The 173,587-nt window shown below is 53.4% G+C and carries 129 protein-coding genes and 1 tRNA gene (1 of these 130 running past the window's edge); 56 read left to right on the plus strand and 74 right to left on the minus strand.

Features of this window, described 5'->3' with window-relative positions; all coding sequences use genetic code 11:
- From JJD41_RS13335 to JJD41_RS13385, 11 genes are all read right to left on the minus strand, one after another.
- Positions 1-194 carry the beginning of a glycosyltransferase family 2 protein gene (locus JJD41_RS13335; protein WP_200666638.1) on the minus strand. 766 nt of this gene lie to the left of the window's left edge, so only the first 194 of its 960 coding nucleotides appear in the window; it begins with the start codon at positions 192-194; its stop codon lies beyond the left edge, outside the window.
- 42 nt (positions 195-236) lie between these two features.
- Positions 237-1,280 (minus strand): glycosyltransferase, encoded by a 1,044-nt coding sequence (locus JJD41_RS13340; protein ID WP_200666640.1) that lies wholly within the window; start codon positions 1,278-1,280, stop codon positions 237-239.
- A 193-nt stretch (positions 1,281-1,473) separates the two neighbouring features.
- Positions 1,474-2,700 (minus strand): class I SAM-dependent methyltransferase, encoded by a 1,227-nt coding sequence (locus JJD41_RS13345; protein WP_200666642.1) that lies wholly within the window; start codon positions 2,698-2,700, stop codon positions 1,474-1,476.
- 160 nt (positions 2,701-2,860) lie between these two features.
- Positions 2,861-7,510, minus strand: a complete 4,650-nt coding sequence (locus JJD41_RS13350) for a malectin domain-containing carbohydrate-binding protein (RefSeq protein WP_200666644.1) — start codon at positions 7,508-7,510, stop codon at positions 2,861-2,863.
- 397 nt (positions 7,511-7,907) lie between these two features.
- Positions 7,908-10,178 (minus strand): FG-GAP repeat domain-containing protein, encoded by a 2,271-nt coding sequence (locus tag JJD41_RS13355; protein ID WP_200666646.1) that lies wholly within the window; start codon positions 10,176-10,178, stop codon positions 7,908-7,910.
- A gap of 27 nt (positions 10,179-10,205) precedes the next feature.
- On the minus strand, positions 10,206-11,435 hold the full coding sequence (locus JJD41_RS13360) for a class I SAM-dependent methyltransferase (protein ID WP_200666648.1): 1,230 nt from the start codon (positions 11,433-11,435) through the stop codon (positions 10,206-10,208).
- A gap of 84 nt (positions 11,436-11,519) precedes the next feature.
- Positions 11,520-12,569, minus strand: coding sequence for an NAD-dependent epimerase/dehydratase family protein (locus JJD41_RS13365; protein WP_168567899.1), 1,050 nt, complete (start codon positions 12,567-12,569; stop codon positions 11,520-11,522).
- Complete coding sequence (rfbF, locus tag JJD41_RS13370; protein ID WP_200666650.1) at positions 12,493-13,344, minus strand: glucose-1-phosphate cytidylyltransferase; 852 nt, start codon at positions 13,342-13,344, stop codon at positions 12,493-12,495. The genes JJD41_RS13365 and rfbF overlap by 77 nt, the downstream gene beginning before the upstream one ends.
- A 957-nt stretch (positions 13,345-14,301) precedes the next feature.
- A complete protein-coding gene (locus JJD41_RS13375; RefSeq protein WP_168567897.1) occupies positions 14,302-14,925 on the minus strand; it encodes a cytochrome c oxidase subunit 3 in 624 nt (207 codons plus the stop codon).
- Positions 14,926-15,026: 101 nt separating this feature from the next.
- On the minus strand, positions 15,027-16,718 hold the full coding sequence (gene ctaD, locus JJD41_RS13380; RefSeq protein WP_200666652.1) for a cytochrome c oxidase subunit I: 1,692 nt from the start codon (positions 16,716-16,718) through the stop codon (positions 15,027-15,029).
- Between the two features lie 125 nt (positions 16,719-16,843).
- Positions 16,844-17,872, minus strand: coding sequence for a cytochrome c oxidase subunit II (locus tag JJD41_RS13385; RefSeq protein WP_370583810.1), 1,029 nt, complete (start codon positions 17,870-17,872; stop codon positions 16,844-16,846).
- A 495-nt stretch (positions 17,873-18,367) separates the two neighbouring features.
- On the opposite strand from JJD41_RS13385, the gene JJD41_RS13390 reads away from it, so the two are divergent.
- Both JJD41_RS13390 and JJD41_RS13395 read left to right on the plus strand, forming a co-directional pair.
- Positions 18,368-19,294 (plus strand): COX15/CtaA family protein, encoded by a 927-nt coding sequence (locus JJD41_RS13390; RefSeq protein WP_200666654.1) that lies wholly within the window; start codon positions 18,368-18,370, stop codon positions 19,292-19,294.
- 82 nt (positions 19,295-19,376) lie between these two features.
- On the plus strand, positions 19,377-20,357 hold the full coding sequence (locus tag JJD41_RS13395) for a heme o synthase (RefSeq protein WP_200666656.1): 981 nt from the start codon (positions 19,377-19,379) through the stop codon (positions 20,355-20,357).
- 9 nt (positions 20,358-20,366) lie between these two features.
- Here JJD41_RS13395 and JJD41_RS13400 read toward each other — a convergent pair whose 3' ends face one another.
- On the minus strand, positions 20,367-21,536 hold the full coding sequence (locus JJD41_RS13400; protein ID WP_200667335.1) for a cysteine desulfurase family protein: 1,170 nt from the start codon (positions 21,534-21,536) through the stop codon (positions 20,367-20,369).
- 161 nt (positions 21,537-21,697) lie between these two features.
- Entirely contained in the window at positions 21,698-22,099 is a 402-nt protein-coding gene (locus JJD41_RS13405; RefSeq protein WP_200666658.1) for a DUF7682 family zinc-binding protein, read from the minus strand.
- Between the two features lie 504 nt (positions 22,100-22,603).
- Here JJD41_RS13405 and JJD41_RS13410 point away from each other — a divergent pair.
- Positions 22,604-23,875, plus strand: a complete 1,272-nt coding sequence (locus JJD41_RS13410; RefSeq protein ID WP_200666660.1) for an RNA-guided endonuclease InsQ/TnpB family protein — start codon at positions 22,604-22,606, stop codon at positions 23,873-23,875.
- Between the two features lie 328 nt (positions 23,876-24,203).
- Entirely contained in the window at positions 24,204-25,850 is a 1,647-nt protein-coding gene (locus tag JJD41_RS13415) for a phospholipase D-like domain-containing protein (RefSeq protein WP_200666662.1), read from the plus strand.
- Positions 25,851-25,930: 80 nt separating this feature from the next.
- Here JJD41_RS13415 and JJD41_RS13420 read toward each other — a convergent pair whose 3' ends face one another.
- Positions 25,931-26,935 carry an RNA polymerase sigma factor, RpoD/SigA family gene (locus JJD41_RS13420; RefSeq protein WP_200666664.1) on the minus strand — a complete coding sequence of 335 codons (1,005 nt, stop codon included), beginning with the start codon at positions 26,933-26,935 and terminating at the stop codon, positions 25,931-25,933.
- 1,187 nt (positions 26,936-28,122) lie between these two features.
- Complete coding sequence (locus JJD41_RS13425) at positions 28,123-29,904, minus strand: helicase HerA domain-containing protein (protein WP_200666666.1); 1,782 nt, start codon at positions 29,902-29,904, stop codon at positions 28,123-28,125.
- 136 nt (positions 29,905-30,040) lie between these two features.
- Here JJD41_RS13425 and JJD41_RS13430 point away from each other — a divergent pair, with 136 nt between their 5' ends.
- Entirely contained in the window at positions 30,041-30,196 is a 156-nt protein-coding gene (locus JJD41_RS13430; protein ID WP_200666668.1) for a hypothetical protein, read from the plus strand.
- Positions 30,197-30,733: 537 nt separating this feature from the next.
- Positions 30,734-31,120: an AbrB family transcriptional regulator gene (locus tag JJD41_RS13435; protein ID WP_200666670.1), complete on the plus strand. Its 387-nt coding sequence runs from the start codon at positions 30,734-30,736 to the stop codon at positions 31,118-31,120.
- Between the two features lie 402 nt (positions 31,121-31,522).
- Here JJD41_RS13435 and JJD41_RS13440 read toward each other — a convergent pair whose 3' ends face one another.
- Entirely contained in the window at positions 31,523-32,461 is a 939-nt protein-coding gene (locus JJD41_RS13440; RefSeq protein WP_200666672.1) for a ParA family protein, read from the minus strand.
- 862 nt (positions 32,462-33,323) lie between these two features.
- Between JJD41_RS13440 and JJD41_RS13445 the strand changes: the two genes are divergently transcribed.
- The gene (locus JJD41_RS13445; protein WP_200666674.1) at positions 33,324-34,595 is read left to right on the plus strand and encodes an RNA-guided endonuclease InsQ/TnpB family protein; all 1,272 of its coding nucleotides are present in this window, start codon (positions 33,324-33,326) and stop codon (positions 34,593-34,595) included.
- 25 nt (positions 34,596-34,620) lie between these two features.
- Here the strand turns inward: JJD41_RS13445 and JJD41_RS13450 are convergent, their stop codons facing one another.
- Entirely contained in the window at positions 34,621-34,845 is a 225-nt protein-coding gene (locus JJD41_RS13450; RefSeq protein ID WP_200666676.1) for a hypothetical protein, read from the minus strand.
- Positions 34,846-35,286: 441 nt separating this feature from the next.
- Here JJD41_RS13450 and JJD41_RS13455 point away from each other — a divergent pair, with 441 nt between their 5' ends.
- From JJD41_RS13455 to JJD41_RS13465, 3 genes are all read left to right on the plus strand, one after another.
- A complete protein-coding gene (locus tag JJD41_RS13455; protein WP_200666678.1) occupies positions 35,287-35,898 on the plus strand; it encodes a DNA endonuclease in 612 nt (203 codons plus the stop codon).
- 313 nt (positions 35,899-36,211) lie between these two features.
- A complete protein-coding gene (locus JJD41_RS13460; protein ID WP_200666680.1) occupies positions 36,212-36,853 on the plus strand; it encodes a YdcF family protein in 642 nt (213 codons plus the stop codon).
- 237 nt (positions 36,854-37,090) lie between these two features.
- Positions 37,091-37,684 carry a hypothetical protein gene (locus JJD41_RS13465; RefSeq protein ID WP_370583811.1) on the plus strand — a complete coding sequence of 198 codons (594 nt, stop codon included), beginning with the start codon at positions 37,091-37,093 and terminating at the stop codon, positions 37,682-37,684.
- Positions 37,685-37,738: 54 nt separating this feature from the next.
- Here JJD41_RS13465 and JJD41_RS13470 read toward each other — a convergent pair whose 3' ends face one another.
- The 5 genes from JJD41_RS13470 to JJD41_RS13490 all read right to left on the minus strand — a co-directional run bounded on the left by JJD41_RS13470 (position 37,739) and on the right by JJD41_RS13490 (position 41,677).
- Positions 37,739-38,377, minus strand: a complete 639-nt coding sequence (locus JJD41_RS13470) for a lysophospholipid acyltransferase family protein (protein ID WP_200666684.1) — start codon at positions 38,375-38,377, stop codon at positions 37,739-37,741.
- A 13-nt stretch (positions 38,378-38,390) separates the two neighbouring features.
- Positions 38,391-39,272 carry an ACP S-malonyltransferase gene (fabD, locus tag JJD41_RS13475; protein ID WP_200666686.1) on the minus strand — a complete coding sequence of 294 codons (882 nt, stop codon included), beginning with the start codon at positions 39,270-39,272 and terminating at the stop codon, positions 38,391-38,393.
- A gap of 69 nt (positions 39,273-39,341) precedes the next feature.
- Positions 39,342-40,340 (minus strand): beta-ketoacyl-ACP synthase III, encoded by a 999-nt coding sequence (locus JJD41_RS13480; protein ID WP_200666688.1) that lies wholly within the window; start codon positions 40,338-40,340, stop codon positions 39,342-39,344.
- A gap of 81 nt (positions 40,341-40,421) precedes the next feature.
- Positions 40,422-41,489: a phosphate acyltransferase PlsX gene (plsX, locus tag JJD41_RS13485; RefSeq protein ID WP_200666690.1), complete on the minus strand. Its 1,068-nt coding sequence runs from the start codon at positions 41,487-41,489 to the stop codon at positions 40,422-40,424.
- Between the two features lie 29 nt (positions 41,490-41,518).
- Positions 41,519-41,677: a hypothetical protein gene (locus tag JJD41_RS13490; RefSeq protein WP_200666692.1), complete on the minus strand. Its 159-nt coding sequence runs from the start codon at positions 41,675-41,677 to the stop codon at positions 41,519-41,521.
- An 83-nt stretch (positions 41,678-41,760) separates the two neighbouring features.
- Here JJD41_RS13490 and JJD41_RS13495 point away from each other — a divergent pair, with 83 nt between their 5' ends.
- The 5 genes from JJD41_RS13495 (at position 41,761) to atpC (ending at position 48,588) form a co-directional block, all read left to right on the plus strand.
- A complete protein-coding gene (locus JJD41_RS13495; protein ID WP_200666694.1) occupies positions 41,761-43,074 on the plus strand; it encodes a D-alanyl-D-alanine carboxypeptidase in 1,314 nt (437 codons plus the stop codon).
- Positions 43,075-43,178: 104 nt separating this feature from the next.
- Complete coding sequence (locus JJD41_RS13500; RefSeq protein ID WP_200666696.1) at positions 43,179-44,180, plus strand: zinc-dependent alcohol dehydrogenase family protein; 1,002 nt, start codon at positions 43,179-43,181, stop codon at positions 44,178-44,180.
- Positions 44,181-46,409 carry a pentapeptide repeat-containing protein gene (locus tag JJD41_RS13505; protein ID WP_234488623.1) on the plus strand — a complete coding sequence of 743 codons (2,229 nt, stop codon included), beginning with the start codon at positions 44,181-44,183 and terminating at the stop codon, positions 46,407-46,409.
- A gap of 183 nt (positions 46,410-46,592) precedes the next feature.
- On the plus strand, positions 46,593-48,047 hold the full coding sequence (gene atpD / locus JJD41_RS13510) for a F0F1 ATP synthase subunit beta (RefSeq protein ID WP_168567875.1): 1,455 nt from the start codon (positions 46,593-46,595) through the stop codon (positions 48,045-48,047).
- Positions 48,048-48,180: 133 nt separating this feature from the next.
- Complete coding sequence (atpC, locus tag JJD41_RS13515) at positions 48,181-48,588, plus strand: ATP synthase F1 subunit epsilon (protein WP_200666698.1); 408 nt, start codon at positions 48,181-48,183, stop codon at positions 48,586-48,588.
- 340 nt (positions 48,589-48,928) lie between these two features.
- Here atpC and JJD41_RS13520 read toward each other — a convergent pair whose 3' ends face one another.
- The 3 genes from JJD41_RS13520 to JJD41_RS13530 all read right to left on the minus strand — a co-directional run bounded on the left by JJD41_RS13520 (position 48,929) and on the right by JJD41_RS13530 (position 50,340).
- Entirely contained in the window at positions 48,929-49,234 is a 306-nt protein-coding gene (locus JJD41_RS13520) for a DUF7734 family protein (protein WP_200666700.1), read from the minus strand.
- A 46-nt stretch (positions 49,235-49,280) separates the two neighbouring features.
- Positions 49,281-49,880, minus strand: coding sequence for a DUF3177 family protein (locus JJD41_RS13525; RefSeq protein ID WP_200666702.1), 600 nt, complete (start codon positions 49,878-49,880; stop codon positions 49,281-49,283).
- 226 nt (positions 49,881-50,106) lie between these two features.
- Positions 50,107-50,340, minus strand: a complete 234-nt coding sequence (locus tag JJD41_RS13530; protein ID WP_168567871.1) for a Calvin cycle protein CP12 — start codon at positions 50,338-50,340, stop codon at positions 50,107-50,109.
- Positions 50,341-50,970: 630 nt separating this feature from the next.
- Between JJD41_RS13530 and JJD41_RS13535 the strand changes: the two genes are divergently transcribed.
- The 3 genes from JJD41_RS13535 to JJD41_RS13550 all read left to right on the plus strand — a co-directional run bounded on the left by JJD41_RS13535 (position 50,971) and on the right by JJD41_RS13550 (position 55,653).
- The gene (locus JJD41_RS13535; RefSeq protein ID WP_200667339.1) at positions 50,971-52,194 is read left to right on the plus strand and encodes an FIST signal transduction protein; all 1,224 of its coding nucleotides are present in this window, start codon (positions 50,971-50,973) and stop codon (positions 52,192-52,194) included.
- A 697-nt stretch (positions 52,195-52,891) separates the two neighbouring features.
- Complete coding sequence (locus tag JJD41_RS13545) at positions 52,892-53,908, plus strand: hypothetical protein (RefSeq protein ID WP_200666706.1); 1,017 nt, start codon at positions 52,892-52,894, stop codon at positions 53,906-53,908.
- Between the two features lie 23 nt (positions 53,909-53,931).
- Positions 53,932-55,653, plus strand: coding sequence for a hypothetical protein (locus JJD41_RS13550; RefSeq protein WP_200666708.1), 1,722 nt, complete (start codon positions 53,932-53,934; stop codon positions 55,651-55,653).
- Positions 55,654-55,820: 167 nt separating this feature from the next.
- Here the strand turns inward: JJD41_RS13550 and JJD41_RS13555 are convergent, their stop codons facing one another.
- On the minus strand, positions 55,821-56,969 hold the full coding sequence (locus tag JJD41_RS13555; RefSeq protein ID WP_200666710.1) for a metallophosphoesterase family protein: 1,149 nt from the start codon (positions 56,967-56,969) through the stop codon (positions 55,821-55,823).
- A gap of 178 nt (positions 56,970-57,147) precedes the next feature.
- Between JJD41_RS13555 and JJD41_RS13560 the strand changes: the two genes are divergently transcribed.
- Complete coding sequence (locus JJD41_RS13560; protein ID WP_200666712.1) at positions 57,148-58,656, plus strand: hypothetical protein; 1,509 nt, start codon at positions 57,148-57,150, stop codon at positions 58,654-58,656.
- Positions 58,657-58,818: 162 nt separating this feature from the next.
- Here JJD41_RS13560 and cysK read toward each other — a convergent pair whose 3' ends face one another.
- The 3 genes from cysK to JJD41_RS13575 form a co-directional block, all read right to left on the minus strand.
- On the minus strand, positions 58,819-59,775 hold the full coding sequence (gene cysK, locus JJD41_RS13565) for a cysteine synthase A (protein ID WP_200666714.1): 957 nt from the start codon (positions 59,773-59,775) through the stop codon (positions 58,819-58,821).
- Between the two features lie 107 nt (positions 59,776-59,882).
- Positions 59,883-62,516 (minus strand): AAA-type ATPase lid domain-containing protein, encoded by a 2,634-nt coding sequence (locus JJD41_RS13570; protein WP_200666716.1) that lies wholly within the window; start codon positions 62,514-62,516, stop codon positions 59,883-59,885.
- Between the two features lie 549 nt (positions 62,517-63,065).
- Complete coding sequence (locus JJD41_RS13575; RefSeq protein ID WP_200666718.1) at positions 63,066-65,180, minus strand: NAD(P)/FAD-dependent oxidoreductase; 2,115 nt, start codon at positions 65,178-65,180, stop codon at positions 63,066-63,068.
- A gap of 153 nt (positions 65,181-65,333) precedes the next feature.
- Here JJD41_RS13575 and JJD41_RS13580 point away from each other — a divergent pair, with 153 nt between their 5' ends.
- The 3 genes from JJD41_RS13580 (at position 65,334) to JJD41_RS13590 (ending at position 67,539) form a co-directional block, all read left to right on the plus strand.
- Positions 65,334-65,567 carry a hypothetical protein gene (locus JJD41_RS13580; protein ID WP_168567862.1) on the plus strand — a complete coding sequence of 78 codons (234 nt, stop codon included), beginning with the start codon at positions 65,334-65,336 and terminating at the stop codon, positions 65,565-65,567.
- A gap of 93 nt (positions 65,568-65,660) precedes the next feature.
- Positions 65,661-66,215: a TRAP transporter small permease subunit gene (locus JJD41_RS13585; RefSeq protein WP_200666720.1), complete on the plus strand. Its 555-nt coding sequence runs from the start codon at positions 65,661-65,663 to the stop codon at positions 66,213-66,215.
- The gene (locus JJD41_RS13590; protein ID WP_200666722.1) at positions 66,199-67,539 is read left to right on the plus strand and encodes a TRAP transporter large permease; all 1,341 of its coding nucleotides are present in this window, start codon (positions 66,199-66,201) and stop codon (positions 67,537-67,539) included. Before JJD41_RS13585 ends, JJD41_RS13590 begins: the two co-directional genes overlap by 17 nt.
- A 255-nt stretch (positions 67,540-67,794) precedes the next feature.
- On the opposite strand, the gene JJD41_RS13595 is transcribed toward JJD41_RS13590, so the two are convergent.
- Positions 67,795-68,358, minus strand: a complete 564-nt coding sequence (locus JJD41_RS13595) for a hypothetical protein (protein WP_200666724.1) — start codon at positions 68,356-68,358, stop codon at positions 67,795-67,797.
- A 185-nt stretch (positions 68,359-68,543) separates the two neighbouring features.
- Positions 68,544-69,650 (minus strand): TRAP transporter substrate-binding protein, encoded by a 1,107-nt coding sequence (locus JJD41_RS13600; protein WP_200666726.1) that lies wholly within the window; start codon positions 69,648-69,650, stop codon positions 68,544-68,546.
- A 221-nt stretch (positions 69,651-69,871) separates the two neighbouring features.
- Here JJD41_RS13600 and JJD41_RS13605 point away from each other — a divergent pair, with 221 nt between their 5' ends.
- Positions 69,872-70,735: an EamA family transporter gene (locus JJD41_RS13605; RefSeq protein WP_200666728.1), complete on the plus strand. Its 864-nt coding sequence runs from the start codon at positions 69,872-69,874 to the stop codon at positions 70,733-70,735.
- A 269-nt stretch (positions 70,736-71,004) separates the two neighbouring features.
- Here JJD41_RS13605 and JJD41_RS13610 read toward each other — a convergent pair whose 3' ends face one another.
- A complete protein-coding gene (locus JJD41_RS13610; RefSeq protein WP_200666730.1) occupies positions 71,005-71,490 on the minus strand; it encodes a GNAT family N-acetyltransferase in 486 nt (161 codons plus the stop codon).
- Positions 71,491-72,323: 833 nt separating this feature from the next.
- On the opposite strand from JJD41_RS13610, the gene JJD41_RS13615 reads away from it, so the two are divergent.
- The 4 genes from JJD41_RS13615 to JJD41_RS13630 all read left to right on the plus strand — a co-directional run bounded on the left by JJD41_RS13615 (position 72,324) and on the right by JJD41_RS13630 (position 81,152).
- Entirely contained in the window at positions 72,324-74,642 is a 2,319-nt protein-coding gene (locus tag JJD41_RS13615) for a GAF domain-containing sensor histidine kinase (protein ID WP_200666732.1), read from the plus strand.
- A 136-nt stretch (positions 74,643-74,778) separates the two neighbouring features.
- The gene (locus tag JJD41_RS13620; protein ID WP_200666734.1) at positions 74,779-77,535 is read left to right on the plus strand and encodes a response regulator; all 2,757 of its coding nucleotides are present in this window, start codon (positions 74,779-74,781) and stop codon (positions 77,533-77,535) included.
- A 164-nt stretch (positions 77,536-77,699) separates the two neighbouring features.
- Positions 77,700-80,660 carry an ATP-binding protein gene (locus tag JJD41_RS13625; protein ID WP_200666736.1) on the plus strand — a complete coding sequence of 987 codons (2,961 nt, stop codon included), beginning with the start codon at positions 77,700-77,702 and terminating at the stop codon, positions 80,658-80,660.
- Positions 80,661-80,771: 111 nt separating this feature from the next.
- Positions 80,772-81,152 (plus strand): response regulator transcription factor, encoded by a 381-nt coding sequence (locus JJD41_RS13630; RefSeq protein WP_200666738.1) that lies wholly within the window; start codon positions 80,772-80,774, stop codon positions 81,150-81,152.
- 394 nt (positions 81,153-81,546) lie between these two features.
- Here the strand turns inward: JJD41_RS13630 and JJD41_RS13635 are convergent, their stop codons facing one another.
- On the minus strand, positions 81,547-81,792 hold the full coding sequence (locus tag JJD41_RS13635; RefSeq protein ID WP_200666740.1) for an acetyltransferase: 246 nt from the start codon (positions 81,790-81,792) through the stop codon (positions 81,547-81,549).
- 378 nt (positions 81,793-82,170) lie between these two features.
- Between JJD41_RS13635 and JJD41_RS13640 the strand changes: the two genes are divergently transcribed.
- Positions 82,171-82,530, plus strand: a complete 360-nt coding sequence (locus JJD41_RS13640) for a DUF6464 family protein (RefSeq protein WP_168567851.1) — start codon at positions 82,171-82,173, stop codon at positions 82,528-82,530.
- Between the two features lie 62 nt (positions 82,531-82,592).
- Here JJD41_RS13640 and fmt read toward each other — a convergent pair whose 3' ends face one another.
- The 6 genes from fmt to JJD41_RS13670 all read right to left on the minus strand — a co-directional run bounded on the left by fmt (position 82,593) and on the right by JJD41_RS13670 (position 92,982).
- Positions 82,593-83,594, minus strand: coding sequence for a methionyl-tRNA formyltransferase (fmt, locus tag JJD41_RS13645; protein ID WP_200666742.1), 1,002 nt, complete (start codon positions 83,592-83,594; stop codon positions 82,593-82,595).
- Between the two features lie 163 nt (positions 83,595-83,757).
- Complete coding sequence (locus tag JJD41_RS13650; RefSeq protein ID WP_200666744.1) at positions 83,758-84,450, minus strand: OmpA family protein; 693 nt, start codon at positions 84,448-84,450, stop codon at positions 83,758-83,760.
- Positions 84,451-84,529: 79 nt separating this feature from the next.
- Positions 84,530-85,657: a NusA N-terminal domain-containing protein gene (locus JJD41_RS13655; RefSeq protein WP_234488624.1), complete on the minus strand. Its 1,128-nt coding sequence runs from the start codon at positions 85,655-85,657 to the stop codon at positions 84,530-84,532.
- Between the two features lie 247 nt (positions 85,658-85,904).
- Entirely contained in the window at positions 85,905-88,325 is a 2,421-nt protein-coding gene (locus JJD41_RS13660; protein WP_200666748.1) for a CAP domain-containing protein, read from the minus strand.
- A gap of 231 nt (positions 88,326-88,556) precedes the next feature.
- Positions 88,557-90,710 carry an alpha/beta hydrolase family protein gene (locus JJD41_RS13665; RefSeq protein ID WP_200666750.1) on the minus strand — a complete coding sequence of 718 codons (2,154 nt, stop codon included), beginning with the start codon at positions 90,708-90,710 and terminating at the stop codon, positions 88,557-88,559.
- 100 nt (positions 90,711-90,810) lie between these two features.
- The gene (locus JJD41_RS13670) at positions 90,811-92,982 is read right to left on the minus strand and encodes an alkaline phosphatase D family protein (protein ID WP_200666752.1); all 2,172 of its coding nucleotides are present in this window, start codon (positions 92,980-92,982) and stop codon (positions 90,811-90,813) included.
- Between the two features lie 156 nt (positions 92,983-93,138).
- On the opposite strand from JJD41_RS13670, the gene JJD41_RS13675 reads away from it, so the two are divergent.
- Positions 93,139-94,167 (plus strand): lysylphosphatidylglycerol synthase domain-containing protein, encoded by a 1,029-nt coding sequence (locus JJD41_RS13675; protein ID WP_200666761.1) that lies wholly within the window; start codon positions 93,139-93,141, stop codon positions 94,165-94,167.
- 51 nt (positions 94,168-94,218) lie between these two features.
- Here the strand turns inward: JJD41_RS13675 and JJD41_RS13680 are convergent, their stop codons facing one another.
- Positions 94,219-95,097 (minus strand): MBL fold metallo-hydrolase, encoded by an 879-nt coding sequence (locus tag JJD41_RS13680; protein WP_200666763.1) that lies wholly within the window; start codon positions 95,095-95,097, stop codon positions 94,219-94,221.
- Between the two features lie 299 nt (positions 95,098-95,396).
- On the opposite strand from JJD41_RS13680, the gene JJD41_RS13685 reads away from it, so the two are divergent.
- Entirely contained in the window at positions 95,397-97,121 is a 1,725-nt protein-coding gene (locus JJD41_RS13685) for a potassium channel family protein (protein WP_200666765.1), read from the plus strand.
- Between the two features lie 367 nt (positions 97,122-97,488).
- Positions 97,489-99,369, plus strand: coding sequence for a hypothetical protein (locus tag JJD41_RS13690; protein WP_200666767.1), 1,881 nt, complete (start codon positions 97,489-97,491; stop codon positions 99,367-99,369).
- 145 nt (positions 99,370-99,514) lie between these two features.
- On the opposite strand, the gene acnB is transcribed toward JJD41_RS13690, so the two are convergent.
- Complete coding sequence (acnB, locus tag JJD41_RS13695; protein ID WP_200666769.1) at positions 99,515-102,124, minus strand: bifunctional aconitate hydratase 2/2-methylisocitrate dehydratase; 2,610 nt, start codon at positions 102,122-102,124, stop codon at positions 99,515-99,517.
- An 846-nt stretch (positions 102,125-102,970) separates the two neighbouring features.
- Here acnB and JJD41_RS13700 point away from each other — a divergent pair.
- Complete coding sequence (locus tag JJD41_RS13700; protein WP_200666771.1) at positions 102,971-107,767, plus strand: PAS domain S-box protein; 4,797 nt, start codon at positions 102,971-102,973, stop codon at positions 107,765-107,767.
- 151 nt (positions 107,768-107,918) lie between these two features.
- Positions 107,919-109,607 carry a WG repeat-containing protein gene (locus JJD41_RS13705; protein ID WP_200666773.1) on the plus strand — a complete coding sequence of 563 codons (1,689 nt, stop codon included), beginning with the start codon at positions 107,919-107,921 and terminating at the stop codon, positions 109,605-109,607.
- A 69-nt stretch (positions 109,608-109,676) separates the two neighbouring features.
- Here JJD41_RS13705 and JJD41_RS13710 read toward each other — a convergent pair whose 3' ends face one another.
- Complete coding sequence (locus JJD41_RS13710; protein ID WP_234488625.1) at positions 109,677-111,746, minus strand: adenylate/guanylate cyclase domain-containing protein; 2,070 nt, start codon at positions 111,744-111,746, stop codon at positions 109,677-109,679.
- A gap of 180 nt (positions 111,747-111,926) precedes the next feature.
- A complete protein-coding gene (locus tag JJD41_RS13715) occupies positions 111,927-112,160 on the minus strand; it encodes a hypothetical protein (RefSeq protein ID WP_200666777.1) in 234 nt (77 codons plus the stop codon).
- A gap of 89 nt (positions 112,161-112,249) precedes the next feature.
- Between JJD41_RS13715 and JJD41_RS13720 the strand changes: the two genes are divergently transcribed.
- Positions 112,250-112,630, plus strand: a complete 381-nt coding sequence (locus tag JJD41_RS13720; RefSeq protein ID WP_200666779.1) for a hypothetical protein — start codon at positions 112,250-112,252, stop codon at positions 112,628-112,630.
- 2 nt (positions 112,631-112,632) lie between these two features.
- On the opposite strand, the gene JJD41_RS13725 is transcribed toward JJD41_RS13720, so the two are convergent.
- The 4 genes from JJD41_RS13725 to JJD41_RS13740 form a co-directional block, all read right to left on the minus strand.
- The gene (locus JJD41_RS13725) at positions 112,633-113,040 is read right to left on the minus strand and encodes a DUF1257 domain-containing protein (RefSeq protein ID WP_200666781.1); all 408 of its coding nucleotides are present in this window, start codon (positions 113,038-113,040) and stop codon (positions 112,633-112,635) included.
- A 97-nt stretch (positions 113,041-113,137) separates the two neighbouring features.
- Positions 113,138-113,209 (minus strand) — tRNA-Lys (locus JJD41_RS13730).
- Between the two features lie 57 nt (positions 113,210-113,266).
- Positions 113,267-114,085 (minus strand): alpha/beta hydrolase, encoded by an 819-nt coding sequence (locus JJD41_RS13735; protein ID WP_234488626.1) that lies wholly within the window; start codon positions 114,083-114,085, stop codon positions 113,267-113,269.
- A gap of 45 nt (positions 114,086-114,130) precedes the next feature.
- Positions 114,131-114,853: a lysophospholipid acyltransferase family protein gene (locus JJD41_RS13740; RefSeq protein ID WP_200666784.1), complete on the minus strand. Its 723-nt coding sequence runs from the start codon at positions 114,851-114,853 to the stop codon at positions 114,131-114,133.
- A 564-nt stretch (positions 114,854-115,417) separates the two neighbouring features.
- Between JJD41_RS13740 and metG the strand changes: the two genes are divergently transcribed.
- The 4 genes from metG (at position 115,418) to JJD41_RS13760 (ending at position 119,724) form a co-directional block, all read left to right on the plus strand.
- Positions 115,418-117,022: a methionine--tRNA ligase gene (metG, locus tag JJD41_RS13745; protein ID WP_200666786.1), complete on the plus strand. Its 1,605-nt coding sequence runs from the start codon at positions 115,418-115,420 to the stop codon at positions 117,020-117,022.
- A 413-nt stretch (positions 117,023-117,435) separates the two neighbouring features.
- Entirely contained in the window at positions 117,436-118,047 is a 612-nt protein-coding gene (locus tag JJD41_RS13750) for a LabA-like NYN domain-containing protein (RefSeq protein ID WP_168567830.1), read from the plus strand.
- Positions 118,040-119,224, plus strand: coding sequence for an LPS export ABC transporter periplasmic protein LptC (gene lptC, locus JJD41_RS13755; protein ID WP_200666788.1), 1,185 nt, complete (start codon positions 118,040-118,042; stop codon positions 119,222-119,224). The genes JJD41_RS13750 and lptC overlap by 8 nt, the downstream gene beginning before the upstream one ends.
- 110 nt (positions 119,225-119,334) lie before the next feature.
- Positions 119,335-119,724 carry a 6-pyruvoyl trahydropterin synthase family protein gene (locus tag JJD41_RS13760; protein ID WP_200666790.1) on the plus strand — a complete coding sequence of 130 codons (390 nt, stop codon included), beginning with the start codon at positions 119,335-119,337 and terminating at the stop codon, positions 119,722-119,724.
- Between the two features lie 177 nt (positions 119,725-119,901).
- On the opposite strand, the gene JJD41_RS13765 is transcribed toward JJD41_RS13760, so the two are convergent.
- The 5 genes from JJD41_RS13765 to JJD41_RS13790 all read right to left on the minus strand — a co-directional run bounded on the left by JJD41_RS13765 (position 119,902) and on the right by JJD41_RS13790 (position 127,471).
- Positions 119,902-120,357, minus strand: coding sequence for a hypothetical protein (locus JJD41_RS13765; RefSeq protein ID WP_200666792.1), 456 nt, complete (start codon positions 120,355-120,357; stop codon positions 119,902-119,904).
- A gap of 5 nt (positions 120,358-120,362) precedes the next feature.
- Entirely contained in the window at positions 120,363-121,463 is a 1,101-nt protein-coding gene (locus JJD41_RS13770) for a ParM/StbA family protein (protein WP_234488627.1), read from the minus strand.
- A 481-nt stretch (positions 121,464-121,944) separates the two neighbouring features.
- A complete protein-coding gene (locus JJD41_RS13775) occupies positions 121,945-122,334 on the minus strand; it encodes a Rid family detoxifying hydrolase (RefSeq protein WP_200666796.1) in 390 nt (129 codons plus the stop codon).
- A 228-nt stretch (positions 122,335-122,562) separates the two neighbouring features.
- On the minus strand, positions 122,563-126,522 hold the full coding sequence (locus tag JJD41_RS13780) for a PAS domain S-box protein (protein ID WP_200666798.1): 3,960 nt from the start codon (positions 126,520-126,522) through the stop codon (positions 122,563-122,565).
- Positions 126,523-127,042: 520 nt separating this feature from the next.
- The gene (locus JJD41_RS13790; RefSeq protein WP_200667343.1) at positions 127,043-127,471 is read right to left on the minus strand and encodes an NUDIX domain-containing protein; all 429 of its coding nucleotides are present in this window, start codon (positions 127,469-127,471) and stop codon (positions 127,043-127,045) included.
- Positions 127,472-127,651: 180 nt separating this feature from the next.
- Here JJD41_RS13790 and malQ point away from each other — a divergent pair, with 180 nt between their 5' ends.
- Positions 127,652-129,199 carry a 4-alpha-glucanotransferase gene (gene malQ / locus JJD41_RS13795; RefSeq protein ID WP_370583836.1) on the plus strand — a complete coding sequence of 516 codons (1,548 nt, stop codon included), beginning with the start codon at positions 127,652-127,654 and terminating at the stop codon, positions 129,197-129,199.
- A 97-nt stretch (positions 129,200-129,296) separates the two neighbouring features.
- Here malQ and JJD41_RS13800 read toward each other — a convergent pair whose 3' ends face one another.
- Positions 129,297-130,124, minus strand: a complete 828-nt coding sequence (locus tag JJD41_RS13800) for a helix-turn-helix domain-containing protein (RefSeq protein ID WP_200666811.1) — start codon at positions 130,122-130,124, stop codon at positions 129,297-129,299.
- Positions 130,121-130,954, minus strand: coding sequence for a pseudouridine synthase (locus JJD41_RS13805; protein ID WP_200666815.1), 834 nt, complete (start codon positions 130,952-130,954; stop codon positions 130,121-130,123). Before JJD41_RS13805 ends, JJD41_RS13800 begins: the two co-directional genes overlap by 4 nt.
- 147 nt (positions 130,955-131,101) lie before the next feature.
- Between JJD41_RS13805 and JJD41_RS13810 the strand changes: the two genes are divergently transcribed.
- On the plus strand, positions 131,102-131,329 hold the full coding sequence (locus JJD41_RS13810; RefSeq protein ID WP_200666816.1) for a hypothetical protein: 228 nt from the start codon (positions 131,102-131,104) through the stop codon (positions 131,327-131,329).
- 136 nt (positions 131,330-131,465) lie between these two features.
- Complete coding sequence (locus JJD41_RS13815; protein WP_200666818.1) at positions 131,466-132,212, plus strand: LmeA family phospholipid-binding protein; 747 nt, start codon at positions 131,466-131,468, stop codon at positions 132,210-132,212.
- A 7-nt stretch (positions 132,213-132,219) separates the two neighbouring features.
- On the opposite strand, the gene proC is transcribed toward JJD41_RS13815, so the two are convergent.
- The 8 genes from proC to JJD41_RS25375 all read right to left on the minus strand — a co-directional run bounded on the left by proC (position 132,220) and on the right by JJD41_RS25375 (position 140,151).
- Positions 132,220-133,026 carry a pyrroline-5-carboxylate reductase gene (gene proC / locus JJD41_RS13820; protein ID WP_200666823.1) on the minus strand — a complete coding sequence of 269 codons (807 nt, stop codon included), beginning with the start codon at positions 133,024-133,026 and terminating at the stop codon, positions 132,220-132,222.
- Between the two features lie 91 nt (positions 133,027-133,117).
- Positions 133,118-133,747, minus strand: a complete 630-nt coding sequence (locus tag JJD41_RS13825; protein WP_168571712.1) for a cell division protein SepF — start codon at positions 133,745-133,747, stop codon at positions 133,118-133,120.
- A gap of 582 nt (positions 133,748-134,329) precedes the next feature.
- Positions 134,330-134,998, minus strand: a complete 669-nt coding sequence (locus JJD41_RS13830) for a YggS family pyridoxal phosphate-dependent enzyme (protein WP_200666825.1) — start codon at positions 134,996-134,998, stop codon at positions 134,330-134,332.
- Positions 134,999-135,067: 69 nt separating this feature from the next.
- Positions 135,068-135,337 (minus strand): transcriptional coactivator PipX, encoded by a 270-nt coding sequence (gene pipX / locus JJD41_RS13835; protein ID WP_200666827.1) that lies wholly within the window; start codon positions 135,335-135,337, stop codon positions 135,068-135,070.
- A gap of 304 nt (positions 135,338-135,641) precedes the next feature.
- A complete protein-coding gene (locus JJD41_RS13845) occupies positions 135,642-137,057 on the minus strand; it encodes an anthranilate synthase component I (protein WP_200666831.1) in 1,416 nt (471 codons plus the stop codon).
- Between the two features lie 38 nt (positions 137,058-137,095).
- Entirely contained in the window at positions 137,096-138,082 is a 987-nt protein-coding gene (locus tag JJD41_RS13850) for an energy-coupling factor transporter transmembrane component T family protein (protein ID WP_200666833.1), read from the minus strand.
- A gap of 69 nt (positions 138,083-138,151) precedes the next feature.
- On the minus strand, positions 138,152-139,513 hold the full coding sequence (gene der / locus JJD41_RS13855) for a ribosome biogenesis GTPase Der (protein WP_200666843.1): 1,362 nt from the start codon (positions 139,511-139,513) through the stop codon (positions 138,152-138,154).
- A gap of 509 nt (positions 139,514-140,022) precedes the next feature.
- Positions 140,023-140,151 carry a hypothetical protein gene (locus tag JJD41_RS25375; protein WP_255547288.1) on the minus strand — a complete coding sequence of 43 codons (129 nt, stop codon included), beginning with the start codon at positions 140,149-140,151 and terminating at the stop codon, positions 140,023-140,025.
- Positions 140,152-140,239: 88 nt separating this feature from the next.
- Here JJD41_RS25375 and JJD41_RS13860 point away from each other — a divergent pair, with 88 nt between their 5' ends.
- On the plus strand, positions 140,240-140,461 hold the full coding sequence (locus JJD41_RS13860) for a hypothetical protein (protein WP_200666845.1): 222 nt from the start codon (positions 140,240-140,242) through the stop codon (positions 140,459-140,461).
- Between the two features lie 255 nt (positions 140,462-140,716).
- Here the strand turns inward: JJD41_RS13860 and JJD41_RS13865 are convergent, their stop codons facing one another.
- The 5 genes from JJD41_RS13865 to JJD41_RS13885 form a co-directional block, all read right to left on the minus strand.
- Positions 140,717-141,544 carry a LemA family protein gene (locus JJD41_RS13865; protein ID WP_200666847.1) on the minus strand — a complete coding sequence of 276 codons (828 nt, stop codon included), beginning with the start codon at positions 141,542-141,544 and terminating at the stop codon, positions 140,717-140,719.
- A 317-nt stretch (positions 141,545-141,861) separates the two neighbouring features.
- Positions 141,862-143,553, minus strand: coding sequence for a TPM domain-containing protein (locus tag JJD41_RS13870; RefSeq protein WP_370583813.1), 1,692 nt, complete (start codon positions 143,551-143,553; stop codon positions 141,862-141,864).
- Positions 143,554-143,793: 240 nt separating this feature from the next.
- Positions 143,794-146,439 carry a TPM domain-containing protein gene (locus tag JJD41_RS13875; protein WP_200666857.1) on the minus strand — a complete coding sequence of 882 codons (2,646 nt, stop codon included), beginning with the start codon at positions 146,437-146,439 and terminating at the stop codon, positions 143,794-143,796.
- Between the two features lie 742 nt (positions 146,440-147,181).
- Positions 147,182-147,649: an NUDIX hydrolase gene (locus tag JJD41_RS13880; RefSeq protein WP_200666859.1), complete on the minus strand. Its 468-nt coding sequence runs from the start codon at positions 147,647-147,649 to the stop codon at positions 147,182-147,184.
- Positions 147,650-147,662: 13 nt separating this feature from the next.
- Complete coding sequence (locus JJD41_RS13885) at positions 147,663-148,070, minus strand: hypothetical protein (RefSeq protein ID WP_200666861.1); 408 nt, start codon at positions 148,068-148,070, stop codon at positions 147,663-147,665.
- A gap of 482 nt (positions 148,071-148,552) precedes the next feature.
- Here JJD41_RS13885 and JJD41_RS13890 point away from each other — a divergent pair, with 482 nt between their 5' ends.
- The 4 genes from JJD41_RS13890 to JJD41_RS13905 all read left to right on the plus strand — a co-directional run bounded on the left by JJD41_RS13890 (position 148,553) and on the right by JJD41_RS13905 (position 152,431).
- Positions 148,553-148,756, plus strand: coding sequence for a hypothetical protein (locus JJD41_RS13890; RefSeq protein WP_168567807.1), 204 nt, complete (start codon positions 148,553-148,555; stop codon positions 148,754-148,756).
- Between the two features lie 323 nt (positions 148,757-149,079).
- On the plus strand, positions 149,080-149,565 hold the full coding sequence (locus JJD41_RS13895) for a photosystem I reaction center protein subunit XI (protein ID WP_168567806.1): 486 nt from the start codon (positions 149,080-149,082) through the stop codon (positions 149,563-149,565).
- Positions 149,566-149,732: 167 nt separating this feature from the next.
- On the plus strand, positions 149,733-149,849 hold the full coding sequence (locus JJD41_RS13900; protein WP_168567805.1) for a photosystem I reaction center subunit VIII: 117 nt from the start codon (positions 149,733-149,735) through the stop codon (positions 149,847-149,849).
- A gap of 1,022 nt (positions 149,850-150,871) precedes the next feature.
- Entirely contained in the window at positions 150,872-152,431 is a 1,560-nt protein-coding gene (locus tag JJD41_RS13905) for a hypothetical protein (RefSeq protein WP_200666863.1), read from the plus strand.
- Between the two features lie 367 nt (positions 152,432-152,798).
- Here JJD41_RS13905 and psaB read toward each other — a convergent pair whose 3' ends face one another.
- Positions 152,799-155,027 (minus strand): photosystem I core protein PsaB, encoded by a 2,229-nt coding sequence (gene psaB, locus JJD41_RS13910; protein ID WP_200666872.1) that lies wholly within the window; start codon positions 155,025-155,027, stop codon positions 152,799-152,801.
- Between the two features lie 475 nt (positions 155,028-155,502).
- Positions 155,503-156,699, minus strand: a complete 1,197-nt coding sequence (locus JJD41_RS13915) for a GDSL-type esterase/lipase family protein (protein ID WP_234488629.1) — start codon at positions 156,697-156,699, stop codon at positions 155,503-155,505.
- 432 nt (positions 156,700-157,131) lie between these two features.
- Between JJD41_RS13915 and JJD41_RS13920 the strand changes: the two genes are divergently transcribed.
- From JJD41_RS13920 to JJD41_RS13940, 5 genes are all read left to right on the plus strand, one after another.
- The gene (locus JJD41_RS13920) at positions 157,132-158,820 is read left to right on the plus strand and encodes a purple acid phosphatase family protein (RefSeq protein ID WP_234488630.1); all 1,689 of its coding nucleotides are present in this window, start codon (positions 157,132-157,134) and stop codon (positions 158,818-158,820) included.
- Positions 158,821-159,024: 204 nt separating this feature from the next.
- A complete protein-coding gene (locus tag JJD41_RS13925; RefSeq protein WP_200666876.1) occupies positions 159,025-159,867 on the plus strand; it encodes a YaaW family protein in 843 nt (280 codons plus the stop codon).
- 40 nt (positions 159,868-159,907) lie between these two features.
- On the plus strand, positions 159,908-161,341 hold the full coding sequence (locus JJD41_RS13930) for an O-antigen ligase family protein (protein ID WP_200666878.1): 1,434 nt from the start codon (positions 159,908-159,910) through the stop codon (positions 161,339-161,341).
- Between the two features lie 20 nt (positions 161,342-161,361).
- Positions 161,362-162,234, plus strand: coding sequence for an RNA methyltransferase (locus tag JJD41_RS13935; RefSeq protein WP_200666880.1), 873 nt, complete (start codon positions 161,362-161,364; stop codon positions 162,232-162,234).
- 195 nt (positions 162,235-162,429) lie between these two features.
- On the plus strand, positions 162,430-163,935 hold the full coding sequence (locus JJD41_RS13940) for a serine hydrolase (protein ID WP_200666882.1): 1,506 nt from the start codon (positions 162,430-162,432) through the stop codon (positions 163,933-163,935).
- A 35-nt stretch (positions 163,936-163,970) separates the two neighbouring features.
- Here the strand turns inward: JJD41_RS13940 and obgE are convergent, their stop codons facing one another.
- From obgE to JJD41_RS13955, 3 genes are all read right to left on the minus strand, one after another.
- Positions 163,971-165,011, minus strand: a complete 1,041-nt coding sequence (gene obgE / locus JJD41_RS13945) for a GTPase ObgE (protein ID WP_200666884.1) — start codon at positions 165,009-165,011, stop codon at positions 163,971-163,973.
- A gap of 91 nt (positions 165,012-165,102) precedes the next feature.
- The gene (locus JJD41_RS13950; RefSeq protein WP_200666886.1) at positions 165,103-165,819 is read right to left on the minus strand and encodes a Mo-dependent nitrogenase C-terminal domain-containing protein; all 717 of its coding nucleotides are present in this window, start codon (positions 165,817-165,819) and stop codon (positions 165,103-165,105) included.
- 152 nt (positions 165,820-165,971) lie between these two features.
- Positions 165,972-166,271 (minus strand): 30S ribosomal protein PSRP-3, encoded by a 300-nt coding sequence (locus JJD41_RS13955; protein ID WP_168567796.1) that lies wholly within the window; start codon positions 166,269-166,271, stop codon positions 165,972-165,974.
- Positions 166,272-166,463: 192 nt separating this feature from the next.
- On the opposite strand from JJD41_RS13955, the gene JJD41_RS13960 reads away from it, so the two are divergent.
- Positions 166,464-167,258 (plus strand): TIGR01548 family HAD-type hydrolase, encoded by a 795-nt coding sequence (locus tag JJD41_RS13960; RefSeq protein ID WP_200666888.1) that lies wholly within the window; start codon positions 166,464-166,466, stop codon positions 167,256-167,258.
- 223 nt (positions 167,259-167,481) lie between these two features.
- Here JJD41_RS13960 and JJD41_RS13965 read toward each other — a convergent pair whose 3' ends face one another.
- Both JJD41_RS13965 and ruvB read right to left on the minus strand, forming a co-directional pair.
- A complete protein-coding gene (locus JJD41_RS13965; protein WP_200666890.1) occupies positions 167,482-168,300 on the minus strand; it encodes a tetratricopeptide repeat protein in 819 nt (272 codons plus the stop codon).
- 111 nt (positions 168,301-168,411) lie between these two features.
- On the minus strand, positions 168,412-169,524 hold the full coding sequence (gene ruvB / locus JJD41_RS13970) for a Holliday junction branch migration DNA helicase RuvB (RefSeq protein ID WP_200666892.1): 1,113 nt from the start codon (positions 169,522-169,524) through the stop codon (positions 168,412-168,414).
- A gap of 131 nt (positions 169,525-169,655) precedes the next feature.
- On the opposite strand from ruvB, the gene JJD41_RS13975 reads away from it, so the two are divergent.
- The 4 genes from JJD41_RS13975 to JJD41_RS13990 all read left to right on the plus strand — a co-directional run bounded on the left by JJD41_RS13975 (position 169,656) and on the right by JJD41_RS13990 (position 173,461).
- Positions 169,656-170,195, plus strand: a complete 540-nt coding sequence (locus JJD41_RS13975; protein ID WP_200666894.1) for a hypothetical protein — start codon at positions 169,656-169,658, stop codon at positions 170,193-170,195.
- A 206-nt stretch (positions 170,196-170,401) separates the two neighbouring features.
- The gene (locus tag JJD41_RS13980; RefSeq protein ID WP_168571707.1) at positions 170,402-171,247 is read left to right on the plus strand and encodes an ABC transporter permease; all 846 of its coding nucleotides are present in this window, start codon (positions 170,402-170,404) and stop codon (positions 171,245-171,247) included.
- A 217-nt stretch (positions 171,248-171,464) separates the two neighbouring features.
- Positions 171,465-172,907 (plus strand): ABC transporter ATP-binding protein, encoded by a 1,443-nt coding sequence (locus tag JJD41_RS13985; RefSeq protein ID WP_200666898.1) that lies wholly within the window; start codon positions 171,465-171,467, stop codon positions 172,905-172,907.
- A gap of 56 nt (positions 172,908-172,963) precedes the next feature.
- A complete protein-coding gene (locus JJD41_RS13990; RefSeq protein WP_200666900.1) occupies positions 172,964-173,461 on the plus strand; it encodes a molybdenum cofactor biosynthesis protein MoaE in 498 nt (165 codons plus the stop codon).
- Positions 173,462-173,587 lie beyond the last annotated feature (126 nt).

Below are 173,587 nucleotides of genomic sequence, written 5' to 3' on the forward strand. Positions count from 1 at the left end.
TCAATTCGCGAATTTCGGGCGGCATAGTCCTGACAAATTTGTTGGGTTTTATCCGTAGAACCGTTATCGGAAATAACGAGTTTAAAATTCGTATAAGTTTGTGACAGTAACCCTTTTAAAGAGTCTTCTAAAAAATCATCGCCGTTGTAAACAGGTAAGCCAACAATTAAGCGAGGGAGGCGATCGCAACTCATAACACCATCCTTAATGATACAGCATCCTTAATTACCGATCTTTTAAGAAATTTTAAGTTTTTGAATTAAATTTCCAGCTTTACTACTAATTTCTTTAGCACTCCTTTCTAGTTTATTTTGAATCAAAATTAAGTAATTATTTTTGAAAAATTGCTGTCTGGCAGATTCCGACTCGGAACACCAGGCTTCGTATGTGGGGATTGCAACAGTTTCGATCGCCTCGATCCAACGTTCGGTGAGATGCTTGGGTTCGGTTTCTTGGGCTCTTTTTTTGCCATTCTCAATAATGGCTTTGCGCCATGATAAATCATCTCGCAATCGCTCGATCGCCGTTAACAATTCTTCTACAGAAGCTACCTCGATATAGTCGAGTTCGCTCTGACGTTCGGCCCGATAAGCGGACTCATATCCGAGAATGGCGGGGACTCCTGCGTGCCAAGCTCCGTACAGTTTGGTAGCGGGTTTGCGAAGATATTCTTCCCGTTTTTTAAAACTGCGAACGGCCACAAATAAATCAATTTGTGAATAATCATTCCAGCGATATTGCTGGTTTGTATGTTCGGTATTGATGGTGCAGTTTTTCAAGCCGAGTTGATTTAACTTTTCTTGATAAGAAGGCTCTAAAAGTTCGGGAGCCAGTTGTTTTTCAACCCCAAAATATCCCAGATTTTCAAATCGATCGCCCCGGTTGGGATCCCGTGGAATTAATCCGGGTTGGGGCCAGTGGGGTAGAAAATATTTACTGCCAAACTTGTTGGAGCTTCTTACAACTTGTTTGGGATTTTGTACGACGTGCAGTTGTGCGTAAGGATGGGGAAAGCGATCGGCTTGCAGACAGACTAAAAGGAGGTGCGAACTGGGTTGAAAACCATCATCTAAATAATCCCGGTGGGTAAAAACAATCCCCTTTGATGGCATTCGATCGACCAGTTCGCATCCAAACCCATAACTTTTCAGGCGGCAATAAGTTTGCAACGTCCAATTGTACGGCCCTACAATAAAGATATCCCAATGGCGATCGACATCTTCCGGAATGGTTTCAGGCCAACAGGATTTAGGGATGTAAAAGTAAATTGGATATTGCATTCTTCAGCCAATGTCTACAACAAACGGGAGGGGCGATCGCCTAAATCTCGATCGTTATACAGCAGTTTTCGCTGTTGGGCGGTACATTTCGATCCCCCTAAATCCCCCTTAAAAAGGGGGACTTTCACTGCCCTCCTTTTTAAGGGGGGTTGGGGGGATCTTCACCTCTTGTACCTCATGACAGCGCCAATTGCTATAAGGCCATCAGTTCGGCACGAACTCCCATATTATCTAGCATTTCTTGAATTTCATTGCAATAAATAGCATTCATCACGACGATCGCGTCGGGTTGATAGTCTTTTAAAAACTCCGGAGAGACGATCGATTTGCCCACGCCTGGAATGAATTTACCGTGTCGGTGGGGATTGATATCGACGACGTACTGAATTTTATCCAAGGTGTCTAAAGTTGTCAGAAAAGCGACACATTTGGAACCCGATCCCCAGACGACGACTTTTTTATTTTCGGCTTGCAGTTGCGACAGGCGATCGCGCCAAATATCAAGTTTTTCTTGAATGTGACTGGCAAAATATTGGACTTGTTGGGTGAGGTCTTCTAGACTCTCTTCAAAAGAATGAACTTTTTCCGATTTTGATTCGGCAATGGGGAGAGCTTCAATCATCAAATATTGATCGCCATAATCTCGATACAAATCGGTGACCTCGAAACCGGAATTCCGAAAGAGTCGGGCGAGAGAACCCGGGGTAAAATAGGAACAATGCTCGTAATAAATATCTTCAAAAGCAAGTTCTTTGAGTACGCGAATGGTATCGGGAATCTCAAAAAATACGGGAATATCGGTGCGATCGCCGATCGAACGCCGGACGATTTTAATAAATTCAGAGGTCGGTTGAATGTGTTCGAGGGTGTGGCGACAGCAAATGAAATCACCGACATACTCGGCGTGTTTCTCTTGATAGTAATCTTGAATGAAGGTAATGCGATCGGCGGCTTCACTTTGCACTCGTCCGGGAACGACGCTCGGATCGATTCCCACTCCTCGGTTGTTGCCACGTTCGCAGAGTAAAATCAGAAAATCGCCTTTGCTACAACCAATTTCGAGAATGTTTTTATGATGTAAATCGTATTTTTCAATCAGGCGATCGGCGAGCTGAATGGCAAATTTATTAAAGGTTGGCGAAAAGCTTTGTTGATCTTCGTAATTGGGAGCGTAAGCCGACCACTTCGAGTCAAATTTTAAATTGGTAATAAACCCACACCGATCGCAAAAAGCGAGCAGGACATCTCCACAAGGAAAATTCAAGGCTTCTGCCTCATTCGGCATCATCAAACAACTGTGAACGGGAACCTTTTTGACTTCGTAAAAGGTCGATAAATGGGAATGACCGCAATTCGGACAAGTCTGTTCGATCCGGCGATCGCCAGAGTAGAGATCGGTGCTGATTTTAGTTTGAGTCATCTTAAATTCCTAGTTTTGCTAAACTTGCTCAAAAACGGAAGCTTGAAACGCCGAAAATGTTAAAAAAAGTTGAAGCCGATCGCGCCGTGAAACTTGAGGAGCTGTCCCCAACCTTAAAATAGCGAGAATGGAGGCGCGATCGGTTCGGATTTGTACTCGTTTATACGAATTGAAACGCGCTCGAGGCTAAATTGAGATTCGTTTCGTTTTCGATAATAGCAATGAGTTCGGCTTCGGCGCTAGTCTGACGGAAAATTGCGGTTCCGGTCAGCAATCCTTCCGGCGAATTTCCTAATTGATAGTCACTGGCGCTACCATGCAAGCGAATCACGTCGGATTGAGGAGAAAAGTCCTTAATGACGGCGTAATCTTGCAGCCCACTTTCTAAAGCGATGCCATCGTCGTAGTAAGCTGTTGTCGCATCTCCTAACATAAAAGTATCGTATCCGCCAAGTCCGGTGAGTTCGTCAATTTCACCCCGTCCGGGGTCGGCGATCGTCGGATCGACGCCGAAAATTTTGTTGTTGCCAAATCCTCCCGAAACTAAATTGTTTTGTCCCGTTCCGGCAGCTAAAACTTCAATTCCTTGAATAAAGGCATTGCTGGCGCTGGACTTGAAGTTCACATCGAGAACCCCATCACTGACTTGAATATCTTCGATCGTTTTAATTAACAGGGTATCCATCCCGACTTCAGTCCAGACATCGAAATCATCGAAGATTAATTGACCTTCTACGGTAATATCAAAAACCCTTCCTCCGGCTTGGTTAAAGAAGTTTTCGATAAAACTTAAATTGAGATCGTAAGTGCCATTTTCCACGGCGATCGCATAAGAAAAGTCAGTCCCGTAACGTTCGGTGCGATCGAGTAGCGTATCTGGCGTAACGCCGACGAGTCGTTCGGAGGTGTAAGCGGTTCCCGCCACAAAGCTATTATCTGCAGACCACTTGCGGCCAAAGGTATCCGTATAATTTTCGCCTCCTGCATTGATGCGGATGGGGATGTCATTATCGACAACGTTGACGGCGATATCGGCAATTTGGTAACTGCTATAAACCGGATCGGTGCTGGTAATTTGATGGGTAATCGAATCGGTTTCACTGCCTTGAACTACAGTGTCGTCAACGGCAAAAATGTTAATGTCTCGCGGAACGTTCCAGTCCGTCGGGGTAAACGTAACGCTGGTTAGATCGACATCGGTGCGATCGCCCGTACCGATATCGACCGTGACATTTTCGGTCGGTTGAGAGGGCAAAACTAACACGTAGCGATCGCTTTTTCCTCCTTCCACGACGACGGGATCTTCCGGTTGGACGATTTCGATCGATTGGATATTGCCATAACTGACACTGGAAACTAAGTTGAGATCTAAATAACCATCGGTCACGGCCACATCTTCGATGGTTTTCATCACCAGTTTGTCTTTTGCCCCTCCCGCTTCCGTCCAAATATCGAGATCGTCGATGGCTAATTCGCCTTCGGCAAAAATATCGGAAATACGCTGTCCGGCTTGCTGGTAGTAGCTTTCGACAAACCCTAAGTTAACGTCGTAAACGCCGTTTTCCACGGGAATGTTATAGCCAAAATTGTCACCCCAGCGCTCGGTTTTATACAGGGATGTGTCCCTCGTTCCTTGAATTTTGGCCGCGTAAGAGGTGTAGGTATCGCCGCCGTTAAAGTAGGTATCCGCCAGCCAAGTTTGACCGGAACGGTCGGTGTACGCACTGCCTCCGGCGTTGATGCGAACTTCCGAATAGACGGGAGTGGGGGGGGTGTCGTCATCGACGATTTCAACATCGAGATCGGCAACGGCGAGGTTGTCATACGCCGGGTCGTTACTGGCGATCGCGTGGGACAGGGAAACGAGGCGATCGCCCTGAACCAGGGTATCGTCCACCGCAGCCAAACTCACCACTTGCGCGACATTCCAATTCTGCGGCGTGAAGACCGCACTCGACGGTTGGACACTCAGTTGAGCGTCCGGAGTGAGGGTAACGGTGACGTCGTCAGTCGGTTGGGTTGTCAACACGAGGGTGTAACTGTCCGTGGTGCCGTCTTCTCCGACGATCGTGCTGTTATTGGACTCGACGATAGTTAGGTTGGGGGTCGGATTTTGCTCGATCGCGATCGCCACCTGCGCCGTATTCGAGAACAGCCCGTCATCGTCACTGACTCGATAGCTAAAACTATCTTCCGTGGTTCCCGAACCGTCGTGGGTGTAACTGACGACCCCATTCTCATCGATCGCGATCGCCCCGTACAAAGGCGCGTCAACGATTTCCAAACTTTGCGGGAGTAACACCCCATCGCTATCGCTATCGTTGCCTAAAACATCGATAGTCGTCGAACCCGCGATCGCCACCGTCGTACTATCATTATTTGCGATCGGGGCTTGTTGAGTCGGCGAACCCGTTCCCACAGGGGTAATATTGACATCGCCAAAACTGACATCGTAATGGTGAGCCACCAACACGATCGATCCATTTTGAGGATCGGAAGAACTTCCTTCTCCTTGTAAATTCCAGTTCGTCGGTTCCGCCTGATTGGCGTCCCACACCTTCAACTTGTAATTATTGCCTTCAGCCCTCATCTTGAAGTTGTAGGTGACCCCTTCTTGGAGAGTGAAGGGGGCTTCACTCAGGGTCTTTAAGTAATTCCCCGTAATTTCCAGCCGTTCTTTATAAAACCATCCCAAAGCCCCGAGGGGATTCCAGCCCGATTTCGGCTGCCAGTTAGGCACCGGATCGTCCGTATGCCCCGTCCAGCGCATCATAATCCCGACCCCCGCCTCGGTCGCATTGCTCGGTAAATCCGTACTGTTGACCGTCACGGGTACGGTGACTTCGTAATCGTCCCAAGTCGTTTCGCCAATGGCGAGGAGGCGATCGTATCCCTGTATGCTCGTGCGAACCGTATCCCCTTCTAAATGCCACAACCCATCGACCACCTGAACCGCATCTTGGAGGTTCGATACCGCACTCCAATCGATCGCATAAGGTTCGGGCCACACCTGACCGGATTCGTAATCCACACTCACCGTTTGAGTTGAGGTGTTCCCCAGGGTGTCTGTCGCGAAAATTGTCACGAAATCGTCCGTTGCAGACCCGTCTAAATCGCTGTAAGCAATGTCAACATTGAAATCACCCAGATTTTGCAAGCGGCGATCGTCCGGTCCGAGGGATAAAGGAATGCTCGATCCGCCGTTGAGTTGGTAGCTTAACGAAGCAATCCCATCGGGATCGCTGACATTTCCTAACAGGTTGACCCAGGTTTGCGGCTGACCGATTTGACCGAACGCTTGGTTTAATCCATACCAAACATCAATAATTGGCGTTCCTAAGTTCGGTTCCTGGATACTCACATTCACCGTCGCCAGATTGGACAGGTCCCCGTCGTCGTCGGCGACAGTATAAGTAAAACTGTCTGCTGTGGTAGCCGACCCGTCGTGACTGTAAGTCACTACCCCAGTCGTGGCGTCGATGCTGACGCTTCCCGCACTCGGTTGGTCTACAATCGCGATGCTACTCGGGTCTAAGTTACCGTCGCTGTCGCTATCGTTGTCCAGAATCGCTACAGTAACTGCTTCCCCGGGTTCTAAGGTTTTGCTGTCGTCGTTGGCGATGGGGGCTTGATTCGGTAGGGGTTCGTCTTCGGGTACGATTGGCGCGGCGGTGTTGAAAAAGTAATCGATTTGTGAAGTAAATGCTGGTGAATTGCCTGCATTGCCTGCAAATGGCCCGATCGCGTTCGCCGTCAGACTGTGGCTGAAACTTCCGGCGCTATTCCAATTTTGTCCGTCTGCGGAATAACTCAGGCTCCACAGATCCCCTTGGCGGTTCAGTTTGAGGTAGTTGGCGCTTCCACTGGCGATCGTCTGGTCGAGCCTCACTTGCGAGTTGTTGTTGCTCGTGGTCGCGGCGAATAGGCGCAGGCTTTCTCCGTTGTGATAGGTGTCGAATCTCAACCAGTTGCTGCTGTCTTGTTCGACCAGGATTCCTTGCAGTTGGTAGGCTTGGCTCGGTTCGCTGGCGAATTTGACTTCAGTTTCAAAGTCGGCGTTTCCCACCCCTTGCATGACTCTCACGCTGTTGTTGCTGCTTTTCCAAGCGTCGTGGGAGCTTCCTCCTGCTACTTCCAGTTCTAGGTAGGCGTCGCTGGTTCCGGTTCCGGTGAGGCTGTAGTTGCTGTCTCCTCTCGGGTTGACGAATGTCCAGTTTGTCCCTAGGCTGCTGCTGTTGAAGTCGTCTGAGGCGAAGGGGTCGGAAAATACGAAGCGGTAACGATCGCGGACGGCTTTGGACCAGACGAGGTCAGAGATGGGCTGGCCGATCTTGAAGTCGAGATCCCAGCTTCCCCCTAACAAGTGAGAGCCGACCACTCGGGTCGAAGCGGCGATCGCCGCCTCCGTAATTTCATGCAGCCGTTCGACAAAGCGGGCGCCTCGTTCTCCGGCGGCAACGTTGCAGCCATAAAGTAAAATTGAAAGATCTGGGTGACGATTTTTCCATTGTTTGAATAAGGAGGAGTAGCGATCGAGGTTTTCCCGATTGAGGGCAAAATTTCCTAATCTTAGCTCTCCCGGTTTTCCATGGGTAACTAGATGAATTGCTTCTAGGTAATTATTCCTTTTTAAGGCGTCATCGATCTGACTAATTACACTTTTACTAGAATCTAAAATAATAACTTGAATGTTTGACGCACAGTTAGCAGTCAAAAATAAATAATCGTCAATACTCGGGTCGATAAAAGCAATTCGAGACCATGAAGAGCCAGCAAGATGTTTGTTTGTCTGTTCAAAATGACGATCCATTTCTTGTCATCCAACTAAGTAAGATACAGCCCTATCTGTGTTCAAAACCCAAGTTAGGTATTGAAAAAACAAGTTAAATACAATCAATTCCCACTTAAAATCTGGGGGTTGCCGAAAGGAACCCCTCTAGGTCGAGACCGTCACTTCAAAAAGGACGTTCTCTGACGATCTTTTTCAATACCTAAGATGGCGATCGACCCAACCTCAAAAGGATCCGAGCTCGCTAAATCCTTCTGAATTCTTCCCCATCATAATCCGATCCCCGCCCAGATGTAAGCATCTTCACGGAGTTTTGATAAAAACTTTATTTAATCTTGATGAGAACTTTAAGAAGAAATACGGAATTTTGGTCAATTTTCTCCTTCGTGCAGGGGTGCCATGCGTATTTCTTCGGAGTTTATGGCTCGGGACTTGCATGAAGATCGCCCGAAACCCTCGTATTTTCGTAAATGAGAACGCGATCGTGTCCCCAACCGATCGAAATCAGGTCGAGATCGCCGTCGCGATCGAGATCGATCGCCTGAGTGCCGTCATGGTGTTCGTCGCCCACGGCAACCAGATGGGACTGCCACTGAAGACCGGCACCGTCGCGATTCTCAAACCAATATACTTTCGCGGTTTCCGGATGCTCCAACTGATGCTCGCCGACGACGACATCCAGATCGCGATCGCCGTCGAAGTCCGCTACATCCAAACTCATCGGACCGACCGGAGTGGCGATCGCCCGTTCGGTCCAGAACTGGGTAACTTCCATTCCTTGTTCGTACCACACCAACGGCCCCGGTTGGGAGATCGCTTCAAAACCGACGATCGCATCGAGACGACCGTCTCCATTGAGATCCCCCAAGCGATTGCGATCGGGATCCCCGTCCGCCCGTGCCAGAGTTTGCAGACTCCATCCCGAGCCGTCATTACGCAACCACTTCGTGCCCAGCAGCAAATCTAAATCGCCGTCGCGATCGATATCTCCCGCACTGAGGGCTTCATCTTGAGCCGCCTCGGAAATCCGCTCCCAAGTCCAAGACTGGCGATCGGGCTGTTGCGGAACGGTCAACATCTGCACCCCTCGTCCCGTCTCGTGCCAAGATAAGGCCACTTGTAACCGCTCTCCCCGAAACGAACCCACCGCGACCCCTTGCAAAAAATCCCCCTCCGCCTCGGGGATATTCTCGAAAATGGTAAACCGACCGAAACCGTCATTGCGCGCCCAGACCATGCGCGCGTTGGCGTCAGCTCCTTTCCCTTCGGTCCCCAAAATATCTAAATCGCGATCGCCGTCGAAATCGTAGACCGTCCCCATCTGATAAAGCGGGGCGCCGATCGCCCGTCGTCTCCAATTTCCCTCCAGCGAGCCGGGATTTTCGTACCACCAACCCCCGGTTACCACATCCGGCCACTCGTCCCCATTGAGATCCCCCGCTTCAATGGCGACGGTTCGCCAGGGTTTGCGAGCATCGATCTCCCGTTTGTGCCAGTCCCCTTCGTTGAGCCAAATATCCAAACGCGGCGTTTCCCAGTTATAGGGTTTGCCTAAAATATCGAGATCTCCATCCCCATCTAAATCCGCCAGTTTCGATTCGTGATTGCCAAACCCGGTGGCGATCTCCTCACGGGTAAACTGACCGCGACTATCCCCGTAAAAGACCCACATCTTGGCATCGTCATTGCCGCCATCCAAGCGCATCTCGGCGCAGAAAATATCTAAATGTCCGTCCCCATTAACGTCCCCAACCGCCAACGAGTGACCGTGGTCTACCTCAAATCCCAATAAATCTCGACCGATCCATTGACTCCCGTTCCACTGGTACCATTGCAACGGACCGCGACCGTCCCCCACCACAAACACCACTTCCGGGCGATCTCCGGGAACCAACTGTCCCACCGCCACCCGAGCAAATTTCTGCCCGTCGTCGATCGTTTGCGGTCGATAACCGTTGGCGCCGTCATATTTAAACCAGCGACCGCCGCCGACGAGATCGAGCTGTCCGTCGCCGTCGATATCCCCTTGAGTCAGTCCTTCCGACTCTCCCTCACTGTGAAAAATTTCGACAAACGGCCACGGTTCGGTCTGTTGGGGATTCTCGGGAATCTCGGCGAGCAGGAGGCGATCGCCCTTCTGATTCCAAAATACCAACTCCGCACGCCCGTCCCCATCAAAATCCCCGATCGTTTGGTCGTGATGTTTGTTCGGACCCGAATTCTTGATTTCCCGCCGCTTCCAGGGCGTTTCCGGGTCGTGGTTCGGATGGGGATTTTCCCACCACCACAGGTGAGGGTCGGAATAATCCCCTCCGAAGACCAGATCGCGATCGCCGTCCCCGTCAATGTCGTAATCGACTCCCCCCGCTTCAATCGCTAAGGTCTCCGGTTCGATCGCGTAAGCGTCCCACCCCGTCGCCGATCGCCGATATCCTACAATCGACGGTCCGCGACCGCGAGCGGCGATCGCGAAATCATTAACGCCGTCGCGATCGAAATCGAAAACCACACTCGCCGTTTGCTCGGTTGAAGAACCCAACCGGGGCAGTTCTCCTCGTGTACTCGACAGGTGAACCCAGCCGTTTGCTACCTCATGTCCCCGAGTCGGTAGCAGCACAAATGGCTTGCACGTCACCAAACTGAACGAAACCAAAGCACACAAACAGAAAACTAACCACTGACGATACACGATCGCCTCCAACGATTACCGCTCATTTCATACCACCTTCGGTTCCGGAATCGGAATAATAAAATTTCCCCCCCGTTCCCGATAGGCAGACTGTTGCTGCATAATCTCTTCGGCAAAATTCCACGCCAAAATCAACACGTAATCGGGCCGATCTTCTAACAACTGACTCGGCGCCACGATCGGAATATGATTGCCCCCCATATATCGCCCCTGCTTGAACGGATTCAAATCGGCAATATAATCGAGCAATTCCGTATCGATCCCGAAATAACTCAACAACGTCGTCGCCTTCGCCGCCGCCCCGTATCCGACAATTGTTTTTCCTTCTTTTTTCAGACCCCAAAGAATCTCTAACAACTTCGTTTTAATCGCTTTAATCCGGGCGGCAAAATCCCGATAATAATCCAGTCGGTCTACTCCCCGTTCCGCTTCCATTTTTAACAACCCCTTCACCGAATCGGCGACTGCTTCCTTCGGTTCCACAAACAACCGCAACGAACCGCCATGAATCGACGTCCGTTCGATGTCGTTGAGAAATAATCCATGACGGCGGAATAACCGATCTAACGCCGTCACCGAAAAATAACACAAATGTTGATGATAAATCGTGTCGAATTCGCAGTGGTCTACTAAATCCACCAAGTAAGGGGCTTCGATAACCGCCACCCCAGTTTCTTTTAACAGAATTTTAATCCCTTCAACAAACCCATTTAAATCGGGAACGTGGGCTAAAACATTATTCCCTAAAAATACGTCCGCTTGTTTCCCTTCTTCGCGTAACTGACGGGCGAGATCTTTGCCGAAAAACGTACACAGAGTTTCAATCCCCGCTTTGCGGGCAGCCTCTACCGGACCGGACGCCGGGTCGATTCCCAATACGGGAATCCCTTTCTCGGCGAAGTTTTTCAGCATGTAACCGTCATTACTTGCCGCTTCGATGACCAGACTCTTTTCATCCAGCGATCGCCGTTCGATTAATGCTCTGGCACTCTTCCCAAAATGTTCGAGCAGCGATTTAGAAACTGAAGAAAAATAAGGATAATCCCGACAAAACAGAATTTCCGGCGGCACACTTTCGGTAATCTGCACTAAAGTACATTCGGGACAAAAAACCAAGTCCAAAGGAGCAGTATATTCTTCTTCACCGAGTTGTTCTTTCGTCACTAAAGCGTCGGCCAGGGTCGTAATTCCAAAAGAAACAATCGGTTTGAGATCGGAATGTCCGCAAGAGCGGCACGTCGGCTGTGAAGCGTTCATAAATTCTTTCCGATACGCTAAAAAATACTGGGTGTAGCGCGTCTGAACCTACAGATTTAGCCCAAACGCGCGACGACGAACGAATTACACGGCACTTACTTTAGGAACTGCCGTTTTCCACCGCAAATTGCTGTCGAGTTCTCCGGTAGACAACAATTGCTGAATGTGAGCGATGCGCTTGTATTTCGCCCCTTCAAATTCCTCGAGGGTCAAGCCGATTTTTTGATAGGTGTCGTACAGTTCTTGCGCCCCTTTGCGGGCGTTCCACTGCGGTTTAAAATTCGGCAGCACGCGCAAGATTTTACTGCAATCGACCCGATAACACCGTTTGTCCGGTCCTGCATCTTTGGCATATTCGATCTCGCAGTTAGGAACGGTTTCTTTAACGATATCGGCCAATTCCCGGATTTGATAGTTGTCTTCGTTGCGCCCGACGTTAAAGGCTTGATTGTGAATCGCTTCCCGGGGTGCTTCGAGAACGGCGAGGAAGGCGCGGGAAATATCCTCGATATGAACGATGGGCCGCCAGGGGGTGCCGTCGCTTTTGATATAAACCCGTCCGGTGGTAAACGCCCAGGCGACCAGGTTATTGAGGACTAAATCGAACCGCAGTCGGGGAGAAACGCCGTAGGCGGTGGAGTTTCTCAAAAAGGTGGGACTGAAGTTGTCGTCGGCGAGTTCGGCGACGTCGCGTTCGACCCGGACTTTGGATTCGCCGTAAGGGGTGACGGGGTTGAACGCGGACTCTTCCGTCAGCCAGTCTTGACCTCCGGCGCCGTAGTTGCTGCACGAGGAGGAGAAGATAAAGCGTTCGACTCCAGCTTGTTTGGCGAGTTTGGCGAGGTTGACTGACGCTTGATAGTTGATGTCGTAGGTCAGGTCGGGATTTAAGTCGCCGAGGGGGTCGTTGGAGAGACCCGCTAAGTGTAGAACGGCGTCGAAGCCTTCGACGTCAGCCCGTTCGACGTCGCGAATGTCTTTTTGAATTTCAGTAATTTCGCGGATACCTTCGCCGAAGGTACAGCGCTGGTAAAGGTCGCTATCTAATCCGACGACTTCATACCCGGCTTCCAGCAATAGGGGTACCATCACTGTGCCGATATATCCTTTGTGTCCCGTCACTAACAATCGCATTGTCATCCTCCCACAATTTCCAAGGTGCTTTACCGCTCATCCACAGGCTTTCGAGAAGCCGTTTGTCGCGCAAGGTGTCCATACATTGCCAAAAGGAGTTATGGCGATACGCCATCAGTTGTCCGTCTTTGGCGAGGTTTTCTAAGGGGGCTTTTTCCCACTGGGTATCGTCTCCTTCGATGTAGTCGAACACGCCAGGTTCGAGGACGAAGAAGGCGCCGTTTATCCACCCTTCTTTGGTTTGCGGTTTTTCGGAAAATTCACAGATGGAATCGCCTTCGATTTCCAAATGTCCGAAACGCGCTGGGGGTCTCACGGCGGTGAGGGTGGCGAGTTTTCCGTGGGAACGGTGGAAGTCTAAAAGATCCCTTAAGTTAAGGTCGGAAACGCCGTCACCCCAGGTGAGCATGAAGGTTTCGTTGTTAACGTAAGGGGCTAGTCTTTTGATCCGTCCGCCCGTGTTGGTGTAGAGTCCGGTATCGACTAAATCGACTTTCCAATCGAGGCGCATTCCGCCGTGTACGTCTACGTTTCCGGTACCGAGATTGACGGTGAGGTTACTGTTGAGCGAACAGTAATCGACCATGTATTTTTTGATCGCTTCGCCTTTATAGCCGAGGGCGATCGCGAAGTCTTTAAATCCGTGATAGGCATAGTTCATCATGATATGCCACAGGATCGGTTTTCCGCCGATTTCGACCATCGGTTTGGGTTTGGTTTCCGTTTCTTCGGAAATTCTGGTCCCCAGTCCTCCGGCTAAAATTGCAACTTTCATGCAGAATTATCCTCGTTTCGATCGTTATTTTATACTCGAATTGAGTAAATTTTTCCCGTTTTTGGTTGTTTACGAGAAAAGCTCGCGAGAAACAGTCCTTAAAACCCAGTTATAAAACCTTTTACTGTTTTAACTGTTTCTAAGGTTTAAAAAATGATTTTCGAGTTTTTCGGAACTATTTTTTTGTTTTAACTCGCTGGAATTGAAGTTGTCAACTTAAACTCGTTTGATGAAAAGTTGAATAATTGCTTTTTGTTTACATTGCTTTTAACACAAAGTTATGGCAACGATCGCCCGATCGCCATTCAAAACCTTGTTGGCGATCGCCCGGTTCCCTGTTTTTCGCGCTGTTTCCCTTTTTAGTGAGATGTTGACAATTTTTTTTTAAATGCGATTTTAAATTACCACGGCGATCGCCTCCAACGGGCATCCGTGAAATTACGGGCTTGTGGGCTTCGTTTCTTCAGAATATTGCAGAAATTGGCGAAATACCAGTATCTTTATCAAAAAAATACATTTGACCTTGGCGGCGGCAACGGAGTTTATCCGTAGAATTACTGGGATGGTGAGGAGAGGGAGCGGCGATCGCCATTTCACCGAGTCTTTAAAGTTTCCATGAAGGACAACTATCGCTTTTTTCAAACCCATCAGGGACAACTTCAATCCCCCTCAATCCCCCCAAATCCCCTCTTAACAAGGGGGCCTTGACCGAACTCCCCCCTTGTTAAGGGGGGTTGGGGGGGATCCTCGGTGAACTCGATCTAGAAATCGCTCTATACTTTCATCCCTTCGGTCATCTGGGAAATTTCAATAAAGCGATACTACAAATGAAGCGGAATTAAAAACGCCGATCGCCAGCCTTATATGGAAAAATTCAAACAAAAAAATACCCCCGAACCCTTAAGGGATGGGGGAAATAGGGACACTCGACGCCCAACGAACCGGAGGCGATCGCCCCTACAACAGATACAGAATCGTAAATAAAATAATCCAAATGACATCGACGAAATGCCAGTACAACTCCGCCGCTTCCGGTCCGAAATGAGCGTGGCTGCTGTAACGTCCGGCTTTGAGCGATCGCGTCAACACCGCCAAAATCAAAAACAAACCAAAACAAACGTGCAACCCGTGAAACCCGGTCAACACGTAAAACGTACTCGTAAAAATATTATCCGTCAGACCGAAACCCGTGTGATTGTACTCGTAAAGCTGCCCGGCGAGGAAGATCGCTCCCATCAATGCGGTCGCCCCAAACCAGAGGCGCAATCCTTTGAGATCGTCATTCTTAATCGCCCGATTGCCTTGATTCATCACGAAACTACTCGAAATCAGGATAATCGTATTGATCCCCGGGACGAGCAACTCCATTTCCGGCGTTCCTTCCGGGGGCCAGGTCGGGTTCATCAGGCGAAATGTGCCGTAAGCGGCAAATAACCCCAGAAAAATCATCGATTCGGCAATCAGGAACATCGCGATCCCGAAAATACGATGGTCTGGATGTTCTTCGTGAGCGGCGCCATGTCCCCCACGAGTTTCCCCGTAAACGACACGTTCCGAAGAGTCAACAGTGGAACCTTGCATGAGTTGTACTCGGTAACAATAACAACAGAGAAAACAGAGAAAAAATTAAAGTCTGCACGGGGTGCAGGGATACGAGATCCCGTATCCCTACCTACTCCGATTTAACCGACATCGGCTTTCACTTCAGCCAGCAGTTCGTTCACCGTGCGATCGCGATCGCCGCGCTCGAACGAGTCGATCCCGTAATCGTAAGGCCCCGTCCACAATACGGGTTCCTCCAAGAAATTCTCTACAGGCGGCGGCGAACTGGTCTGCCATTCCAACGTCAGCGCTTTCCAGGGATTGCCACTCGCTTGCGGGCCGCGAATCCAACTCCAAATCGCATTGATAATCAACGGAAAGGTAGAAATCGCCAACAAGAACGAGCCGACGGTACAGACCATATTTACCGTTGCAAACTGCGGGTCGTATTCCGCCACCCGTCGGGGCATTCCTTGCAATCCTAAGTAATGCATCGGCAAGAAACAGAGGTTAAAGCCGACCAAAGTTAAAACGAAATGCACTCGTCCGAGGGTTTCGTTCATCATCCGTCCGGTCATTTTGGGGAACCAATGATAGATGGCGCCGTAGAGACCGAAGACGCTGCCGCCAAAGAGGACGTAGTGAAGGTGAGCGACGATGAAATAGGTATCGTGAACGTGAATGTCGAAGGGAACGGACGCAATCATGATCCCGCTCAAACCGCCGATGACGAACATCGAAATAAACCCGAGTCCGAATAACATGGCGCTGTTGAGCCGCAATTTGCCGCCCCAAATCGTCGCCAGCCAGCTAAAGACTTTAATCCCGGTGGGGACGGCGATAATCATGGTGGCGATCATGAAAAACATTCGCAACCAGCCGGGGGTACCACTGGTGAACATGTGGTGAGCCCAGACAATCAGACCGAGGAAGCTAATCGCCAAGCTGGAATAGGCGATCGCCTGATAGCCGAAAATCGGCTTGCGGGCGTGAACGGGCAGAATTTCCGAGATCAGGCCGAAAATCGGCAGGATCATGATGTACACCGCCGGGTGGGAGTAAAACCAGAACATGTGCTGGTAAACGATCGGATCTCCTCCTCCCATCGGATTGAAGAAGGCGGTTCCCGCGATCAGGTCGAAACTGAGCAGGACTAAGGCCCCCGCCAAGACCGGGGTGGACATCAAAATCAAAATGGAGGCGGCGACCATCGCCCAGCAAAATAAGGGCATGTCGTTGAGGGTCATCCCCGGCATCCGCATTTTGAGGATGGTGGTGATGAAGTTGACGCCGCCCATAATCGATGAGGTTCCGAGGATTAAGACGCTCAGAATCCAGAGCATTTCCCCGGCTTTGCTACCCATGGTACTCAAGGGCGGGTAGGAGGTCCATCCGGCTCCGGCGGCGCCCCCACTGACGAAGAAGCTGAGGATCAGTAAGATTCCGCCGGGGACGATCATCCAGAAGGCGAGGGCGTTTAACCGGGGGAAGGCCATGTCTTTGGCGCCGATCATCAGGGGGATCAGATAGTTGCCAAAGGCTCCGGTTCCGGCGGGGACGATCCACAGGAAGATCATGATCGTGGCGTGGATCGTAAATAGGCTGTTGTAGAGTTCCCGGCTGACAAAATCGACTTCCGGGGTCGCCAGTTCGGTGCGAACGGCGGTAGCGAGGGCGCCGCCAATCAGGTAGAAGATGAAGGTGACGACGAGGTATTGAATACCAATAACTTTGTGGTCGGTACTGAAGGTGAAGTATTCGCGCCAGGGGGTCCGGTGATGCCCGTCGAGGGTTTCCGGGGTGGCGTTTTCAGGGGTATCTACTTGGGTCATAACTGAATGGTTGTGACGGATGCACGGTGTTCGATCGCGCGGGATACGCCTGACTCTTTTGGAGTCGCTCAGCGCAAGGCGCACGCTACGCGAATGCGGGATCGGGCGATCGACCCGTTCGGCTGTTAAATATGATGGTGGATTTTGTGGGATCCCTCGGCTTGGGGCGGGTGTAATTGGCCTAAGCCTTCGGTATTCACCCCGATTTCGTTGGCGTAAGGTTGCAGGTATTCGGCTTCGCTCAATGAGTCGGTGTTGAGGGCGATCGCGCGATCGTCACCGCTCTGTTGGGCGGCAATCTGGCTTTGCAGCCATGCCTCGAATACTTCCGGTTCTTCGACGACGACCTGAGCTTTCATGCCGCCGTGATAGGCGCCGCACAGTTCGGCGCAAACGACCGGATAGGTGCCGACGTCTTTGGGGACGAACCGCAGTTCGGTGTCCCGTCCGGGAATGGCATCTTGTTTGAGCCGGAATTGGGGAATCCACAAGGCGTGGATGACGTCGCTGGCGGCGATCGTCAATTTGGCTTCTTTTCCGGCGGGTAGATGCAGTTCGCCGGAGGTGACCCCGCTTTCGGGATAGGTGAAAATCCAGGCAAATTGCAGTCCGAGGACGTTAACGCTGACGTCGGCATCCCGACCTTGGGTTCTGGGGGACGCGCCGACGCCGAGGGCGACTTGTTCGGCGTCGCTTGCTTCGGGGGTTTCGGTGGCTCCCGGTAGGGGCGCCGCGATCGCCGCCCCGGAATGTCTGACCTCGGCGTGCATGGTTTTGGGATCGTGAGAGGCCATCGGATCCAAGCCGCCCATCGAGTTGTAGACCTCGAAGCTGTAAATTCCCAAACCCAAGACGATCGTGGCGGGGATCGCCGTCCACAAGATTTCTAGGGGAATGTTTCCTTCAATCGGCGGCCCGTCGGTTTCGTCTCCGGGGCGCCGTCTGTATTTGAAGACGGCAATAATGATAATTCCTTGCACGAGTAAAAACAAACCCGTGGCGATGGTCATCATCGTATTGAACAAACCATCGACCCAAGGCGCTTCCTCGGAGGCGGCTTGGGGCATCAGTCCGTTATGCTGTCCGAACCAGTAACTGACGATAGTCAAGATGATGCCTGCCAGCATCGTGACGATCGAACTGGGTATATTCACGTCATACCTCCTCTCAATCCACACCCCTGTCCGAACTCGACGCCGATCCGAGGGACTCTCGACCCGACGCGCGATCGCCACAGGGGTGACTTACTCCGTTAAGTTAACAAGTTTTTCGGCTCGCTTTCCCCTATCACGTTAAAGCAGCTCCTGGAGCCTCGGCGGCCAATGTCTCGAAATCTTTATGATTTCTTTGGGATTGAACCGCCCGAGTCAATCGCGCTGCAGGCAAGACGGGCCGACATTGCGGGGGACAGAGCGCTCGCGGGTATTTTTGTAAACTTATACAATTTTTTGCGATCGCGCCGCCCCCGGTTCCCGCCTCCGTTTCCACAATCGAAAAAAAACACTAAAGCATTTTATCTGGCTCGATCGCCTCGTTATTGTAGTAACTGGAACATTTAACAGCCCCCCAAGGGATGTAAAGTTTTCGTGAGTAAATACTCACCCAGGCGACTGGTTTCGCCTGTCAGTGATGCCAAGGAAGTAGGAGTTATGGCCCATTCAGTCCTGGATAGAAATGCCGCTCTGGCACGGAGCAACACTCGACCTCGGGATCGAATTCGGCGGTTGGTGTGGAAAATCGCGATCGCTACTCTGTTGTTAATGGCCGTAGGCAGCGCCACCCGCGTCATGAATGCAGGTTTGGCTTGCCCGGATTGGCCGTTATGTTACGGGCAGTTGGTGCCGACCGAGCAGATGAACCTGCAAGTCTTTCTCGAATGGTTCCACCGCTTGGATGCCGCCGCCATCGGCCTGAGCGCGATCGCCTTAACTGCTTTATCCTGGTGGGATCGGCGATCGCTCCCCGGGTGGTTGCCCTGGGCTTCGACCCTCGCGTTAGGAGCGATCGTCTTTCAAGGACTCCTCGGCGGCCTCACCGTCACCGAACTCCTGCGCTTTGACATCGTAACCGCTCACCTCGCCACGGCCTTAATCTTCTTCACCATCGTCCTGATTATCGGCGCCGTACTCCTTCCCTACGAAGCCACCGGAACCGTGGGCAAACTCCCCTGGGTCGGCTTGACCAGCAGCATTTTCGTCTATTTGCAAAGCCTTTTAGGCGGCCTCGTCGGCTCCCAATGGGCGCTACACCAGTGTTTCGGCTACCAGCAACTCTGTAGCGTCATGAACGCCCACCTCGCCGGAGTTGTCCCTCCCACCCTGACGACCGCCACCTTGGTGGTCCTCGCTTGGCGGACGCCAGCCCTCCACGGCACCCTGCGCCGACTCGCCAAGTTCTCCGGCGTCTTATTGCTGCTACAAATCGGCTTGGGAATCGCCACCTTTTACCTGCACTTACAAGTCGAACCGCTCACCGTCGCCCACCAAGCGACCGGGGCCACCTTGCTCGGCACCTTAGTGGTCTTTACCGTGTTAGCCCTTCGAGACCGGGCGGCAACCCTTGCATCTACGCCATAATTAACCAGATTCGCAAGACCGTCGAACTCTTGACAGATGCTCCATACCCTCGGCATCTTGAAAGCTTATCAGGAAAAAATTCATGCAAGACATCATCGGGACGGGTGTCCGACGACACCACGACAATCTGCTCCAGGTTTTTCGCAGTTACTATCAATTGACCAAACCCCGCATTATCTTGCTGCTGTTGATGACCACGATCGCGGGCATGGTCCTGGCTTCTCACGGACGAGTCGATCCCGTGTTGGCTCTGGTGACGGTCGCGGGAGGGGCAATGGCCGCAGCGTCGGCGAATACGATTAACTGTCTCTACGATTGCGATATCGATTACATCATGGAACGCACGCGATCGCGTCCGATTCCCTCCGGTCGCGTCCAACCGCGCGATGCCGCCCTGTTTGCCGCGTCCTTGGCGATCGCCTCGTTTACCCTGCTCGCCACCTTCGCCAACCTGCTCGCCGCTTTACTGGCAATGTCGGGTATCGTTTTCTACGTCTTGATTTACACTCACTTCCTCAAACGCCACAGCACTCAAAATATCGTGGTCGGCGGCGCCGCCGGGGCGATTCCTCCTTTGGTCGGCTGGGCGGCGGTGACCGGGGATCTGGGTTGGGCGCCGTGGGTCGTCTTCGCCATTATCTTTTTCTGGACGCCTCCCCATTTCTGGGCTTTGGCGATGATGATCCGCGACGACTACGCGGCGGTCGGGGTGCCGATGCTGCCCGTGATTGAAGGGGATGAGGATACGGCCCGCCAAATCTGGCTCTATACCCTGTTGCTGCTCCCCCTGACGTTGCTGTTGGTCTACCCGTTGCACGTCAGTGGGGCAATTTATGGGGCGACGGCGATCGCCTTGGGCGCCATCTTCGCACGCAAGGCGTGGCAACTGCTCGCCGACCCCCACGACCGGGACAAGGCCCGATCGCTGTTCAAATATTCGATCTCTTACTTGATGCTGTTGTGCGTGGCGATCGCCCTCGATTGTTTGCCGTTAAGTCAGCACGTGACCAGCACGATCGCCGAAAACTTACCCCAGTGGCTCGGGGCGATCGGGCCGATGTAGTCCGCCCTTTCACACGATCGCGCACAGGGGACGCGCCAACAATCGCCGGATCGTTTGTTTCAGAACCATTGCCGTCCAGTCGATATCGGCGGCAGTGGTTTCCCGTCCCAAGGTCATCCGAATCGCTGCCGTCGCCAATTCTGGCTCGTAACCCATCGCCAGCAATACCGGACTGGGGTTGAGTTTGCCGCTACTGCACGCCGAACCGGAACTGATGCCAATTCCCGCTAAATTCATCTGACGCACTAAATCTCGACCGGAAATCGGTTTTTCCCGTCCGGGCGCCGCCAGACAAAAGCTGACGTGATGGGGCAAGCGCTGCCAGCGATCGCCCGTGGGAATCAGTTCGGGAACGTCGGCGAGGGCGTCGAAGAGGCGATCGCGCAAGGCACACAAGCGCGGCACTTCCCGGCTCATCTCTCGGCTCGCCAGTTGCGCCGCTACTCCAAATCCGGCGATCGCTCCCACCGCTTGAGTCCCCGACCGCAACCCCCGTTCTTGTCCGCCTCCCCCGAATAAGGGCGCCAATTCGATCCCGTCGCGCAGGTAAAGTGCCCCCGCTCCCTGGGGTCCGTAAATCTTGTGACTGGATAAGGACAGCAGATCTACGGGCAGTTTTTCCAAATCCACGGGCAACCGTCCCGCGACTTGCACCGCGTCGGTGTGGAAGGGAACCCCGTGCGATCGCGCGATATCTCCCAAAACTTGAATCGGTTGGACCGTTCCTACTTCGCTTTGTCCGTAAATGACCGAAACTAAAACGGTATTGCGTTGCAAGGCGTTTTGTAATTCGCTCGGATTGACCCGTCCCTGACGGTCTACCCCCAAGCGGGTCACCTCCCATCCCCGTTTTTCCAACGCTTCGACGGTTTTGGCGATCGCCGAATGCTCGACGCTGGAAATAATCAGGTGTTGCGGTCTGTCGTACTGGAGCGCAATCCCGGCGATCGCTAAATTATCCGCTTCGGTTCCTCCCGAAGTGAACACGATCGATTCCGGCGGCGCATTCACTAAATTGGCCACTCTAATTCTCGCCATTTCGATCGCCGTGGCGGCCCGTTGTCCCCATTCGTGCAAGCTCGAAGGGTTCCCCCACTGGAGATCGAACGCTTCTCGGACGGCGGCGATCGCCTCCGGACGCGGCGGTGTTGTCGCACTGTAATCTAAATAAATCTGCATGGCGTTATCGAGCGCAGCTACGCCCTCACGATCGGCTTTTCCCATTGTAGGTTTTACTGGGGGCGTGAGATTTTAGATTTTAGATTTTAGAGTTTAGTTTTTAGATGGCTTGAGGGAGTCGGGATTGGAGCCGAACGAGTCTCTTTCCTAACCCCAAGTGTCTAACTCCCCGGTTTGCACACATTGTAGTCTTCGTGTGACAAAACCGCTTCCGGAACGGCCATACTGCCCGCATCCCGACAAATCATCCGATAGTTGCGCGTGACGGGAATGCTGATAATTCGGCGATCGTGGCGCAAGCGTTTTCCGCCAAACTCCCTATAGTTGCGCTGGTTATTCAAGCCGTCAATAATCGCCCGCGCCTTGACCACGACATAATCGGGTAAGGCTCGCAAATCGATCGGATCGCGCTCGAAAGATGCCTCCCATTCGAGCTTCTGCTGTCGCTTTTGAGCGCAAGCTTCGACTTCTTGCTCCCTCGCTTTTTGCTCTTGGTCGCATCGGTGGCACTTCTGACCGTATCCTTTATGGCCGCACGGAAAGGTTTTTTTTCTTCTTGGCATAAAACAGTGGTGTTGGCTTTTGTTTCCACACCTCAAGAGCGCAACTACCCGAGCGCGGACGCCGCGCCCTCAAATCCAGCAGACCCAGACCTCAATCTGCGATCGCGTCACCTTAAAAACATAGTCACTCAAGACTTAGGCTGGCCAGCTAACTGAAGGTGAGGCATGAAGCCCCGTCACTGAGCGTGCGGGTTGCTGACCCATCGGTCGGCTACAGATCTCATGGTACTGCAATTCCAACTCAGAATGATTCTTATTCCCTCGATCGCTTATTCGAGCGCTGACACGCCCTTCCCGACCTATAGAGCTGTCCTTAGCCCTGGCAGTTTAACTTTTAAGGGGTTCGGGGAGCGATAAGTCCCGCGCTGTATGCGAAGCATCAACGTCGGGATCCATGGACTCCCCTTGAAAAGTCTCATCCCCACCCTACGGGAAGGGCCAAGCCCTACGATGGGGATGAGACCAGCATTTACAGGCAGCTATAGCCTTTGGTAAACTCCGGCTATGCTGACCATGAACTACACTTACCGAATCTATCCAAATGTCGTACAGCAGACTGAACTGCTGTCGTGGCTTGAGACGTGCCGAGGCGTATATAACTACGCTTTGCGCGAACTCAAAGACTGGATTGCTTCTCGTAAGTGTTCGGTAGACCGATGCTCGCTGGAGAAGGAATACATCATTCCTGCCGATGAACCATTTCCGTCCTACCATCGTCAGCAGAACAACCTGCCCAAAGCGAAGAAGCAATTCCCGCACTTGGGCAAGGTGCATTCTCAGGTGTTGCAGACCACGATTCGTAGACTGCACGATACCTGGGAAGCCTTTCAGAAACGGGGACGTGGATTCCCTCGTTTCAAAAAGTTCGGTCAATTCAAATCCTTTGTGTTTCCCCAATTCAAGGGCAATCCCATCAATGGCTTCACAATCAAATTGCCAAAAATTGGGGAAGTACCCATCAACCTGCATCGCCCCATCCCTGACGGGTTCAAGGTGAAACAGGTAAGAGTACTGTCGAGGGTACGGGGTACGCAATGGTACGTTGTCGTCACCATTGAATCGGATATATCGGTTCCCGATGTCCCGGTCCCGGTTCATGGTCGGGCGATTGGGATTGACCTGGGATTGGAGCGATTCTTGACCGCTTCCGATGGCTCTTTCCAAGAGCGACCCCAGTTTTTCAAGTCGATGCAACGCAAGCTGAAATTGCTGCAACGCAGAGCGGCACGAAAACAAAAGGGTTCTCAAAACTGGGAGAAAGCACAAATCGAAGTGGCTAGAATGCACCATCGGATTGCGAACCGTCGTAAAGATTTCCATCTGAAGACAGCTAATCAGCTTTGCGACCGGGCGCAAACCATCTTTGCAGAAGACCTCAACGTCAAAGGCTTGACGCGAGGGATGTTGCGAAAAGATTGTGTAGATGCTGCCTTCGGACAATTCCTGTCTCTGACGGAATGGGTGTGCTGGAAACGGGGGGTCTACTTTGCTAAAGTCAACCCCAACGGCACCAGTCAAACCTGTCCCAACTGCCTTGCTACGGCGAGCAAAGGGTTGGAAGTCAGAGAGCATCATTGTCCTGAGTGTGGGTATCGAACGCATCGGGATCGTGCCGCAGCAGAGATGGTTTTGCATCGTGGACAAGAAAACGTAGTATCCCAGGGACTCTGGGGAACGGAAACCGCCTGTCAAGTCGGTCTGTCGGGGGTCTATGACCTAGATAAGTGGCGTGGGGCAGGAATACTCAATCGTGAGGTTGGGAAGCCCGCGCTGTAATCTTTGATTCAGCGTCGGGAGGATGTCACTGCAATGACAAGGGTGAACCCGGAATTCAAGATAGGGGGATCCTATCATATTTGCGGATCCGATCGCGATCGCTCGATCGCCCGCGTCCGTGCTTCATTCTCGGTGCGAGGCGACGCGCGTTGTGAGTGATTCGAGCTTCGCGGATTGAGGCGATCGCCGATGGCTATCGGATTAGATGATACAATCTCAGAAAAAAAGATAGGGTAACAATTTTTAAAAATAAAATCAAATATAAAATAAAATCACAATAGAATAAAAACACTCTAAAAGTAAAGCGATCTTGCTCCCGTTACTTACCATGATCGATCGTGCGAAGTCGATACCTCTCTGGGGTCAACTGGCCATCTTATCTCCCCTCTTCTTACTTTCGGCCTGTTGGACTCGTCCTCCTCTAGAGCGTCTCACTCGCTCCGTTCCTCCCTTACCGCAAGATCCGGCGGTACAAGTTTATTTCAATCACAATCCGGCAGCCGAATATCGAGAACCCTATCGAGATTTCCGCCGTCAGGGCGATAATTTAGAACAGGTTATCGTCGAGGCGATCGCCTCGGCACAAACCCAGATCGATCTCGCCGTCCAAGAATTTCGACTTCCCGAAATTGCCCGCGCCTTGGTCGAACGCCACCGCGCCGGAGTGAGAGTCCGCGTTATTATCGAAAATACCTACAACCGTCCCTGGAGCGATTTGAGCGCCGCAGAAGTCGCCGGATTGGACGAGCGCGATCGCGGTCGCTACGAGGAATTCCGCCAATTAGTCGATCGCGACGACGACGGCACCCTCAGCCCGGAAGAAATCGCCACGGGAGACGCCTTGGTCATCTTGCGCGACGCCGGGATCGAAGTCCTCGACGATACCGCCGACGGCTCCAAAGGGAGCGGTTTAATGCATCACAAGTTTGTCGTCGTAGACGGTCGCACGACGATCGCCACTTCTGCTAATTTCACCACCAGTGGCATTCACGGCGATTTTTCCGATCCGTCGAGTCGCGGCAACCCGAATAATTTACTTAAAATCGACAGTCCCGAACTGGCGGCAGCGTTTGCAGAAGAATTCGAGCTGATGTGGGGTGACGGACCGGGAGGACACTCGGACAGCCGTTTTGGGATAAACAAACCGTGGCGGGACGATCGCACCTTCCAAGTTGGAGAAACGGCGATCGCCGTTCACTTTGCGCCCAGTTCGAGCCAAGTTCCCTGGGAAGAATCGGTCAACGGCACGATCGCCGCCACCCTTGGAAATGCCTCCAACGCCATCGACTTAGCGTTATTCGTCTTTTCCGAGCAGGAATTGGCCGACATCCTGGAAACCCGGCACCGCGCCGGGGTTGCGGTGCGCTTGCTCGTCGATCCGAGTTTTGCCTATCGTCCGTATAGCGAAAGTTTGGACTTGTTAGGCGTGGCGTTACCGGACGATCGATGCCGGGTGGAAGCTTTCAATCGTCCTTGGTCCGAGGCGATCGCCTCCGTCGGCGTGCCACAGCTAGCACCGGGCGATCGCCTCCATCACAAATTCGCCCTGATCGACAACACCACGGCGATCGCTGGCTCTCACAATTGGTCTACCAGTGCCAACACGCAAAATGACGAAACCTTACTGGTGTTGACCAATCCCACGGTCGCCGCCCATTTCCGGCGCGAATTCGATCGCCTCTACCGCAATGCCTTGCTGGGATTGTCCCCCAAGCAACAAGAACGGCTCGAAGCGGCGATCGCCCGATGCGGTGCCGACTCCCAAGCCGCAGCCCCGACCGTAGCGCCACAAATCAACGTCAATCTCGCCACGGCGGCAGAATTAGAAACCCTCCCCGGGATCGGCCCGACTTTAGCCGCCCGCATCGTCGCGGCCCGTCGCGAAGGCCCTTTTACCTCTCTAGCGGATTTAGATCGGGTTCCGGGAATCGGCCCGAAGATGCTCGAACGCTTGGGCGATCGCGTTACCTTTTAGAAAAACAAAAAATAAAAAAACAAAAAAGGGGAGGCACCTTCACCTCCCCCCAAACGGGTAAATCAGACCGTTTTATTGAGCTAGCTGGCGAGATATTCCTGCACGTTAGCTCGCCGCCGCCGCAATTGCGCCAACGCTTGATGTTCTAACTGGCGCACTCGTTCGCGGCTGAGATTGAGTTGTTCTCCCACCTTGGCTAAGGAGAGTTCCCGACCGTCTTTGAGTCCGAAACGCAAAACGATTACATCTCGTTGCTGGTTGGTCAACTCGGAAAGCAAGCTCTCGATATCTTCGCGCAGTAGCTCTTGGGTAATGTAGTTTTCTGGCGAAGCATCCGCATCTTCGAGCAGATCTTGCAGTTCGGTGTCCTGATTGTCGCCGACGCGCAAATCTAAGGAGACGGGTTGGCGCGACATCAGCAAGTATTCTCGAATCTGCGCGGGTTCGAGGTCGAGTTCTTCCGCTAAGTCGTTCGGGGTGGGATTGCGACCCAAGGTTTGGGTCAGTTCTCGTTGGGCTTTCTTGATCTTATTGAGTTTTTCGGTAATGTGAATCGGCAGGCGGATCGTGCGCGCTTGCTGGGCGATCGCCCGGGTGATCGCTTGACGAATCCACCAGTACGCATAGGTCGAGAATTTATACCCGCGCATCGGGTCGAATTTCTCGACACCTCTTTCTAAACCGAGGGTTCCTTCTTGAATCAGATCGAGAAACTCCAAGTTGCGCTTCTGGTATTTCTTGGCGATCGCCACCACCAAGCGCAAGTTGGCTTCGATCATCTTTTGTTTGGCTCTGCGTCCGACTTTGAGCAATTGTCTGAACTCTTCGAGGTCTTTGCTGACGTGCGCGGCCCACTCTGCCTCGGTTGGTTCTCGATCGAGCGTCTTCTCCAACTCTTGTTTGGCTTCAAGCAGGCTCATCATCTGCTGCACCTGCTTGCCATAAACAATTTCTTGCTCGTGGGAGAGCAGGGGAACCCGACCGATTTCGTGGAGGTAACTCCGAATCGAATCCGTCGAGTCGCCGCGTCTGGCGCCCATATAGGTCTGTTTGCGGGTGGTTGGCCGAGTTTTTATGGTGGGCATGGGTAAGCACTACTCCAAACAAAATCAAATATCTAGCAACTCCGCACCCGGCTCCTAGGGCAGAATAGTTTTGAGTCGGGATCGGTGTCGGGAAAACTGAGGCTACGGGCAGATTGAGGCTACGGACAATTGATGCGTTCTCTCGCTTCGACCTGCCCTTTCTCCCTTCGGGAGGTCATCCTCACGGTCGGCTTATTAAAACGAAGTCATTATGAGTTTGCTTTAATCCATTGTACGGCAGACAGATTCCCCAGTAAAGAGGAAAATTAGGTTTTTTTTGAGAGGGCAGTTCTGTTTCGATGGGCGCAATCGCTTTCCCGCGCGAACAGGGGAAGGCTTGTTGTTGGCGGGGAGGCTCTCAAGCCATTAAAAATCGGAGACAGGAAATTCGGAGAGAGGAACGCGGTTTTGACTACAGCGCGATCGCCTCCTACTTCGGACGAAGAGAAAATTAAAATCTCCCGCTTTTCATCTTTTGGCGATCGCGGATGGCAAACAATATACGCTAGTTTTAGTATGAACCTATTCGATGTTGGCCGGGATTCGGCTCGAAGGAGTAATCTCCGTACACCCCCAGATCTCTCCCCCAAAAGACCCTTCGGTTCTTAGGACGTCGTGCCGATCGAGATGGGTTCGGACTCTGGGTCAGCCCAGGAATTCGAGTTTGCTAAACCCCTACACCTTATAAGATAAGTTTTGAATACCCGTTGCGATCGGTGGATTGACGGGATACACCAACAGGGAAGGTTTTAAAACTTTTCCCCATCGTTTTAAGTCTTTTCACGTGCGTTTCCCAGACTTCAAGAGCGAGAAAAATGCAGTTTCTGCACGAACCGTCATTGTCTTGAATCTAGAACCCCCGGACTTTAATAATACAACATACTACACATTTTTTCATCCGCAAAACTACTCAAGTTCAAAAATTACCGATCGCCCCTGGACAGCGAAGGCGATCGCCGCGCTAATGCTAATATTCCCTCAGTTGAGGAAATTACGATCGCCCAGGGCCGAGTTACGATCCCGGTCGGGGACGATCGATCGCCACGCCACCCCTAGGGCGATCGAGATACTCTTACTATACGAACGCCTAGGGGGCTGGCAAATCTCCCTAGGGATAGATTTCGCCAAAATCACCGCAATTCGAGTGACTTTTCCCTTCCGAAAAACCGAGCTCAACCGCAGAACCGTTAAAATCCCAAATCTGCTTTCGCCGACTCCGCCGCCTTCAACACCGTATCGTCATCCATTTCATCCCACGCCACATCGCCAATCTCGCGATAAAAGGCTTCGTCGTAAGGACGAGTTCGGACGACCACAGGCATCGGAACCGCATGACCGAGAATCAACGCTTGTTGCTTCGAGTCCAATTTCGCCAACACCGATCGCAAATTTTGACCCCCCGAAACCCCGGTAAAAATGGCCTCGATATCCTTGTCGTCGTTGAGTAAAGCCGTAATCCGGGTACCGACTTGGGACATCACCTCATTGTCAATCCCCGAGGGGCGTTGGTCTACCACTAACAGCGTCACGAAATATTTTCGCATTTCCCGGGCGATCGTGCCGAAAATCGTCTGGCGGACCGTCGCCGAGTCTAAAAAGCGGTGAGCTTCCTCAATCGTAATCACCAACTGACGCGGGCGATCGCCGGGATCCTTCGTTTGCAAAAACTGCTCCGCCTTCTGGACGTAACTCCCGTGAATGCGACGACTGATCACATTCGTCGCCAACATATACGAGAGCATATTCGACTGAGACCCGAACTCGATCACCACGTGTTTGCCCGCATTCAGGGCGTCGAGAATGCGCCCCACGTAATTGTGAGGGCAGCTATTGCGCATATACTTCAGTTCGTCCAAACGAATTAACTTGCGCTGCAACGCCATAATCGAAGACTTATTACCTCGTTTTTCGTCGCAAAACATTTGGATATCTTCATTACTCATCGAAAGTAATTGGGTAATCCAACTTTTGCCGAATTCGTTACGCAAGATAATCGCATTTTCGATACTCGCTTCCGACAAATTCAAATCTCGGGCGACCAAGCTAATGTCTTCTACTTCGATTTGGTCGTAACCGAGATACAGTTCTTGGGCGTCGCGAACCCCCCGACGGCGGGTCGATTCCGGGTCGAGGGTGTAAATTTCGACCTGTCCGGGAAACAGTTGTCGCAACCCTTTGACCGTACTAAATTGCTTGCCTTCCGTCGCCGCTTCCCAACCGTATTCCGAGTGCATGTCGAAAATCAGGTTGACCGCCGCTTGCTTGCGGATGATCCCAGAGAGCAACAGACGGGTCAGGAAGGACTTTCCGGTGCCGGATTTGCCAAAAACGCCGTTACTGCGCTCTACGAAGCGATCCAGGTCGATACAGACGGGGACTTCCATATCGAGGGGTTGACCGATCGCGAAATTGCGGCGATGGGGGTCGTCTTCCCAACCGAAAACGGCGCGAAAATCGGCTTCGGAAGCGTCGTAAACTTGGGAAAAGTGGCTGGGAATGGTTTTGACCGGGAGCAGTTCCATCGGCGCCCCGGTTTGGGCTTGGTAGGAGGCGAGGGCGCCGTTATTGTTATTTTGGCCGTTGTTACTGTTTTCCGGAGTCTTCCGGTTACCCTTATTGGCGTTCGCTTGGGTGTTGAGCAGGGAATCGGGACTCCACCCGCCATCGTCGGTTTCTGGGGTGAGCATCAACATCGGCGCCAGCTCGATTCTGCCGTAGGTGCCACTTCCGGCGAGAACGGCTTGCATGAAGTCGTCTTCGGGATGGGGAGGGTTGACCAAAATGCGATCGCTGGTCGTTCCGAGGGCGACGTCAGTGAGCAAACAGAAAAATTGCGATCGCGCCCCGCGAACGACTAAGAATTTGCCAACCCGCATTTCTTCAACGGAAATGTCGGGATGCAGGCGAACTTCTAAGCCTTTGGAGAGAGAACCTTGGATGACCGAACCTAAAGGTTTATCTAAATTCATGCTGAATTGCGATCGAAGCTTTAGCCGATTTTATAGTGTTTTTTCAAGGGTTGCTGAAAAATTCTACTACTTGGGGACACGGCGATCGCCCAATTCAAGAACCGATCGAAAATTTAGTTGAATCTGTTATGCATGGATGTTTTTAGTCGGGTTAGGCTCGAAAATGGCGATCGCGGCTAAATCCGCTATTTTAAGCCTCAAAACCTTGTCAAAATCGACAAAAATCGCCGCCGTTCCTCTCGCCTATTCCCTTCGCCGATCGATCCGGCGATCGCGCCCCCCTTACCGTTGAGACATCCATAAACAACGATTTACCCTAACTCCAGACCCGGCGATCGCCCCATCCCAATTCCTTTAGCAAATTCCCCCCCGATTTTCTTCGAGACGATCGCCAAATATCGACAGACTGCCGCACATTTTAACCGCCACCGACGGTCTGGGTTCTACCTCGTTATCCTCTCAGCAAATCGTTGTCATCGGATCGGGAGATCGGCTTACACCTGTCGTTACTGTCTCTAGCTTTCTCTCTGCTGACTTGTATTTTTAGCGAGCAATCGAACTTGGGGGAGCCGCGATCGCCCCTCACGGTTCCCTTCCTATGGAAAACGGCGGGGAACTCCAACTCTCACTATCGATTTTACATCTCCTTGTAATCCTTGCGCGGCAAAGCTTTTGAGTAAATCGATCGCTTTCTCCCGCGCCCTTCTACCCTCGGTCAGGTAGGGCGATCGCCGCCGACCGTGGGAGAAATTTTTTTCAACAATGATATAGATTGAAATTTCAGATTTGATGATAAGATACTATTAGTAGTTCATTTAAAAATTGCCATATGGCTAAAACGAAAAACCCGGTTCCCTTAACAGGAAAAGACCTACTAGAGAAAGTTAAAGACTTGGCCAATCTTAGCAAGGAAGAAAAAGCCAAAGCGTGCGGCTACTACACCTTGACCAAGAATGGGATCGAGCGTGTTAACATGATGGCCTTTCTCAACGCCCTCATTGATGCCGAGGAAATCGATCTAGACGGTTCCTCCACGGGGCGCGGCGGACGCAGTGCCAGCTATAAAGTTAGCGTTCAGTCTAACGGCAATATCCTCATCGGTTCCGCCTATACCAAACAGATGAATCTCAAGCCCGGAGATGAATTTGAGATTTCGTTAGGCAGAAAGCACATCCATCTCAAGCAACTTGACGCTCAAGGCGAAGAAGAGATTTAGCCGAAATCGGGTTATTTTTTCGAGAAACACCTCAAATCGGCAAGTCATAAAATCTTCAAAAAACCGATTGACTACCGACCTACGGATGAGTTGAATCCTATTTCAGTCCGAGTCGGATCGGCGATCGCGTCGAACGTACAATTGAGATCGCCGTAAACACGGCTGGTCGAACCCTGATTCCCTTTTACAGTAGGAAATCCTTTGACTAAACAAGTCAAAAAATTTGTCGGCTTTCACGGGTAGGATCGCACAATTAACGCTCAAAGCGACAAAATACAGCAAAATTTAGAGGGCTTGAAGGGGGAGGCGATCGATCGCTTCCCCCGCCACTTGCATCGCCTTTTGGATCTCTTCCGACTCTCCCGATTCGATCCTTGTGGGGGGCGATCGCCCCTCGACCCCTCAATCCAAATTGACCAGATTTAACTTCCGTTTTTGTTGCTTCATATCGATCGCCACTTTAAGTTTAGCCATTACTTCTTCACTCAATTGAGCAAAAGCTTTCGACCCCGCACAACCGGGATTGGTCATCATCACGGGTAGAAAACTATCCACCGCCTTAGAAACGTTAATATCGTTGGGAATTCGGGTTTTAAAAATCTTCATTTCCCCGAAATCGTCGTGAACCCGACGCATCACTTGCTTGTAATAGCGACCGTTAAGTAACCCACTCGACATCGTAAACACGATCCCCATCAATTCCAGGGTCAGGGGGTTCTCGTCCTTATAAGTTTCTCGCAGTTGGTTAATCCGTCTTTGTAAAAGCTGAATGCCAATCAGGGAAAGGGGTTCGGGCTTGGCCGGAATTAAATAAAAATCGCTCGATACCAGGGCGCTGCGGGTCAGTAAATTGTAACCCGGCGCGCAATCGAGGATGATAAAGTCGTAATCTCTTGAAACGGGTTCGAGGATCTTGGCGACTAAAAGCTTTTCGAGTTTATTCCACACTAAATTAAAATCTTCTTTCGCCAAGCGAACCGCTTTTTCGTGCAGGAATTCCGAGATCGTGAACTCGTCGTAAAGTTCTAAATCTCCTGGAAGTAAATCCAGACCCTTTTGATTGCCGACATATTTTTTAATCGCGTCCTGAATCGGTACGCTCTGTTGGGCGATCGGTTGGATAAAGTCGTTAATTAAATGTTTGAGAGTGCGTCTTTCTTTGCGGAGTTTAGAAAATTCGTGAGGCGAGACCAGACTGAGAGTGGCGCTGATTTGAGTGTCGAGATCGACCACTAAGACCCGCTTACCCTGCTCCTTTGCCAATGCAGTTGCTAAATTGACCGTGAGCGTCGTTTTACCCACGCCTCCCTTCATGTTGGCTGTTGCGATAATTTGTGCCATAAGTCAAGTCCTCTGTGAAGTATGATGCACGCCAAACCTCAATGGGGTGAGGAGTCGAGAGAAGGCTCAAAACGGGTAGGCTTTGAGCGATCGCCGATCGCGAACCAAAGCGATCCATTCAGCAGGGAGTCGTTGAAAACCCCAAGGGAAGAGCTTGTCACTCCCTCGTCCCTTGGAGTCCGTCCGAGAACCTTTACCGTTGTAGCCGATCTCGGCGTTCCCTGACCCCCAGCAACGGGACTGGGGCGCGTCTGTGGCGCTAAATTGACAAAGGTAAGGAACGAGGGCGAAGGATTCACAAAAAGTTCGAGCATAATACCATAGATTTTTGGCGTGAGGGTCAACGGCGAGGAGACGAACCGAGATCCTCAACCACGAGCAATGGCGAGTTTCTCACCCTTAAAATAGCGCGGGAGCGAAGGGAACGCGCAGGAGTGGGGCGGAGATCGCTCCCCCCGTCGAAACAGGCTTGCAGACTGGATGATATTTGCAAACCGTCCCCAACAAAGCGGCCCGATCTCCCTAGGGGAAATCGGGGGTTCGTCGGTAAGGACGAGAGAATTGGGATATTATCCTGGGGATCGTTGTGGGGGATCCGTGGCCAGATTGAGGTTCGGGCTTGGCTGAATTAAGAGATCGATCGGAGTAGGGACGAAAAATTCTTCGCTCCTAGATCGGGATATGCGATCGGCTGTTCGTGTTTTCTGCTCGGTCGATCGTGCGGGGGTTTAACTTTTGAGGGGTTCGGGGACTTATAACTCCCCGAGCTGGTCTCATCCCCACCCTACGGGAAGGGCCAAGCCCTACGATGGGGATGAGACCAGCATTTACCAGCAGCTATAGCCTGTAGTAAATTATAGTCATGCTGACCATGAACTACACTTACCGAATCTATCCAAATGTCGTACAGCAGACTGAACTGCGGTCGTGGCTTGAGACGTGCCGAGGCGTATATAACTACGCTTTACGCGAACTCAAAGACTGGATTGCTTCGCGTAAGTGTTCGATAGACCGATGCTCGTTGGAGAAGGAATACATCATTCCCGCCGATGAACCATTTCCGTCCTACCACCGTCAGCAGAACAACCTGCCCAAAGCGAAGAAGCAATTCCCGCACTTGGGTAAGGTGCATTCTCAGGTGTTGCAGACCACGATTCGCAGACTGCACGATACCTGGGAAGTATTTCAGAAACGGGGATATGGATTCCCGCGTTTCAAAAAGTTCGGTCAATTCAAATCCTTTGTGTTTCCCCAATTCACGGACAATCCCATCAATGGCTTCATAATCAAGTTGCCAAAAATTGGGGAAGTGCCTATCAAACTGCATCGCCCCATCCCTAACGGGTTCAAGGTGAAACAGGTAAGGGTATTGTTGAGGGTACGGGGTACGCAATGGTACGTTGTCGTCACCATTGAATCGGATATATCGGTTCCCGATGTCCCGGTCCCGGTTCATGTTCGGGCGATTGGGATTGACCTGGGATTGGAGCGATTCTTGACCGCTTCCGATGGCTCTTTCCAAGAGCGACCCCAGTTTTTCAAGTCGATGCAACGCAAGCTGAAATTGCTGCAACGCAGAGCGGCACGAAAACAAAAGGGTTCTCAAAACTGGCAGAAGGCACAAGTCGAAGTGGCTAGAATGCACCATCGCATTGCCAATCGTCGTAAAGATTTCCATCTGAAGACGGCTCATCAGCTTTGCGACCGGGCGCAAACCATCTTTGCAGAAGACCTCAACGTTAAAGGCTTGACGCGAGGGATGTTGCGAAAAGATTGTGTAGATGCTGCTTTCGGGCAGTTCTTGTCTCTGACGGAATGGGTTTGCTGGAAACGGGGAGTCTACTTTGCTAAAGTCAACCCCAACGGCACCAGTCAAACCTGTCCCAACTGCCTTGCTACGGTGAGCAAGGGGTTGGAAGTCAGAGAGCATCATTGTCCTGAGTGTGGGTATCGAACGCATCGTGACCGTGCCGCAGCAGAGATGGTTTTGGATCGTGGACTAGAGAATGTAGTATCCCAGGGACTCTGGGGAACGGAAACCGCCTGTCAAGTCGGTCTGTCGGGGGTCTATGACCTAGATAAGTGGCGTGGGGCAGGAATACTCAATCGTGAGGTTGGGAAGCCCGCGCTGTAATCTTTGATTCAGCGTCGGGAGGATGTCACGAGGCTTGGGCGATCGGTTCGCTCAAACGAGCCTGCTTGTGCAGTAATCTCGATTGTTGGGTGACCCGACCGGACATCGCCGCATGTTGCAAGGTCATGAAGGCGTTGAGATCTTCGAGATCGTAGTGACTGGCCAGCAGATGTCGCAATTGGTTTTCGGCTTCTATACTGAGATAGCCACTGATTAAAGCTTGTTGTACGACGTCGCGAATACGAGCCATAGTCCGATCCCGTTTGTTTTTCAATCTCTATAGTTCCACTATCTATCCCCCAACTAAATCTTGCCGTGACTTTCGTGGGGGCGATCGCGTGATAGAAGTGGGGATTGGGGGTGAGCCGATCGCCCTCAAAACCGCGATCGAATCGGCGCTCCCGTGTGACGGCGATCGCTGTTGCTCCCCATGAAACCCCCCGGCACCCGTGCCTCTCCCGCCTCCAGCCAGTCTCTGCTATGATTGTTTTAGCCTATGGGGCTGTGGCTCAGTAGGATAGAGCAAGCGCCTCCTGAAAACTCGGGCACCGTAGGGGAAACTCTACGAGTGAATGTGGTCAAACTCAAGGAAGCCTAAGTCGGTCGATGCCGATACGGTAATCTTGAGCCAAGCTCTACCGAACCCCGGTAGAGAAGGTGCAGAGACTGGTTTGAAGACGCCCGCATCCAGATGGACTACAATGTCTCATCGAAAATAGAGCAACGGGGCATTTTAACGGGAATGTTGTTGGGTCATGCCAAACGCCATAAAGATAATTTCTTTATCGTCCATGGCGACCGACAGCACGGCTATCTCGCCTACAAACAAGAGATTCTTGAAGCCATTACCCGCAAGCGCGTCGGCGTTCGCCAGCGTTTCTCGCGACGAGGACGAGTATTAGTGTATCTCGAACCGAAGTCCATCCCCCTGACGCGAGTTTTAGTTCAGCGACTCTATCAGGGCAAACGCAAAACGATCGCCCGCCCCTTTTTGAATGGTTTGACCCCGGCGGGAATTGCCATTTGGTTTCTCGATCGCGGCTCGAAATCGTTCAAACGTCATGAGGGAAAGATTAAAGCCCTCGAAATTGTCCTGAATACCCGCTTATCCCCGGTGGAAAATGAGAAAGTCATTGCTTATTTTTCAGAGGTATGGGGTTTCGAGTGGGGGTTGAAAAAAATACGGGACAGTTGGGGGTTGAGAATGGGAACGCGCGAAGGGAAACGGTTTTTGGAGTTTATCGCTCCCTACGTTCCCGAACCGATGCTCTACAAAATCCAAACAACGCCTCTTCAAACATAACGGCCACCACCTACGGGCGATCGTGCCTACGGTGAAGGAATAGTCCGGAGAGCGAGGAAACTCGCACCAATCTGAAGCGCTAGGTCGCCGGTTCGAATCCGGCCAGTCCCGTTCCATGTTACTCTCTAGGAAAATAATCGTCTGGGTGTTTTCCCGGAAACGCTTGTCTCGATCGCACTGCGATCGGAACTTGAGACCGTTTCTGGCGGCGAGTCCTCGCAGCGAGATCGCCATTCTTGGGAGCTATTCCCAGAAGGGTTCGGGGGCGGTGCCGGAATCATTTGCACGCTGTTAAGGGTGAAGAGTCGCAAGAATGCTAGTCAAGATCGGTCAAAAAGCGGTCTGTAAGAACAGGGACGATCGGCGGCGATCGCGCCGTTGCCGTGCCAAACGCCGATCTTGTTTGTGGCTTTCGCTCTTCTTGTTCGTCCTTTTACTATCCGGCTTCGCTTACAAGCAATATCGCACCGCCTTCGATCGCCCCAAAGCCTTACTCGTCCTCGGCGGCGATACCGAACGGGAAGAATTCGCCGCCAACTTCGCGCGATCGCACCCCGACCTCGATATTTGGGTCTCCTCGGGAAGCAACCCCGAATACGCTCAGTGGGTCTTCGATCGCGCCGGAATCGAACCCCACCGCCTCCATCTCGACTATCAAGCCGTCGATACCGTCACCAACTTCACCACCCTCGTCGGCGAATTCCAAGCCCAAGGAATTGACAGCGTGTACCTGATTACCTCCGACGACCACATGCTTCGCGCCAAAGTCATCGGCGAAATCGTCCTCGGCAGTCGCGGCATCACTTACAAGGCGATCGCCGTCCCCTCCGGTCGCGAAGCCGAACCCGTCGAAAAATCGATTCGCGACGGGCTGCGCGCCATTTTGTGGGTGACCACCGGGCGTACCGGAGCCAGTCTCGGGCAGTTAAAATCGGGGGTGGGGAATCGGAAGTAGCCGATTGTAACTCAAGCACGACCCATTACAAGCGGAGCGACTCCAACTACCCGCCTTCAAACGATCGTTTCCCCCGGTGACTTGATGCACACCCTACCTTCTTCCTGGGACTTACCCCAAGCGATTAAACAACGATTTGGACTGCAGCGAGCAGGCAAACAAAGGGCGATGATTGCCGACGATCATTTGTTGCTGGTTCTGCATCATCCTCCGAGATCCAAGCAACGCGATCGCAAAGTGATTTTTTTTTGGCGACAACCGGACGGAACCTGGAAAGCCAGCACGGGAGGACGGGGAATACAAAGCTTAATCAAACATATCAAGCTCTACAGCAGTGAGGAAGAAGCACTTAACCAGCAGTACGCCGAAGCAGAGAACGCCGAAGACTACTTTGCACTGCTCGAAACGATCGCCCCCCTGCGTTTGGAAACGCAAAACTTACACAGTACCTTGCAAGCCGCACGGGAGGGAATTCCCTTAGATCGAGAGATCGTCGATCTGCGAGATTGGGCCCACGAGTTAGAGCGATCGCTCAATCTGCTTTACGAAAATGCCAAAAATGCAATGGACTTTACCATCGCCCAACGGGGAGAAGAACAAGCCCAACTGAGTTTGAAAGCGGTGGAGTCCGGACACCGCTTAAATATATTAGCGGCAATTTTCTTTCCGTTAACAGCATTGGCGAGCGTTTTTGGCATGAACTTGAAAAGCGGACTAGAAAATAGTGAGATTGCCACCTTTTGGTCGATCTTTTTTTTAGGAGGTGTCGCGGGTTTCTTCGTCCTCAATTGGGTCATTCGGGGACAATGGTTTTGGGAAGATGACCCCTGAGCTTCGCCGGGGAAAGGGGCGCTCTCCCGTCGGGAGTTTGGAAGCGGGAACGCCTCAGCGACCTAAATCGTGTAGATCGTTAATTATCCCCGCACAAGTCGCCGTGAACGTCTCTAAATCTTCACGACTCGTCGATTTCGGCGGATCGAGCACTTCGCCGATCCGAACGGTGACCGGGACGGGTTTCGGTAACGCCGACCCTTTTTTAACGATCGCCTGCGTTCCCCACAAACTGACCGGAAGCACCGGGGCTTGCGCTTTCGCCGCGATTAACGCCGCCCCCAACTTGGGTGCCGTAATCCGGGCATCCGGGGTGCGCGTCCCTTGCAAGAACAATCCCGTCGCCCATCCTTGTTCTAAATAAGAGAGCGCCGCCCGCATGGCCGCGCGATCGCCCTTGCCGCGTTTGACCGGATAGGCGCCGTAGAGGCGAATCGCATCTTTCAACACCGGAACGCGAAATAACTCTTCCTTCGCCATAAACGCCACCGGACGGCGCATACAGTTCGACAGGATCGGCGGGTCGAAGTCGCTGGCGTGATTGCTGACCACGATCAACGGGCCTTCTTGCGGCACGCGATCGGCGCCGTAAATGCGACCCCGAAAATAGCCGTGCAGCATCGGACTGACCACCGACCATTTAAACAGGTGGTAGAGAACTAAACTCTTGACAGGCTCTCGGTTACGACTCATCGGCTCGAAACCACTACGACGCAGCGAGATCGGCGAGACTGCCGACCTGTTGCAAGCTCAAGCCACTGCGCTTGAGCAAGCCACTGAGGACTTTACCCGGACCGACTTCGATCGCCGCTTCGATGCCGCATTCGGGCAGTTGCTCGCCGATTTCTCGCCAGCGTACCGATCCGGTCATTTGGCGGGCGAGGCGTTCTTTCAACTGCGCGGCGTCGGTGGCGGGGGTCGGATCCGTATTGGACAGAACCGGAACGGTGGCGTCCCTAAAGGAAACCCCATCGAGGACTTGTTGGAACTCTGCCGCCGCCTCAGCCATCATCGGCGAGTGGAAGGCGCCGGAAACGTTGAGTTTGACCGCCCGTTTGGCCTTGACGTTGGCGAGGATCGCATCTACGGCGTCGGGGGTGCCGGAAATGACCACCTGGGCGCTACTGTTGTCGTTGGCGAGGACGACGTCGGGATTTTGTTCGATTGCGGCGGCGAGTCGGTCGCGATCGAAGCCGATCAGGGCGGCCATTTGTCCGCCTGCGGCGCCGTCCATCAGTTCGGCGCGGCGTTTGACCAGTTCCAACCCGGTTTTAAAGTCGAAGACTCCGGCGACGTAGAGGGCGACGTATTCGCCCAAACTATGTCCGGCGACCAGGTTCGGGGCGTCGTGGCCGCGATCGCGCATGATCTCGGCCAAAATGCTCTCGACGACGTAAAGACAGGGTTGGGTGTAGAGGGTTCGTCCGAGTTGGGCTTCGTCTCCCTGACAAATCTCGGGGACGGACCACCCCAAAACCTGGGTGGCGGTGTCAAAGCGAGCGGCAGCGAGGGGATGCTCTCTGAGGTCGGCGCCCATGCCGACGGCCTGGGATCCCTGGCCTGGAAAAATCCATGCGGTTTTAGTCATTAGTTTTTCTGGAATTCTCGCACAAACGATCGTCAACAAGAATTGAGGGGAGCTTATCCCCGTTTGCCGTTATCCCCATTCAAAGATGGCCGCGCCCCAAGTCACTCCGGCACCAAAGCCGGAGGCGGCAATGCGATCGCCCGGTTTGATTTGGTTTTGGCGGACGGCTTCATCCAACACTAAGGGGATAGAAGCGGCGGATGTGTTACCATATTTCGATAAATTTGTCAATACTTTTTCCCGAGGGCAGTGGAGACGGTCGGCGACGGCATCGAGGATGCGTTGGTTGGCTTGGTGGAGTACGAGCCAGTCGATTTCATCGATGTTGAGGTTGGCGCGGTAGAGGGCTTTTTCGATGACTTCCGGGACTCGTTTGACGGCGAAGCGATACACTTCTTTGCCGTTCATGGCGATCGTGCCGTAATCCCCTTGACCGACTTCGATCGCGCCGACGAGGGAGTGGGGTTGAGTGCGGTAGGGCAGTTGCAGACAGTTGTTGAGGCTGCCGTCGCTGCACAGCTCGAAACTCAAGAGGCGATCGCCCGTGGTCGAAGCCTGCACGACCACCGCGCCGGCGCCGTCGCCGAACAGGACGCAGGTGCGGCGATCGCTCCAATCCACCCAACGGGAGAGGATATCGGCGCCAATTAACAACACGTTGCGATAGACCCCGGTGCGCACGAACTGCGCCACCGTCGCCAAACCGAAGACAAAGCCAGAACAGGCCGCCGTCAAGTCGAACGCCACGGCCCGCCGCGCCCCGAGTTGCGCTTGGATGGCGCTGGCACTGCCGAACAAGTCATCCGCCGTCGAAGTCGCCAGCACGATCAAATCGAGATCCTCGACCTCGATCCCGGACATGGCGATCGCCCCTCGTGCGGCGCGGGTAGCCAACTCCGTAAGGGATTCTCCCGCATTGGCCAGGCGCCGTTGGCGAATGCCCGTGCGGGTGGCGATCCACTCGTCGGAAGTCTCCACCAGTTGGCTCAACGTATCATTATCGAGGGAAGCACTGGGGGTTGCCGAACCGCTCCCAGTAATGGCAATGCCTGCCCCTAATTCTTTCATTAGCTGTCTCCGTCGCTTGCTCGGGTTCCGATTCCGCCACGATACTCCTCAAAGGTTGCCGCGATCGCCCCTCGTGCGCCTTCAGCTTTCCGCCGAGGGTTGAGAAACGGGCGATTGCTGAGTGCTTTCGGGATATTGCGATTTAATTCTCTCTAAAACTTCGCAATCGATCGCCTCTTTCGCCAAGCGAATCGCATTAAAAATACTCTGCGCTTGGGAACTGCCGTGACTGATGATACAAACCCCAGCCACACCCAGTAACAAACCGCCGCCGTGTTCGACGTGATCCACCCGTTGCTTGAAGCGTCGCAAACTCGGTTCGACCAACTTGGTACCGAGTTTGCCGAGCCATCCCTGTCCGAGTAACTCCTCTTTGAGCGTTTGCAAGACGATCTCGCCGACCGCTTCGGCAAACTTCAACAAGACATTGCCGACAAAGCCATCGCAAACGATCACGTCAAAATTCCCCGAAAGGACATCGCGCCCTTCCGCATTGCCGATAAACGAGATAAACGAATTTTCGGCGAGCATTTGATGGGTGCGAACCGCCAAATCGTTGCCTTTCGAGGGTTCTTCCCCAATATTGAGCAAACCGATTTTCGGCTGAGCGACGCCGAGGACGTATTCGCTATAAATTGCTCCCATGACGGCGAATTGTTCGAGAAACTTGGGACGACAATCGACATTGGCGCCCACGTCGAGGATTAACACTCGTTTGTTCGGGTTAATCGTCGGAAACACGGCGCCGATCGCCGGGCGATCGATTCCGGGTAAACGTCCCAACCGCAGCAAAGCCGCCGCCATCGCCGCACCGGAATGACCCGCCGACACCACCGCATCGGCGCGATTTTCCTTCACCAGATCCATCGCCACCCGAATCGAAGCTTTACGCTTGCGTTTGAGGGCGGTCAGTGGCTCCTCGTGCATCTCGATGACTTCTTCAGCCGAGACAATTTCCACACCGTCCAAGTGGGAAATATCCACATCTTTTCGTTGCGCGAGGGAGGCTTTTATCCGGTCGGCATGGCCGACGAGCAGAACCTCCACCCCTAACTCTTGGCGAGCTTTGAGCGCTCCAGCAACAATTTCGGCAGGGGCATTATCCCCACCCATAGCATCTATTGCGATCCGTGCGCGAGTCGATCCCATCGATCAAAGTCATAGAAACCTTAAAGATTCTACCAGAAGGGTTCGACGCAAACATCAATCCCGCGACAAATCCGATCGCCGTCGAGATCGAAAAACGGCGTTGGCGTAGCGTCTCCCCAGGAGAAACGAGCGAGCGATTCTCCTTTAAAATCGGCAAAGACGACCCCCAAGCGGCATAATTGAGCCATTCCCCGCGCCTTCTACGGTTGGCGTCGGGATCTCGACGTAGACAGGGTGATGTGGCACGAGTAGAAACGACAGAAGTTAAACGATGTTGGAGTTATTGACGACGGGTTTGGTTTCGGTGTGGTTGGAGATGGCGGGGGTGCAGCCCTCTGCGAACGAGGCGATCGAATTGCTGGTCGGTCCGCCAATTCCCGGGTTGGTTTTCGGGAGAGAGGAGGACGCGATCGCCGAACGATGCTTGCAACAATACTTACAAGGATTGGCAGCCGGAGGGATGTCTGCCAATGCCCAAGGCATTTGGATTCAGTCCGACTATCAACTGCTCGCCGACAATCAAGGCACCATTCCCCGTCCCGCCGCCTCGATTACCAAAGTGGCGACCTCTTTAGCCTCCTTACTTGCGTGGGGAATAGACCATCAATTTGAAACCCGCATCAAGACTGCCGGATCGATCGCCAATGGCGTTTTACAAGGGGATTTGATCGTCGAAGGCAGCAACGACCCCTTTTTCGTGTGGGAAGAGGCGATCGCCCTCGGTAACGCCCTCAATCAACTCGGCATTCGCCAGGTTACGGGCAATTTAATCATTTCCGGCTCTTTCGTGATGAATTTCGACGGCGATCGCGCCAGCAGTGGCCGACAGTTGAAACAGGCTCTCGATTCGAGCCAGTGGTCTCGGGAAATCGAGGAATATTACTGGAAGATGGCCCCGGGAACTCCCAAACCCCAAGTGGCGATCGCCGGAACCGTCCGCCTCCAAAGCGATCCGGTTAAAACCGCCAAATTGGCGATCCGTCACCAATCCCTGCCCCTGGTCGCACTGTTGAAACAAATGAACATCTACAGTAACAACCAGATGGCACAAATGCTCGCCGACGCCCTCGGCGGCGCCCAAAAAGTGAGAACTTTGGCCGCCCGCGCCGCCGGAGTTCCCCTCGCCGAAATCCAACTGATTAACGGTTCCGGCTTGGGACAGGAGAACCAAATTTCCCCCCGGGCTGCCGTCGCCCTATTTATGGCGATCGATCGCTATATCCAACCCCACTCCCTGAATTTGAGCGACGTATTCCCCGTCGCCGGACGCGATCGCGGGACGATGGACTACCGCGACATTCCCCACGGGGCGATCGTCAAAACAGGCACCTTGTGGGACGTCAGCGCCCTCGCCGGAGTCTTGCCGACGAAAGATAAGGGGCAAATCTGGTTCGCCGTCATCAATGGCGGCGGCGACTACGTGCTGACCTTCCGCGAAGAACAAGACCGCTTGCTCAATCAACTACTGCAAGATTGGCAAACCTCCTTACTGCCTCCCTCCGCCCTCAACCGCGCCCGCCACGATAACCTCAAATCCCTCAAGATTGGCGATGCCAGCCGCAACGAACTCTTGTGGGGCGGTTGAGCTGTGTGAGCGGAGTGCGCCTTTTTACTCCAGTTACGCGCGATCGCGATCGCCTTTCCTGTAGCATGAGCTGTTGAAAAGCGGTTGAATTCAGAGGCTACAACATGAAAGCAGTCGTCATGAGCGCTGCCGGAACCCCAGACGTCCTCGAAGTACGAGACGTCCCCATGCCCAAAGTCGAGAACAACGCCGACGTCCTCGTGCGCTTGCACGCGGCTGGGGTCAACCCCATCGATACCAAACTCCGTTCCCGGGGCAACTTCTACCCGGACCTCAGCCCCGCCATCCTCGGTTGTGACGGCGCCGGAGTCGTGGAAGCCGTCGGCAGTGGCGTGCAGCAGTTCAAACCCGGCGACGAAGTTTATTTCTGCAAAGGCGGTTTGGGCGGTCCTCGGGGCAATTATGCCGAATATGCGGTGGTGGAGGAATGGTCCCTCGCCAAAAAACCCGCCTCCCTGTCCTTCGCCGAAGCCGCCGCCGCCCCCTTGGTCTTGATTACGGCCTGGGAGTCGTTGTACGATCGCGCCCAACTGCAGGCGGGACAGCGCGTTTTAATCCACGCCGGGGCCGGGGGCGTCGGTCACGTCGCCATCCAATTAGCGCGCCTGCAAGGGGCCGAAGTCGCGACCACGGTCGGTTCCCCGGAAAAAGCCGAATTCGTCCGCCAACTCGGCGCCACCGTGCCGATTTTGTATAAAGAACGCGATTTCGTCGAGGCGGCGATCGAATGGACCGACGGCGAAGGGGTAGACGTCGCTTTCGATACGGTCGGCGACGAAACCTTTTTTAAAACGGCACCCGCCGTTAAAGTTTACGGGGATTTGGTTACGATTCTCGAACCGAAACCCGAGTTCGGCAGTTTGAAAACCGCGAGATTGCGGAATTTACGCATCAGCCTCGAACTGATGTTGACGCCGATGATGGAAGGACTGCTCGACGCCGAACGGGATCAGGCCAAGATTTTGAGCCAATGCGCCCGCTTATTTGACGAAAAACGCTTGCAAATCCAGCTTTCGCAGACTTTCCCCTTAGAGGAAGCTGCCGCCGCCCATCGCCTTTTAGAAACGGGTTCGATGACGGGCAAAATTGCCCTGACGATGGGCTAAATGCAGCGATTCGCCACGGTCGGCTCGCATCCAGGAAAGGAACAAACTATCGTGTTCGGGCGTAAAAGTATAAAAATAATCCCGATCGCCTGTCTGGCGATCGCCCTGTTCTGCTGCCTGTTTGTCGCCCGGGTTGAGGCGTCAACCCTTGGCAATGGAGGCAGTACGGGCGATCGCCCCCTCCTGACCGTAGAGCGCTTGCAAGCGGCGATCGCCTCCCCCGTCGCCAGAGACGGATCTTGCACAATAGACCTCACTCACTTAACGATCGACTTGAGGCCGGAAAACGGCGAATTTCGCGATCGCTTTTACGAAACCTTACAAACCGCCCTCAATCCAACCGGAACTCCCCTCGGTTTAGACTTATCCGATTCCTTGATTCGCGGTCCATTTATCGCCCGAGAATTGGGTTTGAGAACCCCTTTATATGGCAATGCCCTCGCCGGATTGTTCGACGATCGCGAACGGGAACAATTAGCGCGCGATCGTCGCCGTTTGTCCCAACTCAGCCAACTCTCTCGCTCCCTCGTCAGTACCCCCCTCGAACAAGCTCAAATTGCCGTTTTTCGCCAACCGCTCAAACTCGTCGGAACCCATTTTGAAGGGGCGACTCAATTTAACAATACCTTCTTTCTCGATCGCCTCGAAGCCACGGGGGCGCAATTCGACGAAGAGGCGGACTGGTCCCAAACTCGTTTCAGCGAAGCGGCAATTTTTGGCGGAACCGTCTTCAAACAAGAAGCCCGATTTCGCGGCAGTATCTTTTTTGAAAAAGCGAAATTCGATTCCGTTCAATTTAAAGGCGTCGTTAACTTTCAAGGGGTTCAGTTTGAAGAGTCCGCCAACTTCGATCGCGCTCACTTTTTCCAACTCGGAGACTTCGGGCGATCGCACTGGCGAGGCAATGCCGACTTTAGCCAATCCCAATGGGACGATCGCGCCCTATTTACCCGAGGAAAATTTGAAAAATCTTTATTTTTGACCGATATTTTCTTTAACAAACTCGCTAGTTTTCGCGAAGCGCGATTTAGCCAATCGGTCAACTTGCGCGGGGCGAGAATTATGGATCGTCTCGCCTTTAGCGATAGCATTTTCGCCCGAGGGGCTTATATTAATTTAGCCGGATTTTCTTTCGATTCCGAAGAAGCAAAAATTACCGGAGATCCGGGACAAATTGGCCGCGTCTTAGCGATTCCCAACTTGCAAGGTAACGAAACTTTATTGCGGCAATTGATCCACAACTTTCGTCAACAAGAACAAATTGCCGACGCCAATCAAATCGACTACATGAGTCAATCGTTGCGCGATCGCAACTTGCGGCAAAAACTGCTCGGAGTCAATGTCAATACCGCCTCGATCCGCAAATTAATTGAAATAGGATTTTCGCGATCGCAAGCCGAAGAGATCGACCGAGAACGACAAGAGCGGATTTTCGGCAATTTAAGCGAATTATTAACCCTCAAAGCGATCGATCTAGCCACTTACATCAAAGTGCGCGATCGCGCGATCGCCGCCGAAGCCCTTTTCCTCGGGGCGTGGCTGCGAACGGCTCTCACCTGGTGTGGCTTGAGCGTCTTGCTGCTGTTGAGTCGCTACGGAACCAGTTTCGGACTCGCCTTTGGGGTCGGACTCGTGGCGATCGCCTACTTTAGCCTACTCTTTTGGTTCGTCGATCGCTACCGCCCCCACGTCCCCAAACCCGTCATCCCCACCCGCCTCGAAACCGCTTGGATGGCAGGTAGTTTCGCCGTCCTCGCCGGAATGGGGATCCTCGCCATCTTCCGCACCGGACAGCACCCCTGGCTGACCTTAATCTGTCTCGCCACCCTGACGATTCCCGTTCCCGCCGTCCTCACCGTCGCCCTTTACCGACAACGGGCTCACGACTCGATGGACCGCAGCTACTTCGTCGAAGACGGGGGAATGCGACAACTGCGCCTCACCATCGGACGCTTACCCGTGATACCCCGATTTGGCTTTTTCCGCGATCGTCACCTGCCCATTCTCTGGGACCGTCGCTGGAACTGGCTCAATTACTACGATTTCAGCCTCAACAACCTGCTCAAATTCGGCTTTAACGACATCCGCGTGCGCGACGAATACCTCCCCGGCTTAATCTCCGGCTTGGTTTGGTATCAGTGGAGTTTGGGCCTCCTTTACATCACCTTGTTGTTGTGGACCCTTTCTCGCACCATTCCCGGCTTGAATCTATTGATTTACTTGAAATAGCCGCTTCTTTCCCCGCCGGAATCAGCCGATTGCAACCGCCCGATTCCAGATTAACCCCTTTAAGGAATTTGAGAAGTTCACGGCGATCCCTATCGGTGATACCCTTAAAGATGGCAATTTTTATGTTCTGGTCAGATATCCGCTCGGATTGCATATAGCTGAATAATCAAGAAAGACGCAAGCATGGTCACCACCGCAGAAAAAACTAACGTAGGCTACCTGACTCAAATCATCGGCCCGGTTGTAGACGTGAAATTTCCCGCCGGGCAAATGCCCAAAATCTACAACGCTTTAAACATTAAAAGCAAAGATGCTTCGGGCAACGAAATCTCCGTTACCTGTGAAGTGCAACAGCTCCTCGGCGACAACCAGGTTCGCGCAGTTGCAATGAGCGGAACCGACGGTCTGGTGCGCGGCACCGAAGTGATCGACACGGGTAGACCGATCAGCGTTCCCGTCGGCACGGCAACCCTCGGTCGCATCTTCAACGTCATCGGCGAACCCGTGGACAACCAAGGGCCGGTCAGCACGGACGACACTTTACCTATCCACCGCTCTGCCCCCACCTTAACCCAATTAGAAACCAAGCCTTCGATCCAAGAAACCGGGATCAAAGTCATCGACTTGCTCGCTCCCTATCGACGCGGCGGTAAAGTCGGACTGTTCGGCGGTGCTGGCGTGGGCAAAACCGTGATCATCCAAGAGTTGATCAATAACATCGCTAAAGCTCACGGGGGTGTGTCCGTGTTCGGCGGTGTGGGCGAGCGCACCCGGGAAGGGAATGACCTTTACAACGAATTTATTGAATCCAAAGTGATTAATGCTGAGAATCTCAGCGAATCGAAAGTGGCTTTGGTGTACGGTCAAATGAACGAGCCCCCCGGCGCTCGGATGCGTGTGGGTCTTTCGGCTCTGACGATGGCCGAATATTTCCGCGATGTCAATAAGCAGGACGTGCTGCTGTTTATCGACAATATTTTCCGTTTCGTGCAAGCGGGTTCGGAAGTGTCCGCCCTCCTCGGTCGGATGCCTTCGGCGGTGGGTTACCAGCCGACCTTGGGGACGGAAATGGGCGAACTGCAAGAGCGCATTACCTCGACCACTGAAGGATCGATTACTTCGATTCAAGCGGTTTACGTCCCGGCTGACGACTTGACTGACCCCGCTCCGGCGACCACTTTCGCTCACTTGGATGCGACGACGGTGTTGTCTCGGGCGTTGGCGTCGAAAGGGATTTATCCGGCGGTGGATCCGTTGGATTCTACGTCTACCATGCTGCAACCGAGTGTGGTTGGCGAAGAACACTACACCACGGCTCGTGCGGTGCAGGCGACTCTGCAGCGCTATAAAGAATTGCAAGATATTATCGCGATTCTCGGGTTGGATGAGTTGTCCGAAGACGACCGCTTGACGGTGGCGCGCGCCCGTAAGATCGAGCGCTTCTTGTCTCAGCCGTTCTTCGTGGCGGAAGTGTTTACTGGCGCTCCCGGTAAGTACGTCAAGTTGGAGGATACCATTAAGGGATTCAATATGATTCTCTCTGGCGAACTCGACGATCTGCCGGAACAGGCGTTCTATCTGGTGGGCGATATTAATGAAGCGATCGCCAAAGCGGAGAAAATGAAGTCGCAAGGGTAGAGTCCTGGGCGCGCGATCGCCCTTGGAGGAGTCAGGCGGGTGGATCCCCCTGGCTCTCCCCGTCGCAATCCGACGCGCGATCGCCGTTTCTTCTTTCCCCGAGCGAAAATCGACTATAGCGGAAAACTGAGATATGTCATTAACCGTTCGCGTGATTTCTCCAGACAAAACGGTCTGGGATGCGAAAGCTGAGGAAGTGATCCTGCCGAGTACCACGGGTCAACTCGGCATCTTGAGCGGTCACGCTCCCCTGCTGACGGCTCTCGATATCGGCGTGATGCGCGTTCGGGAGCAGAAAGATTGGGTTTCGATCGCCCTGATGGGTGGCTTCGCCGAAGTTGAGGAAAACGAGCTGACCATCCTGGTCAACAGTGCCGAAACGGGGGAGGCGATCGAACTCGAACAAGCCCGCCAAGCTTACACGGAAGCACAACAGCGCCTGGAAAAGGCCGCTACGGCTAGCCGCCAAGAGCAAATCCAAGCTAAGCAAGGCTTAAAGCGCGCCCGCGCCCGTTTCCAGGCCGCAGGCGGCATGGTTTAAGTCTTTACTGGGCTTTCTTCATCCACATTCATGACAAAAAGTACGAGAGATCGCCGGATCCCTCGTACTTTTTGTTTTTGGATATTGACAAAGTATTTAAAATATGATATCTGAGCAGGATGACGGGGACTCTAGAATCTACAGCATTTTCCTCTGCTATGCAAGACATTTAGATCCCCCTAAATCCCCCTCGCCAGGTAGGGGTTTGGTTACCCAACCCCTACTTTCCTCGTTCCCCTCGAAATCCCCCCTTCGCCCCCCTTTCAAAGGGGGGATAGGGGGATAGGGGGATCGGCACTGTACCTCATCAGACGCCCGAGTGCTGTAGAATCTAAAATCATCAAACCCCCAATTCATCCAATAACTTCGCCATCTGTTCCCAGGTCAAATTTTGTTCGATATATTGCGGATTGTCGGGATCGAACGGTCCTCGGAGGCGATCGATCCGTTGCACGATCGCCCCGTCCGGTAAGACGGGGATATCCGGATCGAACGCCGTGGCGCGCATCAGCGAACTAGAAAATCCTTTAAAAATGGCCACGCGATCGCCTTCCCCGTCAATTTCAGCCTCGACAATCAAAACTTCCTGGGGTCGTTTGAGGGTGTATTGCTCCAAGCGAGTACCGATAGAAGATGAAGAACTCATCAATTCAATTCTCCTTACGATCGCCGTTCTCAAACACCAGAACGGCTTAGTGACCCGTCGCCGAACGTCCTTGGCGGTTGAGGCGCACCAAGATGAAGTAACTAAAACAGCCGACATAAAACAGTAAAGCCACAATTCCGAGAAAGCCGAGAAATCCCGGCGTCGAATTGGCGTGAAAATACTCCTTATATCCCCACGGTGGTGCCAACCAAACCCGACAGTAGGAATCTTGTAAAACATCTTGTTTGCTCATCAAGGCGCAACGCAGAAAGGGAATTTGTACTAAGGTCCCGATCCCGTTATAAATCGTAATCAGCCAGCGCCAGGAGGTAAATGAAAGTTTTAACGGCGACTCCGCGCGATCGTCAATTTCTTCGTTGAGATCCACCCAAAACCACAGGGCGATCGGAATTAAAAGGCGGGCGAAGAATGCCGCAACAAAACTAATCGGTAACGCGGCGATCATCAAATAGACTGTAATCGCCAACAAGCTCGACACGCGCCAGTAAATGGTCAGCAAATGTACGATCGGGTCGGCTTTCTGGACGAACGCCCAAATCAGCAAAATTAAAGGAATGAAGACGGTAAACAGAACGGCGAGTCGGTAATCCGTCCAGACGAGACTTTCAAACAACGATAAATTCATAGTCCGGTGTAGCAAACAATCTCGGCAGCCGTGGAGAGCGATTTATCCTCGCGAGGGTTCGATGAGACGAAGCCGCGCGCGAGTGGTGGGTTGCGGTTTTGCCGAGGTATTCCTCCCGACGCGCAAGATAACACAAAAACGAAAGCAACTGGAATCCTCGCAGTTCGAGATCCAGTTGCTCCATGGCGGCGATCGCCGGGGGAATCCCCCTCAATGCGCCATCGTTTTAGTCGTCGTAAAGCCGACACTCCGCCGCGTCGGGATTGTCATCGCAGTATTTTTCAAAAGAGGTTTTCTGGGGCTTTTGCCGTTGGTGAGAGGCTTCGGCTTGGAGTTCTTCAACTGCATCCCAAGCGGCGGCGCATTCACCAGAGGTCGAGCCACTGGTATCGCAAACTTGACGGGCTTGCTCGCGTTCTTGTTCGATTTGTTCGTCGATTTTTTGTTGGGTATTGCTCATGATGATCTTTTCTGAATTCCAGCTACTTTTGCCAGTATAGAGAATGTTTTTAGATGGAGTCGATCGCCGAGAACGTTGTGGGCAATTGCCCGACCTGAAAGCATCGGGGGGACAACTCGGCTACAGTGGCACCAACAGCACGCTGTGAAAGCGAATTGCTCCCAAGCGCTTTAAACGCTTGATTCCCAACCACTGACAGTGATACAAGAAACTAGGGCATTAAGAGTGTATCTATTTTTATTTTTTAAGATTTCAGACGCGAGTCGATCGGCGATCGCCGCGACAGCGCACTTCAATGCCCTATCTGTTAACTTATGTTAACACGATCGCCGACACCCATTGAAACGACACGAACGAGGGGCGATCGTCGCCATCTGCACCCCGAGCGAAAGCCGACAAGAGACGGTTACAGTAACGATCTGGGGCGCAGTCGATGTATCCCAACGCTCAATTACAAATTTTTGAGGGGGACTCATTGCTCCCAAAACCCCTCAACAAGTTAAATTGACGATTCGCCAACTCCGCAGTTTTCCCACGCCCAACCCTGCCCCTGTCAAATCTGAAATCTGAAATCTGAAATCTGAAATCTGAAATCTAAAATCTCAAAAGGTGGAACCTGTGACAGCGCCAATGAAGTGGGTCAATACATTATCCAGACGTGCGTCTCTAGAAGCGGCAATTGACGAAGTCGTGGAACAAGCGCGAGAACAGTTGTCAGAATCCGCCGATTTAGGGCTGTTATTCATCTCCTCAGCCTTTGCGAGCGAATATTCTCGCTTGATGCCCTTACTGCACGCAAAACTCGAAATCGGCACCTTAATCGGTTGCTCGGGAGGCGGTATTATCGGCATGAACGCCGCCCACGAAGCCGAAGAACTCGAAGAAGAACCCGCCTTAAGTTTGACCCTGGCGCACTTACCAGAAGTTCAAGTCCACGGCTTTCACCTCGACGGGGAAGCATTACCCGATCTAGACAGTCCTCCCGATCGCTGGATGGAGTGCATCGGCGTTTCTGCTGCCGATCGCCCCCAATTCGTGATTTTAGCCGATCCGTTTTCTGCCAAAATTAACGACCTACTCGCCGGACTCGACTTTGCTTATCCCGGGGCTACTAAAGTCGGCGGACTCGCCAGCAGTGGCGCCGGAGGCAATACCACCGCCTTATTTTGCAACCGCCAGATGTATCGCGAGGGAAGCGTCGGCGTCGCCTTGAGTGGCAACCTCGTTTTAGAATCGATCGTCGCCCAAGGATGTCGGGCCATCGGTCAGCCGTATCGAGTGAAAGAATGCGATCGCAACATCATCTTGCAACTCGAAGACGTGCAGGATAATTCAGCCCCGGTCACGCCTCTCGACGCCTTGCGCGGACTGATTCAAAGCCTCGATTCGAGCGATCGCGAATTAGCGCAACATTCTCTATTTGTAGGGGTTGCCCGGGACGAATTCAAGCTCGAACTCGAACGGGGTGACTTTTTAATCCGTAATTTGCTCGGGGTCGATCCGCGCGTCGGCGCGATCGCGATCGGCGATCGCATCCGTCCCGGACAACGGATCCAATTCCACCTCCGAGATGCCAATACTTCGGCGGAAGACCTGGAAATGCTCTTAGAGCGCTACAAACGCGAGATCGGCGCTTCATCCTCTTCCCCCCGTCATGTCGGCGCCTTACTGTTCTCCTGTCTCGGTCGCGGCGCCCGCCTTTACGGCGAGGCCCACTTCGATTCGCGGTTATTCGCCCGTTATTTTGACATTCCCCTCGGCGGCTTTTTTTGTAACGGAGAAATTGGCCCGGTGGGGGATGGAACCTTCCTGCACGGCTATACGTCCGTTTTTGGTATATGCCGTCAACCCTAGAGGGCAAATCACACCTGGCTATTCAACAAGTTCGAGCGATCGCCGCTATCCGACAAGGAAGTTATATCCGAAAAGTGTTTCATTTTTCGGAGTTTTTAGATTGGCTTGGGTGCCAATTGATTGAATTCAAATCTGCGAAAGACTTGCAGATTTTTTATTGTTTTTCGATCTCCAATGCGGCTCCACCTTATTTCTGGATCGGATAAGTTGGAGTCCCCCGACCGCGATCGCCTCAGCGCTCTGTTTGCTAATTCCTTACTTTAGCCGAATAGTCCTGCCGTGGAAGATAACAACGCTTTCACGTGGGGATATTTTTTGTCTAGAAAGAGATTCAAAAATGAAAATTGTTTCGTAATCAAACATTGACTAAAGATTTATTAAATCGGCGATTTCGAGCGTTACAGCTCCTAGCAATCTGGGTATGATTTAACCGTGAATCTTATTGGCAAAATTGCCATAAATTTTCGAGAACCGAACCCACCGCCCGAAATCTCGGCTTTCTTTTTCAAATTCGCTCCCTGACATTTTGGCGACGCGATCGCGATTGAGGGTTGTTTTTGGCCTTGCCGTTGCCCCAGCAACCGGGCGATCGGGTTCAAAAGACGACACAAAAGCGGATAGACCTCGCTCCCCTCCGTGCCCTGTCTTCAACGAGAACAAACCTTGTAGACCCCATCATCTCCCGAGTCACACTGTTATGAAGCAACACCTCTCGCCGATCGCCATTGCCTCCCTCATCCTGTCATTGGGGCCGTTCGGGTTCACTTCATCGGTTTTCGCCGGAGAACTCAGACCCAGCGACCATGACAAGATCGCCGAAACTTGTCAGGCGTGCCAGCTTGAAGGAGCGATCCTAGCAGAACAGACGGCTTTCGGTATCTCACCAGAATTTTCGGGCGGCGATCGCGCCAATCCGGAGAATTTAGAAGCCCAGACTCAAGACTCCCCTCCCGAAAATCCGCCCACCGCCCAACAAATCGAACAAAGAACCAGCCAACTGCAACAACGGCTGCAAGTTTTACAAAGCAACCCTTTACAACAAATCTATCTCGGCGCCCCCGGCACCAGTTCCAACACCCCCACCGCTTACGGAGGGAGCTTGGGAAGCGTCGGCGTCGGTTTTAGCTATCAAGAACGAACCCGCTACACCGATAAAAACGACGGCACCGCCGGACTCGTCTTCAGTCTCGGCAACCCGCAAACTGCCGTCGGTTTCGATGTCGGCGTCACCTTACTCGACCTGTCCGATTGGGGCGATCGCGGCTCGTTTAACTTCAAACTCCACAAAGCCCTCCCCCAAGATTTTGCCGTCGCCGTCGGCATCGAAAACGCCCTGATCTGGGGATTTTCCGACGCCGACACCAGCACCTACGCCGTCGGAAGCAAGCGTTTTCGGCTCAAAGAAAGCAGCCAAGACCCCTTCAGTCGCCTATCGGTCTCCCTCGGCGTCGGTAACGGCAGATTTCGCACCGAAGACCAAGTTCAAGACGACGAAGGCAGCATCGGCGTCTTTGGCAGCGTCGCCCTTCAAATTCTCCCGGCGGCGAGTACCTTCGTCGAATGGACCGGACAAGATTTGAACCTCGGCGCCTCGATCGCCCCCTTTCGCGACTTCCCCGTCGTGATTACCCCCACCTTGAGCGACGTCACCGGAACGGCGGGGGATGGAACCCGCTTTACCATCGGCGTCGGTTACGGATTATCCCTGTTTTAAACCCTAGCGTGAGGATCTCCAAAGTGAAATTAGTTTACGAACTACTTAAAAAAGGCTTGTGTGTCGGGATTCCCCTCGGTCTGTCCTTCGGTGTCAGTCTCGCCGTACCGAGCCCAAGCGTAGCCCAAAACCAATCCGACTCCACCGGACCGATTCCCGGACTGCCCCCCGGTCTGCAAAGGGACGAACTGCCCCCCGGTTTGCAACGGGACGAACTGCCCCCCGGTTTAATTCGGATTATTGAAAGCGGACGCTTTATCACCAACCAGTCCGACGTCACCGGACCGATTGTCGGCCCGGGAACGAACCAATCCGACATCACTGGAGGCGGCGGTATTATCATCGTGCGCCGACTCGTCATCCGCCTGACCACTGCCGGGTTTATCGACCCCTTAAACGCCGGATTGCAAGTGCTAGAAAGCAGCACGACGACGACCACGACGACGACCACCACCGTCACTGAAACCATCACGCCGGAACAACCCCCCGCCCTCGAAACGGTGGAAACGCAACCCGTAGAAACTCCGGTGGAGGTTGCCGAAACTCCCGAAACCGTGGAGACCCCCGAAGCAAGGGAGCCAGTGGCGACCAATCAATCCGACATTACGGGAGTTTCCTTACCGACGGCCCAAAGCACCACAGTTCCCATCGACGTGCAACCGTTGTTCTCGCCGATGGTGCTGATGGTACCGTCGAATCGCAATAGTATTTCGACCAACAATTCCGCCTTTGCCAATCTGTTACTCGACAGTTTCTTAAGTCAACTGAGCTTCTCGCGCTTGCGGGTGGTCAGTATGGGCAATAGCGCCCGGATTATCATGTCCTTCAACGGACGGCGGGTGATTATTGCCTTAGCGGGGGTGGCGATGGGTTCGACCCAAGATTTCCCGGTGATGCCTGCTTCCAGCCGACCGGGGAGCTTCCGATTTGTCGGCGTCGTCAGTGGCGTCTGGGTCGATCCGCCGACTTCCGAAGGGTTCCACTACGAAATGGAATCGGATTCTTTGTTTACCGAGATTATGGACTTCCCCACCGGGTTTGACGGTAAATTTACCGTGTCTTCCGGCGGTCGCGTCTTGGGCGAATTCGGCCCGGGAGAAAGTGTAGACTTTAGCGATTTTCCCGGCGGTGGGGTAAAAGAGTTTACGATTACGGGGATCGATCCGCTTGCGGATCCGGCAGATCCGATGGCCTTCCCGTTACAAGTGGCGTTTAATACGGAAAAAGCAGATTTCAGCATGGCGGCGATCGAAAAGATTGAAAGCTTGCCCGAAGCTGAAACGGCGACGACGGATCCCGGACCGTTTGAAATTGCGGTGGTGACGCCGGATGAAACGGTGAACTTGGAACCGGGGGCGATCGCTACTTCCTTGGAAGCTCAAGCGGACATGCTGACCGGATCGGGAGCGAATTGGAGTCCGGTACAGTTAGAAGCTTTTGAAAATGCCGTTGCTGCGGTCCGTTCCGACCTGGACATGATGTCGGGCAATTTTGAAGGCTTGTTTACTCGCGAAACGGGCATCAATACCAGCCGCTTGAATCCGACGATGGCTTCGGTCGAGAGCTTGCAACAGTCCTTAAGTTCCCTGGTCGAACAGGTGAATGCGATTCCCGGGAAGACCGATCCCGATCGCGCCGCCGCCGTCGGTCAAATGTTACAAGATATCGAATCGATGACGTTGTTACTCGAAGCGATGAATCCGATGCTCGACGATTTGAGCGAGGCGATCGCCACGGCGCGATAGTCTGGAATTTCGGAGGGAATCACGGAGTGGGGAGTAGGCAAGAGGCAGCAGTTTCCCACTCTCCCACTCTCCCAATCTCCCAAGCTCAAATCTCACCCAATCTCCCAAGCTCAAATCTCAAATCCCTTGACCAGGCAGTACCTCCATCGGCGGTACTGCCTGGTTTTTCAGCCGTGGGAACGACGGGGTTGGCGATCGAGCAATAGGGTTGCATGATTGTCGATCGCCCCTAAAGATCGATGGGATTCGACGCCGGGAATATGAGTGTTGTTCGCACTAAATTTTTGGAAAAAACGACGCACTGCCGGGGGAAAATCGGGGAAGTCCACCACTGCATCGCCCCGCGCGATATCCGCCCAAAAATAACGTAAATGGGGGGCGAGTCGTTCGGCTTCGTGAGCGGGTAAGTTTAATGGCGGTTCTGTTAATAAACGAATCATAAACGGTCGGGAGCGATCGCCCATCCATTCGCGACCGATCTGACTCAAATTCGGCCAGTCTGGCAAGGTTTCGACCCGATGGGACTCGATTTTGAGCGAACACGAACCGCGATCGTCCTGGGTCAGTTCGAAAATCCGATAGGGATGGGGATAGCTGACTAAGGATCCGGTGGTGATGTCGTAAATGCGATCGCTATAGGCAAGATCTTGCACGTGGAGGTGACCCGTGAATACCACTTGCACCCCCGCCGCCCGTAGCATTTCCAAGAGAACGGGGGCATTTTCTAACATGTAGCGCCGTCCCATGGGATGTTTGGACTGGTTGGGCAAATGTTCGATAACATTGTGGTGAATGAGGACGAACACCAGTTCGCCGTCGAGGCGATCGAGGATCCCTTGCAACCAGTGGAGTTGTTCGTCGTCGAGGCGTCCGACTTGTTTCCCGTGGGAATTAAATTGATTGGAATTGAGGGCGATCGCGCGTAGTCCCGGCGCTAATTCGCGGGTGTAGTAGAGGCGATCGCTCGAATCGTATCCCTGTTGGCGATAGTAACTGGGAAAATCGGCCCAGGCGATCGATTGGCGATCGGCATTCTCTACGGGAACGTCGTGGTTACCGGGAATGACGTAAGTGGGAAAAGGCAAGCGGCTGAGGCGATCGGCCAACCACCGATGGTTTTCCGGTTCGCCATGTTGGGTTAAGTCTCCTGGTAATAACAGAAAATCGAGATCGAGTTCGAGAAAATGCTCAAAAACTCGTTCGAGAGCCGGGATACTAATCTCCGACAGATGAAACCGATTGGGCGCATCCCAGATCGTATGCTCTAGGGCGACATGGGGATCGCTGACAACCCCAAAACGAATGTTGAGACTCATACTCACTAATCTACAACAATGGCGATCGATTTGGGATTTTAGATTTTAGATTTTAGATTATTCCCGATCGCCGACTCCCTACTCCCTCCAACAAAGCCCTGAAATTTTCGATAAACTATTGGCAAAGCGAACGCGAGCGAGTCGTAGTAACGCGCCGTCCTACATCCGAGTCAAACCGATGAGTGAAGCTGAAACCCCCAAAAACCAGAATTTACCCGAACCGAGCGAATCGATCGCCCCGTCGGAGCTTCCTGCTTCGGAGCAAGGAACTCCCGATCCTTCGGAAACGCCACCCACGGAATCGAGTGAAAATCGCGATGACAGTTGGGAAACGGTGGACTTTCCCGGTGCGCTCAGTATTAAAGCGTTAGAGGAACAAAGCCAGGAAAGCGAGCAACCGAAGGCGGAATCGAAAGCGAAGCCACCGGAAAAAGCGGTCGAGAAGTTGATGGCGGGGGCGCGAGATGCGGTCATCGAACGGCTGACCCAGGACAATCGGGAGCTCGACGGACGGATCGAACAACTCGAAACGGTATTGCAAGAGTGCCGTCAGTCGTTGCAACAGCAGCGATCGCGCGCGATATCCCAGCAAAATTTATTAGAACAACGCAACGAAGAACTGCAAGGCACCCGGGAACAAATCGCCCATTTAGGCAAAGAACTCGAAACGTTGCACCAACTGAGCGAAAAACAACAAGGAACGATCGCCGGACTGTCACAACAGTTACAAAGGTCTCAAGAACGGTTGGCGCAAATGGAACGAGAATGCGCGTTAACCCAAGAACGCTATAACGAACAGTCCCAAGTTCTCTATCAAACAGAAACTGTCTGTCGGGAACTGCGATCGCGCCTGCAACGCCAGCAACGCCATACTTTACAATTCAAAGCAGCTTTAGAAAAGTGCCTCGACGTTCCCGGCGAAAAAGCCAAAATTTTAGAACAGTTACAAGACACTTCCCCCCCAGAATTGGAGTTAGAAGAACCTTCCGTGGACATGGGGGATCGGGAAGCATCTCCGAAGGAGAAAGGAGAAAGGACTCAGGAGTATCGCCCCAAAGCGCCGATCGTGCCGAAAGCGTCGCCGATTTCGCCCTGGTCCGCCCCGACGGAAAGCACCCTGCCCCAGTCCCCGGTAAGCGGTCAGTTCACCCTCTCTCCCCTGTCTGTGGACGCCAAAGCGCCGAAAGTCACTCCCCACTTACAACCCTTGCCGCCGATCGCCGAACTGAGTTCCCTCCCCGATCGAACAGAAATGCCGACGAACCACGAGGAAAGGGTTTGGCACGATTTAGAAACCTTGATCGAGAAAAATGCACCGTCTTTAGAAGGGGAACAACCGACGATCTTGACGGCGGCCCTGCTGTCGGTGGAAACGGTGGAGCGATCGCCGCAAAGCCCCAGTGAGAGCGAACCAGCCGACCCAGCGACGACGCCGACGATCGAGGTGAAAACTGACGAGACGCCTCAGCCCGCCCCGGTGACTCCCCCACCGCCATCGCGCGGCGTTGGTGTAGGGTCTCCCCAGGAGCATCGCCCCTCAGACCCCCCCTCCGCCGGGTCTTCCGGGCGCGGAAATTGGCCCGCCCCGGTGGTTTATCCCCAGCAAAGTACCAACAAAAAACGGCGATCGCTCGCCTCGGTCGAACTGCCGAGCTTTAAAACTCCCTCCGGCAGCAAAACTGATTAATGGCGCTCCACCCTCGTTCGGCGCTGGCTTGTCGGGCTTGAGAATGGAGTTCCCCGCCCATTCAAATTCCTTGGGGAGAACTTGGCAATCGGCTGACCTAGTCTTTGAGTCCAGTGGAGAACGTCACCCTAACCTCTTCATCTATCGTCTAATTTATCAACTCTAACCCGCGACGGCGGCGAGGGATTGAGGTTGAAACATTTGGGTACTCAAATACCGTTCTCCCCCACTGGCTTGAATCGTAACAATGGTGCGATCGCGGTAGTCCGAACCCGCCCCAATCTCCAAGGCAACTGACACCACAGCCCCGGTTGAAATTCCACTCATAATGCCTTCTTTTTCTGCTAAAAGCAGACCGATTTTGTAAGCTTTTTCCTCGGTAACTTGGACAACTTCATCGATTAAATCTTGCCGTAATACATCGGGAATAAACCCTGCACCAATTCCTTGGATATCGTGAATACCCCGATTTTTGCCACTCAAGACTGCACTTGCAGTTGGTTCCACGGCAATGATTTTTAACTCTGGTTTTTTCTGTTTTAAATAATAACCTGCCCCCGTCAAAGTCCCCCCTGTCCCTACACCAACCACCAAAACATCAATCTTTCCCTCCGTATCCGCCCAAATTTCTGGCCCAGTCGTTTGGTAGTGAATTTTGGGGTTGGCGGGGTTACTAAACTGTTGGGGAGAAAAAGAATTAGGAATACTCGCCAGAAGTTCATTGGCCCGGGCGATCGCACCAGCCATGTCCAATTTGGCTGGTGTTGTGACCACCTCAGCCCCATACGCCTTTAACAATTGTTGCCGTTCCTGACTCATATTATCGGGCATCGTCAAAATCAGACGATAACCATTCGCCGCACATACCATTGCCAAACCAATACCGGTATTACCCGATGTAGCCTCAATAATTGTCGAACTCCCCCGTTGAATCAACCCCCCCTTTTCCGCTTCTTCAATCATACTAACGGCAATTCGATCCTTGATCGATCGCCCTGGGTTTAAACCTTCTAATTTTAAAATAATTTCAGCATTGCAGTGGCAATCTTGCGGCAAATGCTGCAATCTAATCAAGGGCGTATTGCCGATGACTTCATTGATACTTTTGTGGATTTTCATGATTTTTAAAATGTGGTTGTAAAAGTAAACGAGACTCAGTTTTTGGAGAACCTAAATCAACGAAAAGCTCAATCATACCCAAATTTTTAGACTTCAATATTTCACGATTAAATCAACAGGCTGTACCAGGCTATAACCATGACTACCATCAAAACAAGATGGGGAATTGTTTTAACCAGAGGACGGCGAGTAATTTTCAACAACGGAAAAATGCTAAATCCTAAAATTAACAGTAAGGTCACTCCTTGCAGAAACTGTGCTACCTCCAAACTCCACGTTAGAGTTGGTAATCCGTCCCCACTGAAACCAAATGTGCGAGCGGTAACGGATAAAATCTGACCCGCTTCGGTCATGGCTGAGGGTAAGTAATGAGCCAAGTTTCCCGCTAGTACCAGGGGGAGATAGGCATAAATGACTGTTTGATACTCCGGCATCTCTGAGTCAAAGAAGCAAGCGATTTTGTGGGCGGTATAGGTCAGAATCAGGGGAATGGATAAGATGAGGCTCACGACCGGAATGGCGATCGCCAAATGGTCGGAATCGATCGCCAAACCTCCCCAACCCAAACGGCCTAAAATCTCTTCAGAATGGTGCATAAACACCCCACCAAACAGCAACAGCAGTAGGGCAACTTCCGCCCAAAACCCTCGATGCCCTTCCAAAATATCCGCCGCCGGAAACCGAAGATTCAACTGTCCCGAACGGTTGGGACAAGCCTTAACACAAGTCATACAAAACATACAATCGCGATTATCGGGCAACTGAGCCGGATGGGAATACAAGGGACAGCCCCCCGTTGCCTGTCCCTCCGTGGGTAGAGCATCGGGAAAATTGACCGGAGTCTCATCGCTCCCCCGATAGCAGCCAAACGTCTGACATTGCGTCCCGCAAACCTGGGGCGTCGATCGCAATTCCAGCATCGCCAATTTAGCGAACATTCCATTCATTCCACCGATGGGGCATAGGTAACGACACCACAAGCGACGTTCGTAGATGACGCTACAAATAACCGCCCCCGCCGTAATCACCAGCAGCAGCCACGCCGACAGATAAGCCCGATGAGGGAGATCCCACAATTTTTCCCAGAGATAAATGGCGACAAACCCGGCCCACAGCAGCCACGCGCCCCACTTGTTCAGCCATTTCGTCGGCCAGGGTAATAACTGCCTCGGCCAGATCCACAGGGAGACGGTTCTGGCCCATTCTCCGACAATCATAAACGGACAAACGGCACACCAGAGGCGACCCACTACGGGAAATAAAAGCAGATAAAATGGCCACCACCAAGCCCAAAATAGGTTTAACACGACGTTGGCATCCCGAGTTTGGGGGCCGATAAATCCCATCACGGTAACGGGGATAAAAATCAGCATCATCGGCCACCAAATACCTTTGGGCCACCAGTCACTCAATAGAAATTGTCGCAACCCAGGAATTTGGTTGAGCAAGTCTACTCGAAAGGTGTTTTTGGCGGATTCGAGAGACCACAACACTTGTTCGGGAATGACCGACTGTCCCACGGGGGTCATGGCGATTGCCCGTTTTAAAATCCCTTCTAATTCGCCGATGTTGCCGGGATAGTCATAGCTGAGCAGGCGTCGCAAGTCAGCTCGATCGAGTTGTAGGGGGGGGCGGCCCTGTTCCCGGCAAAATTTGTCTAGGAAATGGCGGGCGAAGGCGGGGATATCCGCTTTCCGTTGCGGGAGGGTGAAGAGTTTGATGCTGTGGGCATCGATGTCGGAAAAGGGGAGCTTCTCAGGACTGGTGAGGATGAGACGCACTGAGAGGGTGGGTGAGGATTGCTCGATCGCCTGCTGCTGCATCTCAACGGGGGCGTTGGGGATGATATGTCCGGTTTTCAGGTAGTGAGCAAGTCGATCGCGATCGCCCCGCGTGAGGAGTTGGATATTATCGATCGCCAATGTTCCCCGTTCTAACAGGGCGATCGCTCCCTGGAGTCCGTCATACTGCCCAAATAAGATATCGGTGTTCGCCGCCCCCACCCCATCTAAGGGCAGTTGGGCACAGTCAATTTCGGCGAAGGGTCGATCCTTGAGTCCGGACTGACTATGAATTAGTCCTGCAATAAAGGTTTTTCCGCTTCCCGATGACCCTTGGAGGAACACGGGTTTTAAATCTCCTGCGGCCTCTTTCACCTGTTTGGCGAGTTTCTGGCTGGGTTTGCTCTCCCCAATAATGGTTTCGTCGAGCGACAGGGGGCGAACGTAGGGTTGTAACCCCTGAATACGCGCTTGTTCTTGGGCCAGACGTTGGGAAAAGCGCCGCAAATCTTGGGCTAAAAGGGTATTGATGGCACTGTTAATATCGGGATTCTCGGTTTTGAGGTCCTCGAAGCGATCGCGGGGCAAAAACCAAATTTCACTACAGGTAATTGTCTTCGCCCCAGAGCAGTAATTGTCTGTTTCTTCCCCCGCCCCGAGGGAGATGTGGCCGAACAGTTCGCCAGCGTTGCGATAGATGATATGGGTTTGACCGACGGGGGAGGCTCGATAAATTTCGACTGTCCCCCACTTGAGCAGATATAAACCTTTGGGATTGGTTTCTTGGTCGTAGATTGTGGTATCGGACTCCGCCCGCAACAGTTGCAGGGATGAGGCGATCGCGGCGATCGTCTCGGGTACTAACCTTCCCCAAATGCGATGAAAACTCAACCAGGTGATGCACTCTTCAATCTCTTGGCGATCGGGTTCGGGAGATTTGGGGAAAGTTTGCACTGTCATTTCGTATCCGGAAGAATGGACAACTCAGAGTACGGTCATCGTGATTCCCATCCTCTCTACAAGTCCAAGCTCGCACGTTTCTAGACCCATTCTCTAACCTGTTGCGATCGAGATGGCAGATCTTAGAGTTAGGAAAGAAGCGGTCAATCTCAACGGTGTTTTTCCCATCTCATCGAGCTTTGCACTTCGGCAGGCCGAGCTGATGACTATCCCCCAAGCCAGATGAGGACTGGCTTTAGCTAGGTTGGGGTAACGAACGGTCGTCCTTGTACGGTATGGTAATCGCGACCAAATATTACACTCAAACTATACTGTATTTCTTTAAAGTTTTACACCGCTCAACGAATTTATCTAAAATTTTGGGTAAGAAACTGTTGATAAAGAAAATATAAAAAAATCTAGTAGGGGTTTGGTGACCAAACCCCTATAAGGCTCCATAGACTGTCGAGAGGGTTGGGGTAACCCGATGGCTGCTATCGGTCGTTTGATGCTCCGGCGATCGCCTCCTCTCAAACATCGCTCTCAATGTTTAAGCGCCCTCGATCCCCTCTAGGAAAACTGTTCTCCGGCGGTCGATGGCGACATCGTGGGTGCATCTCGCAACGCCGATTCTTTCTCGGGACGTCCCAATCCCGACGTGAGGGCGTAACTTTGGGCGAGCAGCCAGAACCAGAGACCGGGAAAGCGTTTTTCCAGCCAGGGGCGGGAACGGCGGGTGAGGGCGGGCAACCAGCCGAACAGCCAGCCGAAGAGGGAGAGAACGGTAAACGTCAGATAACTGCCGACCCAGCGCAGCATATCTTTGGCTCCGGCGAGTTCCCAAATCCAAACGAGTAAGCTGGGATTTTGCCAAGCGGCTTTGAGGGCGAGGCGGTTGAAGGTGAACCAATCGACCCGATCTTTAATGAAGCGATCGGCGATCGCCTGCGTTTCGCTGGCTAAAATTCCAAAAAAGGTATTGAGCATGGAATTAATCCGTTGCGGGGGGATGAAACGACCCGTCGGCACCATCATCCCTTTAGAAAATAGCCAGGTGACCGCGATATTGCTCTGATAGGCGCGAATTTGGTTTAAATGGCGCGCCTGCACTAAATCGTGTTTGAGGGCGACATCGAGCAGGTGGGTGAGGCGGCCCATGTTGCGAATCAGGGAACCGAACCCGGTAAACACCAGGGGAGATTGCAACGAGGCGGCGTCGCCGATCGCGATCAGGCGATCGAAGGCCACTTGGCGATCGCCACTGCCGATACTAAAATATCCCGGAATGTAGCCGAAGGTTGCCTTTTTCCACTGCAACTTATCTAAATCGCAGCGTCGGTACTCCGGCAGAATGGTAAAAAAGTCTTCATACATTTCTAACAACGAACCGGGGTTGTCCGGGTGGACTTGATGGTAGTGAAACAGGTAGATCGTCAGGTCGTTCCCGGCGGCGGGAAACAGTTCCCAAATTAATTGTCGCCCTCGGGAAATATCGCCGTGACTGTTGAGGACGTCGCCGTAACGGGAATCCCACACCCCCGGCTCGAAACCGCTTTCGATGACGGCGCCGACGGTGGGACAAACGCTGTTAAAGGTGCGCCCGCCGTTGAGTTGCCACGCAATCGGCGAAGCGGTTCCCATGGCATCGACGAGTAAGCGTCCGGCGGCGCGGCGGATTTCCCCCGTGGGCAGGTGGGTCGAAGTAATCGCGGCACGATCGCGATCGATATCGGCGCGCTCGAATTCGGTTTCGTCCCAAATTTCGCCCCCGGCTTCGCGCAGTTTGTCGCCACACAAGCGGATGAAGCGATCGGCGTCGATCGCGATATTGAGAACCGTCGGCGTATGCAAGATCGGCGCTTTACACTGGGGCGGGTTGTTGGCGTCGAAAAACTTGTGAAAGCCGTCGATATACTCGCAAGCGATAATACTTTCAAATTCCGCCGCCGTAAATAAGCCCAAATCGATCGCACTCTGGAATTCGGCACGAGAAATATTCCACTCCCGATTCATCCGTCCGAAGGGCATTCGTTCGAGCAGTAACACCCGATAGCCGAGTCGCGCCATCACGGCGGCGTGAATGACGCCCAACGCGCCCCCGACATAGATTAAGTCGTACTTTAACTCGCACTCGTCTCCTTCAAGGGTGGTTTCCTCTCCCGGGGTGTTTTGGAAAATCACCGGGGTGGGACGTTCCGGTTGGCGGACGCTCTGGCGCCAGCGCCGTTCCCACCAGTAGACCCGGGTGAGATCGTATTCGCCGTTGGGAATCTTTTGGAAGTATTCCACCGTTAACGGGTAGTCGGCGGCCAGGGCCTCGAAAATGGACTGTCGGGACAGGTCGATTTCCGGCGGTTCCGGATAGCGGTTGGGGAACTGAGCGCGGATTTGCTCGGTCAGACTCGTCAAGATTTGTCGTTCGCCAGGTACGGGGGCGATCGCCCATCGAAACACTTTGAGATAGGTGGTTCGCTGCAGCGACCAGACGAAAATCGAGAGTTCGTCATTCGGGGCGCTTTCCTCGGTCTGGGTTGGGTTTTGACGGGAGTCTTGACAAAAGTCAATTCTTATGCCATTGTGAGTGACCCGTTTGTTGCCGGGGGTCGGCTCGAACCCGTGGTGCAACCACTGGCGGACCGCCTCTGTATCCGGCGTGGGAACTTCGATATAGAGGATTTCTTGCATGGGAATCCGATAAACTCCGATAAATCGACCAAAGAGAAGGTTGACAGGAACAGAAAGTGCGTTAAACTTCCGAATACAGAATTAAAAACCTTAAAAAAAATTAACAAAATTCTCAGATTTCTTCATCGGCGATCCCGTCGCGAGAGCTAGTTTATGAATTATCCCATTCCAACGAGTCTTGAAGAAATGATCGACCTCAGACAGCAGCCCGTGGATGAGGAATTGGTCGCCGCCGCGATCGCGGGAGTGATTAACATCGCGCGATCGCAGGGAAAATCCTTAGAAGATCTCACCGCCGAACTGCTCGCCGACGATCGCCTGCTCGATCGCGCAGTACGGCGCTGGTTGAGCGATCTGGTCAGCCGAGCCTGGCAGCAAGGGATCTAAACGGCGATCGCCACAAGCGGAAAAGCTCGCCTCAGCCCCCATTCGGCGGTAGAATACGTCATCTGCAGCCAAATCAAGGGGGAAAAGGTAGCCTTGCAGATTCTCCTAAAACTTTCTCGATGGATAAACACCTGTAACGAGTGGATCGGGCGCTTCGTCGGGTGGTTGGTCGTAGCGATGGTTCTCGTCGGCGTCTGGAACGCGATCGGGCGCTATGTCGGACGGGCGATCGGAACCAACCTCACCTCCAACGCCGCGATCGAAATCCAGTGGTATCTGTTCGATATCGTCTTCCTACTCGGAGCCGCTTACGCCCTCAAACACGACGAACACGTGCGCGTAGACGTGTTCTACAGCCGATGGTCCCCTCGCCAACAAGCCCTAATCGACTTTCTCGGCACCGTCTTATTCTTAATTCCTTTTTGCCTGTTGGTCATCTTCTTTTCCTGGAACACGATCGCCCAATCGTGGCAAATTCAGGAAATGTCCCCAGATCCCAACGGCTTACCCCGCTATCCGATTAAATCCGCCATTATTATCAGCTTCGGCTTATTGTCGCTCCAGGGAATCTCCCAAGCGATCCAATATTTTGCGATTTTCACCGGGCAGTTAGAACCGCAGGAGGAGCGCCATGAGTCTGAATTATGACTACGAATGGCTAGGCCCGATGATGTTCGCCGGGGCCTTTGTCTTCCTGGGACTGGGCTACCCCGTCGCCTTTTCCCTCGGCGGGGTGGCGATCGCCTTCGGCTTAATCGGGATGGCATTAGGGGTGTTCGAGCCGATGTTGCTCAACGCGATGCCGTTGCGCATTTTCGGGATCATGGAAAACTACACCCTCTTGGCGATTCCCTACTTCATCTTCATGGGGGCGATGCTCGAAAAATCTGGCATCGCCGAAGGTCTGCTCGAAACCATGGGGATTCTCTTCGGACGCTTGCGCGGCGGGTTAGCCCTGGCGGTGGTGATCGTCGGCGCCTTACTCGCCGCCACCACCGGAGTCGTCGCCGCCACCGTCGTAGCGATGGGCTTAATTTCCCTGCCGATCATGTTGCGCTACGGCTATAACAAAGAACTGGCAACCGGGGCGATCGCCGCCTCCGGAACCCTCGGTCAGATCGTCCCCCCGAGTATCGTCCTCGTCGTCCTCGGCGACCAACTCGGCATCTCCGTGGGCGATTTATTCATCGGTTCGATCCTTCCCGGACTGTTGATGGCGGGCGCCTTCGCCGTTCACGTCCTCGTGGTCGCCTTCCTGCGTCCGGATATGGCACCCCCCTTACCCCCGGAAGTCCGCAATATCGGCAGCCGAGCCTTGGGGTTGCGGGTGGTCAAAGCCTTGATTCCGCCGATGGTCTTGGTGTTACTCGTCCTCGGCAGTATCTTCTTCGGGATTGCCACGCCGACGGAAGCCGGAGCCTTGGGCGCCTTGGGGGCGATGTTCCTGGCGATCGCCAACCGTCAGTTTAATTTGACCTCCTTGCGTCACGTCTGCGATGTCACCCTGCGAACCAGCAGCATGGTGATGTTTATTTTATTGGGTTCGACCGCTTTTTCCCTCGTGTTTCGCGGACTCCACGGCGACAGTTTCATGTTTGACCTACTGGCCAATCTTCCCGGCGGCGAAACCGGGTTTTTATTTGTCAGTATGCTGACCGTCTTTGTGCTCGGCTTTTTTATCGACTTTTTCGAGATTGCCTTTATCGTCGTCCCTTTATTCGTTCCCGTCGCCCAACAGTTGGGAATGGATTTAGTCTGGTATGGGGTGATTTTAGGCGCCAATTTGCAAACGTCTTTCCTAACCCCACCGTTTGGCTTTGCCCTGTTTTTCTTGCGCGGGGTTGCCCCGCCAGAAGTGACGACGGGACATATTTATCGCGGGGCGATTCCGTTCGTGTTAATTCAATTATTTATTTTGGTAACGATCGTTGTCTTTCCGGGAATCGTCAGCTTTTTGCCCTCGTTGACTTAGACTTACAGCACTTACAGCACTCGGGCGTCTGATGAGGTACAGTGCCGATCCCCCTATCCCCCCTTCGCCCCCCTTTGAAAGGGGGGATTTCGGGGGGAACGAGGAAAGTAGGGGTTTGGTTACCAAACCCCTACCTGGCGAGGGGGATTTAGGGGGATCTAAATGTCTTGCATAGCAGAGGAAAATGCTATGGACGGCGATCGCGAAAGCGTCTCCCCAGGAGAATCGCGCCACGCGATCGCCGTCGCCAGGGGTTTAATGACAGTTGGGATAATCGGGTAAATTCGCCATCACGTCAGCCGAACAATGAACCATGCGGCGGTGTTGGGGAATTTTTTTGCGGAAAACAATCGGCAAAAACAGCGTTTCCGTCGGGCGATCGTCGTAAAACACCTTGACCGGAACGTTTAATTTTAAAGTATCGGGCGCACTACTGAGCCGTTGTAAGTCCAGGGTGATTAACGTGGGGTTGTGTTCCCACATATTATCGTTTGCATAGTCGATCGCCATGCCAATCGGACCGCCTAATAAAATATTTCCCCAAAACCAGCCGTTAATCTTGCGATCGATAAAGACTTGTTCCGAGCGATAATTGGGCGTATCGATGACCAATTGATAATCGCTGCCTTTATCGAGTTCGACGCGAAACGGCGTCACCAACTCCGTGGTGACATCATTGTGCAGTTTGGTCAAACTCACTTCGACGTTCTCGGGATTGGTTTCGACTTCCAACCACGACGGACCGCCATCGACAATCGACACGCAACCCGTGACCAAGAGAGATAGGCTCAGAGAGGACTGAATTAATAATCTTTTCATGGATTTTTAAGGTCAATTGATTTCGTGTTGGGAATGCCCGTTCGGGTTAACCCACATCAGTGCAAATTCCCTTCCCCATAGAATAAACGATCTCCAAGCGATCGCACCATCTTTTTAAACTCAGTGAGCTACGGGGCTTGACACCTTACCAGTGAGGACGGATTGACCGAATGCTATGGGGTCACTTACTGTCCCTTAAATGCAAAATTGGCAAAACTCAACTCGTTAATCGCATTCCACTGATAGAGGCGATCGCGAAACGCCTTCCACTGTTCGTAAACTTCCTTAAACGTCGGCTCTTGACTGGCATTTTCTTCGTACAATTCAAATGACGCAGTTTGTGCCGCTTTCATAATCTCTTCGCTAAACGGCTTGAACTGGGTTCCCCCCTCCATTAACTTCAGTAAGGTCTGACTGTTGAGATGGTCGTATTTCGCCAACATGGTCATATTGGCTTCATAAGCTGCGGTTTTAAAAATTTCTTGGTATTCTTTCGGCAATGTATCCCACTGCGATCGGTTCACCAACACTTCTAAAGTCGGACCGGGCTCCCACCAGCCGGGATAGTAATAGTACGGGGCGGCATTTTGTAAGCCGAGTTTTTCGTCATCGTAAGGGCCGACCCACTCCGCCGCATCGATCGCCCCGCGTTCTAAGGCTAAATAAATCTCTCCACCGGGTAACACTTGGACGTTGACATCTAAGCGATCCATGACTTGACCCCCCAAGCCGGGAATCCGCATTTTTAAGCCTTTGAGATCGGCGAGACTATCGATCTCTTTTTTAAACCATCCCCCCATTTGAACCCCGGTATTTCCAGCCGGGAAATTAATAATATTGAAATCGGCATAAAGTTTTTGCATCAATTCCAAACCCCCTCCTTGATACAGCCAAGCATTTTGTTGTTGACCGTTCAAACCAAAGGGGAGTGCAGTAGCAAAAGCAAACGCTGGATTTTTGCCGATGTAATAATATCCGGCAGTATGACCGCATTGGACGCTACCGCTTTGAACCGCATCTAAAACTTGCAAACCGGGGGCTAATTCTCCCGCCGCAAACGGGGTAATTTGAAAGCGTCCGTCAGTCATGGCGGCGACGCGATCGCAGACGCTTTGGGCGCCACCGAAGATCGTATCGAGGGTTTTCGGCCAACTGGTGGCCATTTGCCAGCGAATTCGGGGTAAACTGCCCGCTTGCACCCCCGGTCCGGAGGACGTGCGACCGCAGGCGACGACTGTAGTGGCGATCGCCCCTCCCATTGCCGCATTGCTGAGAAGATGTCTGCGTTTCATGTTTTTAAGAGATTGATGGTTTTAAGTTTGTAGATGCCGATCGAGTTTGAGTCTTAGCATCCAACCGACGATTCTATCAGAGAGATATGGGATTTTAGATTTTAGATTTTAGATTTTAGATTTTAGATTTTGGCCTTGAGAGATTGGATAGCGATCGCATCGGGGCGATCGCCACAGCGAAAGTCAGATAAAATATTCCCCGTCCGACGCGATGAAATTCGATGACTTGGTTAATTTTTGCTTTTCTCAATGCTTTGTTTGAATCTCTCAAGGATGTTTTTAGTAAAAAGGGATTGCGATATTGTGACGAATATCTAGTTTCTTGGGCGCTTTGGTTTTTTGCCGATTTAGTTTTACTGCCGTCCTTATTTTTTATGCCCATTCCCGAATTAAATGCTCGGTTTTGGTGGGCGTTGGCGATCGGCGGTACCCTCAATAGTATTTGTGCAGTTTTATATATTAAAGCGATTAAGCTTTCAGATTTATCAATTACCCTACCGATTGTTACGTTCACGCCGATTTTCTTATTTATCACGTCTCCGTTAATTGTCGGCGAGTTTCCCAGTGCGATCGATTTTGTCGGGGTAATGGCGATCGTCACCGGGGCTTATTTTCTCAATTTAAAACAGCGATCGCTAGGCTATTTTGCGCCATTTCGGGCGTTGATGGCCGAAAAAGGACCGCGATTGATGTTGGTGGTGGCATTTTTATGGAGTATTGCCGCTAATTTTGATAAAGTCGGTCTGGAAAATTCTTCGCCGTTGTTTTGGGTGATTTCTCTGTTTAGTTTTATTAGTGTGGTGTTGTTTCCCCTGGTGGTTTATAAATCGCGCAATTTTACTAGGAAACTGCGGCGGGGATGGCGGAGTTTGGCACTGATGGGATTGGCGTTTGCGATCGCGGTGAGTTGTCAAATGCAGGCGGTGAGTATGACGTTGGTGGTACAGGCGATCGCCATCAAAAGAACGAGCGTGTTGATGGGGGTATTGTGGGGAGCTTTGTTTTTTAAAGAAAAGGGCATTACGGAGCGCTTTCTAGGGGCGTCTATTATGATTGTAGGGGTCGTGGTGATGAGTCTTTTTTGAGTTGAAGGGTTGAAATTTTATAGGTTTAAGGTGAGGGTCGGTCGATGGGGGTTTAACGATAAAGATAAGTCAGGGCTGACCTAGACCGAGCGGAAATCGCGCCGGGGTCGATCGCGAGACGTTTAGCAGAAATAGGCTGAAATAAGCTAGACCCCTTCTATAGCCTCCATAAGTAAAAATTTTAGATACATGAAATGTATTTCACTTTTTTGGAAGGAGCGATCGAGGCTTTTTTAGGTCGTTAATTTTTTGGCGGCTTGTGCGATCGCTCAAGGGTTTAGATATTTAACGTAAACGCGATCGCAACGTGGGGTTTCTACGCCGTTCGCTTGTCGGTAGCCACTACTTTCGTAAAGGTGAATAGCTTCTGTGAGGACGCTGGCGGTTTCAATCCAGATTTGCTGGAACTGACGCCGGACGATCGCCGCTTCGAGTTGTTGCAGTAAAAAACGACCTAATCCCCGTCCTCTAACCTCGGGTAATAAATACATTTTACGAATTTCGACCGCACGATTTCCACGGGCGATCGGCGTGTAGGCGGATGTAGCGACGATCTCCCCCTCTCGTTCGATCGCCCAAAACTCGCCCCCTGCTTGCAGATAGCAGCGTTCGACCTCTAAAACATCGCGATCGGCTCCTTGGGGTTCCCACCCCAATCCATATTCTCGCAAAATGGTTTCGATAATGCGAGCGCATCGATCGCGATCCTGCGGTTGCCACGGACGAATTAAGCAGTCAAAATATGTTATTTTCACGGTCGCTGGGGGAAGGCTGAATGTAGGATAATGAGTTTAAGAAAACCTGTAAGTTTTTAACAGATTTTCTGGAATTCCCGCATCGGTCGAGAACGATTGCACAGTTGATGTCTTTCGAGCCAGTGGCGATCGATACTCGAAGGAGAGCGGAAGTTCTATCTCTGATTTTAGGGGACTTTGTATCTGTTCGGTCGATCCGATTCTTTGAATTTTTGGCGATCGACGGGAAATTTAAATTGAAGTTCTTCTAAATTTTTGGGGTTTGCTCTTACCAAGAAACTGAACCCGTTGTTAAATTGTTGCTATTACGGCCTGGAGTTAAATCGATATTTTTTGGGGGGAGAAAATTATAGAATCAAGCGGGAAGATTAAAAAGAGCTATCGGTATTTTTTCGATCGATGGCGAGATCGCGGGACAAAAAGCCGCCGGACAAAATGAGAGATCCCGCGCGGAAGCGAAGCGGCGATCGCCAAGTTTGTTCCCGTAACTGAAAAAATTTAAGATCTGCGTAATTAAAGCCATCGAAGAATTGCCAGATGACCGAAAGGATCGATCGTTTAAGTCATGGTTAAAGACCGAGATTTTCAAAATCGAAAAATCAAAGCTCAATTCATTTTAAATTTTGTTAAAAACACGAATCCCACCGAAAAACCGTATCATCGATCGCATTTAGGTCTAAAACAGGTAGAGTATCATTAATTCAGCCAGTTACCTTGATGTATTTATGAGTGGGATAAATTCTATTTTAAGAAAGCAAATTGCTCGAACGGTAATCACCTCAAAATTGAAATAACCCCCACTCCCGTAACCTCCGTAAAGGATCTTGGCTTCTATGACCAGAATCAACCTAAAAAGACTGTGTGCGAAAAAAGAGACCCAATCCTTAGTTAAGGAGATTGTCGGGGAGATCGATCCGACCCTATCGATTCGAGATCGAGAAGGGCGTTGTTTGGTCGGCAACGATCGCGACGACGATCGCGAGACGGAAGCGAAAAAATATCCAATTGAGGTTGCGGGAGAGACGATCGGATGGGCGGTCGGCGATCGCGGCGGGGCGACACTTGCTAAATTAGTTTCTCATTTAGCTCAAAAAGAATTTGAAAAGAAAACTCTCGCCAACGAAGCCCTAGATAAATATCGAGAAATCACTTTAATTTACGACCTCTCGCAAAAATTAACCGCCTCTTTGGAATTCAACGAAGTGGCCAAATTGGTCATGGATGAAGTCCAACGAATGATGCAGGCGAGTGGCGGCTGTTTGATGTTGCTCGATCCGACGGGAGCCACCTTAGAAACCGTAGCGGGATTTGGCGACGATCCGCAAGGGAGTCCCCGGGTGCAATTAGGTCGAGGAATTGTCGGCGCGGCGATCGCCAGTAGCTGCGGCGAAATCGTCAACGATGTCAGCCGCGACCCGCGCCACGGCGACACCGACCCGGAAAAGGGATCGTTGCTGTGCGTTCCCCTCAAGACCAAAGATCGGGCGATTGGCGGGATTGCGATCGCCTGCGAACAGACCGAAACCTATAAAGCCGCCGACTTAAAACGGCTGACCATGCTCGCCTCGCAGGCAGCGACGGCGATCGAAAATGCGATCCTGCACGAGCAAAAACTCGAAGAAAGTCGCCGGGAAGCACTACTTTTCCGACTGTCTAGCCAAATTCGCTACTCCTTAAACCTCGATTGGATTCTCGAAACTGCCGTCGGCGAAATTCGCACGTTGCTCGATGTCGATCGCTGCTGGTTCATGTGGTATCGGGGCGATTTTGAATCCGGAGATTGGGAAATCGTCAAAGAATCCCGCGATCGCCAGTTGGCGAGTATTTTAGGAACCTATCGGGCCGAACAGATCCAGGGGTGGCTGTCGAGTTGCGATCGAGAAGCGGTGATTCGGGCCGACGATCTCGATCGGTGCGCCGATGTCCCCGGACGTCAACTGTTTCAACACTGCGGTTTGAGCGAGATCGTGGCGTTGCCGATCCGCACGAGATCGGGGGAAATGGGGGTAGTGGTGTGCGGAAACACCAGCAAACGGCGCCCGTGGAGCGATCGCGAAGTGGAATTACTCGAAGCCGTCGCCAACCAATTAGCGATCGCCGTCGATCAAGCCCAAATGTACGCCGAAGCCGCCAACAGCGCCAAAGCCGCCCAAGCGCAAGCGGAAAAACTACAAGCGATTTTATCCGAACTTCAAGAAACCCAAGCGCAATTGATTCAAAGCGAGAAAATGTCGAGCTTGGGTCAGTTGATCGCCGGAGTCGCCCACGAAATCAACAACCCGGTTAACTTTATTTACGGGAATCTGTCCCATGCGTCTCAATACAGCCAAGATCTGATCGGTTTAATCGAGTGCTACCAAAAGCATTATCCCGATCCCCATCCGGAAGTCCAGGCCGAAATCGAAGCCGTCGATCTCGATTTTCTGGTCGAAGACCTGCCGAAAATCATCGCTTCGATGCAAGTGGGAGCCGAAAGAATCCGCCAAATCGTCTTAACCTTACGCAACTTTTCCCGTCTCGACGAAGCCCAGATGAAAGCGGTGAACCTCCACGAAGGCATCGAGAGTACGTTGCTGATCCTGCACAATCGCTTGAAAGGTAAAAATGGCCGCCCCGCGATCGAAATAGTCAAAAACTTTGACTGTTTGCCGAACGTGGAATGCTATGCCAGCCAGATGAATCAAGTGTTTATGAATATTTTGAGCAACGCGATCGACGCCCTGGAATATCACCCGCAAGAGTTGCGTAAAATTTCGATTACCACCCAGAGCGTTCGGGGGTCTAGATCGCCCGCCAACGGCGATCGCCCGGGCAGTTTCGACGGGGTGCGATCGGTCCTGATCCGCATCGCCGATAACGGACCGGGGATGAGTCCGGAAGTCAAAAATCGTTTGTTCGATCCATTTTTCACGACGAAACCCGTCGGGAAAGGAACGGGTTTGGGCTTGTCGATCAGCTATCAGATTGTGGTGGAAAAACACGGTGGCACGATCCAATGCGTTTCGCAACCGGGAGAAGGCACGGAATTCTGGATTGAAATCCCCGTCCAACCCGGTATCGTCCAGCCCAAATCGATTCAGTGGCACGCCGAAACGAGTCGCGAAAAAAAGCTGATGAGACCTGCAGCGAAGTTACAGCAGTTTATGGCGTGAAGGAGAGGGGGATTTTAGATTTTAGAATTTAGATTTTAGGTTGAGCTACAGTTTTCTAAATTCTCAATTCTGAACTCTAAGGCCCCTCAATTCCCGAGTGCCGAGTGCCGATTCCCTCCTTCCTTTTTCCCCCATTATGAATACTCCTTCTCCGCCTTCCCTCAATAGCTGGTTGCGCTCGGTTTCCCAAGTTGCGGCCATTTTGGTGACCTGTATTGGTAGCTTGGCACTGGTGGGCTGGATATTTGATATTGCGCTGCTTAAAAGCGTCTTACCCGGCTTAGTCACCATGAAAGCCAATACGGCGATCGGGTTTATTGTAGGGGGAGTTTCCTTGTGTTCGTGGCACACTCAGCAGATGCTGGTGCGACGATCGCGCGATCGCCTGCGGCTGAGCTATCTGAGTATGGGCTTATCCGCGATCGTCTTCGCCATCGGTTTGCTGACCTTAGTGCAGTACATCCACGGCTTCAACTTCGGCATCGACGAACTCTTTTTTAAAGACGATCTCGATGCGATCGGAACCTCCGCCCCCGGTCGCATGGCACCCAACAGCGCCCTCAACTTCCTGATCGTGGGGTTAGCCGGGATGATTCTCGCCGGGAACCATTGGAAAACCCAAGTTTACCAACTACTGAGCTTGAGTGCGTTTCTGGTGGCCTTCCTGGGCTTTCTCGGCTACGCCTATCAAGTTAAAACCCTCTACGGGATTAGCTCTTACACCCAGATGGCCTTACATACGGCGATCGCCTTCATGCTTTACAGTGTGGGCTTGCTGTTCGCGCAAAGCGATCGCGGCTTGATGGCGGTGTTTACCATCGACAATGCGGGCGGACTGATGGCGCGGCGGTTGGCCCCGGCGGCGATCGCCATTCCCCCCTTTTTAGGCGCCCTGATTCTGTTCGGCTATCGCCAGCGCGCTTACGATACCGAAATCGGTCTGTCCCTACTCGCCGTCCTCAACATCGTCGTTTTTGCCGTCCTCACCTGGTGGAACGCCAAATCTCTGAGCCGCCTGGACATCAAACGCCAGCGCGCCGAAGCCCAAAGCCGGATCGACGCTCAAGCTGCCGCCCAAGCCCTCGCCCACCTGAGCGCGATCGTGGACAACCTCGCCGACGGCTTACTCGTGATCGACTTAAACGGGCGCGTCGCCCGCTTCAATCCGGCCCTCGTCAAAATGTTCGGTTTGCAAGAACAAGACCTCACCGGAAAGGACTGCGAGAGCGTCTTTAAAGGCCAATTGATCGATTTGGTCGGCGAAATCCAAAAAAACCCGAAGCAAGTGCTGACGGCGGAAATTGCCCTCGTTCACGGCCATTGGGGACAAGCCTCGATCGCCGGAATTGTCACCGCCGACGATCTCCACGGCGCGCAATGCTTGGGATCGGTAATGTTGATTCGCGATGTCACCGCCGAGAAACAAGTGGACCGCATGAAAACCGATTTTATTTCCACGGTTTCCCACGAATTGCGAACCCCCTTAACCTCGGTATTGGGCTTTACCAAAATTATTCAGAAAAAACTCGAAGATAATATCTTCCCCCTCGTTACCGTCGAAGATCGCAAAGTCAAACGCACGATCCGCCAAGTCGGGGACAATATCGAGATTATTTTATCCGAAGGTCAACGACTGACGGCGCTGATTAACGACGTTCTCGATATCGCCAAAATGGAAGCGGGGAAGATCGAGTGGCATTTAGAAACCCTCGACCTCGGCGAAATTGCCCGACGGGCGATCTTGACGACGACTTCCCTGTTCGAGTCCAAAGGAATTGTCTGCGAGGCGGACATTCCGGAAAACTTGCCTCCAATTGTCGCCGATCGCCACCGCCTGTTACAAGTGTTTATCAACCTGATTTCCAATGCCGTTAAATTCACCGATCGCGGTTCGGTCACCTGTCGGCTGCGTCAGGAAGGCGATCGCCTCGTCGTGCGGATCGTCGATACTGGAATCGGCATCGCCCCGGACGATTTAGAGAAAGTCTTCGAGAAATTCAAGCAAGTGGGCGAAACTCTCACCGACAAACCGAAAGGAACCGGGTTGGGCTTGCCGATTTGCAAGCAGATTATCGAATATCACGGCGGCGAGATCGGGGTAGAAAGCGAATTGGGATGCGGCAGTACCTTCTTCTTCAGTTTGCCCCTCGCGGTGGCTGAGAGCGAGCGAACCCAGAAACTCGATTTAGATTTACTCCTGAGACAGTTAAAAGATCGGGCACTGCCCGCACCCGATCGCGATACTGCCGTCAAAACCATCCTCGTCGTCGATGACGACCCCTCGATCCGGGAATACTTACGTCAGGAACTGGTCGCCGAAGGCTATCAAGTATGTCAGGCGAAAGACGGAATCGAGGCGATCGAACAGGCGAAAGCCTTGCATCCCCACCTGATCGTGTTGGATGTCATGATGCCGAAAATGAACGGGTTCGACGTGGCGGCGGTGCTCAAAAACGACCCGCAGACGATGGACATTCCGATCGTGATCTTGTCAATTCTCGAAGATAAAGAACGGGGTTTTCGCATCGGGATCGATCGCTATTTGACCAAACCCGTCGATCCCGAGTCTCTGATCGAGGCGATCGGTTCTCTGCTCTCTTTGGGCAGTTCTCGTAAAAAAGTTTTGATCGTCGATGAAGATGTTTCTACCCTCAAAACCTTAACCAAAGTTTTAGTGGCTAGAGGCTACAGTGTCGTGGAAGCGTCTAACGAGGTCGAATGCATCGAGCAGGCGATTCGGGTGCGTCCGGATATGATTGTTGTCGATTCTTGTTTGTCGGAACAACACAATATCGTCCAAACCTTGCGGTTGGAAAAAGGATTGGAGAATGTATTTTTTCTGTTACTATCACAGCAGGCGAACGCGATCGCGGGCGACAGTAGGGTCGAATGAGGCGATCGCCGTCTTTTGACAGGCTCGCCCGGGGCGATCGACTCCATAGCTTTTCGCGGGTTACGCTTATGGTTCGCCCTCATCGAATTCTCCAATCTACAAGGGTATGCAGTCGCGACGGTCGGGGTGTGTCCGCGAACAAAAACCTATAGAGATTGAAGCCTATGAGCGGGCCAATCGAGCGAGAAGAGAGATATTTTATTTTGCCGAAACGAACGAAAATTCCCAAACCGTTCTTTTGGGGAACGATCGCGATTTGCGTCCTCCCCTTTCTGTTAAACCGCTTCGGAGTAGACTTCGGCACTTACGAAGCCCCCTTTCCTTTCGAGGAAGCGAGCCAACTGCTCCCCCACGAACTGGCAAATGCATTTCACCATACTTTAGCCGGAAGTTTCGTGCATACGATGTTGGAGTGGAGCGCTTTTTGTGCAGCCATTTTTACCGTCGTTTTAGCGTTTACGCACTATAACTTAACCGGAGAAATTACCACGCCCATCATCGGGGTGGCCCTGTTTTGTTCCGGGGTGATGGACGCCTTCCATACCCTGGCGGCGGATCGTCTGATCGAAGCGGTGGCGGGTAACGAGAATCTGATCCCGTTTACCTGGGCAATTTGTCGCTTATTTAACGCGGCGATCGCGATCGTCGGCGTCAGTATTTTTCTGGTCAAAAATCCACGCGTGGAACGAGAGCAACAAGGGAGTAATGTGGTCTTCTTGCTCTCTATCAGTGGCTTATTCGGGGCGATCGCCTACGGCGCGATCTACCTGTGCGCGACCAGCGATTCCCTACCGCAAACCATGTTTGAGGGAACCCTATTCGCCCGTCCCTGGGATTTAGTCCCGTTGGTGTTGTTCGCGATCGCCGGAATCTGGCTTTACCCGAGCTTCTACCGCCGTTTTCCCAGTGTTTTTTCCCACGCCCTCATCCTCAGCGTCGTTCCCAATATTGCCACCCAGGCGCACATGGCGTTCGGTTCGACGGAATTGTTCGATAACGATTTTAATATCGGTCACTTTCTCAAGATCGTGGCCTATCTCGTCCCCTTAATCGGCCTGATTTTGGACTACGCCCGCACCTACCAGGGCATTCGCCAGATGAATGACGCCCTCAATAGCGAAATTGGAGAGCGCAAACAAGCCGAAGCCGCCTTACAAAAAGCTCACGACGAGTTAGAACTGCGCGTCCGACAGCGCACCCGGGAACTGTCGGAATCCAACAGCCAACTGCAATCGGAAATCGATCGCCGGGTGAAGATGCAAGCACAGGTGCAACGGGCCAAGGAAACCAGCGAAGAAGCCCTCGCCTACTTGAGTACGATTATCGACAATCTCGCCGATGGCTTGCTGGTGACCGACAGTTTCGGTCAGGTCACCCGGTTTAATAGCGCTTTGGTGAGTTTGTTCGGCTTGGAACAACCGGAGTTGATCGGTAAAGCCTGCGATGAAGTCCTCAGTCCCCAAGTGGCGGAGTTGGTCGCCCAAACGAAAGGTCATCCCCGACAGGTGTTTACCGCCGAGATCGATTTGGGGAACCATCGCATCGGTCAGGCGTTGGCGACGGCGATCGCGAAGCGCGGCGATCGCGCCGTCTCGAATGGGAATGCTTCTCAAGAGGCGATCGCCCTCGATGGCGACTGTTTGGGAACGGCAATTTTAATTCGCGACGTGACGGCGGAAAAAGAAGTCGATCGCATGAAAACCGATTTTATTTCCACGGTTTCTCACGAGTTGCGAACCCCGCTAACCTCGGTGTTGGGCTTTGCCAAAATTATTAAAAAGAAATTCGACGATACGATCGTCCCCGTGGTGCCGATCGACGATCGCAAAGTACAACGCACGGTCAAACAAGTTAGCAATAATATCGAGATTATTTTATCGGAAGGACAGCGACTGACGGCGCTGATTAACGACGTTCTCGATATTGCCAAAATGGAAGCGGGGAAAATCGAATGGCATTTTGAATTAAGCGATATGGGTCACGTGGTGAAACGGGCGATCGCCGCGACCAGCTCGCTGTTGGAGGCCAAGCAATTACAGGTTATTGAAGTGATTGACGAGGAGTTGCCGGAAGTTTTTATCGATCGCGATCGTCTCATTCAAGTGATGATTAACTTGATTTCTAATGCGGTAAAATTCACCTCGGAAGGGTCGATAACTTGTCGCGTTACCCGGGTTGAAAATCATTTGTCGGTCAGCGTCGCCGATACGGGGATTGGCATCGCCCCCGAAGACCTCGATAAGGTATTTGAAAAGTTCAAACAAGTTGGAGAAACCCTCACCGACAAACCCCAAGGAACCGGGTTGGGATTGCCGATTTGCAAGCAAATTATCGAACATCACGGCGGTCGTATTTGGGTAGACAGTGAAATCGGACGCGGCAGTACGTTTTCGTTTACGCTTCCCATTTCTCCAACTTCCGCAGAGCAATCGCAAAAACTCAATTTAGATTTATTGCTGCGACAGTTAAAAGAACACGTGGTCACGACTACCCCAGAAATCGACCGCCATACTAAAACAATTCTCGTCGTCGATGATGACGCTTCGATCCGGGAATACTTGCGCCAAGAACTCGAAGCCGAACAGTATTGCGTCCGAGAGGCGAAAGATGGCATGGAGGCGATCGAACAGGCGAAAAGTTTACATCCGGACTTGATCGTTCTCGATGTAATGATGCCGAAAATGAACGGCTTCGACGTGGCGGCGGTGCTTAAAAATGACCCGCAAACAATGAACATCCCGATCGTGATTCTCTCGATCGTTCAAGATAAAGAAAGAGGATTTCGGATCGGGATCGATCGCTACTTCACCAAACCTGTAGAAACGGAAAGTCTCCTCGAAGAAATTGGCACCCTCCTGGCGCGCGGCAGTTCTCGCAAAAAGATTTTGATCGTCGATGAAGATGTTTCGACGGTTAAGGTTTTAGCTGAAGTTTTGCAAACTCAAGGGTATACGGTCACCGAAGCCTCGAACGGACGGGAATGTATTGAAAAAGCGTTGACGGTCAAACCGGATACGATTATTGTCGATTCGATTTTCGTCAACCAGCATAATTTGATGCAATTACTGCGATTTGAAAAGGGCTTGGAAAATGTCTTGTTTATTTTATTGGACAAGAAACCGTAAAAACGGAGCAATTTGAGGTAACTTATTATCGGTTTGTTTGCCGCCAATTGACGATCGCGCTTATGTTAAACTGGGGCAAACAATCGCTATGGTTTGACGGGGAAATATGGAATGTCTAAAAAAATCTTGATCGTGGATGACGAACCGCACATCCGCATTTTGATGGAACAAACTCTCGAAGAGTTAGAAGATGAAGGGGTCGAATTGCTGATCGAAGAAAATGGTGAAGCTGCCCTTAAGGCGATCGAGTCGGAACGACCCCAACTCGTTTTTCTCGACGTGATGATGCCCAAGCTCAATGGTTTTGAAGTCTGTAATAAGGTCAAAAACGAGTTAAAAATAGAGGGGGTTTATATCATCATGTTGACCGCGAAAGGTCAGGAGTTCGACAAGCAAAAAGGATGCGATGTCGGGGCGGATTTGTACATGACGAAGCCTTTCGATCCCGATGAAGTCCTGGAACGCTCGATCGAGGTGTTGGGGTTGGAGTGACCGGGGTGATGCGCGTCTCCCGGCGATCGGCGCAAAGAAGGAGAGAAAAAAATAAACCCCCCGAGTAGGTGGGGGGATTTAGTAGCCATGAAATTTCCTCTCTTGTTATAGTTTGTCTGGATCGGGGGGTCGGTGGCATCCACCGATTGGGCGATTCTATCGGGTGAATTGGGGGGGATTCTCCTGGGGAGACGCTCGGCGATCGCCGCCTCGCAACAGGGGCGACCCCGCAACCCGACCCTCGCCCCTGGCGATTGCCAGGATCCGGTCTTTGGCCCGATCCCAAAAGAGGAGCGATTCTACTGGAGAATGCTCCTCGCCGTTTGCATTAATGCTCGCTAACTCAGCAACGATCGAACGGTGAAATCGATTGAAAAGCTCTCGAAACTAACGGTTATGAGACTTGAATGACAAAGCTTTGAGCGCGAGCTTTCAACATGGCATATTCTGGATCGATCCAGCAACGGGGAAGGGCTTCTCCCGACGGGAACACGAGTTCGGCTTTGGTGAAAGTGGTCGGGTCTTGAATTTCTTCTCCCGCATGGGTACGTCCCATAATTTCATTCAAGCAGGGATCGTATACATCTTCGATCCTGATGACTTCAACGAGGTCGCCAGTGCTTTTTTCTCTTAAAAACATAATTTTAACTCCCGGTCGATTCGATATCATCGCGCGGGCGATGGCGGTCGGTTATCGGGCGGGTGCGGAGGGTTCGGGTGCTGGGAAAATGTTGCGTCGGATGGCGATTGAAATTCACCCGAGTTACAGCACTATTTTGAGCCTTTAAACCTTCCATTCAAGATATATCATGAATACTTGACAGGCAATCTTTATTCTTTATTAAGAAAGGGGAAATCTGCCGTTCCAGGAAGGGGGAAATAGTGCGGGGGCGATCGCGCGAATGGGGGCAAAGATTGAGGGGCGATCGCCTTTGCGAACGACCCCTGAAACGCGCGTCTAGGTTTTCGAGCTTGATTGAGATACCTTGAAGGGGTAAGCCAGACAACAAAGAGCGTTATGGAGCCAGATTCTTTACCGACAGAGGTGATTCTGACCGAGCCGACGCGATCGCTCGGTAAAATCCAGCTTGATTGGAATCCCCAACCCGGTCACTATCTCGATTTAGAAGGAAAAACCTACACGGTATTAGAACGCCGTCATCGCTACCAACTCAAATCCGGTCGCTACCGCCTGCAAAAAATTGCCCTCTACGTCCAGAGCGCCCGCCGACCGATCGAAACGAGTACGATTGACGGGCGTTGGGTTCTCGGAGATGCGACCTGCCGCTACAACGCTCGTTCGGAATTGATTCGCTGTGCGGTCAACCCAGAAGGTCCGTGTTCCGAATGTCGGTTCTACGAACCGCAAGAAGCTTGAGTACGATCGCCCCCCGAAAGCGATCGCGTAGGGTCTCCCCAGGAGAATCGCGGCGCCGCCGCTCAGCCATTGTGCAGGATCTCGCCGACTTGCAAGTGCGCCCCATTGGCAAAATCCCATCCGGATTGAGCGCGTTTTCCCGCTAACTGAACTTGCTGCAACAGTAACAGACCGTCCCCCGTTTGCACGATCGGGCCGATATGTTTGGCAATACAGACCACTTCGCCGATCTCGCCGCCGCCGGAATACAATACGGGCCAGTTGTGTTCCAAGACGCTAAAAGACGGGGGCAGATCGGCCCAGTAATCGTCTCCGACGGGAGCCGAAGCGATAATTTTCAACGGTTCGCCGCGAAATTGGGCGGTGCAGTGGGGATAAAAGCCGCGAATTTGGTTGTGCAGGGCGATCGCCCGCCGGGACCAATCCAAGGCGTAATCGCTCTTTTGAATCAAGCGAGCGTAACTGGCGCGCTCCTCATCTTGGGGAATCGGTTTGATGCGATCGCGCTCTAACTTCAGCAGGGTTTCGACTAATAACTCCCCTCCCATGTTCGATAAATTGCGGGCGAGCAGATCGGCATTTTCCAATAACTCCACCGGAGTTTTCGCCTTGAGCAACATCGGCCCGGTATCCATCCCTTCATCCATGAGCATGGTAGTCAACCCGGTTTCACTGACGCCGTCGTAGAGACTCCATTGGATCGGCGCCGCACCGCGATATTGAGGCAGTAGGGAGGCGTGAACGTTGACACAGCCGAGACGGGGCATCGCGAGAATTTCCGGCGAGAGGATTTGCCCGTAAGCGACCACTACGAACACGTCGGCGGCGAGTTTTTCCAGTTGCGCTAGGGTGTTGGCGTCTTTTTTCACCGATCGCGGTTGCCACACGGGGATCCCATGGGCGACGGCGACTTTTTTGATGCCCGAGGGAATTAACTGATTGCCCCGACGCCGCCGTTTGTCCGGCTGGGTAATGACCGCCGCGACTTCAAAGTGCTTGTGAGCCAGTAAGATTTCCAAACTCGGTACGGCAAAGTAGGGAGTCCCGAAAAATACAACTTTCATGTTAGTGGGATGTAGTCGTCACAGGTGAGGGGTTAAAGGGAGAAAACAGACGGCAGAGGGAACCGAGAACCGTCACGGGGGGAGCGGGGGCAGTTGAGTTGTCAATGTGGGACGCAAACCGCTCCAGTCCGAGGGAAAGGGCGATCGGGAGCGGTCGAACCCTTTATTTCGGCTGAATTTCGATTTCAATGCGTCGGTTGCGTTGTCGATTGAGGTCGCTGTCGTTATCTGCGAGCGGACGGGTTTCGCCGTAACCGACACTTTGCCACTCGTAGCGATCGCCCAAGGCATTTGTAAGATATTGGGCGATCGCCCGGGCGCGCTGCGCCGAGAGTTCTTGGTTCGCCCGTGCATCCCCGGTATTGTCCGTATGTCCGGCGATCCGGATCCTCGCCCCCTGATAGTTTCGCAGATCGCTAATTATATTGTCCAAAAGTTCGGTTTTGTCGGGGTTGAGGGTACTGCTGGCGGGGGCGAAAAAAATATCGCTCGGCAGGGTAACGCTGAGAGGGTCGGGGGCGGGAGCCGGGTTGGCAGAGTCGGCAGGGGCAGAGAGCGGTAGGCGATCGCCGTCCTCCGACTCCGAGGGTGAAGGACTGTTAGCTGGACTCGAGCCATCCCTCGGGGGGGATTGGCGCGCGGGGAGGGTTCCCCCACGACCGAGGCGGATCGCGGTATCTAAAAGCGGTCGATGGGGGTTGGGATGGGGATAAAAATGGGCGATCGCCATGCCTAAGAGTAAAAAACCCACACTCAAGCCTGCTAACAGGGACAATCGCCACACGGCGATCGCCGTCCCCTTCAAGATAGCGAGGGGTTTGGAGTTAGAGGGGGAATCTGGAGCCGAATGAGTCACAAGTCAAGCACGGGAAGGGTCTTTAATTTGATGCTACAGCAATCCCCGTTCGCGCTCGCGTTTCCACAGGCGGATCGCCTCACTCGGCGGCGACGGTTTCGAGCTTTAACTTCCATCCCGTCAGACGAGCAGCCAAGTGTAAATTTTGTTCGTTCGGTCCGTTCGCCAGAGCCTCTTGGTCGGCAGCGACGACGACGAGGGCTTCCCTTCCTTCCTCGTCGAGCAAGCGAACTTCGCGCACTTGGGCCGGACTTAGCGCCGTCGCAATCAAGGCGATCGGATCCTCAGACCAGGGGAGGATCTCGATTTTTTCGCCGTTCATTTGAGCGCCGATCGCCGTCACCCACTCGCCATGGTCGCCGAGACAGGCGGCGACGGGATCGATCGCCGGATCCGCCGAGGCGACTGCTACTTTCGAGCGCGGTGTCACCTCGCGATCGCGGGGGATCGCATCGCGCGAGATCGCCTTAATTTCTACTTGTTGCTCCCGCAGGGCCGGAACCGTTTCCACGAGCAAGCCTTCAATTAAATGACTGCTCGCCCGCGAGACGCGCAATAAGGGGCGAGAACTGGGATTGTCGTAGACCTTCTTGAGGTATACCTTGAAGTGAGTATTTTCTGTATAGTCATCGTTGGGGAGTTTGTCGTAGTGGGGTAATTCCGCTTCCACGTGGAGTCCATCGACTCCGCTATCGATCGCCAGAATCACCCCCCGGCGATCGTGACGGCGCACTGTCGCGTCGAGAACCGTACCGCGCAAGTGGGCGAAATGAGTTTGGACGAACTTGCACTGTTGTTCTTGCAACTTTTGAGTTAACACCATCTTGGTTTGATGGGCCGCCAGTCGTCCGAACGCTTCTTGTTTCGGCGTAACATCGACCATCACCACCTGACCGAGACTGGCGCGGGCTCGTCGGGCGCCTTTCGAGGCGATCGAGATTTCGCGATCGGGTTGGCTGACCTGCTCGACAATCGTTTTGCGGGCCACCACCCGAAATCCTTCCGCTTGCAAGTCCAATTGAACGGAAAAATTATCGAAATAATCCTCACTCAACAGATTCGGGTCGTCTTCGCCGTGTTGGCGGCGATAGCGCTCGTATCCTTTGAGTAAGGCTTCTTGCAGAGCCTCTTGCACGGCAGAGGCAGGTAAATTACGCTGTTGACTCATGCTTTCGATCAGCGTGCTGAGTCCGGGTAGAGTGACCATTGACATTCAAAAACAACCTCCGCAGGTATCATCGTGCATTCCCCAAGGAGAAGTCCATCCGGGGATAGGAGTTCGCGGGTCGCATCCAAATAAAAATCGCCGCAATCAGGGTGAATTTACCCGTTAGCGAAGCGACGCCGGAGGCGTTTCGCGGCGAAAGTATACTTGAATTCTTCGAGTAGAGGCGAACGGGCGATCGCCTAGTAGGGGCGATCGCCGCTTGCTCCCGCGAAACCTCGGCGATCGTTTAAATAAAGTCGCCGGAAGTAATGAGTGTATCGCGAAACTCGGGATCGAACCCAACAAGCAGGGCAATCACCACTGCCGGATCCTCTCGCAAGACGATCGTCGTATCGGTCGGACTTTCACCCACCGGAGCCGACAATAACAGATCGTCGGGAGTCAAACCATCGGCGAGAACGAATTTATCGATATCGTCCTCGTAATCCGTAATCGTCACTTGCGTCCCTCGTTGCAAGACGAAGAAATCGCGACCCGCCCCTCCAGTGTATTGGGCGAACGCACCCGCACCGCCGAGGAGAGAATCGCTGCCGTCACCGCCGGAAAGGGTATCGTTCCCCCCTTGACCGAGTAGCAAGTCGTTACCCGCACCCCCCTCGATGATGTCGTCATTGTCGCCGCCGAGAATCGTGTCGTTCCCGGTATCTCCTTGCAACGTATCGCTGCCGACTTCTCCAAAGATGCTGTCATCGCCCGCACCGCCGCGCACGATATCGTTGCCGACCCCGGCAAACATCGTGTCCGCGCCGTCGCCGCCGTCGAGGGTATCGTTCCCTTCCCCAGCTAGCAAACTGTCATCCCCCGTACCGCCTTGTAAGTTATCTTCTCCGGCTGCCGCATTTAAAATATCGTTGCCGTCACCGCCGTTGAGGGTGTCGTTCCCTTCTTCGCCGAAGAGGATGTCATTATCCGCGTCCCCTTGTACGACATCGTTCCCAGAACCGCCGTTGAGGGTATCGGCTTCTTCTCCCCCATTTAAGGTATCGTTTCCGGCTTGACCTAAGAGTTGGTCGGCCCCTTCGTTGCCGTTGAGCTGGTCGTCGCCGTCGCCGCCGTCGAGGGTGTCGTCGCCGAAATTCCCAAATAAGGTGTCGTTGGCTTCATTGCCAAATAACAAGTCGTTGTCTTCGCCCCCGTCGAGACCGTCGTTGTCGTCGCCGCCGAAGAGGGTATCGTTGCCGAAGTCCCCTAAAAGCTGGTCTTCGCCGACTTCGCCGAATAAAACGTCATTGTCTTTACCGCCTTGGAGGGTGTCGGCGCCTTCGCCACCTCTAATGCTGTCGCTGCCTTGGTTTCCGGCGAGGAAATCGTCGCCGTTGCCGCCGCCGAGGATGTCGTTATCGTCGAAGCCGTAGAGGGAATCGGCGCCGTCGCCGCCACTGAGGGTGTCGGTGCCTTTGTCGCCGAAGAGGAAGTCGTCGTCGGTATCGCCGAAGAGTTGGTCGTTGCCTTGACCGCCGTAGAGACTGTCGTTGCCGACGTCTCCGGTCAGGGTGTCGTCGCCTTGATTGCCACTGAGAAAGTCGTTTCCGGCTTCGCCGAACAGGCGATCGCTTTCGTCGCCACCGAAGATCGAATCGTTGCCGTCGGCACCGAAAAGCTGGTCTTGACCGAGATCGCCGAAGATTAAATCTTCTCCGGCGTCGGCAAAGACGACATCGTTATCTTTACCGCCGTAAACGGTATCGTTTCCGGTTCCGGCGATGATTTCGTCGTTGCCTTGGTTGCCCAAGATCAGATCGTTGCCCGTTCCGCCGAGCAAGCTGTCGTTATCGGCATTACCGAAGAGTTGGTCGTCGCCGTCGCCGCCGTCGAGGGTATCGATGCCTTCTTCGCCGAAGAGAATGTCGTTGCCTGTATTGCCTGCGAGTAAGTCGTTGCCGAGCGAACCGTAGAGGGTGTCGTTATCTTCGCCGCCTTGAAGGGTGTCGTCGCCGTCTCCGGCTTGCAGGCGATCGTTGCCTTTGTCGCCGGAGAGCAGATCGTTACCGACGCCGCCATCGAGGAAGTCTTCGTTTTGACCGCCGAAGAGCTGGTCGTTGCCTTCTTCCCCGAGGAGGGTGTCGTTACCGTCGTTACCACTGAGCAAGTCGTCGGCGCCGCGACCTAATATTTGGTCGTCGCCGCCGTTGCCGTTGAGGGTATCGTTGGCGACGGAGCCTTCGATGGTATCGTTGCCGATACTTCCTTGAAGGATGTTGGGACTGTTGAAGCCGCGAATGATGCCGCCGGGCGATCGCGTGCTGACGACTAAAGACCAGTAATGGTTGGCGTTGAAGTTTCCGGTATCGCCTTCGAGCAAGAAGTAGCCGACGCCGAGATTGGTGACGTCTTCTCGCAGTAAGGTGGTGCGCTGTCCGGGGTCGTTAAACCAACTTTGGACGATTTCTTCCGGGGTTGGCGAGGAGGCGCCGATATTTTCCTGAAAGGTGGTGAATTGATAGCCGACTTCTCTAAGGCGAGAGCCTGTGGTGGAACCGTTGGATCCGGTGAGACTGAAAAAGTCGTTATCCGCCATATCTTCGGCGTGGAGTTGGGCGGCTCGCAACAGTTGCGAATCGACGCTCAATCCGGGTAGGTTAGACTGCGCGCGCAACTCGTTGACGAGTTGGATGACGCGGTTAATAAATTCGGGGTTAGTCGTCATTGAGATTTTTCTCCCTTGGGCAAATTGACGTCGTCAGCCTCTGGCGTGCACTTATCATCCCCCGATCGCCGCCAAATACCAAAGGTAAGGGGAGATCGGGAGAGGCTGCAAAAGGTTAGGTTAGAGCGACTTTCGGCAGGGTTGAGGTTAGGGCCAAAAACATTCCCCAGGATTCCCAGTTCGGCGATCGAAATTGTCGTTATGAGCCTGGAAGCCTTCAGATTGCTCTAGTTACGCGCTTGCGCTGGGCGGTGGGGTCCAGATCGGTTCTCGTCGGATCTCGGTGCCGTCAAAATTAGTGCGATATACGTATGCCAAGCCTTGATTCGGCGGTTGGGACGGGTCGCTTAACAACACGGACCACCCGGGAACTTGAGCTTGAGTGCAGATTTCGCCGGGTTGAGCCAGCCCCAAGCAGCCATCGGGCCAGAGGGTGGGTGTAATTGAGAAGACTCCTAAGTTGGTGTCGGGTACGGCGAGTTCGCTGCGAGCTTGTTGCAAAACCGCATTGCGGACGCTTTCTCGCAGGGCAAGGTCGCTATTGCGGGTCTCGAAATTTACCTCGGGAAACAGGGAAACTCCGGCGAGGAGGGGTTCGGTTTCGCCTTTGAGGTGGCGGTCGAAGAAGGACGTGTTATAGTCCCGGACGATCGCGGTGAGGAGATCGCCGTCGAGGCGACCTATATCAGTTAAGCCAATGTCATAGCCTAGGGCCTGTCCGAGGCGATCGGGGGAGTAGAGGGCTTGTAAGGGGAATAATAAGGGGAGATCGCTAAAATCCCCATGTTCGGTACCGTCAATCGTGACGTTGTACGCCGGACCTGTGGCTTGTTGGAACAGTCCGGGGCGCAGTTGACGGTCTGCGGATCCGAGCAGTTGGCCGATGGGGGAGTTATCAAAATCAAAGGTACTCGTCGCATTCATCACCATCAACGGGCGATCGATCGCGCCGACCAATTGGGGTGAAATGACGGTCGGATCGAGACTGACCGCCGCATCCAAGCGCGGATCCCGTTGTAAGGCCGCGATCGCGGTCAAACCCCCGAGAGAATGGCCGAAAATGCCGACGCGCTCTAAATCGAGTTTTCCGGTAAACAGGCGTTGCGGGTCGTTGGCATTTACCCCTGCCAGTTGGTCGAGGATAAAGCTGACATCTTGGCTCGTTTCTGCCAAGGTTTGAGTTAAGGCTCCTTCGAGTTGGCTGGGGTCGGCGGGCAGAAAGTTACTGGCAAATGGGGCGATCGCGCCGTTGGAGAGTCGCGAGATTCCGGCAACATAGCTATGGTCGATCGCCCCGACGACATAACCGTGACTGGCGAGGTCTTCAAAGTAGTTAGTATAAAACTCCGGGACGACCCCCAACCCGTGAGAGAACAAAATCACCGGATAGCGTTCTGCCGTGGTTGCCAACCCCAGAGGGAACGAGCGGGAATTGGTCTCGATCTCGTTATAAAAGTTCGGATTCAGTCCTTGAGCTGCGGCGACCGCTTGTGAGATAAAGGCATCCCTAATATAGCTAGCGTTCCCCTGGGTCGGGGGCAAAGTCGGCGGACCCGGGGGTTGAGTACTGTTACCGGCGTTCGTCCCTACGGGATACCAGACCCGAAGACCGACTTCGCGACTATCGTTCGGGTCGGGAGTAAAAATTTCCGGTCGTCCCGGGTCGCGAAACTGATAGGATACTTGACCGACATTCAACGGTCCGGTCGGTTCGGGTAAAGCCACATTCGGAACGCTCAACCGCCCTTCAAAACGGCCCGATCGCAGGAAATGTTCTGCGGGAGAGTCGATCGCCCCATTACTGACGGCGAGGGCGACATCGGGGTAAGTATCGAGGTAAAAACGGCTGTCAAACACTTCGCTGGCCCGACGCCCTTCGGCGGAACCAAAGCTAATAAAATGCTCGATTCCGGTCAATTCGTCGCGACCGACGGCGGCGGCAATATCCGGGTTGGCATTGAGATAGAAGCTTTCGTCGTAAATTGGACTGGGACTGCGCCCTTCTTCGGCGCCGTTGAGGACGTAGTGAACGAACGATCCGGTAAGATCGTCGCGGTCCACGGCGGCGGCCACGTCGGGGTTGCGATCGCGATACCAAGTTAGATCGAAGAACGGCGTCGGCGATCGCCCCTCACGTTGTCCGAACTCGATAAAATGCTCCAGGGCCGTAAACCGGAAATCGGCCACCACTGCCGCGACATCCGGATTAGTTTCCAAGTAATAACGACTGTCGAAAAAGGCACTGGGATCGCGCCCTTCCACTTCTCCGAAAGTAAAAAAATGCTCCGCCGCGCTCGAGATCGCTCCAGTGGCGATCGCTGCCGCAATATCGGGATTTTTGGCTAAATAATAGCCTTCATTAAACAGGTCTTCAGCAACTAACATCACTCAGTTCTCACACGCATTATCGGAAATCGGGGGGCAAGACGCTCGCCTTACGGCAAAAGTTGGTAAAACCCTAGCACTCCCACCCGCCAATTGGCGATTAAAGGGTTTCCGGCGTCACTTCAAACTGCATCCGCACCGTCGGCGTGCGCGAGGCGATCGCCTCTGGATTGGCCTCCAGTTCTCTCTCGGTATACGGTTCGACCCCCCACGTCGTCACCGTCAGCACCTGGCTGTCGCGATCGATTTCAAACTCGGTCCAGCCGTAATTGTGCGCCGCAAAATACGACCCCTGCAACAGGCGGGCGTCGATATTCGAGCCTTCCAACCCTACCGGATCGTAACCCAACGGCACGATCCGATTGTCAATCACCTGCCGCACGAATGCATTTTTCTCCTCCACATCCGTCAATCCTCGGTAGCGTTCCTTCTCCGATTGCGGCAAGAGCGCATCTGGGGTAAACGCCACCGTCGCCGGACCGAACGGCGCCGCAAACGGTCCTTGACCGATATTCAACTGAATCCCCACCGGACCGACCATCACGTCCATCGCCCCAGTCTGGATTTGCGGTTGCCCAAACCCTTCTTGATAGGTCACATTATTGACCGCGTTGCCGTGAAAATCCCCCGTCACGAACACCACATTATCGATATCGTTATCTTCAATAAATTTAAGCAACTCCGTGCGTTCCGCCGCATATCCTTCCCAGCGTTCTCCCGCCACGGGAATCCCAAAATGTTGCATCGGTACGCTAGACATGACGAACTTCCAGGTCACCCCGGAGTTTTCAGCCGTCAGTAAATCCGTCTTCAACTGTTCTAATTGCGCTCGTCCTAACAAGGTTCGTCCCGGTTCAAATGCATCTTGAAGATAGGCGGCGATCTCTTCTTCAGACGCCGTTTCCGCCAAAAAGGGTAAGGGTTTATCCCGGAACGATCGCGTATCGAGAATGAAACTGGCGGCGTCGCTACCGTGAGTATTGAAACGATACAATTTCTGCTTGTTGGCCGTGCGCGGGTCTCCCGTTTCCCCGTAAAATTGGTCTTGCAAGGGTTTAAATTCTTGGAACGCTTGCAAGCCTTCTCGAAACACCGGGGTTTCGTTGACGAAGCCCTCTCCCGTCCCGAAAATACCGTTACGCTGCGGGGATTCACTCGGGGCCGCACCTCCGGCAAAATCGTTGGTAATGTCGTGGTCGTCCCAGGTGCTATAGGTGGCTGTTGACTGGCGCAGATCCACCCAGGGATTCAAGCCAAAGCGTTCGCTGTAAATTTCGTTATGCTTGGTGTAAAACTCCAGCAGGCTCGACGCTTGTCGCACGCCGGGTAAATCCGGGGAACTGCTATCGGCTTCTAAGGTATCGCCGACTTGTACGAAAAAGTCTAAATTGCGACTGTCCGCATTAGAAATAGAGGGATAGGGAGCGAGTTCGCCTTGCCAGTCGCCAGAGACGCCGAAACGCAGGCCCGTTCGCGTCCCGGGAGACGCTAAGGTGCGAAACTTGCCCGTGGCGATCGCCCCGCCGGAATCGCTGACGGTATAGGTATATTCCGTATTCGGCTGTAGTCCGTCGAGTTGCAGTTTCACCGGAACTAAGGCATCGGTGGCGACAATTTCGGCAACTCCCCCATTCCACTCGAAGTTCACCGGACCGGGGGTGGTAGTACGGGCCCACAACATTGCAGAAGTTTGGGTCACGTCTCCCGCCGCGACGCCATTGGGTAAACTCGAACCGCCAGGTTCTATAAACGGACTCAATTCGCGATTTTCGATCGCCCCGAATTCGAGATAATGTTGGATTCCGGTCAATCGATCTGCCGCGACCGCCGCCGCCACGTCGGGGTTGCGATCGAGATAGTACGCTGGATTGTAAAACCGACTCGGGGTTCGATCTTCCCCTTCTCCGAAATTGAGAAAATGCTCGATTCCGGTCAGTCGGTCTGCGGCGACCGCCGCCGCCACGTCGGGATTATTGCTCAAATAAAAACTCTGGTCGTAAAGCAAACCGGGATCGCGTCCTTCCCGTTGACCGAAATTGAGATAATGTTCGACCGCCGCGAGGCTGCCTTGGCGAACCGCATCGGCGACATCGAGATATTGACTCAGATAGTAATCGGTATCGAAGATCGCGCTCGGATCGCGTCTCTCGAATTGTCCGAAAGTGATAAAGTGTTGCAGTGGTGCAATGGTGCCGTTGCTGACTGCATTCGCTACATCGGGGTTCGTTGCGAGATAGTAGCGTTCGTCAAATAGGGTGTTTAGATCTAGCATCAGTGAAATTGCACTCCTCATGGGAAGTTTTATCGAAAATTAACTCTAAAATCCGAGTCTGTGGCGGGATTCTAACCCACAATTAGACCAACGACGGCAACGATCGCCTTAAATTTAACGATCGCCTCTCCTCGGACTCTTCGTGGCGCTTTCGATATGTCAAAATCTCCGCTAACTTGGCTCAAATCCGTTCTCTCTCGCTGCAAACCTTTTATTCGCTGGTTTGTCCTCGGCGCGATCGTCTTTTTTCTCGCGCAAACGCTCAAAGATCGCGCCGCCGAGGTCGCTTCTCTCCAGATTTCGCGATCGGGTTGGCTGAAATTGGCGATCGCTTTAGGCGTCACCGCTTTAGCTCATCTCTGGTCCGGTTGGGTCTGGTTGTGGATCTTACGCCAGTTCGATTCGCCTCCGGCGTCCCTTGGCGATCGCCACGTTCCTCTCGGTCGCGGACTTTACATCTATTTGACCACCAACGTCGCCAAATACCTCCCCGGCAATGTCTGGCATTTCTACGGCAGAATTAAGGCGATCGCCGAATCCGGAACCCCTTTCTCCGTCGCGGCCCTCAGCGTCCTTCTCGAACCCCTGCTGATGGCTGCCGCCGCATTAGCGATCGCCATTTTCAGCAGCCTCAACCTCGCCAATGGCGACCTTTCCCCGACCTCTCCCGCGTTTTTTGACCCCCTGCGGTTCTTAAAATTACTCGCTTTATTTGCGGTTCTCGTCGGCGTTCACCCTCGCTTACTCAACCCCGTCATTCAGTTTCTCGGAAAGCTCAAACTCAAACGCCAACCCCCACTCTCCACATCGGATCCGACCACGGAGGTTCCTAACGCACCCACCGCCGCACAATTGACCCGCTATCCTCTCTCTCCCTTCCTCGGCGAAATCGGCTTTCTCCTGTTACGTGGAAGCGGATTTATTTTGACCGTAGACGTGATGACTTCGGTGCAGTGGTCTGCGATTCCGACATTGATGAGTGGCTTTAGTATCGCGTGGCTGCTGGGTTTGGTCGTTCCCGGCGCCCCCGGCGGGATCGGCATTTTTGAAGCGACGGCGATCGCCTTACTCAGCCATCAGTTCTCCCCTGCGGCTATTTTAGGCGCCGTCGCCTTCTACCGTTTAATTAGTATTCTCGCCGAATGCGCCACGGCGGCGATCGCCTGGGGATTGGGAAAAAGGTAGGGAGTCGGGAGTCGGAAAACAACAAGATTTCCTATTCCCTCGATCGAAAATCTAAACTGCTTCTTTTTTCATCCAATCGAGCAGTTTTTGCAATTCTTTACCCATCGTTTCGCGATCGGCATGATAGCGGCGACCGTGACCGGGAAGCACCCACTCAAACGAATAATTGGCCAGATCGTGCATGGATTCGACTAACTTGGGCCAGGAATACCAACAGTGATTGCGAAAGGCGATTAAACTTTGCAGGCGATCGGACCAGGCTAAATGATCCCCCGTGAATAAAAAGCGATTGTCGTACAGTAAAACCGTATGGGCTTCTGTATGTCCGGGAACGGGAATAATTTGTAAATCCGGGGCAAATTGAATCGGATCGAATCCGGTTAATTTAATTTCAATATCTTGGGTGGCTCCTCTAATTTCTTGCTCGTGCAGGAGGCGATCGCACCCGAAATGGTCGCGAAACTTCTGATGGTCGGCAATATCATCTCTATGGGTCAAATAGAGATAGCGGATGCCTCCCATTGCTTCCAGTTTTTTGACTAAAGGAGGGGCAAATCGAGGGGAATCGACTAAAATATTGCCCCCTGGTCGTCGGATAAAATAACTCGCCGCCCCAAAAGATTTTTCTGAATGATAGCCGCAATGGTAAATATTCTCCGCGATCGCTAAAGGGAAACTCTCTTGCGCTTCTCGAATATCTTGAGGGCGATCGACCGTTCCTATCGAAGCGGTCGGACAAGAGAGCAAGGCTTGTAGAGCTTGCAAGCGTTCCCCTCGATCTTTTGGCTGGCGATAAACTGCAGATTGTCCGTTATCTCGATGAAAGACTGCTGGCATCATCCAGCGACAAGTATCGCAGTCAATGCAGGTGCGATCGACATAAAATTCACCGTCTACATTTTCCGAACGGCGCTCTTTTAAGGTTGCCATTGTTTTGTTAACAATAAATCTATAAATCCTCTATTCAATAATAAGCCAAAATAGAATATTTGCCCTCAGAAAAGCGATTCACCGGGGACAAGTAAGAAAAAATAACTACGCTTAAAGGCGATCGCGCCGATGGCAATGGCTACGCCCCCAATCTAAACCCTAAACTCTAAACTCTAAACCCTAAAATTCCCACACTGGTGTTGTCAGCTACAATCTCGGATCCCGGAGTCGTCAACAATAGTAGCCCGAGTAACACAATTAGCCTTCCTCGATCGCCTTGCGGATCGATCCCCTAAACTATGAAACCGCGAATTATTGTCTGTGGCTTGGGTCGCACTGGATATAAAATATTCTCTCTGTTAAAACAACAAGGTGCGTCGGTCGTCGGGATCAGTACCAAACCCCTCGATTCTCCTGCGGAGTCGCTGCGCGAACGCGAAAGCGGCTCGGATATCGTCGTCGGGGAGTTACAATCGGCTGAAACCTTGATGAATGCGGGGATTCGTCAAGCCCACACCCTGGTGATTGCCGGAGCGACCGACGCGGTGAATTTAGAAATTTTAGTGCAAGCGCGCATCCTCAACCCGCAAATTCGGATTATCAATCGCCTCTTTAACGCCAGTTTGGGAGATCGCCTCGATCGCACTCTCCCGGCACACGTTAGCATGAGTGTCTCCGATCTCGCCGCCCCCGTCTTTTCTTTCGCCGCGTTTGGCAATCGGGCGATCGGACAACTGCGCCTGTTTAACCAAACTTGGCCCATGCACGAAGAATGCATCGACGAGCATCACCCCTGGAAAGACCGCCCCCTCGCCGATTTATGGGACGATCGCAACCGGATGCTCATTTACTACCTCCCCGCCGAAACCTCAGTGGATCTCGTCTCTGCAGTCATCCACCGACATACTCTCAAGGTCGGCGATCGTCTCATTGTCGCCACCAAACCGAGCATTCGCACCACGCGCAAATCGATCGTCGATCGCCTCAAAAAATTTCTCACCAGCGTCCAACGCTTCTACGAACACAGCCAATCCTCAATTTGGGTCACCTTCGTCCTCTTCCTGACCATTTTCGGAACCACCGTCACCTATACTTGGGTGACCTCCGAAACCACCTTTATCGATGCCCTCTACTTCTCCGTCGGCATGATCACCGGAGCGGGAGGCAACGAAAAAGTTGCAGAATACTCCCCCGATATTATCAAAGTCTTCACCGCCGCGATGATGCTCGTTGGCGCCGGAGTTGTCGGGATTTACTACGCCCTACTCAACGATCTGGTATTGGGAACCCGTTTCCGGCAGTTGTGGAACTCCGCACCCATTCCGCAAAAAAATCACTACATCATTTGCGGACTCGGCGGCATCGGCATCAAAATCGCCAGCCAATTACAAGCAAGCGGTTACGAAGTCGTGGCGATCGATCGCGACCCCAACACCCGCTTTCTTCACACCGCCCGCGCCTTGAAAATCCCCGTCATTCAAGGGGACGCCCGCTTGAGCAGCACCTTAGAATCCGCCCGCCTTTGCCACGCCGACGCCCTCTTAGCTGTCACCAGCAACGACACCGCCAATTTAGAAATCGCCTTAACCGCCAAAGGACTCGCCCCCAAACTGCCCGTGGTCGCCCGCAACCAAGACGGCCATTTTTCGCGGATGTTTCAACAAGTCTTCGAGTTCGACGCCGTACTCAGTCCCACGGAATTAGCCGCCCCCGCCTTCGCCGCCGCCGCTCTCGGCGGGCGCATTTTCGGCAATGGCATGACCGCCGATACCCTCTGGGTCGCGTTAGCTACGTTAATCACCCCCGCCCATCCCTTCTGCACTCAGCGCGTCAAGGATGCGGCGATGAAGGCCGATTTCGTACCGCTATACATCGAAACGAATTGCAGTGCGATTCACGGTTGGGACTTATTAGAAATTTGTTTGAGTGCGGGAGATGTTCTCTATCTGACCATGCCCGCGAATAAATTGGAATTGCTCTGGCGGACGACGCCTTCGTTATTGTTGGCGAGTAGTTCGTCTTGAGGATTGTCGAGATTTTAGATTATTTAGATGGCAAAAGGTTAAGGAGTTTTTGGGGAAGGGGGGCGTCCCTTAACAAGAGTTGACGGGTTTTATCTTTAAAAAAAGCTTTTAAATTCAGGGATGGCGATCGCCGGGTTTTATTGTGAATCTTGACGATCTCTCGCTCGCTCACTCGCTGCTCTCGGTGTCGAACAAATCATGATGGCCGATCGACCTCTCGAAAAAAAAGACGGGAATCCCGGGAAACAGAAGGCGTTCCCGCAACGCCGAGCGATCGTTCTTGCGGTGGATGTCAAGGGAACGCCGACGCGAGAGACTAGACCCGAGCGGTTCCCCCGTTGCAATTTGATTTATTCCCACGAGTGCCATGTCACCGGAAACTCAGCAATTCTCCCTCAGTGCGCTGCCGACGTTACTGATGTCCCATCCGTTGTTAGCCGCCAGTTTGGGCGCTACAGAAACAAGACCCCCAACCGAGCGGGCGCACGAGGGGCGCCGTCTCCGTGCAATCCCCAGTCTGCGCGATCGCGAAGCGACGCCTCCGGCGTATCGCCCCCGTTCTCTGGATGAAAACCGGGGACTGTCGGGATTTGACGATCGCCCCCCGAAACTCCAGGCGTTGTATCAGATTGCCCTCGCATTGACCCAAAGTGGAGGGATCGAAAGGGTGGAAATGTTGGCCGCCGATCTGGCGAAACCCTCGGAACGAGAGGCATTTCTCTGTGCCATTGCCGTTTGCTGGGCCCGGGTGGGGGAAGTGGATCGCACTTTGGCGACGATCGCCCGGGTGCAGGATCCCGGCCTACAGGTTCGCAGTTGGCGCGAGGCGATCGTGGCTTTAACGCGGGGCGATCGCCTCGCGGATGCCCTGGAAATCTGCGAACACCTCGATCCGCAAGCGCGGGTCGCCGCCTTGTGCGATCTGGTCGTCGAGTTGCGTTCCCTCGGACACGACGATCGCGCCCTGGCAATGGCACGGACGATTCCCCCCGCCCCACAACAAGTGGAACTGTTCCAGTGGCTTGCCTACGAATGGGCAAAAGTGAGAGATTTCGATCGCGTCGGGCAGGCATTGGCAACGATCGCCGACCCCTCCCAGGAAAAAGCCCCCCCCATGGTCGATTTAGCGGTGGTTTTGGCGGGGGAAGGTCACCTCGACCTCGCCCGGGAATTGACCCTGGCGATCGATCGGCCAGCCGAGCGATCGCGGGTGTTGGCGGAACTGGCAGGGGCGGCGATCGATCGCGGCGAAACGACCCGGGCTTTGTCGATCCTCCACGAAGCGTGGCAACTGTGCCAGCCCTTGCCCGCCTCGGCTTTCAAGGTCGTGACGATCGCCCGCATCTCTCTAGAATACGCTCAAGCCGGGGCGACGGAATCTTCGGCGCGGATCTTAAAGGAAGCGATCGCGGCGATCGAAACCCTCAAACCCAAGGTTTCCGGGCGCTTTCCCAATCGAACCGGGGAGCGGTTGCACGCCACCGAGTATTTGAATCGAGATCTCCCGTTCAACCCCTTTGAAGACGGAGCGAAGACGATCGCCCGCGTCCGATCTCTCGCCCGGGAATGGGTCGCCGATGTCCAAGGGGCGGCAGTTCCAGACGGCAGCGAACCGACGCGATCGCCACGGGAAGCACGAGGGGAGTTTAGCCCCAATTCCTGCGCGTTAATCGCCAATCGAGACTTGCAAGCGGCGTTGGAAATAGCGCAAGGGATTGGCAACGCCGAGCGACGGGCGAAGGCATTACGGGCGATCGGGGTTAACTTAGCTCGGGCCGATCGCGTCGAAACTGGAGTGCAAGCGATCGCGGCGATCGCCGACCGTCACCAACAAGCCGCCGGATTGCGCCAAATTGCCCTGTTATTGTTGGACAAAGGCAAAGTTTTCAAAGCCCGCCTGGTTGCCGACGCGATCGCCGACTTCCAGCTCCAAGCCGAAACCCTCGGTGCGATCGCCCTCAACTTATCCGGACGCGGACAAATTTTAGAAGCGCGCATGGTGGCACAAACCATCGGCGATCGTCGCGAACAAGCCCGCATCTTACATCAGATCGCCCTGGGCTTGGCTGAAATCTCACAATACAATCGCTCTCTTCAAGTGAGCCAATCGATTGACGACCGCTACGCCCAAGCTCGCACCCTCGCCGCGATCGCCGAGCGACTCTACGCCATCGGTCAGGGCGATCGGGCTGCTAAAATCCTCGACTCTGCCTTAGAACTCGCCGAATTGGAAAGATTCTCATCCTAACTCCATCGAGCTTTTCCCAACAAAAAAAGCCCGCCGAAGCGGGCTACATGAGGATTTCATCGCCTTGTCCGAACCCTCAGATCGATCCTGAAATTCACTCGAAATCGTCCGGGTACTCGGACAAACCACTCGAACCCTTCTCGAATTACGATTGAGTTCCGGCAGGAATGCCTAAAATATCCTCGATCTTCGGCATCTCTTCCAACGGAACTACTCGACCTTCATCTTCAAACCCTTCGATTTGGTCGAAATTCAAATAGCGGTACAAATCCCCCGCAAACGGATCGATTTTCTCCGAAACAATATCGAGATATTCCTCAACCGTCGGAATCCGACCCAGCAAGGCACAAACTGCCGCCAATTCCGCCGAACCGAGATAAACCCGCGCGCCTTTACCCATCCGGTTATTAAAATTGCGCGTCGAAGTCGAGAACACCGTCGCATTGTCCTCAACCCGGGCTTGGTTCCCCATGCACAAACTGCATCCGGGCATTTCCGTACGGGCGCCAGCCGCCGCAAAGGTGCCGTAAACCCCCTCTTTGCGTAACTGTTCCTCATCCATGCGCGTCGGCGGGCAAATCCACAGGCGCACTTTCACCGGACCCGCATTTTCCAGCACTTTCGCCGCCGCGCGGTAGTGACCGATATTGGTCATGCAAGACCCGATAAACACCTCGTCGATCTGGTCTCCCGCACATTCGGACATCAATTTCACGTTGTCCGGATCGTTGGGCGCCGCCACAATCGGCTCTTTAATCTCGTCGAGATCGACGTCGAGAACCGCCGCATATTCCGCATCTTTATCGGCGGACATCAGTTCCGGCTTCGCCAACCACTGCTCCATTTTCGCCACCCGCCGCATAATCGTGCGCGCGTCTTGATAGCCCCGTGCGACCATATTCTTCAACAAGGCGACATTGGAACGCAAATACTCGGCGACGGTTGCTTCCCCTAACTTCACGGTACACCCGGCGCAGGAGCGTTCGGCGGTGGCGTCGGTCAACTCGAACGCTTGCTCGACTTTGAGCTCGGGCAACCCTTCCATCTCCATAATCCGTCCGGAGAAGATATTCTTTTTATTCTCCTTCGCTACGGTCAGCAAGCCTTGCTGAATCGCCACGTAAGGAATCGCGTTGACGATATCGCGCAAGGTGACCCCGGGTTGCAAGCTACCGCTAAAGCGGACGAGCACAGATTCGGGCATGTCTAAGGGCATCACCCCCAAGGCGGCGGCGAACGCGACTAATCCCGACCCGGCGGGGAAGGAAATCCCCAAGGGGAAGCGGGTGTGGGAGTCGCCCCCGGTACCGACGGTGTCGGGAAGTAACATCCGGTTCATCCATGAGTGAATGATGCCGTCGCCGGGACGCAAGGCGACGCCGCCACGGGTGGAGAAGAAGTCGGGGAGTTCTTTGTGGGTTTCGACATCCACGGGTTTGGGATAGGCGGCGGTATGACAGAAACTCTGCATCACCAGGTCGGCGGAGAAGCCGAGACAGGCGAGTTCTTTGAGTTCGTCCCGGGTCATCGGTCCGGTGGTGTCCTGACTGCCGACGGTGGTCATCAAGGGTTCGCAGGCGGTTCCGGGGCGCACGCCGGGAAGTCCGCAGGCTTTGCCGACCATTTTCTGAGCCAGGGTAAAGCCTGTGTTGTTTTCTTCGGGAAGTTCGGGACGGGTGAAGATGTCGCTGAGCGTTTCTCCGAGGGCTTTGCGGACTTTATCGGTGAGGCTGCGCCCGATAATCAGGGGGATGCGTCCTCCGGCGCGAACTTCGTCGATGATGGTGTTGGGTTTGAGGGTGAAGCGAGAGATGACGGCTCCGCTTTCGTCGGTAATTTCGCCTTTATAAGGATGGAGGGTGACGACCATCCCGGTTTTTAAGGGGGTAACGTCGCACTCGATGGGTAAGGCGCCGGAGTCTTCGGCGGTGTTGAAGAAGATCGGCGCGATCGCCCCGCCTAAAATATAGCCCCCCGCCCGTTTGTTCGGCACGTTGGGAATATCTTGACCGAGGTTCCACAAGACGGAATTAATGGCGGATTTGCGCGAGGAACCCGTCCCGACCACATCGCCGACGTAGGCGACGGGATGGCCTTTTTGTTTCAATTCGGCAATGGTTTCTAAGGCCCCTTCGAGGCGCGATTCGAGCATCGAGAGGGCGTGCAGGGGAATGTCCGGGCGCGTGGTGGCGTGACTGGCGGGGGAGAGGTCGTCGGTGTTGGTTTCCCCGGGGACTTTGAACACGGTCACCGTAATCGCTTCGGGAAGGGTGGGACGGGAGGTAAACCATTCGGCGGCGGCCCAAGAATCGACGACTTGTTGGGCGTAGCTGTTGGTTTCCGCCAGTTCCAGCACGTCGTGCATGGCGTCGAACACGAGCAGGGTTTTCTTGAGGGCGTCGGCGGCGGTTTGGGCTTTGTCGCCGTTGTCGGATTGCAGCAGTTCGATCAGGGCGTGGACGTTATAGCCGCCGAGCATGGTACCGAGGATTTCGATCGCCTCGATCTCGGAAATGAGGGGACAGTTGACCTCACCTTTCGCCACTGCGGTGAGGAAGGACGCTTTAACGTAAGCGGCTTGGTCTACCCCGGGGGGGACCCGCTCCCGTAACAGGTACAGTAGGGTATCTTCTTCTCCGGAAGGCGGATTTTTGAGCAATTCGCACAGTTCGGAGGTTTGTTGGGCATCTAGGGGTAAGGGGGGAATCCCCAATGCAGAGCGTTCTTCGACGTGTTGGCGATACGCTTCGAGCATGACAGGTGTCTCCTCAAATGGCATGGGCAAATCTTAGTTTAGCGACCGGAATGGATTCCGTAGAAACTTTGACATCTGGAGTGGATGGCCTCTCTCGGAGGGTTTCCCGTCCTAGACGCTCCGTTTGCCAAAGGTCGTGTTTTCCCCGGTCGTCGGTTTGGAGGGTGAAAACGAGGCTTGGCGGCTCTGTCGTCTCTGTGGCGAGTGAGGCGAGGGCGACAGTCGCGCTCCGGTCGGCGATTTCGAGGTTTTGGCCTTGCCCTGCACGCCGTTGTACTCTTTTTGAGTCGCGATCGCGGCGATTTGGCGAATTTCCGTCCGGCGCGCTCCCCGGCTCGATTACAGTCGTTTTTATTTTACCTGAAATTTGTAAATAATGTTTACAAATGTAAAAGTTATTTGACAAATCTGGGGCGAGGTCGGGCGATCTCGGATCCGGGGGATTCGCTCCCGACGATCGCCCCGTTCCCGGATCGGGCGATCGAGACGGGTAAAAGTATCAAAATTCTCAAAATTTTCTAAAACGGTTTGAAGTTCGAGAGAATGGCCGCAATCGAGTCCAAAAATATTTTTTTTCAAGAGAGATTTAACGGCGATCGAAGCGATCGTCTTTCGCCCATGCTTTACCACAGTTAAGAACAAGGGGGCGAGCCAGAAAGGGATTGAATTCTTAAGTTTTTTTTAAGCTTCTTGCCGATCCCCAAGTTTTATACTTTTGTTTAAGTTTGATTAAATTAATTTTTAAAAAGCAAGAAAAATACTAATATAGTAACAAAATGTTGAGTTTTAGCTGAGTTTCCGGGGTGGCATCTAACCCGGATAAGATGGGTAATTGAAGGAGAACCAATGGGATTAGTCGGACATCAAAGGGATCGCGCCTCGACTAACCGCAATTTAGAAAACCAAAGTTCTAAACACACTCAAACGACAACGGAAAGCAGCCTGCAAACACAGGCGAGACGGTTGCCGTGGCTCGAATTCCCCGACCCTAGAGAAAAGATGTTCGAGGGACAGTCCATTTACCAACAAATCGGTCAAGACTTACCCATTGCGATGGCTCTCGTGCGCGCCAGCGACGGGGTAATTGTCTATGCCAACCCGCGATTAGAAAAACTATTCGGTTACGAGGACGGCCAACTGGTCGGCTGCCAAACCCTTCAACTGTATTGGAATCCGAACCAACGGGCCGAACTGGTTCAGTCCGTCTCCGAACGAGGCGAAATTAGTGACTGGCCACTGTTGGCTAAAAAAATAGATGGAAGTCCGATTTGGGTGTCGATGAACGCGCGCCAACACCCGATCGCCGACGAAGCCCTCTTCTTAAAAACCTTTATCGATATTACCCCTTTCAAACAAGCCAAAGATACCCTCAAAGTCCTGCTCGACAGCCCCCTAGGCGACGGGGGAACGACCTGCTTGGGCGAATTGGCGCGTTATTTAGCCCTCGCCGTCGGCGCACGATCGGCCTTTGTCGCCGAACTGTTCGGCGGGAACGATCGCCCCGCCCGAATTTGGGTCGGCCATCCCCAACAACCGATTCAAATCCAATGTTCCGGCTGCGAGTGCCTGCCGCAAGGGGAATATTGGTTGAATCAAACCCCCTGGGCGCAAGTGCTAGACCTCGGACAGGGGAGCGGTTGGCTCTCCCCCGAGCTCCTTCGCTTTGCCGACGATCTCGACAGCGACGGCGAAGAACCGTGCCAGTATTTCGGCGTGCGCTTGGAAGGTCGCGACGGTCGGGCTTTGGGACTGGTGGGACTGATCGGAGATCGCCACTGGACCGCCGATGGAGAAACCGACTCGATTTTACGCTGTTTCGCCGCTCGCGCCACCGCCGAACTCGAACGGCGCCAGCTCGAAGAAGCCCTCCAGCTCGAACGACGCAAACACCAACTCACCGTAGAAGGCGGCTCCATCCTCACTTACACCCTCGATCTCCAAGGACGACCCCTTCAAATCGAAGGATCCGCGCCCGGGATCTTCGGCGGCGAACGAGTCGCGTCTGCCGAGGAACATCACGCCGAAATCGAGGCAGAATTGGCATTCGATCGCTACCGCCAGCGCCCCGAAATCTCCCGGGCGATCGCCCGAGGACTCGCGGGCCGAGCCGAAACCTGGGTCGAATCCGCCGACGGCAGCCTCTACCGCCACGAAACCCACCCCCTATATAACACCTTCGGAGATCCGATCGGCTTATTTGGCAAAGTGCGAGAACTGCCCCCCACGGCGGCAATGCTCCAAGGGAGCTACGACCCGATCGCCCCCCAAACCGAAAGCGATCTGTTCGTCGGCGGCCCGGTCACCGTGTTCCAATGGCAACCCCGAGAAAACTGGCCCGTAGAATCGGTCTCGCCCAACGTCACCCAATTCGGCTACCATCCCCAAACCTTTATCGAAGAAGGCTTGTGCTACGCCGAGATCGTCCATCCCGAGGACTTACCCCGGGTCGCCGCCGAAGTCGAACAGTTCCTCGCCGCCGGACAAGACCGCTTCGAGCAAAATTACCGGATTTGTTGTGCGAACGGCGAAAGTCGCTGGATTCGCGATTTTACCGTGGTCGTGCGCGATCGCCACGGCGAAATCCTCCACTATCGCGGCTATATCGTCGATATCACCGTTAGCGAAGCGACGCCGAAGGCGTTTCGCCAGCAAGCCCTGTTCGCCTTGCAAGAGAGCGAAACCCGACTGCGCCAAGCCCTGCAAGCCGCCCGCATGGGCGTCTGGGATTGGGACCGCCACAGCAACCGCGTCACCTGGTCTCCCGGGGTCGAAGAGATGTTCGGACTGCCCCCCGGCTGCTTTGGCGATCGCCCGGACGCCTACTGGCAATACATCCATCCCGACGATCGCCAGACCGTCCGCGAAGCCGTCACGCGCACGATTCTCCTGCGCAGACAGGCGGCGATCGCTGCCAAAACCAACTACTACAACGAACACCGCCTGCTCGATTCCGCCTCCGGTCGCGTGCGTTGGATCGCCTTTCAAGGGGATGTCATCCGCGACGAAGCCGGGGAAGTCGTCCGCATGACCGGAACTGTCGTCGATATCAGCGATCGCAAACAAACCGAAGCCGCCCTGACCCAATCGGAAGCCCACTTCAGAGCCATCCTCAATTCTTCCCTGCAAGCAGTCGTCTTTATCGATTGCGACTATCGCATTCAAGTCTTTAACAAAACCGCCCGCCTCGCCACCGAAGCCGTTTGGCAAAAAACCATTCAGCCGGGAGACTCCATTTACGAATACGTCGCCCCCGAGGATTTAGAAGACTTCAACCGCGACTTTCACGCCGCCTTAGCGGGACGTTCCGTCTCCACCCAACGTAACATTCGCGGGAACGGAACCGAGGACAACTGGTTTGAAGTCAGTTACTATCCGGTGTTTGACGATAACGAACGAGTCATCGGGGTTTGTTTTATCGCCCTCGACATTACCGAACGCAAAGCCGCCGTCGATGCCTTGTATCGCAGCGAAGAACGCTTTCGATCCTTGGTGCAGTATTCCTCCGACACGATCGCCATCCTCACCGACCGAGGGGCGATCGCCTACGCCAGTCCGTCGAGCGAGAAAATCTTAGGATATACCCCGGAACAATTAATCGGTAAAAATGTTTTTGAATATATCCATCCCGACGATCGCCACCGCTTTCAAGAATTATTTTTAACCGCCCTCGCCCGACCGGATTTTCTCGTCGAAATCGAATGTCGCTTTCTGCACGGAAATGGGGAGTGGATTTATTTAGAATCCGTCGGCAGCAACCGCCTCGACGATCCGAGCATTCGCGGCTTTGTCGTCAACGCCCGGGACGTGACCGACCGCCAGCAACAAGAAGAATGGCTCAAACTGCTCGAACGGGCGATCGCCGCCAGCAATAACGGGATCGTGATTACCGACGCTTGCGCCGGAGACAATCCCGTGGTTTACGTCAACCGGGCGTTTGAAGAAATTACCGGATATCGGTCGGCGGAAGTGCTCGGTAAAAACTGCCGCTTTTTACAAGGGAAAAAACGCGACACCACCGTTTTAAATCGCTTGCGATCGGCAATTCGCAACGGAGAAGACTGCACGGTAATTTTGCAGAACTATCGCAAAGATCGCACCCCCTTTTGGAACGAACTGCGCCTGTCTCCGGTCAAAAACGATCGCGGTCGATTGACCCATTTTATCGGCGTTCAAATCGATATTACCGAGCGCAAAAACGCCGAACAAAAATTAATCCACCAAGCCTATTACGACGCCTTGACCGGGTTGCCCAACCGGGCACTGTTTATGGAACAGTTGCACGCCGCCAGCCAACGGGGCAAAGACAGGAGCGACCGTCTGTTTGCCGTCCTGTTTATCGATCTCGACCGTTTTAAAATCGTCAACGACAGTTTGGGTCACGCGATCGGCGACATGTTGCTCGTCGCGATCGCCTATCGCCTGCAAAAAGGACTCGCCGAAGTCGAAGGGATCTCCTCTCTAGCCGAGGAGATCGACCCGCCGCCTCCGGTCGCCGAACCCCTATATAACTACCGCCAGTCTTCCTCCCGCAGGCGATCGGCCAACTTCACCGTCGCCCGACTCGGCGGCGACCACTTCACGATCCTGCTCGAAAACCTCCACAGTTTGGAAGACGCCACCGTCATCGCCGAAAGCATCCACGCCCAACTGAGCGCCCCCTTCACCTTTAGCGGACACGAAGTGTTCGTCACCGCCAGCATCGGCATCGCCCTGAGTACCACCGATTACGAAGCCCCGGCAGACCTGCTACGCAACGCCGATCTGGCCATGTACGCCGCCAAAGCCGCCGGAAAAGCCCGTTATGCGGTCTTCGACAAAGCCATGCACGATCGCGCCGTGCAACGGTTACAACTCGAAAACGACCTGCGCCGCACCCTCCACGACCTCGAAACCGAAGGCAAAACCGACCTCTTTTTGACCTACCAACCGATCGTCTCCCTGATCGACGGTCATTTAGTCGGCTTCGAGACCCTCGTGCGCTGGCACCACCCTCAAAAAGGCTTGATTTCTCCGGCTCAGTTCATCCCCCTCGCCGAAGAAAACGGCACGATCGTTCCCCTGGGAGAATGGGTTCTGTACGAAGCGTGCCAGCAACTCGTCCGATGGCAGCGAGACTATCCGCGCGCCTGCGAACGCCTCAGCCTCAGCGTCAATTTATCGGGGAAACAGTTTTTACAGCCCGATTTAGTCGAAAACATCGATCGCACCCTGCGCGAAACCGGGTTGAGTCCGGAAGCGCTGAAGCTCGAAATTACCGAAAGCGTGCTGATGCGGGATACGGAAGCCGCCACCAAAACCCTGTTAGAACTGAAAAAACGGCGCATTCACCTGTGTTTGGACGATTTCGGCACCGGGTATTCGTCCTTATCGCATTTAGCGCAATTTCCGATCGATACCCTCAAGATCGATCGCTCCTTCGTCAGTCGGATGATGAGTGAAGGGAAAGACCTCGAAATCGTCCAGGCGATCGTCAGTCTCGCTCATGCGTTGGATATGAACACGATCGCCGAAGGGATCGAAACCGCAGGACAACTGGTACAGCTCAAAACGTTGGGATGCCAGCAGGGTCAAGGTTATTGGTTTTCCAAACCCGTCGATACCGATCGCGCCACTCAATTAATTCGCTCTTCCGATCGCTCCTAAATACGGGCGGACGCAAGAGCCGATTTTGGGAAACGCGACCCGTTCGCGAAGCGGCTCCCTTGGAGCATCGCTCCGCCCACAATCCGGTGGCGATCGATGAAATTGCGGATAAAATCAATTTGACGATCGACTCGAAAAAGGAATCTCAAATTTGCAGGGGCAAGCATTGAACAAACTGTGGCAGTGGTGGAGCCGTCTGACCCTCGTGGGTGCCGTGGCGTGGACCGTTCAAACGCCGATCGCCTTGGGATTTACGGATACGGGCGGTCTGTGGAATCGCCCTTGCGTCGATCGCCTCTTCGATCGTGGCTTCGTCAGTGGTTATCCCGACGGCAGTTTCCGACCCAACGCCACCGTCACTCGCACCGAATTTGCCGTGTTGATGCTCAACACCTTTCCCAACATCCCTCGGGTGCGCGGTCCGGTCAACTTCAACGACGTTCCCAGCCGTTACTGGGGTTACAATGCCATCCGCGAAGCCAGCGCCCGCGCCTTTTTCGCCGGATATCCCGACGGCACCTTCCGACCCCAACAGGCGATTCCTCGGGTACAGGCGATCGCGATCGTCGCCAACGCCCTCGGTTTAATCGTTCCCGACGAGAACCCCGCCGAGATTTTGCAGCAATCGTTCCGGGATGCCGATCGCGTCCCCGACTATGCCAAACAGGCGATCGCCGCCGGAACCCTCGGCGGTTTGGCGGTCAACTACCCCGATGTCGATCGACTGCGCCCCAACGACAACGCCACCCGCGCCGAAGTCGCCGCCTTACTCTGTCAGGCTCTCGGTTTCGACGACACGATCGCCGCTTCCTCTGTCGTCCCCGCACGCTGGCGCCTCGCTTTTCCACCGACGCGCGGCGGTTTCCGGCAATTCGACGGCGGCTTGACCCCCATCCCGATCGATGGAAAATATGGCTATATGGATACGAGCGGAACCGTCGTGATTCCCCCTGAATTTGCGGTTGCCTCCCCGTTTTCCGACAATTTGGCCGCCGTCGCCATTCCCGGCGACAATGGCTTGATGTGGGGCTATATCACCCCCGACGGCGAGTTCGCGATCGAACCCCAAGAGCAGTTTAGCGAAGCCAAATCCTTTGCTGAAGGGATCGCCCCCGTCCTCGTCCTCGATCGTTATCCCAATCAGTCCTGGAAATTGATCGATCGCACGGGCGAGATCGTCGCTTCCACGGATTTATCCGGTCGGATCGAACCCTTTTCTGACGGATTGGCCAAAATCATCGTCAATCTCTCTCAAATTGGCTATCTCGATCGCCAAGGCAACATCGTTATCGAACCTCAATACTGGCAAGGTGGCTCCTTTTCTGAAGGATTGGCGGCGGTTCGCGTCAATCTTGACAGCCAATGGGGTTATATCGACAAAACCGGGGCATGGGCGATCGCTCCCCAATATGAACGGGCAGGTCAGTTTTCCGAAGGTTTAGCCCCCGCCAAAAGCAATGGCAAATGGGGATATATCGATAACACCGGGGAATGGGCGATCGCCCCTCAATTTTACGCCCCCGTCGCCGAACGTCCTGCCGACGGCGGCGACGCCCGGGTTCTTCCCGCCGAAATCCCCGCAGCCCTTCCCTTTTCCGAAGGCTTGGCGGCGGTTCAACTCGGAGAAAAAGCCGGATTTATCGATCGCCAGGGTAATTTCGTGATTCCCCCCGTCTTCGCTCAAGCGGACTCTTTTTCCGACGGACTGGCACGGGTCAATCTCGGCGGTAATTGGGTTGCAGTCGGCGGATCTTTCGTCCCGCAAGTGATGGTTTTCGCCGACTACAATACGATTCTTGATGGAGGAATGTGGGGCTATATTCGCCATCCCAATCCCTAGAAGAATTTCTAGTTTGTTCTATTCTTTCTAAATTCAGCGATCGCCCAATTTTTAATCCCTTTAATCCCTTTAAATTTGATAATCTTCGGGAGGCGATCGCCCGTCTACTAACCAATACGTAGTCATTTCTCCCTTCCCTTTCACCGAGATCGCCCCCCGTTTTTCAAAATGATAGCGATCGTGCAATACCGAATAAACCGCCTCCGTCACTTGAATCTGTCCCGGACTCCCTTGCGACTCCATCCGCGACGCCACATTCACCGTATCTCCCCACAAGTCATAAATAAACTTTTTCGTCCCAATCACTCCCGCCACCACCGAACCGCAATGAATTCCGATCCGAATTTGAAAAGATTCGTCGTAAATCGTGCGAAAACTGCGAATAAATCGTTGCATTTCTAACGCCATATCGGCGATCGCCGCCGTCGGATCCGCCGTTCCTAACGGTAAACCGCCGACCACCATATACGCATCCCCAATCGTTTTAATTTTTTCTAATTGATGTCGTTCGCTTAACTCGTCAAAGACAGAGAAAATCTGATTGAGAACTTCCACTAACTCCGAAGGGGTCAACCGCGCCGACAACTGCGTAAATCCGACAATATCCGCAAATAAAATCGTCACGCAGTCGAAATTTTCGGCGATCGCGCTTTGGTCATTTTTTAAGCGCTCGGCGATCGGTTTGGGTAGAATATTTAACAATAATTGTTCGGATTTTTCTTTTTCTTGTTGAAGTTCGAGGGTGCGTTCTCGGACTTTATACTCCAGCGATCGCGAATACTCCGCTAGCTGGTCGTGGGAACTCTTTAACTGAACGCTCATCTCATTGAATGAATTCGCCAATAAAACTAATTCATTCGGCCATTTCACCCGAATTTTCTGATTAAAATTCCCCTCGGCGATCTCCATACTCGCCTCACTCAAGCGCAAAATCGGTTGGGTAATCCAACGAGAGGTCATCCACCCGACCAAACTCGCTACAATTAAGGCGATCGCGCACAGTTGAATCGTGGTGCGGGTGTTGACGTGAATGCGTTCCATAAAATCCGCTTCCGGCACCACAATCACAATTAACCAATCTAAATTTTCTCCATCGCTAAAAGGCATCACTTGAACGAAGTGTTTTTCTCCGTTCAATTGAAACTGTAATTGACGAGTTTGGGTAATTTTATCTAAATTTTGATTAAAATATCCATCTAACATGCGTGCGGTATTGCGAATTAACGGATGTCCTACATCTTCAGCTTTAATCCGCTCTACGCGATCGCCGACTTTATTAAACGGATCTTGAGACACCGACGACGCCACCAACAAACCGGAACGTTCCATAATAAACGTCTGTCCCGACTGGCCAATTTGTAATCCTTGCAGAAAAGAACGAATGTGGGACAGAACAAAATCGACCCCCAAAACCCCGAGCAAACTGCCATCATCGCGATAAATCGCTTCGACTAAGGTAATTTTTAAACGCGGATCTTTAAAATCGACATAAATATCGCTCCAAGTCGGTTGTCTCGCTTCAATCGCATTGCGATACCAAGGTCGAACACGCGGGTCGTAAGCGTTACCCACTTCGAGTAAATCCGTCGGATTCCCGCGATCGTCGGTGGCGTAACTGTGGAACTTTCCCTCGGTATATGCTCCCGCTCTTCCGACTTGCCAAGTATTATCATTTTGAAATCCCAACCCGATAAATTCCCCGTCGGCCCCGCCAAAATAAAGGGCGGAAACGACGACGGGTTTAAAGAGATCCCGTTGTCGCCAAAATTGACGGGTCAAACTGGCGGTATCGGTAATGTCAATTTGTCCCAATTCGATCGCGTGAGCGTTGATGCGATCGAGGGTACGCGGAACTTGCAAGTAATTATGCAGTTGTTGGTCGATCCGAGCCCCAATTTCGGCGCGCAGTTGGGAGGCTAAATCGTTGACCGCTTGTTCTCCATTTTTGAGCGAAAGCCATCCGGTCAACCCCACCGCCACGGAAATTTGAACGACAAAGGGAACCACGAGAAGGAGACGGAGGGGAATTTGCCACGCTCCAAGGCGGGATCTCACGGAAGGTCGGGGTTCAGTCACGTCGATGACGGTCATGGATGGTTTGGAAAATTGCACTCGCAACCCCTTGTGATTCGTTGACATAGCGTTCGCGAAAGCGTCTCCAAAGGAGAACCGCGCGATCGGGGTTCCCCCTCGCGGCGCAAAATTTTTAGGGGTTGTTCGCGCTCGCTAGAAGCTTACTCAATTCTAGATTCTAGAATTTTGGCCTCTAGGATCGCCCGGCGCCTGTTGGAGGTCGTCTGACGAGGATTTTAGAAAGACTTAATGGTGACCGTTCCCGTTCGATCCGGTTCGCCGGGTCGCACTCCCGTCAAAGGCGATTTCGGGTCTGGAAAAACGGACGGATCGGTCTTCTCCCCGTTGCCTTTTTCCTAGCATCGGACGGGCGTTCGCCGAAAAGTTATTCGGGACAATTTCAGAATTGTCTGTTGTTTCCGTCGTCAACCCACGAACTTGCCCGGCGATCGCCCCTTTCCCTGACGGACGCTCGAACAACTGCTATAGTTCGCCCTTTTTAACCCCTGAGTGTTTTATAAGCTCGAATTGAATCGATACGAGACCCCCAATGTTAATGAGGTACCATCATGATTACCCGCAGAAAAGAAGGAGACCGACTCGATCGCCAACCGTCTCCCCAAGACCATCGCCATTCCCGTTTCAATCGCGAGCGGGATGAGGAGCGTTACGACGAGTTTAACCCCCGTCGCGACTATCTCGACTATCTCGACTATCTCGACGAGCTCGACGATCGCCACGATCGCCACGATCGCCACGATCGCCATTATCGTGAATTCGCCGATCGTCGCCGTCGTAAGTACGAAGGATTTGGCATAGGCGACGCGATCGCCCTGTTATTTATCCTGGCTATTTTTTCCGTGTTCATGACCTCGGTTTTCGATCGCGATTTACCGAAACCGACATCGCCGCAACCGACCCCGGTAGAAACCGAAACCAACGCGCCGTAAGCTCACACCCAGCGTCCGACCACCACGCGAATCGTACCGTCTTCTAAGGTTTCTTCCGATTCGATATTAAACCCTTGCGCCGGAGCTTCAGCCATTAACTGATGGTACGCATAGCGTTGGGTTAACTGCTCGATCCACTGGCGCGAATATTGCTGGCGATCGTATTCGGAAATAATCGCTTCAAAGGTGTTGTCTGGCTGCCGCTTAAATCCGATATCGTTGCTGTTGGCACCGATATATTGCCGTCGGACAATGACTTCGGCAGTTTGCGAGCGTCGGTCGCCTTGATAGCCGTAAAGTGGTTGAGGAATTTGATGAACTTCTACGCAATCGAAACCGAGATCCGCGAGAGCCTTTACTAGAGGGTCGATCGCTTTAATTTGAGTTTGGATCGTCGTGAAATGTGACATGACTCTACCACCTCGACAGACGGGTTTAGGACAAGCGGATCGGCCTGGAGAGTCCCCAGGGTGGGCATGAGTACCCGATTCTCGGGACGAGAACGAATGGGTTACCGGGGATTCGAACCCCGAACCGAGGGATTAAGAGTCCCGCGCTCTGCCGTTGAGCTAGTAACCCGTCCGCTATTTTAGCAATTGTTTTGGGTTTCCGACCATGGGGCCGATCCCCTTTCAGTTACGATCGCACCCTGGAGTAAGCCCGATCGCGGCGGGAGGGCAAAAAGTCGAGATCGCCGAGCAGTTGATAGAGATTGACCTCGGTTTCGAGCAGGCACGCATGACCGCTTTCGGGTAAGATAACCCGGCGGGCATTGCCCAGATGGGTCAGCAAGCGTTCGGATTCGGCGATCGAGGCGAGCAGGCGGTCGGCGCCACTGGCCACGATCGCCACGGGGACTCGAATCTGGCGTAGTTGTTCCGGGGCGATCGCGAAGTCGCGCAGCAAGCCAATCCGCCAACTGCTAGTTTCTTGGGGAAGGGACTGCATGGCGGCGAGCAGCGCTTGGCTTTCGCGTCGGGAAAGGCGCCCGAGGGAGGCGAGAAAGGGCAGTAAGGCGATCGCGCTGAGGGGGTACAGGGGGGTGGGAATCCAGCCGCTCAAGTGCGATCCCCACTGAATCCAGGGGCGGCGATCGAAGGCGGAGGCGGGATTGACTAAGACGGCGCGATCGACGAGATCCCCAGTCGCGAGCAGCACGTTTAAGGCGAGACAGCCCCCGAAAGATTCGGCACAGAGGTAAAGTGGACGGCGGCGATCGCCTTTGGCAGTTCTGAGGGCGGCGATCGCCCGTTCGGTCATTTCAAACCACGAGCAGCGCTCGTTCGGGGGCAAACTCAAACACCGGAGGTCGAAGGCGCGATCGAGACCTTTTTCAATTTGGGCCTGTAGCAAGGTGCCGCGACCGTCCATTCCGGGGAAAAAGACTAAAATCGGGCGATCGCCACGGTCGGGAACGGGTTGCAAGAGCTCGAAGGCACGATTTAACTCTGACATGACGAGGAACGAACGGGGATGGGGGAATTAAAAAGCGACGGGGGTTTAGTAGGAACCCCGACGCAGGAGACGGGCAATTTCACCGTAGCAGTCCGCGTTTAACTCCTCAATGGCGGTTTTGTCGAAAGAGGGGCGATCGCCTTGGCGTCGCGATCGCGAAATCCAACGCGGACGACCGAACAGCAAGTTGACTCGTCGGTAAATGACGATCGGGTGCCAGCCGTCTTGTTGGAAATAGGGTTCGGACGGGTCGAACCAGCTCAGCATCCTTACGGGTAAGGGGTTGTAAACGGTTTCTTCCACAGAGGCGATCGCCACGGGGATCACTGCTAACTCATCCACGGGCGCGCTCAAGGCCAAATGGGCGAACCCGGGATTAAAGGGCGCCAGCTCGTTCGCAGCGCTCATCTGCACCATGCTCGATGCACCTTCGGGGAAGATTCCGATCGCCTGCTGCTGTCGCAAGCAACGCAGGGCTTTGCGGAAAAAGCGGTGTTGCGGGCGATCGTTCGGTTCCAGGGGCAAACAGCCGAACGCATCGACGAATTCCCGCAATCCCGGCACTCGGGTCATGTAGTGATGACAGACAAAGTTAATCGGTCGTCCGCTCGCCGCCATCAATAGGGGAGCGTCCATGAAACTACGGTGATTGCTGACGAACACGGCGGCTCCCGAAGGTGGAATGCGATCCTCGTTGTAAACGAAAATCTTGGTTCCAACCCCCCAGAGAAACCCCCGTGAAATTGGTAATCGGCGATCGAATGACATCGCAACTATAGAGCGTAACTGCCTGATGAATTTTGTGCGGTCTCAAAATAGAGTGTAATATTACTTTACAGTTGTTGAAAAATATGATAAATCGATAGTTGGTTTATCGATCCTCGCCAGCAATTTTAAGCGTAAGCCAGAGAGGAGATCGAGATTGGCTCCGTGCGAGAGTCCGATTGTTTCCCTCGAATTGGCAAAGTCAAGCCCATCGATCTGGGTGCCAGCCATCTCGCAGATCGATATAATATTGGCAAGACGTTCTGGCTGAAACAATCCGATCGTTACTAGGGTAGGGGAAAGGCGATCGGTCAGTTTGCAGGAGGCTAAACTCAACACAAGTCCGTCTTGGAATCGGGATAAATATTAAGATTTTTGTCAGATAATTTAAGTATCATCCCGATGAAAGATATAAAAATTTATCGAGAAATTTAAGGTTTTGGGCAATTGCGCGATCGCTCATTCAACTTTAATCGTTACCGTGGCGACATACCTACTAAAATAGAAACCTGAAGTCCCTCATGTATGTCGTTCATCAGAAAATGGGGGTCATTTTTGACTTTATCCATGAGCTATATCGAGTCCGAACACAATAAGAATAGGTTTTCGATCGCCACACCGCTTTACTACGTCAACGACCTCCCGCACATTGGCAGTGCTTACACGACCATGGCTGTCGATGTTCTCGGTCGTTTCGAGCGATTGCGAGGTAAATCGGTATTGACGATTACCGGAACCGACGAACACGGGCAAAAAATTCAGCGAACCGCCGAAGCGGCGGGAAGTACGCCGCAAGAACACTGCGATCGCGTCGCGGCAGGATTCGAGGAATTGTGGCACAAACTTAACATTCACTACGATCGCTTTATTCGGACTACAGATCCGCGTCACGAACACGTCGTCAATGCCTTTTTTCAGCGCGTCTGGGATAACGGAGACATCTATCTCGGACGGCAACAAGGGTGGTACTGTGTTTCTTGTGAAGAATTCAAAGAAGAACGCGACCTCCTCGAAGGTCATCACTGCCCGATCCACTCCAATCGAGAAGCCGAATGGCGCGACGAAGAAAACTATTTCTTCCGCCTCTCGAAATACCAAAGTCAACTCGAAGCCCTCTATCGAGACCGTCCCGACTTTATTCAGCCGGAAAGTCGCCGCAATGAAGTCCTCAGTTTTGTCGAACGGGGACTGCAAGATTTTTCCGTTTCTCGGGTCAATCTCGATTGGGGATTTCCGGTTCCGGGGGATCCCAGTCATACCCTCTACGTTTGGTTTGACGCCCTCCTCGGGTACGTCACCGCCTTACTCGATCCCGACGACGAACCCACCTTAGAAAACGCGATCGCCAAGTGGTGGCCGATTACCATACACGCGATCGGTAAAGATATTCTCCGCTTTCATGCGGTCTATTGGCCCGCGATGTGGATGTCCGCCGGATTGCCCTTACCCAATAAGGTTTTCGGACATGGGTTCTTGACAAAAGACGGTCAAAAAATGGGTAAAAGTTTGGGCAATACCCTCAATCCATTTGAGTTAGTGGATCGCTACGGATCCGATGCCGTTCGTTATTACTTTCTCAAAGAGATTGAATTCGGTCGTGATGGAGATTTCAACGAAACCCGGTTTAAAAATATTCTCAATGCCGATTTGGCAAACGACCTGGGGAATTTATTAAATCGGACGTTGAAAATGGCCCACAAATATTGTCAGGGGGTCGTTCCCGATCTCAGTGGAGCCGAGATCCCCGACGATTGTCCCTTAAAAGTTGCCGGATCTTCCCTCGGGGAAGAGGCGATCGCCGCTTACGAATCTTTACGATTCGATCGCGCCTGCGAAGCCGTTCTTGCCCTCGTCAGGATGGGGAATAAATATATCGACGATCGCGCTCCTTGGAAATTGTACAAACAAGGGGAACAACAAGCCGTCGAACAAATTCTTTACAGCGTCTTAGAATCGGTCAGATTGGCCGCTTACCTCCTGGCTCCGATCGTCCCCAATACCAGTACCGAAATCTACCGACAACTCGGTTATTCGATCGATTTCAACGACAGAAATAGCGGCAAAACATTAAGGGATGTTAAGGAAAGCTTTACTGTTCACGTCCGTTGGGGAACACTACCCAACAGACAGACATTAGGGCAACCTCAACCTGTTTTTAGTCGTTTGGAATAAACGCAAAGCGGAGCGATCGCCGCCGCGATCGTCTCCCCCCCGATCGTCTCCCCCCCGCGATCGTCGCCTGGAGAAAGGAGGACAACAGGCATCTATTCTAGGGAGAAACAGGAAAAAAAAATTAAGGGCGATCCGACCAACGCTAAATTCCAATTGCTTTGAGGACTTGAACCAGGGAACGAGCCTAGGGCAATTGGCTTTTTACTTCCAGATACTCCAAGGAAAACATAAGGAGGTTTGCGGGAGTGACCACTCCGTAAAAGTCAGGGATCTACATCGGAGATCGAAGCATCTAAACGAAAAGTCGAGCGAGATTTAAACCAGCGACGTCGATCGCTACAGTCTGACGGTTCTCCTTTCGTTCAATCCATTTTTGGTATCAATTTTTTGATAAAAAAGAGGAAAATAAGAAAATGTTACAACATCCTGAAAATAACACCATATTTACACCGGAACAGGTTTTAGAAAATCGGGGGCGCGTCGCGATTTTTATCGACGGGTCGAACTTATTTTATGCAGCCTTGCAATTGGGAATTGAAATTGATTACACCAAATTGCTCTGTCGCCTCACCGCCGGATCGCGGTTGTTGCGATCCTTCTTCTATACCGGGGTCGATCGCACCAACGAAAAACAACAGGGATTTTTGCTATGGATGCGGCGCAACGGCTACCGGGTGATCTCTAAAGACTTAGTGCAACTGCCCGACGGTTCTAAAAAAGCCAACTTAGACGTGGAAATCGCCGTCGATATGATGGCCTTGGTGGGGTCCTACGATACCGCAGTGTTGGTTAGTGGAGACGGCGATCTCGCCTATGCGGTCGATGCGGTCAGTTATCGCGGGGTGCGCGTCGAAGTAGTCAGCCTGCGATCGATGACCAGCGACAGTTTGATCAACGTCGCCGATCGCTACATCGATTTAGAATCGATTAAAGAAGACATTCAAAAAACCCCAAGACATCCGAACTATACCTATCGGCCCCTGTCCGGGATCGGGATTGCCGACGAACACGAAGAACGTGCCTGAACTGTTTGCAAGACTCAAAAGGGCGAGCAAAAAGGTCGCGATCCGCAGAAGTGGCCTGTTGTGCTTGTGCTGTGCGCTGACGATCGCCTCGAACGGCTGTGGCGCCTTTCAGGGGGGGAAAGAAAGTGCGCCTTCGACTCCGACGGACGAGGCGATCGAAAAAGCGCTGACCTTCAATGACGTGACCCTCGAACAGGTGGACGACGAGGGTAAGATGGTCTGGAAGGTGCGATCGCCGATCGCCCGTTACAGCGCCGAGAATGAAGTGACTTACGTAGAACGACCGGAAGGCGAATTATTTCGCGCCGGGGAGTTGGTCTACAAAATCCGCGCCAAACGGGGGGAAGTGTATCAAAACGGCGCCAAAATTTTGCTCAAAGAGGAGATCGTCGCTACGGCGGTCGCGACGAAAGCAGTGCTGGAAGGGGAAGAACTCGAATGGCTGCCCGCCGAAGATTTGCTCGTGGTTCGCAATAACGTGCGCGGAACTCATCCCGAAATGGAGATTTCCGGTAATGAAGCGCGCGCCTACAGTCGCGCCAAGCGGATCGAATTGACGGGGAACGCGATCGGAACCACCCGACAAGCGCCCGTGTTGCAGTTAAGTGGCGAGCATTTCGTCTGGCAAATTGACGATCGCAGCGTCACGAGCGATCGCCCCATCCAAATCGAGCGCTATCCGTGCGAGAACGTCCGAGACTGCGCCGCGACCGATGTCGCCGTCAGCGATCGGGCCCAACTGAAAATCGACACCAAAATCGCCGACTTTCAGCAAAATACCGAGATTCGCTTAACCGAACCGCCCTTAACCGTGACGGGCGATCGCATGGTGTGGGATCTCGACGCTCAAACCATCGATTCGACCCAACCCGTCACCCTCGTCCAACGAAAACAAGAATTAACCTTTACAGGTCAACGAGGACGCTTGGAAATCGACCGCAAACTCGCCGAATTGACCGGAGGCGTCACCGGAGTCGCCCGTAACCCAGAAGCGAACTTACAAGCCGACCGCATGACCTGGTCGATTCCAACAGAGGAATTTGAGGCGCAAGGGGATGTGATTTACCGCCAGAGCGAACCGCCGATGACCTTGAGTGGACCGAAAGCATTTGGCAAGTTGCGCGATCGCAATGTCGTCGTCACCGGGGGGAATGTCGTTACCGATATTATTCCTTAGCCCACGCAAGCCCGCACAAGTCAGACCCCAGAATTAACAACGGCCCAGGGCCGCCAACCCGATCGCCTCTTCTGAATTCCCTACAATTCTCAACTCTACAAAAATTCCCAATGCCCAAATGGAAATTAACCACCGAATTCACCTTTGACAGCGCCCATTACATTCGCGACTATAACGGGCCTTGCGGGCGCTTGCACGGACATACTTATAAAGTGCGTCTCGAAGTGATTTCGCGGCAACTGCACCCCTCAGAATACTGTCCGCATCCCGTGATGGTTGCCGATTTTAAAACCCTCCGATGGGCGAAACGAGATGCGACTAAAGGGGGTTTAGATCACGGGGTTCTCAATGAAATTTTGCCGCCGGAATACGACACGACCGCAGAAGCGATCGCGCAATATATTTATCACGAAACCAAGCGACGGTTGCCCGAAGGGGTCGAGTTAAAAGTTGCCGTTTCGGAAACCCCCAATTCTTGGGTCGAATACGAGGAGGATTGAGAGGAAAGGAAGCCGTAGGAGAGTCAGCAGAGGCGATCGGGTTTTGTGCCCGATACCGGGGGAGTTCTTGCTCCGTGTCCGAAATGGGAAGAGCCACCCGTCAACAACATTTGACCGATGGCTCTCGAATGCAACAGAGGTAATGTTGAGATCCGAATTCAATCAACCCAAGCGACTTTAAAAATCATCGACTAACGAACTCAAACGACTCAACATCGGATCGACAGGTTGCGGTGGAGGTTCCGGTTCCGGTTCTGGCTGAGGTGGCGACCCAGAGAAAGAGCCGCCTTGACCGACTGCGATCGCCAACTGCGACACCTGCACAGTGAGTTGCTGCACCTGACGTTCGATGTCGTCGAGTCGATTTGCTTCCTTGGCGGCGATACGCTGTTCCAAATTCGCCAATTGACCCTGGAGGCGGGCAATTTGCTCGTCAACGGCACCCATTGAGGATGTCGGTCGTACCGAGTCCGGAACGTGTAACAACTGCCACAGGGCTTGCTTGCACAAATGACTGAAACTTTTCGACGGGTGCTTTGCTAACTCAGCTTCTACAGAGGCTAACAAAGTCCGGTCGGCCACCTCGTCGGTAAACTCGACACGCTTCTTTGTGTTGTTTGACCACAGTCTCATTAGCTTTAGGCTCTAGAGGATCGGTTGAACGAAGATGCAGCAGCCAGTTGGGCCTCAGCGTACAGATACTGACCCACCGAGTTCGCTTGTCGCGAAGGTTGGGCTAAATGCACTCTCAGTCCAGCGCCCTTGAGTAGGGGTTCGAGTCCTGCATAGAAGAATTCGCCACCGCCTCCGGTGAGGATGACATCGGTCACCCGTTCGGGAAGCCAAGCCACGACGCGATCGGACAATTCGCGAGCGAAATGTTCTTGAAGATTCGGGAGAAAATCGTCGAGGTTGATCGGTTTAACGGCACCACGAGGGCGGAAGAAGCGTTCCCCGCGAGGACGGTTGACCGCATTAATCAAGGTTAAAGACTGGCTGTCTACCTTTATATCCGATTGAGCGACTTTTTCAACTTCCGCCGCGACGCGCTTGTAAAATTCGCTCATGCCGAACGCTTCGCTTTGAGAAGCCCCGCGAGCCAAGCGGAAGGCATCGACCATGAGACAATCGGTGGTTTGGTGTCCGATATCGACGACGGCGACGGAAAGTTTGGAAAAATCGGGAGAGCTGCCTTTTTTATCGGCTTTTTCCTGAGATTCGCACCAAATGAGACTGCCGTAGCCTTCGGGCATCACCCAAACTTTCTGGACGTTGACCGAGATCGGCTGACCGCGATAATTCATTTGGTGCGATCCGCTCAGGAGGTTGACAATTTCTTCTTTTTCTTGCTCGAATTCGTCTTGCGAGTGAAACGGCAGCCCCAAAACGATCGCCACGTCGTTCTCGATACCGAAATAGCCGACACAAGCCAAAACCTTGGTCAAAGAATTCTCCACTTTGGAAGCGCCGACGCCGAGATCGGCGCCGAAGTCCGCCGCCAATTGACCGAGGGCATAACCGCGTCCTTGGGATTCGAGCCAAATATCCATCAACGCATCGCTGGGGCGGGCTTCAAACTCGCCACCGCGCAGTTTTTCGATGGGGACGCATTTGACGTTGGAGGGGATGAACACGACTTGATTGGGGTCGCGATTGACGCAGGCTTTGGTCGCGGTTCGTCCCAGGTCTACACTGAGAATCGTAGTTCTAAAGGTATTGGACGATTTACTCGTGGTCATGGAAGTATTTGTGGGCTGTTGGACTGTCATTAAACCGTATAACCTCAGCTAGATTCGCCATTACGATCCAACTCAACCCCAAACGGATCGGGATTGTGCTGGGTGTGAAGTACCACTTGCGTTCGCGAAGCGTTTCCCCAGGAGGATCGCCGCGCGACCGACAAGCAGTTTCCTGTTTCAACAGCCGATGCCTCTCGATCTTGACCTCGTTCGGTCTTACTCGGCCTCCACAGGCAAATCCCCCGGCTTCTCCAGGGGAGGGGGGGTACGATGCTGGCGCGATCGCCCGACGCCCCACGCTCACAGGCGCCGACCCTGCCAAAAACTGGATAGTTCGGTCAAAGCGCCTGTGAGCCACGCTGTGACCATTTTGCTTTATTTTCCCGGATTTGGGTGACGGCATCGCCGTCACGCCGATCGCCGATCGTACCAGATCGATCCGCGTGTGATGGTCTAACTCTTAAAACTCTCGTTGCTCGACTTAAATGACGGCAATGCAGTCAATTTCAACGAGAACATCTTTCGGCAGACGAGACACCTCGATCGCCGCGCGGGCCGGGGCACTCGCTTCCGGGAAATACTCGGCATAGACCGCATTGACCGTGGCAAAGTCGTTCATATTGGCTAAAAAGACCGTAGTTTTGACCACCTGCTCGAAGGTCGCTCCGGAAGCGGTCAGGATGGCCTCTAAATTCGCCATCACCTGCCGAGTTTGTTTGACTACATCATCGGGGCCGACAATTTCGCCCGTCTTCGGATCGAGGGCAATTTGACCCGCGACGAAGACGAGCTGACCCCCGGCGACGATCGCCTGATTGTAAGGCCCGACGGGGGCGGGAGCGCTTTCGGTCTGGATAACTGTTTTACTCATCAACAAGCGTTCTTTTGGGGCATTCTAGCGGGAAACACGGCGACCCGGGGGGCGATCGCGAAACGCCTCCGGCGTCGCTTCGCGATCGGCGGTTGCCTTCGCCCACCTCGGGCGTCAATTTTCATCAGTTTAGCGTCAAGGGGGTCTTCGGTCGCGATTCGGCTGGGAAGACCCCGAACGCAAAGCGCGAAGCCATGCCGTAAGCTATACGCGCACGCTCCGGAGCCGTCAGCGCGTGCAGTGACTCAACAGGGCATAACAGCGATTGCGACCGCGCAGTTTGGCTTCGTACAACGCCCGATCCGCGTGGGCCACCAGCAGATTCGCGGACCCGTCGGCACTCGGGATACAAGTCGCCGTTCCCAAACTGAGCGTCACGCACGGATCGATCGCCGATCCGGAGTGAGGTAATTGTAACCCCCGCACCCGCTCGCAAATCCGGCGGGCCACCCACTCGGCCCCTTGTAAATTCGTTTTCGGTAAAATCACCGCGAACTCCTCGCCGCCGTAACGGGCCACCAAATCCGCCGGACGTTTGACCGTGGCGGCGATCGCCCGCGCTACCTGCTTGAGACATTCATCCCCCGCCTGGTGACCGTAAGTATCGTTGTACGACTTGAAAAAATCGATATCCGCCATAATCAAAGACAACGGTTCGCGTTCCCGCGCCAGACGGCGCCATTCTTGCTCCAAATACTCGTCAAAACGCCGCCGATTCGCTAACTGAGTCAGTCCGTCCAAGGTCGCCAGTCGTTGCAATTCCCGATTCGCCGCCTTCAAATCCTCGTACAGTTGAGATTGCTGGGTGGCAATCCCCACTTGAGACGCCAATTGACTCAAAAAATTAACTTCGCTCTCGGGCCAGGAGCGCGGGCCGCGACATTGGTGGGCGACGAGTAGCCCCCAAAGCCGCTCGCCCTGGGCAATCGGCACCACCAAACAGGCCCGCACCTCAAACCGGGTCAGTAACTGCAAATAACACGGAGGTAACGGCGATCGCTCCACGTCCTCCACGCGGTGAATCCGTCCCCCTTGATAAAGCGGTACGTATTTTTCCTGAAAACAGGGGTCTTCAATCTGCAATCCCATCAACGAGGTCCACCCTTCCGCTACCGATTCCGCGACGATCTTGCCACTCCAATCGCTCTCGAACCGAAAGATCGCCACGCGATCGCCGCGCAAGAATTGCCGCACCCGCACCACCGCCGCATTCAAAATCTCCGACAACTCCAACGACTGGCGGATCTGCTGGGCGATCGACCCCATCAACCGTTCCCGTTGGGCTTGTTGGCGCAAGATCCGTTCGGTTTCGATCCGGAAGGTAATATCGCGTAAAATCGACTGTTCCACCCGGCGATCGCGCCCCCACTCCACCACGCTCGACGCCAAGTCCACCCAAATCGTATACCCATCCCGACACAACACCTGGGTATTGAGAACTTCACTCTTCCCGTAACGGGCGGTTTGGTGCAAACTACTCAAAATCCGACTCCGTTCTTGACGGGGGTAGAGTTGGCGGGCGTGCATTCCCCGTAACTCTTGTTGGCTGTAGCCCAACAACTGCTCGGCTTTCTTGTTCGCTTCCAAAATATACCCTTGGGCGTCGCTGAGCAAAATCGCATCCACTGCCTCATTCATCAACGCCCGATACTTCGCCTCCGACTCCTGAAGGGCGATTTGCGCTTTTTGTCGTTCCGTCACGTCGATCACCGTACCGAATAAGCGAACGACGCGATCCCAAACCTCCTTGCCGTCCTCGGTGTGGCTCGGAATCCGTGCTTGCGAGACAAAAATTCCTTCTCCTCGGGTTTCCACGTAACGCAGGGAGCCGTCCGCCCCGTAGACCCGATAGATAAACTGATAGCAACATCCATCCTCCAATGCTCGGGCGATCGTCTCTTGCCATAAGGGGCGATCTTCGGGATGGATTTGGGCTAAGTGAGTGTCGTAATTGAGAACGGTATCCTCACTCAGTCCGAAAATGGAATAGCATTGCTGCGACCAGGTAAACGCTTGGGTATCGATCTCGAACTCCCAACTGCCCAAGTGGGCGACGCGCTGGGCTTGCGCTAATTTAGCTTCGCTAGCCCTCAACGAGGCAATCAAACGGCTTTTTTCTTCTTCGGCCCGTTTGCGATCGCTGATATCCCGACCCACCCCCACCAACCCGACCACCGTTCCCCGGGAATCTCTCAACGGCGAGAGCAAGGTTTGAAAATATTGTAGGTCGCCTGTCGGATTTGGAGCCAACCAATCGTAAATGACTTGCTCTCCGGCGAGGGCTTTACGATTGGCGGTTTCGTGAACCCGCGCCCCTTCCGGACCGAACAGGTCGCGGGCGCTTTTCCCGATAAAATAGCGTGGATCGACTTGGTACTGTTCGTAACCGCAGCCGAAGATTCCCGTATGTCGTCCTTGGCGATCGAGGGTAAAGACGATATCGTTCATGGAATCGACTAAGCTGCGGAAGCGTTCCTCACTCTCGCGCAGGGCTAATTCCGTTTGCTTGCGTTCGGTAATGTCAATATAGCCGATCGTGACGCCGTAGTCCGCTAAGGGAATCGGGGCTGCCGTCACGCTAATCCAGGTAATTTGGCCGTCGCCCTTGACGATCCCCATTTCCACATTTTCGACGGTTCGATTTTCTCGGAGGGCGCGGACGCTAGCAAATTCTTCTGCAGGCATCGGGGTGCCGTCCGGGCGCACGATCCCCCAGGATTCCTCGTCGTATCGGCGGGAGGTATGTTCGTCGAGGGACAGACCCAAAATGCGTTCCGAAGCAGGATTGGCTTCGATCACGACGCCGTTGCAGTCGGTAATCGAAATTCCGATCGGAAAGGCTTCAAAGAGACTTTTATATTTTTGCTGGCTTTCTCTCAATGCTTGTTCGATCGCCTGCCGTTCGCTGATATCGGCATGGGAACCACTCATCCGCTTGGGGTTGCCGTTCTCGTCCCAGCGCGCTTTGCCTCGGTCGAGAATCCATTTGTAATCGCCGTTTTTCGCTCGCAGGCGATATTGGGCGACGTAGAATTCGCTTTCGTGTTGGAAGTGGAGGGCGATCGCCGCCAGGACGGACTCGCGGTCGTCGGGATGAATGCGATCGTGCCATTCCTGGAGGTGGTTGGCGATTTCGGCATCTGTATAGCCCAGTTGCTCTTTCCAGCGCGCCGAAAAGAAGACTTCCCCCGTTTTGAGATTCCAGTCCCAAATGCCGTCATTATTGGCTTCTAGGACTAATTGCCAGCGTTCCTCGCTTTCGCCCAGGGCTTCTTGGATCTGCTGGTTGTGGGTGATATCTTGGGTTACGGCCATTCCGGCGAAGACGGCGCCGGATGCGTCGAGCAGGGGAACGGTGTAGACTTGGTACACGCGATCGGCGTAGACGATCGGGTTGAGGCTGGCCACGCCGTTGAAAACGGCTCGATATTGCGGTTCGATTTCGGCGACGATCGACGGCGGGAAAACTCGATCGATGGTTTGCCCTTCGAGGAGGTCGCTCAATAGTCCAACTTCGGCCAATCCCCGACCTTCGGCAACGATGTAGCGCAGGTTTTCGTCGAAAATGACGATCGCCCCGTTGGGAAAATGCCGCAGGGCTTCTCGATACAATTGTTCCCGGGACGGGCGGCGATCGTCGTCGGCATTTTCGGGAGGCGGGTGGCGGTCGGTGATGTGGGCAGCGATCCCGTCGAGGCGGTCGGCCCGACCGAGGGGGTCGCGAATTAAATACGCTCGTTCGTGCAGCCATCGGATCTCGCCGTCGGGTCGCACGATCCGATATCGTAAATCCCAGCCGCCTTCGCTGGCCACCCGGGCGAGGGCCTGTTCGACCCGGGGGCGATCGTCGGGATGGATGGTGTCGAACCAGAGCTGGGGATCGTTGAAAAAATCGGCGATCGCCCGTCCGTAAAGGTGCTCGGCAGCTGGACTGACGTAAAAGGTCTCTCCTCGCGAAATGCTGACGGACCAAATGGCCTCGTCGAGGGAGGAGAGGATCCCTTCGAGCAGACCGAGACGGCTACAGGACAGGGGACAATGGTGACTGGGGTGTACTTGCCATCGAGTCGCGCACTCGCAGCTTGCCCTCGTGGGATCGTGGGGCTCGCGATTCTCCTGGGAAGACGCTTCGCGAACGTCCCCTTTTCGGCTTGGATTGTGATTGACGAATGGATTGTTGCGGTTCATCACCCTCGTCCCTGTCGGCGATTGGGAATTCAATTGAGCGGCTTTCACCCCGGCGATTTGGGATCGGGAACGGACGCCGATCGCCTGGGGGTGAACGGGGCGATCGTCAAACCTCGATTCTGGTTGTAGAGTTCCCTACTGCCTCGATTTTAATAATTTCAAAAACAGTGAAATCTTCAACGCCGACGATCGGGGGCGATCGCGGATTCAAACCGAGGCGAGCAAACGGGGATCGCGCGATCTCCCGGATGAAGATGGACGGGGATCGCCGAGATCGACAATGGTAGGGAAAGGCACCCTCGTCAATCCCGGGGATCGGTGGGGTGGCAAGCGAACTTTCGTTCCCGAAGATCCGAGGGTTTTCCATCGATCTTGAAGATCTCGATCTTTGAGATCGGCAAAACGCGATCGCCACCCCTTTTTAAAAGGGTTTTTTCTCTGTTCCCAAACCCTGAGATCGTCTCGGGTAAAACGGGGCAGATCTCGAGCGAAATCGATCCTTTTGTCGGGACGATCTCCGTTACAAAGGCGGGCGAAGCCCGTAATTGCGATAATGACGGTAATCTTTGAGAATTTGCTCGTGATCGAAACATAAATTTTGGGGAATCTGCCACGGCTCGAAAATTCCCAAATCCTTAGCATCGTCCGCCGCGCGCGGTTGTCCTGTCGCCGCCGCAATAAACACCGTACTCAAGGTATGCTGGCGCGGATCTCGATGGGGATCGGAGTAAACGTGGAGCAGTTCGACCAACTCGACCTGCAATCCGGTCTCTTCCTGGGCCTCGCGAATGGCCGCCGTTTCGACGGACTCGCCGTAATCGACGAAACCGCCGGGAATTGCCCAGCCGTAAGGTGGATTGCGCCGCTCGATCAAGACTAACGGACGGGAGGGGCGATCGAGCAGTTCGATGATAATGTCTACGGTCGGAACGGGATTTTTATAAATCATAAAATTTAAAGCCGAAAATACACGTACTCGAACGCTAAACTGATTTGAGGCCGATCGCAATACAAATCTCAAGACGATCGCCGCGCCTGCTGTCTCCCGATCCCCCGCCCAAGCTGCGATCGCGCGGAAATAACGCATCGCTGCCATGATAGAGTCTTTAGAAGTTCGACATCATGTCCCATCGTTGTCGTTTCCTTCCAGTTCACCCCGCGCGTCATACTCATGCCTTTTCCTCGCTCTAGCGGTATTCTCCTCCATCCCACCTCTTTTCCCAGTCGATTTGGTATTGGCGACCTCGGCGATGAAGCCCATCGATTTATCGATTTCCTCGTTGAAAGCGGCCAGCAATTTTGGCAAATTTTACCGATCGGACCGACGGGATACGGCAACTCTCCCTACATGTCGTATTCGGCGATGGCGGGCAACCCCTTGCTCGTCAGTCCGGACCGCCTCGTAGAAGCGGGATGGCTCGAAGAAGCCGATTTTGCCAACCTGCCGGAGTTTCCCACCGATCGCGTCGATTACGACCGGGCGATCGCCGTGAAAATGCCCTTATTGCAAAAGGCGTTCGAGCGCTATCGAGACAACGCCACGGACGAACAACGGGAAGTTTTCAATCATTTCTGTGACGAAAAAGCTTACTGGCTCGACGATTACAGCTTGTTCATGTCGATCAAAGAAGCCCACGCCGGAGTCAGTTGGCACAATTGGGACCTCGGCATTTCCCGACGCGACCCCGGCGCCATGCACATTTGGCACGAACAAGTCGGCGAGTCGGTGTACTTCCACAAATTCCTCCAGTTCGAGTTCTTCCGCCAGTGGTCGGAAATCAAAGACTATGCCAACGAACGAGGGATCGCGATCGTCGGCGATCTGCCGATTTACGTCGCTCACGACAGTGCGGACGTGTGGGCGAATCCGGATATTTTCTGTCTCGATCCCGAAAGTGGGGAAGCGGCACTGATGGCGGGGGTTCCCCCGGATTATTTCAGCGACACCGGGCAACTGTGGGGCAATCCGGTTTACAATTGGGACCGCCTCAAAGAAACGGATTTCGAGTGGTGGGTCAAGCGCTTTCACGCGATGCTCGATTACGTGGACGTGATTCGCATCGACCACTTTCGCGGCTTGGAATCCTATTGGGTGGTCGAAGAAGGCGAAACCACGGCGATTAACGGTCGGTGGGTCGAAGCCCCCGGCGAGCATTTTTTACAACGGGTGGCGGACAAGCTCGGTCAATTGCCGTTGATTGCGGAAGATTTGGGCATTATTACCCCGGAAGTGGAACATTTGCGCGACCATTTCGCTTTACCGGGCATGAAGATCTTGCATTTTGCCTTTGGATCGGGGGCGGGCAATCCCTATTTGCCGTTTAATTTTTACAATCGCAATTGCATTGTCTATACCGGAACCCACGATAACGACACGACGGTGGGTTGGTTTGAAAAACTCGCGGACCACGAACGCCAAGGACTGCTGGCTTATCTCGGCGAGGTGAGTTCCTGGGGGATTCACTGGGATTTAATTCGTGTGGCGTGGAGTTCGGTCGCGAATCAGGCGATCGTTCCCTTGCAAGACCTGTTCGGGTTGGGAAGTGAGGCGCGCATGAATTTCCCGAGCAAACCGGAAGGGAATTGGGAATGGCGCTATCAAAGTGGGGATTTGAAATCGGAATACGCGCGACGCTTGAAAATGCTGACGGAAACGTTCGGTCGGGCGAAGTCGTAGCGCTGGCGGCGCGATCGCCGATCTGCCGATCTAAGGCAAAAGAGGATTCCCCTAGCTCTTTTGCCTTTTTTTATGGCAAAGGAAACGGCGGCGGGGCTTACGAACGGGGGTTTTGGGCGGCTTTGACGACGACTTCTTCGACTTCTCCCGGCGCTCCCATTTGTTTGGCTTGACCGTTATTGACGGCCACCATCACGCCTCCGGCGTTCCCGGCGCGAACGACTAACTGTTGTTTGGCTTCCCAGGTGCGCTCGGTGCCTTCGGGTAAAATGCCTTCAAATTCGGTTTTGCCGTCGGCAATGACTTGGACCCAGGAACGGTCTTTGACGGTCAGACCGACGCGGACTTGTTCGATCGCCCCGTTGCCCTCACCACTTTGTTTCTGGGATGGGGTTTGGGTGGAAACGGTCTGGAGGTTCGTTCCCGGAGAATTGGTCTTTCCCGGCGTCTCCCCGGAGGTAACTTGGATTTGCGGCCCGTCGGTGGCTTTTTGCGCCAGGGAACCGGAACCATTCATGAAGCCGGATAAGCCTTTGACCGAACAGGCGATCAAGATGATGTAGATGATGTACAGGTGGATCGGTCTGAATTGAGGGAGAGGAATGTACCACTGTCTCAATTTGAGGGCAGACCATTTGGAACCGATGGGGAATTCTTGAGCGAAGGTCACCCCATCCAAGCCCAAGGTATCGGCATATCGCAATAAAAATCCCTGAATGTAAATCGGTTCGGGGAGTTTTTCCAACTGACCCGCTTCGATCGCTCGCAGGAGACTGACGCGGATCATGGTTTGGGCGGCAATCTCTTCGAGGGATACCCGTCGATCCTCCCGTTGCTGGCGCAGATAAGCACCCATTTCAGCCAGCTTGAGGGCGCGATCGCGGTCGGGATTCTTGACAGTGGTTTGCTTGTTATCCTTTTTCATATGCCGTGTTCCTTTATCTTTGCTGGCACATTAGTTGATGTGAGATTTCTCCGACGGCGGACTCCTCGGGCAGACGAGTCCCGAGGCGAATCGCGCAAAACATCAATCTCCGACGCCGTTAAATGACGGTATTGACCGCTCGACAAGTTCGGGCGTTCGGCGGGACCTAAGTGAATCGGTCCGATCGCGCTGCGGTGCAACCGAACGACAGGATATCCCAAATGCGCGGCAACTCGGCGAATTTGCCGATTTCTGCCTTCGCGCAGCACCACTTCCAAAAGGGTGCGATCGCGCGAGGGGTCGTATTGCAGTTCTCGAACTGAAGCGGGTCGCGTCGTCTTGCCGTCGAGGGGAACCCCTTGTTGCCAGGCGTGCAGAATCGACTTCGGTGGATGCCCTTTCACCCAAACTTGATAGGTTTTGGCAATGGAATGACGCGGGTGAGTCAAGCTGAAGGTCAGGTCTCCGTCATTGGTCAACAGCAAGGCTCCTGTAGAGTTGTAATCCAGACGACCGACGGGATGCAGCCCACGGGCTTCGCTCAACTCCGAAGGGAGCAGATCGAGAACCGTCGTGCGTTGTTGCGGGTCGGAACAGGTAGACACCACGCCTTTCGGTTTGTGCAGCAACAGATAAATCGGATCGGGTCGATCCGCCGGACGCACGGGAACGCCATCGACTTCGATGCGATCGCCGTGCGGGTTGGCTTTCACTCCCAAAGGAACGACTCGCCCGTTGACGCGAACCCGTCCGTCAAGGATCATCTGTTCGGCTTGACGGCGAGAGGCTATGCCCCATTGGGATAGGATTTTTTGCAGTCTAGCTTCCACGATCTGGAGTGCCGATCTTTGCGCACGAAAAAGGTAAACGTTAAGGTTACGGGCGAGTCTGACGCGATGCCAGACCAAACTATGTACAAATATTACAGGATCGCGGCCTAGGGCAAGTAGGTATCCCCTCGAGCTTTCTCGACGGGGGTGTTGCCGACGGTGGCGATCGCCCGGGCGGCGGCGGCCAACTTCCCCGCCTCGACTGGCGCGCGCTCCCCGGGTTCCGGACCCCCGGACGGTGGCGACCGTCCCCAGACCGCCGTTCTTGCCCGGTCGGGAGGGTACCTCAGTCTCGTTGCCCAGGGATCTGTCTCTGTCCTTGCCCGCGATCGCGATGGTCCCATTGGAATCACCGAACTGCCCGATCTCGGGTAGCGTCAAATTAATTTTGATTCGGTTTTGACAAAAACTAACCCAATTTTACCATGAATTTGCATGATTTCTGCCGTTAAACTAAGCTGAGCCAATCTGCGGGCCGACGCACCTTTTTCACTCTAATCCGAAAGCACTTATGAGCGTGACTGTCCCTTCCACTCCCCCTTCCGATCGCCGCGACCCCAAGGCCGAGTCCGCGCCCCAGGCGACCCGACGCCAATGGGTCAGCCGTCTCCTTTCGCGGGCGGTGTCGCTGTGGTTGAAGGCTCAAGTCGAAAGCCTCGACGAACTGCACGTCGAGATCGCGGCGCGCGATCGCCAAATTTTCGGCGGTATCCTTCCGTGGATTTCCCTCAAAGCCTCCGGGGTCGTCTATCGCGGCCTGCACCTGAGCGCGGTGGAAATGCACGCCACCAATATCCGCGTCAATCTCTCCGAGATCGTGCGCGGCAAGCCCCTACAACTGCTCGAACCCGTGCGCGCCGAGGCGTGGGTCGTTTGGCAGGTGCTCGACTTGAATGCCTCCCTCCAGGCGCCCCTGCTCGCCGAAGCCCTTGACGATCTGTTCGCCCCGGCGTTGGCGACGATCGCCCCGGACGGCACTCGGACGGCACTCTCCTACTCCCACGCGAGCCTCGAACCGGGTCAACTGTGCTTGAGCGGTAGCCGCGACGGCGATCGCTTTACCCTCAAAACCCCCCTCGACCCGGGCGACGGTCGCTTCCTGAGCTTCGGCGCCCCGTCCCTGACTTGGGAAGGACAGGCTACGGAGATCGCTCTAGCCCCCTTCACGGTCGATTTAGGGGATCAAGTCCGGATCGACCACCTCGACATTACCCTGGAGGCGATCGCCTGTCGGGGTCATCTCGAAATCACTGCGTGACCGGGACTCAATCGCCGAGTTCTTGGGAACGGCGCGTCGCGGTTCGTACCGCTTCCACCAATGCCGAACGAAATCCGGCGCGTTCGAGGGCGGCAATTCCGGCGATCGTCGTGCCGCCGGGACTGGTGACCCGGTCTTTGAGTTGAGCCGGATGCAGGTCGCTTTCGGCGAGCAGTCGGGCGGTCCCGAGGACCGTTTGAATGGCCAGTTGTTGGGCGATCGCCCGGGGCAGTCCGGCGGCGACGCCGCCATCGGCGAGGGCTTCGATGGCGATCGCCACGTAACCCGGCCCGGAACCGGACAGTCCGGTGACCGCATCCATCATCGATTCCGGGACTTCCACCACTTGCCCGACGGCTTCGAGAACGGTTCGGGCTCGCTTTAACTGGTCGTCTTCGACGCAACTGCCGGGGGCGATCGCCGTGATTCCGGCGCCGACGAGCGCCGGGGTATTGGGCATCGCCCGCACCACGGGCCACCCGGGAAACGCCCCTTCGAGTTTAGTTAACGGCACCCCGGCGAGAATCGAGACCACCACCGGGGGCCGCTCTCGCTCCACTCCCGCAATTTCGGCGGCGACGGTGTCAAAGACTTGGGGTTTGACCGCCAGTAAGAGCACATCCGTCGCGGCGAGGGCGGCGCGATTGTCCGCCAGGGGGGCGATGCCGTAGGTCTGCTGCAAAAAATCGCGACGGGAGGCCGACGGTTCGCTGACCCCGATCGCTTGAGGCTGATAGATTCCGCGATCGAGAAGGCGGGATAAGAGAGCTTCTCCCATTACCCCGCCTCCGATCGTACCGAGTTTAATAGACAATGTTCGTCCTTCGTGCTTCCTCTGAGTTGTCCGCAAGAAGTCATCGGTCGGTCAACTCGTTACGCTTTCCAACTGACCGATGACCGTCGGTTTATTGGGCGACGCGCCCCGGTTCCGGTTGGGTCCATGCCGGATTGCCCATCGGCGGACGCGAGGGTCGCAAGTGGGGTTGCAAGACTTCGTGAACCACTCCGGTTTGGGTGCTGACTTGGACGCAGCTCGGCGTAAATAAGAAGATACTTTCACCGATGCGTTCTTGATGGCCGTCGAGGGCGTAGGTCCCTCCGGCAATAAAATCCACCGCCCGTTGGGCTTGGTCCGGATCCATCATTGTCAGGTTCAAGACCACGGATTTGCGTTCGCGCAGGGCTTGGATCGCTTGGGGCATTTCCTCGAAGGATTTGGGTTCCATGACGACCACTTCCGAAATGCCGTTGGAGGCACCCGGCAAGCCGATGACGTTGTTGAGGGCGTTCATCGTCGAGCCCATCGTTGCTTCCGATCCCATATTCATCCCCGAAGACCCCATAGTGACACCACCAACATTGCGATCCCGCAAACGAGTCCGGGCCTGACGGTTATCGGCTTCGGCGGGAGCGGGGGGTTGTTCTTGATAGAGGTTTTGGTAACCTTCCCCCTCAATTTCATCGTAGTCGTATTCGTAGTCTACGGGTTCGTTCAAACCGACGAAATCCCGTAATTTAGAAAATATTCCGTTCACCATTTACGCTCCATCAAAACTAGGGTTGACAACGGTTGCCCTATCAGTTCGTTAAATCCTCCCCATAGCTTATCAAATCTGTTTCAACGAGATAGACAAAATACTCGTTTGCTGACTTGATTCGATCGCGCGATCGAACAATCCCTAGTATTACCCAAGGATTACCGACAGACAACAGTTTGAAAAAATTTGTTCGACTGTCGGTTTGGGAGGGAGGATTTCGGGAGGCATTCGCAAGGATCGTAAGCTTTAGTTCGAGGCGAGCTGGGGATGTTTTTTCGACTTAGTTTAAAGCCCCTCGAACCCTCGATTTGCCGGGGCGATCGCTCGGCTGCCCGGGTTTGCACGACGCAATTTCGAGAGGGGGTCGCCCGTTTTTGCGACGATCGCCCGCCCCCGCACGGCCCCCGTAGTTTTTGAGCTTAAGCTTATTTTAATTAAATCGAATGTTGGCGATCGCCGCGAGGTAATTTCATCGCGATCCAAGGGAATCGATTTGATTTAATTGTAGTCAAAGAAAGTTAAAACAAGCCCCGATCGCGACAATGGGGGGCGATCGCCATTTCACGGCGGCAATCGCCCTCACGAGCGCTCGCCGAACAAAATCCGACCCAAGCGAACCATCGTAGCTCCCTCGCCCACGGCGAGGGCATAATCCCCGGACATTCCCATCGATAATTCCGTCATTTGAAGGCGTTGCCAAGGCTGTTGGCCGATTTCGCGGGCGAGTTGAGCCGCGCGCGCAAACAGGGTAGCGGTTTCGCCTTCGTCCAATCCCAAGGGGGCGATCGCCATCAACCCTTTAATCTGGAGATGTTCGCAGCGATCGAGTTCGGGTAAATCTTGCCAGAGTCGTTCTACGGACCAGCCGTATTTATTCGGATCCGGTCGTAACTTCACTTGCAGACAGACTTGAGGCGATCGCGACAATTCCCCGGCGAGACGGTTCAAACGGCGGGCTAATTTCAAACTGTCGCACGAGTGAATCCAGTCGAATAATTCTACCGCGCGTTTGGCTTTATTGCTTTGGATGTGACCGATGCCGTGCCAAGTAATATCGGGCAAATCCCGAAGCTGCTCGTACTTGCTGTCGGCTTCTTGAATGCGATTTTCGCCAAAATCCCGAATTCCGGCGGCATAGGCTTCGCGCATGAGGGCCACGGAGACTTGTTTGGTCACGGCGATTAATCGAACTGACGGGGGTAGGGTGGAGCGAATGCGATCGAGGCGGCTGGCAATCGTAGAACTCATGAACTCAAGAATCCAAGGGGATCGAAAATACGGGGCGGGAGACCGTCGGCGATCGTCGATCGCCCGCCCTTACTGAAAGGTGCGACGGTGAATCGCTTGAAGCTGAGTGTAATCTTTCGTCTGACCCGCCCGGCGCAAGAGTCGCAGGCGATTTTCAACGAGCAGACGGGCGTCCCCCCGGGTGAGGGGTTCAAATTTAATCCCTTCCCCGGAAGTAACCACCAAAAAAAACAAGCGTTGGGCGTAGAGGGTGGTAAACAGTTCTCGATCGCTCTCGATGATACAGACCCTAAATAACAGACCAAAATTGGGATGATTCAAATAGGTTTCGGTGTTCATTCAACTTCCGATTTAGCAAGATAGGCAACAAGGGAGCGATCGCACGAAAGCGGCTGAGATGTCACGAGTTCAGAAACTTCGACCCTTTCCGCCCACGAATCCGGTTCGCTTTCATCGATCGCTTCCGTACCAGCTTCAAGCATTCCCCAGCAGTATATAGAAATACGATGGCAAATATTTTTTATCATTAAATCGTCACCGACCCAATGCGATCGGGAGAATTCGACCCCGTTCGTTGTCGCCGATAAGGGGAGGATTTCGCCGAGAGCAAACCGTTTCGATGGGTTCGAGGAGAATTGCGAACTCATGGGGCGACGGTTTCCGGGGTCAGTCCCAACGCCGCTAATTGGGCGCGGGCTTTGGACATCGACTCGTGCCATTCCCGTTCCGGATCGCTGTCGGCGACGATTCCGGCGCCGACTTGGCCCCAGACGCGATCGCCGCAGGTCAACAAGGTGCGGATCAAAATATTCAAATCGAGCTGACCGCGCCAGTCGAGGTAACCGCAAGACCCGTAAAATAAACTGCGGCGCACGGGTTCGAGTTCTTCGATAATTTCCATGCAGCGTACTTTGGGACATCCGGTAATCGTTCCTCCGGGAAACAAGGCGCGAATCAGATCGACGCTATCGGCGTGGGGTTGCAACACTCCGGTCACGTTGCTGACTAAGTGCATGACGTGACTGTAGCGTTCGACGGTCAGCAACTCGTCTACGCGCACCGAGCCCCACTGGCAGACCCGTCCCAAATCGTTGCGTTCGAGGTCTACGAGCATGATATGTTCGGCTCGTTCTTTGAGATTGGCGGTTAATTCCCGTTCGAGGGCGCGATCGCGTTCGGCGGAGGCGGCGCGGGGGCGGGTTCCGGCGATCGGGCGGGTTTCGGCGCGGGATCCTTGCCGTTTGACCAGGCGTTCCGGGGAACAACTGACCACGTTGCCCCAGGGGGTCTGCCAGTAGCTGGCAAAGGGGGAGGGATTGATCCGGTGCAGGTCTCGATATAATTGCCAACGGTCGGCGCGGGTGGCGACTTCAAAGCGTAAGGATAAGTTGGCTTGAAAGATATCTCCGGCTTGGATGTAGGCTTTGGCGCGGCGGACGGCGTTTTCGTAGTCGCTTTGGGAGATGTGGAAGTGGGGCGGTCCGGCGATCGCCCGTCCTCGGGGGATTTCGAGACTCGCCGGGTTGTCCAGCCGTCGTTCGAGCAGGTCGAGATCGGCTGGGGAACGGGCGGCCAGCCACAGGCGCCCTTCGGCGTAATCGAGGACGGCAAAGGCATCGGGTTCGTACCAGTAGGCGACGGGAAAGGGCAGGGGGTCGGAGTTGAGCTGGGGCAGGCGCTCGATTTCCCAGGCGAGATCGTAGCCCAACCAGCCCAACCAGCCTCCGGTAAAGGGCAGGTGGGCGATCGCCTCCGGGACGCTTTCGGGAGGCAGCGATCGCCCGCGATCGAGTAGTTGTCGCAACCGGGGTAAAATCGAACCCACGGTGGGGGTCCAGACTTGGGGAATGCCGTTGACGACGCGCGGCGGTCCGGCACAGATCGAATAGCGGGCGAGGGGGTGCGGCTTCGGATCCGGGGTCGGACTTTCGAGTAAGGTGCCGATGGTGGCGGTTGAGGGGGGATCGGCGCGGTTTAAAAAGAGCGATTCAAAAACATCCGATCCGGTGCGGTTGTGGGAGGGGAGCGATCGCCATTGCCAGGGAGAGAGGGATTGCATGGGTAGAAAGCTAGATGTCGGGAAGGAGTAGGGGCGGTTCACGCTTCCCAGCCCCAGCGCAGGCGAATGACCCAAAACACGACCAACAGCGCGATCGCGGTCCAGTCGCGCCGTTTGAGCCGTAACTCGTGCCACTGAACTCGATGGTCCTGGGGAGTGGTAAAGCCGCGCACGATCATGGCGCTAGAAATTTGCTCGGCCCGCAAGAGCAGATTTTCTAACAAGCGCTCGACGACGGCGAGCCACACTTTTGTGGTTCCGCGAAAGCCAAGTTTTTTCCAATTAATCGCCCGGGTGCGAACGGAACGGATCAAGTTTTGAATTTCTTCTAACACCAGGGGAATGAAGCGCAGGGACAGGGTTAAGGTCAGGGAAATTTCGGTGACCGGGACGTTAAAACGTCGCAGGGGACTCATGAAATCTTCGAGTCCGGCGGTAATTTCTTCGGAGGCAGTGGTCAGCAGGAACAGGTTCGTACTGTAGAGCAAGGTGAAGAATAAGGTGCCGATGCGAAGGCCCAAATCCAGGGACCGCCGGGTCATTTGGACGTTCCCTTTCTCGAAGAGGACGTAATCGTAGTCCGTCGGTTGGGGCAGGGGCGGCGCGGTCTCGGCGGCGGGCGGGGCGGGCCCAAACCAGCCGAAGGGGTCGTACCAGGGGTTGGGTTCGGCCTCGGTCGGGGCGGGGGCGGGTTCGCTGACAAAGGCGATTTCGCTGGCGGGGAGGCGCGGTTGCTGGTTGACGGAGAGACCGTCGGGGGCGATCGCGGTCACGCACAATAGGGTGGTACTCACTACCAGCAACCAGCCTATTTGGGTCCGCCAGACCCGCAGGGGAATTGCCGCCGCGACGGTAAGCACGAACAGAAACAGGACTAAACCGATCCGCCATTGGGGGTTGGCGAGGACCGGGGCGAGTAAGAAGCTGGTCAGCCAGACCAGTTTGACGCGCGGATCTAAGTGATGCAGCCAGGTGATAGGTTGTTCGAGATACAGTCCGAGTGGCAGCGATCGCAGTAAATCCATGAGCGAGGGGGCGGTGTTCGGGTCGGGGGTGGGTTAAGAGAGTCGGTCCGGGGACGCTCCGGAGGCATTTTACACGCGAATGGCGCGATTGCTGCCGGGGCTTTCGACATCGCGGGCTTTTTTACCGCGCCACAAGAAGCGGATCGGGGTTCCCTCGAATCCGAGTTCGGTGCGGAAGTGACGCTCGATGTAACGGCGGTAGTTGTCGTTAAAGCGTTTGGGGTCGTTGACGAACAGGGCGATCGTCGGCGGTTCGCTGCTGACTTGGGTCCCGTAATAAATTTTCCCCTGGCGTCCTTGGCGGTTGGTCGGCGGCGTGTGCCATCTCAAGGCTTCTTCAAGCACTTCGTTAATGACGGCGGTGGAGACGCGGCGGCGGTATTGTTCGATCGCCGTATCGACGAGGGCGAGAATGTTTTCGACCCGTTTTCCAGTTTTGGCGCTGACAAAAATCATCGGCGCCCAGTTGACGAAATAGAGGCGGTTTTTGAGGTCTTTCTCGTATTCGTAAATGGTGTGGGAATCTTTTTCGACGGCATCCCATTTGTTGACGACGACGATGCAGGCCCGTCCTTCGTCTTCGATGCGTCCGGCCAATTTTTGATCTTGTTCGGTGACCCCATCGAGGGCATCGACGACGAACAAGACGATATCCGATCGCCGGATCGCTTTGAAGGCGCGATTGATGCCGAAAAATTCCGGGCCGTATTCGACGTTTTTCTTCTTGCGAATGCCTGCGGTGTCGATCAGGCGGTAGCGGTTATCTCCGTTCTCGATGAGGGTATCGATCGGATCGCGGGTGGTACCGGAAATCGGGCTGACGATGGCGCGGTTTTCGCCGACAAAGGCGTTGAGTAAGCTGGATTTACCGACGTTGGGCCGTCCGACGATCGCGATTTTGCTTTCCGGTTCCGTTTCGATTTGTTCGGGGGGCGGCAGGTGGGTTACTAACAGGTCGAGCAGTTCTCCGGTTCCGTTCCCGTGGATTCCAGACACCGGATAGGGTTCGCCGAGTCCGAGTTCCCAAAATTCGGCGGCGAGGGCGAGTCCTTCGGTGGGCGATTCGCACTTGTTGACCGCCAAGACGACCGGGACGGGATGTTGCCGCAGCCAGTTGGCAATTTCGCGATCGCCGTCGGTCAGCCCTGCCTGTCCGTCTACCACGAAAACCGCCGCCCTCGCTTCGCTCAGGGCCGAGAGGGCTTGTTCGCGGATGAAGGGTAAAAATTCGGTTTCGTCGTCGAAGACCAAGCCTCCGGTATCGACCACTTGAAAGTCCCGATCGCCCCAAAAGGCGTTGCGGTAGGTGCGATCGCGGGTCACTCCCGGTTGGTCGTGGACGATCGCTTCCCGACCCCCCGCCAGACGATTGACGAGGGTCGATTTTCCGACGTTGGGCCGTCCGATTACGGCAACTATAGGCAGGGGCATGGTAAGGAAAGCAGGAGTTTCTCTGCTCGGTTAAATAAAATCCAATTTTCTTATTGTAGCGAACTGCTTGGAGGTTTTAGACGTTGGCACCGACCTTTTTTGAGGGGGGTCAAATTGACGGGCGGTTTTGACGGGGGCGATCGCTACTTCACTTTTCAGTTTTTAACGACGGAAGTGGCCGTTATTTTACTGAAAATTCCGCCGACGATCGCCCGTTTTAATCTTTAATAAAATTCACGATTTTTTCCGGGGAAATTGATTGACAAAGGCGCGGCAGTGTCGTAGAATGTCCGTAGTAAAATGGGAGAAGTGTGGGCGCATATATATAGAGTCGGTCGCTTGAGAGAACGAAAAAGGGCGACAAGACTGGGGAAAAGCGCCGGACGGTGAATTCTGAAACCCTGAATAGAGCGAACTCTCAGAGATTAAACTCCGTTGCGCGCCAGGCCAGCCCGAGGGGAGATCCTGCCAGAGTGCAGAGGGAAAATTGAGGCGTGAAGGTAGCGAATTTAATGCCACTTGACGAACAAATTGCGAACGAGTGCGGCGAGGGGGGAAGAGAAGGCACTCGATTGCGATCGCGATCGCACCGTACGGTGACCTAGGGACGGGCGATCGGGGGGTGCGATCGCAGCCATCGAAAGATCGCAGAGTTAGGCTATAAGGTAGGAAGCTGCAAGTTATCTCTACTGTGCTGGTTTTCTACGTGCAAAAGAGGTTCAAACCATGTTTTATCTATTTATCGGTGCCGCGATCGCCGCCACGATCGCCACCTATTGTTACAGCCACACTTGCGAAGAAATTCCGCGAATTCTTGCTTTGACGATTCTCGCCATCAGCGTATTGCTGGAATTAATTTTAGCGCCCTGGCCGATTCAGTTGGCGATCGCGATCCTCCTCTTACTGACAAATCGCCATCTTCCCGTCAACAGCCACTATAACGCCTAAAACATCTGCAAGTTCTAAAAATCGAAAGACCGCTATCAAACCGCCATCGAGTTAAATCGCCATCAAACGGGTCTGCACCGGGGAGATAGTCGGCAAAAAAACAGGCTTTTCCACTAAAATAACGGCGTATTTCGAGGAACGAGTGCATCGAACCGCTACAGACCACACTCTTTTTCCTTCAGCCACGATTCTCCAAGGGAGACGCTCCGCGATCGCGCTGCAAGTTTCCGAGACCTTCCGCATTCCATTGAGGGATTAGGGCGACTCTTCAGCATCGAAGCGAACGTCGGGAACGGCGGAATTGTCCGCCTCAAAAAAGGGTTTTTTCTCAAATCCCAGCCATTGATTTAACCAGTGATTCGGAAACGTAGATAAACGCTGGTTGTATTGCTGTACCGCCAAATTGTAACGGCGGCGTTCCGTCGCGATGCGGTTTTCCGTTCCCGCCAATTCATATTGTAAATTTGAGAATAACTCAGAAGATTGTAATTGGGGGTGAGCCCTGACGTAGACTTGAAACTGGGCGATCGCGCGATCCACTCGTTCCGTCGCCACTTGTTTTTCCTCCGGAGTAACCGCGTTGACATAGGCTTGGCGCGACTCTAATAACAAGGCGATTAACTCTCGTTCTTGTTTGGCATAGGCTTGAGTAATCTCAACCAAATTGGGAATTAAATCCGCTCGTCGCTGTAACTGGTTTTCGACTTGGGCCCATTGAGCCGCCACGTGATTTTCCGAAGTGGCGATCGTATTGTACGTCCAGCCGACCCAAACCGAACCCGCCAACAGCGTTCCCGCCGCGATCGCCAGGGATTGCTTGACGACATTTTCTCGTTCCTGTTGGGCTAATTTTTCGCGGATTTTGCGTTCTTGGAGTTCTTGCATCGCTTGCGCCACAAACTCGGGAGGAATTTGCGCTTCCGACCCGGCCTCAATCAGTTGAGAAAGCGAATAACTGTTGAGTTGTTCCGTATAGAGCCGGGAGGCTAATGCTAAAACTTCATCGGCCATCTCCTCCGGAATTTGACCGTCATTTTTGAGCTTAAATTGAGGAAAATTGGGGGGAGTTTCCGAACTAGACATAGCTATTCCCGTTCTTGTTTTTCATGGCAACAATTTTCAGACTCGGGATGCAGTAAGAGGGGGGAGTGGAGAATCACTATCCTAAATCAGTTACAAGCGGAAGGTAAGCGAATGTTAACCCAATTTTCAATGGGTTTAAGTCCGATGTCAGTGGGGGAATTCGCTGCTTCCACAGGAATGAGAGATGCAATTCATGGATTGAGACCGTAAGATTTACCGGGAATCCTCGTTATCCATAAATTTTACAACTCAGATAGGATCGATATCTTCAGATTACCCAATTCACAGCCAATTGTTTATTCGCCAAAGGAATAAGATTACCAATCCCCTCCCGCACCGCCGCCACCACTACTGCCACCGCCGAAATCACTGCCACCAGAACTACCACCTCCCCAACTGCTAGAACTGCCGCCATAACTGCTTCCGTAACTGCTACCCCACTGAGTAGAAGAAGAACTAGTTCTTCCAATTGAAGTAGATTTTCGAGGAACAACTTCTTTCATCTTTTGATGGTAATTACAGTTATGACATTCGATCGTTTTTTCAGAGGATCCTTCTTTAGATAGGGTAGCCTGTTTGAGTACCTTGTATTTAGTCGAGAGGGTTAATTCTTTGCAGTTCGGACAAGTATGTTGAGCGTTGATAATATTGGAAATGAGATAAAATCCGCGTCCGCTTAAATGGGGTCGGCATTGCGGACAATACCAAGCACGATATTCTGCATTTCCAAGGCTTTTCGAGAGTTTCTGAATTGAAGTTAGGGATTGAACTAACTCAGTTTCCGAGAATTCCTTGAGTTCCGTGCCGCATTTTTCGCAACCAACAGGTCGTTCGATATAATAGCTCGTTCGATCGCCTTCCTCCACCTTTTTGAAGGTATAGTAAACCAAGCCAAAAGCGATCGCTGCGCCTAGGAAGGGAGGCGTTCCCAACAAGACATCTAGGGAAAGGGGAGACAAAATATCTAAGACATTCCATCCCAGGACTAAAATAGCGATCGATATAATCGCCACGCCGATTAAAAAATTGACGAACAGAGTAGCAAAGTCTCGGGAGAGTTGGAAATGCAGAAAATAAATCACTGCAAAAGTAAAAAATGCTCCGAGAATCAAGGAAGTAACGATTAAAGTATTGACCGATTGAAAGATCGGAGAATATAAAAAGCTAGACAAAAATAAATAAATTCCAACTAGATTCAACAAGGCCAATCCGGTCGCTGTTAAACCTTTTTCTAATGGAGTTGCTTTAAAATATCCTTCGAGTTTTTGATGAAGCAACTTAGCCGGAGATTCGTAGGAAAAGCGAAACCTCGGCCAAGAATGAACGGTGAGACCTTCAGGAGAGACCAATAAAGGCCGTTTTGTACGCTGAAGAAGCGGCAAATATCCCCATAAGGTGATGGCAATTGATAGGAAAAGAAAGATAAATACTACGCCGGGAACCGATCGCGGCGATCGCGCAAATTCTTCCCCAATCAAGATGGAAATTAAGGCTTGAGTTCCGGCGAGAATACCGCCTTCAAAATCTTCTTGTTTAAATCGCGGGATAATTTGAGTTTCAACAATGCGACCGACTTTAGCATCGGGAAGAATGCCTTCGAGTCCGTACCCCGTTTCAATTTCAACCCGGCGATCGTTTTTAGAGACTAAAAAGAGGATGCCATTATCTTGTCCGCGTTTACCAATTCCCCATTGGTTAAATAATGCGGTGGTAAATTGTTTGGGAGTCGGATAAGGTTTCGTGGTTAAAACAGTCACCACAGCGATCTCGCTGCCATTTTGCCGTTCTAGGTCGTCAATCATTTGATTCAATTGCGATTCGGCAGTTGGGGAGAGCATTTCAGCCGTATCGCTAACCCAAGTCCCGTTCAGTTGTCGGGGATTGGGAACGTCTTGAATACTGAGGGCGTGACTGGGAACAGACCAGAAACAGAACAGTAAAATCACGGCGGTAAAAACCACGATCTTAGAGACAATTCGACCGACAGAACCGGATAAATCACACTTCACGATCGCCCTCCTTTGTTACCATAAAGGATTATTCCCTATCGAACGAGAAACTGTCGGATCGGTTCCCGTAAAATCGGGAAAACATACACGAATGCCGATCCACCCCAAGGCGATCGCCTTCAAAAGCGGCGGTTTTTAGGCTGGAGAAGGGGTCAATTGCCGAAAAAATGGCAATTTTTCCATTTGGATTCAAGAGAAGGGCGATCGCCCCGTATTGAAGGGATTTCGATGCTGTTCTTGTTATACTCCCTCGGGGCGGCGATCGGCCCGTAAGAGAGCGGAATCGCTCAACGTGGGTGGTGTAGAGACCACGATCGCCCCTTCAATTTCCCAATGATAGGCGCAATAATTGCAGGTATAAGTCGATCGCCGTCGTCCGTTGTGGCTGGGGGTGGGACGGTCGAGAAGTTTGATATCGGTCACGACGGTAAAACCACCGCATTTCGGGCAAGATCGGAAGCGTTGCGCGTCGGTGACGTAGCCACGAATGTGAAGGTTTGCCGTTCCCGGCGGACCGTGCGGCGTGGGACATTCCCAGCCGATAAATTCCATGCTACCGAGGTTTTGGGCCGTGCGTTCCCGGTCTCCGAGTAAAGGAGAGAGAACCTGCGGATCGACCGGATGCATGGGATAGTGGCAAGATTGGCAGTGAACCGGACGATTTAACTCACTTTTGGAGGCACGCGATCGCCCGTGAGGGGGGAGAGACACCGCATCCTCGGGCAAAGACAGAGGAGAAACGGTCACCTCAAAAGTTTCCCGATCCTGGCAGCCGTGGCAGGATCGGATAATCCGTTCGATGCCGATCGCGTTCCAACTCGGTTCTCTGAGTGTTTCTACTTCAATTGTGGCGGTCAATTCCTGACAGTGAGGACAGTAATCGAAGCCCCCCGACGGCACAATTTCGGTGCGAAGGTAAATCGCTTCCTCGGGGAATTGCGATCGACATTTGGGACAAATCCACCCTTCAAAAATCGTACTACCGAGACGGGACGCTAACTGTTGCGAAGGCGTCAACCGTCGTTGCAGTTGTTTTTCGGTGAGGGGTTTGAGAGCACTTTTACAGCGAAGGCAGTGCAGAATCGGATCGGGACAACCATAACCGTCTTCGAGAGTCGTACTGTCGAGGTCCCACACTTTTAAAGTCCGATCGCCCGATCCGGAAACTGCCCGTCCCCAGGGTAACAGGGCGATCGCATTGACCCGATCCTCGCCGTCGGTCACGGTCCGTAACAGTTGTCCCGTTTCCCAGTTCCAAATTTTCAGCGTGCCGTCCCAGGAGGCAGAAATAAAGCGCTTTCCGGGTAAACTGAGGATGGCGGAAATTTTACCTTGATGGCCGTAGAGGGTATGCAACGATCGCCCGTTGTACAAATCCCAGACTTTCAAGGTCGTATCGTCGGAGGCGGAGACCGCTTTCGTGTCGCCGACCACCGCCACATCGGTAACAAACTGCCCGTGACCGACGAGATCGAACAACAATTCCCCTTTTTGCAAGTCCCAAACTTTGACGGTTTTATCGTCGGACGTCGAAATGGCGCGCCACCCATCGGGAGTGACCGCGACCCGATTGATAAAATCGCGATGTCCTTCGAGGGCGTATAAATGAACGCCACTGTCCCAATCCCACAGGTGTAACTTGCGATCGTAAGAGGCGCAAATCAGCCGTCGGCGGGGTAAAAGGGCAAAATCGGCGATCGCGCCGCCGTGACCGTCGAGGCGGCGTAATTCGACCCCCGTTTCTAAATCCCAGACCTTGAGGGTTTTATCCCACGACGCAGAAATAGCCCGATCTCGGGAAACCGCTTTGACGGCGACAACGCGATCGCCATGACCGCCGAGGCTGTGGTGCAACTTGCCCGTTTCCAAGTCCCAGACCTTGAGCGTACCGTCTTCGGCGCCGGAAATGGCAAATTTGCCATCCGAGGTGACCGCGATCGCGCTGACGGCTTCTGAGTGGCCGCTCAGGGTATAAATTTCGACCCCCGTACCCACATCCCAAACCCGCACCGTGCGATCGCTGGAGGCGGAGAGGGCGCGCCGCCCGTCGGGAGTGGTGGCGATCGCGGCGATCGGGCCGCCGTGACCGATTCCCGTCGTCAGGGGTTCGGCGAGGTCGCCAACAGTTTTGAGGCGGACGTAGCCCGTCGGCGGGACGAACACCTTGCGGCGATCGAGATAGGCGCGATAGAGTAACCAGCCGATCCCGTGGAGGATCGCGGTAAACACCATCGCCACGATCCACGGTTTCCAGGTGATATAGGGCGGTTTGAGCTCCTCGTCGAGGGCGTAGAGGCGATCGGCAATGCTGCGGGTTCCCGCGACGATCGCCCCTTCCCAATCCTCCGTTTCCAAAAAAGGGGCCATCGCCCCGGCTAAAATCCGCTCGTTGTCGATCTCGACCCCGATCCTTTGTAAACTGGGCGTCGTCTCGATCGCGATTTGTTCCAGATTCCGGGAGACGACCAACAACACTTGGGCGTCCCCCTCGGGTCGATCCATTCCCCAAACCTCTGCCAGTCGGTCCGCAAACGTTTGGGCGTCCCGGTAAGGGGAGAGATCGGCGACGGTCACCACAGTAATTTTGCTGCCGTTGTAGCGCTGCAATTGGGCCAGGAGTTCGTTAAGTTCGGTTTCGACTTCCGTCGAGAGCAAATCGGCCCGGTCGGCGACCCTACCCTCGGATGCAGGGGCAATCTCGCCGATGGAGGGGTCCGCGACGGCCATCGTCCTAGGGAGTCCCCGTGCGATCGCGCTCGACCCCGGGGCGATCGCCGTCCACGACAACATCGAAGCCCACACCAGTTGTTGAAAACGTAAGGTGAATTGTTGGCGCCAACTCTTGAGTGCGCGATCGCCGCACGCTTCGCTTAATTTTGCCTTCACGATTGCCGTTTCCTCATCGGAATCCTCGAATGTCAGACGCGATGCCCGACCGGACTAAACCGTCACAGATCTGCGAGATTTCTGTTGTCCTTAACGTCTAGTCGTCAACCCCGATTACCCTTGTTTCCATCAATCCATCGAGGGAAAAGCGATCGCCCGACCGTCACTTCCCGCGAACGAGGTAGCCACCCCCAACCCATTGACCGATTGCCTTGGCTCGGCTTTTTGTCTTTCTTATTATACTTCTCGGCTTCGACGCCTTCTTCCTGTTTACCCCGCTTTTGCTTCGATCTAACCCCTTAAAATCTTTAAATCCGGGAGATCGCTCTTGAGAAGTCTTCTTTCTCGATCGATCGATTAAATTTCCTCCTATCCAGCTTTTTTTTACAAAAAAAATGATTTTATTTTTATTTTTTATAGAGAATGCCACCTCGGATGTTTCTCCGATTTAGATTTGCTGCTTTTCGGCTTTTCAGTCGATCGCGGCTTCCACTCCTCCTGAAAGAGGCGATCGCCGTTATTTTTTCCGTAAAAATACACGTAAAACGATCGACGATCCCGATCGTTGACTCCCCGACGATCGCCCCCGATTCCCACGGACTGTCCCCTGTGTATTTTTCTACTAGAAACTGTCGGCTCCCTTCGCCGCTTTCCTCTCGGGATCGATTGTTGTTTACCCCTTCGATCCCTCGTCAACCGGACGACGGGGGAAAGCACAATGGCAAAGTTGCGGCGATCGATCTCAGGGATGGCGATCGATAAACGCCAGTAAGATTTGCTGATGGGGCATTCCCAACGGTCGAATTTCTCCCGCTTTTTCCGAATAGCGATCGCCCTGTCGGATCTGCGGCGCACTCCACAACCCCATATCCCATCCTTCCAGGAGTTGGAGTCGGTCGAGGGGGACGTCGAGTTCCCCGTGGTACACGTGACGCACCACCGTCGGGGCTTCAAAGGCGCCGAATTTAACTAATTTCGCCGGACTGTAGCCGATTTCTTCGACCAATTCCCGGGCGATCGCCTCTTCCGGGCTTTCTCCGGCTTCAAGATGTCCGCCAAACAGTCCCCAATATCCGGGATAAACGATGCCGGGGATGTTGTCGCGCAATTGCAGCAAATAGCAATCGCCCGCTTGTAAAATGGCGATCGCCACTTCCCGGCGCCTTGGGTCGGTCGGGAAAGGGGACGCAGGGTTTTGAGGTGAGTTCATCGCAATCGAGCCGTTAGTTGGACGCTGGCGCCGGACTGCGTTGGAGCAATTTTTGCTGTTCGATATAGACTTCGCCGAAATCTCGTCCGGCGATCGGTATACTTTGATACTTCACTTGACCTTTAATTAGAACTTCCTCGGCCCGTTCCGGTAGCGTTTGTTTGCCGACTACCCAAATACTTCCGGTTCCGTCTTGGAGTTGATAGGCCCCCGTTTCTAAAAAGGGCGCGCGATCGCCTACCGTTCCTCGAACGTATACGGTGGAATAGTTCTGCCAATTCCTTTTAAGATCGCCAATCTCCGTATGATTGAATCCGGATTCGGCCAAATAGCTACAACCCACGACGCTACCGACCATTGCAGCTAAAATCGTGAATCTTAATCTCTGATGTTTTCCCAGGGCGATCGCTGTATCGAACATAAATAAATCTTCGTCAAATTTTAAGTTTTTAGGGTTAACGTCACAAAGATGGCTACATCCGGAAAGAGGGAGAGAAAAAATCCAGTAGTTCCCTGGCGGACGGCTCGGGTCGAGCCTTTCCCATTTAGTGTAATCCTATTTTAGAAGGTCGAGTCGAGGGTCTCCAGGGACGAGAATATACGTTGGCAACGGGGATCTGTACTCGAATATAGACAGGCGATCGCGCGATCGCCCTTCCGTACACTTTGTATTCTTCTCTTCCCGTCTCGACGCGATGCCCCCGATGGAGATTCCTCGGCGATCCCATCGAATTCATTCAAGATTGCTGATTGAACACTATTCTCTGCCCCTCGCCGATCGAGTCCCCCCCAACAGAAGTGTTAAAATCTTCCCTAAGTTGGGGCGATCGCGGCGATTCTCCTCCGGAAACACGACCCGATCGCCCTGCCTTGGGTCTCAAGTAGCTAGTGCGAGGAAAACCCGTGGAAAATCAAATCGACTGTGCCGTAGCTTGTGTTAACGGTTGCGTGTTAGGGGATCGATGTCCCAATCGGAAATATGCCGAAGCTGCGTCCAAGTTGATCGAAGAAACTTCCTTAGATAAGATGCTCGAAATCGCCGAAGAAGCGGTCAGAAAAAAACGGATGCAGCCGCCTCAGTGGGTCATCCCGGATTTTCCCGAATAAGCTCCCGTCCCGGCGCCATTACACCCCCTGCTACCCCCGGGTTATGAAAACCAGCCGCTTAGAAATTCACATAACTTAACTCAAAAGTCCCCGACGATCGCCCCCCACGACCCCCACCCAGGAGGGGCGATCGTTGTCAACTGCTGATTTTTAAAGGATAATTCTCGATCCCGGCTCCTAGCCAAATCGCGGGGGAGCCACTCGCCAATTTGATGAAGTTTTCTAAAGCGGATCGACAATTTTGAGACTAGATCGCCCCTCCTTGCTTAGAATATGAGCTTAAGTTCTTCTACAGATTTTTTAGCAAGAGAGGATCGATAATTATGGCCGATTCTAAAGATCTGGAGATGGTCAAACCCTACAACGGCGATCCCTTTGTAGGACACCTCTCCACTCCCATTAGCGATTCTGCCTTTACCAGAGCCTTCATCGGCAACCTACCCGCCTACCGCAAAGGGCTCTCCCCCTTACTGCGCGGCTTAGAAATTGGGATGGCTCACGGTTACTTCCTGATCGGACCGTGGATTAAGTTCGGCCCTCTGCGCGACTACCAACCCGCCGCCAACCTCGGTGGTTTGGTCTCCGCACTCGCCTTAGTGCTGATTGCCACTGCCTGCATGTCTGCCTATGGAATTGTCTCCTTCCAAGGAGATAGCTCCGGTGAAAGCGATCCCCTGAAAACCTCCGAAGGCTGGAGCGAACTCGCTGCCGGATTCTTTGTCGGTGGGATGGGTGGTGCATTCGTCGCCTACTTCCTGCTCGAAAACTTCGAGGGCGTCGATGCTATTTTCCGAGGATTGGTCAACTAATCGACCCGATCTGCCTTAACAAAAGGCTGGCGGCGATCCTCAATTGCCAGTCAGTCCGCATTCTTGGATCCTGATAGCACTCGCACTTTCAGATCCGTTTGGCTTAACAAGTTTAAAGAGGATTTTCCTCTTGCCAACCTCATTATTCGAAATAGGAGACATTTGATATGGACGGTGCATACGCAGCCTCTTACCTGCCCTGGATTTTGATTCCCGTTGTTTGCTGGCTGATGCCGCCAGTGATCATGGGCTTGTTGTTCATCCACATTGAAAGCGAACAGTAATCGAGTTTTTTTGACTCGGATCGGCGATCGCCATCCAGGGCGATCGTCCCCACCACAAGCATAAGAAACTCCCCCTTTGTCCAGCTCTTTGAGTCTGACGTTGCAAACGGGGAGTTTTTTAAACAATAATGAGTTCGGAAAGTGACAAGATCGGCGCAAGCCAGACAGGGCAACTATTTGAGATAACAGGAAAGTCCTAAAAAAGAGCGTGGCTATCAAGGCCACTCAGCAACAAAAATACTGAAAACATTGTACTAAAAATTAAGCCGAATTCATCTGAGCCAAACTCAAGCAGTGACCTCAGAATTGTTAGTCTTGATAGTTCTTGTACGATCGGCTTACCATCAATCAAAAGAATCGATAACTGGGTTAAATTGACGCATAGATTGGAAGTCTTACCATCCATAAAACACTCAAAATAGACTTGGTATTGACTAACAACTCTCCACAACCTAGAGCCAGTCCATCAAATCGATCGAAGGTATTGGGAGATTCAAATGATTTTTCTAGACTCCAAAAGTGGACGATCTAATGTAGATGTATCTCACTTGAGCCGCTCCTCCTTTTCCCGGTTTGGGAGAAAGGATATTTTTAACGATGATTAGTGCTGATGCGATCGATGAATCTATTGATTAGTTTGCCACTGTCTGCGCTAAATAATTTCAATCCAAGCACTTAAAATTCGATCTGGTAGTTTCGGATACAAAGCCTAAAGCCTCATTATTTTCTACACTATAGTCTTTTTTAGATTTTAGACGATCCAGTTCTGCTTGGAGTCAACACCTAGAGCTTCGATCCGATTGGAGGTTGGAACTGATAGCTTATAAGCCTCATAAATCGCTAAATTTTCATCAAAGACTAGAGGCTCTATCCTTTATTGGGCAAGTTATGTAACTATCTTGCCCACCCTCTGAAGAATGTGCCATAATAATTGAGCCACAGGGTTTTATTGACTAGAGTATTAACCGTGAAAAACTTTCCTCCTCACTGCAACGGCTAATCTTTATTGAAAAATAAAAAACATGGAATCGACACAACCTTGGAATTTACTGGAAGAAGCCTTTGAAATCGTTAACATTCAAAGTGTCTTCCAGGATGCAACCCAGCCCGTGTTAACCTACAAAAGCGCCGACGATCCTGACATTCCCGGTAACAATGAAATCCCCTCAGAACTGTGGCCGGATTATGAAACTTCACCTCCCTATATTAAGAATACAACTCGTAATCTACAGTTTAACGAGTCGCAATTCCTAGCTTCACCGGGAGAACCGTTGGGAAGCACCGCATATATCACTACCCCCGATGGATATAGTTGGGCTTTCATGTCCGAAGCCATCAACACCATGTGGCCTTACAATCAGGCGGATTATGAAGGAATAGCCGCCCAAAGTTCCTTCCATGCAGGCAGTTTTGTGCCGACACCCCTGCCCGGAGTCGTCACAGTTACCGCCAACTTCAAAGGGCAAAATATGAAGTTTTGGGCAAATGAAGATGGTGTCGCCCCGGGCAGTCCTGATGCTGTCCCCCTCGATCGCTATTTTGTCACCGATCGATGGGGGAATGAATATATCATGCACGCTTCGGGGGAATTAGAACAGAACCAAGTTGCTCAGGCGTTTGATGCAGCTATCCTGCCGGATGGATGGACGAAACAAGTGCGGCAACTCTCTGAAGATTTAATCCTGAATCCAGCCGAAGGAGCGGACGGAACATTTCATTATGTTGTCATCCGCGACAGTGCCGACAACAGCTACCACCAAATTAAATGGTCGGATACTGGCTCACTCTCGGCACAAACCGAAAATATGCCGATTTGGGGCGGTCAAGGGAATAACGTTTTAGCTGGAGATGCGGGAGGAATTTGGAACGATACGATCCATGGTGCGGGTGGGAACGATGTCTTAATTCCGGGATTGGGTAATGACACGATCTGGGGTGATGCGGGTACTGACACCGCGATCCTGCCCGGTCGCAGTACGGATTATATCTGGATTGATTCTGCCGATGATTCTACTTATCTTGCCATTGCGGGATTGGGATATTTGAAAGAAATTCATCACGCTGAATTGCTTCAGTTTGAAGATGCAACGATTGGAGTTGCAGATTTTATCACCAACAACCAGCGCCCCACGGGAAATGCTTCGGCAACTGAGTCGGGACTTCCCGTTGCCTTTCGGTTGTTCGATGCTGCCACCGGGAGCCATGTTTTTACCGCCTCCTTCCCTGAAGTCAAGACCTTCATGGCTCAGGGTTGGACTCTTGAATCGGTTCCCTTTACGGTGAATCCCGAAGATAGTTCTGCCCAGAAGGTTTATCGCTTGGATAGCCCAGGTGAGGAAGATTTTTTACTAACGACGTCCGAATTGGAACGCGATCGCGCGATGGAACTCGGATATGTCGATCGCGGAGTTGCTTTTACAGCCTACGCGCAACCCTCTTCACTCGGTTCGCAGCCAGTCTATCGATTTTTCTCTCCTTCGGCTATGGATCGCGTTTATACTACGTCCGATCTGGAGCAGGAACACCTGTTGTCGTTGGGTTATCAATTCGAGGACATCGCTTTCTATGTTGCTTCCACCTAATCCCGTCTGTGCTGGGTAGTTTGGCGATCGCCCGATACCGTTTTTCTAAACTCTCATGATTGTTGAATAAGTGAGGTGAATTGCCTGTAAGTCCAACAAGTCGGTTAATACAGGTCAGACTCCAGGCCAAAGTTTTTCTAAACCCCCATAGTGGAAACAACTTGGGGGTGCTGCTGGGCAAAAGTTCCCAGGACACGGCGAGAATGCCGCCTGTCGCAAGGGCTAACGCCTTGTAATAAGACACCTCCACCTCGCGTCAGCAGGTGGGAGAGCATTCATAAACGGTATCAGGTGAACTCTAAAATCAAAAAACCCCCCACCCAAACGGGCAGGGGGTTTTCAACAATTCAGTTAAAACCCGAAGGGTTTAACCGAACTTCCCGGAGGTCGAAGCAATCAAGAACGCCGCGTAAGTAAGGACGTAACCCACAGTGAAGTGAGCCAGACCCACCAAGCGCCCTTGAACGATGCTCATCGCCACGGGTTTGTCTTTCCAGCGCACCAAGTTCGCCAACGGCGTCCGTTCGTGCGCCCAGACCAAGGTTTCGATCAGTTCTTGCCAGTAACCGCGCCAGCTAATCAGGAACATGAAGCCCGTCGCCCAGACTAAGTGTCCGAACAGGAACATCCACGCCCATACCGACAGGTTATTGACTCCAAACGGGTTGTAACCGTTGATCAACTGCGACGAGTTCAGCCACAGATAATCGCGGAACCAGCCCATCAAATAGGTCGAAGACTGGTTGAATTGCGCCACGTTGCCTTGCCAGATGCACAGGTGTTTCCAGTGCCAGTAGAAGGTCAACCAGCCCAGGGTGTTGAGCATCCAGAACATCGCCAGATAGAACGCATCCCAGGCGCTGATGTCGCAGGTGCCTCCCCGTCCGGGGCCGTCGCAAGGGAAGCTGTAGCCGAAGTCTTTTTTATCCGGCATCAGCTTGGACCCTCGGGCGTCGAGGGCGCCTTTGACCAAGATCAGGGTCGTGGTGTGCAGACCCAAGGCGATCGCGTGGTGTACCAGGAAGTCTCCCGGTCCGATGGTCAGGAACAGCGAGTTGCTGTTGGAGTTGATCGCTTCCAACCAGCCCGGTAACCAGACGTTGCCGTAGTTCGGCCAGGCGGTGGTGGCGATGCTGTCGGGGTTCGACAGCAGGGCGTCGAAGCCGTAGAGGGCTTTCCCGTGAGCCGCTTGAATCCACTGGGCAAACACGGGCTCGATCAGGATTTGTTTTTCCGGGGTGCCGAAGGCGACCACGACGTCGTTGTGGACGTACAAGCCGAGGGTGTGGAACCCGAGGAACAGGGATACCCAGCTCAGGTGCGAGATAATCGCTTCTTTGTGTTCTAAAACCCGGTACAAGACGTTGTTCTTGTTGGCTTCCGGGTCGTAGTCGCGCACGAGGAAGATTGCCCCGTGGGCAAAGGCTCCCACCATCAAGAATCCGGCGATGTACTGGTGATGGGTGTACAGGGCGGCTTGGGTGGTGAAGTCTTTGGCGATGAAGGCGTAGCTGGGCAGGGAGTACATGTGTTGCGCCACCAGGGAGGTGACCACCCCGAGACAGGCGAGGTGCCATCCGAGTTGGAAGTGCAACGAGTTGTTGTACGTGTCGTACATCCCTTTATGTCCGGCGCCGAGCAGTCCGCCGAAGGGGGTGCCTTCTGGGGGATTGTGGGCGTCCACGATCTCTTTCATGCTGTGACCGATGCCGAAGTTCGTCCGGTACATGTGTCCGGCGATGATGAACAAGACGGCGATCGCCAGATGGTGATGGGCGATGTCGGTCAGCCACAGGGCTTCGGTTTGGGGATGGAAGCCCCCGAGGAAGGTCAGGATCGCACTTCCGGCGCCTTGGCTGGTGCCGAACACGTGCTCGGCGGTGTCCGGGTTTTGGGCGTACACGCCCCAGTTTCCGGTGAAGAAGGGGGCCAATCCGGCGGGGTGCGGTTTGACGGAGAGGAAGTTATCCCACCCGACGTGTTGCCCGCGCGCTTCGGGGATGGCGACGTGGATCAGGTGTCCGGCCCAGGCGAGGGAGGAGACGCCGAATAGTCCCGCCAGGTGGTGGTTCAGCCGCGATTCGGCGTTTTTGAACCACGACAGGGAGGGGCGATATTTCGGCTGTAGGTGCAACCACCCGGCGAACAGCATGACGGCGGCGAGGACCATCAGGAAGATGGCACCTTGGTACAGGTCGCCGTTGCTTCTCATGCCGATCGTGTACCACCAGTGGTAAACGCCGGAGTAGGCGATGTCTACTGGGTTGCTCGCTCCCGCTTGGGTGAAGGCGTCTACGGCGGGCTGCCCGAATTGCGGATCCCAGATCGCGTGGGCGATCGGTCGCACGTTGAGCGGGTCTTTGACCCACTGCTCGAAGTTTCCTTGCCAGGCGACGTGGAAGAGGTTGCCACTGGTCCACAGGAAGATGATTGCCAGGTGGCCGAAGTGACTGGCGAAAATCTTTTGGTAAAGATTTTCTTCGGTCATGCCATCGTGGCTTTCAAAGTCGTGGGCGGTGGCGATTCCGTACCAAAGCCGACGGGTTGTCGGATCGGCTGCGAGGTCCTGGCTAAATTTTGGAAATTTAGTTGCCATAAGTCCTCTTAAATTTTTTTACTCCGCTCCTTTGGCCTGTAATTGAGACAGTCAGGAAGAGTGCTGGGAGGATGTATCCAAGCCCTAGAAAAGTTGGGTTTAGGGAGTGGCCGATCGCGCGAGAAGGCTGTTGTTGCCCACTGGAGGCGAGCTCGAGGCATCCCGGGCGATCGCATCCTAAAGTCCTACTCGACCAGGGGATTGCTGGTTCGTAGGAGAGAGTTTTAGAGGTATTTTTAGATACCGTCTATCTTGCTATTTTGGTGCCGGAAGCCGAGTCTCTCGATCTGTGGAATCGTCGAACTCAACCCTAGCGACCAAATTTTTGTGTATTTTACCAAAGACTTTGGGGGCTTGAGTGCCGAGAGTCTTTTTCAAGTGGTATTTTTTCGTTGCTTTTTCCCGGTGAATGTAAAGCCAGGGTAACGAGTCTGCCCGAGGATTTCAAGAGGCCACGATCGCCTCTGGTCGTCCTTCAGCGATCGCGATGGAGGGCAATCCACGACTCGGCTCGATGTAAAGCTTGCTGCCAGACCTGATAGCCATTTTGATTGAGATGGAGTCCGTCGGTGGTTAACTCCGATCGCAAATTGCCGAAACGGTCGGCAAATAAAGCGTTGAGGTTCATGTAACGCACCCCTTCTTCCCGGGCGATCGCCGCCAATTTTTGATTAATTTTGCCAATGCGATCGTTAGGAATTTCCGTTAAGCGCGTCGGTAAAATTGACTGAATCACGATCTCTGCTTGGGGATGAGTCGCTTTCAAACGGCGCACGATCGCGCGCTGATTCCACAAAATCTCGTTATCGGACAATCCTCGGCGCAAATCGTTGATCCCGGCGAGCAAGTAAATCGTGTCCGGTCGCGTGTCCGCAAAAGCCCACAATCGCTCTAAAATCCCTCCGGACGTATCCCCGGAAATCCCTTGATTCAACCACAACTTACCCGAGGGCAATCCTTCTTGAGGGAACCACAGACTGATAGAATCTCCCAATAAAATCGATAAGTGATTCGATCCCTGTCCGGAGGCGATCGCCTGCGCCTCACAGGCGAGTAACTCTTTCCAATCTTCATAAGTCGGCTGTCGCGAGGCTTGCATCCACGCCGAATGAAAACTATCTCCCGGTAAGCGAGTATAGGTCTGTCCCGCTTGCAGTGCGGCCCAACGCTGTAAGTACAATTGCGGACCGGACACCGGACGGGGAGCGGCCAAACGAGCGTAGGCGATCGCCTCGACCGGAACCCCTCCCTGCGAAACCTGTTGCGGTGATACGGGGTTGGCCGACGGTTTCCACAAGGCATACTCGAAACGATTCGTTTCTGAATTATGTGTTTCTAAATTCGTTTCTAAACGATTGACCTCTACAGGATTGGCCTTGAAATCCCCCGTTTCTAAACCATTAGCCTCGAAATAATTCGCCTCGAAATGATTTGTCTCGAAATGATTCGTCTCTAAATTGGTAGAGGCACCCAACCGATAAGTTTGACTAAATTCAGGCGGCTGAATTTCGACCGTCGGCGTGATTTCGGCGATCGCCAAATCTTCCTCCGCTTGGGGAGATACGAACCGAAATCCCGGCGGATTGGCCGCCACAGGCATCCAATCCGGTGTCGCATCCGAGCGTTGCAGTTGGCTTAACAAACCGATCGCCAGTACAAACGGATCGCTCATCGCAGGTGACTCCTTCACACTTTCCTTACCTTTCCCTGACTGGATTTGCCAAGTCAGGAAACTCCCCGATTCGTCTTGGCCTCCTCCAGGCGATCGCCCGTTTTCAATCGTCCCTAAATGTTTTTCTCAATTGCCCTAAATATTTTTCTATCAAAGCGAAAAAAACATTCTCTGTAAACTATGAAAGTTCATTCGCTCTCCTCCGTGAAGACGCCCGTCAACCCTCCTTGACCTTCTCGATCCCGTCTTTAGCGCCATTTTAAATCTTCTCTGCTCTCGCTTGAGCCTGAATTTGCAATTTTAAACCTCATGCTGATTCCCACTCCCGAAAGCTTTCAAATTCCCTCCCATTCTCTCCGTCGGCTGAGGGTCTTCGTGCTTTTATTCTGGCTCAGTTTATTTTTGATCGCCGTTCTAGCTCTTGCAATTCCTATGGCTTTTCCCCCCCAACTCTTGAGCGACCCCTTCCTACAACTTCCTGAAGACAACGCCATTCGCGTCGTCTGGTTTACCGAATTTCCCGGTTCCACTCACAGCGTCAGCTACGGCGAAAATCTCACCCACACGGTCGGCGCCACCACCACCAAACTCAGCCGCACCCGCGAGGATGCTCGTTCTCGCGTCGGGAATCAAACGCAAGACAGTCAAATCTACTCGCAACCGACTCCCCGCCAGATCTGGCGACACGAAGCCAAACTGCTCGATCTCCAACCCGGAAAACGGATTCCCTATCGCGTCACCAGTACCCGCGAAGACGGTCGATCCGTCAGTAGCGACATTTTCAGCCTCACCGCCGCACCCACACCGGGAACGCCGACCAAAATTTTGCTCACTTCCGACCACCAACTGATGCCGATGACCGCAGCGAATTTGCAAAAAGTCGTAGAAACAGTCGGTCGGGTCGATGCGGTCTTTCTCGCGGGGGATTTAGTCAATATTCCCGATCGCGCCTCGGAATGGTTTGACGACAATCGCGGCGGTGCTTTCTTCCCGAATTTACAAGGTCGCGGTCATTATCAGCTTGAAAAGAATAATACAAAAACCCTCTACAAAGGTGGAAAAATAATTCAATATGCCCCATTATTTACCGCCGCCGGAAATCACGAAGTGATGGGTCGATTTTCGGAAACTAAAAGCTTAAACGAACAATTTGACAATTCCTTTCCTCGGGAGATTGCCGCAGAATTTTATCGAGAACAAGCCGAACAGCTCAATCCGAAAGGCGATCTCGCCTTCCGCGATCGCTGGATTTTTGACAATAGTTTCAACACGGAAACATACCGAGAAATTTTCAGTTTTCCAGAAACGGGCAACGGAGAAAATTATTATGCAGTGACCTTTGGAGACATTCGTCTCGTCGTTCTCTACATTACCAATATGTGGCGATCGCCGAGACTTTCCGCCAATACCAAAGGACGCTATCGGGAACGAGAACAAGATTTAGACAAACCGGAAAACTGGGGACACGGCCAACATCTTTTTGAACCGATCCACAAAGGAAGTCCACAATATCGATGGCTTCAAACCGAACTCGACAGTGATGCTTTCAAACAGGCGAAATACAAAATCGTCATGTTTCACCATCCCCCCCATTCTCTCGGCGGTAATGTCGTTCCTCCCTATACCGACCCCGTTCGGCGATTCGATACCGACGCGATCGGACGAATTACCGTGCGCTACGAGTATCCGAGAGAAAAGGATTATCTTATTCGCGATCTGATGCCTTTGTTAGAAACCGCCGGAGTTCAGTTAGTCTTTTTCGGACATTCTCATTTATGGAACCGCTTTAAAAGTCCCGGAGGAATCCATTTTTTAGAATCTTCTAATGTAGGCAATAGTTACGGCGCCTATTGGGGAGAACAACGGCGGGAAGTTCCGGATAATTATCGGGAAGATTATGCAGCAACAGGAGATCCCAATGGTTTAGAACCGATCGCCCCGACGATCGCCCCTTTGTTAGACGAACGGGGTCAAGCTCAGCCCTATATCGCCAGCAACGATCTGACGGTTTTCTCTATTTTAGAAACCGATAAAGGAGTCGTGAGGAGTTATTATTTCGACACGAGAGAACCGGAATCCGAGGTCGTGAAATTTGACGAGTTTAAGTTGGGGAGATTTTGAAGTTTAGATTTGAGATTTTAGATGGGGGAAGGGAGGCAATCGGGACTGAGTCAGGAAGTTAACCCCTGCCGACTCCGTATTCCCGACTTTTGGCTCTTGGCTTCCCCCTTGTCACTCCTGAGTTCCTCAAACCAAGTAGTAGAATGAGATCGGAATTCTGCGGCTGGAGCAGAGGGTCTAGACAAGATTGGGGAGGAGGAGACGGTGGACGAACTGAGAGCGGCGCTAGAGTTGGCGACCGAGGAAGAATTACAGCAAATCACCGATGTTTTGTTTCGCCGGGGTTTGAACCCGGTCGATTACGTGAATACGCCAGAACCGATCGACGTGCAAAGTCGCGATCGCCAATTCTGGTTGGACGCGATCGAGCAGCGTTTTCGCTACTTAGCCGCCGATGGCTTGACGGTAATGAGGGGGAAGACCCATCAAGTCACCTATCGAGATTCCCTCATTCGGGTCTGTCGCTATTTAAAAATTACTTATAGCGATCGCCTCTCGACTACCGATCTGGAAGCGGAAGTTTTTCTAAACTTACTCGGACGCACTTGGAAGCAGTTACCGGAATCGGAAAAAAATAGGTTGACCTTGCGGGTACAGCGATCGCTGGCGACCTCCAAATTTCCCAAACCCCTACCCTTATCCGTGCAGAACGATCCGATCCGTTTGATATTTAAAGGGGGGAGCGCCTTAGCGGTGACCTCGGTGTTGCGACCCTTGGTTCTCAAAGAAATTGCCCGTCAATTTGCCATTCACTTCGCGCGTTACGAAATGGCGAAGCAAACCTTAGTCCGAGGGGGGACGGCGGCGGCGGTGCAGTTCCAAAACTACGTGACCCTGCAAACGGCAAAACAGGGAATGACCCTGACGGCGGCCCGTTATGGCGCGGTTCGGACGATTTTTGCGGCGATCGGTCCGGCGTTGTGGCTGTGGTTTATGGCGGATCTCGGCTGGCGAACGATCGCCACGAACTACGGGCGGATCCTGCCGACGATTTTCACCTTAGCTCAAATTCGACTGACCCGGGGCGAATGTTGGGAACTGGCGTGAACGGTTGCACGAGGGCGATCGCTCGGATGAGGTGCGAACGATGAGATCGTGGGTGCCGTCGGCGTTCGATTCTTCCCGGTGTCGTCACCCGGAAGCGCGCTTGCAAGGAGCGTGGAAAGCGGCTCAATTCGGTTTGTTAGTGTTGCCGATGAGTCCCCTGGTCGGGGCGATCGCCCTCGTGGGGGCGATGGTCGAAACTTGGAAACATTGTGCGAGCGAAATTCATCGGCGATCGCTCAATCGGGGCTTGGCCGTCCTCGGTCTGTGGCTGGTCGGGGGGACTCTGTTCGCCGAATACCGACAGGCCGCTTTTCTGGGCTTATTTAACTTTCTGCCCTTTTTCGCCTTTTTTGCCGCTTTTTCCGCGCTCGTGCGCACTCCGGCCCAACTGCGGCGGATCGCTTGGATCGCGATCGTCACCTCCGTTCCCGTGGTGATTATCGGTTGGGGACAACTGTTCTGGGGCTGGTCCGGTCCGGTGACCTTCTGGCCGATTTTAGACTGGCGATTGGAAGCGACGGGGACGCCCCCCGGTCGGATGGCGTCGGTGTTCGCCTATGCCAACGTGTTAGCGAGTTATTTTCTGATTACGTTAATTCTGGGACTCGGCTTGTGGTTCGAGCAGTGGCGCGCCGTGCAGGTTCTCCGACGGCGTTCGCCCCGGGCGGAAAAAGTCCGCGACCCGCGCGATCCGCGCATCGTCCGCACCATCGATCTCAATGCGAGTGAAGAAGGCGGGATCGTCTGGCAGCGCTGGATTTTTCTCACCCTGGCGGTGTTGGGGAATGCGGTGGCGCTGGTGCTGACCAACTCGCGCAATGCGTGGGCGATCGCGGTGCTGGCAGGTTTGGCGTTTGCCCTGTATCATGGCTGGCGCGCTTTGGTGGCGATCGTCGTCGCGGCGAGTAGTGCGGTTCTCGGTTCCGCGTTTGCTCCGGATCCCGTCGGTCGGGGCTTGCGGGCGATCGTCCCGGCCTATTTCTGGCTGCGGTTGAGCGATCGCCTCTATCCCGATCGCCCGGTGGAAACCTTACGGATCACCCAATGGCAATTTGCATGGAACATGGCAGGCGATCGCCCCCTGTTCGGGTGGGGTTTGCGGAACTTTACCGAACTGTATCGCGACCAAATGGGGATTTGGATGGGTCACCCGCACAACCTCTTTTTAATGCTCGCCGCCGAAACAGGCTTTCCCGCCACGATCGCCCTGTCCACCTTAGTCGGCTGGGGTTACGCCCGAGGCTGGCTGCTACTGCGCGATTGGCCCCCGGAACCGCCGCGATCTCATCCGGAGCGATCGGCGGGTGACGAACTGAGCGACGATCGCGGGATTTATTTCAGTTATTTAGTCGGTTTTGCCGCCTGCATCCTCTTCCACCTCCTCGATGTCATCCTTTTTGACGCGAGAGTGAATATTTTGGCATGGTTGTTGCTGGCGTCGATCTGTGGTGTGGCCTATTATCGCAGAGCCTAGAATCTCCCAAAAGCATACCCATGGGATTAGAAAATATTCGGATCGTTTTAGTTCAACCTGCCGGACCGTTAAACGTGGGGTCGATCGCCCGGATTATGAAAAATATGGGGTTATCCCAATTAATATTGGTCGATCCCCAGTGCGATCGCCTCGATCCGGAGGCGGTTAAAATGTCGGTTCATGCGGTGGATATTTTAGAAAACGCCCGCCAGGTGCCGAGTTTGCGCGACGCCTTAGCCGGGTGCCACAAGGCGATCGCGACGACGGGGCGATCGCGGTCCTTACCGACGAAGTTAGAACATCCGCGATTGGCTTTACCCTGGTTACTCGATACGCCCTCCGCGCTCATTTTCGGACCGGAAGATCGCGGCTTGAATAATGCCGAGCTCAAATATGCCCAGCGCTTCGTTCAAATTCCGTCGAGTGACGCTTATTCCTCACTGAACTTGGCTCAAGCAGTGGGAGTTTGCGCTTACGAACTGTATCAAAGCGAATGCGGGATCGAACGATCGCCAGCGCCAACCACTCAAATTGAAGCCCCCCCCGATTCCGTCCCGGTGCCAATCGACCAGTTAGAAGAGTATTATCGGCATTTAGAAGCCCTATTACTCGATATCGGCTATCTTTACCCGCATACTGCCGAACGACGAATGGAAAAATTCCGGCGTTTGTACAACCGCGCTCGATTAGATCGTAATGAAGTGGCGATGTTGCGGGGGATTTTGCGACAGGTCGAATGGGCGATCGCCCAGAATCGGCGGGTTGGTGGTACGCTAAAAACGTCGCAAGACTCTCCCGAAGGGTCTTCGAGTCTGGACGAACCGTCATCGCACCGGAATCGCGATCGCGTGGCGTCTCCCCAGGAGAATCGCGACGCCCGAGACGCCGAGTGAAATGCTCCCTACAGATTCGCCCGGACGCCCTGGGAACGCATCCGTCACGAGGTGAGGACTTAAGGGAATTTCCAGCCTAGCTACGAGCGACCCGTTCGATCGCTTGACACCCCGCCGGGTGAAGCGTCGAGGGTCTAAAAACCGTCAATCAAAAAGGAGTGAGGTGTGGCTCAACGGTTTCCAACTCGGTCATTTTTGTCAGTTGTTCCTTCTCAATCCACGATCGACGAGGACAAAAGCCGTTCTCGGCGTTCGCGTCGTCGGCGTGCGGCGAACCCCCCTGGGGATCTGGGGGGGGACCGACGCAGCAGCGATCGCCCTCGCCAACGTCGCCAACTCGCTCAAGAACAACAACGCTTAAGACAGCGCACCCAAGAATATCGCGCCCAATTGCAAGAACTGTCTAACCCGGCGATCGCGGCGGCGGGAGGCTACGACGGTTCGAGTTCTCGGGGAGGAGACGGGAGCTGGCGCCAGCACGTTTCCCATTTATCGGGAACGGTTCGCCCATTCGATCGCCCCCGAGGACAGCGCAGTTCGTCGTCAACCGTCGGTCAGAGTCGCCGCAATCCGTCGGAGGAGAAAGGGGGCGATCGCCGCACGCGCCGATCTCGTGCGCGCCCCTCGAAAAACGATACCGCCAAACCCTCCCCGGTACGGGAGCGGCGATCGCGGAGCAAAACTCCGAAAAAAGCGCGATCGCGCGGGACTTCCCCCTTCGTTTACGGCACCCGCCTGCTCATTTTAGGCGTCGGTTTGGGGGTCTTGGCGGGAACTTTGCTCTCGGTGTGGGATCCGGCGAGTCGTTATTCCGCCGAGGCGCAAGGATCGAATTCCCAAGCCAGCGAATCGACTGAAGTGGTCGATCGCGCCGCAATTTCGCGCTTGAGCGCCCCGCCGATTTTGCAGTTGACCGGGGAGTTAAGCGCCTTAAAAACTGAATTGCAAGGATTGGCTGCCCCTCACGCCGATCTGACCCCCGGAATTTTTGTCGTCGATTTGGACACGGGGGGTTATGTCGATCTCAACGGGTCGTCGAGTTTTTCCGCCGCCAGCACGATCAAACTGCCGATTCTGATTGCCTTTTTTCAAGCTGTAGACGAAGGTAAAGTCCGCCTCGACCAAATGCTGACGATGCAAGCCGAACAAGTGGCGGGGGGGTCTGGAGACATGCGCTATTCCGCGCCGGGAACGGAATATAGCGCCCTGGAAACGGCGACTAAAATGATTACGATCAGCGATAACACGGCGACCAATATGCTGATCGACTTGCTCGGCGGCGCGGAGATTTTAAACGAGCAGTTTCGCGGTTGGGGTCTGAGTTCGACCCAAATTAGCAATCCCCTGCCGGATTTAGAAGGAACGAATACGACCAGTCCTCGGGATTTGGTGCAGTTGATGAGCATGGTGGAACAAGGGGGATTGGTGTCGCTGCGATCGCGCGATCGCCTCCTCGACATCCTCACCGCCACCGTCAACGATTCTTTACTGCCCCAAGGCTTGGGTAAAGATGCGGCGATCGCCCATAAAACCGGAGATATCGGCACCTCGATCGCCGATGCGGGATTAGTAGACCGTCCCGACGGCAAACGCTATCTGATTGCGACCCTCGTCAAGCGCCCCCACAACGACCCCCAAGGGGAAGAGTTGATCCGTCAAATGTCAAAAACGGTCTACGATTCCTTCGGTCGCGACCGTTAATCCCGGACTCATTTCGCTCGTTTTGAGGGAGTATGTCAAGGGTTGAAAACGGGCATTTCTACCGCAACGTCGCGCGCGCTCAGATCGTCGAGGGTGCGCCAGATCTCTTGTAAAAGTGGGTCGAGTCCGGCGCGCGTCACTGCCGAAATGCGGAAGATCGGGCCGGGGATTCGCGCTTCTAACTCGGCGGCGATCGCGTCGAGGGCGTCCCCATCGAGGTCGGTGGCGTCGAGCTTGTTGAGGGCGACAATTTGCGGGCGATCGCTCAAACCACGCCCGTAGGCGACCAATTCTTGCTGAATTGTCTCGTAATCGGCGATCGGATCTGCCGCCGTCACGTCCACCAAGTGCAACAGCACTTTCGTGCGTTCGATATGGCGCAAAAACTCATAACCGAGTCCGGCCCCCTCATGGGCCCCTTCGATCAAACCGGGGATATCCGCAAATACCGTTCCGTCTCCCGTCGGTTTGCGAACCACCCCTAAATTCGGCACCAAGGTGGTAAAAGGATAGTCGGCAATTTTAGGACGGGCTGCAGACAAGGCAGAAATTAGGGTAGACTTGCCTGCATTCGGCAAGCCGACGATCCCGACTTCGGCGAGTAATTTTAACTCCAGTCGTAACAGGCGCTGTTCGCCGTCGAGTCCGGGTAAGGCATAATCGGGAGCGCGGTTTTTGTTACTTAAAAAATGCTTGTTTCCCAAGCCGCCTTTTCCGCCTTCGGCGACGACTAAGGTTTGACCGATTTCGACCAGATCGCCGATCGTTTCTCCGGTGGTGGCGTCGTAGACTACCGTACCGACGGGAACTTCGACGAGGCGATCGCGCCCGTTGGCGCCCGTGCAGTTATTCGGACCGCCCCGTTTGCCATTTTCAGCTTTAATCTGGCGGTTATAACGAAAATCGAGCAGGGTTTGCAGGTTTTCGGCAGCGACGAAGATCACCGAACCCCCTCGCCCGCCGTTCCCGCCCGCCGGACCGCCCGCCGGGACGTATTTTTCGCGACGAAAGGCAACGATCCCGTCCCCTCCTTTTCCGGCTTCGACTTCAATTTCAGCGCAATCGATAAATTGCATGATCTTTTTAAAAACAATAAATCTGGAGGTCAGTACAGCCCCCACGGGTACAAGGGGCGATCGACCGTTTTCGAGGGAGAATTAGGGAAAATCAACAATATTTCGAGACATCCTCCTGGCATTCATCCGCTAAATAAGATAAAGAGCGGAAGCGCAACCCGACTAACTGTTCGTAAAGGGGGTTGAGTTTGCACATCGGCGGAATATGAACCACCTTATGCCCGAAGAGGGTAATATCGCGCTCGAAGGGACATTGTGGGGGAATCATTTTGCACAAGAAGCGCGCCAATCTCGGATCGTGGATGTCCAGATCGTCGAGCCAGTGGCGCACGGGAGCTAAAACGTCCACCCCAGGGGGTTTGGAGGGGTCGTATCCTTCCGGCGGTTTGGGAACTTGCGCCGAACTGTCGCTTTCAGATTGCGCGCCAGCTTCGGAACCATCCCAGAGGGTATGGCGCAAGGCGTCGAGAATATGCTCGTTTTGGCCGAGAGCCTCGCAAAATTCGTGGATTTTATCGGCTTCTGAAGGAGAATAGACCCCATCGGCTAGGGCAACCATGACGGCTGTCCGCAAAAAGTTCTCGCCGACGGTCCCATCCTTGCCTAAAACTTTGGCCAGTTCGGCGGCGCTGACTTGTTCGATCTCTCCCAAATCTACACAAGGGGCTAGTTCTTCTTGAGTGAGGGAGGAAATGAGTTCCTGTTCTTCCGGGTCGAAATGACCGTCAGCCCAGGCGATGGTGAGCAAGCCACGCAACCAAACGGCGATTTGCTCGCTCGATAAAGAAGGTTGAACCGTTCCAGTCATCAGAGTTATTCCTGTTGAGTCGATCTACTCAACTTCTATCGTGACTCCTGTTTCGGGCGATCGCAACCTCCATCGCCTCCTCGAGAGAAAAACGAGCGGCGGATACTCCGCTTGGGGAATATCCGCCACTTTCAATTCGGAAATAGCCGGATTCAGCTACTCCCGGTGAAGGCGACTTCTGGGAATTTATCTTGAGCTTCCGACATCGGTCGATTTTTGCCTTCTTCTTGCCAGTAGTTGATAACTTCGGTCGCTTTGTTGAGCAAGGCAACCAGATCGTGCTCGGAAATCCAGTGCTTAGATTCCAACTCATTCTTCAGTTGCTCCCAGGCATTGTTCCGAGGCCAGAAGAAGTATGAAGTCAAAGGGCTAGTCCCTTTGCCGACCACTTGATCCACCGCGAGTGCTACGTTGTCCTCTAACCAGAGAACTTTGAGGATAAACTGCGCCAATCCAACCTCCCAAATGGGTTGCTACGTTTCTAAGGATCTGTACGATCTCCTATCCTACCCTACTCTCCGAACGGATGGGTCAATTTTTCCGAAAAAAAGTTAGAAAATCGATCGCACCCCTAAAATAGGGAGAGTCGATCGGTTGTCTGAATTCACAAGTTTTCTGAGGGTTGAGGAGGGAAAGGGAGCATTATGGGAGCTAAGATCTCGGCGATCGTGATTTTCGATATTGATGGGGTGATCCGCGATGTCAGTGGTTCTTACCGACGGGCGATCGCCGATACGGTCGAAGCGTTTACCGAGGGCGCCTATCGCCCTTCTCAAGACGATATCGATCGCCTCAAGTCCGAGGGATGCTGGAATAACGATTGGCACGCCTCCCAAGAGTTAGTCTACCGCTATTTCGAGCAATGCGGACAAGCACGAGGCGATCGCACCCTCGATTACGATGCCCTCGTCGCTTTCTTCCAATCTCGCTATCGCGGCACCGATCTTGATACCATGAATGGCTATATTTGTCAAGAACCTTTACTCGTCAGCAACGGTTATTTCGATCGCCTCACCGACGCCGGGATGAGCTGGGGCTTTTTTAGTGGAGCCATGCGCGCCGAAGCCGCTTACATTTTAGAAGGCGCCCTTAAATTAAAACAGCCCGTCGTAGTGGCGATGGAAGACGCCCCCAGCAAACCGGATCCGACGGGTCTATTCGACGCGATCGCCCAGGTTGAAGAACATCACAATTGTCATAACAATGCTCCAGTCATTTACGTCGGCGATACCGTCGCCGACCTCTACACCGTCGCGAAAGCGCAACAGGAACGACCGGAACGAACCTGGGTAGGCGTCGGCGTGTTACCGCCCCACGTCCACCACAGCCCGGAACGACAAGCCGACTATGGCGAGAACTTGAAAAATGCTGGGGCGGCGATCGTTTTAGACAATGTGGAACAACTGACTCCAGAGGTGATAGGAGAGATTGTAGATTGAGGCTGGGGTAAGCAGGCAAGATGAGTGTACCGTAGGAAGATTTCTACTAAGCTGTTTATCTTTTAGAATGCATAGTGTCCTGTAGGGGTTTGGTGACCAAACCCCTACAAGATTTTTTGATATTTTTTTATAAACAGTCTCATAGGAACTTCACGGGTTTGACTCATGCAGTTTAAATGTCTAACAGCTTATGACCTATTCCCTACTGACTTTTACTTTTCCCCTACTGCAACTTAATAAACTTCTGCAACGCCGCCACCATTGACGGGGGCCAACGGCGGATATTAGCGACCCATTCCAAATCCTTGTAGCGCGAATCCAAACCCGTGACCGCGACCCAATGACTTTCCGCCTCCCCGCGTTTTCCCGTTTCCCAGAGAGCTGCAGCGAGGGCCGCGCGCATGTCGGCGAACTTGGGATATTTGCGAACTAGGGCGCGCATCGAACGGATAGCAGTTTCTTGCTGCCCAGTTTGGTAGAGGGCGAGAGTGTAATTAGCTTGGGCGAATGCATATTGGGGGGCGAGTTCCGTAGCTTTGTAGAAATCGGCGATCGCCTCCTCCCATTGTCCTAAACCCGCTTTGGAGTTACCGCGATTGTTATAAGCCGCCGGATCGTTCGGTTCGAGTTCCAGAACCCGGTTATAATCGGCGATCGCCTCCTCATAACGTTGCAAGCCCTCCAAAGCCGTCCCGCGATTGAGATAGGGATCCGGCGCTTCCGGCATCAATTCGATCGCCCGGTTAAAATCGGCGATCGCCCCTTCCAACTCATTCTGACTCACCCGTGAATTCCCCCGATTGCTCCACAACGCGGGATTCTCCGGCATGATTTCGAGCATTTGAGTCCAATAATCCTCCGCCGCCTCAAAATTGCCCCGATTTGTCGCTGAAAAAGCCTTATTTTCTATCTCTTGCAACTGGGTCAACTGTTCTGCATCGAGTAGATCCCCAGTCCCTGCCGCCACTGGCAAAGCACCACCGAAAGACAACAGGATAATGGTTAATCCCAAGATCGATAACGAGACAATAGCGCGAATCATAAAAATCTGTTGAATAGCTGAATTTTTATAGTAGAGGCAAAAGGCAAAAAGTAAGAATCACAAGAGGAAAGGAGAATAGAAATCCTCCTGTGGTGTAGTAAAATCCAAAATCTAAAATCTCAAACTCAACTGCTCGTCCGGCGGCGTATATCCTAAATGTTCCCAAGCCGCAGCCGTAGCGACGCGACCCCGTGGGGTGCGATTCCAATAGCCAATTTGTAATAAATAGGGTTCGTAAACCTCCTCAATGGTTTGGGCGTCCTCACCCGTCGCCGCCGCCAAGGTTTCCAAACCGACCGGACCGCCTCTAAAATGCTCGATCGCCACCGTCAGCAAACGGCGATCGGTCCAATCCAAACCACACGGATCCACATTAAAGAGTTCTAAGGCTTCTTCGGCCACTTCGGCGGTAATTTCGCCAAATTGCTTGACCTCGGCATAATCGCGCACTCGCTTGAGCAAACGGTTTGCAATCCGAGGCGTTCCGCGAGAACGACGGGCAATTTCTTCACTGCCTTCTGGCGTCACCGTAGTTTGCAAAATTTGTGCCGTTCGCGTCACAATTTCCGCCAATTCGTCGGGTTCGTAGAATCGCAAGCGTTGAATCAAGCCGAAGCGATCGCGCAACGGCGAAGTCAGCGCCCCCACCCGAGTCGTCGCCCCCACCAACGTAAACGGCTGCAAGGGAATGCTACGAGTCCGGGCACTAGTCCCTTTGCCAATGGTAATATCGAGCCGAAAATCCTCCATGGCCGGATAGAGAATTTCCTCAGTCATTCGCGTCAGGCGGTGAATTTCATCGATAAATAAAATATCGTGAGGTTTGAGATTGACCAGCAAGCCGACAATATCCCGAGGACGTTCTAAAGCAGGTGCGGTGGTAATTTTACAACCGACCCCCATCTCCGAGGCCAAAATTAAGGCCATGGTGGTTTTCCCCAAACCCGGAGGGCCGTAAAGTAAGAGGTGATCGAGGGCTTCTTGTCGCGATTTAGCTGCTTGAATGGCGATATCTAAAACTTCTTTAAGGTCTTTTTGACCGATATAATCGCTCAAGCGTTGGGGGCGGATCGTTTCTTCTTGCTGGTTATTATTTTGCTCGTCTGCTTGTGCTTCGGCTTCCAGCAAGGAGGCTTCAGTTGTTTGGTATAACTGGGGAGATTCACGGGCCTTGATTTGCTTTTTCGGTTCGCTTGGCTGTTGGTTCGATGAAATAATTGCCATTGGGGATTTTAGATTTTAGATTTTAGATTGAGGATCTAGTGAGGGAAGCGGGCAACATGAATGCACCACAGGTTTGGGACTTCCCCGATTCACCAGTCTCTATTTGCTAACTGATTCCAAACCCTAATCTGATGAATTCACCTTTAACTGTGCCGGAAAATGTTAGTTTTGCCGAGGCGATCGCCCTGACCGAGCAATTGATGGAGGCGATCGACACGGGCAAAATCGACCAGTCCGAGATCGAAACCCTCGTGCGAGACTTAGTGGCCAGCCGAGACGGGGCGCGAGGCTTTTTTGTGGCCTATTTAACCGATTCTAGACCCCAGAGCGATCGCCCCTCCCCCGAGATTTGTCGGGCCTTGTCCTCCTCCGAGGAAATTGTCGGCGAACTGTTGGCGAAAAATATCTCCATGTCGGCGGCGATGGTCTTGACCCACCAACGGCAAAATCACCCCGAGATGGCGGCAGATTCCGCCAAAGTGCGCGATCGCAGCGCCCGCTTGATCCGTTGTTTAAACAGTTCGGTTTTACGGGAAAACTGCCGTCAAATGCTCGAAAGCGCCCGGACGGGAGAAGGGATTTACCGATCTTTTCTAGAGAAGTGGGGTTACGACGACGAACAGCGTCAGGCGATGGTGACCGCCTTAGAAGGGGCGATCGCCGCTCCTTAAAATTTTTACGAATATTGAAAAAATGTAAGTAAAAATTTACACTCTAGAGTGCGGTCACCGGAGAAATCTCGTTTAGTTTAGAGAAAAGAACGCGGCGATCGCGTCTTCCAAAACATGGCTCGTTCCCTTTTCAGTTCTCCAGCAAAGGCCGACAACGACGCCAGTTTTTGATTAAGTGGGTGAGGAAGTGAACATTGGTCAGATCCATCAAAGGAGCCTTTCGCAAGGCAGGTAAAGTCCATAATCTGCCTGCATTCGAGCGAGAGTGGGGATTCAAGCTCAACCTCTTGTCGAGTTTAGTTCGCCGAGACCTAGAAGCGCGTTACAAAGGCTCGGTTCTGGGGAACTTGTGGCCCTTACTCAACCAACTCTCGCAACTGCTGATTTACACCTATGTCTTTTCAATCATTCTCAAAGTCAAGCTACCGGAACAAGGATTACCTGAAAACAGCTTGACCTTTGGCTTGTGGCTGTTCGCCGGATTAGTCCCCTGGATTGCCTTTACCAGTGGCACGATCCAAGCCGCGAACAGTGTCGTGGCCCAAGCCAACCTCGTCAAAAAAGTGGTCTTTCCTCTCGCCTTATTGCCTTTAGTGCCAGTCCTATCCGCCTTTGTCGAGAGTTCTTTCGGTTTGATGGCACTGATTGCCCTATTGGCGATTTCCTCCGATACCCTCCATGCGACCTTGTGTTTGCTGCCGTTGGTGTGGGTGACCCAATTGCTGCTGACGGCGGGATTGGGGTACTTAGTCGCCGGATTTACCGTGTTTCTGCGCGACATTCCCCAAACCCTAACCGTCATTCTCAACTTATGGTTTTACTTGACCCCGATTTGCTATCCCGCTAATGTGATTCCCGAACAGTGGCGGGGGTGGGTGTTCTGGTTAAATCCATTAGCGGCGATCGCCGAAATTTACCGAGATGCGATTCTCGTCGGCGAAATCCAGCATTGGGGAGAATGGGGCGTTGCTTTCGCGATCGCCCTAGCCGTGTTTGCCGTCGGTTTTTGGTCTTATAAAAAACTCAGACACGCCTTTGCCGACGTTCTGTGATTTCCTGGGATCTCCTCTCATTTCCTCCTTCGCTCCCTTCTTATTCCTCACCTAGATTTTCCAGATTCGACAATTTTAGATTGACCCCAAATCCAACACAATTTCAACGTTCAATCTCCCCTCCCCAACCTCAATCTAAAATCTAAACTCTAAAATCTAAAATCCCAACATTCACTCCTCACCGCGCAACAACGGCCCTCGTTACGAAAGTATTCCAATGGATGAAATCGCAATTTCTCTGACCGATGTTTCCAAATGTTTCAAACGGTACCGACATCCCGTAGATCGACTCAAAGAAATCCTCTTTCCCGGTAAAGCTAGAGCCGATGAATTCTGGGCATTACAGAATATCAATCTGGAAATACCCAAAGGTAAAACCCTCGGCATTGTCGGACGTAACGGCTCCGGAAAAAGTACCCTTTTACAGATTATTGTCGGCACCCTTTCCCCCACCTCCGGCGACGTACACGTGCGAGGTCGAATTTCCGCCTTACTCGAACTCGGAAGCGGCTTCAATCCCGAATTTACCGGACGTCAAAATGTCTTTTTCAACGGCCAGCTATTGGGCTTAACCCAAGCGGAAATCGAAGAACGATTTGACGATATTGTTGGTTTTGCCGATATCGGCGACTTTCTCGACCAACCCGTAAAAACCTATTCGAGTGGAATGTTCGTGCGTTTGGCGTTTGCCGTCGCCACCAGTGTCGATCCCGATATCTTGGTCGTAGACGAAGCCCTTTCCGTCGGCGACGAAGCCTTCCAGCGCAAGTGTTTTGCTCGCTTGGAAACGATCCAAGAACGGGGGGGGACAATTTTATTTGTTTCCCATGCGGCGGGAACGGTCATCGAGTTATGCGACTCGGCAATTTTGATGTACGACGGGGAATTACTATTAACGCATACCCCGAAAACAGTGATTGACAAATATCACAAATTAATCTACGCTCCGGCGGAAAAAACTGAAGAGATTCGCCGAGAAATTCGAGCATTCGATCGAGGAAAAACGCGCGATCGCCTCACCCCAAAAATTCCCGATTTTGCCACTGAAATTAACGGACATTTGGGGAACGGCAGTCATGGCGAAGTGGCCAACTCGGCGATCTTTCAGCAAGGGGCGCGGGCTTTTTACGACCCGGATATGAAACCCGCAGAAACGATCGCCTACGAATCTCGCGGGGCTAAAATTATCGACCCCAAAATCATCACCTTGCGCGACCAACAAGTCAATAACTTAGTCGGTCGTCACGAATACGTTTACACCTACACCGTCGAGTTCTCCCAAACTGCCTATCGGGTTCGCTTCGGCATGTTAGTGAAAACGATTAGCGGTATGGAAATCGGCGGTGCGTCTTATGCGTTCTCCGATTATGCAGATACGAATATCGTCGAAGCGGGAACGAAATTAGTCGTCAAATTCCGCTTTAAATGTTTGCTCAATCCCGGGGTTTATTTCCTCAATGCCGGAGTTTCCGGAGTTGTTGACGGTAGTTTTACTTATTTAGATCGCTGCATCGACGTGGCGATGTTCCGCGTTTTACCCGAAGAAAATTTGATGGGAACGGGAACGGTGGATTTTGTGGTAAAGCCGAGTTTGACGGTGGAGAAAACGGCGATCGGGGTTGAAAAACAAGCGGAGTTAATTGAAACGGAGAATTATTAAGATTGACAATTAAGATCGAATAGAGAGTTTGAATCGCTGTCAATCTAGTTTTTACCATGCTCGATCCGTCTGTGTTGAGTCCGATTCCTGGCGAAAAGGATCCCCACCAGGTCAACGATCATTTTGCGATTGGCTTGGCGCCGTTATCCCTGGAAGAGATTTATCAGTTAGTCGATGATGGCGGAAATGGGGCGATCGTGGTGATGAGTGGGATGGTACGCAACAAAACCGATGGTAAAGCCGTCGTCGCTTTGGAGTACCAAGCTTACGAACCGATGGCGATCGCCATTTTCCGACAAATTGCCGCCCAAATTCGCCAATCGTGGCCCGAGGTCACTCGGATGGCGATTCACCATCGGATCGGTCGCCTGTCCGTCGGTGAAATTAGTGTGTTAGTCGCCGTGGGGTGTCCCCATCGGTCGGAAGCATTCGCGGCGTGCCAGTATGCGATCGATACCCTCAAGCACAATGCGCCAATTTGGAAAAAGGAACACTGGGCCGACGGGTCGAGTTCTTGGGTCAGTATTGGGGCTTGCGAAGCTGAAAATCCTTGAGGAATTCCCAGAGAGTGATTAACTGACTTTGCGTTAACCTAGCGGTAGCAGGGCTAACCGACAATCAAGACCCGCGAGGGTCTTTTTGTCGCTACCTACTACCCCGGTGGGTAATACCGGGGTTAC

It is taken from the genome of Oxynema mangrovii CENA135, from assembly GCF_016632315.1.
GTDB classification, from domain to species: Bacteria; Cyanobacteriota; Cyanobacteriia; order Cyanobacteriales; family Laspinemataceae; genus Oxynema; species Oxynema aestuarii.

Bases quoted from the DNA above. Each gene is read 5' to 3' on its own strand.
- psaB (WP_200666872.1), bottom strand. From the start codon at position 155,027: ATGGCAACTAAATTTCCAAAATTTAGCCAGGACCTCGCAGCCGATCCG.
- JJD41_RS13860 (WP_200666845.1), top strand. From the start codon at position 140,240: ATGTTTTATCTATTTATCGGTGCCGCGATCGCCGCCACGATCGCCACC.
- JJD41_RS13625 (WP_200666736.1), top strand. From the start codon at position 77,700: ATGAGCGGGCCAATCGAGCGAGAAGAGAGATATTTTATTTTGCCGAAA.
- JJD41_RS13780 (WP_200666798.1), bottom strand. From the start codon at position 126,522: ATGAACCGCAACAATCCATTCGTCAATCACAATCCAAGCCGAAAAGGG.
- JJD41_RS13500 (WP_200666696.1), top strand. From the start codon at position 43,179: ATGAAAGCAGTCGTCATGAGCGCTGCCGGAACCCCAGACGTCCTCGAA.
- JJD41_RS13750 (WP_168567830.1), top strand. From the start codon at position 117,436: ATGTTACAACATCCTGAAAATAACACCATATTTACACCGGAACAGGTT.
- JJD41_RS13635 (WP_200666740.1), bottom strand. From the start codon at position 81,792: ATGTTTTTAAGAGAAAAAAGCACTGGCGACCTCGTTGAAGTCATCAGG.
- JJD41_RS13480 (WP_200666688.1), bottom strand. From the start codon at position 40,340: ATGAAAGAATTAGGGGCAGGCATTGCCATTACTGGGAGCGGTTCGGCA.
- JJD41_RS13375 (WP_168567897.1), bottom strand. From the start codon at position 14,925: ATGCAAGGTTCCACTGTTGACTCTTCGGAACGTGTCGTTTACGGGGAA.
- JJD41_RS13350 (WP_200666644.1), bottom strand. From the start codon at position 7,510: ATGGATCGTCATTTTGAACAGACAAACAAACATCTTGCTGGCTCTTCA.
- JJD41_RS13390 (WP_200666654.1), top strand. From the start codon at position 18,368: ATGGCCCATTCAGTCCTGGATAGAAATGCCGCTCTGGCACGGAGCAAC.
- JJD41_RS13445 (WP_200666674.1), top strand. From the start codon at position 33,324: ATGCTGACCATGAACTACACTTACCGAATCTATCCAAATGTCGTACAG.
- JJD41_RS25375 (WP_255547288.1), bottom strand. From the start codon at position 140,151: ATGGCTGCGATCGCACCCCCCGATCGCCCGTCCCTAGGTCACCGTACG.
- JJD41_RS13985 (WP_200666898.1), top strand. From the start codon at position 171,465: ATGGATGAAATCGCAATTTCTCTGACCGATGTTTCCAAATGTTTCAAA.
- JJD41_RS13440 (WP_200666672.1), bottom strand. From the start codon at position 32,461: ATGGCACAAATTATCGCAACAGCCAACATGAAGGGAGGCGTGGGTAAA.
- JJD41_RS13405 (WP_200666658.1), bottom strand. From the start codon at position 22,099: ATGCCAAGAAGAAAAAAAACCTTTCCGTGCGGCCATAAAGGATACGGT.
- JJD41_RS13765 (WP_200666792.1), bottom strand. From the start codon at position 120,357: ATGAGACTGTGGTCAAACAACACAAAGAAGCGTGTCGAGTTTACCGAC.
- JJD41_RS13530 (WP_168567871.1), bottom strand. From the start codon at position 50,340: ATGAGCAATACCCAACAAAAAATCGACGAACAAATCGAACAAGAACGC.
- JJD41_RS13665 (WP_200666750.1), bottom strand. From the start codon at position 90,710: ATGTTAGTTGCTGAAGACCTGTTTAATGAAGGCTATTATTTAGCCAAA.
- JJD41_RS13670 (WP_200666752.1), bottom strand. From the start codon at position 92,982: ATGCTAGATCTAAACACCCTATTTGACGAACGCTACTATCTCGCAACG.
- JJD41_RS13575 (WP_200666718.1), bottom strand. From the start codon at position 65,180: ATGCAAGAAATCCTCTATATCGAAGTTCCCACGCCGGATACAGAGGCG.
- JJD41_RS13595 (WP_200666724.1), bottom strand. From the start codon at position 68,358: ATGAAAAGATTATTAATTCAGTCCTCTCTGAGCCTATCTCTCTTGGTC.
- JJD41_RS13700 (WP_200666771.1), top strand. From the start codon at position 102,971: ATGGGATTAGTCGGACATCAAAGGGATCGCGCCTCGACTAACCGCAAT.
- JJD41_RS13800 (WP_200666811.1), bottom strand. From the start codon at position 130,124: ATGAAAAAGGATAACAAGCAAACCACTGTCAAGAATCCCGACCGCGAT.
- der (WP_200666843.1), bottom strand. From the start codon at position 139,513: ATGCCCCTGCCTATAGTTGCCGTAATCGGACGGCCCAACGTCGGAAAA.
- JJD41_RS13915 (WP_234488629.1), bottom strand. From the start codon at position 156,699: ATGAGCGATCCGTTTGTACTGGCGATCGGTTTGTTAAGCCAACTGCAA.
- JJD41_RS13545 (WP_200666706.1), top strand. From the start codon at position 52,892: ATGAAGCAACACCTCTCGCCGATCGCCATTGCCTCCCTCATCCTGTCA.
- JJD41_RS13620 (WP_200666734.1), top strand. From the start codon at position 74,779: ATGAATACTCCTTCTCCGCCTTCCCTCAATAGCTGGTTGCGCTCGGTT.
- JJD41_RS13960 (WP_200666888.1), top strand. From the start codon at position 166,464: ATGGGAGCTAAGATCTCGGCGATCGTGATTTTCGATATTGATGGGGTG.
- JJD41_RS13630 (WP_200666738.1), top strand. From the start codon at position 80,772: ATGTCTAAAAAAATCTTGATCGTGGATGACGAACCGCACATCCGCATT.
- JJD41_RS13770 (WP_234488627.1), bottom strand. From the start codon at position 121,463: ATGACCACGAGTAAATCGTCCAATACCTTTAGAACTACGATTCTCAGT.
- JJD41_RS13410 (WP_200666660.1), top strand. From the start codon at position 22,604: ATGCTGACCATGAACTACACTTACCGAATCTATCCAAATGTCGTACAG.
- JJD41_RS13950 (WP_200666886.1), bottom strand. From the start codon at position 165,819: ATGACTGGAACGGTTCAACCTTCTTTATCGAGCGAGCAAATCGCCGTT.
- plsX (WP_200666690.1), bottom strand. From the start codon at position 41,489: ATGGGATCGACTCGCGCACGGATCGCAATAGATGCTATGGGTGGGGAT.
- JJD41_RS13830 (WP_200666825.1), bottom strand. From the start codon at position 134,998: ATGAGTTCTACGATTGCCAGCCGCCTCGATCGCATTCGCTCCACCCTA.
- JJD41_RS13865 (WP_200666847.1), bottom strand. From the start codon at position 141,544: ATGTCTAGTTCGGAAACTCCCCCCAATTTTCCTCAATTTAAGCTCAAA.
- JJD41_RS13740 (WP_200666784.1), bottom strand. From the start codon at position 114,853: ATGTCATTCGATCGCCGATTACCAATTTCACGGGGGTTTCTCTGGGGG.
- JJD41_RS13590 (WP_200666722.1), top strand. From the start codon at position 66,199: ATGAGTCTGAATTATGACTACGAATGGCTAGGCCCGATGATGTTCGCC.
- JJD41_RS13600 (WP_200666726.1), bottom strand. From the start codon at position 69,650: ATGAAACGCAGACATCTTCTCAGCAATGCGGCAATGGGAGGGGCGATC.
- pipX (WP_200666827.1), bottom strand. From the start codon at position 135,337: ATGAACACCGAAACCTATTTGAATCATCCCAATTTTGGTCTGTTATTT.
- JJD41_RS13900 (WP_168567805.1), top strand. From the start codon at position 149,733: ATGGACGGTGCATACGCAGCCTCTTACCTGCCCTGGATTTTGATTCCC.
- JJD41_RS13790 (WP_200667343.1), bottom strand. From the start codon at position 127,471: ATGATTTATAAAAATCCCGTTCCGACCGTAGACATTATCATCGAACTG.
- JJD41_RS13920 (WP_234488630.1), top strand. From the start codon at position 157,132: ATGGCTTTTCCCCCCCAACTCTTGAGCGACCCCTTCCTACAACTTCCT.
- JJD41_RS13735 (WP_234488626.1), bottom strand. From the start codon at position 114,085: ATGTCAGAGTTAAATCGTGCCTTCGAGCTCTTGCAACCCGTTCCCGAC.
- JJD41_RS13895 (WP_168567806.1), top strand. From the start codon at position 149,080: ATGGCCGATTCTAAAGATCTGGAGATGGTCAAACCCTACAACGGCGAT.
- JJD41_RS13450 (WP_200666676.1), bottom strand. From the start codon at position 34,845: ATGGCTCGTATTCGCGACGTCGTACAACAAGCTTTAATCAGTGGCTAT.
- JJD41_RS13400 (WP_200667335.1), bottom strand. From the start codon at position 21,536: ATGCAGATTTATTTAGATTACAGTGCGACAACACCGCCGCGTCCGGAG.
- JJD41_RS13345 (WP_200666642.1), bottom strand. From the start codon at position 2,700: ATGACTCAAACTAAAATCAGCACCGATCTCTACTCTGGCGATCGCCGG.
- JJD41_RS13710 (WP_234488625.1), bottom strand. From the start codon at position 111,746: ATGTCAACGAATCACAAGGGGTTGCGAGTGCAATTTTCCAAACCATCC.
- JJD41_RS13725 (WP_200666781.1), bottom strand. From the start codon at position 113,040: ATGTCACATTTCACGACGATCCAAACTCAAATTAAAGCGATCGACCCT.
- ctaD (WP_200666652.1), bottom strand. From the start codon at position 16,718: ATGACCCAAGTAGATACCCCTGAAAACGCCACCCCGGAAACCCTCGAC.
- JJD41_RS13490 (WP_200666692.1), bottom strand. From the start codon at position 41,677: ATGGCTCAATTATGCCGCTTGGGGGTCGTCTTTGCCGATTTTAAAGGA.
- JJD41_RS13690 (WP_200666767.1), top strand. From the start codon at position 97,489: ATGTCACCGGAAACTCAGCAATTCTCCCTCAGTGCGCTGCCGACGTTA.
- JJD41_RS13965 (WP_200666890.1), bottom strand. From the start codon at position 168,300: ATGATTCGCGCTATTGTCTCGTTATCGATCTTGGGATTAACCATTATC.
- JJD41_RS13430 (WP_200666668.1), top strand. From the start codon at position 30,041: ATGTTTTTAGTCGGGTTAGGCTCGAAAATGGCGATCGCGGCTAAATCC.
- ruvB (WP_200666892.1), bottom strand. From the start codon at position 169,524: ATGGCAATTATTTCATCGAACCAACAGCCAAGCGAACCGAAAAAGCAA.
- fabD (WP_200666686.1), bottom strand. From the start codon at position 39,272: ATGACTAAAACCGCATGGATTTTTCCAGGCCAGGGATCCCAGGCCGTC.
- JJD41_RS13395 (WP_200666656.1), top strand. From the start codon at position 19,377: ATGCAAGACATCATCGGGACGGGTGTCCGACGACACCACGACAATCTG.
- JJD41_RS13880 (WP_200666859.1), bottom strand. From the start codon at position 147,649: ATGAACTCACCTCAAAACCCTGCGTCCCCTTTCCCGACCGACCCAAGG.
- JJD41_RS13525 (WP_200666702.1), bottom strand. From the start codon at position 49,880: ATGAATTTATCGTTGTTTGAAAGTCTCGTCTGGACGGATTACCGACTC.
- obgE (WP_200666884.1), bottom strand. From the start codon at position 165,011: ATGCAATTTATCGATTGCGCTGAAATTGAAGTCGAAGCCGGAAAAGGA.
- JJD41_RS13905 (WP_200666863.1), top strand. From the start codon at position 150,872: ATGGAATCGACACAACCTTGGAATTTACTGGAAGAAGCCTTTGAAATC.
- JJD41_RS13455 (WP_200666678.1), top strand. From the start codon at position 35,287: ATGGACTACAATGTCTCATCGAAAATAGAGCAACGGGGCATTTTAACG.
- JJD41_RS13415 (WP_200666662.1), top strand. From the start codon at position 24,204: ATGATCGATCGTGCGAAGTCGATACCTCTCTGGGGTCAACTGGCCATC.
- atpD (WP_168567875.1), top strand. From the start codon at position 46,593: ATGGTCACCACCGCAGAAAAAACTAACGTAGGCTACCTGACTCAAATC.
- JJD41_RS13425 (WP_200666666.1), bottom strand. From the start codon at position 29,904: ATGAATTTAGATAAACCTTTAGGTTCGGTCATCCAAGGTTCTCTCTCC.
- JJD41_RS13615 (WP_200666732.1), top strand. From the start codon at position 72,324: ATGACCAGAATCAACCTAAAAAGACTGTGTGCGAAAAAAGAGACCCAA.
- JJD41_RS13495 (WP_200666694.1), top strand. From the start codon at position 41,761: ATGTTGGAGTTATTGACGACGGGTTTGGTTTCGGTGTGGTTGGAGATG.
- JJD41_RS13360 (WP_200666648.1), bottom strand. From the start codon at position 11,435: ATGAACGCTTCACAGCCGACGTGCCGCTCTTGCGGACATTCCGATCTC.
- atpC (WP_200666698.1), top strand. From the start codon at position 48,181: ATGTCATTAACCGTTCGCGTGATTTCTCCAGACAAAACGGTCTGGGAT.
- JJD41_RS13570 (WP_200666716.1), bottom strand. From the start codon at position 62,516: ATGACAGTGCAAACTTTCCCCAAATCTCCCGAACCCGATCGCCAAGAG.
- JJD41_RS13815 (WP_200666818.1), top strand. From the start codon at position 131,466: ATGAGCGTGACTGTCCCTTCCACTCCCCCTTCCGATCGCCGCGACCCC.
- rfbF (WP_200666650.1), bottom strand. From the start codon at position 13,344: ATGAAAGTTGCAATTTTAGCCGGAGGACTGGGGACCAGAATTTCCGAA.
- JJD41_RS13420 (WP_200666664.1), bottom strand. From the start codon at position 26,935: ATGCCCACCATAAAAACTCGGCCAACCACCCGCAAACAGACCTATATG.
- JJD41_RS13850 (WP_200666833.1), bottom strand. From the start codon at position 138,082: ATGGATTTACTGCGATCGCTGCCACTCGGACTGTATCTCGAACAACCT.
- JJD41_RS13885 (WP_200666861.1), bottom strand. From the start codon at position 148,070: ATGTTCGATACAGCGATCGCCCTGGGAAAACATCAGAGATTAAGATTC.
- cysK (WP_200666714.1), bottom strand. From the start codon at position 59,775: ATGAAAATCCACAAAAGTATCAATGAAGTCATCGGCAATACGCCCTTG.
- acnB (WP_200666769.1), bottom strand. From the start codon at position 102,124: ATGCTCGAAGCGTATCGCCAACACGTCGAAGAACGCTCTGCATTGGGG.
- JJD41_RS13505 (WP_234488623.1), top strand. From the start codon at position 44,181: ATGCAGCGATTCGCCACGGTCGGCTCGCATCCAGGAAAGGAACAAACT.
- JJD41_RS13535 (WP_200667339.1), top strand. From the start codon at position 50,971: ATGAAGTGGGTCAATACATTATCCAGACGTGCGTCTCTAGAAGCGGCA.
- JJD41_RS13560 (WP_200666712.1), top strand. From the start codon at position 57,148: ATGAGTGAAGCTGAAACCCCCAAAAACCAGAATTTACCCGAACCGAGC.
- JJD41_RS13605 (WP_200666728.1), top strand. From the start codon at position 69,872: ATGACTTGGTTAATTTTTGCTTTTCTCAATGCTTTGTTTGAATCTCTC.
- metG (WP_200666786.1), top strand. From the start codon at position 115,418: ATGAGCTATATCGAGTCCGAACACAATAAGAATAGGTTTTCGATCGCC.
- JJD41_RS13990 (WP_200666900.1), top strand. From the start codon at position 172,964: ATGCTCGATCCGTCTGTGTTGAGTCCGATTCCTGGCGAAAAGGATCCC.
- JJD41_RS13340 (WP_200666640.1), bottom strand. From the start codon at position 1,280: ATGCAATATCCAATTTACTTTTACATCCCTAAATCCTGTTGGCCTGAA.
- JJD41_RS13935 (WP_200666880.1), top strand. From the start codon at position 161,362: ATGGGATTAGAAAATATTCGGATCGTTTTAGTTCAACCTGCCGGACCG.
- fmt (WP_200666742.1), bottom strand. From the start codon at position 83,594: ATGAAAGTTGTATTTTTCGGGACTCCCTACTTTGCCGTACCGAGTTTG.
- JJD41_RS13685 (WP_200666765.1), top strand. From the start codon at position 95,397: ATGAAACCGCGAATTATTGTCTGTGGCTTGGGTCGCACTGGATATAAA.
- JJD41_RS13975 (WP_200666894.1), top strand. From the start codon at position 169,656: ATGAATTCACCTTTAACTGTGCCGGAAAATGTTAGTTTTGCCGAGGCG.
- JJD41_RS13555 (WP_200666710.1), bottom strand. From the start codon at position 56,969: ATGAGTCTCAACATTCGTTTTGGGGTTGTCAGCGATCCCCATGTCGCC.
- JJD41_RS13675 (WP_200666761.1), top strand. From the start codon at position 93,139: ATGTCAAAATCTCCGCTAACTTGGCTCAAATCCGTTCTCTCTCGCTGC.
- JJD41_RS13520 (WP_200666700.1), bottom strand. From the start codon at position 49,234: ATGAGTTCTTCATCTTCTATCGGTACTCGCTTGGAGCAATACACCCTC.
- JJD41_RS13655 (WP_234488624.1), bottom strand. From the start codon at position 85,657: ATGGTCACTCTACCCGGACTCAGCACGCTGATCGAAAGCATGAGTCAA.
- JJD41_RS13845 (WP_200666831.1), bottom strand. From the start codon at position 137,057: ATGCAATCCCTCTCTCCCTGGCAATGGCGATCGCTCCCCTCCCACAAC.
- JJD41_RS13680 (WP_200666763.1), bottom strand. From the start codon at position 95,097: ATGGCAACCTTAAAAGAGCGCCGTTCGGAAAATGTAGACGGTGAATTT.
- JJD41_RS13435 (WP_200666670.1), top strand. From the start codon at position 30,734: ATGGCTAAAACGAAAAACCCGGTTCCCTTAACAGGAAAAGACCTACTA.
- JJD41_RS13720 (WP_200666779.1), top strand. From the start codon at position 112,250: ATGATTACCCGCAGAAAAGAAGGAGACCGACTCGATCGCCAACCGTCT.
- JJD41_RS13640 (WP_168567851.1), top strand. From the start codon at position 82,171: ATGGAGCCAGATTCTTTACCGACAGAGGTGATTCTGACCGAGCCGACG.
- JJD41_RS13460 (WP_200666680.1), top strand. From the start codon at position 36,212: ATGCTAGTCAAGATCGGTCAAAAAGCGGTCTGTAAGAACAGGGACGAT.
- JJD41_RS13775 (WP_200666796.1), bottom strand. From the start codon at position 122,334: ATGAGTAAAACAGTTATCCAGACCGAAAGCGCTCCCGCCCCCGTCGGG.
- JJD41_RS13760 (WP_200666790.1), top strand. From the start codon at position 119,335: ATGCCCAAATGGAAATTAACCACCGAATTCACCTTTGACAGCGCCCAT.
- JJD41_RS13930 (WP_200666878.1), top strand. From the start codon at position 159,908: ATGAGATCGTGGGTGCCGTCGGCGTTCGATTCTTCCCGGTGTCGTCAC.
- JJD41_RS13470 (WP_200666684.1), bottom strand. From the start codon at position 38,377: ATGAGTCGTAACCGAGAGCCTGTCAAGAGTTTAGTTCTCTACCACCTG.
- JJD41_RS13580 (WP_168567862.1), top strand. From the start codon at position 65,334: ATGAATTATCCCATTCCAACGAGTCTTGAAGAAATGATCGACCTCAGA.
- JJD41_RS13660 (WP_200666748.1), bottom strand. From the start codon at position 88,325: ATGACGACTAACCCCGAATTTATTAACCGCGTCATCCAACTCGTCAAC.
- JJD41_RS13365 (WP_168567899.1), bottom strand. From the start codon at position 12,569: ATGCGATTGTTAGTGACGGGACACAAAGGATATATCGGCACAGTGATG.